Here is a 161,664-nt window from a genome sequence, read left to right as displayed (position 1 = left end):
GATGGCGATGGCGATGGCGATGGCGACGAAGTCCATGTGCTGACGCTCGGGGAATGGTTTGAAGCTGATCCTGAGGGTGCTGAACATGAGTGGTTTCAGTTTGTCGCTGAACCTGGAATCAGATACAGAATCTATACCCAGGATAGTGAATTTGATCATCCCGACAATCCTGGTCCCGCCAGCTATGATAACGAGCTTGGGGCATATCAAACTGATATGGAAACTTCCTACATCTATATATATCCATCCGGGGAAAGCGGTCAGGTCGATATTTATGATGATATTACACATATCGAGTTCGAAGCAGAGGAAGACCTTGTATATGTAAAAGCAACACAGTGGAATGGAGGTGCTGGTAGTGGTACTCACTGGATCAAGGTCGTGCCTGTAGCTGAGACTTTTGCCCTGAATATCAGCATAACGGGAAATGGATATGTCGAGCGCCGGGTTGGAGGCGTCTTTAACAATGGTCCGTATGTTGCCGGTACCGAGGTTGAACTGACGGCTGTTGCCAATGATCCAGACAGCTTTAACAGTTGGTCGGGAGATATTGTCAGTACGGATAATCCTGTTAGTGTTACCATAGCCTCATCCCTCGAAGTGACTGCTGATTTTACGGGAGAAACCATTCATCAGGCTGTGGTGCCAGTATATTTCGGATCGACAGATACTTCCCGGATAGTACATTTGAATCAGTTGGAAGGAAAATCGGTATTCCTGGTCAAGGCAAACTACTCGCAAGCATCAGCCAGTGAGTCAACAGGGGTGTTGAGTAATAAAGTTCGTTCCAGAACTGAACCGACAGATTCCCGGGTTTATAGCAGTGCAGGTCTGGATCCTGTGCTTTCCAGTTATGGCATAAGTTCGCGGGATATTGAGTCTGGTGAACTACGCCATATTTCGGATGATGGTTATTATATTCTCGACCGCCGTGACGTGCAGGATTTCAATGCACAGGCTACTCCTGCCGGACTGACGGCTTCCCGCAGTTCGACTATGCTACCTGGTCTTGAACGCAACCTGAGCTATTCTGCTGGTGATACACGGTATTTCTGGGTGGATGACGGTCCCAACGGTCAGAAGGAGGTGTTCGAGGAGATTCCGGCGACCCTGCGGGCTGTCGGGGATAACAGCTATATCTGGATTCACGATGCAAACTGGGATCCTGATTCTATCCAGGGTGATGATAACATGCTCAACCAGGCACAAGCCGATGAAATGCGCGATGCCTTCGAATTGCTGTACCCGAAGGTGACGAATCTTTTTGGCTATGAGGTCGGAGGCGGTCCGGATGGTGACGGAGGACTGGACGGTGACAAGCGAATCAGCATTCTTTTCTACGATATAAGTAATGATTACCAGTCTGGCCAGACAGGTGGGGTTTTAGGCTACTTCTGGGGTAAGGATGGCTATACCCAGGATCAGCTTGATTCATGGGGATGGAATCTGAAATCCAATGAAATGGAAATTTTCTATATAGACGCGCATTTCACCGGTACCTGGCCGGATGGCATAAAGAGTACCCTGGCCCATGAATATCAGCACATGATTCATTTTGCGCAGAAGTCAATGAATGGCATTGCCACTACGACCTGGTTCAATGAAATGCTGTCGATGCTGGCTGAGGATTATCTTTCGGAGACCCTTGAAACTACTCTGTATGACTCGCATCCCAGCGGGCGTATAAATGCTTTCAATAATGGGGGGTATATTCTATCGGGAGTAGTCGATTGGTTAGCCCCTGAATATGTACTCAACAGCTATGCTAGCGCATACATTTTCGGTGCTTTTCTTGCTCGGAACTACGGCGGCGCTGAATTGCTCTACGAACTCTCGACGAATAGTTATGCTGGGATAAACTCAATTAATGAGGCACTGCAGGAGCTGGGTTACAGTGTGGACTTCAATGGGGTGGTCGAGGAGTATGCAAAGACTCTTGTTTTCCCTACTGGTCATGAGGCAGTCGAGCATGACTTCAGCGGGCTGTCGGATTCCTGGAATGGTCTGAACTATACAATACCTACATTCGATCTGTTCGAGGTAGAAGATGGCCCTGATGTTCTGGATATTGTGAATCATAATTTTCCTGCAATTAGGCCCTACGGATTCCAGGTCTGGTCACAGGACAGCTGGCAGGATCTCGGGATGGATTCGATGGCAATCGAGCTTGCAAAGCCGGACAGCGACAGTGTGCAGCTCTACCTCATGATCAGATAGGACTGTGTCAATTGAAAGGATGTATACATGAAATTTGAACGAATAATTCCGGCTTTCTGCATCCTGTGTATAGCATTCGCAGCGTCCTGTGTAACAGCGGGACCTGCGGAATATACAGAGGAGAAGAAGATCACTGATAATTCCGGAGCACTGGAAGCAGGTGAAACCATGAAGAAAGACAAAGCTGGACAGGAGTCAATGACCATTACCGGTATTCCCACCATGTACGGCAATGAGCCCCGCAGCTATGTCGTTATTGTGGTCAGGAATGGGATGGATGAAACCCGGTATTTTGTTCATCCGGACTACCAGGAGAAACTCAGGGGAATGACCGGAACGCGCTATCACTTCTCCGGTCATATCTATGAAGGCGGGGAGCAGTTTTTTGAGGCTCGCCTGCACGACTATGTCTTTGTTCCGAAAAACTGGGAGTCTGCGGCAGGAAAATAGGCTGCCGCGACACTTTTCTGACAATGCCGTCCTGTAGTCTGTGCGGCATTGTCAGCTGTTTTATCCCATTTGAAAGCAAACGATCACAATAAATCATAGATATCTGTTCGATTAATTGTGGCAGACTACAGGATTGCCATGCTATACTTTCGTAAATGTTTGCGATTGAACGTATCCGGATAATCAAGGAATATATACTCGAGCATGAGAAGGTAGAGGTTCCGGCCTTGAGCTCGCTTTTATCTGTCTCGGAGGTTACCGTACGCAGGGATCTCATGAAGCTCGAGAATGACGGCTTTCTGACCCGAACCCATGGCGGGGCGGTCCTGAATCAAATCAGTAAGGCACCTCTTGTTAACACTCCTTCACAGGGATCTGATGCCGATGAAATATCTGAACTGGCCTTGATTGGCTGCAGAATGATTAGCGACCGAAGCATAGTCATGCTGCTTGACGGAGAGGTTAATAAAAGGATTGCTGAAAAGCTGTCTGCACGCCAGTCAGTTACAGTTCTGACGAATGACCTTCGGATTGCAGGTATTGTGGGTCAGCAGATCCAGAACAAGGCAGTACTGCTTGGAGGTGATGTTGAAGGTAGTTCTGTATATGGCAGCATTACACTCGAGCATCTGCAGCGTTATTACGTCCAGCAGTTGTTTTATCAGGTCGATGGAATAAATACAGCCCTGCAGTTTTCGGTCGATTCCCAGCAGAAAGCCGATCTGATCAGAGCGGCTTCTGAGCATGCCGATTCCTCTACGGTGGTCTGCACGCGTGCAGCGTTTGGCAGCAATGCTTTTTACCGTTTCGGAGATATCAACTCAGCAACATCCCTCATTGCCCACCCGGGTATAGATGATGATTTTAAATCCAGAATCTTTAATTCCAGTGCTGCACTGTACACTGCTATAGATGTCTTTGAGGGGCGTGAAACTGTGTCCCATCGGGGGGAAGAATCGACATGAATCCTTGTCTGGAGCTGGAAAACATTTCGTGGAGGGGGCCTTCAGGATTTTCACTTCATGATATCAATATGAATCTGTTTCCAGGCGAGGTTCACATTCTGGTTGGCGAAAATGGATCGGGTAAATCATCTCTGATGAAGTTGATTGCCGGATATCATCGACCTGATTCCGGCAGCATCAAGGTGAATGGATCACCAGTGGATTTTTCCGGTTTTCATCAGGCGACACAAAGCGGTATTGTGTACCAGCATCAGGATATTCAGCTGTTTGATAATCTGACAGTTGCTGAGAATGTATGTCTGCCAATCCAGCATCGATGGTATTCTGTGTCACGTACCTATTTGTATTGTATAGAATTATTTCAACGGATCGGAGTCGATCTTGATCCCGATTCTCTGGTTGGTGATCTGGGTTATGCCGAGCGGCAGTTGACAGCTATGGCCAGAACCATCGCCGCCGATCCGCAGATAGTGATTTTCGATGAGCCTTCTTCTGCTATGTCAGACACTGAACGGGAGGTGCTTTTCGATGCGGTCAAAACCCTTCGATCACAGGAAATCGGGATTATGTATATTTCACATCGTCTGGATGAGGTACAGACAATCGGTGATCGCGTATCTGTAATGCATCAGGGGCGCCTGGTTACAACGTGCAGTGCACACAAGGTAGCCCGAGAGGAATTCATCGGATTGATGACCGGTGGACAGGTAAAGCATATGTATCCACGGACCTGTCCTGAACCAGGTGGAGAGGTGCTGCGGGTACAGGATTTGTGTAGTAAACCGGCTCTCGAGAATATTTCCTTTTCATTACGGCGTGGGGAGATTCTGGGAATTACCGGTCTAATGGGCTCTGGCAGAACGCGTCTTGCTCACTGTCTGGTTGGCGCACAGCCGGTGGATACCGGGACTGTAACGGTTAACTCAAAGCTGCTCCGTCTTACAGATCCCGGTGAAGCGCTTGCACATGGACTGGTGCTTGTACCGGAGGACAGAATTACGGAAGCTATTTTTCCGCATGCTGATCTTTCATTGAATATGACCATCGCAAGCCTCAAACGCTTTGTTGACCGTTGGGGAATTGATACCAACAGCCTTCGGGAAATGACCTCTGAATATTCCCGCCGAATGGCTATCCGGCCCGGCATGCCGGATGATCTTGTGGGATCCTATTCCGGCGGGAATCAGCAGAAATCCGTATTGGCAAGGGCTTTTATGAGACGTGGGTTGATCTATCTGCTCGATGAACCCACCCGCGGAGTGGATGCTGCTGCCAAAATAGATATATACAATGCAATGAATGATCTGGTCGCCAAAGGCGCTTCCATTATTCTGTTCAGTTCCGAGATTGATGAGATAATCGGCATGGCTGACAGAATACTGGTGCTTTCCGGTGGACAGATTGCTGGAGAGTTTTCAAAAGCTGAGGCCAGCAAAGAAGCCATTCTGAGTCTTGCTACCAACGAATAAGCTATATCTCTATAAAAAAAAGTTGACGGCTGAAAGAAGTAGTGCTACGGTATAATCACAAACGAAAGCAAATGATCATGAATGCGCGCAAAAATGCTTTCGTTTTAATCTTTATCGAAGGGGAGTGGTATGAAAAGAATTATTTCTATTCTTTGCGTTCTGGTTCTGTCTGTCGCCTTAACAGGTGGGGTATTTGCAGCTGGTCAAAGAGATGATGGAACTCCATTAGTTGGCATAGCTATGCCTACACAGTCTTCACAGCGCTGGATTGGTGATGGAAATTACATGAAGGAAGTGCTCGAAGAGCGAGGCTACCGAGTAGATTTACAGTATGCAGAGGACAGCATTGATGCCCAGGTGGCGCAGCTCGAGAATATGATTACCAGAGGTGCATCCGTATTGGTAATTGCCAGTATTGATGGTGAAGCTCTGAGCAACGTGCTTGATCTTGCTGCAGAGAATAATATTCCTGTAATTGCATATGACCGACTGATCCGGAACAGTCCGCATGTCAGTTATTATGCAACATTTGACAATTACCTCGTTGGTGTTCAACAGGGACGTTACATCGTCGAAGCTCTGGAACTTGAATCAGGAGCTGGACCTTTTAACATCGAGATTTTTGCCGGTAGTCCGGATGACAACAATGCGTATTTTTTCTTTGACGGCGCAATGGATCAGCTGAATCCCTTTATTGAAAGCGGGCAACTCGTGGTTCGAAGCGGCCAGACCAATTTCGAACGTGTTGCCACCCTTCGTTGGGATGGCGCAACTGCTCAGCAGCGGATGGATAATATTATTACTGCCCATTATACAGATAATCTGGTGCATGCAGTGCTTTCACCTTATGACGGAATTTCGATTGGAATTCTTTCAGCTCTAAAAGGTGTTGGATATGGTGATAGAGCATCCAGACCGATGCCGGTTGTAACCGGCCAGGATGCAGAACTTCCTTCCGTAAAGTCTATACTAGCCGGAGAGCAGGCTCAGACCGTTTTCAAGGATACCAGGGTTCTGGCACTGCGGGCATCTGATATGGTTGATGCAGTACTTCAGGGGACGGATGCTGAAGTCAATGATACAAGTACCTATGATAATGGTATTAAAGTGGTTCCGTCATTCCTGGAAATTCCTGTTTCGGTGGACATCAATAACTGGGAAGAGGTTCTGGTTGGCTCCGGGTATTATACTCGTGCAGAGATTGTCGGTAACTGATCACATTAAAAATGAGCAGCCTGATGGGCTGCTCATTTATTTTGCGGCATGCATTGGGATGCAAAAGGAATTGAGGCATGGAACACGCACTTCTTGAAATGAGAAAAATCAGCAAAAGCTTTTCCGGTGTTCTCGCAGTATCAAATGTAGACTTATCCGTACAGCAAGGGGAAATACGAGCGTTGGTTGGTGAGAACGGAGCCGGAAAATCTACACTCATGAATGTCCTCAGTGGAGTGTACCCTCATGGCTCGTATGAAGGAGATATATTATTTGACAACGCTTCTTGTGAATTCAAGGATCTGAAAGATAGTGAGCGTCTTGGTATTGTAATCATCCATCAGGAGCTGGCACTGATCCCCTCGCTTTCGATAGCCGAAAACATTTTCATCGGCAATGAACAGAACGCCTGTGGCGTTATAGACTGGCATAAAACCAGTGAAAAGGCTCGAGTTCTTCTGGAAAAGGTAGGCTTGCATGATAACCCGGAGACACTGGTCGGTGACATTGGCGTAGGTAAGCAGCAGCTGGTTGAGATTGCCAAGGCCTTGTCCAAGGATGTAAAACTTCTGATTCTTGATGAACCTACTGCAGCCTTGAATGATGATGATAGTGCCAAGCTGCTGAAACTTCTTGAGGGACTCAGGGCTCATGGAATTACGTGTATCCTGATTTCACATAAGTTAAATGAGGTCTCGGAAATTGCAGATGCAATTACCATTATCCGTGACGGGAAGGTGATTGAGACAATAGACCGACATCATGAGGATTTTCATGAGGATCGGGTCATCAAAAGTATGGTTGGCCGGGAAATGACTGATCGATATCCCGGGCGTGATGTTCGTACAGGCGAAGAACTGCTGAGAGTTGAGGACTGGTCGGTATATCATCCCTTGCATCAGGATCGACACAGTCTGCGTTCAATCAATCTTAATATCCATGAAGGTGAGGTTGTTGGACTCGCTGGTCTCATGGGAGCTGGACGGACAGAGTTCGCCATGAGCCTGTTCGGCAGATCATGGGGACAGAAACACAGTGGTAAGGTATTTCTTCGGGATCGGGAAATCTGGCCCTATACCGTCAGTGAAGCAATAGATAATGGGCTGGCATATGTAACCGAGGACAGAAAATCACTAGGTCTTGTTCTGATTGATTCCATCTGCAGGAATATAACGCTGCCAAATCTACCAAAAGTCAGTAGAAATTCCGTAATCAACGGCAGCGAGGAAATACTTCAAGCTGAGAATTACCGCAGAACACTGGCAATCCGCAGTACAGGTGTGGCGCAGGTAGTTGAGAATCTATCCGGAGGAAATCAGCAGAAGGTTGTGTTGGCAAAATGGCTTATGTCTGAACCGGATGTGCTGATCCTCGATGAGCCGACACGGGGTATAGATGTTGGAGCCAAGTATGAGGTGTATACTATGATCAACGATCTGGCAGCACAGGGAAAAGGTCTGTTGATGATCTCATCTGAAATGCCGGAACTTCTGGGCATGTGTGACAGAATATATGTCATGAATGAAGGAGAGATTGTTGGCGTGCTCACCCGCTCCGAAGCTAGTCAGGAGAACATAATGAAATGTATAATGAGTCATCAAAAGAACAGAAGGAAGGTACAAAGCGCATGAATTCTATAAAATCCTATTTCAAGGGAAATGTCCGTCAGAACGGTATGTTGGTGGCCTTGATTTCCATTATGCTCCTGTTCCAGGTGCTTACAGGCGGAATACTTTTTCGTCCGATGAATATTACCAACCTGATTCTGCAGAACAGCTATGTATTGATTCTGGCTATTGGTATGCTTCTGTGTATACTGACGGGGAATATTGATTTATCCGTCGGATCTGTAGTGGCCTTTATTGGGGCGATTGCTGCCGTCATGATGGTTGATTTCGGTTTGCCGGTCTGGCTGGTCATTGTTCTGTCTCTGGCTGCGGGTCTGGCAGTAGGCGCTTTTCATGGTCTGTTTATTGCTTATTTCAGAATACCGGCATTTATTGTTACTCTTGGTGGAATGCTCATTTTCCGTGGACTTACTATGGTCATTCTGCGAGGACAGACCAAGGGGCCTTTCGGACGTTCATTTCAATCGCTTGCAGCAGGATACCTTCCGGGAAGGGATCTGGAAGTTGCTGGCTTGAATATTGTGGCCCTGGTAGTAGGAGTGCTGGTCTCCATAGTGCTGGTGTATCTGCTGCTTCGTTCCAGAAAAATAAAGAAAAATTACGGATTTGCAGTAATGCCCTTCGGTGCAGAGATCGCAAGGGCTGCCTTTCTGGTTGCTGGTGTGAATCTTTTTACGTATACCCTTGCTCAACATAACGGAATTCCGATGGTTCTGGTGCTCCTGACAGCGTTGATGGTTATTTATACTTTTATTACCAACAAGACAGTATTCGGTCGCCATATCTATGCCCTTGGCGGAAACGAAAAGGCCGCCCGTTTGAGCGGAGTTAAAACCAAACGGATTATGTTTCTGGTATATGCCAATATGGGTATGCTGGCAGCATTAGCTGGTCTGGTAGTTGCAGGGAGGCTGAATGCAGCCACACCGAAAGCCGGAACCATGTTTGAGCTTGATGCAATTGCTGCTGTTTTTATCGGGGGAGCTTCCGCGTCCGGTGGAATCGGTACGGTAGTAGGAGCTGTTATAGGCGGCCTGGTAATGGGTGTATTGAATAATGGAATGTCCATCATGGGAGTCAGCGTGGATTGGCAGCAGGCGATCAAGGGTTTTGTTCTGCTTGCCGCAGTTTGTTTTGATGTATATACCAAGAAGAAATCCCGCCCGGCTTGATTTCCGGTGCCGGATTCTCACAAAAGGTGAGGGAATTGCAGAGCTTACTGCAATTCCCTTGTTTGCCTGTTTAATGGATGTCTTTACTGATTCTTTTCGAATATCCGGACATAATCAATATAGAATTTCTGTGGGAAGGTCGTGGTTTCGTCTGGTGGTTTTGGCCATTCTCCACCGACTGCAAGGTTGATCCGCAGGTAGAAGGGTTGGTCGAAGGGAGCCGGGAAGGGATATTCCTCACCCCGTAGCACGTTCGTGCTGAACCATCTGTTCTGGGTCTGAATCAGTTTATCATCAATGTACCAGCGGAATTCCTCGGGCTCCCATTCAATGGCAAACACGTGATAATTGTCACTGAAATCACCTTCCGGCAATGTATATGATGTGCCGGTGTGCCGCCATGGCTCTCCATAATGCAGATATCCATGCGCAACATTCGGTTCGTGCCCGACCAGTTCAAGAATGTCTATTTCTCCGCTCACCGGCCAGGTGCCGTACTTGTCTGGATCTTCGGGAAGCATCCATATTGCTGGCCAGATACCCTGACCATAGGGAAGTTTCGCGCGAAACTCGAAGCGGCCGTACTGCCATGCGGCTTTGTTCTGGGTGGTGACCATGCCGGATGTATAGGCGTGACCTCGGTAGAATCCGCGTTCCGCAGTAATGACAAGATTTCCGTTACGTACTTCAAGGTTATCCGGGCTGTAGAACTGCAGTTCTCTGTTGCCGAAACCGCCTCCGCCCAGGAATGCGTTCCATTTACTTTCATCCAGCCTGCGTCCAGTGAACTCATCGTTCCAGACCAGGGTATATCCTTCAGGAGTCTCGATATTCCGGGTAGCGCAACCAGCGAGAAAAAGGGTAACTAAACAGCCTGCTATCAGCAGTTTTATTGTTGATACTTTCATATTGCGTATTCTTGCATAGTTGGTTTTAGATTGCAACTATCCCGCGAGCTGCTCATATTATGGGAAGGTGAGCAAGCAGACTGAACAATGTGGGAATCCTGGTATATGAATAAAAACCTCGGTAGCCGGTAGATAGAATTGGAGGGCAAGTATGTTTGGAATAGTAATAGCATTGAAGATTGGTTTTATTCCGATTCTAATAATATCAATTATTATGATATATCTGACTGCCCGCCGGACATACCGTCCTGGAAAACTGGAATCAAGAGTTTATCGGCTGGCAGCCGAGCATAATGGACGTCTCACTGTCTCTCTGGCGGTAATCGGTCTTGATATCAGCGCTGCCGAGGCAGAGTATCTGCTTCAGTCTCTGGTGGATAACCAGCGAGTCCGCATGGAGGTCGAGAACAGCGGTCAGGTGGTCTATGAGTTCCTTGAGCTTTCCAGGTAAGCTTCCAGGTGATATCAGCGACCGTCAAACATAACCTGTAATCCACCGCCGGCACTCATATACCAGCCATCGTCAGGATGTTGCCGCAACAAGCCTGCCGCACTCAGAACCAGGCTTGTTTCCGGGATCTGCCAGTGAATCTCTGCAGCAGATGACAGCGGCCAGCTAATAATATCGCCTTCTGCCCAACCGGCTCCAAATGGAGTGGTTCTGACTGCAGTAGAAATCGCTGCAGTTATGCTGCCGGCATCCGCAAGTAGGGCCGCTCTGCCGTAGGCCCAGAAAGAATTTGCATTAAACCCATTCATTGCAATTTCCGGAGTCAATCCAAGAGTGAAAGCACCGAAGCTGAATGAGACAGGAAGTGCCAGTCCTGCCCCGCTGTCGGCGACGAAGAAGTCTGCTCCATGCTCGTGACGATAACTGGCCCTGAGCTGCAGCGCAGTGGAGAGGGGCTGATTGGCAGCTCCTGTGAGTAGCTGAGACAGCACAATGGAGGCCGATGGCTGAAACTGTGCGTCTTCACCAGTCGGTCTGAAGGAAACCCCACTGAGGGCAGCACTTATCTCCTGACCACTTGATGGCGAGAAGCGGAATGAACCTGAACTCGGAGTAATACTGCCTGCTGATTCACGGTGGCTGAGTACAAGAAATCCAGCCTGTACCGAGAATGCTGGAAGATGGCCTGGCAGCGGTGAGAGAAGGGTTCCTGCTGCAGTGCTGAACATACTTCGGTAGCGCATGCTTACTGAGCTGTCAATGTGGATCGGCTGCTCGAAACGACTGCCGTCCTCCGCTTCGAAGCTCATAAAATAACTGCCGTCCGGAAGCCGTCTCCCGGACCTGTCCAGACCTGTCCATGAAAAACTGCTTTGCCGCTGGTTGAAATTTATGCTTTGAGGCCCATGGACTCGCCGGCCGGAGCTGTCGAGTATTTCATAAACAGCCGATCCAGGAGCACTGACTTCGACTCTGGCGGTCATCCGGCTGTAGATCCCGGAATCCATCGGAGAGAAGGATCTTCTCGGAACCTCAATAGAAATAACGCGAAAGGGGACCGGCGTCATTTCCAGTTCCAGCCTGGTTGTCTGTTTTTCCAGAATTTCCACCGCGAAGGACTCGGTTTCATATCCGAAGGCCCGTGCCTCAATCGTGTATCTTCCAATGGGCAGCTCCACTTCCTGGTTCAGCGAAAAAACATGACCGGTGGTTCTCAGTCTGGCGTTGTGAACATTGCCGGTAACTATAAGGGTTCCGGTGATCTGTTCCAGGTGCAGCTTGATTTCATGTACATCACCTGGTGAATAGCGTAGTGATATAGTGCTTGAGTAATACCCTGATTTCTCTGCCCGGATCTGGTAGGTTCCCCTTCGCGGCTCTATGTGCAGCGGGGATAGTCCAAGTGGAAAACCATTCAGAAAAATCTGCGATCCGCTGGGACTGGTGTGAATATGTATGCCGGGAGAAAGGGTTTCGGCTTCTCCGTTTTCCTTATCTTCATTCTCATTATCTGTACTCGAGGCCTGGTTCTGATCATCTGAAGATTCAGCTGATGCGCTGCTCCTGGATGCGGATCTGCTGCTGGAGTTCAATTCTGCCTCGAACAGACTTCCGGAGCCAGTAGCGCATGATCCGAAGAGGATTAGAATTAAGACTCCCAGAATTGTTCCTGATTTCAAATCAGCCTCCAATACACAGGTATTCACTATCATTATAAAGGTGCCACAGATATTGCGCAAATACTTGTTTGTTTCTGCAGAAATCAACCCGTATTGTCGATAAAATAGCAGGTTGTGTTTATGAATAGAACAAGTATGCAGTCAGGAAGGTACAGTGCTCACCGGAATTACCGCGAACAGCACCATGTGAATCTGGCTTTTATATATATCGGGGTCTCCATGTTGATCCCGATTTCTTTTGCTGTAGCAGACCGGGTCAAGGGTCGGTCGGATCTGTATTGGTCCTATATCTTCTCATTTGTTCTTATGGTTGCCCTCGCTGTATTTGTGTACAGGACACGGGAGGAAGGCAAGTGGAAAAAAGTGATCCTTCTGGGTTTCCTTTTCGGCTACCCCTTTGCACTGGTTCTTGATTATACAAGAAATATAGAAGTACTTACAGCTGTGGTTTATATAATTACTGCCTTTCAGCTCATGGGACCTCGCAGAGGACTGTTCTGGGCTGGAGCGTTGATAGTGGAATCGCTCATCCTGTGGATCCTTGCGCTTTCTGCCCTGCTGCCCTACTGGCCTGAAAAATACAGCACCTCCATGCTTGCTGTTCTGGCTGCCAGCCTGGCGGTAGTATATGTAGTTTCCTGGAGCGGGAGCATGGTTTACAGCAGGGCATACAGAGCCCTGCTTGTCCAGACACTTCATGATCCTGAGACCGGTCATCCGATAAGTGAGCATCTCTGCAAGGAACTGGATGAATCGGGGAGAGATATAATTCTATTTGTGCTTGCCAGGATTACGAACTACCATACCATGAATCAGATATATGGCAGTGACTGGATGCAGGATCTGCAGCGGCTGAGCAGGGTGACGCTTACCGGTTTGGGGGCTTTCGGCTTGTTCCGAATCCATGCCGATACCTTTGCTATACCATTCTCTGATACACAACCGTCCCAGAGCCAGATTCTGGATGCACTTGAGCAGCATGAATTCTCGCTGGAAAACGGTCAGTATTTTCGGCCGGTTGTGAGACTTGGGGCAGCAATACACAGGAGCTCAACGTGCAGCAGGACATCAATTGCTGCCGCGATGGAAGCACTGCAACGTGCAGAGACCATGTACTCCACATGGGAGTTCAATTCTGACTCGGTTCCTGTAAATCGGCATGCACTCATTAACCGGGATATTCATGGGCTTATCTGCAGAAATCTCGATGAAATGAGGATCATACTCAGGTATCAGCCAGTGTATTATGCCGAACATATTGATGCAGCTCCTGCATGGTATGAGGGACTTGCCCGGATATTTGATGAAAATGGGGCGAGTGGATCGATATATCCATTCCTGCCGCTGATAGAATCAGCGGGATTGCTGGGAGATTTTACTTCACGGGTAATCATGCTTGCAGGTGAATTTGTTCTGGATACAGGGAATACAGTATCAGTAAATGTTCAACTACGTGATCTGCAGGACCCCAGGATTCTTGATCAGCTATTCGATTTATCAGCAAGGATTCCGAATGGATCTATGATAATCGAGCTGCTGGAGAGGGATCCCTTCTGGAAATCTCCACAGATCATACATACCTTGAGAAAGCTTCGTGCAAGAGGCTACAGAATTGCACTGGATGATTTTGGGGCAGGCTACTCCAATCTTGGTGCTCTCTGGCAGCTTGAACTGGACATTGTCAAAATTGACGGAGAGCTGGCCAAGCGGGCTCTGACCAATTCAGCTGCCAAAAAGCTGGTTGAATCACTGCTGGTATTCTGCAGTTCAATCCAGGCTGAGACAGTAATTGAGCATATCGAAACAGAAGAAGCCGTACAACATTATGCAGGTTCAGGGGCACAGTACCTCCAGGGCTTTCATCTCGGGAAGCCCATAGAGTTCCCTGTTCAGCTGAATATAAACTGATACCCGGTTTTCTTCTTTACCATTCCGCTGTCCCGGGCATACAATAACAGAGTACTGTTAATGGAGAGTCCCGGAATGAAAGAAATATTAATTACAGATGTTGAAGTCTTTGTTGTCGACGCAGATCAGAATTATGTGATTGTTCGCATCTGCACCAATATAGATGGTCTGTTCGGGCTTGGCGATGCTACCCTGAACGGACGCGAGCCGGCAGTTGCTGAATATATCCGGCAGTCATTTCTCCCGCTGCTCATTGGCAAGGAAGTAAGAAACCACAATGCGATCTGGGAGCTTCTGTACAAGTCGGCATACTGGATACCCGGGAGTGTCGCCATGACTGCCCTGTCAGGTATAGATATGGCTCTCTGGGATCTCCGGGGAAAAATTGCCGGTCAGCCGGTCTGGCAGCTTATCGGAGGTAAGTTCAGGGACCGGGCAGAGGTGTATGTCCATGTTTCGGGGTCAACCGAGGAAGAGCTTGTTGCGGGAGCACAGGCCAGGGTTGAGGAAGGATATACTGCCATCCGGGTGCAGGCATCTCTGAGCGATGACAACAGCAATGTGACCTATGGCACGACCGAAATCCTGCCGGTGGGCCATCCTTTGGTGGAAGTCTGGGACGCGGAGATGTATATAGACCGGGTGCCGGCCATGCTGTCGAGTGTACGTTCGGCTGTTGGACCTCGAATAAAGCTGTTGCATGACAGTCATGAGCGCCTGACTGTGTCAGAAGCAATACGTTTTTCCAGGAAGATTGAGGATGCCGATCTCTATTTCTGGGAGGACCCCTTCAGGCCTGAGTCCGCAGTGGCGAATCTTACCAGAATCCGCTCCGGCTACTGTGTTCAGCCGATCGCCTTTGGTGAGCTGCTGAACCGTTATGATGAGGTTATGCCTTATTTAAGCGGGAAATTGATTGATTTTATACGAGTCGATCTGTCACACGTTGGCGGAATAACGGCTGCACTCAAAATTGCCCACCTCGCCCAGATGTTTGATGTAATGACAGCCTGGCATGGTCCCCCGGATCTGTCCCCGATCGGACACCTGGCAAATATTCATGTTGATCTTGCGGTTCAGAATTTTGGTATTCAGGAATGGTGTCCGAAGGAGAACGGAAAGAGCGAAGCGCTGTTCGGCAGGCTTCCGGTGCCAGAGCATGGGGCCGTTGCACTGCCTGATCCTGAGCAGCCCGGCCTTGGCTGTAGTTTCAGCACCGAGGCTGCTGGGGATTACCCCTATCAGCAACGTTTTCTGCCGATTGCGGTTCGAACGGATGGGACAATAATCGACTGGTAATAATCAGCTGGTAAAATTCAACAAGTGATTATCTGGGACTGATTCCCTGCTCAGCCAGGAATGTGAGCACCAGATCGCTCGTAATTTCCTGCTGTTCTTCGCGGCTGATCAGAGCCTGACCGTCGTTTCTCTGGACTCCGTAGTTCCCGTATTGGGCATGATTGGCTCCGGGAATAATCTCGAAGATTGTCTCGGGTGGAAGGTTGCCACGGACCGCATCAGCCTTTTCCTGGCTGTCCGGCAGACCGAGCTCTTCCCGGATGGAAAGGACCGGAATCGCCATCTCCGACAGATCCGTGGATGAACCTGGATAGCTTCCAATCAGCACAAGAGCATCGAAATTCTGCCAGTTCTTTTTAAGATGTTCAGCAGCCATCGCCCCGCCAAGACTGTGACCGGAAATAATCCAGTTACGGATATCCGGGTATTGCTGCTGAATATCTGCAGCTGCATTGATGCGGAGAAAAGCGAAATCCAGGGGCATGTCGGCAATGAACACTGTGTAGCCTTCCCGGCTGAATCTTTCCCACAACGGTAGGTAGGCGAGGGGGGCTACCTTTGCTCCGGGGTAAAAGATAATGCCGTATGAGTGACTGGTTCCGGATCCTTGCGCAGTTGCTGGAGCAGGATCCAGACGGAGATATTTCTTCTCGATTGTAAGCTGATCCTGCTGTTCCAGTTCTTCAGCCATCGACAGCGCATAGCTATCCGGCTGGTAGGATTGCGAAAAGATCGCGCAGGAGTTGAGTGAAACGAATACAAGGAGCATAAGACCGGGTAAAACCGTGAACCGTGTTGCTTTCATTCAGTAAAGATACCTAAATGATCCGGAAGAGGCTAATGCAGGTGCTCGCTCGGCTGGAGCACCTGCGAAGCTAGATCAGTAGTTGTAGTCTATCGAAACAGTAATGTCTTCTTCAAGAAAACTGATTGCTGCTTCACTGGACATTCGTACGGTATCGCCTTCGTCATACTCTCCGTTTTCATTCAGGTCATGAAAAACGAAAGCTGTATAATTCGATTGTGATGGTACCTCAAATGCGACGCTCTGTTCGGTTTCGCTGGGAGTAATCTGTGTAACTTCCAGTACTTCGAGATCATCCAGTGTGGTTTTTGATAGAGCATAGCCTTTGGCTATACCGACATACACATCGGCACCTCCTCCATAATCAGTACCGGTCACATTCACGGTTACCACAACGGTGGAACCAAACAGCCCGCATGAACCCAGGGCCAGGACAAGCAGTAATGCTGCAGATACTGCTAAAATTGTTCTTACATTTTTTTTCATATCCTTCTCCTCTTGCCGAGCAAGTTATTTGAGATAAATTATAATACAAAATAAAAAATATTCAATTATTCACCCGAGCTTTGTGCAAAATTGCATTTTGCATTAGCATTCGCAAGATTATAAATACTCAAGTTGTTTACATAAAACAACTTGAGTATTCGCTACTTATGCGAGGAGGAAATTGCACTTAATTTTGTAATTTCCTCACCCTTAAATATCTCCTCTTACCATCCCGGACGATTATTCCTTGCTCGGGAATGAGGTCTGCAGTTATTTCAAAAAAGGGATCTGCTATGCGATCTCCATTAATGCTGACGCCTGGAAAGAGGTCAAGATCGCGGTACATGGTGTATACTTTCAGCTATGAGCACAACAAGCAAAACAATAAACCGTGGCTGGCTGTATACTGCTGATTTTCGGGATGAGTATATTCATGTTGATTTTCGCCCTGCGGACTGGACTCCGGTCTGCTTGCCCCATACAAATCTTGAACTTCCCGCGAATGGTTTTGATGAGAACTGCTATCAGTTTGTGAGTTCGTACTGGTATGAACTTGATCTCCCTGATGGAAGTCCCCGGCAGTTTATTGATTTTGAAGCTGTTATGTGCGCCGCCGATGTCTGGGTGAACGGCATTCTTGCTGGTAGTCATCGTGGAGGGTACACTCCATTCAGCATAGAAATCAGCAGGTATTCTGAACCGGGAAGCACAGCGCGGATTCTGGTCCGGGTCGATTCGACCGAGCGGCCCGATATTCCTCCATTCGGACATGTAGTTGATTATCTGACCTATGGCGGCATGTATCGCGAAGTTCAGCACCGCTGCTGTCCTCATATATTTATAGATGATGCTTTTGTGCGTACAGAGAATGTACTCAGTGAATCCAGGAGCCTGAATGTAGAAGTGAAACTGGATCCGGTGCCCTCCTTCGATCTGATGCTACAATGCAGACTGACAGATTCAGCTGGTCGTCTATGTGCACAAGAGAGCTATACTGTTAAGTCCGGGGAGGAGGTGAGCCGGATCAGAATTGAGGGCCTTCATGATATCGATCTCTGGAGTAATGAGAACCCGAACTTGTACTTTGTATCCCTGGAACTCATGCAGGGGAATGACATGCTTGACAGCGCTACACGCAGGATCGGATTCAGGCATGTCGAGTTCCGGGCGGATGGCTTCTACCTGAACGGCAGCCGACTCCCGCTGATCGGTTTGAATCGACATCAATCATTTCCGTATACCGGATATGCCATGCCCTGGCGTGCCCAGCAGCGTGATGCCTGGATTCTGAAAAACGAGCTGCATCTGAATCTGGTGCGCTGCAGTCATTACCCCCAGTCCCGGCATTTTCTGGATGCCTGTGACGAGCTTGGTCTTCTGGTTTTCGAGGAACTCCCCGGCTGGCAGCACATCGGTGACGCCAGCTGGCAGGATGTGGCCTGTCAGGAACTTGAGGAAATGATTATGCGCGACCGGAATCGCCCATCAATAATTATCTGGGGGGTGAGGATCAATGAATCCGCAGATAATCATGATTTTTACGAGCGCACGAACAGAATTGCACGTGAACTGGATCCGGATCGGCAGACGGGGGGCGTCAGGGTAATCGAGAGAAGTGAGTTTCTTGAAGATGTCTATACATTCAACGATTTCACGCATGATGGTGGTACGCGGATTCTCAAGAAACCACGGGCCGTGACTGCCGCAGGGAAGTCTGTTCCTTATATGGTTACCGAGCATAACGGCCACATGTTTCCTTCTAAATCCTTTGATAACGAAGAGCGGCTGCGTGAACATGCCTTACGGCATGCCAGGGTGCTGGACAAGGCGCTTGGAATGAAGGACTGTAGCGGAGTGATTGGCTGGTGTGCCTTTGATTACAATACGCACAAGGATTTTGGATCCGGTGACCGGATCTGTTATCATGGTGTCAGTGACATGTTTCGTCAGCCCAAGTATGCCGCCGCTGTATATGCAAGCCAGGTTTCTCCAGAGAAGAAGATTGTGCTGGAGGCGGCCAGTCTGTTCACCAAGGGTGAGCGCAGTGCTGCCCGACCCTTGCCCATAGAAATATATACCAATTGCGATTCAATAGTTCTCTACCGAGGAGATTCAAGGATAGGTGAATTCTTCCCGGACAGAAAAACCTTCGCTTCACTTCCCCATCCTCCGGTAGTAATTCGTGATCTGATCGGGGATCAGCTGCAGGAATCCGGATTCACAGCCCGTGATCAAGGCTGCTTGAGACGGATTGTCGGCAAGGCACTCAGCAGCGGCCCTGATAGCCTTGGAATTCCCGATCTCCTGCAGATTGCCTGGATAATGCTGCGTTACCGAAAAAGCAGAGCCGAAATATATGAGCTTGTTACCCGTTTTGCCCTGGGCTGGGGCAGTCGTGACGAGCGTTTCGAGATTGCCGGGATCCTGAACGGTACTGAGGTTTTTCGCAGAAGTTACGGGGGAGATGCCCGCGCAGATCAATTGCAGATTCACGCAGACGACCTGCAGCTGGAAAGTGGTGACTGGGACTGCACACGAATCAGCATACAGGCCCTGGATCAGTACGGAAACCTTCATCCATATACCATGGATGCAATAGAGCTGACAGTCAGCGGACCCGGTAGTGTAATGGGGCCATCTTTGTTGCCGCTGACCGCCGGTTGGGCGGTATTCTGGCTTCGCAGTCATGGAGAAGCTGGTAAAATCAATCTGAGCATAAGAAGCGGGCGCTTCGGAAATCAGGAATTGCTGATTACTGTTTGTGCTGCTGCTGATTGATTGATAGGCATTGATAGCCCCGGAAGGAAAAAATCCGTATTTTATAGCGATGGATTTTCTTCAGGAAGAATTGTCTCAGTCAAGTATCGCTGCACTGGTATTTGAAGTTGCAGAAGGCCGTGCAGACTTGAATGATCTTATACAGATTCTCCTCCCGATGATTCGAGGTGAAGAAAAACTGCCGGAGGATGTTGCACTGCTGCTCAGCACTGCACTTATCGAGATTGAGCAGAATTCTGTCAGGGATGATCAGCTGTTCGCGCTGGTAAATGAACAAGGTGCTGCTTCATTGGCCCTGAGTGAATCCGGGCAGATAATTTCGTTGAACCCGGCTGCAGAAGCACTCCTGCAGGTTGTTAATGGTGACGGGATTTCTGCCCTCGGCATCACCCGAAGTGAGTTCGAGGAATTTGAGAAGCGATTGAATGAGGAATCCGGACCGAGTCTGATCAGGCTGCGTCAACGTAATCGGGGATCACAGACTCAGTCACTGCTTTTTTCCGGCAGCTATTATCCCTGGTACCGGGCCTTTATTCTGACAGGTCTGCAGCAGCATTGGCCGCCGTCGATTAACCGGGCTCTGCGAGATATATATAATCTTTCCAGGAGTGAACTCGATATTCTGGGGCTCTTGTCCAGGGGGCTCGGCAGTGATGCAATTGCAGGATTGCGGAGCCGTGCACCAGGAACTGTCCGTCAGCAAATCAAGAGTATCCTCCAAAAACTTGGAACTGCAAGCCAGTTGTCAGCGGCCAGCCTGGCAGCTGCAGCCGCAGCTACCGCTGCTTCATCTACGATTTCGGTTTCCTTTTCATCTGCAGTAAACCTGACTCAACCCTCACAAACAGTCAGTGGATATTTTCCTTTGCAGGATAAAGAAACAACCCTGAAATCATCGCTTTTTGTCCGGGAGCACCGTCGGGTTGGCTGGCGTCACTTCGGAGATATTTCCGGCGCTCCAGTGCTGTATCTCCACGGTCCATCCTTCGGAGCAGGAGAGTATATTCATGATCGACGACTTGCACACAGGCATGGTCTGAGTATCTATGCAATCGAACGTCCCGGATATGGCCGGACGGATGCGCCTTCCAGAAAGGAAACGATTCTTGACTGCTGCTGTCGTGATATGTTGTCACTGCTGGATCAGGAGGGCTTAAGCCAGGTCACACTGTATGCTCACGAGGTTGCTCTAATACCTGCGCTTGCATTTGCGCGCTGCTGCCCGGACAGGGTAAAAGGGATACTTTCTGTTTCTGCTGCACCTCCTTTCCGCGAACTCGAGCAGATTCAGAGCATACCTGAGCATCAGGGTGTATTCATTCAGGCTGCAAGGCATGCTCCCTGGCTTGCACATCTACTCATCCGCTTATTGGTTGTCCAGATGCGAAAACTCGGCCCGCAGCAATGGACAGATGTCATTTTCAGAAATCTTGAACCTGATACCTCGGTTATGCAGCGACCGGAGCTGCTCAGCGGTATCATTGGAAGTTACAGTTTTTATCTGAATCAGTCCGGAGCGGGCTTTGAGCAGGATCTCCAGTTGATGCTGAATGACTGGGCTCCGCTTCTTGAGGTTTACAATGTGCCCCTTTTGCTGCTACATGGCACTGAGAATTCCACTACCCTGCCTGAACATCTCGGTGTGTTTCGGGAGATCCGCCCTGATATCCAGATAGAGCTGGTGCAGGAAGCCGGGTTGTCACTTGCTGTAGCCCAACCACGACTTGTATATGAGCATCTTGCCCGTATGTGCAGGTAGCTGATCACAGTTTTCTGTGGCAGGTTTTCACCCTGTTCACGAGCCGGCTTCCGTTGACGGGAGATCAATAATCAGAATAGAATATAGCTATGTATATAATGATATGAAATCCACAGGTTTTTCTGTAAGTTCTCTCCTCACTTCATGAATTTATAAATCAAACAAAAATTACTGGAAAAATGGCCAGAAAAATTGAGGAGAAATCAATGAATTTTATAGGAAAACAATATGAGTCAAGCTCAAATCTTGTCCTGCTGATCCATGGACAGGAAGCTTCCAGCGCTGACTGGATTGAAAAAGATGGATTTACCAAAGGCGGTAATCTGACAGAAGGTCTCGATTCCCGTTCTATTTCCTGGCTTGCGCCCGATCTATATGGTCATGGGAGCTTCACAGCGCTGGAGGCAGGTTTTGATTCTGCGGATATATCGGATGATCTCTGGCCGCTCTTTCTGTCACGTTCGGCAGATGCTGCTGCTACCCTGATCGAAGGACTGGTGAAGAAACATCGATACAGGGAATTGACTGTTATCAGCTATTCGGCTGGATGTCATGTTGCGGTAAAATTGCTTCAGCGGAATCTTCCTTTGCCTGTTAATAAGGTGTTCATGGCAGCTCCCTGTCCGGAGCGTGAATATAATGATGAGTATTCACTGCATAACAATCTGGATTGTTTTTTCGGACGCGCAAGCTGTTTTTTTACTGGGTCTACAGATGAGACAAGCCCAATAGATGATGTCCGCTGGCTGTATTCACAGATTATCGGAACACAGAAGGAACTGCTGGTCTATGAGTCAGGGCATTCCCTGCCTGTGGACTGGACCGGGGATGCGTTAGCACGGCTGGATTCTTCCGGAAGCTAAGCCGTGCTCGAGAGCGAAGTTAAAAATCAGGGCCTGCCATTCGGCAGGCCCTTTCATTTAACTCCAAACGTGTGTTTGTCTCAGAGATATTCAAACTTCTTTACTGGTTTCGAGCACGATTTGCAGCAGCAAAAGTTCTGTCCATTTCCTTAACAAAATCCTTCGGGTCGAATCTGTTGACATAGTACAGCTGCAGCAATTTTCCCTGTTCATCGGTTACGGCCTGCGGCAGGACCAGGTCACGGTACGATCGGCCTGCAGCTACATAAGCAGATGCATCTTCACTCCATGAAAACTGTTCAAAGTCATGTACGTTGGCTACGGGGTTGAACCTGAGAGATTCATACAGTGCTGAACTGTCCTCGGCATCCAGGATGTAGTTGATCAGGGCCATGGCCATTTCCTGGTTCTTTGTACCGGAATGAACAGCCAGTGTTGTTGTGGTTGCAAGGTTGACCATGGTTGTTGCTGGATCATTGGTAATAGGGAGTGCACCTACTCCGATTCTTATGTCCGGATTAACTGACAGAATTGATTCTGCGCTCCATGTGCCCTGGACAAACATTGCTGCCTGACCATTTGCGAAATTGGCGGCTCCCTGTTCAGAACCCGTTTCCATTGCACGGGCAGTTCCGTTTTCCATTATCAGATCAATAATATTGAATATGTCGATAACTTCTTCGTAGGAACCTGCATCATTGTACATTCTATCTACCCAGTCAGGAACATGTCCGCTGACTTTTCCGCCCAGTGACAATGCAGTCATTAGTTGAGGAACCCATTGCTCCTGAAATGCGAGCAGAAATGGTGTGTAGCCATTAGACTTCAGGACTTCAATGACATGCTTCATTTCATCAATGGTATCCGGGACACTGAGGCCACATTTTTCGAAGATGTCTTTGTTATAGAGGTAGCCCCATGCCATGCTTTCGAGCGGGACTCCGTAGACCTTACCGTCAATCGATACTGCTTCCCGGACTCCAGGATACAGTTTGTCAACCAAGGGCTGATCCGAGAGATCTGCGAGGTAACCAGAGCGCTGATATGTAGGCAGGTTGGCTGATGCATGGAGGGTAAAAAGATCAGGGGCATCATTGGCAGCCAGACGTGTCTGCAGAATATTCTCATACTGGCCCGAGCTTGGCATCTCGAGGATAACTTCGACTTCAATACCTCTTTCCAGAAGCATCTTTTTCTCGAACTGATCAAAATAGGTCTCCATCTGCTCGGTAAAGCGGGGGAAGCTCATCATGACATTGAGCGTCACCTTTTCAGTATCCGTTTTTGACTCCTGCGTGCCGCCGGCAGACAGGGAATAGCAGAGTGTGAAAATGATGGTTAAACCAATCAAAAATCGTTTCATTTTTCTCTCCTTGTTGAAATGATTGTTTAATGGTAGAACACATCCTGAATAATGCATTTGTCTGGATTAATCAGCTGGATTGTCCATTATTAAGTTCTGCATCAACAGTATCTGCGTGCTGATTGTTCCGGAATTGCCCCGGGGTCACCCCGAAGTAGCGCTTGAACGTCTTGTAGAAATGCGAAACATCAATATAGCCTACCATTTCCGGTATTTTTTTGAGCGGCAGCTGGTAGTGGGTAATCAGATCCCTGGCTTTGTTCATTCTGATGCGTGTGAGATACTCCGTTATTGTACATCCCGTTTCTTTTTTAAAAAGCGAGCAAAGATATTCCTTGCTGACAGCGAACTCTTCTGACAATTCGACCAGGGAGATTGAATCCTGGAAATTATTCTCAAGATAGTGCAATATCGGGCGAAGATCGATGCGGTGGGTCTGCTGACTCTGGGCTACTCTGCCTGCGATAAGTTTCTTTACTATGGCTGAGTAGTGATCCATGAGCTCTTCAATGGTAATGTTCTCTCCTATTGCGATGGATATATTAATGTCATCTGCCGGCCAGCTGATTAGCTGCTCTTCAAGAAAGGAGTGCAGATCATAGCTGATTTTAATAAGAACACCGGGACGGCTTGCAATATCTGATTCATAATAAAGATCCTTCAGACGTGTGCATGCTTCCTTGAATCCTGAGGATGATAAAGCAGAGATGCTCCTACAGCTACTGTCTCGGATAGACTGATATTTCCTGAGCCAGTCGCTATCGACGTTGTGGAGACCTTCAAAAATTGTGTGTGAAGATGATCTGTCACTCTGGGCATGCAGGTCAATCGCACATTGCTGGAGTAGTGAATTGAGCTCATTGCTGTCAATTGGTTTAAGCAGGTAATCAACTGCATGCACTGCCAGAGCCTGCCTGGTATAGCTGTAGTCTGAGTAGCCGCTGATAATGATCACCTTTGGCTTGTGTTCCTGTTTCTGGAGTTCCTTCAGCATCTGTGCTCCATCGAGACCGGGCATTTTCATGTCGGTAATAACCAGATCAGGTTTCAGCTGGCGAATACATTCCAGTCCGAAAATTCCATCATTCGCCTCTCCCGCAATTCGAAAACCGAATTCTCTCCACCTTCCGATTCTTTTAATGGTATCCCGGGTCCACGCTTCATCGTCAATTATTACCACCTTCAGATCAGCCATATACCCTCCTGGCGTCGAAAATCATTTCGACTTCGGTAAATTCACCCTCTACACTTCTGATTTGCAGGCCATCATCGTCAGAGAAAAGCAGACGTATCCGGTCGTTTGTGTTCAGTATTCCTATATGCTCTTTTAATCTCAGCGGTTGAATATGGTTTTTGTGTTGATTTCGCTGTCTGATTTTTTCCTGCAATATCGATAGTTTTTTGGCCGGTATTCCGACTCCATTATCCAGAACGCTTATGTGAACCTTGTTGTTTTCATCGATGTTGGCATGTATGTTCAGGCTCCACTCACCGGTTTTTTTGGAAAATCCATGTTGAAACGCATTTTCCACTATGGGCTGAATCAGCAGTTTGGGAATAAGACAGTCTCCGACGTCCGGGTCTATGGATGTCTGTATTGTTATTCGGTCCTTGAATCGTTCTGTCTGAATCAGAAAGAAATTATCCATATGTGAAAGTTCTTCGCTGACCGTAACCAGACTGCCTCCCTGATCATCAAAGGCCATGGAATATCTCATTAACTTGCTCAGTGCTCCGGATATCTTGTATACCTCATGGGCATCTTCGTAGAGAGCTATGCTGCCTATGAGCTGAAGGGTGTTATGAAGAAAGTGCGGGTTTAACTGCGCCTGCAGGGCTTGAATCTGAGCCATTTTCGCCTGCAGACTGATTTCATATTCGTTTCTGATAAGGTCCCGAATTCGTTCGATGAAAAGGGTGATATGATGTTCAATTATACTCACTTCATCATCGAGGTCGCTGTCACTCTCCAGAATAAGGGTATGAAGCTGTATTGCCTGAACCCGCTTGGCCAGACTGATTAGTGGCTTACTCATAACACTGGACAGGAACAGGGAAGCAAGCAAGGCTCCAATTATACTTAGTGCGCTGACTGCAATACCGGTGTAAATAGTAGGCATTGTCGCGCGCACAAGCTCCTTCTGATTCATTACTTTTCCGATGCTCAGTTTGTTATTACTGCTGTGTGTGCTGAAAACAATCCATTGTCCGATATGGGCCGTCCGTACGAGTTCGGAGCGGCTCCCGACGTGCTCGTTTTCTGAGTGGATAAAATCATAGAGGGCCTGAAGCCCATGCTGTTCGGTGCCCGATAAGACGCATTCCATGTCGTCATTAAATAAAAACAGATTCTCCTCATTGAACAGCTTTGTCTTACTGACAAAATTCTGCAGTTCCTGCTGCCGCAGCTCGATTCTGATTTGTGCAATCAATTTACGATCTTCAAAACGCCGCATGTCATGTACAGCCTCCATGCTGCTTGAGTTGTTCTTATAGAAAAGATTAGTCTGCATGTCAGGGTCACGTACATAAATGGCGGATTCTGCGCTGTCGGAGTTTCTGGAGTCTGCAATACGGACACCAGTCCGGTTGGCATGGATAACCGAAAGCGAATCCGGAAATACTATTTCAAATGACGATATAACCCGATGGCGATTTAGGTGTGAAACAAGTTTTCTCCTGATAATTCCTAATTCAGAGAATGTATGAGCACCCCGTTGCCATTTTTCTATGGATCTTCTGAAATCATCATCCATTTCAAGGGCATAAAATATGTTCAGAATTTCATTATTGAAATTGTCGAGTTGTTCCTGAGACCAGGATAAGCTTTCAATATTATGCGCGATATTTGCTTGGTATATGTACCGGTAATTCACACAGGAACTCACGCTGGTAATGATAATTATCGGCAGCAAAGAAATCAGCAGAAATGTAGTGATCAGCTTTTTTCGAATAGATACTGACTTCCAGTTGCCTCCGGTAAATCTCACTATATTCTCCTGTTTTCAGCAGTAGCCTGAATTCGAGTATAAAAGCAGATACTTGTATAATCCATTTAAATCGGCCGCTAACAGGTGGAAATCTGCAATCGGCTAATATTTGACAATGAACACGATTAAATCCTGCAAATGAAATCCCGAGCAATGGTTTTAGTATGCTTGTGATGCACCGAGCTGCTTTGAGCGCAGGAGTATTATTGGAGGATAATTATTTGAAGAAAAATGCGTGTACATTGGGAAACTCCGGTGAATTCATAATCGAGAACTATAATGCAATGAATCCTTTTTCGAGCTTCCTTCCGGGTATTTCTGGTATCCATGGTATGCCAATGTGGGCATTCTATGTGAATAGAGGGCAGTGCCTGTGTAGTATGGGTGTGCAGGATAAGGATCACGCAATCATGGAGTTTCTGCCTGCAAATCGAGCGTATCAGTTGAGTTCATCGCAGGGCTTCAGAACATTCCTGAAGCTTGAGACTGACAGAGGTTTACAGTTTTATGAGCCCTTCCAGAACACCAGTGTACTGCCGGAAATAGATTGTTCACAGCGCATGATTATCCGTCCGGAATCTCTGAGTATTGAAGAGGTAAATCACACGTATGGTCTGCTTTTTCGGGTGGATTATTTTACAGTACCCGATGAAAACTTTGCAGGAATTATGCGCAGGCTGACCCTCAGGAACCTAAGTAGCAGCACAAAATCAATGGAGGTCCTGGATGGCTTGCCTTTGATTATTCCTTTCGGGGTAGATAATCTGAATCTGAAGTATATGCGTCGACTGGTTGAAGCCTTTGTTGAGGTTGTTGATTCCCAGTCCGGTGCTGCATTTTTCCGTTCTAAGGTCAAGCAGGAAGATAGTCCGGAGGTTGTCAAAGTAGAGGAAGGTAATTTTTACCTTGCGTACACTGAATCCGGTGAACACCTTGAACAGGTTATTCCAATTGTTGATCCACAAAAAATTTTCGGATCCTTCAGTGACTTCCGCTATCCAGTGGAATTCATGGAAGCCTCACCTTTCAGTGTAAAAGGAGCACAGATGAAGGAGAATGTTCTCCCCTGTGCTATGGGACATGTGGTGAAGTCACTGGATCCTGGTGAAGTGCTGGTATATTTCTCGGCTCTTGGAAGTGTGGGTTCTCTGGCGGAACTGGATTCAATAAGCAAACGAGTATGCTCAGCGCAGTATTTCCGGAACAAGGAAGAGAGAAATGAAGCATTGATTCATGAAATAAGTCAGCACAACTTTGTCTGCAGCAGTGAACCAGGATTCGATTATTACTGTCGCATGAATTTTCTGGATAATGTGTTGCGCGGCGGCCTGCCGGTAAGTCTGGAAGGTCTGTCATCCCGGGTTTCCTTGTATGTCTATGCCAGAAAGCATGGTGATCTCGAGCGTGATTACAATGAGTTTTGTCTCTCTCCATCTTTTTTTTCGCAAGGGAACAGTAATTATCGGGATGTAAATCAGAACAGGAGAAATGATCTGTTCGTTAATCCTGATCTGAAAGATCATAATGTAAGGCATTTCTATAATATGATACAGCTCGATGGTTTTAATCCGCTGCTTATCAAGCCAGTGAAATATAAACTACAGAATACGGAAGCAGTAGAAAATCTGCTTCAGGCTTCACTATCGGTAGAAGGAATAGAATCAGCTCTGGAGTTAATGAAAGAACCATTTCTGGCAGGATCATTGCTGCAAACCTGCAGAGAGGTACATGACTGGAAGCCTGACGCTATAGAACAATGGCTGGCTGATATTCTTGATATATGTGAAACCGTTCCGGAAACCGAACACCTTCATGGGTACTGGACGGATCATTGGGTATACAACCTGGACCTGCTAATTAACTATATTTCTGTGTACCCGGAAAAGGTTCGGGAGCTTGTCTTTGATGATTGCAGCTATGTGTTTCATGACAGTGCTTACCGGGTTGCTTCACGGAAAGAAAAATACGTCCTCTGGGAAAACAGAGCAATGCAGCTGGATGCCGTTGTATATGACCATGAAAAAGACCAATGTATTAAAAAACGATCCTCTGATCCTGAGTGCATGCGTGATAAACATGGACATGGAAAAATCTACCGCACCACATTACTGGTGAAAATGCTGTCGCTTATAGTAAACAAGCTGTCTTCACTTGACCCCTGCGGCGTGGGTGTTGAAATGGAAGCAGGTAAGCCGAACTGGTATGATGCACTGAACGGCTTACCCGGTATTCATGGATCAAGTCTGCATGAGACCATTGAAATCAAGAGAAACATTCTGTTTCTTGTTGATCTGTTCGATACATATCTGAGTGATGGCGAGGAAGTACGCCTGCCCGGAGAGCTGCAGGTCTTTTTAACCAGGCTTCATCATGTTCTGCACTGCAAATATCAGGAGGCAGCGGATTTTACAGATTACGATATCTGGGATGCCGCCTCCACCGCACGCGAGCAATTTCGGGAAAGTGTGTTTTGGGGCATAGAGGGTACAGAATCAATAGTCACGATCGGACAGCTGAAGGATTTTTTCTATGTAGCTCTCAAGCGGCTGGATGATGCCGTTCACAAAGCATGGGATAGCACTCAAGACTTGCCTCATTCATATTTCATTAATCGTGTAGTTGAATATGAGCTCATAGATGGTGTACAGAGTGCCCGCGGCTTACCGGTATATCGAGCCAGGAAATTTACGCAGGAAGCACTTCCCGTATTTCTGGAAGCTGTAGTGCATGTAATGAAAGTGGAATCTCAGACCAAACGTAAACGGGAGCTCTATCAAAGCGTACGAGCCAGCGGTCTCTATGATGCGCAATTAGGAATGTATAAAGTCAATGAATCATTACAGAAAGAAAGCCTGGATATTGGAAGAACCAGAATTTTTACTCCCGGCTGGTTTGAAAACGAGTCGATCTGGCTGCACATGGAATATAAGTACATGCTTGAGCTCCTGCGCGGTGGTCTATATACAGAATTTTTTGCTGATTTCAGGCAGGTGTTCGTACCATTTTTCGATCCGGCAGTATACGGACGCAGTATTCTCGAAAACTCATCTTTTATAGTGAGCAGTGCGAACCGGAATGCATCCCTGCACGGAGCAGGATTTGCAGCGCGCTTGAGTGGTGCAACAGCTGAGTTCATTCACATTCTACGGATAATGACTGCCGGGGAAACCCCGTTTTCCCTTGATGAATCAGGAAAGCTGCAGCTGGAGTTCCGCCCGGTGATTCCAGCCTGGATGTTTATACATCAAGCGGAGACCAGGCAGATTCTTCGAAACGGCTGTTATGAGGATGTTTTGTTTCCGGCCAACTCATTCAGTTTCATGTTCATGCAGCGCACCCTTGTTACTCTCATAAATGAAAAGCGTCGCAATACTTTCGGGTTTGATAATGTCAGACCGGTTCATTTGCGTGCTTATTCACTTGCTGACGAATACAAAAGTGTGAATGGCTCAATTCTGCGGGGAGGCTTAGCTGAGGAAGTCCGTGGTGGAAGGATTTCCCGCATCGATATCCTGCTGGCCTGATACTGCTACTTCTGGTGGACATCTTAATCCGGGCGAATAATCTGTGTTAACTGCGGCAAATGACTATTTTCGATCTGGCTGTAGTATTGAATTGTTATGAAGAAATAGCGGGAATCCGCTGTAAAGGAAGATGAAATTATGAGAACGCTACAGAAAAGCCGTAATATGCAGCTGCTCCTATTCGTGGCTCCAGCCTTGATAGTTTTTGCTGCTGTCAAACTTATTCCTGTTCTGTATGGAATGATGTACAGCCTTACATCCTGGAATGGCATCGATCCGACCTTCCGGTGGGTGGGGCTGGATAATTTTGTTGAGATATTCACCCTGGATCAAGCCTTCTGGCGCTCCCTGCTGTTTACCCTGCAATATACAGTCGCAATCGTTATCTGTATAAATCTACTTGCGGTATTTCTTGCATCCTCCATTGAAAGCCTGAAACGCAGTAAGGGTTTTTTCAGGACGGTTTTCTTTCTACCGAATATGATCAGCCTGATTATCGGCGGCTATATGTGGAATTTTATTTTTACCCAGGTTGTCTTTCATTTCTCCGATAACTGGGGACTTGTATGGTTGGATCAGTCCTGGATTGGAGATCCGTCGTATTCGTTTTATGCAATTCTGCTTGTCGCCTTGTGGGGTGGAACAGGCTACATAATGGTCATCTATATAGCTGCATTGCAATCAATTCCTGAATCTCTTCATGAAGCCGCGATAATCGATGGAGCAAGCAGTTGGCAGCGGTACACAGCTATTACACTTCCAATGATCCGTCAGGCTTTCACCATCTGTATTTTTATTACGCTCAATAATGCGTTTCAGGTATTCGATGTTGTGTACTCTTTGACCGGCGGTGGACCGGGAAGAAGCACTCAGGTCGTTGCAATGAACATTTATGAAGAAGCCTTCCACAGAAGCAACCGTTTTGGCTATGCCTCGGCTAAATCAACTATATTATTTGCTATTCTGCTCGCAGTAACGGCCACCCAGCTTATCCTGATGAAACGAAAGGAAGAAGAACTATGAAAAACTCAACTCAAACCAGCAGATGGCAGGTGTTAGATCATATGCCCATCGTGATTCTTATGTCATCATTGATTCTGCTGGCGTGTATCTGGCTGTTTCCTGTAGCAATGGCAATACTGAATTCATTCAAGACACGCGCTGAGTTATTTACCAATGTGTTGTCTCTTCCGGCGCAGCCAAGTTTCGCGAATTATGTACGCAGCTTCCAGCGAATGAATTATGTAAGAAGCTTGTTTAATACGTCTTATATGGCTCTTGGTGGTGCATTCGGAATAATCTTCTGTTCATCTCTGGCCGGGTGGGCTCTGGCACGAATCAAGACAAAGCTCAGTATTGTCCTCTTCTCATTTTTTGTTTTTTCCATGTTGATACCATTTCATGGAATCATGATACCTCTGTACCAGGTAGCCAGAATGCTTCGGATCAGTAATTCCCTGTGGGGAATGATGTTCATTTACTCAGGGCTTGGGGTTGGCATGGCAATATTTATGTACCATGGTTTCGTTAAAAGTATACCGCGGGATCTGGAAGATGCGGCTATGATAGATGGATGCAGTCAGTTTGGTATCTTTATCCGTGTTGTGTTTCCTCTGTTAAAACCGATTACTGCTACAGTATTTATTATGAATGTGTTGTGGATGTGGAATGATTTCCTGCTGCCGCTTATTATGCTCAGAGACTCCCGTAATTACACGCTGTTATTGTCGACTAATATGCTGTTTGGTCAATATGCGAGTGAGTGGCCTGCTATATTGAGCGCACTTATACTGGCGGTTATCCCGGTTCTGATCCTGTATGCCTTACTGCAGAAACAAATCGTCAAAGGAATAATAAACGGAGCACTTAAAGGTTGAAAAAATGAATAGAAATGAACTGCCGTGGCTGCACACCCGGAAAACGAAAATCGTCAACGACAGAGGAGATGAGATTCTTCTGCGTGGCTTTGGACTCGGGGGCTGGCTGCTGCCCGAAGGATATATGTGGAAAATGGGAGGCAACTATGACCGACCTCGGCGGATGGAAAGCTTGATAGCAAGTTCCTGCGGTCAGGACTTTGCCGATGAATTCTGGCAGCAGTATTACAGTAGCTTCATTACTGAACATGATATTCAGTGGATACACAGTCGGGGTTTTAACTCGATCCGTCTGCCGTTCAACAGCAGAAATCTGTTCAATGTGTCACATGAAGCAGTGACGTTTAACAGTGAAATTCTCGGATACATAGATGATTGTATTGAATGGTGTACGAATGTGGGTGTGTATGTGATCCTGGATATGCATGGTGCTCCCGGTGGACAGACTGGAACCAATATAGATGATTGTGAAAATGATGAGCCGGAGCTCTTTCTGAATCCCTTGTATCAGACTCAGTGTGTCCATATGTGGGAGCTCATTGCAGAGCGTTATGCTGATAACAGTACTATAGCCGGTTACGATCTTCTGAATGAACCCTTGGCCCCGCACTTTGCTGATCTATCAGAGCATGTTCTTCCTCTCTATCGGCGACTGACTGAAGCGATCCGGAGAATAGATAAAAAACACATGCTTATTCTTGAGGGAACCTGCTGGGCAACAGAAGTTGATATCTTCAGTCCGATAAAGGATGCACCCCTGGATGCCAACTGGGTGCTTCAGTTTCATAAATACTGGAACAGTCCGGATACCCTCAGTATGAAGAAATTTCTTGATGCGGGAAAAGATCTTGATGTACCGCTGTTCATGGGAGAGGGAGGAGAAAATAATCTCGAATGGTATACAGGAGTATTTCCGCTGCTGGAGGCCCTGGATATCTCGTGGAATTTCTGGACCTATAAAAAAATAGCCTGCACGAATTCGCCGGTTTCGTTCCCGGTGCCCGATTGCTGGCCGCCTGATTCATCTTCCGGACCGCAGCCATGGAGAGATTTTCTGACAAATCTGAGTACGAGAACCTATAAAAATGAAGCAGTCATTCGGGCGATTACTCGGGAGATACCAGTTCGTATTCCAGCAGTGTATTTTGATCATGCAAACATACGGAGACCCCGGATGCCAGGTGCTGATTTCCGTCAGGACTCCCAGGCACGGATTATGTTCCTGGATGGGCATGAAGGCAGTCCGGATTTTAATTGCAATGCAGGACAGGAAACAGACCCAGCCCAGAGAATGATGGTTCACTTGAGCACTTCTGAAGAATTAGGCTATTGCATTACCTGCAATCAAGCCGGTATTTACAAGCTGAAGATTGAGTTGCTCGTTATCGAACCGGGTGTGCTTTCGATCAGCCTGGATGCTCAGGCCCTGATCAGTCCAGCGATTGAGGACACGAACAGAATGCTGCTGGAAGAGCATTATGTCAGAATACCGGAAGGCAAGCATCGGATTGCTCTGAAAACGATCAGCGGGGAAATCGGAATAATAGGGCTTGAGATCGGTAGTGCTTAAACTAAGCAGTCGTCTTCAATTTGCGGTAAAACTCCTCGATTTCCCGGGCAAGTACCTGCGGTTTTTCGATGACCACGGCATGGCCGGCTCCTTGAATTACTGCCAGTTGCGAGTCAGGAATATTCTGATGCAGGAGCTGACTGTAGCGCGGCGTTTTCAAAACATCCAGCTCGCCGACAACCACGAAGGTTGGGCATGCAATGTCTGAAAGCTTCCCGGTTATATCCAGCTGCAGGAATGCATCGCACAGTCTGGCAAATCCTTCAAAAAAATCCCTGGGTAACTGTATAAGGCCTTCTTCCCTGGCCATGAGTTCATCCCTGTGTTTTTCAATGTATTCCGAGGAATAATTCCAGGGAATGAGACTTCGGTAAAAAACCCGGGGATCGGACAGGGCAGCGGCTTTCCAGCTTTCAACAGCAGCCTTCAATTGGGCGTCGCTTTCGCTTACCCCATCTATGAGAATCAGGCTTGCACAGGACTCAGGATAGGACAGAGCAAAGAGCATGGCTACTTCTGCACCGTATGACGTTCCAATGATGTGAACTTTTGGGACCTTGAGCTTATCGAGAAGGTCCTTAACCTCGTGCGCGTGGGATTCCATGGAGTATCCTTGAGATACTTTAGGACTACGTAATTGATCCTTAAAATCGTGAAATATATCTATTCCCGGGGGGAGGAGGGACTGCAGGGGTTTCCAGTGCGATGATGTCATTCCAATCCCATTCAGATATAAACGAGGTGTCTGAGTCTTACGGGATTCGGGATGAGTTACCATATCATAATACAAATCGTACTTATTGGTAGCCATGCTACTTTAGATGATATGAGAAGTTATTCGAGGCGTCAAGGCGCACCCTGAATCTTAGACAGCCTGCTCAGCGATTATCAATCTTCTCCGGATACAGATCATGCATCAGCAGCCGTTGGGCGGCAAAATCCTCCCAGCGGCTGTCCGGTTTTCCGTAATTGGCATAGGGATCAATACTGATCCCCCCGCGTGGAGTGAACTTGCCCCAGACCTCAAGATAGCGCGGCTGCATCAGTTCTACCAGATCTTCGAGTATCCGATTCACACAATCCTCGTGAAATTCACCGCTGTTGCGGAAACTGAACAGGTATAGTTTGAGCGACTTGCTCTCTACCATTTTTAGATCCGGAATATATTGCAGGTAGATCCTTGCAAAATCCGGCTGATTGGTTATGGGACAGAGACTGGTAAATTCCGGGCAGTTGAATTTCACGAAATAATCACGGTTCTGGTGCCGGTTGTCGAAGGTCTCAAGTACCCCGGGATCATACTGGGTCGGGTATTCGGTTTTCCCGCCAAGGCTCAGTTTCTGAAGATCCTCACGCATCTGCAGGCTCCCTGGTATAGAATGCCTTCATTATATAGAGGAAGGGGGTGTCGATGAGCGCAATAATCAGTTTGACAATGAGTTGGCCGAGAATGATCCCCCAGACTGCTGGCCAGGGCATGGTTCCGGCAAAGGCGATGAGGCAGAACAGCAGGGTGTCGATGGTCTGGCTGCTGGTGGTGGAGCCGATATTTCGCAGCCAGAGGGCCCGGCTGCTGGTGCGTGTTTTCAGCCACTGGAAAACATAGATGTCCCAGTTCTGACTCACCAGGAAGGCCAGCAGCGAGGCTGCTGCAATCCGCCAGGTGGAGCCCAGTATTGTTTCCAGGGCCTGCTGATGGCCCCAGAAGACTGCCGGCTCCCAGGCAATGACGATCTGCACACCGACGACCAGCAGCAGTGAAGCACTGAAGCCACCCAGAATTGCTTCTTTGGCTGCGCGGAAACCGAAGAACTCGTTCAGGGCATCGGTCAGGAGGAAAGAAACCCCATACACGATTACCCCGGCCGGTACCGTCCAGGGCCCGAACATAACAATTTTGCCGGCAAAGATATTTGCCATTACGATGAGTGCGGCATATACCGCGACCAGAAAGGATGCGCCGTATCTGCGCCCCGCAGCCAGCGCCAGGGTGGTCACCGCCAGGCTGGCGACAATCCACAAGAGAATCAGAATCATGAAGAACTCCTTAGTTTTGTTTTGTAGCGCGAAGGATGTTGCGAACTCCGCGGACGAGTCGGACTATAGATTGATTATGGTCTGAGGTCAATAGATGAATTAATCCAGAAAATAATGGGGGAGTAAATTATTGATCTCACTCCCCCGGAATCAGCTCAGACCAGAACCTGCGGTAGAAAGAGGCTGACCATTGAAAAGTAGATCAGCAGTCCGCTTATGTCCTTGATGGTGGTAATAATCGGATCGGCACCAGCCGCCTGATCGAATCCAAACTTGACCAGTACCCAGGGAACGATAAATCCAAGGGCGACTGCAATCGAGATGGTCAGGGAAAGGGAAATACCGACTGCCAGACCGAGGGCGGGCATACCCATCCAGAGACCTGCTATGGCTCCTCCAATAATCCCGAGAATTATTCCCATGCCCACTCCGTTCAGGACTTCGGTCATCCACTGGCGGAAGAATCTGGTCATGCTGATCTGACCGAGCACCAGACCGCGGGTGAATATTGTCGAGCTCTGGGTACCTACGTTTCCACCCATGTCCATAATCACCGGAATGAAGATAGCGGTGGCAACTACTGCCTCCAGCAGCTCTTCAAAAACACCGATTACTGCACCGGCGGCCATACCCCCGGCGAGGGTAATCAGCAGGAATGGCAGGCGTACAGCGAGCACATGCAGGAGGCCTCCATGAAGCATGCGATGGCTCCGGTCTGATTCCCGTTTGGTCAGGTCGAGAAGCCCAACCTTGTCATACATATCGTCCGTGGTTTCTTCGCGGATAACGTCCATTGCATCATCTGCTGTCAGTACCCCGACCAGACGGTTTTCAGCATCCAGCACTGGCAACTCAACGAGGTCCAGTCTTTGCAGCAGGCGTGCTGAGCTTTCCTGATCGTCTCCGGTGTGCACCGCATCGTAGGTACCCTGTGGAAGTATATCGGCGATTTTCAGCTGTTCATCTGCAAATACCAGCGCACTCAGGGGAAGGACTCCTTCCAGATGGCGGGTTTCATCGATAACGTAGACAGTATGCACGGGTACATCGAGACTGGCATTACGCTTGCGGAAGGACTGCAGCGCTTCCGATACTTTCTGTTGTTTTTTTGCCTGCAGATATACCGGGGACATAATGCGGCCAACGGTGTCATCGGCATAACCCATCAGTTTGGCAGCGGCACTCCGCTGTTCTTTGGGTAGGCCTTCGAGAAAACGCTTGGCAACCTTGGCAGGTAGCTCATCCAGCAGGCGGACCTGATCGTCAGGATCCAGCTCGGAAATCAGCTTGAGTGCCTCTTCACGGGTGAATGATTCAATAAGCTCACCTTGAAATGAGGCGTCCATAAGGTCGAATACCTCAACAGCTGTGTTCTTGTCCAGTAATCGGAATAGTACTGCGCTGTCGTGTTCGCTGGAGATCAGAAGCGAGTCGATAATTTCGGCTGCACTCATGTGTCGCAGGCTGTCTTTTACCGGTGCGAGATTCTGTTCCCGTATGTGGGTGTGTGCGAATTTCTGGAACTCGGCTGTGGTCATATCGGTGTATTGTGTTGTGTTCATTTGGGAACTCCTTGTCTTTGTATCCGACAGGAAGCACACCATGTAGATAGGTATTGATCAGCCTTTTGAACAATACCTGGCAGGGGGCAAACTGTCGGAGGTGGTGGTGAAACATATGTTGAAATATAAACTACTCGATCCAGGGTCACTGTCCATGTGTTCCTCCTTGTTACAGTTCACCGGTGGGTTTCGGTCGGCAACGCCGGACCGCGGCGAAAAAAAAACGGCCCTTTTCGGCTGAACCGAAAAAGGCCGTTTCACGAACAGATCTCACGCTTACTGGCGCAGGTGTTCGTTCCCCGTCACATGTTCTGGCGGGGATCAGGGCCTTCCTCGATTCGGTTTCGGCACTGTACAACGTAGCATGGGTTCAGCATGCGAGCCGCGTTATGCACATCCTTAATCCGAATGTGCCTGTTCTACCCCTTGGCGTCTTTCGACATTTCGGGGCAGCGGCCTGGGTTTGTACAGGAGCCTCACCTTACAAAGGCAATTTACAATTATCATAAAGTACGATTGGGGGTCAAGTAGTATTGAAAAGAAGTCCCATTTCATTCAATGATACCCCTGTTGTACGAAACTCAATGGAGAAAAAAATGAAATCTGATCTCGATGTCAGTCCGGCTCCTGGTCTGGTCTGCATTCTGGCTTTTTGCCTGGCTGCTTTCAGTGTAATGTCCTGCTCAAGTTTTCCGATTGCCAGCGCAGAGAGCATATATGCTTCTGCTCCGTATTGGCCCGCGGCATCCACTTTGGCGGATCCCGCCGCTCCAGGACCTTATACGCCAGGCAACTATCTGTATGCTGGAGAGTATAACCCTCGAAGGCCGGAATACCGGGGAGAAGCTGTGGCGGTGCGCACCGACACGGTTGACCTGAGTCCTTTTTTTACGGATCAGCCGGCTCGGCTGCGAGACAATATTATCCGGCCGGCTCATTATCATGACCGTATTTCTGAACGCTACTGGGGCTTTGATGCATCTGCAGTTCCGGTCAATGGTACGGTCTGGTATCCTCAGGGGCAGGGACCGTTTCCCTTGATTGTTGCGGTACATGGGAACCACAATCCCTATAACAATTCCGAGTTCGGCTACGATTATCTGGGCAGCTTGCTTGCCTCGCAGGGGATCATTTTTGCCAGCATTGACCAGAATTTTCTGAATGGCATTACTGATGGCCGCGAAAATGATGCGCGTGCTGCGCTTCTATTGCATCATGCGCATGAACTGATTCGTCAGGGAAATGATGAGCAGTCGCCGCTGTATCAGCTGGTTGATGAGCAGCGGCTGGCCTTGATGGGGCATTCACGCGGTGGAGAAGCAGCGGTGAATGCTGCCATTTTTAACGAGTTGGGAATCTGGCCGGATAATGCAGCTGTCCGCTTCGATCAGCGCCTTGCAATCAGATCGGTAATCGCCCTGGCACCGGTTGAGGGGCAGTATCGTCCGGGCCAGAGAGAAATAATGGCCGATGGGGTTGATTTTCTTTATCTGCACGGTTCAGCAGATGGTGATGTTGACGTTGACTTTGCCTCACGCTTCCTGAATCGTCCGGGACTGTCGGAAGATAATTTCCGCCTGGGGTACTGGATTTACGGAGCTAACCATGCCTATTTTAACCGTGACTGGGCCGAAGGCACCAACGAATTTCCTGTGCCGGCAGCATTCCGCTTGAACCCAGATCAGCAGCAGCTTCTCTGCAAGGTTCTGGTCAGTGCTTTTCTGCATGTCAGTCTGGATCTTGAACCTGCATACCGTGATTTTCTACAGGACTGGCGTACCGGCTATGACTGGTTGCCGAATACGGTATATATAAGCCGCTGGCGTTCAGGCAGGGATTTAGTTCTGGCCGACTTTTCCGAGGATGGCGATCCGCGGACAGCCGGGGCACCGGGTTGGGTGATCGATGCTGAGGGCTTTTCCTTGTGGCGCGAAGGCAAATTGCCGGGGATCGCAACGGGGTATTTTTTTGCACCGGAAATATCTGACCGGAATCTACAAACGCTTCACCAGAACAGTTTCGCTGTTTTTCTTCAGGGAAAGAATGATCGGGTCGGTGAGTACCGCTTGAGTGGTCCGGCGGTTTCTGCAACGGGATTACGCTTCGACATAGGTGCGCACCCAGTGAATGGCATTGACAGCGATATAGCTGAACAACTGCTTGATGCTGAAGTTCTGGTAGAGCTGGCGGATGGTCGTGTTTTCGATTATCGCATGGTTGAACTCGGCAGTATTACTGTTACGCCTGCGACCTTTCATCTTTTGCGCTGGTCCAGCCGCTATTATAAACCACAAACCATGCAGATAGTTTTCCCCGAAATAATGGATATTACCGGCATCAGATTTGTCCTGCCCTCGGGTACTGACCTTGAATGGCATATTGACCGGATCGTGGCTGTCCGTGAAGGGAGTTTTGAATGATGCTGAACAATACATTATATCGCCGATTTATGTTGATGTTATTATCTGTATTTTTCTTTCTGTCTGCACATGGAATCTACGCCCAGCAATGGCAGCTGGAGCCGGAGATGTCGTTCGCCGTATTTTCTACCGGACTGCCTCTGGCTGACAGCGCAATCAGAGGGTATCAGCTTTTGCAGGCCCGGAATGGTGCCTACTTTCAGCTTGGCTATGGGCTGAGACTACAGCGTGATTATTACCTGTTGATTCCCGAACGGGAAAGTGCGCTTCAGCTGTTTGGAGGTTTTGAGCAATTCAGCCTGACCGGGAGTGATGATCTCAGTCGTGAAATCAATAGAGGCTATATACGGCTCGGTATTGATCAGGTTCTGGCAGGAGACAGAGTACGGGAAAATCGGTATCTCATGGTTTCTCTGTATAACACCTCGCGCTGGGTAGTCCCCCGTCCAATACCAGGGGGAGACAATACCATGGATACCTTTTTTACACATACTCCGAATCTGAAACTGAGTTTTGCCCTGGCCGAAAGGCCGGATTTCTGGCAGATTCTCGGAATATCCGGAAGTGTTGGCAGCAGTCTTGAGAGCGGCCACAGTTTGGCGGGTGATTCCTGGGCATACCTGACGGGGCAGGCCGACCTGGACTTTTTTATTCCGCTTATCGGTCGCTGGCTCTATCTGGCAGCCGGCAGTCGAGCTGGAGCTGATCTGTATGACTTTACTCCTGGGGCTGAATATCCTCAATGGTATTATTCCGGCGACCGCAGCCCGGCCTGGATCTACGGACAGCTTGATGTGAAAAGCCGTGTTCTGCGAACCAACCCTATAATACCGATCGGTCTAGAGATAGGGGCTGGAGTCAGCAGCCGTATTCAGGCCGACAGTATACCTGCCCTGGACATTTCTGGAGCAGAGCCTGTTGTCAGTTTTTTCGCTGATCTGGCCGTCGACTCGAACCCCATATTTGCCTTTCGTATTCGTAGCGGTTTTAACTGGAATCCGCAGAGCGGAGATCTTGGATTTTTTATTGCTGGTATGTAGAGGAGATTGTTGTGTTTCCCCAGGCCGTGCACGCAAGGCGTGGCCCGGGGATTGTTCAGTATATTATCTTGCCATCAGTGCATAGCCAGCAATATCGTGCCCGGGTCTATGCTCGATAATGAAGTAGATATCTCCTCCAGCCTGTGCTGTGCCTAAACCGTTACTTACAGAATCAGTATCTTCCATTCTTGCTTTTTCGGACAAGAGGGTAGTGAAATCATCGTCCATAACCGTAACAGATATTCTTCCCCACTCAAGGGTTTTATCTTCTTCTTCGGCAATGTTGTTATGGTGAGTTCTCAGAAATGCCGCTCCATTGGTGCTATCCGCAAATGAAAACTGTCGGGTTTGAATTCCTGTGGCCTCATGATACGAAGCCTTCCGCACCATCACTCTGTTGTCAATTCTGGCTTCAAAAAACCGGCCGTTCCTGTTCGCCGTTCCAGTTGGTACTTCTGCAGTCTCTCCATGCAGGAGGAAACCTTCGGTGCGTCTTGGAGAAATGTAGAAGTGTTCCCCGCTGCCTGCTTCCCGTTCTGCTTTGAGGAAAACATGTCCCCGTTCATCTCCCAGTTCCAGGGGAACTGTGGATGTTTGATCTGCTCCTTCGAGAATGTTGCCTTCTATGTCGTAGGCGGTAATCGTCACCTTGGCCAATTCTCCGCCGGCATCATGGAACCAGAAAATTCTGGAATTACCTTGATCAGCGGTCCGATGTATCCACACAACATCTTCCCCCGCAGGGAAGCTTATAGGATACCAGGTACCCTGCATTATTCTTTCTTCAAAAGAATCAGAATTGTATGCCTCCCATGCAGGATGGTCTTCAGCAATGAGAGGCGGATCCTCTGATTGGGTCGAATCGCAGGAAGTAAAGAACAGGGCTGCGGAGCATACCCAAAACAGGAATACCAGACTCAAAGAAATTCTGGAAACATTAGCTTTCGTTGTTATCATATTATCCTCCATATAAGTTTGTCACAGTATACGTGAATAATCTTAAAATCAGCTTAAATCATATTTATTATTAAATTACTTTGTATTTGTGTTGCTGATATGAGGACTTCTGTTTCGATTCTGCTTATTTTAACAGTAAGGAGACACAGAATGTATATGAAGCGATTAGCAGGCATGGTTGTTACTCTTGTTGTACTGTCGGCAGGCGCTGCTGTGGCTCAGACCGAGCTTGCAGTCTTTGCAGGCGGCTGTTTCTGGTGTGTCGAAGAAGCCTTTGATAAACATGAAGGAGTAATCTCAACGATCTCCGGATTTTCTGGTGGGCATGTCGAAAACCCCAGTTATCAGCAGGTAACCTCCGGCGGAACCGGTCATCTTGAGGTGGTACAGGTAGAATACGATCCGGCCATTATCAGTTATGACGAACTGCTTTACGTCTATTGGCGGAATGTCGATCCCTTTGATGCAGGCGGGCAATTCTGTGACAGGGGAGATATTTATACCACGGCAATTTTTTACGTCACAGATGCACAGCGGCAGGCTGCAGCATCCTCAAGGCAGGAATTAGAGCAGCGCTTCGGCCGATCAATTGCAACTACCATTCGAGCCTTCACAGAGTTTTTCCCGGCAGAGGAGTATCATCAGAATTATCACAACAAGAATCCAATCAGATACCGATTTTACCGCACAGTCTGTGGAAGATATGCGCGACTGGATGAAATCTGGGGCAGTGAAGCGCGGGGAGAGGTTATAAGATGATTTATAAAAGTTCAGGACGAGGCAGTAGAGGACGAGTTGTTCTATTTATGGCACTTGCGGCAATAGTGTTGACTGCGGCATGGGGATTGACCAGCCTTCTGGCTCAAGGATCGGCTTCCAGAGAGCAGGATTCCCAGGCTGTCATTGAGCCGATTGTGACCGAACCTGTGAATGTTGAACGCGTTGAGGTGTCTACCTGGCAGCAGTCAGCTGATCTGGTGCGGTCGCATGTGAATGGTGTTCTGGTGAATGGCCGCCCCTTAGCCAGAGTTGCAGATACCTACAGTGTTGATCTCCGCGTTATACACAATGAAGAATTCCGCAATACCTCGTTTCCCGTTCAGCTACCGGAAGAGGAGTGGCGCCGACGTCTGAGCCCGGAGCAATTCCGCATAATCCGTGAGTCGGGAACCGAGCGTGCCTTTACCAGTCCGCTGGACAAAATTTATGAGCCGGGAATCTACTACTCCCGGGCTACTGGTCAGCCGCTGTTCAGTTCGGAGGACAAGTATGACTCGAGAACCGGCTGGCCCAGTTTTACCAAACCTATTAGCCCGGATGCGCTGGCCTATTTCTACGAGCAATCATTCTTCTCACGCAATATTGAGGTAGTTGATTCATTGTCAGGCGCACATCTGGGACATGTATTCAGGGATGGTCCAGCGCCGACCAATCAACGCTACTGCATAAATGGTGAAGCTCTCATATTTGTTCCCGAAGGCGGTGATCCGCCGGAACTGCTGATTCCCGGCTTATAATGCATTATGGGTCTGGCTGGAACGGGAATATTCCTGCTGGAGGCGGCATAAATGACAGGTATCCCATGTCGTAACCAATAGGGACCTCCTCAAGAACCACATCCGCAGTCAGCTCTGATTCTCCCGGTGGTATGCCGCTTACATTAAATCGGGATATAAATCCTTCCTGCTCATAGCCGTCTTCAACCCAGAGCATGCCGTCGTATCCAAAAGCCAGGCTGCTCGGGTATAGAATTGAGTCCTCGTCATCTGCGAAGAGATACATATCTACTCTGCTGGTAACTGCCTCCAGTACATTTGAATAATTTACAAACGCCTCGAAGGTGTTTGGGTCTTCAATGTAATATACGTAGTTATACCAGGTGCCAATCCATAATCCGCCTTGTGCATCGAAAGTCAAACCTATGGCGTAATTTTGATCAATATAGGCGGCTACGTCATTCGGTTCTATGATGGAGGCGCCGGAGGCAGATATAACATCCTGGTCATTGATCCTGATAACACCATTACTGCTGTCAGCTATCCATGCGTCACCGTTCAGTGAGAAAGCAACTGAGTAGACTCGGTTGAAATAATCCGACGAATATACGGCATCTGCCTCTACTTCCTCATGTACCAGGGGTTCGCTTGCGGTACCGGGAATGATATCTGCGTTGTCAATCCGCAGCAGGGTCCCGCTGAACTGGGCTACCCAGAGGTTACCATGAGCATCAAAGGCAATGCCCATAGGTCTGTTGATGTCGCCTCCTGATAGAACCAATGCTGGCTGCTCTATTTCAGCTCCAGGCTGCAGCTGCTCATTACTCAATCTGATGATTGTGTTGTCTCCATAACTGGCAAGCCACAATGAGCCATCATGACCTACAGCAATTCCTTCAGGACTTGATGCAATTTCCGCCATGTCTATCTCTACATAGGGCTCTGGTTCGCTGCTGGTCTGGATGTCTTCAGTGCGATATCCGACTAGTTTGTCGCTGTAGTAGGCAGAAAACCAGAGAATTCCATCTTCCGGTCCATGCGGATCATCTGTAATGGTAGGTGTGTATAATTCGAGCTGGCCAGTGTCTATTGTAACCGTTTCAGTGCGGCCAGGGCGTATCCTGAATGGTTCAGAAATTCCGCCAAACAAGATATCATCACCCTGAGACACCTCGAGCATTACCTTGAAATCTGTATATACCGGAATGGAAGCCAACTTCACCCGTTTCTCTTCATCGGGCTGCAGGGTAAACTGCTGATTTTCTCTGTCATTAATCCGGATGGGGGTTCCTGGCCGGCGGTGCTCGATCAGATTTTCCTGCCGACTCACAACATCGAGCTGATCTTCCGGAAACAGGCGTATATTAACTGTATAGGGCTGATCGCTAAGCAGGTTTCTGCTGTACATTGGCGCATCCTGAGACAGACTGAATGAGAATTGCATCTGCCCGGTCTGATCAACCTGAAGCGCACTACACGCAGTCAGAATAATGACTAACACTAATACATTACATTTAATTAGTAATTTACTCATATTTTTAATATAACACTGCTAATTTCGAAAATCCATTATATAGCTTGAAGAGCTGAACGGTTCATGAGCAGGTGCAAAGAGATCAGATGATTTTTCCGTTCTACAGCAAGTCCGTCAGGAAGAGCATTTCTGCTTCTGACAGTTGATCGCCTGGCACCGATGGAAAAATCTCCGGCTTCTATATTCAGGAAGCCGGATGAATTAATTAGAGAGAGGGAATATGTACCACGCCGTCGAAGACACGGGTTGCCGGTCCGGTCATAAATACCGTTTCCTCAGTAACCTCGATGTGCAGGGTGCCGCCAAGTAAATGCAGCTGAACGCTGCGGTCAGTCAGGCCGTTCAGGTGAGCTGCCACCGCAGTAGCGCAGGCCCCGGTTCCGCAGGCCAGAGTCTCGCCTGAGCCGCGTTCCCAGACCCGCATCTCTATTTCACCGCGGTTCAGCACCCGGGCAAATTCTACATTGATTCGATTCGGGAAGAGCTTGTGCAGCTCTAATCGGGGACCGAGTGTATGGATCTGGTAGTCAGTTACCTGCTCGGTGAAGAAGACAGCATGAGGATTTCCCATGGATACTGCGGTAAACTGCAAACCTTCGGCTCGTGGATCATCAATGTCAGTCAGGGATATCGGTTCAGATATTACCGGATTCTTCTGGATTGCTACCGGAATATCGGGGCCATTCAGGCGGGGCCTGCCCATATTTACCCGTGCTCCGACCGCAGAGCCGTTTTCAATAATAATATCGATCGGCAGATCTCCGGCCAGTGTTTCAATGACAACCCGGGATTCTGCTGTAATGCCCTCATCATGCAGAAATTTCGCCACACAGCGGATTGCGTTACCGCACATTTCGGCCTCACTGCCGTCGGCATTGAACATCTGCATGCGAGCGGTTCCGCGTGATGATGGTTTTATCAGGACCAGACCGTCGGCGCCGATGCCGAAATGGCGGTCGGAGACAAAACGTGCAACCTCAGGGGCATTGTCTATGTCCTTCTCCAGGCAGTTCATGTACACATAATCGTTGCCCAGTCCATGCATTTTGGTAAAAGCCAGGTTTTTCATCGGTATTCTCCCAGGATCTGCTGCGCCTGTTCAGCGTTGCTCAGGGCTGGCTTGGCCAGGCGGAATCCTTCTGTGTCCAGCACGACCTCGTGAGGCAGGGGCCGCAGGTTGTAGGGTGCGGCCATAGATGCGCAGTATGCACCAGCATTGAGAATCGCAATGTAGTCGCCTTCTCGCAGCTCGGGCAGTTCGCGGTCGACCGCAAAGCAGTCGCCGGTCTCGCAGATGTTGCCGCAGATGTCGTATTTTTTCTGTTCGCCGCCGGGATTGCTCAGGTTCACGATGTGGTGGTAAGCCTGATACAAAATAGGTCGAATCAGGTGCGAGAACCCGGAGTTCGTACCGGCAATCAGACGCCCGTTATTGTCTTTTATGGTGTTGACCTGCAGTACCAGATAGCCCGATTCAGCCACAATGAACTTGCCCGGCTCGAAGTACATTTTCAGGTGACGGCCTGTTTTTTCGCAGTGTTCTGCAAAAATGCGTGAGATTTCAGCTCCGAATACCTGATAGTCGATAGCCTTCTCATCGGGTGAGTAGGGAACCTTGAAGCCTCCGCCGAAATCCACGAACTCCAGGTCAGGAAAATGGTCCGGAGTGGCAATGCTCAGGAGATTCTTCATGCTCTGGTATACCTTGTCGGTTTCTGCAATACCGCTGCCGGTATGTTCATGAAGCCCGACAACGCTCAGATTATACTGCTGAATGATTTTCTTGACCCGCTCGACATCCTTCAGCAGGATCCCGAACTTGGTCAGATCACCGCCGGTGCGGACAATGCTATGCTCACCAGCTACAACATCCGGGTTGAAACGCAGACAGATCTTACTGCCGGGGAAGGCTTTCGCAAATTTTTCCAGCCGTGACAGACTGCCGATGTTGAACATGACTCCAAGATCGTGGACTTCCTGCATCTCCTCTTCGGTGAGATTATTGGCAGTGTAGAGGATCCGGTCATTGGGGAATCCGATTGATTGAACCAGATGCACTTCGGCCGGGCTGACGGTGTCCACTGAAGCTCCCTCGAAAAGCAGTCGCTTGAGAATCGGCACAGAGAAGTTAGCCTTCAGGGCATAATAAATAGTGAGATCGTCCCAGGTAATGTGCGTTTTGAGCGCCTGGTACTGCTCGACAACACGCTCTATGTCGTAGAGATAAAAAGGTGTGGGGTATTCCCGGGCGGCCTGCTCCAGGGAATTGCCGCGAATGGAGTAGCCTGTGTCTGTCAGCTCAATAGCTCCGCCTACGTGTGTCATTGGTGTATCCTTTATATGCTATGAGAATCTTTTATGTTTGATCATTTCAAGGTAAAGATTTCCGGGTAAATGAGCAAGTAGTTTAATGCTATCCTGGAATACCTACGAACTCGGTGATCAATTATCAGTAGCTACCTGAGCGCAGATGCTGTATACAGCACGGTAAGCAGGGCAAAGCCAAATCCAGGAATCAGCCAGCCACTGGTTTTCGAAGTGTCAGGCCTTGCCTTTTCAGCAGACCACGATGAAAAGCAGAATACGGCCATAGATCCCGAGAACAGGATATTGTAGATGCCTTTTTCCGGTGAGGCGATAATACCTATCGCTGCAATAAAGAAGGCCAGTATAGATATAAGCACATTAAGATTCTGTCTTTCACGCAGGTTCATACATTTTTCCTTGTAAGGTGTTCTTCTGGAATCATTATTGTCCAAAGCAGTACATACTTCCAGCGATCGCATGAAAAATTCTCTTGACAGATAACAGAACCCGATCAATACTATATTTGTTCGACGAACAAATTAAGTTTTTAAAGCTGATTGAGGAATATTATATGAAGCGGACCGGGGATAATGACTTTATAAAAGAGCTGAATTATAAGCTGATTCTGGATGCTATCCGAATACATGAGCCAATATCACGAGTTGAATTATCCAGGCTTACCGGGCTGACCCGGTCTACCTGCACCTTGATCTGTGAGCGTATGATCCGTCAGGGAATCATTATGGAAACGGGGAAAGGGGATTCTACTGGTGGACGACCTAGAATCCTGCTTCAGCTAAATCCTGAGGTCGGAGTCGTGCTTGGCTTTAAATTGATGGATGATGGTTTCTCATGTGCTTCGGTAGATTTACGAGGTGGCATTTTCAGTAAACAATCACAGACAATCAATAAACATTCCGAACCGGAATATTACCTGAATATGTTTGACAATTTTGTTGAAAAATGCATTTGCGATCATAAGAACGCGTATGCTCAAATCCCTGTACTTGGTCTTGGGCTAGGGCTTGGAGGAAGAATCTCCTCAGCCGACGGGATTGTTCTGGATAGTTCTATTCTTGGGTGGAAAAATGTGTCTATCGGTCCACGGCTGGAAGAAAAATTCGGGCTGCCGGTATTCGTTGAGAATGATGTAAATACCTTTGCTATTGGAGAGAAATATTTCGGTGCCGGAAAGGCCTTCGACAACTTTCTCTGTGTATCTGTTGGAGAAGGAATAGGCCTTGGAATAATTCTGGATGGAAATCTTCTTTGCGGTGCGCATCATGGTGCTGGTGAAATTGGTCACATAAAGGTAACCACTGAGGATTCTGCCCCGATATGTGCCTGTAGTCGTAGAGGCTGTCTGGAGGCCTTTACTGCAGATCGTGCATTAATTGAAGCTTACCATTCAAGAACAGGGAAGCATATTCTCCCGGAAGCACTTACTGATTTAGCGCAGGACGGGGATTCCAATGCCCTTGAAGTATTTGCTCAGGCTGGAACGTATCTCGGAATCGCTATATCAACCCTCATCAATTTATTCGACCCCCAGGCACTCATTATTGGGGGAGAACGGGCCAATGCCGCGCCTTATTTTCTACCGAATCTGAAAGAAGCAGTGAGAAAGAATGCGGTATATGGTCTGGCAGATGAAGTGGAGATTATTGCTTTACAGCCAGGAAATGATGACTGGATTCGCGGGGTTGCAGCACTCGCAATTCGAGAAATATTCGCTGCAGGCAAATTACTGGAGGTATAATCCGTGCGATTACAAGGTTCACTGGGGCAAAAAGCGGCAGTTTTCATTTTTTTAGCCCCCGCAACAATCAGTTTGATTGTCTTTTTCCTCTATCCGATTGGGTATTCCATGGTGCTTAGTCTAACCAACTATGATCCATTGAGGTCCAGGGATGCTATTGATTTCATTGGACTATCCAACTTTGTATCATACTTTCGTGGAAATGAGTTTACTTCTCAGTACACGAATGTGATGTACTATTTGGTACTGTACATTCCACTTGTGCTCACTACAGCTATGATACAGGCACTCTTATTAAACAGGGATTTTGCAGGGAAGACCTTGTACAAACTCCTGTTCTATTTACCGGTAATATCTTCCTGGGTTGCTGTAGCACTGATCTGGCGCTGGCTGCTCCATGGGCAGTATGGACTCATAAACAATATGCTGTCTGTTATTGGCATAGATGGTCCGAGCTGGTTGAACAACGCCCGCTGGGCGATGCCCGGGGTAGTGTTGGCAGCCGTCTGGAAGGATACTGGTTATTATGCACTTATTCTTCTGGCCGCGTTGAAAGGAATTGACAAGGTGTATTACGAGGCCGCTGTTATAGATGGGGCTGGTTACTTGCAGCAATTCTGGCATATTACTCGACCGCTGGTGACACCAACCCTTTTCTTGCTGGTAGTTATCAACGTGATAGCCGGCTTTCAGGTTTTTGAATCAATCTACATTATGACGGAGGGCGGTCCTGCGGGTGCCACTCGTGTCCCTGTGGAGCAGGTATACCGAAATGCATTTACGTATTATCGAATGGGCTATGCATCTGCTGTAGCGTGGATTCTAGGCTTCGTCATTATGATTGCAACCGCGATTCAGTTCCGGGTTGAAAAGAAGTGGGTCAGTTATGAATCTTAAAATCAATCATTTGTTTGGTAAGAAGTTTTTTATATATCTGTTTATGACAATTTTCGGGATTATGGCGCTCGTACCATTCGTATGGATGCTCAGTACCAGTTTGAAGTCCCGCGAAGCAATCTATACAATCCCGATTCGCTGGATACCTCAAGAGCCCAGCCTGGACGCCTATCGTGCCTTGTTCACCCTGGCCAACCTTAACTTCTTCCGCGGCCTGTACAATAGTTTCTATGTATCTGCTTTGCTGACGTTTATCCCGCTATTTACGTCTGCTATGGCAGCCTTCGTCTTTGCAAAAATCGAGTTCAAGGGACGAGAGCTCCTTTTTCAGCTTTTCATCGCAACAATGATGATTCCCGGGGTAATAACCATGATTCCTAACTTTATAACCCTGCGGTCAATGGGTTTGTTGAACACATATTCAGCTTTGGTGTTTCCCGCAATGTGTAATGCCTTTGCCATTTTCTTTATGCGGCAAACAATGATAGCAATTCATGATTCCTACATAGAGGCAGCTATTATGGACGGGGCCTCGCTATTCAGGATATTTATGCATGTGATAATACCATTGTCCACACCAGTGCTATTTACAATGGGTCTATTCAACTTCATGGGCGCGTGGAATAGCTTTCTCTGGCCTTTGATTGTGCTCTCTGACCGGAGTAAGTGGACACTGCAGTTAGGTCTGGCCAATCTAGGTTCGCAATTCTACAACTATCAACATTATCTTATGGCGGGAGCACTCGTTTCCATTATTCCAATAATAATTGTGTATTTAATAAGCCAGAGTTATGTCGAGAGAGGTTTAGCCTCTGGTGGTGTAAAAGGTTAGCAACGTTTCCGTAGGAAACGAAAAAATATAGGAGGGCGTATGAATACGACATTTCGTACCATTGGGATTGTATTTCTGATGTTCTTGATTGTTTTTCCGGTTTTTGCCGGTGGTGGTCAGGAAAGGGATAGCGGAGTAACAAGAATCCGCTATGCGAACTTTTCGGCTGGAGAGGAAAACGCAAGTACACTTCGTGCTATGGTTGATCTCTTTGAGGCTGAGAATCCGGATATAAAAATCGAGCTGGAATCCATGGGGTATGGTGATAACTATTTTACTGCATTGGTTACCCGAATAGCTGGTGGTGATGCCCCGGATGTCTTTGAGCTGAATATGGAGAATTTTTTAGCCTTTGCAATTCGTGGTGCTGTACGGCCGCTGGACGAATTGTTTGTCTCCACTGAAAGCAATACGGACATCTATGGTGAAGGATTGCTGGATGCAGTGCGTTTTAATAACCAGATCATGGCAGTTCCTCAATCCTTTTCGACCGTTGTTTTAATCTATAACAAGGATCTGTTCGATCAGGCTGGAGTTGATTACCCTACTGCCGACTGGACCTGGGAAGAATCCCTTGAAGCAGCCCAGAGGATTTCCTCGCTCGGAGATGATGTGTGGGGAGCCTTTAATCCCATTCAATTCTGGGAATTCTATAAGGTTGTACAGCAGAATGGTGGTAGCCTAATGGCCGAGGACGGAAGCCGATTTACGATCAATTCTCCGCAGAACATTGCAACCTTGCAGTATATGATAGATAGAGTCTGGAAGCATAAGGTAATGCCTGATAGAGAGCAATTAGCGAACAGACCTGAAGGTGATTTGTTCGTAGAGGGAAAGCTGGGCATGTGGCTGAACGGTGTTTGGGCCTTTACCGACTTGCGGAATCGGGTAAGTTTTCCATGGGGGATTGAAGTCGAACCCGGGAACACCTCGAAGGCTACTCACTTCTTTGGCAATGTCGCTGCCTTGAGTAATTCCAGCAAGAATCCAGAAGCAGCTTTTCGCTTTGCCAACTTTATTGCATCAGATCCCAGGGCTGTACAGTTGCGGCTTGATGCTCAGTGGGAACTTCCTACCGTAGCTGATCCCGCTATTATGGATCAATACATTTCGGACACGCCGCCGGAGAATAAGATCGCCGTAGTCGAGTCACTCCAATATGCGGTCAAGCCACCTGCGCTGGAACAGTTCAGCGAGTTAACAAACATAGTAAATACATTGATCGAGCAGGCTAGAGATGGTCTGATTTCACCCAAGGATGCCCTGGATCGTGCACAGGAAGAAGCAACAGCCAGAATCAGGCTGTAAGCAGGATAGCTATTCGGAACAGGCATCTTCCAGGAGATACCTGGTTCCGGATAACTGCGGGATCCCCGAAAACGGTTAACAGCAGTAATCGGGGATCTTTTTTATTATAAGGATATAGCGAATGGAATACAAGCAATTGGAAATTATCCACATCCCTCATGGGAATGGGCAACCCTATTATCAACAGCATTTCGAGCGGATTCCGCGAATGCCGAAGCTGGGGCAGGCAGTCATCTGCTGTGCTGAGGTAAATCCCATTGATGGTGCTGAGACCATGGATCTTGAATGGCACTATAATGAGCAAACTGAAGTGAACAAGGCAGCTTGTGTCTGTATCGGAGACAGTGACAGCGTGGGAAACAGTGGCACGCACAGATCCTGGCAGGGCTGTATACCGCCGGCATCCCGATCCGGTACGGTTCATTATCGTTTTGTAGCAAGAACCGGCTATGAAACAGTAACATCTTCCTGGTACTCGTATAAGACTGAACCGGCGATTATGGTGGATGAATTACAAAGCTGGCGATTGCTGCCCGACGGCAGTCTGGAAGCTTTACTACAAAATTCTGACGGTAGCAGCAGTATGTCTGTTTTTGCCCTTAATGAGTGGGGCTTGCATGCAAGCTTCAATGTAGTTTTATCGGATAATGCCTCGCCTGCCGGAGGGACTGCTGGCACCCTACCCTGGGCAACATTACGGGAGGAGCGCATTGATGGTGTTCATGCAGTTATTGCAGAGTACCAGGACTCAAAACTAGTTCTTTCTAAAAAGCCTTTCAGCTTCACCTTTATGGATGAAAAAACCGGTGCACGTATTGAACAGCAGGGATCAATAGAGGCGAACAGCTACTATACCCCGGATGACAGGCGACTTTTTACATTTTCACTGGATATCACCAGCTTGGATCATGAGAGTTTTTATGGATTTGGAGAGCGTTATAATCGTCTCAATCAGCGCGGTCAGATTCTATCGAACCGTGTATTTGAACAATATAAAAATCAGAAACTTAAAACCTATATGCCGGTACCGTTTTTCTTCACGAATACGGGCTGGGGACTATTGATTGACACTGACAGAACTATCGATTTTGATCTGGCAGCACAACAAAAAGATAGACTGCGAATCGAGGCAGAGACTGATAAACAGATATCGATGATGTTCCTGACCGGAAATCCAGAACGTATTTTGAAGGCTTATTTTCATTTCGAAGGAAAGCCCGAATTACCCCCTGATTGGGTATTCGGACCATGGATGAGTGGGAATGAATGGAATAGTCAGGCAAGGGTCATGGAGGTTGTGCAAAAAACCCGTGAATTGGATATTCCGGCTGAGGTGCTGGTAATTGAGGCCTGGAGTGATGAGACCAGCTTTTATCAGTGGAACGATTCCCGAGCCTCGCAACGATCACCCGAAAAGGCTCCGAAACTTGCGGACTATCAATTTTCCCGCGAAGGATTGTGGCCGGATCCCAAGGCAATGATAGATGAACTCCATAGTCATGATATAAAGCTCGTGCTCTGGCAAATACCGGTGGTGAAATTTCACGAGGATTCCGCACAGCATCCCCAGCATGATTGCGACCGGGAATACGTCGTCGAGAATGATCTGGTGTTCAAGGAAGCGGATGGTTCTGCGTATACAGTGCGGCCCGGATGGTTTCGCTCAAGCTTTCTACCGGATTTCTCTCGACAGGAAACAAGAGCCTGGTGGTTCAGAAATCGCCGATATCTGCTGGAAGAGATGGGGGTTGATGGATTTAAAACTGACGGAGGAGAGCATCTTTGGGGATACGAAGTATCTGCACCCTCAGGCGGATTTGGAGATACCAAAATAAACACCTTCCCGAAGGAGTATCTTGACAGCTATACCGAATTTATAAGGAATACGCCTCCAGATGATACCCAGAGGATTATTTTCAGTCGGGCAGGGTATCGGGGTGCGCATAAAACTCCAATGCATTGGTCAGGAGACCAGGATTCAACCTGGGATGCCTATAGGGGAACAATACGGGCAATGCTGAATGCCAATCTGTCCGGAATTTCCTTTATTGGATGGGATATCGGCGGATTTACGGGCCCTCTACCGAGCCCTGAGCTCTATTTACGCAGTGCGGCGGCAGCGGTTTTCTCACCACTCATGCAGTACCACTCGGAATATAATGATCACCGCAGTCCTTTGGTCGATCGGACACCCTGGAACATTGGAGAGTACTGGAAAGACTCGAATGTCGTACCGGAATACCGATTCCTTGCACATCTGAGGATGGCACTGAAACCCTATCTTATCCAGGAAGCAAAATGGGCAGTTCAAGAACAGACGGTCCTTATGCAGCCGCTGTTTTTCCGATGGCATACGGATAAAACCGCCTGGCAGAATGAAGATAGTTATATGTTGGGCCGTTATTTACTTGTGGCGCCAATTCTGGAAGAAGGGCAGACCCTGCGCAAGGTTTATCTACCGGAGGGAGAGTGGAGTGATTTCTGGACTGGAGAAAAGATTCTGGGTCCTTGCACTATTCAGGCCAGTGCTGAGCGCTCAAGAGTACCGGTATATGTGTATGAGACTGGAAGAAATCAACATTCCAACGGCGCTGATGCACTGGTGATTCCAGATTTCCGGCTCGCAGCAGAAGTTACTTTAAAATAAGGAAGGTAAAACGTGTATTTTCATAAGATAGACCATCCTTTTAATTTTGTGTCTACGGATCGGGCAGGGGTAAACCCTCTGCCTGAATTCGGGCCGGATGTTTTCCTGATTTCTTATCCTACATGCGATAATGAACCTCCGATTTTAGATTCCATATTGGGTTCTTTGCCTCGGCCTAATGTGCATAGCGATTATCAGATACAAAATAAGGAATCCCTATACACAGCTGAAATCTCTGACAGAGGATTTTCGCTTCACCATTCTTCAGGAACTCAGGTGCTGGTTTCTCATCCCGCTATGCCTTTTGGCGTATCAGGTGAAAAATGGCTGTTGAGTTTTTCACTACAGGGTGTAGGCGGATTTTATGGGATGGGAGAGAAAAATATCGGGTTTGAGAAAAGTCAGGTCAGAACGAGGTTCTGGAACACCGATGTCTGGGCTGATTTTGCCGCTCAGGATGTTGAGTTTGGGACTACAGATCCAATGTATGCAAGCTTTCCTGTGCTGATTCTGAATGCGAATGGGCATTGGCTGGCAATAATTCTGCCGGGTTCCTACCCTGCATTTATGGATACCGGAGCAAAGCAGGTTATAGAAGGTGTGCAGGATTCTGGAGCAGATCTTGATTTCTTTTATCTCGGATCGAAAGGATCAACGGCGGTAAAACGAGCTGATGGATCCTGTGTGGGAATGGCTCAATGTATTATTGCTGCTGCAGAAGATATGGCAAGCCTCATTCCTAAAGTCAATCGGATAGCAGGCCTTCCTCAGCGCTTTCCATTGTGGGCATTGGGGTATCATCAGTCAAGATGGGGGTACTCATCATTGGCTGAGTTGGAAGATTTATCCGAGGAGTTCAGTAATCTGCATATACCTTGTGATGGCCTCTGGCTGGATATCGACTATATGCATGAGTACCGGGTTTTCACGCTTAATCATTTTGGCTTTGATAATATTGAGAGCAGGCTGGCAGAGTTATATCGGAATGGCCGTCGGGTAGTTCCGATTCTCGATCCTGGAATGAAGCGTGAAGATGGCAATTCACTCGTGAATGAGGCAATGGAGAATGAGCTGTTCTGTCAGAATTCTGCAGGTACGGAATACACAGGATTTGTATGGCCTGGGGCAAGTTATTTTCCTGATTTCAGTCTGGACAAAACCAGAACGTGGTGGGCAAGAGAATCGGCTGCACTGGCTTTACAGGGGTTTTCCGGATTCTGGGTCGACATGAACGATCCCAGCACTGGAGCCTCGTGCGTAGATGATATGCGGTTCAATCATGGTCAGTATCCTCATGAGGCTTATCGTAACGATTACGCCAGGGATATGACGCGGGCAACATCGGAGGGTTTGCGGAAAGCTGATCCCGGGAAGCGGCCTTTTGTTCTCTCAAGAAGCGGGTCTCTGGGATCTTCCCGATGGGGTGCGCTCTGGACCGGAGACAGCATGTCAAATTACCACCACCTGAATAAAGGGATCGAAATGATATTAAGTCTTTCTCTTTCCGGAATGCCGATGGTTGGTATGGATGTTGGGGGGTTCGGGGGAGATTGTACCGATGAACTAGCGGTAGATTGGCACCGTGCAAGCTTTTTATTGCCCATTTTCCGCAATCATAGTGCTGCCGATACAAAACCTCAGGAACCATGGCGTTTTAATGAGGCATCCCTCGGACGAATTACACAGGCTATACGCGCTCGATATTCCTTGCTGCCGTACCTGTATCAGCAGATGATAAAGTATTCAAGCAAGGGTGAATCTATTGTTCGTCCGATGCTGTATCATGAGTGGAGTGAGGCAACGCGTACCTGCAGTGATCAATATTATATCGGGCCGCAGATCTTTCAGGCTCCAAAGCTTGAAGAGGGTCAGAAATCCAGAAATGTGGTATTTCCCTCCGGGGAATGGGCTGGACTGTTTACCCACCAGCAAATACGCAGCGGCCAGATCAGTGCAATCAATCTTTTGGAACACCCATTTCCGGTATTTATAAAAGCTGGAGCAGTAATCCCGATCCAGGGCTGGGATGAGACAATCAATTCCAGTGATCAGGTGGATCTCAGGAGTCCGTCATTTCTAATATATCCAGGCAAGCAGGAAACTGACTGGCAGCAATCTGAAATCAGTGAGTATGTATTTGATGATTCAGATGGCTGGGGGTATATGCTTAATGATGAATCGCTTCGTTGGACAGTCTGTTCAAGATCCGGGCAGTTGGAGATACAGACGGAGTGCCAGAAACCACAGACGGGGGAGTATGATTTGTATGTATTTGGAGAAAGGTCAGCCATTCGATTGAATGGTGAAACGTACACTCCGACTGCAGCGGAAAACCCTCTTCCAGGTTCAACGGTACCTGTGTGGAAGGTCAGGATCCCGGTATGAAATTACCCCTCGAAACCAGCGTACTCGAGGAACGAGTTGAGGCCATTTCCCGGGAGGCAGCGAAGCAGGCAGGCATTATGCAGGTAATTGCAACTGGTTCATTCGGCCTGTCACCCGAGCGGGTCGATGGATATTCTGATCTTGATTTGATTGTGCTCGTAGATCCGGCCGCAGCGGATAAATTCTACCACTCTATCGAGTGGCTTGACAGCGTGTTTCCAATCTCATGGAAATTTAAATACTATCCTGATTGCTGGCGGTTAATGTTTGATGACGGACTGTTTTGTGAACTGGCAATTCAGACCCCTCAAGCGCTTGCGAGTCTTGATTATGCTGGAGGGCGGGCAATCTGGACTGCTCCGGATTGCTCGCCGGTAGTAATTCCTGGAAAATCTTTCGATGAGACCATGTTCCGGAATCCCGAATGGTTAATCCAGGAGATATTGTGTAATTTATTTATCGCAGCTACTAAATATCACCGGGGAGAGCATCTTTCAGCAATGACATATATTCATCAGGAGTGTCGGAAATTGCTTCTTGAACTGATTACCATTACCAAAGGCAATAGGTCTGCTCCAAGCACTGATCCCTATGGTCTTGAGCGGCGTTTTGAAGAGCGTTATCCAGATTGGCGTGCAGAGTTTTCTGCATGCTTTCAGGGTTATGATGGAATTAGCGCCTCAATTTCAGGAATGCTGGAACTTATGAACACGCACTTTCAAGCATTATTTCAAAATGATTCGACTTTTTTAATCGAGGTAATTCGTGACCTTGCCACTGCGTAGAAAGATTATTTCCCCCGTTCCTGCTGATTCAGCCAGGAAAGGAAGTTGTTCTCGAGTAAGGAGTGCATTTTGATTGAGTCATCGATCAGGTTGGCGCCGAGTTTCTGCTCCAGTTTGTACAGATAGATATCATGATGAATGTGCTCTGCTATAATCGCAACAAGCAGGTTGTTGTGGCTGTATGTGCCCAGAAAACCCGAGTTCTCCCGGCCTCCGGCCAGCAGCACCCGATCTAGGTCGACAGCGAGCATGAGTCGCTTGTCCGCTGAGGGTGCGATTCCGAATTTGTCATCGTAATATAATTCAATGCCTTCAATGCCCTCTAAGTCTACCGGAATAAAACTGAAGGCTATTATTCTTACGCCTCTGTCGAGGGCCTGCTTGATTTCCTGCTTGAAAACCGTGAATGGCAGATTTGTATGAAGAAATATTTCTGTTTCTGCTGACGAGATAAGGCTGCACGCCTTCTGTATACAGTTACTGTGGCCTTCAATATTCCAGTACTGGTCAGCAACATCATGATTCTGCTTTTTTGCCAGTTCTTCCTTGACGTTGTGAATAGTATGGGTATAGTCCTGCTGCAGCTGGTCAAATAAATGTTCATAGTTTTCTGCTTTATATTCCGTTGGATCTCCCGGAAGCATAAAGACTGCTCCACGTTCATGCAGGTTTCCAAGGGCCGCGTACACGGAGGATCGCGATGCATTCAGTTCCTTGGCTATCTGCGATCCGTTTTGCTGTCCGTACTGTGTGAGGCAGATATATACCCGCGCTTCCATGTGAGAGAACTGCAGGCGCATCATTGATTCAATCAGTTCCATATATCCCCCTGAACAATTTGTAAAGTATTTACTTGACAAACTCAAGCTACCATTATTTAATGGTGTTGTACAGTCTGTACAACACATAACCGAGGAGGTTCATATGAAAAAATCAATACTTGTATTATTGATGGGTTTGATTGGTACCGCGTTTCTTTTTCCAGGGGGGCAGCAGGACAGGGGCGCCAGGTCGGAAAGTATGCCAACGCTTACCGTGTGGGCAGATGAGGCAAGAACGGAGTCTATCCGTCCACTTGCTGCAGAGTTTGAAGCGGAATACCGCGTTCGGGTACAAATTCAGACCATGGGATTTGGAGATATCCGGGATCAGCTGAAAATCGCAGGACCAGCTGGAGAGGGACCAGATGTTCTGATCGGAGCTCATGACTGGCTGGGAGAGCTTGTAGAAAACGGGCTGCTTGAGCCGGTAGCCCTGGGTGACAAGCAGTCATTGTTTCTGGATGCGGCTGTGACTGGTTTTACATATGACGGCGTTTTATACGGAATGCCCTATGCGACAGATAATGTGGCGCTCGTTCGGAATACCGAGTTGGTACCAGAGGCCCCTGCTACATTCACGGAATTGACTGAAATAGCGAGACGGCTGCGTCAGGAAGGGGCTGTGCGTTCAGGTTTTGTCCGTCAGACAGGCGATCCTTATCATTTTCACCCAATCCTTACAGCTTTCGGCGGGTATATTTTCGGACTTGATGAGAGTGGTTTTAATGCTGATGATGTTGGTATTGATTCTTCAGGCGGTCTTGCTGCTGCAGAATGGCTCATGCAGATGCAGAAAAGCGGAGATCTGCTTTCAGATATCGATTATGACGCCATGCATGGAATGTTCGAGCGTGCTGAAGCTGCCCTTATTATTACAGGTCCATGGGCAATCGAGCGTCTGGTTGCATCTGGTGTTCCTTTCGAGGTGTCTGCGATTCCGGATGAGCATGCTGCAGGCAGGCCATTTCTGGGAGTTCAGGGATTTATGGTGAGTGCTTTCAGTGAAAACAAGCTGTTGGCTCAGACTTTTCTGAGTGAATATATTGCGACTGAACAGGCGATGCAGGCAATATTCAGCAATGATCCCAGACCATCAGCTTTTATACCGGTACGCAGTGCAATCCAGGATGAGTATGTGAGTGCTTTTGCTGCAGCAGGAGAGCAGGGAATTCCAATGCCTGCTATACCGGCTATGTCAGCTGTCTGGAGTGCATTCGATGATGCTATTGTCCTGATTACTCAGGGTAGGCTGGACGGCGACAAGGCATTCAGTAATGCAGCTGCCCAGATCAGAAATGCAATAGAACAGTAAAAAGAAATTACCCATGTATATTTCCAAACGTACATCATGGGGTAAATCCGGGATTCTTCTTCGAATCCCGGTACTCATTATAATAATCCTTCTCGCGGCTGGATTTTCCTGGCAAATGATTCGGGATGGCTACTGGATCCTGGCAGGGGTCTTTTTTACCCTGTTTTCAGGCACCGGTTTGATTCTGATACGCCGTGATCTAATGCCGTTCAGATGGCTGGGGCCTGGATTTTTTCTCTTGATACTCATGGCTGTGTATCCAATGTTTTTTACGGTATACAGTTCGCTGACCAACTATCGTGACGGTCATCTACTCACACTTCGCCAGGTAGTTCAATTATTTGAATCCCGCTTGTATGCTCCGGATGACAGTCCTGAGTACAGCTGGACAGCGTACCTGAAGGAGCCGCAGTGGGCTCTGATTCTTGAATATGATGGACAGCAGTTCTTTGCTGATACGTCGGGAACAATGGAGCCGCTGGAATATCAGGTGGAATTACCGGACTCAATCCGTGGGTATGAAAAGGTTGCGTTTCAGCAGGTGGTCGGGCGGCTTCCGGAGCTGCAATCACTGTTCTTCGGTGATTCCGATGCTCCTGTGCGGCTGCAGACATCCCGGGTTGCTACCCAGCTGGAGCAGCGTTATCGCTATGACCGGAATGTTCCTGCGATGATCGATCAGCAGACTGGAATCGTCTACTATCAAAACGACCGGACAGGTCTGTTTTCCAGTGCAGAGAATCAGCATCTGCGACCTGGGTTCCAGACTTTTACTGGATTCAGCAACTACCGCCGTCTCTTCACCAATCGGGCGATCCGGGGTCCATTCCTGGAAATATTTACCTGGACCTTTGTTTTCTCCCTCTTTTCCACCGGGCTTACATTCCTGCTTGGTTTCTCTCTCGCCCTGAATCTGGAATCCATGAATTTTCCCGGGAAGAAACTTGTGAGATCAGCGCTGATTCTGCCACAGGCTATTCCAGGCGTAATCGGGATTCTTATATGGAGAGGTCTGCTGAATCCGCATTTCGGTGTCATCAATGAGATTATTCGATTGTTTTCAACAGATGTCCCTGCCTGGTTTGCCGATCCAATGGCTGCGCGTATTGCTGTCATAGTGATCAACCTCTGGCTGGGCTATCCCTATATGCTGTTGATATGCAGTGGTGCCCTGCAGGCAATTCCCCGGGAACTGTATGAGGCGGCTCAGGTGGATGGAGCCTCAGGTTTTACCAGGCTGCAGAATATCACCATGCCGCTCTTGTTGCGCGCGGTCGGACCGGTTCTGGTGGCTACATTCACCATGAATCTGAATAATTTCAATGTGATCTATCTTTTTAATGGTGGGGGACCGCCGATCGCTGGTGCAACGACACCTGCTGGACACACAGATATCCTTATTAGCTATACATATCGCCTGGCCTTCGAAGGTCTCCGCGGCAGCGACTACGGATTTGCTGCAGCCATTACGGTCGTTATCTTTTTCATGCTGACTGTAGTAACAATGTTCAACCTGAGTAAAACCAGGGTATGGGAGGGTGAACATGACAATTAAAGCCTTTCGTTTTCCAAAACCGTTCAGAACGGCTCAATATGCCTTTCTGTCAGTTGCGCTGGTCTTTGCTGTTTTTCCCGTAATATGGATTGTCTCTGCTGCTTTCAATCCAAGCGGAAGCCTGTACAGCGGCAGTCTTATTCCCCCCAACGCAGACTTGAGTAATTTCAGGAATCTTTCTCAGGCTGGGGGAGGCTTGTTTTACCGCTGGATTCTGAATTCACTGCTGGTGTCATCAGTTACCGCTGTGCTTGCAGTATTCCTTACGGGGATTAGTGCGTATGCATTCAGCCGGTTCAGGTTCAAATTCCGCCGTCAACTGCTAATGACAATACTGTTGGTCCAGGTATTTCCTCCCATGTTGACCATGGTTGCACTTTTTCTTCTGCTGCAGATTCTCGGTGCATATATCCCGATGTTGGGACTCAATACATTCGGAGGTTTGATTCTGGTGTATCTGGGTGGGCAGATGGGAATCAATATCTGGTTCATGAAGGGATTCTTTGACTCGATTCCGATTGAGATCGATGAATCAGCCCATGTGGAAGGGGCTAGTTATCTTCAGACATTTGTTTATCTCACGCTTCCCCTGGCCCGTCCAATTATGGCAGTCATTGGCCTGCTGGTCTTTATCGGTACCTTCGGAGAATTTGTCATGGCAAGTATTTTTATGAGGAGCAATGAGAACTACACCCTTATGGTGGGGCTGTACTTATATATCTCGGATCCGCTGGTACAGCGATGGGGTGTTTTTGCAGCCGGCAGTCTGATTGCAAGTGTCCCGGTGGTGATTCTCTATCTTGCACTGCAGGACAGTATTGTCAGCGGCTTAACCAGGGGTGCAGTCAAAGGCTGACACAAAAAAAGGATATATACATGAGCTTTTTACACACAATCTGGGCGCAGAGTATTCGCTCGGAGGTCAATTCCGAATTCGTCGTTCCCGAGCTTCCTCGCATCGGTGAGAACGTTCAGATTAAAGTCCGCTGTTTGCCTGGCGCAGAGATCAGCGGCGTAGGCTGCCGTTTGCACATTGACGGACATGAGAAATTCCTTCCAATGAGGTTTCTGGAATCACGATTCGGTTTTGATTATTACGCCCTGGAGCTGCAGCTTCAGCAGAAGCAGCTCTCCTATTCATTTGTATTCCAGATAGGTGATCAGTGTGTGTTTCACACTCGCCGCGGTAATACGCTGTATCATCAGAATGATGATTATAATTTTGTCCTGCTCACCGATACCTGCCTGCCGGCATGGGTCCGGTCATCAGTGTTCTATCAGATTCTTCCTGATCGATTCAGCCAGGGAGAACCGGGGTGGGCAGTCAGGACCGGTGAATTTGATTTTCATGGTTTTACCAGCCTGAAGGCAGAATGGCATGAAGCTCCTCGTGAGTACGAGGATGCAGGCTGTCTCGATTTTTACGGCGGTGATCTGAAAGGCATTGAGCAGAAACTGGATTACCTGCAGGAATTAGGTGTGAACGCACTCTACCTTAATCCTGTATTTACTGCCAAAACCAATCATCGTTATGACTGCACGGATTATTTTAATGTTGATCCTCACCTCGGCGGAAATCAGGCTTTGGCCAATTTGATACGCACTGCACATACCCGGGGATTCAGGATCATAATTGATGTAAGCATTAATCATACCGGCAGTGATCATGTATGGATGATCAAGGGAGATGAGAACCCTGATTCACAGGAATATTCCTACTACTATCGAAACGAACAGGGAAACACCATCGGCTGGGAAGGGGTTAGTGACCTTCCTCAGCTGAATCACTCCAACCCGGATGTCCAGCAGGTTTTTTATGGAGCTGAAAACTCCCTGGTACGTCACTATCTCAAAGAACCATTCGGTATAGATGGCTGGCGTTTCGATGTCGCTGGACATACCGGAAACTATGCAAAGGATTATCGGTGTCATGAGGTCTGGCAGCAGGTAAGAAAACAGGTCAAGGATGTGAATCCGGACGCCTATATTCTCGGTGAGCACTGGGAAGATTCGCTTGATTTTCTGCGTGGTGATGAATGGGATGGAGTAATGAATTATCTGGGATCCGGGAGGCCTTTACGGAGATTTCTCGGCTTTGCTGATCGCTTTATGATGGTGGACTCAGCCCCGGATCACATGCTGAAGCCTCTGGATGCAGGTGATGTTTGGGAACAGATGAAGCAGGTTTTTTTCCGCATCCCTAACCAGATGATGTGGCAGCAGTATAATCTTCTGGATTCACATGATATCTGGAGGGTGCATAATCATCCTCATGCACCATCTCTCTCATTATATGCAGGTATTATTGCTGCTATGTATATGCTTCCCGGTACGTTTTCCATTTATTATGGTGATGAACAGGAGATCCCCGGTTGGCTTAGCACAACCGAGGGCTGTCGGTATCCGATGCAATGGGATGCGGCCAGGACCGATAATGCACGATATCAGGTTTTTCAGAGACTCAACAAGCTGAAGCGGGAAGAACCTCTTTTGCATGAGGGGGCATTGACCTGTCTTTATGCCGATGGGGGCTTGCTGGTCCTGTGCCGATTTTTCGAAAACCGCGCACTGGTGCATGTCCTCAACCGCTGTACAAGCCGGCAGAATCTGAGAATCCCGGTGCAGCATCTTGGATTTAATGATACCTCGAAAATCAGTCCTGTTGTGCTGGCAGATGAATTCAATCAGCAGCCGGAATGCTCAATTGTTTCTGGTCATATCGATCTGGAGCTTGCAGCAGAGCAGCAGTTTCTGGCATATGTTATTGCGGACTCTGTATGTAGCCGTGGATAAGCACATCCAGAGCAATTTCTTTGGCTCTTTCTTCTGGTATTCGGATATCTGCTTCCTGGTAGGGCAATAACATTGCCCACCAGGTAATGTTTTCAAGAATATTGTGGATATGCAGCCGTGGATGCTCCACGGGGCGAATATGTCCGCTGTTGATAAAGTCCTTCAGTCTGCTTTCCAGTAGGCTGTATAGTCTCGCTATAGCTTCATTGTATGCAGCTGCAAGTTCAGGAAATTCTACACCGTTCCAGTTTACAATGTTGAAGGCAACCTGATACCGGGATGCATAGTCGAATATATTCGACAAGAGCGATGGAAATGTTGCTGATGCCTGGCAGTCATTGAACAAAGACTCGATAATTCTCTTCAGGTAACCCTCAAGTTCCTGTGAGGAAACCTCCCTGAAGGGATCCTGTCCTATTTCACTGAATCTATGGGGATCGAAGGTCCTCAGCAGTACAAAGTGCAGCAGAGCCTTTTTTCCGGAAAAAAGCTTGTACATGGAACCGGTAGCGATTCCTGCTTTATTCGCAATCTGTGATACCTGGGTAGGTCCATAGCCCTGGTTTATAAAGAGGGTGCTGGCTGCTGTGTATACCTGTTCGAGCTGGTTGTTTGTCATGTGTGCCTTCCACTTCCTATTATATACCAATCAGCCTGCAGACTGAATTACTTCGCCGGGAAAATCAGCCTGCGATTCAGAAAATATGGCATGCAATGCTTTTGAGCGATTGATTCCAATTGCAATAGCTGCGGCTGCCAGTCCGCATAGAAAGAAAAAGAAATGAATCGGGATGAAGTCCAGCATGACTCCGAATATACCCATTGCGAGTGGGGCGATCATGTTCATGCTGCTTCCGAACAGGGAAAAAACCCTGCCGCGGTATTCATCTGGTACCAGTTCCTGCATCATCACATTGATCGGGACACCTACCAGCACATTGAAGAATCCCAGGAAGAGAAGAGGAGATGCAAAGCCCAGCAAGCGGCCGTAGCCAGGCAGCTGGGTATATACTATCGGCAGCGCTGCAATACCAAGACTGGCAATCAATAATCCCTGGATAATGACGCTGGCAACAACCAGTCGTACTCTGGAAACTTTTACTGCAATAGCACTCACACAAACTGCACCCAGTACTGCACCAATGGGCAGTACGGATTGGCTGAAGCCATAGGCCTGGGCGCTCAATCCCAGTACTTCCTTGCCGAAAAAAGGAAAAAGCACTGCAAAGACGGGGTTCAGCAGGGCATTGAGCATGATTCCGCCAATCACAATAATTCTCAGTCCAGGATTATTCCAGAGGAATGAAACGCCTTCTTTCAAGCTTTGGAGGAATTGTGTTACCGGCCTTTGCTGTTGATCAGACTGTGTCAGTGCAGCGGCATTGTATGTCTTTTTCTGTTCGGGAAATCGAATAAACAGTTCTGAAAGTGCAGATGCCAGGAAACTAATTCCATTAATAAGGAACACTATGCCGTAACCGAAGGCCCCAAGCAGAAATGCGCCGGCTAAGGGACCGACAATGCCAGTTGCACTGAAGGAAAATGAATCCCTGGCATTGGCTCGCACCAGATCCTCTTTTTTTACCAGCGAAGGCACGGTGGCGCTGATTGCCGGGTTGAACAGAGCCCCGGAAATACTGAGGATTACGGTAGCGCTATACAGCAGCGGCAGGCTCAACATGTTGTGCATATATGCAATTGCAAGGCTGAGCTGAATAAGTCCTCTGAGTATATCCATGGAGAGAACGATTTTTTTCCGATCGAGAATGTCAGAGAGAACCCCGGTGAAGGGACTTAAAAGCAGACCGGGCAATGAGGCTAGTATCAGCAGGGTTCCCAAAGCAGCACCGGATCCTGTTAGATCCAGAATCAGCCAGGACATTGCAAAATAATGAATACCATCGCCCACCTGGGAAATCAGGCGGCCGGCAAATAACAAGCCGAAATCTCTGTTGATAAAAAATTGTTTCGCATAATTCATGACAGCACCTCCGTGAATGAATGAATCATTCATTCACTATGCAGTAAATATATGCCATGGCGCTGCTGATGTCAACAAATATTATTCGATTCATGTGAACCTGTTTGCATGTTTATGGCAGCTGGAAACATTCCCTTAAGTCTGATATTTTATGAGGTATATAGAGAAAATTGCATGGGGTATCGGCTGCCGTGCAGCAAGGAGAAATTGTGACTGTAAGCGACAGAATTGAACAAATAACCGGAACCCGTGTGCTGGATGCAATCTGCTATTCAGGCTACCGCAAGGGTCAGAGCCCTGTGCACGGGATATACCCTGATTATCAGCAGATAAAAGAGGACCTTGGGATAATCAAGGAATACTGGAATTGTATCCGGATTTATGACTGCAGCCGCCATGCTGAACTGACCCTGGAAGTGATCAAAAATGAATATCCGGATATGAGGGTCATGCTTGGTGTTGATCTTCACGCTGAGGTTAATAACCCTGATTGTCCCTGGGGCCACCCGGTAAGCACCGAACAGCTGGAAGAGAACCGCCGATACAATGAAGCGCAGGTACAGCGGGCAATTCAGTTGTCAAATGAGTACGGAGAGTACATTTTTGCTGTATCCGGTGGCAATGAAGCAACGGTAGACTGGACCGACGGTCTGGTTCCGGTCCCTCGGGTAGCAATGTATCTGCAGGAATTACGTGAAAAACAGTCCCGGCCGGTTACTTTATGCGAGAATAATATACCCTGGCACGACAAGATCAGCTCTCTCGTGCCGCTGCTGGATTTTATCAGCATTCATACCTACCCAGCCTGGCTCAACGAACCCCTGGATACAGCCATGGAAATGACAAAGCAGGATTATGAAACGGTAGCGGAGCTGTATCCGGACAAGCCGGTCATTATTACCGAAGCCGGCTGGACAACCAGATCTGATGGACGGGGAATCAAGCCCGAAGGTGCAAGTGCCAGGCATCAGTCCAGGTATTGCAGCGAACTCGCAGCCTGGAGCAGGGCATCTGCTGTGCCGGTCTTCATGTTCGAAGCCTTTGACGAACCCTGGAAGGGCTCGGAGAATCCGGATGAACCGGAAAAACACTGGGGTTTCTTTTACGAAGACCGGAGCCCGAAGCCCGTAATGGCAGCCTTTGTGAACAGCAAGAAAACGTCAACATCATAATCTTGCGATAAGATATGCGGCGGCAGCGCGGCCGGAGAGGAATGCGCCCTCTACCCGTGATCTGCCAAAGGCGTCACCGGCGAAAACCAGCGGCGGTAATGACCCTCCGTCGCTGCCCGGCTGGGGGCCGATGCCGAGACATTGCTGTGTGCGTACTCCCACCGGTTTGCTGTAGCGCCAGCCGTGTACCTGGAAATCACGTACCCCGCAGCCGAGCCACTGCCGGGCTGCCGAGAGAAGATATTCACCGGTCTTCTGTCGGTCATCTTCCCAGTGTGTTTCACTGAATCCTGCTTTCGCATGAATTGTAACAGCCGGTACCGGGGAAATTCCCTTGGACTGATTATCTGCTATCCAGGCAATGGGGCCTTCAGTCGGTACCAGCCAGCCCTGCTCCGGCAGCCTGCTTTTTTCTTCGAGTACTGCCATGACCGCAATGCAGGACTCGTAGAAGATGTCTTCCAGCTCCTGTCGGATGTTCCGAGGCAGGGCCGTGAGTCCGGCGTCCAGCAAGGCAAGCGATTGCGGGACCGGGGATGTAAGAATAACTGCATCGGCGACTATGGTCTCACCGGATTCCTTTACCGCACGCCATCCGGCTTTATTATGAGGAGATAGATGGGGAGAAGGATCGGGAGACAGGCTGACCACGCGTGTTGACAGCTGTACGTCCATTGATTGTGATAATGTACGTGCGATAGCGGTCATTGATGGGTTTCCACGGTACCGGGTGTGCGTTCCCCCTGTGCCTGTGGAGCTGAACCATTCCTTGACAGATCCTGCCTGACTCCAGCCTGCAATCGCCTGGGCAAAGGCATTATCACGAACTGTCATAAACTGGGCGCCGTGATCAAATATGGCATCGCCGATTCTTCTTGTTGCCATCCTGCCGCCGACACCGCGGCTTTTTTCAAGCACACAAACTTTGATGCCCTCCTGTGTGAGGATATCTGCAGCGCTCAGGCCGGAGAGACCGGCGCCGACAATCAGTACGCTTGCAGGTCGATTCATGCGCCTGTCCGCAGTGTTGAGCGGCCTCCGTCTACACCGATTATCTGACCGGTGATCCAGCTGGCCTTTTCGGAAAGAAGAAATACGCTTGCGGCAGCTATATCGCCTGTCTCACCTAAACGTCTGAGAGGGTGTGCTGAGGCGATAGACTCCGCGAGCTTTTCATTGGACAGCATGCCGCTGGCCAGTGGTGTTCGTGTAAGTGAAGGAGCAATCGCATTGACGCGGATACCGGGAGCCAGCTCGGCTGCAAGTGATACGGTAAGACCGCTCACAGCTCCTTTGGCCATACCGATGGAACTGTGCATCGCAAAACCCTGTTGAGCTGCGACACTCGAGTAGAAAACGATGGAGGGATCCGCTTTGCTTTTTTTCAGTGTCGGCAGTACAGCCTGTACAGCGAGCGCTGCGGCTGCTGCATTAATAGTGAAGTCCTCGATAAAATCCTCAGCTGTGAAACGGCTGAGCGAACGGAGCCTGATTGTACCGATAGCGTACACGAGTCCGTCAACTGCGCCGGCCTCCTCCGCAACACGGGAAAAAAGCTCGCTGTCCCTGACGTCGCCAAGGGTGTAGCCTGCATCCAGTTCATGTGCCAGCTCGCTGAGCTGATCTTCATTCCGGGCTACCAGATGAAGCCTGTGTCCTTCGGCATGAAGTCTTCGAGCGGTTTCAGCTCCGGTTCCTCCAGTTGCACCATATACAATAATTTTCTTGTTCATCACTTTTTAATCTATGGCAATGCTTATTCGAAGGCAAGGATAATTTTACGCCTGGGATTGGAGGGGCGGCGGCCGTACATTCCACAGATGTGCGGGAAGAGACTCAAACGACTCGGTTACGGCCCGCTCGTTTGGCAGAATAAAGTGCTGCATCGGCACGCTTGAGTAATAATTCTGCTCCGGTTTTCTGTTCCGCGGCTGATTCCACAGAGGCAATGCCGAGACTGAGGGTGACTACCGGGCTTGCAGTGGAGTACTCATGTGGAATGGATAAATCCTCTACAGATTTCCGCAGGCGGTCGGCCACTACCCGGGCATTATTTGCGTCACTGTCGGGAAGCAGGGCCACGAATTCCTCACCGCCATAGCGGCATAATGTGTCGCTGGGGCGGGGAAGACTATCGGACAATGTGCGCGCAACCCTTTGCAGACATTTGTCGCCGGCACCGTGACCGTAGTTGTCATTGAAATCCTTGAAGTGGTCAATATCCATCATGATCACCGAGAGGTGATGATCTCCCCGTAGGCTTCGCGCGATCTCTTTCTCTAACTGCTCATCAAAGTAGCGACGATTGTGAATCCCGGTCAGACCGTCAAGCAGTGCAAACCGCTCAAGCATATTTGTCTTGCGTTTGAGGTTCATGTGGGTATCTACGCGGGCCCGCACAATGGCTGGACTGATTGGCTTTGTGATGTAATCCACCGCTCCAAGTTTCAAGCCGAATTCTTCATCACTCGCAGCGTCGCGGGCGGTAACGAAAATAATGACAACTCCATCCGTTCTCGAGCTTTCCTTCAACTGCCGACACACTTCGTAGCCATCTATATCCGACATTTGAATGTCGAGCAGAATCATATCCGGAAGCGGTTGAGATTCATCCTGCACGATGGATAATGCCTTTTCTCCGCTGGTGGCTACCTGAATGCGGTATTCGTCCTTGAGCAGATTGCCCAGCGCTTGTATGTTACTGGTCTCGTCATCGACTATGAGAATAGTCTGTTGTTGCTTTTCAATTGTCATAACTCTTCACCGCCATCGGTATATACCATAGTATCGAGGATGTGAAGCGCTCCGTCAAATTCCATTTGTGTAATTTGATTTTCGAGCTCATCACAGTTAATACCTTGATTGCGAAGATAGGCAAGGGCCTCCTGTAGAATTGATTCATCAACCAGCTCGCTTTTGCTCAGTTTGCTTCGCAGCGACTCCACGGCATCTGCTGTGCCGGAAACATGCAACTCACTGGAGTTCTTAAGCGAGGTCAGCACATGTTCTGCAGCGAACAAGGCCTGCTCCATATCGTCAATAAGATTGCTGTCAACGTGGTTGCCCTGTGTCAGATTATGATCAATCTGCCCGGCTAGGTGTTGCAGATCCACCGCAGCCAGGGTTCCTGCAGCACCCTTCAGGCTGTGTGCAAGGGGCTGGGCTGCTTCGGTGTTCCCGGATCGCAAATTTTCGAGAAGCGGCTCAAAATCTCTGCGTAGTTTTTTGCCGAAAGACTTGAGTTCTCGGGCATAAACGGCTTCATTGCCGCCAAGCTGCCGCCGACCCCGTGCAAGATCAAAGCCGGGTAACCTTTCCGGTAGCACTTGCGTGTCTTCTGGTTCCGCTTGTGCTGCCGCCTTGACCGAGCCAAGATGCTCAGACAGTGTGGCATAGAGCTGATCGCTTTCTATTGGTTTGCCGATATGGGTGTTCATACCTGCTTCATCAGCCTTCCGTCGATCGTTTTCCATTACTGCCGCCGAGAGAGCGATGATCGGGCCAGTGTAGCCTTGACTCCGTAATGTTCGGCTTGCCTCGAAACCGTCCATGATCGGCATTTGCAGATCCATGAGGATCAGGTCAGGACTTTCCTCGCGTACGGCCTCTATAGCCTCAGCTCCATTCTCTGCAGTTCGAATACGGGCTCCAGTCCTGTTCAGGAGGAACCAGGCAAGTTCCCGGTTGGTTTCATTATCCTCCACCAGCAGGATGCTGCGATCGTTCAGCGCCGGGACAGGCTTGTGTACCGAAGAAGATCGCTCTCGAGCAACCGGATTGCCGGATTCAGCGCGCATGAGCGCGTTGTAAAGCGATGAGGTGGTGACTGGCTTGGGGAGAAAGTCTGTGATCAGTCCTTGTTCAGGCAGGGAAATATCGTCCTTTCGATATGCGCTTACCATGAGAATCGGTGGCCGAGTATGCTTAAGCGTACCAATTCGCCGCAATCGCTCGAGTTCCTCACATGTCTCGGAGCCGTTCATACCGTTTGGCATCATCCAGTCCATCAGAATGAAATCATAGGGCTTGCCACTCTGCTCAGCAACGACTACCGCATCTATAGCCTTCTGGCCACTGTCTGCTGTCTCGGTGACAAATCCGCAGTGGTGGAGCAGATCGCATATTACATGCCGTGCGGCTTCCTGATCATCGACAACCAGTACGCGTTCGCCATGCATTATCGGACACCCGACTTCACCTGAGTCCTCTGTATTGACCGGAAGGGTCAAGGTAAAGCTGAAAGTACTGCCCTTTCCGGGCTCTGATTTTACTGTCAGTTCACCACCCATCTTCTCCACAAGCCGTCGGCTGATTACCAGACCAAGTCCGGTGCCGCCATGGCGTCGTGTAGTAGAGCTGTCGACCTGGGTGAATGGCTGGAACAGTCGATCGGCTTCTGCTGTGCTCATGCCTATGCCAGTGTCGTGCACACTGAAGTTCAGGCTGATGTGTTCATTACTCGCTGGTGCAACGGCACGTATGCTGAGTTCGACCACACCGCCTGGGTCGGTGAACTTGGCGGCATTGCTGAGCAGGTTGGTCAGCACCTGGGAAAGCCGCAGAGAGTCTCCTACTAATGACAAGGGGATATCCGGCTGAATGTCGAACAGCAGTTCCAGTTGCCGGGCATAGGTGGTTTCGCCGAAGAGGGTAGCCATTTGATCCACAATTTCGTTCAGGGAGAAGTTCCTTTCCTCCAGCTCAAGTTTACCGGATTCAATCTTGGAAAAATCGAGGATGTCATTAATTATACCCAATAGCATTTGCGACGACCGGTAAACCTTGTTGGCGTGGTCCTTTTGGCGGTCGTTCAGCTGGGTCTGCAATAGCAACTGGCTGAGACCGATAACAGCGTTCATCGGAGTGCGGATTTCGTGGCTCATGTTGGCCAGAAATTCACTTTTAGCCTGACTGGCATGTTCGGCATCCCGGCGTGCCCGCTCGGACTCCTGCTGGGCTTTTTTAATGCCGGTAAGATCATCGTACACCGCAACAACTTCGCCGGAGGAAAGCCGAAACACGCGGTTTTCACGCCAGCCCGTTATCTTTTCATCTTCATACTCAGACAGCGGCAGTTGCTCCGGTTGCCCGCTGCGTGCTACACGTTGGAGTACCTCAATCAGGCCCATGTTACGTATGCCAGGGAAACACTCAGTCAAGCGTTGACCGATTACCGAGTCCTGATCCTTCTGATCCATGCGCGCCGCCGCCGGGTTGTAATCGACAAATATGAAGTCGGTACCATCATCAAGGGGACGATAGACGGCAACGCCGCTGCTTGTTTGCTGGAAGATACCCTCGAAACGCTCTTTTGCCGTACGAAGGGCGAGGTCCGCGGCTTGCTGCTCGGAAATGTCCTGGATTATCGACCAGATAACCTCCCTGCCTTCGGGTGTTGAAAACTTGAAACCATGGAGCAGAACAGGGTAGCGGGTTCCGTCTTTGCGAATATATTCTTTCTGGAAGGGGCCGTAGCGCCCGGTTCGCTGCATGGATTCCAACTGTGCCTGCTCCTCTTCCATGTACTCTGCCGGGGTCACGTCCCAATAGCTGAGTGCTGCAAATTCCTCACGGGTATAGCCTGCTGGTTCAGCAACCGCGTTGTTTAAGCGGAGAAATTCACCGGTTTCAAAGTCGTTCATTGCGATACCTACCGGAGCGAGTTCGAATAGTGTGCGGAACTTTTCCTCTTCAGCGGCTAAACGACGCCTGTTCTCTTCCTGCTCGGTGATATCGCGGTTTACCCCTACCACACGCACTGCCTCTCCGGCAGCATTCCGAATAATCTGCGCCTGGCCCTGGAGGATCCGAACCTGACCGTCATTAGCTCGCCGGATGGAAATTTCAATTTCGAATGTAGTACCTGATGCAACAGCGGTCTGGAATTGGCTGACAGCATGTTCCTGCGATTCCGGCAACAAGGTACGGGTCCAGTCCGTGAAGCTATGGCCGAAGTCAGCGGGGGCAACACCGTAGAGGCAGAACATCCCTTCATCCCATTCCAGGCGATCAGTAATGAGATCGTAATCCCAGATTCCGAGCCCAGCTGATTCAGTGGCCAGGGCCAGGCGATCCGAAAGCACTTTCTGTGCGGTAGCGGCATCTTTTTCTGCCGTTATATCCCGGCCGGTTCCGCGAAAACCAAGCAGCTCGCCGGTATCGCTGATAATCGGAAGCCCACTAACCCGCTGATAGACCAGGGTGCCGTCGGAACGCAAAGAGGTATGTTCCATTCCCTGCCAGGGGCTCTTGTCTGCTGCGTAGCCACGCAGCAATTCCTGGATACGCTTCGCTTCTTCGTCAGGCATGAACTCAAATGGTGATCGGCCAATAATATGCTCTACTGAATACCCGAGAAGGGGTTCCACTGGTGGGGTTACACTAATGTAGGTCCCTTCGGTGTTGATCTCCCAGATATATTCTCCTGCTGCCAGCGCTACATCCGCAAAGCGCTTTTCGCTCGCTTCAAGCTCACGCATGGCTGTCTTATAGCTGCTTATATCACGAAAAACAGCCAGGAGTTGTGCAGTTCCTTTAATATACAGCGGGATTACTGAGACCTGGACGTCGGTTATCGTTCCATCCTTAGAACGGTGACGGGTTTCAAAATCGTCCCGTCCATGTTCAAGGGCGTGTCGGATGTGTTGCTCAATCTCCTCTGGAGTCATTTGAGCTTCAAAGTCTTCGATACGCAGTCTGGTGAACTCCTCAGCTGTATATCCCAGCTGCTGAAACGCGCTCGGGTTGAATTGAACAGGTCGTGCAGTCTCTGGATCAATAAGCAAAGTAGGATCTGGATACAATTCGAAAAGATGTTGAAGTTCAGCTGCACTGCGATTCAAGAGACTCTCTCCAAGGATTAGCTGGTCGCGGGTTTGCGACACATCCCGTATCCAGAGCGTGACTGCGCTGAAAACGGCTGCTGTCCCCAGAAGTTTTGCTGCTTCTTCCAACACCTGCAGTGCGCTATCCGGATTTATCAGCACAAAGGCTTCCGCTACGTCGATCACCGCATAAATCAACAGAAGACCGACTCCAGAAACAAAAATGATCAGGGTCCTGCCAGGCAGATTACGCAGGATTTGCAGTTTTTTTTGCGGCCATAGTGCAACGAATACCAGGGTCATGCCGGTAAGCGCTGCAAACATACCTTCCAGGATAACAGCAATGTTGATGAGTTCACTCAGGCCCCCCGCCCTGCGGGGGAAAACAGAAAGTACAGCCGCAGACATTATGCCCCCGGCCACCAGAACTACGACTGCGGTAATTCTCGAGAATACGAAAACCCTGTCTGTATCGGTATTTTTCACTTGATTATTCCTTATCTCTCGGGCCACACACTTAAAGTGTATGTGGGGCACGTGAGGGGTCAAGTAATACCGATATTTTAGCGCCAGGGATTGGAGGGGCGGCGGCCGCTGAGCGGCCGAACGGTCCGGCTGCCGAAGGCTGACGGACGGGACCCCCGCAAAGCCCGGTGCTCCGGACTGCTGCAGGCAGGACGGGGCAGGTGCCAGGTATTATTATTAATGGTATGGATTTTACAAATCAGTAGTCCAGCCCATAGTCCTGCAGAATTGCGCTATGAACTGAAGATTCTCTGATTGCCTGCATGGCCCTGGTCACTTCGCTGACGACCCACGGCAAGGTATCAGGTTGCATGACGATATAGTGATTGTAGGTATCGACATGGCCGGGGGCAATATCCAGATATTCCGAAAGCCCCAGAGCCGAGATTTCATGATCCATACCCAGGGTATGAAAAAATACCAGATCCACTCTACCTGCTGCCAGCATCTGCAGGGCCTGTGAAAGCTGGTCTACAAGGTATATGCTGTCCGGATTTTCAACCATGTCCAGCAATGTGGCGGCTGAGGCTGAGCTGCGGGTAGTCGCGATACGTTGGCCATGTAGGCTATACTTCCCGCTATATATGAAACCGCTATTGCGCTGCCGGGCGAAAACTCTTCGCACTGTATAGACTGGCACGTCGATCCAGATATAGTCTTTCAGGCGGTCATCGGTTTTTGCCATTCCGAGAAATACATCTATGGTTCCCTGTTGCAGATTATTCTGGATTCGTGTCCATGGTGTAAAAACATCGCCCTCTGCCAGTACAATCTGAATTCCCCGGAACTCCTCGTTGAGAGCTGTGATCAGCTCCACACATACACCAGCTATCTCACCGTCCTGCATGAAATACTTAGGTGGAAGATCCTGATACTGTGTTCGCAATAGCTCTTGCCCGGACGCTCCAGCGGCTGAGAATATGAAAATCAATACGCACACGGCCTGTGTTATTTTGATGTTGTTTTCCTTGTCGAATAAGCAGAACGAGACCATATATTACAGCTTAAGTTATGTGATGAATTTTTACAAATATATAGCGTAATACAGAATCAATAGCAACAGTGAGATATATTATATTGTGGAGATTGATATACCAAGGAGGTGCGGTATGAAAAGGCAAAGAGTATGTACTGCGGCAGTACTGTGTGCGTTGTTGATGGCGGTAGCTTTGGTTGGTATGGGCTGTGACACAGGGATTTTTGAAGGAGATCCGACAACAGGGGGTGGTGACGGGCAAGTTGGGGATACTGAAACCGGAAGCGTTGAAAATGGAGATTCTCAGGGCGACCAGCCTGGTGATGGACTGGATGATCTTGATGATGAAGAGGACCCCGCGTTTCTGGTGCAGCCGGCGGTGCCATCGCGTCCGGCTTTTGCTGTTGATCCGATTGTGCCGTCTGATCTTTCGGATTACAGCAGTGTAGCATTTGTCAGTGGAGATGATGATCTAGAAAGGATATTGCAGGCATTTATGCTTTCGATCTTTGCAATGACCGAGACAGATATCGCGATGGATCAGGAACTGGATCGGGTTGGAGATGAACTGCTCATAGCCTATGCATCAGAGCTTGAAGCGCTAATGGATTTCATAGGGCTTATGGAATCAGAGGAATCCGAGCGGCCCTGGTACCTCGGAGAACAGTTTCTTCTGGACCTCCCTGACATCTATTTTTTTCTCACTGATAAAACCGGGGATAGAAATATAATTGTAAATGCAGCACTTACAGCGGCTGCTAATCTTCAGTTGTTGAAGATGGACGAAGATAATGGCACGACCACGGATCAGCTGGCTATTGCGATGAATGGTATTTTATATGCTCAGGTACACAACGATTGGAATGCCGATCTGGATTTGCTCGGTCAAACACTCATAGTTAAGGACCTTATACTGCGCATTCAGGCTGGAGTGGCAGGCAGTGCATTGGTTGCAGTCGATCAACTTGGTGATGACGATTCCGAAATGGAGCTGTCGCTTGGTTTTGACGGCGGATTTCTGGTGACACTTGGAGTCACCCTGGACGGCATCGATAATATGGCTGGTAAATATATTCTGACAATTGCCTATGACAATGATTTCACATCTACACTGGAGGATTTTGAGGTAATTTTTGAAGCAGATGATGCTGAAATCCCGGACCTTGAAGGGATTCTGGATGCGCTCGACCATATCTTGAGCGGTTTTACTCTCTCGGCCGCTGTATATGACAATAGTGGAGCTGCGATCGTGAATATCCAGGACATATCCCTTGAAGAACTTATTGCTGCCATTATGGAACTCATGCCTGAGCCCTCTGTGGAAATCACTGTACAAGTGAGTGTAGCGGAGGGTTTTGTCGATGACAAATTGCTTGGGGATGGTGATTTTCACGACCTGTTTTTTTACAACAGTAATCAGCTGCAGAACTTCAACCATTTAGGATATGCCTGGCGGAATTACAATGACGGATATCACAGTGGATGGGAAGGTGATGTACGTTCAGGTATGCATAGTGAATTCTATGTTGTCGCCATGTACAAGGAAGAGATAGACAACGGTGATCCCTATGACTACCAGTACAATGAGATCTTCTTTCTAAGTCCTGATATTGGTCAGACTCTGATCGAAGAGAATGCTGAGCTGCAGATAGACATCACTACTGACTGGACAAAGATCGACTACGACTGGTAAAGCACAAAACCACGATAGAGGCAGCGATCGGGTTAGTCCTCCTCGCTGTCCTCTGTCGCATCGATCTGGATGTAGGTCATGTAATAACCGTAGGAATAACCACCGTTTTCCAGTTCTCGAGCACCGTATGCCTTGGCTGCTGCGTGATGAGTTGCATCCGGGCGCAAATAGTCATTGCTCATATAATCGACCGTAATATCAAAGAACGGGAAATTATCATTAAACCCGTGACCGGTTTCCCCCACCGCATAGCTGTATGAAATTCCATATTCCGTCCCTAAATCCTGGAGAAACAGACCATCGCTGTATTGGCTGTCGTAGGTAATCGCCTGAATTTCTACCATATAATCGGTGTGGTTCTGCGCAGCGTCCTCCAGGCTCTCATGGAATTCCAGGGGAGGCAGCGAGTTCTCCTCACGGTAGTTGTTCACAGCATAAAGAAGCTCCTCAACCATGCCCTGCGGTTCATCCTCAGTTTCGTCCTCGGTCGTTTCCTCGGTCACGTCCTCAGTAGTACCCTCGGTCGTTTCATCAGTAGTATCCTCAGTCACATCCTCAATCACATCCTCAGTAGTTACTTCAGAACGTGTTTCATCATTCATCAAGTCACCGAGTAAAGCCTCGCACCCTGTAAAAAAGCCAAGCAGGATCAACACAAATGCTCCTGCCAGCACTCGAGATATAATATTGTTATTCATAAGCCTCTCCTCCACCCATGTAATTATTACTAATTCTATCATGTTTTAGAGAATAATTCCTGTTGCTTCAGAAGCTTGACACCGTCCGTTGTTTCAGGGAAACCTTGATCATGGAGGTAACTTATGTTCAATGCAGCGGAACTGATCACCTTTGCGGTGTATTTTGTATTTCTTATGGTTGTCGGCATCTATTTCTACCGGAAGACCGATAACATCGAGGACTATCTTCTTGGTGGTCGCAAAATGGGGAAGTGGGTTACCGCCCTGTCTGCCCAGGCCAGCGACATGAGCGGATGGCTACTCATGGGACTTCCGGGCGCCGTTCTGGTAGCCGGCATCAGTCAGAGCTGGATCGCAATCGGTCTGTTTATCGGAACCATGTTGAACTGGATGCTCGTGGCCAAGCGGCTTCGGGTTTATACAGAGCAAACCGATGCGCTCACACTGCCGACTTTCTTCGAAGCCCGCTTTCGTGATCCCAGTGGACTGCTGCGAATTTTGGGCGCTATTATCACCCTGTTTTTCTTCACCATCTATGCCTCGTCTGGCCTGGTCGGAGCCGGCCTGCTGTTCGAATCAATGTTCGGTATCCATTATCAGACCGCGGTTCTCATTGGCGGATTTGTGATTGTTCTCTACACCTTCCTGGGCGGGTTTCTGGCGGTCTGCTATTCCGACCTTTTCCAGGGAACCCTGATGCTGATCGCAGTCACTGTGGTACCGATACTGGCTTTTTTCAGCCTTGAAAGCGGCAGTATCAGCGCTGCCATGGCCGCCAACGAAATATCCGGCTCGATTATTCCTACTGGCAACCTGCCGCTGATCGCAATAATCTCTACTATGGCCTGGGGGCTGGGCTACTTCGGTCAGCCTCATATACTGGCACGTTTTATGAGTATCGGCTCTCTGAAAGAGGTCAAGCAGTCAACCGCCATTGCCGGCGTGTGGGTCGTAATCTCACTGGCATTTGCAGTGGTGATTGGTATTGTCGGTATTGGCATGTTCCCCGATCTGGCGGCAGCAGACAGCGAGCGGGTGTTTATTCTCATGATCCGGAACCTGTTCAATCCCTGGGTTGGCGGAATACTCCTGGCCGCCATTCTCTCGGCCATTATGTCCACCATTGACAGTCAGCTGCTGGTATCCTCATCCAGTCTGACAGAGGATTTCTATCTCAAAATCCTGAACAAAAACGCCACCAAGAAAGAACTGTTTTTTGTCGGCCGCATCAGCGTAATCGTAATCTCACTCATAGCGATGATACTCGCCATGAATCCACGCAGTAATATCCTCGGACTGGTCTCTTATGCCTGGGGAGGATTTGGAGCTGCATTTGGCCCGCTGATTCTCATGTCGCTGTTCTCGCGGAAAACCACCTGGCAGGCTGCTCTGGCCGGTATGATTACTGGTACCATCGTGCTGGTGCTGTGGGACTATCTGGGGCTGGGAGCGCACATGTATGAAATCGTCCCGGGATTCCTCACCAACCTGGCGGTTATTCTGGCCGTTAACTATTTTCTTCCCCAGAAGGACGAAGTCGTACTGGCCGAATTCGATGCCCATGTAAGTGCATCACGGCAGTCATAGCATATTGCCAGGCCGTTGGTTTCTGGAAACATTGCTTGGGCTGACCCCCACCAGCACACTGGCGGCGGGTCGTGCTATACGGGGCTGCGCGCCGAAACGCCGGGCTACTGCGTGCGCCCGGCCGGCACTCCGGCCTGGCTTCGGGCAACTCGGGTTGGCCTGAACACACATCCGCAACTACCCGAAACCAGGCAGCCTGCGGCTCCCCTACTATCACTCAGCCGGAATCTTGCCGGCGAAATAAAAAGCCGGCTGCAGAACAGCCGGCTCATGTAATTTAGAGGCCGAAACCTCTGTTCAATTCAATCATAAAAACCTCCTTTTTCCGGATAACCACAGGGTCATTCGGATGTTTAGATTCACAATCGGCTAGCCAGGGACTGTGTAGAAGTAGTATGCTTCGCTTTCGGGGGTTTTGAAAGGGAAAAAACAATTTTAAAAGAACTTACCCCGGGAATCTGCTTTACAAGTCCCGGCTTTCTATTATAATTAAGCTCATCACATTATCAGGGAGGTACGATATGAAAAACATTTTTTCAATGAACCACACAACAGCCATTATGGATCCGTCCTTCCTGAGCACCCTCTAACAGCCTCAGAAATATAGTAATTGCATCAGGGAATCCCTGAACAACTGCCAGGTACAGACCGGATCCTCGAACAAAGAACGCGCAAGGAGAATCTGTGTCCTACAAAAATGCTTCAAGCATTCTGCCTGAGCAGCTGGTTGAGGAAATACAGCAATATATTCAGGGAGAGCAACTCTATATTCCACGCAAATCCGGGGAAAAACTCGGTTGGGGATCGAAAAACGGTACGCGGGACAGCATCGCCAGACGGAACCGGGAAATCCGCAAGAAACGACGCCAGGGTACAGCTGTGTCGGACCTGGCGGATATGTACAATCTTTCCGATGACAGTATCCGGAAAATAATCTATTGCCGGAAAGAACATGAGTAATAGATTATAAAAATGCCGTGGCGATTGCGGTGGCCCCAACCATTATTACATTGCTTATGCTGTGCATGGCCATGGGGTAGATGACGCTGCCGGACTTTTCGTAGCAATCGCCATAAAAAAGACCCAGTACAAAAGACATTAGGAGCTGATACGGATGGTACCGCAGGGTAAAAGGATTAAAGCTGAAGCCGACGTGGGCAAGTGCAAAAATAACAGCAGCAATCAGATTTGCATAACTGACTCTTCCCCGGAGCAATCGGCCGGATACCAGCATTCCGGCAATAGTCATTGCAAAGGCCCGGAAAATCAATTCCTCTGAAGGACCAGACAGCAGGAGCTGGAAGCCCAGGTACCCGATTATATTGCGGCTTTCCATGGGATACGGGAAGGGCTGGAATGAACCGAGGGCCAATGCAATACCATGACTGACCAAAGATCCCACCCCAAAAATAATGGTGAACTTCACGAGGTAATTGATTCCCTGTTTCGAATCACCGCGCCCCAACTGGAAGTCATACTTCCTGAATCTGATTAAAGGCAGCATCAGTGCCAGAAAAATCAGGGCCTGCACAATGTGATGGACAGATATCCACATGAAAGCCCCATCGGGATCCACAGCGGAGTAAGAGAATTGATCAGCAATGAGTCCCGAGATTTTTGGTACTGCGAGCAGGAGGATTGTTAATCCTGCCAATGAAATAATGGTTGGTATTACTTTTTTCATATGTTGACATTATAATAAATAAATAAGTTAAAATAATCCAGGAGTATTCATGAAGTTACGCAGAATGATTGTTGTCGCTGTTATTGGTTCCTTGTTGTCAGCCTGTGCATTTACCGATCAGTTCTATTCACCGTCCGATGTGTTTGAACCGATTGAAGGTGTAGATCATCGGAGTATATGGTTCGAATACCAGGGTTCCAGAATACATACCCTGCTGCTGGAACCTGACCAGAAAATTGCCAATCAGCGTGTCCTCATTCTTATCCAGGGTAAAGGCGGGAACGCCTCGGACTGGTATAAATTTGCCGTTCCGATTGTAGAGGCAGGTTATCATGTGTGGATACCCGAATATCCCGGGCATGGGAAATCTGAAGGACAGCCTGATCATAAATCTGTGTATAATGCCATGAATGCAGTTGTAGAGGAAATGCTCGAGCATAATGCTATTGAAGATTATAAGAAAGCATTCTGGGGATTTTCCCTGGGGGCAAACCTGGCTACCAGACTGGCGGTCAACTATCAGGACAGTGTTGAAGGTGTAATAATAGACGGCGGCGGCTCAGCATTCGAAGATGTTGCCGTTGGAGCGGTCGAAGGCGGCAGTTTCTGGGTCCGGCTGTTCGTTGCATCTCCGTATCCGGCACGTGATAATGTCAAGGAACTGAACAAAGGTAAGACCCTCATAATCCACAGCGTAGATGACCAGGTCATGCCGATTGAAATGGGCCGATTGATCCATGAAAATGCCGCAAATGAGACAAAGATATGGGAGGTTCCAGGAGAGCACTGCATGACCGTATTCAATGAGCCTGAAGAATATACGGAACAGCTTGATTGGATTTTCCAGTAAACCCGAATCAAACGGAAATACAGAGGATTTCGTGTACTTCCGTTTGACAGCAGAATGATCTGGAGCGAAGTCGCTCGTTATACCAGACAGCATGGATACGATCTTCTGATTTCAAGATATTCGAACCAGTCAAAATCGGCGATCGAGCTGCTTTGTTCACCGTTACTGCTGGCGTATAAGCCCAGGTACGCGCCCACAAAACCACCGGCAACTGTTGTGCTGAGAATGCTGCCGTTAACGTTTTCGGCGATTGGGACCCATGCTTCCGGTGTGTCTGCCATGTAGAATCCGTACACCTGTCCATATGCTTCGACTTTGAGGTAGAGGCGATTGTCGGCTATTGGCTGCTCGCACAGAATCGTTTCTACTCCTTCTTCGCGCTTGATCAGGCGAATGTATCTTTGAACTTGATCCTGCTCTTGTCCGTGCTCCTTCCCGGCAGACCGTGCAGATGCACCTGTCACCACAAAACGGAAGTTGAAATCACTGTTTTGCAGCAGTACGATGCCTGCTTCTTCGTTCGCTGAGTCAGGTGTAAAGTCCATTACCGTCCGCGCGCTGAAGCTGGCATGTTGTTGCCGTCGTCCCACAAAACTTGGCTGTGCCCACTCGGAGAGTCTCTGCGGTCTCAGCTTGAGGCGCAGGAAACCTGGTCGCTCACTAAGGCTGTAGAAGTCTTCACGCGGGGTACGCAGGAAGTTCCAGGTATAATCCAGATGTTCGCTTTCGAAATTATCACAGACCGGGCGGGTAGCCGGTACATGCTCCGGCAGGTCCGGAACCGGATACTCAAACTCGAGTTTGCCTGTGCCGGGGCTTACAATGGGCCAGCCGTGCTCCCATATTACCGGCGCCAAAAAGGTTTCACGCCCCAGGTTGAAGTAGTGATCTTCATTGGGATCGCCATCGGGCAGGAACACACGCTCCAGCCGGCGTCCGCCATAGGGTCGCATTGCCAGACAAACCATCCACCATTCACCATTCTGTGTCTCAACGAAATCGGCATGACCCGTGCCGGTAATCGGATGATCCTGCCCAAGGTGACGATGGGTGAGTATTGGATTCCGCGGGTTGTTCTGATAAGGGCCCGTAATATTCCGGCTGCGAGCAATCGTGACGGAGTGATTATGACTGGTGCCACCTTCTGCAATAACCAGGAAATACCAGCCCTCGATTTTGTAGAGATGCGGTGCTTCAGCATGGATACTGTCCTGCATCATACCATCATACAGTGTGTACTTCTCTCCGATGAGCTGCATTGTCTGCAGATTCAGCTCCTGAAGCCAGATTTCACGATGTCCGTGGTACTTCTCACCTTCCGGTGAAATTCTGTTGCCGGTGTACCAGACACGCCCGTCATCGTCGAAAAGCAGTGAGGGGTCGATACCCGGAGCATCCTTCAGCCAGTAAGGCTTTGACCATGGTCCTGCCGGATCGCTGGCGGTGACGATAAAGTTGCCGGATTCCTTCGTACCGGCTACCATGGTGTTTATGACGTAAAACATGCCGTCATGGTAACGGATCGTCGGAGCAAAGAGTCCCCCGGAGGGCCGTACGCCATCGAGTGGCAGCTGTGAAGGTCGGTCGAGTACGTGCCCGATCTGCTGCCAGTGCACCAGGTCGCGGCTGTGAAAAATCGGCAGGCCGGGGTAGTACTCAAAGCTTGAGGTCACCATGTAATAATCTTCCCCGACGCGACAGATAGTAGGATCGGGATAAAACCCCGACAATATTGGATTGCTGAATGTTTTAGTTGCCACTTCTCGTGTCTCCTTTGTAGAAATTCCTGTTTCCGATTTCCCATTTATACTCTTCACTGAAGCATTTTTTCATGAGCTGTCTCCAAATCTGTGTATAAAAGTAGTATGTGAACATGCATTTGCGGATTATCATATCGGTCATATTGCCGATGAAGGCTATGAAACACTAGTGTCCATGTAGTTTTCTATTATGACAGTTTCCTTGCTGATAGAACCCCTTGAGACAAAGATTGCATCAATACAGAAAGAGGCAGTAGAATAGAACAGCAGTGTGCCGGGATCTTCAGGAAATTTCCGGAAAGGAGAATGAGTGTCGTTAAAGACAAGGTGTCTCAACAATGTAATTCGTTTACTGTTCACCCTCGTGTGTAAGATCGATGTGCATGAGTTTGACAAGATTCCGCAAGAGGGGCCTGGTATCCTTCTATCCAATCATACAACCAACCTTGAAGGTCCCCTCTACTATGTGTTTCTGAGTTCCCGCAAAGCTACGGCATTGGGCAAGCAGGAACTCTGGGAAAATGCAATTACACGGATATTTATGAAGGCCTGGAACATCATTCCTATCCATCGGGGCAGGGTGGATTCCACTGCAATGAATCAGGCGCTGCAGCGTCTGGATGAGGGCTGGTTTCTCGGTGTTGCGGCAGAGGGAACCCGGAGCAAGACCGGTGCTCTGAAGTCGGGCCGGCCGGGTGCTGCCATGTTTGCTGCTCGCAAGCATGTGCCGGTGTATCCCCTTGTCCACTGGGGCCTTATGGATATCGGTAGTAATCTGCGGCGGTTCAGGCGCACCCATGTGGGAGTAAGGGTGGGAAAGCCGTTCTATGTGGAGGTTCCGGATGGTGAGCCAAGTCGTAGGCAGCTTAAAGAAATCACCGACGAAATGATGTATCAACTATCCGCAGTGTTGCCTGAGCGCTATCGTGGACCGTTTTCCGATCTCTCACAGGCAACTACCACCTACCTTCGTTTTGTGAAGGAATGAAACAGCCATAAGCTATCGCCGACGGGTGCACTCCAAAAATACGAGGAAAGGCAGTGGTGAATTTATTTGACATTGAGCAAAACATGGAATAATTATTAATTATGGAAAATACAGAAATTCATGATCCCGCTCACGAAGAGCGGCAGGAATTGGCTCGCGAAGCTGAGCAGAAGTTATTTGATCGCAATTTCACTCGCTGGGGACTGGATATGAACCCGGTAGTCAGTCTTGCTGCTGCAGGTTTTATATTGCTGTTTGCAGGATTAAGTATTCTGGATCTGGACAGGGCAAATGCGGTTTTCCAATCTGTTCAGTTATTTATTATTACACGATTTGACTGGGTGTTTATTCTGTCCAGTAATTTTTTCATACTGGTTAGTCTTGTATTTGCATTTTCACGACTTGGAACCGTTAAGATAGGTGGTGTTGATGCAAAGCCGGAGTTCTCCAATTTTGCCTGGTATTCCATGTTGATTTCTGCAGGAATGGGAATAGGTCTCATGTTCTGGGCAGTTGGAGAACCTTTATATCACTCTACAATTACACCGCCAATTTTTACCAGCCCGGATGCTGCCAGTGCTGCAATGGCAACGACGTTTTTTCATTGGGGTCTGCATCCATGGGGAGTATATACCATAATTGCTCTGGCACTTGCTTTTTTTGCCTACAACAAGGGCTTGCCACTTTCCCTGCGATCGGTGTTTTTCCCTCTATTAGGCAAGCGGGTATTCGGGCTGTGGGGTGATCTGATTGATGTTCTTGCAATTCTGGCAACTCTGTTTGGCTTGGCGACATCACTTGGACTTGGTGTCCAGCAGATTAACAGCGGTCTTAATTTTCTGACTGGACTGCCCTACAGCACTTTAATACAGATCGCGCTTATAGCTGGGGTAACTGCAGTGGCAACTATTTCCGTAGTGAGTGGAATTGATAAAGGTGTTCGTATACTGTCTGAACTTAATATGAAATTAGCGGCGGCTTTTCTTGTTTTTATGTTGCTGGTCGGCCCTACCGCATACATAATCAGGTTATTTACCAATTCATTAGGGCTCTATTTTGGAGATTTAATCAAATCCTCTTTTTTTATAGGCTCACATGAAAGTAGTGTATGGCAGGGTGGCTGGTCTGTTTTTTATCTTGCCTGGTGGATATCCTGGTCACCATTTGTCGGAATGTTCATTGCGCGTATATCAAAGGGACGAAGTATTCGAGAGTTTGTTACAGCTGTAATGGTGATTCCGCCCATGCTTTCTTTTCTGTGGATGTCAGTATTCGGTGGCAACGCAATATATATTAACGAGCTTTCTGGAGGAGCCCTGTTTGAGATCGTGCAGGGAAATCTGCCTGTAGCGCTGTTTGAAATGCTTTCTAGAGTCAATCTGCCTGTATTACAGGGAGCTATTACAATTATTCTCAGTACACTCGCTACAATTATGGTGATTTTTTTCTTTGTAACGTCCAGCGATTCAGGTTCGCTGGTTATTAATAATATTACCTCTGGAGGACGAATTAAAACCCCCGTTGGACAGCGGATATTCTGGGCAGTCCTGGAAGGAGTCGTCGCCGCAGTTCTCCTGCTGATTGGTGGTGAGCAGGCGCTCGCAGCACTGCAGACAGCTGTAATCAGTACAGGTCTGCCTTTTGCGTTGCTTCTGGTCCTCATGAGCATAATGTTGATTAACAGCGTCCGAGTTTCGCAGGAACGTCAGAAAAGAATGCGTGATCTGAAGTTATTCCAGCAGCTCTGGAAGTTGACACATCGGCGTGCTCCCAAATAGCCGGAAACAGGTCAAGAAGATTTGTTTTTAACCCGGTATAGGGTTTGGCCTTCCTTTAGCTGTCGATGTTGAGAATAGACCGAATAATCAACTATCTATTGTGCGCCTGGATCTTCGGTGAGCCTTTGCTCCCTCCAGGCGATCACTTCCAGCGCACAATGAAGTTCTGGCAGGAGGTTCTCTCACGTTTACACTAGAGGGATCAACGAATCCGGATCTAACAGTGAATGCTTTTACTGTCAATCTGGGCGCCAGCAATCTGAATATCTTGCCGACGCTGTACAGCGACAACTCATATGAATTCAGTTCGGTGGTGTACTATCCATCTGGATTATATCCAATGGAAGGTGGTCTATGGCATGTAAGATCAACTCTGACATCCGGGACCTACTATCTCGAATTACAGAACACCGGTGATCACGACCGTACTTTCAATTTACGCGTATATTGATGATCAATGCAGGCGAATATCCTGTCCGCCTGCCGCAGCTTTCTGGTGAAAGCTTATGAAAATATACGGCTGCAAAAAACTCAATCAAGATCGGTTCTCTACTCAGATCCTTCTCCGGTATTCTTTCGTGCAGGAAAAAGGGAATAGGAGAACTTATGTAATCGAGCTCCGGGGGAATTTTCAATTTTACTATACCGTTCAAAGAGAGCGCGAAAGTCCTGTATAAATTCAGTGAGATCTTCATCTTTCAGGTGCATGATCCACGTCCGGAATCCAAATCTTTCAGGTTCCATGGTGCTCCCTTCTGGACCGAGGTATTCCATGCAATCCGTCAGCTGGGAGATCATGAAGCTGAAAAAAAGATTGATCAACTGAGCATTTGGTAAGGATTCTCCTTTTTCATCCACCTCCCGGAGAGGATTCCTTTTAATGTTGAAACTCCGTTCGAGTGTTCCCCGTACCTGTGTTTCCGAGAAGATCTCCAGAATTTGATCTTTATGCATGCCTCTCAGATGCCTATAGAGACTCGCTTGAGCAATATCCGGCAGATGTTGAGAAAGCTGCCGGGCTGAGCACGGCCCATTTGCCGTTATGACCTGCATTATATTCATCCGAACAGGATGTAATAAGTTAGCAATGATTTTTTGATCCATACTGCCATCCTTTTTAATTGACACAACATAATGTTATCAATTATGATAACATTATCATAATTGATAACGCAAGGGCCGATTGTGGCAAAATTCACAATTGATTAAGTATAGGTGTGAAGGAGTTAGTATGCCAGGGAAAAAAAGATGGGGGAAAATAATGGTAGTAGTTATTGGTATTATTGTGGCTTTTAACGTAGTTCTGATATCAGCCGGTGTCATTCTCAGAGAAACACATTTTAAGGGAAACTTCAGTAAGATTCAGCCCTACGGTCAGATCGTGGAAGTATTTGACGGTACAATGAATGTTTTCAGTCAGGGCAACGGTGATGAAACCATTGTATTGTTACCCGGCTTGGGGGTTGGACTTCCTTCAGCTGACTTCGGTCCACTTATGAGAAAGCTATCGGAAAACTACAGAGTTGTGGTACTGGAATATTTCGGAGTCGGATTTAGCAGCGTCACCAGCAGACCCCGATCAAATGCCAACTATGTAGAAGAAATCAGGGAGGCTCTTCTTAAAGCAGGCTTTCCTGGACCTTATGTACTTATGCCTCATTCCATTTCTGGTATTTATGCTGAATACTATGCCAGTCGTTATCCCGATGAGGTTCGCGCAATAATAAACCTGGATGGCACATCAACAGCGTATTGGCAGAAAACACCAGCTATACTCAATGCTGTTATTCCCCTGGCAAAGGTACAGCAGGCAAGTGGATTAACGGCATTGTTAGGTACTGTTATCACAAATCGTTCCAAGCTTAAAGGATACGGATACACGGAACGGGAAATATCAGACATGATTACCTTTGCAGCCTTTTCTGTGAACGACACCTTATTGGATCAAATTATAGCTTCAATGGATTTTGTAAAGGAAATCAAGGATGTACCATTTCCCGAGACAGTACCATACCTGAAAATAATCTCTCGGGATACTTTTGAAAAGCCAAATCGACAATTGAAAATAAGTCCTCAGGAGTATCAGTTTGAACACCTGGCAAAAATCGGAGCTCATGGCCAGTATGAAATACTTGAAGGTAACCATTTTATTTACTGGAATAATGTTGAGAGGATTGCTGAACTAACTTCACGCTTTCTGACAGATACAGAGATCAAGTAGCAGTTGCTGTCGGTCTACAAGGATCAGATATGATTGACTTAGTCCATATGATGGACTATTTTAGAATGATGATAGTAGTTAATATCCATGAGGCTAAAACTCATTTTTCTAAATTAGTCGATCGTGCACATGGCGGCGAAGAGGTTGTGGTCGCAAAAGCGGGAAGGCCGTGGGCTCGTCTGGTACCCCTGGAAACGAAAAAAGAGCGGGTTCCCGGTCGCTATAACGATAGCCCTGAAACCAGCTTTTTCGACCCTCTTTCCCCCCATGAATTACAAGCATGGGAACAATGACAGGCTTACTCGATACCTGTGCATTGCTGTGGTGGTGGAGCGATCCGGATCGTCTTTCAAACCGCATGCTAAGCTTGTTAAAGGATCCCGAAAATCAATTCTTTATAAGTCCCGCATCGGCATGGGAAGTTGCCACCAAATATCGAATTGGTAAGTATCCCAATGGAAGTGCAGTAATAAGTGATTGGGAAAAGCGACTGCTGGAAGATGGTTTTAGGGAACTTCCTATTGGCTCAAATCATGCATTGAAAGCAGGGACTTTGCCCGGTGATCATCGTGACCCCTTCGACCGTATGATTGCTGCCCAGGCAATAATAACAGGCTTACCTGTTGTCACAAGCGATCCGGAAATCGCGGGGTTGGGAGCAGAAATTTTATGGTAAGAAGATTCATCCTGATTCCAGAGGCTACGGTCGGTTTTGGGTCCTTCCCATGAGCTTCTCCAGTGCTTGAATATTAAAGCCTGCAATTATCAGCCAGCCGCCCATCACCATCTCCTGTACAGCGAGTGGTATAAACAGAATAAAGGTTGATTGTACTTCAAAGAAGAGAAGAAGAGTATGGATGAGGTAGGGTATCACACTGATTAGTCCCCAGATTGAAAGCCATCGGGGAATCAGTTTGGTGCGGTAGAATGAGATGTATAGACAAACCGCGCCTATCAGGAAAATTATGGATCCTAAATTACCCAGTTTGTCCTGTGCCTCGATTACAACCGTGCCCAATGCCTCTAATGCTTCTCTTCCGGATTCCACCACAGCTATCTGTGAACTTATTATGCCCATGGTTACCCAGAATAGTGCTGTTAACAGATACCAGGCTCCCTCCAGTGTACCCCGGAATACAAGCATCCCCAGCGCGAGCGGTTCACTATCCCTGCGGAAGAGTGGATAGAGGAACAAAGTCATAGAAGCCAGGGATATTCCCATGATGAGGATCAGGAGAGCCCCAACCATTACGGTTGAAGGATTTCCTGCAATACGGGAAATGAAGTTCTGGTCGGGAAATCCTCCCACGACAATAACGGAGAGCACCCCAGCCACAGTCCCCAGGATGTAAAGTGCTCCGGCCATAATAGAATTGATTCGGTAGTTTTTCATGATTCCTCCCTCTTTTGGATCGTTCCTTCATAGTTCATTGTGGTATGAATCTAATCCTTCCAGGCTGTAACCGTTAGACACGAAAGTGGGGTTTTGATTTTTTTCCAGGAAGGGACTCAATTCGAGATAAGACCGAACTTTCTTGCTGCTGATACCGCCTGGGTACGGCGTCGTACATTCAGTTTTTCAAAGATTCTACGGTTGTGACCCTTCACCGTATCCAAAGCAAGGAACAGGCGCTCGCAAATCTCGGCATTAGAGAGTCCCGCGGCGATACATTCAAGTACTTCCCGCTCCCGTTTTGTCAGGGGTTCAGGTATTGATTCCTGTGCATCTTTACTCATTCGCTGTAAATGAGAGCGTTTTCTGTTGAGCGTTGCCAGATAGTCGCTTGGGGGCATAGAGTCCATGGTACGCTGTAATAGATCTCCTGTTCCCGGCAGTTCATTCAGGAAAACCTGGATCTGACCGTCCTGGGAGGCTGCAGTCAGCCCGCTCTCAAGTAAGTGTTTTGCTTCTTTTTTTTCGCCATTGAGATCAGCATAGATTGCTCGTAACAGGTTTATCTCGATGATTGTCCTTTTATGACCCCTCTCCATAGCTGTTTTATATAATGTTTCAAGTAAGGTTAAAGCCTTTTCTGATTCCCCATTCTCCTGTTTTGCCAGGAGAATCCGGACCCTTGTCAGTGTTTGGTATTCCTTCTCCGTTGATGATCCTGAATTATGGATGGCTAAACCAGCTTCCTGTATCCTCTTTTCCATAAGTAGCACTCGTGCTCTGAGGGCTGATAAGGGACGAAGGTCCGGGAGGGGGCTTCTCGCAGGGGCTCGTTCAGCTTCATCCAACAGCCGATGCGCATCCTCGTGGTTCCCCTTGCAAGCCTGAAGCCAGGCCGCGGTTGACAGATATCTGTAATTCCAGGCTACAGCGAAGGAGCTTTTACCGGCGATTGATGCTTTCTGCAGCATAGATTCACCGTGGTCAAGATCACCTTTCTCGATGGCAATTTCTGCTAACACCCTGTAGATATCTTCTGATCCGGAAATTTCGGATGATCCTTGTTCTTTCATCAGACGAAGGGCTCGCTCGCAGTTTCTTTCCGCTTCCATCAGTTGTCCCAATCCAATCAGAATCTCTCCAAGTACAAAGGCGTTACTCAAGATGGCGTTGAGATTTCCTGTAGCTTCAAACTGAATCAATGTTTTTGAATAGATATTGCGAGCGGCTACTAATTCTCCCTGGTTCCAGTAGCTCAGACCGAGGAGTGCTCTTGCTTGCCCGTCAAGGAAGTCATTGCTGGGTGTCTCATTCCTTAATACATTTTTTGCCCACATAATAGTTGTTGAATCATCGCCATAAGCCTGGGAAATGTAGGCTCGCCCGATGCTGATATAAGCAGATAGTATTTGAAAAAGCCCTTGATTGGGCATCTGTTCATGGCTACACTCTTTCCTGATCTCATCAGCTTCATTAAAAAGTGTTTCAGCCTTTTCAAGTCGCCCTGTGGATATTTCAGCGTATCCCTCCTGGGCCTTCAGTACTGGATATCTATCACGGATTTCCTTCGGCAGTTTGTTTCTCCAGGTGTTCCAGAGTTCACTTTCGTTCATGTTACTCATTTCAGACCAGGCTTGTTCCAGCACTTCCACAGCTATGACAGGATCCTCTCCTGCAACCGCCAGCCGTGCCGCGATTACCCATTGCTTTTGATCCCGAAACCACCGACTTGCCCGGGTGTGAATTCCCGGAAGTTCAGCGGGGTATTCCTTTTCTACCATCATGCGTAACATCTGGCGAAAGAGATGGTGGTAGCGATACCACTGTCCACTATTCTCTATAGGTGTCAGGAATAAACGAGCCTTACACAGAAACTGCAGCATCTCTGCTCCTGAGCCGGTATTCTTTTCAAGAACAGCTTCACATAGAGACGGGCAGATCTCATCGGGAATTGAGGTGAAAAGAAGGAACCGTCTAACCCGTTCCTCCTGCTTGTGCAGTACCTCATCTGCAAGAAAACTTATAGTATTGTGATCCTCATCTATCGACGTGTTGGAAAATAAGGGGATTGTCTCGCCTGGGCGAAAAGCCAGGGCAGCACCCTGGAGTCCTGCAACCCAGCCTTCGGTTCCTCTGGCGATCTCTTCAATTTCATTCTCACTAATTGAAAGTCCCATCACTTCTTTCAGGAAGATTTCTGCTTCCCGGTTGGAAAATCGAAGCGTTGATGATCCAATCTCGGTTACCTGATCCCGCATCCGATAGGTCGATAAGGGTAGATCTGGTTCCTTTCGGGTAAGTAATACAAGATGGCATTGTTGCGGGAGATGATCGATAAAGAATTGAAGCAGATGAGATATCTCTGGTGATTCAATCAGGTAGAGATCGTCCAGAACAAGAATGAAATTATCAGGGAGGCTGGCGATGGAGTTCACCAGACCGCTTACCAATGTTTCACCCCCTTTCCTGTCCAAAGCCGTGGTCTGCCCCGATCCTTCCGTTTCTAAATCCGGAAAAATCCTCTGGATTACAGTGGTGAGATACCCAAAAAACCGGAGAACCGACTTGTCTCCCTCCTCCAGAGAAATCCAGCCGGCCTTGAGTGAGGAATCAGCAATCCATTCACGGACGATGCTGCTCTTTCCATATCCTGCAGGGGCGGAGACGAGGGTGAATTTTCGATACAGTCCGGAATTGAGAATCTCCATTATGCCTGGCCGGAGAACCATTCGGGGGCGTCGGGAAGGTGGCTGGAATTTAGTATCAATCTTTATCAAAGACATGGTGTAAGTATCGACCTTACGAGGGCTTAAGATTACTGTCTCAGCTTGACTTCCACATGCCGCGTACAGCTCCCTGTCTGAAAAAAAGAGATTGCATTATTGCAGAGAGTACCTGTACAGTGGAGTAATAACATGCTGGGGTTTTCCGGTTTCACTGAAAAGGGGAATGTAGTGTCGCTAAAGGCAAGTTTTCTCAACAGCGTGGTTCGCATGCTGTTCACTCTGACGTGTAGAATTGATACACATGAGTTTGAAAAGATTCCGGCTGAGGGGCCCGGCATTCTTCTGAGCAATCACACAACCATCCTGGAGGGCCCGCTCTACTACGTATACCTGAGTTCCCGGAAGCTGCCATGTTTGCTGCGCGCAAACACGTGCCGGTGTATCCCATTGTCCACTGGGGCCTCATGGACATTGGCAGGAATCTCCGCAGGTTCAAGCGAACCCATGTCGGAGTGAAGGTGGGGAAACCGTTCTACGTGGAAGTGCCGGACGGCGAACCAAACCGTACGCAGCTCAAGGAAATCACCCACGAAATGATGTACCAACTGGCTGCCGCACTGCCTGAACGCTACCGGGGACCATATTCGGATCTCTCGCAGGCGCCTACCAGCTATCTTCGGTTTGTGGGGGAATAAGGTCATATTACAGTGGAGAACTGAGCGCTATCAGAACATCTGCTGCATTAAGCCCCATAACATGCATGAGAAGAACATTCTGGTGGTTCTCTTCCTGTCCCGCTTCAGCTCCGCTTCCTGAAACCACCCGGCCCGCGTTTTCCCCGACTATCTCCGGAGTTCTGCCGGCGACCGCCGTGTTGCCCACGGCTTTGGCCACGGCCGAAAAGTTTGGGGGCGGGCTTGCTGGAATTCCGTGCCTCTTCGCAGTGGTACTGGTGGTCGATGTCTGCAGGTATCTTCTGTCCAAGCAGTCTCTCGATTGAATTAAGATAGGCCTTCTCTTCTGCGCTGCAGAATGAGATTGCGCACCCTTCAGAACCGGCCCGTGCTGTACGGCCGATGCGGTGAACATAGGTTTCCGCTTCTAAGGGTAGATCGTAGTTTATAACATGGGTAATATCATCGACATCCAGCCCTCTGGCGGCGACATCTGTTGCAACCAGTACTTTCAGGCGGTGGTCTTTGAAACCGGACAGGGCCTTGGTCCGTGCTGCCTGGCTTTTGTTTCCGTGAATAGCGGCGCTGTGAATACCAGCCATTTCCAGCTTGGTTACAACCCGGTTGGCTATGTGTTTCATCTGGGTGAAAATGATAGCTTTGTTTACCCCGGTCTCACCGAGCAGAGAGATAAGAAGATCGTCCTTATCCTGATTGCTCACATAAAGCAAACGCTGGTCTATCTTTTCTACCGCCGGGGTTTCGGGTGAAATGGTTATTTCCACCGGATTAGTGACGATATTCTGCGCAAGACGCTTCATATCATCTGCAAGGGTTGCGGAGAAGAACATTGTCTGTCGTTTTTTCGGCACCTGGGCAAGAACCCGTTTAATGTCCGGTAGAAAGCCCATGTCCAACATCCTGTCTACTTCATCGAGGATAAAGGTTTCTACCTCGTTCAGGTGTATATGTCCTTGTTCCATGAGATCTAGTAGACGCCCCGGGGTAGCGACGAGAATGTCCACCCCACGGTTCAAAAGCTTCACCTGGTGAAACTGGTTCACCCCGCCGAAAATGACAGCGTGGCTTACCTGTAAGAATACTCCGTAGGTTTTTATACTGTCTCCGATCTGGGCGGCAAGCTCCCGGGTGGGGGCAAGGATAAGTGCCCTGGGAGTCCCCCGCTTCGGTCTGCCTGATCCGCTTTTCGCAAGCTTCTGTAACAAGGGGAGGGAGAAAGCCGCGGTTTTTCCGGTTCCTGTCTGGGCACAGCCGATTATATCCCGGCCTTCCAACAGGGGAGGAATACATTGTTCCTGGATCGGAGTAGGGGATAGATATTCCTGGGCGACTGTTGCTTTTTGCAGTTCCGGGATGAGGCTGGTAAAAACCCCTTGGAGGCTGCTTGTGTCTACATTTGTAGCGGTTCTCAAGTCGTGGTTACGCGATGCGTGTGTATGTCTGTTCATTATGTTCCTGGTCCGGGGTGTACAACTCTCTACCCGCCGGACACGTGGAAAAGAAAGGGCCGCATTGGCTGCGGCAATCCGTCACACCGGTACCATCGATGGATTTCTAATATAGAAACAATGTTATATAATATTGTTGATAATTGCAAGTCACGGGTGTTCGAGTTCATGAGGATTAGTATTGCAGGAGCTGATCCTGAGACACACCCATGAGGGAATACCAAGCCATGGTGACTGCTTCATAAGCAGCTAAAAATACCTGGACAGATTATTTTGAGAGTTTCAATATGATATTATTGGAGTAATGCAAAATTGATTATGTTAAAAAAGTGCGTGCCTGTGCAGGGTGATGCCTTTTTTGGAGGAAGCATGAGATTTATGATGATGGTGGCAGCGTCTGGCTGAGGGCTGGTTTCTTGGTGTTGCAGCCGAGGGAACCCGTAGCAAGACCGGCGCACTGAAGTCGGGCTTGCCGGGAGCTGCCATGTTTGCTGCGCGCAAACACGTGCCGGTGTATCCCCTTGTTCACTGGGGCCTCATGGACATCGGCAGGAATCTCCGCAGGTTCAAGCGAACCCATGTCGGGGTGAAGGTGGGGAAACCGTTCTATGTGGAGGTGCCGGATGGTGAACCAAATCGCACGCAGCTCAAGGAAATCACCCACGAAATGATGTACCAACTGGCTGCCGCACTGCCTGAACGCTACCGGGGACCATATTCGGATCTCTCGCAGGCGCCTGTTACATACCTTCGTTTTTTAGGGGAATGAGCACCTCGTTAAACGGTCTGTGCTCTTCCCGCATTTCCGGGGATTTCGCTTGAAACTGTGTGAGGTATTTGAGTTGTGATGTCATGGAAGGTCAGTGCTGAGACAATGCAGGTAACGGCGTGGGGAAACCGGCAGCCCACAATCACCAGATCAGGGTTGCCGATGGGAGGTAGATCAGCCAGTCTGTACAGTCCGCAGCTGATTCTTTCGATCACCCCTGAATCCCGTAGTTGGTAGAGGCAGTGTCTGCTGATTCCCTGTGAAAGTGCCTCGCTCATGCTCATGCTCATGACACCACCATTCGAGTGGAAAATTTCTTTTGCTGTTTGCGACATCACGACTCCATACAAACCGTTGCCATATATTTATAAGTGGTAACAAATTGTAACGAAGCAGATACGAATAGAATCTGGTTATAATCTCCGGCAAAGCCGGGGCGTTCTGTTGAATTGTCCTATTGAATAGGGTGTGATTGTAGTGTGACTCGAGAATTTGTCTACACACAAAATTTTGAGAGGCTTTGAAAACACACCGGCTTAACCGACGATGATTTGAAGGATTTAGAAGTCTTTCTGTGTGAACATCCAGAGGCTGGTGCATTAATGCGTGGTACGGGTGGATTAAGGGAGGTGCAGTATGAGTGAACATACATCATATTTCGATTCTATTATGACTGGACTGAATGAATCGCTTGAATACTCTCGTGGGAATTCACCTGCTCTGCGCACCAGAAAGGTGACGATCACTCCCGTGCCTGAGTACGATGCTGAAAAGATAAAAGCAATAAGGAACGAACAAAATTAACTCAGATGATATTTGCCGAGGCTTTGGGCGTATCAAAGAAAACGGTTGAAGCCTGGGAATCCGGCCGGAACAAGCCGCAAGGCCCAGTATCACGCGTTTTACAACTTCTCAAGCTGAACTCCCTCTCTGTTCGAGCAATACCATCTTCTCAGCGTGTAGGGTAGCTGTCAGCTGCTAAAACTCATCGGTTTGTACTCAAACCGCGAGAGATCCGCCAGGCTAATGCAGAGCATAGCCGCCTGGGGTGCACGAACAATCAAGGCTGAGCTCAGCAGATACTGCACCACCCCGAACCCCGGCAGCTCCCCTCCAATCACTCAGCTGGGATGTCGCATACCAATGTTTAATGTGATTAAGGAACTCGTCAATCAATTCAGGGACTCTATAAAGAACTTTCTCTATGGTCTATTAGTTTATTTCGAAGCTGTACGCAGGGCGGATAAAATGTCGGAAACTGAGATATTGCAATAGATCATCTTTTATTCCGCTGTTGATAATATTGTTCTCTTCTGCTTTTCGGATTAAAGTGGTATGCCAATCATGGCTTGCCTCCAAGTCGACATTCTTTTTATTGAGTAAATGCAGAAAGAGTTTTTCGATTCCGTTGTAAATAGCGGTCAGGGTAAAGGCCGCGCCACGAAGTTCCAGCTCGTCGATACCGAAGGTTTCATTTTTCTTGATAATTAATTCAATGAATCGCTTTTCATCCTGTATGCTTTGTATCTCGTTTTTGATCCTATCATCAATGGTCATTAAGCAACCCGCTTTAGCTCACCGGAATTGATCAAGAGATTGCCGAATTTCTCCTGCAAATCGAGGTCTACCAAATCTACTCTATGCTGTAATCGATACATGAGCTGGCCATAAATATAGAAAAAGTCGTCCGGGTTTATGCCACGGACGGCGATATCGATATCTGATGAGTCACTGGCATTTCCGTTCACGAGCGAGCCAAACAGGTAGATTTCGGAACAACCAACAGACTTCAGATAATCGATTGCAGAGAGAACATCCTCATTAAATCTCTCATTAGATACAATAACATCCATATGGATATTGTAGCCGATTAAATGTGGTCTCGCAATGCAATGTGCAGCTACATCATGCTGTCGGAAGTCTTAATGGTCTACGTAGAGCTGGGGCCCAGCGCCTGTGATTGAAGGACGCCGGTCGCTTACCGGACGGAAATCCCGGTGGCCCGGCTGCTGTGAGCAGGATGTGGCAGGCGCTCGTATGAATTAGCAATAAAAAAGCCGCCCCAAAATAGGGACGGCTTTTTTTGTATGGGCCCACCAGGACTTGAACCTGGGACCCACGGATTATGAGTCCGTTGCTCTAACCAACTGAGCTATAGGCCCGAAAAGCAGGCTCATATTGCCATAAAGCGGGGGACTGTGTCAATTCAGGGCTGTGAGCTTTTTGTTCTTCTGGGTGCGTTCGTGATCTGGACATCTGGACATCTGGCAGAGTAAGCAACAAAGTTATAACGCTATTTACTCTAAATTCTCTACTTGGCTTGGAGGAAGACTTGGTAACATGGCAGATCTGCCACTTTACTGAATGTACTTCCACGAGACATGGAGATTATGGATTTTTTTCATGGCTGTTGTGAGGAAGCTCTGTTGGCGGTATATAACAAGTTCGGTGCCTGAAGGAAACTGGCAACGTGACAGCCGGGCTGAATCTACAGGGTTTTACTTTGCTCCAGCAATATATCGGCGCCTGATGCAAAGGCGTCGCTTGCTGCGCGATAGGAGAATCCGACTACTATGCCCATGCCGCTGTAGAGTATATCGTGAATCAGCTGTGAAAGCAGGGTGACATAGGCTTTCTTGTAGATCTGTTCGTGCTCATCCCGGAAGAGCAGGGGATTCAGTTCGAAGGTTTTTACGACGGCGTCAATCTGCCGGGTGAACAGGGGGTAGCTGGTCTTGAGCAGTTTCATGTACTGCTTGCGGTACGGTTCATCCTGCTCCACGATCCGTTTGATCTGAACCCTGCGGTCCCTCACTGATTTTCCCTGTGGATTCTGCCTGTGTGGCACGAGGCTCAGAATCAGATTTCGTACCTTGTCTATATTAAAGAGTTTGGCAGCCGAGAACTGGAACAGGAGCATGCCTGCTGAGTTACGGCAGAGGCGGGGCAGATCGGGTTGCAGGGCAATGGCATACATAAGTTTGACCAGGGTGTTGTCCAGGAGTTTCCGGATATTGCTGTCACGGCTTCCAAAAAGCCGGTCGCTGCTGTCGCTGATTTCCTGCAGGAGACTCAAGGCGCGTACACCGTTTCTCCATACAGGGTCAGCCTTTAGTTTTACAAGCAGTTCTTCTATCGGCTCGCGGATACCGGGTTCATCACCTATACTTGTACCGGCTTCGATCACCCCATCAATATAATCGATTATATACTGGCAGCCGTCGCTGTCTTCTACGCAGCCGGGGCGACGGCTGAGACAACCGCGTACCAGGCGGACTACGGCTTGCGGCATGCGGCCCTTCAGCTCCTGCAAAGGACAGCTGTCCGCATCAAGCCAGCCTTCAAGAATATGTAGAACGCTCTGCCGGGCCGAGTGGAATACTATGCTCAGGGGATTCGGGTTTTCGGCGTGAAGGAGATTCAGCGATGGGTCCGCCGGGACAAAGGCAATATCATGCAGCTGTGTTATAAATCTGTCGGTCAGCCAGGTATCTTCATTCACATTCCGGTGATAGTTTCCGACGACATCTCTTGGATTGAACTCTCCAGCCCGTTCAAGCGAGAATTTATTGTGCCAGATATATACCTGCCGCTCGAGTTCGCGCTCCATGACCATATGAAGATATCCGCCGGCAGATACATGCGCGGTTGGCTCAGGGTTTGTTACCAGGACCAGCTGGCCAATGTAGGGCAGTAAACTGAGGTTTTCCTCGTCACCACCTCCGGCAGGTAAATCGATTATGAGGATCCGGTAGCGGTTCAATAGTTCGGCTTCGTGGGTTTCCAGGAATCTGCGGACGATTCTGCTTTTTTCATGGACGTTGTAGACGGCTTTGGGGAACAATAGGTCCAGCCGTGGTGCCAGTTGGGTCCGGATAGGACCAAGCTTGTTTCCTGCATCCTCGGGGTTTTCCATGTCAAACAGGGTTGCAAGATCCGACAGGGGGTCGAGATCAAGGATTGCAGTCGGGATTCCGCGGCGTGCAAAATAGACACCCATGTTGGCAGCTGTAGTAGTTTTCCCTACCCCACCTTTTCCTGATGAAATACCGATTGTCTGCGTGCGCAAGGATTTATGTACCACAATCAGGAGTATGATACAAAATCTGTTTCAATGGAAGTGGGAACAGCAGGGAAAATGAAGCAGGGTTCGATTAAGCTGACGGCGTGCCAGCTGGCATGGCAGCTGGTACTGTATCTTGTTTAGCATGCACACACGCGCTATGATTAGAGCATGATTGAATCCTGGGGACTGCGTCCACTGAAGAAAAATGAATCAATATACTGGCAGAATTCCTATGTGAGGGTCTGGGTTCGACGTACCGAACATGCCTGGCGGATTGCCCACTCGAAACAGACTGAAGAAACCGAGCCCGAACAGAACATAAGCGCTTTGCGGATGCTGCTCGGGAAGGCTATTGGCTTTGTCCACCCTCAAGGTGCAAAGGTTGAGCATTCGAGTAATACTGTGCCTTCCAGCAAAGACTTCGAGAACGTTGAGTCCGGTAAGCCCTCGGGTATCCAGACTGATCAAAGAGCTGGTGAGGAGCCCCTCTGGCAGGATTTTATTCCTGATCACCCGGGTGACTCGATCGGAATACTTCCGATTCTTCCCGAGACCTCGGTGGTGGTTCGGACTGAAGTCCCGATCAGCCTGGGAGCTGGCCGGTCAATCACCATGTATGGGGCTATTCCGCTCTGGCTCTCGATCCGTGTAGTCGATTCTGAAGACAAACATAATAAAAAGCGCGAATCGTCGCCTGGCAGGGACGGCTATTCCAATGTTGGAACTCCGCTCTTGACTATTCCTGAGCTTACCCTCAGCAAAACCTGGTTCGGGGGGCCGATGACCGGTCGTTTGTGTTACCGAAGCGACAAGACTATGTCCTACACTCCGGAGCTGGAAATCGATCCTCTGGCCTACGCAGTATGTCCGATTCACATCCGCAATTCCATGCGCACCTCTATGGTAATCGGCTCAATCGCCGTGCCGACTGAACAGCTGCGGATGTACCGCACCCGCGGGGCGGATCATGAACTCAACTTCTGGACGAATACCGTCATAGCAACCTATTCAGGTTCTGAGGAACTGAATCTGACTGTTATGGACAGGAAGCCGAAGGTCGAACATGAGCTGGATGAATGGATGCCGGCACGGGTAACTGCTACCGATCATCTGCTGCAGCGCGGCATGATTCTGCTCAGGCAGATTTCCAACAGCTAGGCAGCGGTTTTTTAATGAAACGAGGTGGGACATGAATTTACATGATTTTTTGCCGGAAGAAATCCTTGGCTGGTTTGCTCCGGGGCAGCTGACACGGGTGAGCATCGTCTTTCTTATAGTTATTGGCGGGCTGCTGTTCCTGCGAATACTGGTATTCTTCGTCACCAGGGCACTCAGAAAAAACTTTACCGAGCAATCGGTCATGCTCATACGAAAAATCATTTTTTATATAGGTACCCTGATTCTGCTCATGATTGTGCTGGGTCAGCTCGGCCTGCAGCTGGGGGCATTGCTCGGGGCTGCAGGTATAGCCGGTATCGCGCTTGGTTTTGCCGCCCAGACCTCTGTTTCGAATATCATCAGCGGAATGTTCCTCATTTCGGAACGCTCCTTTGAGCTTGGTAACGTCATCAAGATCGGTGAAACCATCGGTATGGTGCTCTCAATCGATTTGCTTTCGGTCAAGATCCGCACCTTCGATAATCGTTACGTCCGAATTCCCAATGAAAACTTTATAAAGACCGAGTTCACCAATGTGACCAAATTCCCCATCCGGCGGATGGATTTTATGATTACGGTGGCCCGGGACACTGATCTTGTGGCACTCGAGAATCTCCTGAAGGGTATAGCCAGAGATCAACCGCTTTGTCTCGACGAACCTGAACCCCTGTTCCTGCTGCAGGATTTTACTACCCGCGGGATTAGTCTGCAGTTCGGTATCTGGTTTACCCGGACTGCTCTCATCGATACAAAAAATGCCATGATGCGTGCATTACAGAAAGGCTTTGCTGAAGCCGGAATCTCTCCAGTGGTGGACTGGACAGTGGATACCCATCCCTTCCAGCTCCAGCAGATACCTGATACTCTGGATTAATCGCGCTCAAAGCGGTAAAGCTGTTCGGCAACTAGAACGTACAGCGTATCAGTAGCATGATCATAGGCAGTAGACATTGGTGTCTGCTGTCCTGCTGTAATACCGGAGCTGCTGGTCCCGCCAAAATAGTTCCATGCTCCGTTGCTGTACTCGGCTGCATAAATGACCCCGCTGTTCCATACCACTACTGGATTGCCCTGTGAGGTTACATAAATATCCAGTAGATCACCTACGGCAGGATTGCTCATATAGCCTGAGGGTCCAAAGAAACGGGTTCCAAGGGGTTCAATATCGTTGACAGTGCTGCCGGTAATCTCGAATACCATTCCTGATTTGTGCCGCATCTGACTATTATAGGTGTCATAGTATATTACCGCAGCATACACTCCGGTATTGCCGCTGTTTGGTACTGCGCGTACATTGTATGGGCGGGGGGCAAGCCCAAAACCTTCTGTATCATAGTTAAACGAAATGCTTCTCAGACTCCAGGAATCTGATGTCACTCCTTGTCTCCATACCCGCAGGTTGTTTTCGCCTTCACGACCGCCGATCAGAATATAGTTTGATCCTCCGGGAGCAAGGTCCCATCCGCGACGCATGCCGAATGAATGTCGTCCGACTCCAGTGACGCTGTTTATGAAGTCAGTTGGGCCAGCAATATCTGCTTCTGTAAATGTACCACCGCCTCCATTCATTGTTCTGAGCAGGGATACATCATCACCACCTGATACTGCCAGGAAGCGGTAGTTTGAATCAGTCCAGGAATCGAAATAGTCTACGCGTTCAAGACCTAAATCCTGAATGGTCTGCTCGCTGGCAGGACTGCCATCTGCAAAGACTGATTTTATTTCGTTGATTGAATTATCCGAGAACTGCGAAAACGATATTGTCAGGCTTTCACTGAAGCTGGGGATTCGCTCCAGTTTTACATTTCCAAAACCCTCGCCATCGCTTATGTCCAGGGTCAGAATCGGAGTTTCCTCCCCGTCCCATTCACTGCCATCCGTGGGCATGCTGAACAGAAACAATGCTGGATCGACATCCGATAAAAGACTCATTGCATCTTCATCATAGCGCCATACACTGCTCGGGCCAGCAATATGGATAGTACCATCATGTATCAGCAGACTGCTGGAGCTGAGCCGTGGAGTATCTGGATTCGCAGCTGCTGTTGAAACTGCTGGACCAACTGTAACCCATTCACCTGCTATAGTACCGTAGCTGATTCCTTCTTCTGTATCAGTGCTCTCTGTACCTGCAGCATCAATATCTGTTTCCAGAATATCAAAAAACCCTTCACATGCAGAGAGCGTCAATACTATGGCTGTAATCAGCACTGCCCAGACGGCAAACCATCGACCAGAATTGATTAATTTCATACTTTCCTCCTGTCGATAATGATACCGCAACCGGAAAAGGTTATCAATTTGCTAATGTATTAAAATTATAATATCCACAGAAAGTAAGTGTGCGTATCAATCTGGCCAATAATTATTTTTTGACTATGGAATGTTCAGAAAGCCAGGAAGCCCCGGATATCAGCGGCTTCGCACCAGCACGTCCGGGTAGCCGACTCCGGCGAGTGTCGTCCTGACCTGTGCAAGTTCGTTCAGGTGTATGCCTGGAATTATGACCCGGAGAATACCGTTGGATGCAGCTTCGATCTCAGGTGCAAGACCTGCCCGTTTGAGTTCGATTACAAGCTGTTCGGCGTTGTCAGGATCACCGAAGGCTGCGATCTGAAGTACGCGGTAGGGGGAAGGTTCACGGTAGTCCAGTACCTCGACTATAACCGGAGCGATTCCGGTACCGGACATGCCGATTGCTTCAGCTCCGGCGCGGCTGAGATCAATTATCCGTCCTTCGACGAAGGGGCCGCGGTCGTTGATTCGAAGATCAACGCTGTCCCCGTTCTGGATATTGTGGACTCTGACAATGGTGTCGAAGGGAAGGGTTTTGTGAGCAGCTGTCAGTTCATTGGTGTCAAAGGTTTCTCCATTGGCTGTCAGGCGACCCTGAAACTTGCCCCCGTACCAGGAAGCAATTCCCTCGAGTTCGTGCTCGGCCAGGCGTGGATCCTTGTTGATCTGCTGTGCTGCAGACGGCGGCCCAGCGCTTGCAAGATTACCGCTTCCGGCATCACCTGACGCGCCTTTGTCGGCGCTATCAGATTCATCAGCGGCTTCGATAGCGCCGGGGGCATTACCGTTTGAATGCACAGCCGGTTCAATCGGTGCAATTACGGGCACTTCCGGTACTTCGGCGTCGCTGTCAGCAGCTGAGGTGTCAAAGCTTATGGTTCGAGGCGAAATTCTCATACTGATTTCCGGCTTTTCCTCAGCAGCGGCAGAAGAAGGAATCAGGGAAACGGTCATTATAGCAGCGATCAGGCTGATCATTGTATTTCGGCTAAGGTTCATACAGGCAATGTCGGCATAAGTCGCCGGGTAATTTACGATTACCGACAAATTCTGTATACTTGCGCCCATGTCGACAAATCAACAATATCCAGCCCCCAATCACTGGGCTGATGTAAATGCCCAGAAAGTCATCCGCAGCCGCGGCAGCAAAGAGCGCTATACCTGTGCCTCGGGAATCACTCCTTCGGGCACGGTGCATATAGGAAATTTTCGCGAGATTATTTCCGTAGACCTGGTTGCCAGGGCGATTCAGGATCATGGTCAGCCGGTACGATTCCTGTACTCCTGGGATGACTACGATGTGTTCCGCAAGGTTCCCAAAAACATGCCTCAGCCGGAAATGCTGGAAAAATATCTGCGGTATCCGATTACCCAGGTGCCGGATCCATTCGGTGAGCACGAAAGTTATGCCCGTCATAACGAGGCGGTACTCGAGCAGCAGCTTGAGCGTGTTGGCATCTTCCCTGAGTATATTTATCAGGCCGAGAAGTACCAGGCATCTGTATATGCTAAAGATATCCGTCGGGCTCTCGAGCAGCGGGAAACCATTCGCGCGATTCTGAATGAGCACCGAAGCAGTCCGCTGGCAGATAACTGGTGGCCGGTCTCGGTTTTCAGCGAAGAGGATCAGACCGATGAGGTCGACATTCTTTCCTGGGACGGCGAGTGGTCTATCACCTACCGTACCCGTTCAAGCGGTAATGAGCGTACTGTTGATCTGCGTGAAACCAGTGTAGTCAAGCTTCCCTGGCGTATCGATTGGCCAATGCGCTGGGCCTATGAAGGTGTCGATTTCGAACCTGCGGGCAAGGAACACCATTCCGCCGGCGGTAGTTTTGATACTGCCAAAGAGGTTGCGCGCCAGGTCTACGACTACGAAGCACCTGTCACTTTTAAATATGATTTTATCTCGATCAAGGGAAAGGGTGGCAAGATCTCAAGCAGTCTTGGAAATGTAGTTGACCTCGAAGATGCCCTGGAGGTATACCAGCCGGAGATTGTCCGCTATCTCTTTGCCTCGACACGGCCGAATGCCGAGTTTGCAATTTCCTTCGATCTGGATGTCATAAAAATCTATGAGGATTATGATCGCAGTGAACGTATTTACTATGGGGTCGATTCTGTCAAAGAAAACCGTGCCGTCAAGGAACGCCGGATCTATGAATTGTCACAGGTCGACCGACTTTCAGCTACGGTTGACGGCTCGGCACTGCCGAAGCCTGAGGACATGCCCTTCCAGGTTCCTTTTCGACACCTCTGTAATATGCTGCTGATCAGCGCCGGGGACATCGAGCAGGCTCTGGCCTCCTTCACCGAAATCAAACCTGAACACCGTGACAAAGCCAGGGTTCGGGCTGCCTGCGCCTGGAACTGGATCCAGAAATACGCTCCGGAAGATTTTCGATTTACCCTGAAAAGCGGAGATGAGGCTCGAATCGATCTGAACGTGGCTGAGCTTGCGGCCGTCCAGGCCGTAGCCGATGAGGTGGACACCCGTCTGCATGAGCATGATGAAAAGAGCCTGCAGGATTTCATGTACACAGCAGCTCGTTCAAATGGTATCGAGCCGGCTGAGCTTTTTACCTGCATGTACCGTATTTTGATCGACAAGGATGCCGGTCCCCGTCTGGCAGGGTTCATTTTTACTATCGGCCGTGATCGTATTCTTCATATATTGAGGGCATACCGATGAGTGGGTCTATATCGAATGACGAACTGAAGCGTCTTGTCGGAGCCTATGCAGTGGATCACTACGTGCAGACCGGCATGAAGGTCGGGCTCGGCACCGGCAGCACGGCGGTGCATGCCGTCCGTCGGCTGGCAGAAAGAATCGCCGCAGGCGAGCTGAGCAATATGCTGGTAGTTCCGACCAGCCTGCAGACCCTGCAGCTGAGTCAGGAGCTGGGGCTTGCCGTTCGCAGCATGAATGATCCCGATATAGCCGGAAGCCTGGACGTCGCAATAGACGGCGCAGATGAGGTGGATCCTGACAGATGTCTGATCAAGGGTGGCGGGGCAGCGCATCTGCTCGAGAAGATCGTGGAATACACGGCCCGCGATTTTATTGTCATTGTAGATGAGTCCAAGCTGGTTGATCGTCTTGCTGCTGCAATGCCGATTCCCCTGGAGGTAATTCCTGAAGCCAGGGTACCGGTCATGAATGCTGTAAAAGCGCTCGGAGGTCAGCCCACACTGCGCATGGCCTTGAGAAAAGCCGGCCCGGTGGTGACTGACAGCGGCAACCTTATAATCGATGTTCTGTATCCGGAGAGCCTGCCGAATACCCCGGCTGAGCTTGAGCGCTTGTTCAATCTGATTCCCGGGGTTGTCGAAAACGGGCTGTTCACCAGGGCAGTGAAGGCAGTTGTGGTCGGCCGCAGTGACGGCCGGGTGGATGTGCTGTAGGCTCAGCTTACGTGGCTCAGCCCCCGTAGCCTGAACGGGTGATCTTGCGGATAGTTCCCTCCCGCTGTCGCCATTTCGGCTGTACCTTGACCCGAAGATCGAGCTTTATGCGGTAGCTGAAGAGATCCTTCAGCTGCCTGAGGGCCGACATGCGTATGGCCTTGATTTTCTCTCCGCCCTTTCCGACTACAATGCCTTTCTGACTGTCGCGTTCAACAATCAGAAAAGCCCGCACTGACAGGACCTGCTTTTCCGCATTGTATTCTGCATCAGCAATTTCAACATAGATCGCATGCGGCACTTCCTGTTCGGTCCGTTTGATTGCCTGTTCACGGATAATTTCGGCGATCCTGAACTGCGGATCCTGATCAGTATAATATTCCTCGGGGTACATCAGCGGACCCTCAGGGGCCAGTTCAAACAGAATTTTCAGCAGATCGTTCATGCCGGCTCCGGTCTCGGCAGATATAGCCACAGCAGCCAGGGGGGGATGATCCTCCGGCAAGCCCCATTTGCCCCAGTCTCCGGCTTCAATTGGGCCAGGATCCAGCGATCCTACTGCCTGTGCACCGGCTTCCAGCCTTCCCCCGGAGCTTGTTCCCAGGGCATCGATCTTGTTACAGACGGCGACCCATGGAAGATTCGATCTGCCGATCAGATCAAGAATGGCCTGCTCCTCGCTGCCGGCTATTCTGGTGCTGTCCCGAACGTACATGATGGCATCACACTCAGGCAGCGCCTCGGTAACCACATTCTGATAGCCTATGTTCAGTTTTTTCTCGGAATTATGATAACCGGGGGTATCGAGAAACATGAGCTGTCCGCGGTCTTCGGTAAAGATTCCGCGGATCCGTGTGCGGGTGGTTTGTGGATACGGGCTGGTTATGCTGACTTTTGCTCCGCAGATGTGGTTTATGAGTGTTGATTTTCCGGCTGAAGGCCGGCCGATTACGCCAATTACGCCGGATTTGCCGGCGGGGGTTTGCTGTTCTGATGCCATGCGTAGTATATTACCAGAAATTGATTGTACAAAGATAGGGAGCTTATGCGTTTAGAAGAAAAACAGGAAAACCCGAAAGAACAGGGTAACGATATTTTAATGACCAAAATGATGGAGACCCGCTCGATCCTGCTTTCCGGCGAGGTGAACAAGGAACTCGCAGAGCGTGTTGTCAGGCAACTGCTTCTCATGGAAAGCGCTTCGGACGATCCAATCAAGGTATTTATTGATTCTCCCGGTGGGGATGTCGATGCCGGGTATGCTATTTTCGACATGCTGCGTTTTGTCAAACCTGACATCTATACAATCGGTATGGGACTTGTTGCCAGTGCCGGAGCTCTTATACTGCTGGCTGCACCTGCAGAGCGCCGTATTGGTTTGCCGAATTCCCATTACCTGATTCATCAGCCGCTGAGCGGAATCCGGGGAAATGCCACCGAGATCGAGATCCACGCCCGAGAAATCGAACGAACCAAGGTGAAACTGAACGAACTCATTGCCGAGGAAACCGGACAGAAGCTGGAGAAGGTTCAGAAAGATACCGACCGTGACTACTGGATGAGTGCGACTGAAGCCAAGGAATATGGACTGATCGACCGCATTATTCACACCCGCCTTGATCTGAATCTATAGGACCAGACTGATATGAACAGCACGGACGTCTTTTCCGGAATTGATATCCCTGCCGGCTGGCAGCGCTATAGCGGCAAGGTCCGCGAAGCGCTGTGGTCGGACCGCATCGGGGTGCTGCTGACCACCGACAGAATATCCGCCTACGATGTTATACTCGGTGATATTCCCGGTAAGGGCGCCGTGCTGAATCAATTGTCTCTATTCTGGCTTGAACATATTTCAGACATACTTCCCAATCACCTGATTGAAAAGCTGGGTCCCCGTTCGGTGGCGGTGAAGCGCTGCGAGGTTCTGCCGGTGGAGGTTATCGTCCGGGCGTATCTGACAGGTTCATCCTGGAGATCCTACTCGCAGGGACAGAGTATTTCTGGTATACAGCTGCCTCCAGGTCTCACCGAGCATCATAAATTCGAAACACCGATTATAACGCCCTCCACCAAGGCCGAAATCGGGGATCATGATGAACCGGTTAGCCGGGAGGAGATTATCTCCCGCGGGCTTGTTCCGGAAAAACTCTGGAATGAGGTTGAAGAGGCTGCGCTGGCTCTATTCGCCAGAGGCTCGGACATAGCCGCCAGAAACGGGCTTGCTCTGGTCGATACCAAGTATGAGTTTGGTCTGTATAACGGACAGCTGCACATTGTAGATGAAGTGCACACGCCGGACAGCTCGCGTTACTGGTATGCCGATCATCTGGGGCGCGACGGAACTGTGCCGCAGGGAAAGACTCCGCGTCAGCTGGACAAGGAGTTCCTCAGGGATCATCTGCGTTCCCGGGGTTTCACCGGTGATGGTACGCCGCCGGATATCGACAGCGGCACAGCTGAAGAGCTCTTTACGCGATATTGCGAGTTGTACAACAGAATCACTGGTCAGTCCTTTGCGGCTTCTGTAGCTCCAATAGATATGGAAATCCCCTTGGTCGCAGAATTTCTGGAAAAACAGCGATAATCTCAAGGAAATAAAGCTGATCCTGCTGTATTGAAGGGCAGGAGGCTACATGTCCTGCATTCTTCGCAAATTCCTCGTTATTCTCAGTATACCTGTATTTTCAGGCTGTGCAGCTGGCTGTACTCCTTTTTTTCAGCGCCCGGAAAGTCTCGTGATCATGACATATAATCTTCATAATCTCTTTGATGCGGTCTGTGATGGCAGTGAGTATCCCGAGTTCTGTCCTGAGTCTGGAAACTGGGACGAGACCGCCTATCATGCGCGTCTGGATGACTTCGGAAGGGTTATCCGGGGAATCAAAGGTACTGCCGGACAGGGGCCGGATATTCTGGTGCTCACAGAAATAGAAAATCAGCGGGTTGTCGAAGACCTGCGTCGCCGGGCTCTTGGTGAACGGCGCTACCCCTATTATGCGGTTACCGACGTTGCAGAGAATGCAATCGAAATCGCCGTGCTCAGTCGAATTCCCTTTGACAGTCCAAGGATTCATGCTGTTTCTCCTCTTGATGGTCGTCGGATCCGGCCAATTCTGGAGCTGCGCATGCTTCCAGGGAACCGGTCAAATCCTGATCACCTGTATCTATTTGCATGTCACTGGCCGAGTAAGATCGGAGGTGAGCTGGAGACCTCTGTTCACAGGCGTCAGGCCGCTGCTGTTGTGGCCAGGCGCATCCATGAGATCAGTCAGACAGAGCCACATGCTCTGGTCATGGTTGCGGGAGATCTGAATCAGACCCTGCCGGATGACAGCGATGAGTTCCGGATGCGCTCTCTTATGAGCGCCGTTTATCTGGAAAGCGGGGTTTATGATGCAGAATCAGAATTAGCGCCGCTCTTTGTGAGCGGAGAAATAGCAGATGCCAGGACATCAGATATGATTCTCTACAGCCCCTGGTTCATGACAGATTTTCCGGGCAGTTTTGTGTTTCGTGAGGAATGGGAGGCGATCGATCATTTTCTGCTTGGACAGGGTCTGACTGGCGAAGTCTGGCGGCCGGTGGATTTCCTGGTGGAAGCCCGGGAGTGGATGCTGACTCCACGTGGCTATCCCAGGGGATACAGGTCTTCCCAGAGAACCGGTTTGTCCGATCACCTGCCTATTGTTCTGTTTCTGGAGAGGTTATAGCCTCCCAGATTCCCTGTGCTTCAAGTTGGCCGCGGACCTTATCTTCCCAGCCCCGATTTGCTTGCGGATTGGCCGGGCTGGGGTGCATAATACCTTGCACTTGTTCGCGTGACAGACAGCCCGGGTGTTTCCGGACACAGCGCAGAGCCTGCTCTTCGGCAAATTTCCCGACTCCGATCAGCCATTCCGGCTGAAGAATCCGGATAAGTGAATGAAGATGTTCACCGCAGATATCCAGCAGGATTTTACGCTCTTCTTTTTTAAGCTGATTGGGTGTAATGTTTCTGCCGCCTGCATCCATAAACACCAGTGGACAGAAATTGGCTACAAAATGCGACCGGAAAAACGATTCAGGACTGCCCCAGCGCTTCTTCATCAAGCCCCAGAGTCTCCGCCCGCTGACTTCGCTTCTGCTGCAGTCGAAGCCCTCAATCGGGCGTTTGGGGTGTTCCTTTTCCGGCTTGCCGATTTTTCCTTTCAGCTGCATCCAGTCGCGCACTGCTGGAATCTCACCGAAGGGTATTCCATTCTGGGCCATGCCGAAGGGGCCGGGATTCATACCGAGAAACAGTATTTTTTTGTGGCTGCTTCCATAGCGTTCCAGATACTCTGCATGAATATCCCAGGCATAGACGAGGGGATTGTAGATATATTCGACCGGTGCGGAAAAGTGGAGCCTGTCAGTCTCTTCTGCCAGCTGTTTGGCGGCCTGCAGTAATTCATTCTGCATTCAGTACCTCCTTGCTGTCCCTGGCAATTTTTCCGGCCTCATCCAGAGCAGTATCAAAATTGCGACTGAAGTTCCTGAGTTGCGTGTGGGCGGTATCAAGGTTTTGCTTGAGCAGCTCCGTGCTCCGTTGAAGGGCAGCGAATTTCCCTGCATACTTCGCGAAATTCCGGTTGAATTCCATGCCTCGTAGACCGTATGCGGCCGTTTGCAGGTACAGGAACAGGGATGCCGGCCCGGCAGGAATAATACCCAGCTGCAGACAGCCCTGAAGAATTCCGTTTTCTGTATCGGTACAGAGCTGCTGGAATAATGATTCTGAGGGTATGTACATAATCGCAAAGTTGAGACTGCCTTCTTCCGGAACTATGTACTTTTCGGCAATCGATGCGCTGTGCTGCAGGACAGCCTTGCGGGTTTTTGCCGCGCTGCCGGAAATACTTTCCAGGGGGAATTTTGCATCTACGGCTACACAGAGATTACCTAGTAAAATGAGCGCATCTGCCCGGCCCCCGCGGCGGAATTCGTGCTGCAGTTTGTAGCTTCCCGGCGGCATGCAGTCTGCAAGCAGGCGTTCCAGGAGCCATTCGCCGGTCTGCCCACGGCTGCGGGGCATTTCAAATACCCTGGCCAGGCTGTCGACACGCTGCTGAAGCTGGGAAAGCAGCTGCAGTTCCGGGCTGCCACCACGTCCTTGTGAACCTCGCCTGAATACCGATCGCTGACTGAGAGAATGCAGCAGCCAGCCACAGAGCAGGCCGAAGGAGAAGATCAGCAGTGATTGCAGGAGGATTTGAACTTCATCTGTCATAGGCAAATGCTACTGTACAAAGTCGGTGCAGACAAGATCGATTTTGCTGTTTATACTGGTCATTGTCATGGAAATTAGAAAAGAACGATTCGGAACCGCATTTGACGGCACACCGGTAGATATTGTGACAGTCAACAACAGCAGTGGCCTGGAAATGCGCTGCATGGCCTTCGGTGCCAGTCTTGTTTCATTGAAAATGCCCGGTAAGGATGGTAAAGCCCGTGACATTGTGCTCGGCTTTGATTCCTTCGATGATTATCTCAAACCTCACCCTTATATGGGAGCAACAGTTGGCCGGGTTGCCGGTCGAATCAGCAATGCCAGTTTTTCGATCGGAAGTAAAACGTATGAGCTTGAAAAGAACGATGGCTTCCATCATCTGCATGGAGGGCGGGTTGCTTTTGACAAGCAGGTCTGGAAAGCCGGCATTTTCGGAGATGGTGAGGAAGCTGGTGTCACCTTTTCCCTGGAAAGTCCCGATGGTGAGGAAGGCTACCCCGGCAAGCTGCAGGTGAATACCACTTATGTCCTGAACGAGAGGAATGAACTTTCGATCCGCTATTATGCCCAGACAAGCAAGACATGTCCGGTAAACCTTACTAATCACAGTTACTGGAATCTTTCCGGAGCAAGTACAATACTCGAGCACAAGCTGCGCATTAATTCAAAACACTTCCTGCCGATCGGGGATGACAATATACCTTTGGGTGAGATCCTGGATACAGAGAATACCGCTATGGATTTTTCTCATGCCCAATTGATTGGAAAGGAAATCCGGGGTGTGGCCCCGGGTTATAACCATTGTTACTTGCTGCCCGAGACTGAGACCCGTCTCAGGCCGGCTGCTATTCTTCATGATCCATCATCCGGCCGTACAATGGAGGTTTATACCACCAAACCAGGGCTGCAGATTTATACTGCCAACGAACTCAGGGATATACGCGGCAAGGAAGGTGTAAAATATGGCAAGCATGCCGGAATTTGTCTGGAAACCATGTACTATCCTGATTCTGTAAATCAACCTGAATTCCCTTCTATCCTGCTGCGTCCGAAGGAAGAATACAGCCATGAGACTGTGCATAGATTCTCCCTTCGCTGAGCAGAGGGTCGTAACACTTCCTGTGTGAAAAAAAGCCGCCCGGAATATCCGGACGGCTTTTCTGTATGCAGATCAGCTTGTCAGTTGCTGATAACCGGAATTTTCCGGGGTTTTGCCTGTTCCCGGATCGGCAGATTCAACTGCAGAATTCCGTCTGCAAGCTTGGCTTCAATTCGTTCTGAATCAATCTGCTGGCCAAGGTTATAGGTCCTGCAGAAGCTGCCGTAATAGCGCTCCCTGACCAGATATTCTGCGTCATCTGCAAGAGCTTTTCGTTCGCCGTTGACAGTCAGGGTGCTGCCGTCTACTTCGATGCCTATTTCTTCCCGGGTGAATCCGGGCATTTCCAGTGTAATGCTGACGCTTCCGTCGTCTTCTCGGCGGGATTCCGCCCGCGGTCGTAACCAGTTTCTCATAACTATGCCTCCTTACTATCAGTCTTCAGATCTTTTCTTTGATTGCATGCCTATTCGCTTTCACTTGCGAGAATAGGTATCTTCCGGGCAACGGCTGCTGCCGATTTTGGAATATGTAGTTCGAGCACGCCGTTTTCCATTTTAGCTTCTACCTTCTCTGCATCGATTCCTTCGGGCAATGTCAGCGAGCGTTCAAATGAAGCTGCAGTTTCCTTGCTTACTCCATCCTCTTTGCTCTTTGTTTCACTGTGCCGCTTGCCGCTGATTGTCAGTACATTGCTTGTCAGTGAGACATCGACATCCTTCTGTTTTACTCCGGGCAGATCGATGTAGACCGTATAGGCATTATCCTTCTCGATCACATCGAGTCGGGGATGTATGCCCCGTTCCTGCTCTGCACGATCAAGCATCAGGGTATCGAACAGCTGATCAAGATCGCGTTCCCAGTCCTGCAATGCCCTTAAGGGCGAATTCCATGTTACAAGATTCATAATGCACCTCCTTATTTTTGTGCTTTATCTGTTCCGGTGTATCCGGCTTATGCTTTATACAAATAGTTATGCAAATCATGTGCCAACCTGGTTTGGAATTCATGTGATTTTATATTTTATTTACTTATAACAAGTTAGGACTATTACTGTGGTATGCTATTCAAGCTGATTCATAAAATAAGAGAGGTGTGCCCATAGCCAATGTTTCTTCCTGAAACTATGGGTACAAATTACACAGTCGATATGTGTCAAAATAACACAATAATTCCTGGTTTTGATTTTTCTCTGGGCCAATGAGTCTCCTGAAAATAGTGACTGGCTCAAACGCCTATCTGGCTGTATACTGGAGCCTATGACTATTGCGAAGAAGATTGCTTTTGTGCTAGCCGTAATTCTGGCTGGCTTTATTATATCCGTTGTACTACTGGTTGTTGCCAACCAGCGTGCACGGGAGCTCGATGATCTGCATCTAAGCGCCAGACAGGTTGTGTCCTCAATGTATAGACTGAACGATGCAACCAAGGATCTGCTTGTATCCCGTTACTCATATCCAGACGTTGTATCTAATTATGAGCAAACGTATGCTATGTTTCTCGAAGATATTGATGCTCTTCAGGAACATCCCTCCCTGGGTTTGATGCCGGATGAAACCCGTGATTTTATAGGTAACTCCATGCGGGTGTGGGTCTTGCTGCAAAGGGAATTCGAACAGGTCAGTGAGTTAGCCCGAAGTATTCTCTCCGAAAGCCGCGAACACAATCTCTCTGCTGCGGGTGCGTTACGGATGCGTTCAAATCTGGAAAGCTCAATGAGGGGTGCTGATATTGAAGCCGGCAGTGTACAGGCCCGACTGTTATTCGATCTGGTTTCCATAGATAACCGTGTACAAATTGCGACTACCTCAGGGTCGGATCTGATAGCAAATAATCTGCTTGAAGTAGCCCGACAGATAGAACGAAGATCTGCTGAACTGGTGAACAGAAATTTAATGATATCGATTGCTATTGCAATTCTTGTTATACTCATAAGCCTGATGTTCATGGTGCTTCTGGCACGGAACCTGACAAGGAAAGTTCATTCAATTGAGTCTGTTATGAAGCAGGTTGCGGATAGGGATATGCGCAACCGTGCAGATATCAAGTCGAAAGACGAGTTCGGACAGCTTGGCCAGCATGTGAACGATATTGTCGGTTCCCTGTCCGACTTTCTCAAAGCAGTGCGGACTGCGACCCGGAATGTTGATCAGCTCAAGGACATAATTTCCGCTGGATCCGAGGAATCAGCCTCGGCTCTCAATGAGATAAGTGAGAATATCAGCTCGATCCGCAGCCAATTCGAAATTCTGAATGCTCATGTTTCAAATTCCTCCGCTGCGGTGCAGGAAATTGTCGGGAGCATAGACGGACTGAATGAAAACATCCGGGAACAGTCGAGTGCGGTTGCTCAGTCATCGGCCTCTATAGAGCAGATGACTGCTTCCATACGCAGTGTGAATGAACTTTCGAATGAGCGGCGTAAAGGAGCTGAATCCCTGGCGATGGTTGTTCGCGATGGGGGGGAGAAGATCGCATCCACCAATGAGGCAATAAAATTGATCAGCAAGGAAATTGTCGATGTCCAGGAGGTAATTACAATAATCAACGAGATCTCCTCCCAGACGAATCTGCTATCCATGAATGCTGCAATTGAGAGTGCTCATGCCGGTGAAGCCGGTAAGGGCTTCGCGGTTGTCGCCGAAGAGATCCGGAAACTTGCAGAATCAACTTCGGAGAATTCGACCCAGATCAGTGCTTCGCTGCAGTCTATTACCGCAAAGATCGAAGCTGCTCTTGGGTACAGTAACGAGGGCTCTGCGGCAATAGAAAGCATTATCGGGGAGGTAACCCATTTTGCTGCAGCTATGCTTGAAATTTCACATAGTATGGATGAATTGGCCAGTGGCAGTGGTGAAATTCTGTCTGCAACCGGCTCGGTAACCAACATTACCGAGAGCATCCGGGATTCTGCCGGAAAGATGCGCGACCGGAGTCAGGCTGTACTGGAGTCAATGCATAGCACTACAGACATAGCTGCAGAGGTCGTCAACGGCATAGTCGAGATCGATGCCGGGGCGAGGGAAATTCTGCAGTCGGTACTGGATATAAGCAGTCAGGCAAACCGGAGCCGCGAGGGTATGGTAGTTCTGAATGAACTGCTGGATACCTTTCACGTAGAGGATGAAAGCCTGGATCAGCTCATTGAGACTGCCGAGGAGCTTGAGATAACTAAGTGATTTTCCCGATGCCTTATGGCGGTAATTATCTGTAGTCTATTTTCTCGCATCCATGTATAATTCAGAGTATGACAATTACCAGAAAAATGACAATTGTACTGATTGCAATCCTATCCGTGTTTGTTGGTTCAATTGGACTCATGCTGGCTGCCAATAATCGCGGTCGACAGCTAATGGATCTACAGACTGCAGCAAATCAGATTGCACCGTCCATGAACGGACTGAGGGCGGCTACTCTTCAGCTGCTGGTAAGTTCCAATGACTTTGCCCTTGCCGTTTCTGAATATGAGACTGCGCTGCAGATGGTTAATGAGCATTTTACCCAGCTGAATCAACATCCTGCCTTATCCCTTATGCCTGAGGACACGATGCAGCTGGTAGATCGCTCGACCCGGGTCTGGGCTGTACTTGTGGAGGATTATGAACGCCTCTCCCGGCTTTCGGATTCTATTCTTGAACAAGCCGGGGAGCTGAACCTTTCCATGCCGGGAGTGCTCCGCATGCGGGAGTATCTCACAAATATGGCCAGAAACAATCCCAGGATAGAAGAAGCCAGAAGTTTCCTGCTGCTGGATGCTGCCTTTCTTGATACCAGAATTACTTCTGCAAGTGATGCAGGAAGCAATCTAATAAATACCAATCTCTCCGAACTGGGGCAGCAGATTGAGCGGCGTTCGGAAGAACAGATGGCCAGAAACATGAATATTGCTCTGGTTATCAGTGTTCTTGCAGTAATTCTGAGTTTGCTGTTCATGTCTCTCCTTGCCAGAAATCTTACCAGGAATGTCCTGACAATAGAGTCGATTATGAAAAAGGTCGCCGCCAGGGATATGAGTGCTCGCGCTGAGATCAACTCCAAAGATGAATTCGGACAACTCGGCCGCCATGTCAACAATATTGTCGAATCTCTGTCGGAGTTTCTCAGGGCTGTCCGCGGGGCAACCAGAAATGTTGATCAACTCAAGGATATTATTTCTGCCGGGTCCGAAGAATCAGCCTCGGCATTGAACGAGATTACCGAGAATATCAGTTCTATTCGCAGCCAGTTCGAGATCCTGAATGCGCATGTGTATAATTCGACCGCTGCAATACAGGAAATCGTAAGCAATGTAGATGGTCTGAATGATAACATCCGGGAGCAATCCAGCGCCGTTGCTCAGTCTTCAGCATCTATCGAGCAGATGACGGCCTCTATACGGAGTGTGAATGATCTCTCCAACGAAAGAAGGAAAGGCGCAGAATCTCTTGCAACGGTCGTCCGTGACGGAGGCGAGAAGATAGCCTCAACCAATGAAGCCATCAAGCTGATCAGTAAGGAGATTGTCGATGTTCAGGAGGTTATTACCATAATCAATGAGATATCCTCCCAGACCAATCTCCTGTCAATGAATGCTGCAATCGAAAGTGCTCATGCAGGAGATGCCGGAAAGGGTTTTGCAGTTGTCGCTGAGGAAATTCGTAAACTCGCTGAATCAACTACAGAAAATTCTACTCAGATCAGTGCTTCCCTGCAGTCGATTACGGGGAAAATAGAGGGGGCGCTGCAGTTCAGCAATGAGGGCTATACCGCGATCGAGACCATAATCGAAGAGGTGACTCATTTTGCAGCAGCAATGCTCGAAATATCCCATAGCATGGATGAGCTTGCCAGCGGGAGTGGTGAAATTCTGTCAGCTACCAGTTCCGTGACGAATATTACCGAGAACATCCGGCAGTCGGCAGAGCAGATGCGTGACAGAAGTCAGGCTGTGCTGGAATCAATGAACAGCACCTCGGATATAACCACAGAAGTGGTGAACGGAATTGTGGAAATCGATACCGGGGCCCGGGAGATCCTTCAATCAGTCATGGATATCAGTAATCAGGCAAACAAGAGCCGTGAGGGAATGGTAACCCTGAATGAACTGCTCGAGAGCTTCAAGACCGATTGATAACGCCTTTACTGCGGGTGCGAATCTTCAACAAAATGTGCCCGCATAGCGGCATTCCCGTTAAACAACAGCCTCAGTGTCGGCTTTTCTGATTCAAGACCGCCCTCCCAGTGACTGAAGCGGTAGCCTTCCGCAGGCACGGCTTCAATCTCGACCGGAACACCTCTGAAATAGATTCCCTTCCAGTTCTCTTCAGGTGAGGATACTACAGAATCCAGGCTATTGATTCGCAGACTTCCATTGCCGGTTTCTATCGAGAGCTCTATTTCTGCGCTGCCTTCCAGATCAAAGAAGTTGGTAACATGGCGTCTTATATGAGCCGGTCGTGCATCGGTGAAGCGCTGCATCATTCTGATCTCGTTCTCCCAGCGATTCCTGGATGCTACCGTTCCCCAACGGGCTATGTGGTCATCTATGATTGGATCATAGACTGATTTCATTTCTTCGATATGCTTTCGAATGTTGGCTGGATCAAATACATTGTTGGCGAGATCTGCGAAAAGGTTAATAAACACTACCTGGAAGCGTTCACTTTCCAGCAACTCTCTGAATAGACGAGTGGACCAGGGCGGATTAGGCCAGTCCGGGCCGTGCGCTGCTGCTGCGAAGCTCATTGAATCAGTGGATGCTTCGGTTCCCCAAATTCCGAAGCCGAAGTCCATATCGTAGAGCATCCAGCGCCAGCGTCCGTCATGACCGTATTCGGCATCAGGAATGTAGCCGTCAGTACGGAGTCTCCAGTAATCAATGTTGTTGCCCGGCCAGTCGTAGTTGTTGACGTATATATTAATTGCAAAATATTCGGCGAAGTTCTCTATGTCCATCATTCTGCTTATCTGATTGTAATGGTACCTGTCATTCAGATTGTAGCGTTCTGCATAGTCAATCATTCTGTTGTAATGCTCGGCATCACCTTCCTTGACCACTGCATTATGGGTGAGTATGTCCAGACGATCAGGATCGACTCCATGCTGACTGGCAAGATGGTGTTTGTCCAGTCTGTCGCGTATGTTCAGTACTCCCCAGTACTCACCGTTAATAAAATGTACTACTGGCTGCCAGCGCTGCCGTTCAAGAGATCGATCCTTCAGTAGTTCATGGATAAGGGCATCCCTGAAAATGGTGGCATTGAAATCATTCCCTGAATTCCTGAGTATAAACCGTCTGAAGCTGTCCTGGCTGCTTTCCGGGAATAGCTGGACAGCAAACTCATTGTCTCCGTAGCTGTTCCGTGCGTAGAGGCGGAGATTTTTTTGTGGAAATGATCTGCTCCAGCCCCCATGAATTCTGAGCCCGGCTGACTGGTTCAGAAGCATCTCGCCATCACTGCTGTAGATTTCAAGATTGGATGGGCGTTCCCAGTCTCTGCCCCGCATATTGAAATTCGCCGGGGCATCGCCGGGAATGTCATCGATATGCATATTCTCACTGCGCCACTCATCATAGATCCTGCCAGGAACATAGATTCCGGATTCATAGTCGAAGAGCCCGTATTCCGGAGTGTTGATGAAAATACTCGGGACGGAGGGGGGATCTCCGATTATAAAGCTGTGAGTTAGTACTTCGCCTGGAAGATATCCCGGCTCTACCAGAACTGCGCGGACCACTGTTCCCTGTAGTGGGGGAGTGCGTGGTCTAACGGCTTCCTGTTCCCAGACCGTGGTGACAACAGTCTGGCTGGACAGCTGCTGGTTTGCTACCTGTATTCCATCGTGGTAAACCTGACTGCCATATTCCCTGGGAATCAGTTCACCTTCAGCCTCATTCCTTTTCTGTCGGTAGCGGTCTTTGTAGAGGTAGCTATCGCCCTCGGTGAGATAAGGAGAAGGTTCGGAACCGTCCAGACTGTAGTAGATCTTCGCGTCTGGCTTACTGCTGCTGAGTTCAAGCAGGAAATCGTCGGGATAGAATCCACCGATGTGAGAGAAATCCACAGTTCCGGAGATGCCGGTATACGATCTACCGCTGTTCTGACTTCCTGGACTCGGTGATGAGAAGTACCGCCACTCACCTCGGCCTGCGGACAATCTCCCCATTGATATATCGGCTGGAATTTCTCGTGGAGACAGTTCGTCTATCATGCTGCCGTCAGGACTGCTCAGCAATACTTCTTCACCACTGCTTGATATAGCAAAGTTGGTATGGAGCTCCTGGGCACGGCGATCCTTTCCTGAAGCCCAGACCAGGAGATATGCCTGAGGCTCTATGGTGACATCGGGAAAAACCCAGCGCATCGGGTTACTGTAATCATCTGAAAGTCCGAAGCCTTCAAGCTGTATCGGTTGGTCACCGTAGTTATATAATTCTATCCAGTCCGGAAAATCACCGTCCTCATCACTTATTGTCTGAAGATTCGATGCCATAATCTCGTTCAGCTGAATATCGATTGCCTGAAGGTTTCCTGTACAGAACAGGAGACCCAGGAGAACTGGAATCCATTTTTTTGAATACATACTCATTGCAGCCATTTTTACACGGATTGTTATCTGATGCAATCTTTACCCGTATGAGAAAAAACTCGGCAGTTGTATAAGGTCGTGCTATACTTGGTTTGAGGTAAAGCATGAACACCGTAATTGATACAGCACGGGTCCGTGAGGCAATCGACCAGGAAAAGGTACTGACTCTGCTGACTTACCGCTATCTTGGTCATGAGCGTAATTATATAGACCAGGTTCTGGAGTTATACCTTCGAGAGGTCGGCAGACCTGAACTGCAGAACAAGCTTAGCTATTGCCTTCATGAACTCGCCGGGAACGCCAAAAAAGCCAATACAAAACGGGCTTATTTTGCAGAAAAGGGATTGGACATAAACAAACCTGTTGAGTATCACCTGGGGATGCAGAGTTTCAAGCTGGAGACGCTGCCTAATATACACCACTATGTGGAACTTCAGGAAGAAATGGATCTGTATATCAAGTTCCAGTTCAAGCGTGAAGGTAATACTGTCAAGCTGGCTGTCCGCAATAACGCGGCAATGACGGTTGAAGAGTACCAGCGGGTACAGCACAAGCTTGAACTCGCTCGGAAAGCCCAGAGTCTTCCCGAAATAATGTCTCTCAGCGAGGACTATAGTGAAGGGGCTGGACTGGGTATTGTTATGAGCATAATGATGCTGAGGAATCTTGGAATTTCCGAGGATAATTTTCAGATCTTCTGCAGGAACGGGCAGACCTATGCTGTTCTTTATCTGGATATTCCTGAACAGAAAATAAGGAAAACCGGGCCTTAAAGGCCCTGCATTCTTCGCTGGAAGGTTCTCCTTGCTTGCCGGTTTTCCTAAAATTGCGTACAATTCCGCTATGAATGACTTTACAATTTCCTGTTTGGGTGAGGCTAAAATTACATCACCTATTTCCTATGACAAAGTGCCTGGTCATAGTGTTGCTAATTTTGTTTCGGACGAGGATATGATTCTCTATGATGTCGAGGTTGATCCGAATAACGAGGACTGGTGTCCCGAGCATTCTGAAATGCTTCAAAAAGCGGGACCCCGTTCAAAGATCTACTTCAGTCCCCAACATGTTCATGCCGGCATTGTCAGTTGCGGAGGCTTGTGCCCCGGTATTAACGATGTGATCCGCGCGGTTGTACGGACGCTCTGGTACCGCTATGGGGTTCGCAGAATCACCGGAATCCACAACGGCTACAAGGGACTGATTCCCGAATATGGAATTTCACCTCTTGATCTTACGCCGGATGCAGTGGACGACATTCATAAAATCGGTGGCTCTATCCTTGGTACTTCCAGGGGCGGCGGTGAGCGCACTGAAGAGATTGTCGATACAATCGAAAGAATGAATCTGAATATTCTGTTCACCATCGGCGGTGACGGAACCCAGAAGGGTTCGCTGGCAATCGCCCGTGAAATAGAGAAACGCGGCCTCAAGATTTCCATAATAGGTATACCGAAGACCATAGATAATGATTTCAGATACATTCAGCGCTCATTCGGCTTCGAGACGGCGGTTGCCCGGGCAACGGAAGCAGTAACTGCTGCCCATGTGGAGGCTCGCTCGGTAATCAACGGTATCGGCCTGGTGAAGGTTATGGGCCGTGAATCAGGTTATATTGCAGCCTATACTGCCCTGGCCAGTCATGAGGCAAACTTTGTGCTTATTCCCGAGGTTCCATTTGAGCTTGAAGGGCCGAACGGGCTTATAGAGCATCTTGTAGCCCGGCTTGAGAGGCGGAGGCATGCGGTGATTATTGTCGCTGAGGGAGCTGGACAGGAACTTGCGAAGCAGGATCCTTCACTGAAGGATGATTCCGGCAACACCAAGCTGGCCGACATAGGTCTATACCTGAAGGATAAAATCGACCAGATTTTCGAGAAACGCAAGATACATAACAACCTCAAATATATTGATCCATCCTACATGATCCGCAGCTCGGTGGCAGTGCCGACAGACTCGGTCTACTGCAGTCAGCTTGGCAATAATGCCGTGCATGCAGCAATGGCAGGCAAGACCAAGACCCTGATTGGACTTGTCAACAACCATTATGTGCATCTGCCAATCGAACAGGTTGTTGCAGCCAGGAATCATGTCGATCCGCAGAGCAGTCTGTGGCGCAGTGTCATTGAGGCTACCCATCAGCCGGTCATGATGACCAACACCAAGGAAGCAATGACCCTGACCAAAGAGCAGAAAAAGAAACAGGAAGAGAACGCCTGATATTCAGATGATCAGATGTTCAGTTATTGGAGATGGTCAAGGCTTATACAGCCTTGACTGTTCTTGCTGGCAGGACGCGTATTGAAATAAAAAACCCCAGAATTCCAGTGAAAAGAATGCTGACGAACAGCATCTGGTAGCCCCCGAAAAAATCATATAGGAGTCCTGAGCTCAGGGTTCCTATTACAGCACCAGCGCCATATGCTGTGTACACAAAACCGTAGTTGCGGGTGTAGAAACGGCTGCCGAAGAGTTGATTGGTCGCCGCCGGTGCAATAGACAACCAGCCTCCGAGAACCAGCCAGAACATTGTAAAACTGACAGCAAAGATCGTTCGTCTGAGAATGAGTGCATCCAGGGGAATGACCCATTGGAGTAGCATACCGGATGCTGCAACAATGATAACTGTAAATGCAATCTGAGCGGCTTTGCGGATGCCGAGATGATCGGTAAGCATGCCGAAAATCGGTCTTCCGATGCCATTGGCGATTGCCATCATGGAAACTGCAGCAGCTGCTGCAGCGGCGGGCAGACCGACGAGCGTCTGTGCGACGGGGCTGGTGATGCCGATCATGGTAAGGCCGACCAGTGTTCCCAGGGTAAAACAGACCCATAATCCCCAGAACCGGGGGCTGGCCAGCATCTGTTTGGTGCCTATACCGTCGGCACGGTGAATGGCATGGGGATTCTTTGATGGAAGATGAAGCGGGAGTGCGCAGACAGCAATGACTATGCCGAAGCCGATTCCCATGATTCTGAAGCTTTGCATTACACCCTGACTGCTGATCAGCCAGCTTGCGATGGGGGCAGTGACAAAGGGGGACATGCCGAAGCCCAGCAGGGTTATGCCGGCAAAGAGCCCCGGGTGGCGCGGGAACCAGCGTGCGGCGACCGCCAGGGGAACCCCGTAGCTAAGTCCTACTCCCATTCCTCCAAGCAGCCCGTAGCTGAGACTGACTGCCAGAATATCTGTGGCTGTACCAGCCAGAATCCAACCGGAACCCAGCAATGTCGCACCGATTATACAGGTAAGGCGGGGACCGATACGCTCCAGCACAAAGCCTGCAAAGGGCATGGTGAGTGCAAACACGCAGAGGAATACCATGTATGGATAACCCGTCGTGGCTGGATCGGCTCTCAATGCCTGTTCCAGGGGAATCCGGAATACGCTGTAAGAATATACTGACCCGAGACAAAGATTAATCAGGGTGGCAAATCCGACCATCAGATATTTAGTTGCTCTGTTTCTCATTAAAACAGAACTTTAAACGGAGTAGTGTTATTGATCAATAGCAGAAAGCTGATTTTATCGGTTGCTGACCGATTTTTTTCGATTCCGGTGGGTTTTGCAGAGCCGTCTGGCTGTTTCAGCGATCTCATCAGTTTTTTTGTTCAGCTCTTTCAACACCTCGTCTTCCCGCTGACGGAAGTCGTCCGGAATTTCAAAGGGCTCGCCAAATACTATATGTGCTCGGCTGAAGGGAAGGGGAATCTGGAAATTGTCCCATCGCCCGCGGACCGCAATTGAGTGGCTGAAGCATGCTCCGCATGGGAGAACGAGATTTCCGGTCTTGGCTCCTACATGCAGGATTCCTGGTTTGGCTTTTCGTGCCGGGCCATCGGGGCCATCCATGGCAATGGTTCCGTCATGGCCCTCCTTCAGATAGCGTATGAACCCCAGTACCCCCCGTCCATTGGCTCGGGTGTTGTGGCTGGTTACCCTGAAGTCCTGGAACCCGAAATGTCTCATTATTCCGCTGAGTATTTCTCCGTTTCTGGCACTCGATACCAGTGCAGAGCCGCGTTTATGGCGATACCAGTAAATGCCGACAACCGAGTATTCATGCCAGATCCCGAAAATAACTTTCCTGCCACTCTTGTGATAAGCTCTGATTGTGTCCATCGGGGATTCTTTGACCCGAACGGTCAGCCCGATCAATCTATAAAAAGCTATCATGACCGCGGTCATAAAGCGGGTATACACATAAGACATGACTAAAGATTATATTAGATTTTCGTTAAAAGGGCCAATAAACAGGTGGTTTTTTCGGTATTTTTTACTCAGTCAGCCCCCGGTCAGCCTTATTCAGCTTTTGGCAGGCTTCGCGCTGCTAATTGGCCACAGGCGGCATCGATATCCTTGCCGCCGCTATGACGGACGGTCACCAGAAGACCGGCATCAGCCAGCCGGGCGGCGAAATTGTCAAGTTCATTCCTTTTGCCGGCACTGAAGGGAATTCCGACTATCGGGTTGTATTCAATGACATTGATTTTGCAGGGTAAGGCGGAGGCATAACGAATGAGTGCCCGCAGATGATCTGCGCTGTCGTTTGTGCCTGCCAGTATGAGGTATTCCAGGGTCACTTTGTTCCCGGTACGGGCATGCCAGTAGCGGATCGCTTCACCCAGCTCCTCAAGGCTGTGATCCCTCCCTGCACTCATGAGAGAGCGACGGCTTTCATCAATCGCTGAATGCAGTGAGACGGCAAACTGTATGCCCAGGTTTTCATCTGCAAGTTTGCGTATTTCCGGAACCATGCCGGCTGTCGAAAGGGTAATGCGCCGGGGCGCCAGTCCCATCTCCCCTGTGATTATTCTGATTGATTCACATACCGCGTCTAAATTCGCAAGGGGCTCTCCCATACCCATATATACGAGGTTGTTTAATCCTTTTCCGTACAGAGCCTTGGCTTCGTTCTGCAGGAAGCTGAACTGATCGCAGATTTCACCAATGCTTAGATTTCGGCGGTAGGGGATTCGTGCTGTTGCACAGAATGCACAGCGGAGAGTACAGCCAACCTGGCTTGAAATACAGGCAGTAAGCCTGCCGTCCGAGGCCGGAATCAGTACACCTTCTATAACATGATCATCATGCAGTTTGAATATCATTTTTCGCGTTCCGTCACTGCTTATGGCCGTTGATTCACAGCTGAGTCCGTTAAAACAGAAGCGTTCTGCCAGTTCTGTTCGCAGCTGCAATGGGACGTTTTTCATATCTGCGAAATTCCGGACTCCGTGCTTCCATATCCATTGCAGTACCTGACGACTGCGATAGGCAGGATAAGCCAGTTCTGACTCGATAAGCTCTGAAAGTTCGGTCCGTGAAATATTCAGGATATCGGTCATTCATTCTCTCCTGTAGTTGCTGGTACTTCTAAAGGTGCTGACTCAGTGGCTTTTTTCCATCCGAAGAAAACTGCGAGCGCTGTACCGGCGATCAGGCAGACAAAGGCGATGGCTGTATTCAGATCCATTTGAATCTCACTCGATGGCCAGAGACTGACTGCTGAGCCGAGGACGAGACCAAGTATGCCGTAATAGGAGGTTTTATGATGTTTTCGAAGTAGAGCGCGTATAGCCTTGCTTACAGCTAGTATTCCGACAAGTCCGCCTGCAAAAAAAATACCGAGAAAAATCAAATCGAGGGTGTTAACCGCCCTCAGGAGGCTGGGGTACACTCCCATGACAAGCAGGACGAAGGAGGCAGAGACTCCGGGGATTATCATTGTTGCCAGACTCAATGCTCCTGCTGCGAAGAGCAGGAACGCATCGGAGGCACTCAGTTCAATTATCAGCCGTGAACCACCCTCTGGCTGCAGATTTCCCAGGATAATTATACCGGCAGCAGTCAGGAGGCAGGCCAGAATACCGGACAACCCGGGTTTGCCTTTTCCGGAGAGTGCGAGCAGTAGCGGAACAGATCCCAGGACCAGACCTATGAAAAACAGAGTGGTGGGAACCGGGACGCTGGTAAAGAGATAATCGATAAGTCGGGAGAATAACAGTACTCCCATTACTGCGCCCATACCGATCCGGAGCAGAAACACAAAACTGAATAACCAGCGTCCAGAGCGGGAGAAAAAATCAGCCAGAGATTCAATGAGTCTGTCATAGATTCCGAGTATCACGGCAACGGTACCTCCGCTGACGCCGGGTATTACGTTGGCAATACCTATAGCCATGCCCTGAAATACCTGAAATACGGCTTGTTTCTGGTTCATTATGCCTCCCATGCTTCCCGGACAGCATGCTGATTATGAGCGGCATATGTCAAGCTTGTTCCGTGCTTGTCAATGGGCCGGCTTTGGCGTATTCTTGGCCTATGTCACACACTTCTTCAGTTAATTCTGCACTGCAGGCTTATTCCGGCAGAAAAATCCATTGCGTTGGTATCAAGGGCTCAGGAATGGCTGCTCTTTGTGAGCTGCTGGCGGCTGCAGGTGCTGTAATCAGCGGTTCCGATGTCACCGAGCCGTTCTTTACCGATGCTCTGCTTGCACGGATCGGAATTACACCCTGTCCCGGATTCAGTGCGGAGCATGTGCCTCAGGACTGTGATCTGGTGGTGTATTCTGCCGCCTACAGCCCGGAGAGCAATCCTGAACTGGTAGAGGCAGTACGGCGTGGAATCAAATGTCTTGAATACCCGGAAGCCCTTGGCGAGCTTTCCAGGTCGTGGCCGGGGCTGGCTGTTGCCGGTACTCATGGGAAAACGACAACTACCGGAATGCTTGCCCTTGCCATCCGTGAGCTGGGACTTCCTGGCGGAGCAATACTAGGCAGTCTCGTTCCTGCGCTGGATAATCATGCTTCCTTCGCAGCCGGAGACCGTTTTCTGGCTGCCGAAACCTGCGAATACCGCCGGCACTTTCTTCATTTTCATCCACGCTGGGCGATCGTAACAAATGTTGAAGCGGATCATCTGGATTACTTCCGGGATGAACAAGATGTCAGGGAGGCATTTGTCAGTTTCTGCAACCGGATTTATATCGGAGGAACGCTGGTATACTGTGCTGATGACCCCGGTGCTACGGCTGTTGCCCGGCAGGTTGCCGCCGGACGGCCGGATATTCAACTTATTCCCTATGGATTCAACTGTGCCGGACCTTATCAGATTACGTTGCATTCTCCGGGATTCTTCAGCATGGCCGGCGTCAATGCTGAGATCAGGCTGCAGGTTCCCGGCAGACATTCTGTTCTGAACGCTGTGGCGGTATATGCAGTGCTGCAGGCTGTGGTAGAGGATCTGGATCTCCCTGCAATTGAGGATTCCCGCCTTGCTGAAGCCTTGGCCTCATTTACAGGAACCAGGCGGCGCAGTGAGATTATTGCAGAGAAGAACGGGATTCTTGTAATGGATGACTACGGGCATCACCCGACAGAAATCCGGCTGACCATTGAGGGCATCCGGGAACATTATCCGGATAAACGAATCGTCGTTGACTTCATGCATCATACATTCAGCCGGACAGAGCGTTTATGGAATGATTTCCTGCACTGTTTTGAGTCTGCCGATGAGCTCTGGATGCATCCTGTGTTTTCCAGTGCGAGGGAAGGTGCGGGACGTGATCCTCTGGAGACCGGAAAGCAGTTTGCAGATGAACTTTCCGGAAAAACGCGGATACCGGTCCGTTTTTTCGAAAGCTTTCATGAAACGGTGAGCCATGCTGCTGCCAACTTACGCAGCGGGGATCTGCTTCTGACCATGGGAGCAGGAAACAATTACGAAATCGGAACAGCATTGGTGGAGGCTTTATGACAAGTATGACAGGCTATGGCTGGCATGAGTATCAGGACAGCAACATGGTTATTTCTGTGGAAGTTAAATCCTGGAACAACCGTTACCTTGAAATCAATCTTAATATGCCTGCCAGCCTGAATCCTCTGGAAGAGAAACTGCGGGCCAGGGTTAAGTCTTCCGCCCAGCGGGGCAAGGTTGATGTGCATATCCGTTACCGCCGACTGACCAATGATGCGGCAGTACGGCTGGATCCTGCATTGCTTCAAGGCTACCTCAAAGCCTTTCGCGAGGCAGCCGCAGAGGATGGAATCAGCAATGCTGATCTGACCGTTGATTCCTTACTGAAAATTGATGGTTTGTTCAGTGTCGAGCAGCCTCGTCAGGTGGACGATCTTGAGGGACCCCTGTTTGCGGCACTCAACACAGCTCTTGACCAGTGGCTTGCTTCCAGAAAACGTGAGGGTGATACTACCCGGACAGACATCAGCAGCCAGCTTTCCAGAATACAGGAAGCCTATGCACTGGTAGCCGCACGGGCTCCTGAGCTTGAGGAGCGGATTAAAACGCTGCTCGAGGAACGTTTTACCGAGATGCTCGGCGATCAGATCGATCTGCAGAGGGTTTACGCTGAAACGGCGGTCATGCTGGTCAAGTATTCAATCAGCGAGGAGCTTGCGCGTCTGGGTGGGCACCTGGAGGAGTGTGGCAGGCTGATACAGTCAGACAGTGCAGTCGGTAAACGTCTGGATTTTCTCTGTCAGGAGATGAACCGCGAAATGAATACGATTGGATCAAAATCTGCGATGCTGGAAATCAGTCGCTCGGTAATCGATATGAAGGATGCCCTGGAGAATATTCGGGAACAGGTCCGGAATATTGAGTAATCTGAACAAGAGGGGTATATGAGAATTGCAATTTCCGGAAAAAGCGGCTGCGGCAATACAACGGTAACGCGCATGCTGAGCGAGCGTCTTGGTGTGCGCATGGTGAACTACACTTTCCGAAATCTGGCTGAAGAGAGGGGTATTCCATTTTCAGATCTCTGCAGAATGGCTGAGGACGACCCATCCTATGATAAATATCTGGACGCACGGCAGGTTGAGCTTGCAATGGAAGGCGATTCCATACTTGGTTCAAGGCTTGCAATCTGGATGCTGAAGGAGGCAGATCTGAAGGTGTATCTGACCGCATCATCTGAGGAACGGGCGCGTAGAATTCATGTGCGTGAAGGTGGTGATTTTCAGGATGTTCTGCAGGCTACGCTTGATCGGGATCAGCGAGACCGGCAGCGGTATCTCAAGCTATACAATATTGATAATGATAATCCCGAGGTCGCGGATCTTGTAATTGATACCGAGCATCACGATCCGGGTGAAATCTGCGATCTGATTATATCGGAGCTTGAAGCAAAGACTTGAATTCGTGCATCAGTCATATCATACTGGTATGAAAGGGAGTTACTAATGTCGAAAAAAATTCTCGTAGTGGATGATTCCGCAGCAATCCGGCAAAGTGTTAGTTTCATTCTGAAAGAAGCTGGCTACGAGGTTGTGGAATGTGAAGATGGTCTGGACGCACTCTCCAAAATAGATACTGACAGTTTTTCGCTGGTGATAACCGACGTGAATATGCCGAATATGGACGGCATTGCTCTTACGGCCAGGATCCGGGAGCATGTAGAACACAAGTTCACTCCGATTCTGGTACTTACCACCGAGGCGCAGTCAGCCAAGATGCAGGAAGGGAAAGCAGCCGGTGCAACCGGATGGATAGTGAAGCCTTTTGATTCTGACAAGCTGATGAGCGTTGTCAAAAAACTGATCGGCTGAGTCTATGACACAACTCCTGGTGATACTTCTGCTTCCATTTGAGCTTCTGCAGCCACTCGCAGGTCCGCAGGAGATGATGCTATATGTTGATCAGAACCCGGTCGCGCATATACAACTTCTACCCGAAAATGATGATGCTGCGGTAGCTGATGCCGGAGTGTTCCGGCTCAGACTGGAATGGATTTCCGAGCCCGTTGCTGATCTGGCATCCTGGTTTGGTGAGGGTGGTGAGTTGATGGTCGAGCGATCCCGAAGACGGGGTGCGGTGTACACTCTGCATCCGTCTGGTTCGGCTCCTGAGTTGCTCGATCTTACCTCATTCTCGAGGCAGATTCCCGCTGATTTCAATACACGTGTCGGGACAAGGGGCGAGAGCCTCGTCATTTCAGCCGCGGCATCTGCGGAGGGGCATGAAGATATCGAGATGCATGCCGACTTCCTTCCGGGCTCCGTTTTACTACGCTTTCCCGGAACAGGATTTATGCTGGTACTGCTTTAAGATTGGTAGGTAATAAATATGAAGAAAATAATGTTTGTATGTATGGGAAACATCTGCCGGAGTCCTCTTGCTCATGCCGTTTTCGAGCACCAGATAAAACTGCGCGGACTTGAGGAATACTATTTCGCGGAATCTTCAGGTACCAACGGGTATCATGTCGGAGAGGATGCTGATGCACGAATGAGGAAGACAGCTGCAGCGCATGGAATTCCTTTTCACCATCCGGCCCAGAAATTTCAGCCCTGGTTTCTGGATGAGTATGACCTTATTCTGGCAATGGATCAGGGAAATTACAATGATATTCTGTACCTGGCATCAGGGCATCCGAATGCAGATAGACTGGACAAGCTCCGCTCATACGACCCGGAGGGTTCATTTAAAGACGATGTTCCGGATCCCTATTATGGCGGTGATCATGGCTTTGAGCATGTCTTTACGATTGTTGAAAGAAGCTGCAGGCAGTTGCTGGATGAACTGGAGAAGCAGAGGCTCGGGAGTTAATCGGGTCGGCAGATAAAGGGAGCGAGGAATCTATATGCAGTCCGGAGCTATTCTGCAGGCTGAATCACTTCAGGAAGGATTACACCAGCTTTTCGGGAATACTGTATCTATTGCTGCCAGCAGTCCGGTTTCCGGGGGCTGTATTCATGACGGGAAACGCCTGGAACTGAGCAATGGGCATATACTATTCTGCAAGAGAAATGCATCGTCCGACCATAAGGTCTTTCATGCAGAACATGCTGGATTGCTGTGTTTACGGAGTCTTTCGCTGCGTAGCCATGGACCGCATGTACCGCAGGTGTATGCGCTGCTTACTGTTCCCGGGGAGCAATTTCTGCTGATGGAATGGATCGAGACCGGTTCCCGAAATTCTGCAAGTGAAGCGGATTTTGGAAGGGCATTGGCGGCTTTGCACAGGGAGCCGCCGCTGTTCCGTGACATTAACCCCGAAATTGATGGAATCAAGCCTGAAACAGGAAAATCCGCTGCCGCTGTTGGCAGCGGAGCTGTACGTCAATTCGGGTTCAGCATGGATAACTATATAGGCACCACTCCGCAACCGAATCAGTGGAATGATTCATGGTCAGACTTCTTCGGGCAGAGGCGATTGCTGTACCTCTATGAAATCGTGCGCCGTAAAGGATTGCTGGATTCAGGTGAAGACCGAAAATTCGAGCGTATTATGAAACGCTTGCCCGGACTGCTACCCGAACCTGAGCACCCTTCGGTAGTGCATGGCGATCTCTGGAGCGGGAACGTCATGTACGACAGAAACGCGAAGGCTGTGCTGATCGATCCGGCTGTGTACCTTGGACACCATGAGGCTGATCTGGCTTTGCTGGAACTCTTTGGTAAACCGGGCCAGGCTTTTTTCAGGGCCTACAGGGATGAATTCATGCTGGATTCCGGGTATTCACAAAGGCGTGAGCTCTATAACCTTTACCATTTGCTGAATCATCTGTATATTTTTGGAACGGGGTACCGTTTTTCTGTGATGCAGGCCATTGCATCTTATTCCTAAATACGATAAAAAAATAACGATTATTTGTCGGAAGCTCTTTACACATCGAACTTCACAGGTGTAGTATGGGGTTATTATTACCAAGTTGCTAATGAAAGGCAGAAATTTATGAAACAGTTCGAAACCGGCCGTTGGGTCAAACATATCGATTTACGTGATTTTATACAGCGTAATTACACACCGTACGAAGGTGATGCATCCTTCCTGACAGGACCGACAGAGGCAACCCTGAATTTATGGAGCCAGGTAAGCGCCCTCATGGATCAGGAAGTGAAAGCCGGCGGCACTCTGAGTGTGGATACAAGCAGAATTGGTACCATTACCAGCCATGGTCCTGGTTACATAGATCGCGACAAGGAACGCATAGTAGGTCTTCAGGCAGATGCACCACTCAAGCGTACAGTCATGCCTTTCGGGGGTATCCGGATGGCGGAGGCCGCCTGTAAAGCCTATGGCTATGATCTTGATCCGGCTATCTCCGAAATTTTCAACCGCTACCGAAAAACCCATAACGATGGTGTATTTGCTGCATATACACCTGAAATCAGGGCTGCGAGAAAGGCTGGTATTATTACCGGTCTTCCAGACGCCTATGGGCGGGGACGGATTATCGGTGATTACCGACGGGTAGCTCTCTACGGGGTAAATCGGCTGATTGAAGACAAACAGGAGCAGTTCCGGACCTATGATGTCGGCACCGTTAGCGAGGATGTAATCCGATCCCGAGAAGAGATCATGGCACAGATTTCCGCCCTTCAGGAACTGGTGAAAATGGGAGAAGGCTATGGTTTCGACATAAGCCGGCCGGCAGAAACTGCCCAGGAAGCCGTCCAGTGGACTTATCTGGCATATCTCGCAGCGATCAAGGAGCAGAATGGTGCTGCCATGAGTCTGGGCCGTGTTGCAAGCTTTCTCGATATCTATTTTGAGCGGGATCTGGCTGCCGGTGTAATTACTGAAACCGATGCCCAGGAGATAATCGATCACTTTGTCATGAAACTGCGTATGGTTCGCTTTCTCAGGACCCCTGATTACAACGAGCTCTTCTCCGGTGATCCCACCTGGGTGACAGAAGCGCTGGGGGGAATGGGACTCGACGGCCGCACTCTGGTCAGCAAGACAACTTTTAGAATACTGCAGACCCTGTATAACCTTGGACCGGCCCCGGAGCCGAACCTGACCGTCCTCTGGTCCGAAAATCTTCCAGTTGGATTCAAGGATTTCTGTGCCAGGGTTTCCATAGATACTAGTGCAATCCAGTACGAGAATGATGACCTTATGCGCGCTTACTGGGGGGATGACTATGGAATTGCCTGTTGCGTCAGTGCAATGCGCATCGGAAAGCAGATGCAGTTCTTCGGCGCCCGCTGTAATCTAGCAAAGGCCCTGCTGTATGCCATAAATGGGGGTGTTGATGAGGTAATCGGACTGCAGGTCGGACCTCGCTTCGAGCCAATTCTCGGAGAATATCTGGAATATGATGAAGTAATAGCAAAGTTCGATTATTTCCTGGACTGGCTGGCCAGTCTGTATGTGAATGCTCTCAACATCATTCACTATATGCATGATAAATACTGCTACGAGAGCCTTCAGATGGGTCTGCATGATCGGGATGTCTTCCGGACCATGGCCTGTGGTATCGCTGGTCTCTCGGTTTGTGCTGACTCGCTGTCTGCGATAAAGTACGCAAAAGTACGAGTAATCCGTGATGAAAGCGGCAAGGCTGTTGATTTTGACATCCAGGGAGAATACCCGGCATTCGGAAACGATGATGACCGTGTGGACAGCATTGCAGTCGAACTGGTAGAGCGTTTTATGGGTAAGATTGCCAAGAATCCCACCTATCGGGGTTCTACACCAACCATGTCGATTCTGACAATTACTTCAAATGTGGTATACGGTAAGAAAACCGGAAATACCCCTGATGGTCGCCGTAAGGGGGAACCGGTAGCGCCAGGTGCGAATCCGATGCATGGCAGGGATACCAATGGTGCAATTGCTTCCCTCGCTTCGGTCGCCAAGCTGCCCTACGAGTCCTCACAGGATGGAATAAGTTATACCTTCAGCATTACACCGGGCTCGCTCGGTAAGGATGAAGAGCAGCGAATCACCAATCTGCGTTCTATGCTGGACGGCTATGCTGCAAGCGGAGGCCATCACGTCAATGTAAACGTGCTGCAGCGAGAGGTTCTCGAAGACGCAATGGAGCATCCTGAAAAGTATCCTCAGCTGACCATCAGGGTTTCAGGTTATGCAGTGAATTTTATCAAGCTCACACGGGAGCAGCAGCTCGACGTAATTAACCGAACCCTGCATAGCCGGATATAAACAGGTCAAAAATACATGGAGTAAATATGAGCGCAGCAGGAATACACAGTTTTGAAAGCTTCGGCACCGTCGATGGTCCGGGCATTCGCTATGTCCTGTTTTTTCAGGGCTGTCCGCTGCGCTGCAAATTCTGTCACAACCGGGATACCTGGTCCCGGGATGGCGGCACACAGTATGATCTGCCTGAGATTATGCAGCGGATCCGCCGGGCACGTCCTTATTTCCGGAATTCCGGTGGAGGAATTACTGCAACCGGGGGAGAACCGCTGCTTCAGGCTGAGTTCGTAGCCGAACTCTTTACTGCATGTCGTGAGGAAGGCATTCATACAGCTCTGGATACCTCAGGCTATACAGTTATAAATGAAACAGTATCACAGGTTCTGGACAGTACAGATCTGGTTCTTCTGGATATTAAACACATGGATGATGAGATCCATAGAGAGTACATCGGGGTTCCGAATGCCAGAGTATTCGATTTCCTGCGGGAACTGCAGAGACGAAATCTCCCGACCTGGATCCGTCATGTGATTGTGCCTGGATATACAGATGATGATGAACATGCCCTTCGGCTTGCTCATTTCATCTCCCAGTTTTCTGTGGTGAAACAGGTAGAGCTGCTGGCATATCATCAGATGGGTATTCACAAGTGGGAAGCTCTCGGTGAGCGCTATCCCCTGCAAGGGATTCAGCCACCTTCTCCCGCGATAATGAGCAGAATCAGGGAAATTTTCACAGCCCGTGGCTTACCGGTTCAGTAGCCCGAATTATTTTTCTGAAGATGAGATAACTATCGGATATTTCTCTTGACTGCGCGCAGCTTTGGCATAAGACTGTGTGCATGAGCCTGCACCCAGATATGAAAGAAACCGGATATATGAAGGTCCTGTCTGATTTTTCCTTTCCGGAAAACAGACTTGTAGTGAATCCAAACGATGGACTGGATCTTGGTCTCCTTATGACCGAAACGATTCTCGAATTTGTATATGGAGAAAGCCCCGCTACATACACCGAGGACGGTGGTTACAGGGTACATGGAACCTTGATCCAGAAGAATGCCTGCCAGTTGGGCCTGGTTGAACTCAGCCAGAAAGCCCTGAAGAGAATGGGAAGCCCCAGGCAGATCCGCCTGCATCTGATTCCTGCTGAGCCCTATCCTGTGTTGCTGATTTCTGCAGACTGATTCCATTCTGACATGTAGATTCCCTTGCAGAATTGTTGATTTTTCCTGACAGGAATCTGGAAATTTCATCGGAGAATCCTTGATCACCCCTTTTTATTGTGTTATGTTCCAGCTATACACACTATATATGGGGGGTGTTTCTATGTCTGTAAAGAACGGAAGTTCACAGCAAATCGCTGTGAAGAAGCTCGAGCTGGGGAAGGGCGAGCAGGTTTCCGACACAAATAAATCCGGATCAAACGGAATCGAAGCTGTAATACCGGCCGAGGTTCTCAAGCGTGATGGCAGGAAGGTTTCATTTGACTCTCAGCGTATTGCGAATGCAATCGAGCGTTGTTTTCAGAGTGCCAAGCCAGCCGATCATATTTCTATTGAGGAACTGACAAACCAGGTCGTCAATGTGGTCGCTGTAAAATATGATCTGCCGACCGTTGAACAGATCCAGGATATTGTTGAAATGGTACTTCAGGCTGCCGGTGAATATGATGCAGCCAAGGCTTATATTCTCTACCGTGCTGCACACGAGAAAATCCGCAAGGAGCGCCCGGTTCCTGAAGAAGTGCAGAATGCATTTGCCGAATCAGATCAGTATTTCCCTACCCAGATCCAGAAATTCCAGTTCTACGATAAATATTCCCGTTTCAACTATGATTTGGGCCGCCGTGAGACATGGCTGGAGACGGTCAACCGGGCCATGGATTACCTGAAGAAGATTTCCAAAAACAAGCTGGATGATGCAGTATACGAGCGCCTTCGCCAGGGTATTCTGGAAATGAAGGTTATGCCTTCAATGCGTCTGCTGGCAATGGCTGGGTCGCCGGCTGAGCGAAGTAATATCGCAATCTATAATTGCTCATACCTGCCTGTTGATAGTGTGGATTCATTCGTCGAGGCTCTCATAATCAGCATGAACGGATGCGGTGTCGGTTACAGTGTCGAGCGTAAATATATAGAGAATATGCCTCGGGTCCTGCGTCAGACCGGTGTACATAGAGGAACTTATGTTGTGCAGGATACCTCCGAGGGCTGGGCAGAAGCGCTTCGCACTGCATTGACTACCTGGTTCGCTGGTGAAGATATTACCATGGATTATTCTGAAATCCGACCTGCTGGAGCTCCGCTTAAGATCAAGGGCGGCAGGGCTTCGGGGCCTGAACCTCTTCGTCAGATGATCAACTTCGCCAGGCAGCGGGTTCTTGCCCGTCAGGGAGGTTTTATTACATCCCTTGATGCACATGATATAATGTGCGCCGTTGGCGGAGCAGCAGTATCCGGTGGAGTCCGGAGAACCGCAATGATCAGTCTGTTTGATTATGATGATCAGGACATGAAGCATTGTAAGGATGGGGACTTCTGGCACACAAATGCCCAGCGCTGGAACGCCAACAATTCAGCTGTATGGCCGAGCCGCGAGCTCAGTCAGCAGGAAATAGCCACCTTCGTTCTGGACATGGTTCGATCTGAACGCGGTGAACCCGGTATATTCAATCGGCGTGCTGCGATCGATAACCGTCCTGAAAGAAGAAAGGAAGCGGAGTTCGGTACCAATCCCTGCGGAGAAATCATACTGCGTCCATTTCAGTTCTGTAATCTGACCAGTGCGATAGCCCGTACTGATGACAGTTTTGAGAGTCTGAAAGACAAGGTGGAAATGGCTGCTATACTGGGCACAATTCAGTCTATGGCCACTAATTTTCCCGGCCTCCGACCACAATGGAGCCAGAATTGCGAAGAGGAACGCCTGCTTGGTGTAGACCTGAACGGTCAGATGGACAGCCCGGTTTGTCAGGACTCTGATGTTCAGAGCAGACTCCGCTACGTGGCCGTAGAAACCAACAGAATCTATGCCGAAAAACTTGGTATTAATCAATCTGCAGCGGTAACGGCCGTCAAGCCATCGGGCAACTCCAGCCAGCTTATGAACAGCTCTTCAGGACTGCATGCACGCTGGGCTGAATATTATATCCGGAATGTCCGTGTAGGGGCTCATACCCCCATTTTCAAGGTTCTGCAGGATGAAGGCGTCCCGATGGATCCCGAGAACGGGCAGACAGTTGAGAACGCCAGTACCTGGGTTGCACACTTTCCGGTTAAAAGTCCGGACAACGCCCACACACGCCATAGTCTCAGCGCACTGCAGCAGTGTGAGTACTGGCTGCAGAACAAGATACATTACACCGAGCATAATCCTTCGGTGACAATAACCTACAAGTCGGATGAGGTTATCGATATTATTAAATGGATATGGGAGCACCAGGACAAGATTGGAGGCATGGCATTCCTTCCTGCCATAGATGCCCAGTACGATCAGATGCCTTATGTCGAGATAAGCAAACAGGAATTTGAAAAACTGGCGCCTCATTTTCCCGATATCGATTTTTCCAAGATATATCGGTATGAGGAGCGGGATCTGACGACAGCTGCGCAGGAGCTTGCCTGTATGGCCGGGCACTGCGATATCTGATAATTTGCGGACTGAATAACTGAATGACTGAATATATGCAGAAACCGTACAAGCACATAATATGGGACTGGAATGGAACCTTGCTGGATGATGCGGAAATATCAGTCAGCATCATGAACAGTCTTCTGCGACAGCGTGATCTCTCCTTGATCACGCTGGACAGTTACCGTAACAGTTTCGGGTTTCCGGTAGAGGACTATTACCGGAGTCTGGGCTTCGACTTCAGCAGGGAATCGTTCGCAGATCTTGCCGCTTGTTTTGTTTCGGACTATGCGGCAAGACGCAGAGAGTGCCGGCTCCACACAGGCGCTGAAAATCTGCTCATGGCTATTCCGGAAAAGGGTAGGACCCAGTATCTACTCTCGGCATCACATGAAAATGATCTTGTTGCAGCGGTTCATGAGTATGGAATCGCTGCTTTTTTTGAAGAACTTGCAGGCATCGGCAATCGCCATGCTGCCGGCAAGGTAGCCCGGGGAATCGAGATGCTGACGGCTGCCGGTCTTGCTCCGGAAGACTGTCTGCTGGTCGGCGACAGTCTGCATGATGCAGAGGTTGCCGAAGCGCTGGCTTGTGACTGTGTGCTCATGTCCTGTGGACACCAGAGCCGAAAGCGTCTGGAATCCAGTGGCCTGCCTGTCTTTGATTCCTTTACCGAACTTGCGCAGTTGTTCACAGGCACTTGAAAAATGATCTCTGACAGGTCATGCTTTGGTCATGGAAAATCTGTTTTTTGACAATCCGTTGACCCCTGCAGAACTACGCTCCCGTAAGGAGCCCCGCCCGGATGAATCGAGAGATCTGCGGGGTCCGTATTTCCGTGATACTACCGCAATTATTCATTGTTCGGCTTTTCGCAGAATGAAACACAAAACACAGGTCTTCTTTGCCCCGAAAAACGATCATATCTGCACCAGAATCGAACATGTAATGCATGTATCCACCATTGCTTCCACCATTTGTCGGGCCTTGAATCTTGATTCCGATCTGGCCTGGGGAATCGGCATGGGACATGATCTCGGACATACACCGTTCGGACACCTCGGAGAAACCATCCTTGCAAAATTGAAAGGGAGTTCAGGATTCAGGCATGAAATGTATTCTCTGCATGTAGTGGATCATCTTTCAAATCATGGCAAGGGCTTGAATCTGACCTATGCCGTTCGCGATGGAATCATTAATCATTGTGGTGAGAAATTTGAGCAGTACATAGAACCTGACTTCACCCTGAAGGATCTGAACAGTATTCATGACCGTAGCGAATATCCCTGCACCTGGGAGGGTACGGTAGTTCGGATGAGTGACAAGATAGCATATCTCGGACGCGATCTTGAAGATGCCATGCGCCTTGGTGTCATAAGTGAGGATGATGTGCCTACCGAAGCCTCAGCGGTGTTGGGTAGCAATAACAGTGAGATAATCAACACTCTGGTAAGTGACGTAATCAGAACCGGGAATGCCAGTGGGAAAATCGGTCTGTCAGATGAAGTGTATCAGGCTTTTCTTGAGATGAAGGATTTCAACTACCGTTATATCTATCGCAGCGAGGTCATGGAAGCCCTGCATCCGGGTTTTGAGCGAGTCCTTACGGTTTTGTATGAGTATCTCGGGGAGCTTTTTCAACGTTTTGGTTTTGAATCCGTGAAATATGCAGCCGAGGTCAATTCGCTTGCCGCCGGATTTGCCAGGTATGTGAACACCATGTCGGATTACTATCATACGGAGCCCGATCCTGCTGCCAATGTCGTATTTGATTTTATTGCAGGAATGTCAGATGATTTTGCATTGGATGCCTTGAGTGAGATAATGGTGCCTCAATCATATACTGTCGGTTTTTCAAAGCGTTGAGTAGTTATGCCTCATAAATACTGTAAAAACTATAAAAATAAAGATGAAATACACATCTGAATTGGAAAAATCCATTTCTGTTCGTTATACTTCCTTCTATGGTTGCGTCTCACATTCGAGGCAGCATGATGATTACCTGCTGCTTGGTGTTAATTTTTACTGTCGCTCTTCCAGGGCCTGCCACTGCTGATTCAATCCCGGAATCAGAAATTGATCAACGCTTTTCCAGACATTATTATGGTATGCATGTTGACTGGGATCTCAGTATGGATTTTGATGAGCCAGTCCGCAGCTTTATCTCAAGTCATTATCTTTCCGCAGGTTTCAGTTACGGTTATGGAAGGACTTTTTTCAGACCGAGGGCCCGGTTGTCCGCTGGATGGCTTCGGGAGAAAGGCTTCGCTTTGAGTGCTGGAGCCGAGCTTCCCATTGTTGAGATCCTTAGTCCGGCGCAGACCAAATTGTTTGGTTTGTATGTAACGGCTGATTATGGATTCGCGTTCGGGCAGGATGGCGGTGGGTTTTACCGGTTCAGTCCGTATTTTCGTTTTCCTGTTACCCCCGTAGTCGGTGTGATGATCGGTGCAACATATTCATCCGAATCAGCATGGACACTTTTTATGGGGAGATCCATAGGGGCTTATCCAATGAAACAAAGAAATAAAACACCATAGTCAGAGTATGGTCTTTAAGCAATGGAGGATTTTTATGAAAAAGGTATTACTGATTTTAATTGTGCTGGCTGCAGCTTTGGCTCTGTCCGGCTGTATGACAACATACACAACAACAGACGGGAACCTTTCCTATGCTGAGCTCGGTGGCACAGCGCAGGGATCGTTTTCTGTTGACGAAGGTTACATGTTTATTATTCACCCATCATTGTTTGTTCTCGGAGATAATCCTGCAGAACAGCTTGATGTTGTAATTGGACCAAGCCTGAATTCCGCTGGAGCAAATGCTGCTACCAACCTGGTAATTCGGGACGGTTTTACTTTTATAGATCTGCTGCTTACCAGTGTTGTTCCTGTAATTTCCTGGGGAACACTGGAAGTTGAAGGTACTGCAGTACAGCAGTAGGTTTTCTGGTTAATTCAAGATAACAAGTGCCGGATGCTCTGACCTTCCGGCACTTTTTTTATATACCCAGAATTTCTACAGCAAGATCCGGACGGTCGGTAATCAATGCACGGATACCTTTACCGATCAGCAGTTCCATATCTTCTCTTCGGTTAATGGTCCATGCTGCAGTAAATATCCCGCGATTGTGAGATGCCTGTAGAAAGCGCGGAGTAGTGACCTTCAACCGCCCGCTCCGCATAGGTACCATTATGGCTTCATACTCCGGTGACAGCAGGCCTTCGAGCCGCAGATGGGCCAGCCCCAGCAGAATCAATACTTCCTGTTCATAGGCATGGGTAGGGATCTCCGGAGCATGCTGGCGGAAATACTGAAGCATATCCGGATAGAAGCTGCCGAACAGGGTTATGTCTTCCCTGTCATAGGTTCTGACCAGTTCAATCATTTTGTCGGCCAGCCGTGTATCCTGCTCTTTGATTTCTACAACCATTGGAATGCCCGGAAATGCTGAAAAAACCTCCTCCAGGCCAGGAATGCCGATTCCCTGTCCACGGTAGGGGTAGGTAGGATCACTGTCTGTCGATGTAATTCTGGCATCCTGAAACCAGTATGCTGCATCAAGCTGCTTCAGTTCCTCGAAACTGAAGCTACTTACATGGCCCGATGCATTTGTCGTACGATCTACGGTAGAATCATGAATGACAACCGGTATGCCATCTGCACTGGCATAGATATCCATTTCAAGTGCATCCGCTCCTAGTTCTACAGCTCCCTTGAACGACACAAGTGTATTCTCGGGATATATATCTGCACCACCTCGATGTGCTATCACAACGGTGCGATGCTGGGGTAATGCCTGGAAAAACCTGGACTCGGCCACTGGAGAGCTGAGAATATGGCCGGCTATGAGCATAACAACGATTACGCCGCTTGCTATAAGCATATACAAGGGAAAACGTTTTTTCATCTGCGGGGACTCCTATTGCATACCATAATAGTATGCCCGGATCGGTGATTTGTCAGCCGAACAGCCGTTTTTTCATGATATATTATGCTGATGGGAAAAATCTATATAGGAACCAGTGGTTATTCATACAGGGATTGGGTCGGCCCACTATATTCTGCCGGCAGCAGGGCTAAAGATTATCTATCTCAGTATGCCCGCAGATTTGAGTTTACCGAACTTAATTTTCCCTACTATAAAATGCCTGAAAAGAAACAGATAGAACGAATACTCGACACAGCACGCTCTGAGAACACTTCATTCAGTTTTTCTATAAAAGCCCATAAAAGTATGACCCACGAGCGTCCAGTTGACCGGAAGATTCTGTTGCGGGATTGCGATCTATTCAGGAATGCCCTTGAGCCTCTTGTTTCAAATTCTGCCTTGCTGGCTGTCCTGCTTCAGTTTCCCTTCAGCTTTCATTATTCCGATGATAACCGGCGTTACTTATCGGAGCTTATAACGCAGCTGCAGGGACTTCCGATTGCTGTTGAGTTCCGTTGCCGTGACTGGCTGATACCCTCTGTGTTTAGAGGGCTCGAAGAACGCGGTACGGCTTTTGTTAATGTGGACGTCCCGGAACTGCCCGGTCTGCCGACTGCAACTGCTCAGGTAACGTCGGATATTGCATATCTCCGCTTCCATGGGCGTAATAATACTGACTGGTGGCAGGGAGACAATACCAGCCGCTATGATTACCGCTACTCAATAGAGGAATTATCGCAATGGCGCCCCGCATTGAAGGAAATGCAGGCACGCAGTCGGATTCTTGTCGTTGCATTCAACAATCATGCTGCGGGAAAAGCAGTCAGAAATGCAGAAGAACTCCATAAAATCCTAATAGACTAGTAAATCACTTGGAAACACGAGTTTTTTGCGGTATGTTTGGAAATGGTGAGTGGAGGTTTGTATGATTAAAACAAGCAATCGCATAGGTATTTTACTGGCCACATTATTGATGTCGGCTGCATGTACCTCCGGCTATCTATCGGATACCCCGAATATGCGTATTGATTTGGAAGGTTCAAGACGTATCGCTGAACTGGCCGAGGATGATTACCTGGAACTGCGAATATTTAATGTCAGGGATATTCAAGTCGAGCGGGATGATTTGAAGGGAACCTCGTATCGTATTCTTGGTAATCCGAAGGATTTGAGAGGGCAGTCAGTATTCCGGATTCCATTAAGCAGCAGGGATGAACAGACCGGCGTAAGCATCCCTCATGTACCTATTGGCCCGCAATACAGAATTATTGTTCTGAACAGCAATGCCAGGTTCGGAGCAGTGTCTTCTGCCTTCCGTATGAGTTCCAGGGGTGTTACAACCGTTCAATTGAGTATCGATAGAATTACTGATCTGGACAATCCCGAGGGTCCGGGTGCAGATCTTGTACTTGAAGCTGATTCACCCGAGGATATAGCCTCGGTCTTCGGTTCCGGCGACATAACGGTATATGAGCTGCTCGGTCTGACGATTGATGCTTCAGGTCTTGATGGGGACCAATATGAATGGCTTATTGACGGCAACACTGTCGGTACATCTGATGTTTTCGATTACCACGATGCAATGATGAACTACTTCGGACCTCCCGGAACACAACGTATCCTGACTCTGAGAGTTTCGATCGACGGGAACTGGTATAGCGATTCAGTTACTCTGATTATAAATTCCAGTTTTAATATTGTGAGCCCTGCATTTGGTTCAGTGCTGGAGTTTTCTTCTGAAGAAGAGGATGTCAGGCTGAGCTGGGAAGAGGTGCCCGGTGCCTTGTTCTATAATGTGTACATCAATATTTATTACAATGATGACCAATCCTGGTACGACATAATGGAAATTGAAGATACCTCGGTTGTCCTGGAGAGCCTCCCGGCAGATGCAGAGATCCTTGTATTTCTCGAGGCGGAATCCGATGAGGGACGACAGATATATTCTCCGGAGCTCTGGTTCTATACAGAACTGCTTGGAGGTGGAAGGTAATGAGAATGAAACTGAAACTGATTATAACCATGCTTTTATTTGGTCTGGCCACAGCCTGCGGAGTTAACAGCCCATTCCTTGATCAGGCAGCAGATGGATATTCCAGCGGCGAGAGAACTGGAATGCGGCTGAACCTTGACCGCGGACGTACAATACTGCCGGACTATCTGGATTCAGTATCTACGCTTCATATTGAGCTGGAAAATCTTGACACCGGCGAAATTGAGCCTCATACACTCACTGACAGCGATGATTATATAATTGATCTTGATCCTGGAATGTACAGCCTGACTGCTGAAGCAGAAAATTCACTTGGCCAGCTGGTGCTCACTGGAAGTACCGAGCCATTTGAAATCGAAATTGTCGGCCTTGTGGATGTGCATCTTCCCCTTGTCTACAGTAGCCCCGAAAGCGGTCAGGGCGCTATTGATATCAGCTGGACATTCAGGCCTCCCGCTGATTCCTTCGAGCCTGTTGAGCTCATTGTGATGCTGGTAGACGCGCAGGCGGATGAGTGGGATGAAACAAGCGGTGATCCTGAACCCTATGAATTCTATATTAATGTTCCCTTTGATAATCTGGATAATGAGTGGCAGGAAGGTCATTTTTCATGGACCCCTGCTGCAAGTCGGACCGGAAATACACTTGACCGATCCAGTCTGCATATGATTACCGATGAAATACCTGCCGGGCATTATCACATTGCCTTCATGTTCGCAACTGAACTGGAAGGCGGAATGGGCGGGGCTCACAGCATTCAGTCTCCAGAAATAGGCGAACCCCAGGCGATGGTTTCAAACGGATATTACTATGGAGTTACCGGGCCACTAGTCATGTGGCTGGAAACCATTCGAGTAGATGACGGGCTTGTCAGCAAGGCGGATTTTACTGTTGGATCCAGACATTTCGGGCCGATGCCGACAGATGTGGATTCCCTACGAACTAGTCTTGACTGGATAGGTACAAGTGGAATCGTTGAATATAGTCTGCAATTTCACCATCATGAGAATAATGTAGCGTACCGGGTTGAGATACAGGAGGGTGATGAGTGGGTCGTGCATACATCTTTTTCCAGTCCTTCAAATTCCTGGATCATGGCTGATCTATGGACGGAAACAAGATTCAGAATGCGGCCGGAAAACTTTGTGGGTCCGGGTTCATGGATTGAGTTCACAGTGGATGGAGATCCCCAGAGCCCGCGGATGCAAATACTACGTGCTAACTCGCCCCCACCGGAAAGCTGGATGATTGGTTTTGATTTAGCTCCCTTCAGCAGCACCTGGTTCGGCATCACTGACGGATCGGGTGAATTGGATGGGCAGCCGGCAGATCTCCATGCGTATGACATGGCTCTCTCCGGACAGATTCTGATTGATGCTGCTGTGGACTCGTATGCCCGCTTGTGGGCGGTCAGCGGTGACTCAGGTTCCTATCTGATTGAGATGGTGAGAGATCTCAAGGATGGTGATCCACTGGGTTATTTCACTGCTTCCGATTTCCTTGAGTATCCAGATATCATGATCGATTCCATTTCCAGCCTTGCGGTGGACCCCGAAGGAGAATGGCTGCTTGCTTTCGGGCATAGCAATGAAGGCCTTTTTGCTCTTGGTGCATCAAGCTATGTCAATTCACCCGGGGCATGGAACTGGGTGCTGCACTATATTGACCTCGAATCAGAAATCAATACTGCTGTTGCTGCAAACACAGCAATTTCTGACCCGACAGGGTTCGAGGTTCTGGCTGTCGAGATGCTCCGTAATGAACTGCATCTCATAATTTCAGTCGAGAATGAACTCGCGTATCTGCGTTTTGATCTTGAAGGAATGCCGGAAGAGATCAGTTTGTCTTCCTATATAAATCTAAATGAGCAGCTGCCGTATGGCTTTTATCTTGAAACCTTCGGGATTGCAAACAATGAACCCGTACTGCTGTACAGCAGTGGTGAGTATCCGACCGGTGAATTGGTATTGATGCGCCTGGATGTTGATGCTGAAATCCTTATTCAGGAATCAAGCTTCAGTGCTCCTTCATCAGAATTGACAGCTGCATTTGCCCGTGGAACCGCTGCCGAAGGTAATCGACTGATCATGCTGGAAGATGGGACAGATTACTTCTTCTATAGGATTAACGAGGATTTTTCAATTGATTTTTACTGGGATGAAATTTCAATTGAACTGGATTATCCTGAAGTATGAGTGTTGCTGATTATTCCTGACTGAACTGAAGATTAAAAAAGCCTGCCCCTTGGGACAGGCTTTTTCATTATAAGCAGAGAGACAGCTTCTACTTGGTGTAGAGCGGTCGACTGGTGTAATGAGTGTGCAGCAGGTCGTGCGACTTTTTGCCGCAGGGCTCACCGAGGAAGGTTTTATACAGTTCCTGAATATATGGATTCTGATGCGAGCAGCGAATATCCTGCTTGCTGTCATCCTGGTATATTCCGGCAATACGTGCCTGACGAACTTCATCAGTGGTATTATATGGCTGACCGCCTCCGGCTATACAGCCCCCGCGGCATGCCATGACCTCAATAAAGTGGTAAGGTGGTTCCTTGCCTTCTGCTTTGGCTGTTCTGACCTCTTCCATAATCTGTTTCACATTGGCTATGCCATGAGCAACAGCTACGCGAACCTCGGTTCCATCAACGTCTATGACTGCCGATTTCACTCCGTCCATACCCCGGACAGCTTCAAAATTGATTGCAGCATATTCTTTTCCGGTTACAAGGTTATAGGCAGTTCTGAGTGCGGCTTCCATTACCCCACCGGTAGCTCCGAAGATGGTTCCCGCTCCGGTATATGCACCGATTGGAGAATCAGCCTTTTCTTCCGGCAGATGTGCGAAATCTATCCCAGCCTGTTTCAGAAGACGAGCCAGTTCACGGGTAGTTAAAACAACATCAACATCCTGTGATCCGGAGGCGTACATGTTTACGTCCCTGGTAATCTCGAACTTCTTGCTGGTACAGGGCATAATAGCTGCGGAATAGATCTTCTCACGTGATAGTTTCTGCTGATCTGCATAATAGGTTTTGGTCAGCACACCCTGCATCATCATGGGCGATTTGGCCGTGGAAAAATTCGGAATCATATCTTCGTAGTATTTTTCCATGTAATCGACCCAGCTCGGGCAGCAGGATGTAATCAGGGGCAGTTCGCCGTTCTGGGTGAAGCGGTGAACAAATTCAGTGCCCTCCTCCATAATGGTGAGGTCAGCAGCGAAGTTGGTATCAAAGACAGCATCAACACCGAGGCGTCTCAGCGCAGCATAGATCTTTCCTGTAGTGATCTCTCCGGCAGCCATACCGAATGCCTCGCCGATTGCTACGCGAACTGCAGGTGCAATCTGCACAGCTACGTGTAGTTCCGGGTCGCGGATCGCGTTGAGCAGCTTTTTGGTGTCGTCGCGCTCGTAAATAGCACCGACCGGGCAATGAGCCGAGCACTGTCCGCATTTAATACAGGGACTCTCGCTCAGCAGTACCCCGGCAGCCGGCATCATCTGAGTCTGATCTCCCCGGTCGAGGAATTCAAGGGCCCATACATCCTGCAGCTGCTGACAGACCAGTACACAGCGTCCGCACTTGATACACTTCCGGGGATCAAGAACGATTGACGGCGTACTTTCATCCTTGGGAAGATCCGGAACAACATGCTCGAAGGGAACCTCGCGGATACCAAAGTTGGCAGCAATATCCTGAAGCTCACAGGTGCCGTTACGCCCGCAGGTCAGACACTCATTCGGGTGAACAGACATGATCATTTCCACGGTTGTACGTCGGACCTGGTTCAGCTCGGGGTCATGGGTAATGTAATGCTGTCCTTCAACGACCTGGGTCGTACAGGCACGGGGTAATTTCGGTGACCCTTCGACTTTTACCACACACAAACCACAAGCTCCCCAGGCTTCCAGGTCGGGGTGGGCACACAGGGCCGGGATTTTTATACCTGCTTCTTTGGCAGCAGCCAGAATGGTGCTTCCTGCTGGAACTTCCATCTCGGTGCCGTTCATTTTTATTTTTACTGTACTCACAGTTTTACTCCTTCTCTCTGCTCGAACTAGGCGATGATCACAGCATCGAATTTACATACGTCGTAGCATGCACCGCACTTGATACAGCGTTCCTGATCGATTACATGAGGCTGTTTCCGCTCACCGGCTATGCAGTTAACGGGACATTTCCGTGCACAAACGGTACAACCAATACATTTTTCTGCATCGATATCGTAGGTTACGAGATCCTTACATACTCCAGATGGACAGCGCTTGTTCTGGATGTGCTCGAGATACTCTTCCCTGAAATAATTCAGGGTAGACATTACCGGGTTGGCAGCTGTCTGCCCAAGTCCGCACAAGGAAGCCTTGCGCATTGATTCGGCAATAGCTCCAAGTTGATCAATGTGGTCCATGGTGCCGGCGCCTTTGCTGATTTTATCCAGGATGTCATAGAGTTTTCGTCCCCCGATACGGCAGGGGGCGCATTTACCGCATGATTCCTCAACAGAGAAGTCCAGGTAAAACTTGGTGACATCGACAATACAGTCATCTTCATCCATGACAATCATACCGCCCGAACCCATCATGGAACCCAGGGCTGTAAGGGTGTCGAAGTCAATTGGTGTATCCAGATGATCTGCCGTAATAACACCGCCTGAAGGGCCACCAGTCTGAACAGCCTTGAATTTCTTGCCGTTCGGAATTCCGCCGCCTACATCATAGATGATTTCCCTCAGGGTTGTTCCCATTGGTACTTCGACAAGACCGGAGTTGTTTATTTTTCCAGTCAGGGCAAATACTTTGGTTCCCTTGGATTTTTCGGTTCCAATCTTGGCAAACCAGTCACCGCCCTTGAAGATAATGGCGGGTATATTGGCAAGTGTTTCTACGTTGTTTATAACGCTTGGTTTTCCCCATAATCCTTTGACTGCAGGAAAAGGCGGTCTTGGACGAGGCATACCGCGCTCACCCTCAATGGATGCAAGCAACGCTGTTTCCTCACCACATACGAATGCACCAGCGCCAAGTCTGATTTCTATGTCAAAATCAAATCCGCTGCCGAGAATGTTTTTACCGAGAAGGCCATATTCATGTGCCTCACCGATGGCGTGCTTCAGGCGGTTGATAGCCAGCGGATACTCAGCACGGATATAGATGTAACCAACTTTCGCGCCGCAAGTGTATCCGGCAATAGCCATGGCTTCCATGACAGAATGCGGATCGCCTTCCAGGGTCGATCTGTCCATATATGCACCGGGGTCGCCTTCGTCGGCATTACATACGACGAATACCTCATCGGCCTTGTCCTTGACCTGTTTGGTGAAGTTCCACTTCATCCAGGTCGGGAAACCAGCGCCACCGCGGCCGCGAAGTCCGGATTTTTTCAATTCGTTGATTACATCATCGTCGGACATTTCGAACAGAACTTTTTCCAGGGCAGCATAACCATCCCGGGCAATGTACTCGGTAATATCCTCGGGATTTATGACACCACAGTTTCTCAGAACAATACGGACCTGCTTCTGGTAGAAACCAATGTCACTCTCGGTTTCAAGGTGAACCTTGCGTTCCTTGTCCTTGATCATGAGGCTCTTGATCTGACGGCCCTTGATTATGTGCTCGTCAATGATCTTTTCAGCATCCTTCGGCTTTACTTCAACATAGAAGGACTCATCGGGGAGAATCTTGACGATCGGACCTTTTTCACAGAAGCCGAAGCATCCTGTCTTTACGATCTGAACATCGTTATGTACTCCGCGTTCTTCTGCGAAATATTTAAGCTGCTTGTAAATGTCATCGGCTTTGCTGGACTCACAGCCGGTACCGCCGCAAACCAGACAGTAATTCTTGAATGCCATTGATTACTCCTTTGTCTCCATCATGTCGGGTGCTGGCCGGTCATACACATGTTTGTCAACCAGTTCTTTGTTCATAATGTGTTTCTCGATTATCTGGGTCACAACCTTGGGGGTAACCCGACCATAAATGGTATCCGGCATACTCGCCATCTTGATTTCGACTGTCGGCTCGGCATAATCCAGTCCGAGTGATCCTGTCTGGCGGATAACCACATTCTCCATGGAATGTTCATTCAGCTGGTCGATAAAAGCCTGCAGGGTATCCTTCGCACCGGCGGCTATTCCGCTGGTACCCATTCCTACTATAACTTCTACGCTTTTCTCATCCACCTTGCGGCGGTTCAGTTCAAGTCGTTTCTTGTCGCGTAATGCACGCAGTTCTTCAAGGCTCATTGCTGCCATGATTGTTTACTCCTTTCACCCGGTCTTCATGTGACCGGACGTATGTCTGCACCATTCCTATATTCACAATATCGTTCATGTCTCCGACCGTTTCGATCAGCTCATTACGGCTAAGCTGATATTCAAGGCTTACTCCTTTATGTAGTACAGACCTATAGAAAATTAATTCCGGTCCGCTGCCATACATAAGAAGACTGCAGACTGTGCTGCAGATATCCCCGATTGGAGGGGTATCGATATTGTTTCTGGAAAACTCCGCATATACGGAGGTTCCCTGGCCCTGCTTTGATTCCAGTTTGAATGATCCGCCAGTCGATTCTATCGTCTGCACCAGCATCGGCAGTCCAAGCCCGACCTTTCGATCAGGGTGATGCTTTCGATCCGAATAAAATGGATCGAGAGCCCGCTTTTGCTGTTCCGGCGTCATTCCATATCCGTCGTCGCATACTGTAAAACAGAATTGCTCCGGATTTTCTATAATTCGGATTTCCACAGTGTCGGGTTCTGCGTGCAGGGCATTATGAGCTATGTCGGCAATAAAATCGCAGATGCTCCAGTGCATAAACCCTCCTGAGGGAATCCCCTGTTCCAGCTATTTACCGCGGAACCTTGCGATAACTTCAGGGAGCTGATCGTTCTTGATTTTTCCGAACACTTCATCTCCGACCATGAGTACCGGTGCCAGACCGCAACAACCCACACAGCGAACAGCCTCAATAGAGAACTCTCCGTCGTCAGATGTTTGATTCACACCGATGCCGAGCAGGTTTTCCAGCTCATCAATAAGATCCTGTCCGCCCTTCAGATAGCATGCGGTTCCCATGCATACAGCGAGACGGTTCCGACCTGGTTTCTCCAGTTTGAAATAGTGATAGAAAGTGAGTACTCCGTAGATTTTAGCTAAAGGTACATCCATATAGCGGCTTAGCTCGACTGCGATTTTCCTGGGAACAAATCCATGTTCCTGCTGAACACGATGAAGAATCATGATCAGGTTCCCGCGTTTGTTTTTCCAGGTATCGATGAAGGAGATAAGCTCATCGGACAGCTTCAAGTCTTCCTGTGTTTCTGTAGTTTCCGTGGCCACGTACTACCCCCAAAATATATTTTCGGATACTGCTCGTATCCGGCAACAGTCTATCATGCGGGGTAATGTTAATCAATAAATATTTATCGAATTAGGAGAGCCTAACAATTCGATATTAAAAGCGCGAATTTCTGTCTTTCTGGATCTTCAGGACCAGTGAAATGGTAGTCAGCTTCGATTCGACTGCCGAGTGAATCAGGTTTTCCGAAAATCAGAATCCGATCAGCAACTGAAACTGCTTCCTGGGGATCGTGAGTGACCCAAAGCATTGTTGACCCATGGAATTGCTGCAGTTCCAGACTGAGTTTCAACAGTTCGTCTCTGGTGGCTCGATCCTGATTGGCAAATGGCTCATCCAGGCATAGTAAGCCTGCTGGATGCAGAAAGCCTCTGGCAAGATTCAGTCTCTGCTGCATGCCACCGCTCAGCTGATCAGGGTAGGCAAGGGGAAGGGGTAATTTGATCTGTTCAAGAATTTCTCTGCAGACGTACTTCCGTTTGTTGCCGGGGTGGATAGTACATACAAGTTCAAGATTCTGTTCCAGGTTAGCCCATGGCAGGAGTCTTGGGTCCTGGAAAATAAAACTTGTCTGGTATCTGGGGGGAACAGTTCTGTCATTCGGTGTACGGAATATTCTGCCGCTTTCAGCGTGCAGGGAGCCGGCAAACAAGCGGAGTAGTGTAGTCTTGCCGCAGCCGGATGGCCCGAATAGAACCGTGATTTTTCCTGCTTCTATTTCAAGATCAAGCTCATGGAATACCTTCAGCGAGCCGTAAGAAAAACAGAGTTTCTCCGCATGCAGGGCCGGCAGCTCCTGGGTTTTCCATGAAGGGAAAATTTCGGAACTGTTCGGTACAAAATGTGGAATATTCTTTTTCCCGACAGGTATCTTCCTGCTGCTGTGATGATACAGTCTGCGATCGGCTACAAGCAACAAGCCGTCCACAAGTGCTGCCAGCAATACTGCAATAATGGTCCAGGCGAATACCGCTGGAGTATCAATATAGAGTTTTGCGGTCTGTAGCGCTGTGCCGATACCATGCCGGGGTTGGCTGAGGACCTCAGCAGCAATAACTGCCTTCCAGCTCATTCCTACAGCGCTGATCATGGTCGAGAGAACTACTGGCAGGCTGCCCGGGAAATAGATCCTTTTGACAGCTCTGAGAAATGAAACGTGAAATATATCCGACATTTCGATCAGGCGGACATCAACGCTGCGTAATCCATCCAGCACTCCCTGATGAATCAGGGGATAGGCAACCAGCAGCCCTACCAGCACACCGACATGATTCAAAGGCAGCCAGACGAGCGCAATCAAAATAATCGCGATAACCGGAATAGAGCGGATACTGATTACAAGAGGGCGGATGCCGTCAGAAAAATCCGGGTATCGGTAGGCAAGTGACCCGGAAATAATGCCTGCTGACAGCGCCAGCATGAAACTGATCAGCCATCGCAGAATACTTCCATATATAATGAGGTATGTTGAGCTCCTGGAAGCAATAGAAAGAAGTTCAGCAACAACCCGCAGTGGACCGGGGACAAGTATTTCCCTGTTCACTGCGGCCGCAGCGAGGGCCCAGAAAAGCAGCAGTATGGTAATACCGATTGCTGCACTTACATGTTTCCGGGAAACTCGCTGCATCATGGATTATTCCTGGAAATAAAAATCAGCAGCCGGAATTGAACCGCCTACAGAGGCAGGGTTGAAGTCGTAGAATATACCCAGATAGGTATCAATCTCTTGCCGTGCATCAGCGGCAGGAATCCAGGTAAGATTTAACCTCGGATAAGAGGCTTTCAGAATAGCTGCCGGCATTCCGATCTGTGCGCCGGCAGCAGCAGCTGCTTCCTCGATATTGGCATCGAGCCATGTTCTGGCAGATGACATATCGTCTGTAAAAGCCCTGACCGCCCTGGGGTGTTTTTCAGCAAATGACTTGCTGACAACAATAGCTGTCATGGGATAATAGTCCAGACCTGTTTGGGCCCTGAACACATCCTGTAGATCAACTGCAATCTGTAGATCGGGATTGCCCTGAATTACCCGGCTGACAAAGGGTTCGGGGAGAACTGCCAGATTGACGCGGCCGGCTATGAGATTCTGGGCAAGTTCGGTCTGATCTGCAGCATATCTGATCTCATAATCCTCACCAGCCAGGAGCCCGTATCGGGCAGCCATAGCCTGCAGCATGACATCCGGGGTCGCTCCGCGGCTGATGGTGTGGACCGTTTTGCCTGCAATTTCTTCGAAGCTCATTGCTTTGTCGGAAACCAGGTAGAGCACGCCTTCTCCGCTTATGCCGAGCAGCTGTATACCGGCTCCCCGGTTATAGAGTACAGAAGCCAGATTGCTGGGAATAGCGGCAATATCAACTTCACCGGCCAATAACTGACTGATTATAAGATCCGGGCTGGCATATGTCTCGATGCTGGTCGGGTGTGCTTCACCCAGCCGGGCAGGGTCAACAATATAGGGTGCGAGGCTTACTGAAGTGGGCCCGTTTAGTCCTCCGAGTCGAATCTGTACCGGAACAAGGGATTCTTCTGCAGCCATGCTCCCGGCAGACTCGCGCTGACCGCTTGCAGTAACAAGAACCGATGAACAGGCGAACAGAATGATACTGAAAAGCAGTATGGATGATTTAATTATTAATGTTCTCATGAAATCATTGTAGCGGTATTATGTTTCCATGTGAACCACAAGAGATATTAACACCTGTGTTTACACAGGTGTTAACTATTTTAATTCCCGGCATCCTGCTGTATACTAGCACAATGAAATTACAGAAATCATCCCTCCGGGGAATGCAGGAAGCACTGGAAATGAGGATTTATTCCGGAGCAGATCTGCTGGATAGCGATTTTACACAGGTGCTGGTATGCGATTTGATGAGTGATGTTCTGACGGTAGACCATGAGGATTTTCTGTTGATTACTTCGCTCACTTCCGATCAGGTTGCCAGAACTGCAGATATTGTCGGTGCGCTAGGAATTGTGCTTGTGAATGGAAAAAAACCTCAGCCGGGACTGCTTTCACTGGCTACGGAACTTGGTATCCCGATAATCGGGACTGAACTCCCCTGTTTTGAATTCTCGGTTCTGCTGGGGGGATATCTCAAGCTGGATGTAAATCCGGATTCTCATGCATAAGCAGATTCCGATCAACACCCTTACGGCACCTTCGGTGGTGCTAGAACTGATCTATCGCCTGAAGATCCGTGATGCCATGACACGGCAGCTGCTTACCGCAAAGCCGGATACCAGTCTTCGGGAGATACAGGCTATAATGAAGGAGAGTTCGATAACTGGTGTTCCTGTGGTAGACGGTCGTCGTCTGGCAGGAATAATCAGTATGGATGATATTATTACGGCTCTCGAGAACGGTACTATTGATGACAGGGCGGATGGTCACATGACCCGGCGTCTGATAGTTCTTGAGGACGATATGCCCTTGTCTTTCGGGATATCATACTTTGACAAATACTCTTTCGGGCGGTTTCCGGTAGTGAATCCTCAAAAAGAGTTGGTGGGAATCATTACAAACCGTGACATAACCAATTCGCTCATCGTCGAAATGAACAAGGAGCTGGAGGATCTTGAGCGGCAGGTACTGTCCCAGAATCCGATTCTACCGCCTGATACCATTCACCGTGAATATATTGTCCGCAAGTTCGATTACCAGAATGCAGGCAGGGTATCAACTGAAATCAAGAAGCTGCTGAAATCCAAAAACATAGACCGCAAAACGGTGCGGAGGATTTCCGTTGCTGCTTATGAACTTGAGATGAATCAGGTGAACCACAGTGACGGCGGACGAATGCTCTTCAGTTTTCATGATGACAGGGTAAATATTCAGGCTATTGACCGCGGGCCGGGGATTGAGGATGTGGAAGCAGCCTTAGAGGAAGGGTTTTCCACAGCCAATGACTGGATACGCAGCCTTGGCTTTGGTGCAGGCATGGGTTTGCCGAATTCGAGAAGAGTCTCCGATGATTTTTCGATTTCATCCGAGATCGGCAGCGGAACTAATGTTTCAATCACGATATTTATTCCGCACTTTGATGCGGAAAGTGGGGGATCGGATGCTGACAGCGACACAAATGGCGGATAAGCTCAAGCTTGAGTCTATGTATGAACCTTATGAGGACACTGAAATAGCTGCAGGTTTCACCTCGGACCTTTTGAGTGATATTATGGGTAACTGTCCCGATGATGCTGCCCTGATCAGTATTCAGGCTCACACCAATACTGTTGCAGTAGCGACGCTGGTGGGAGCGGCTGCGATTCTGATCGCCAGCGGCAGACCTATTCCGGAAGAAATGATTGCTGCTGCCAGGGCAGAGGAAATTCCTCTGTTCCGCACAGAACTGAATCAATTTCAGATTAGTTGTGCTCTGGGGGCATTATTGTGATATTACGGGCAGATCTGCATAACCACAGCTGCCTGAGTCCCTGCGGTGATCTCGAGATGTCCCCCCGCGCTATGGCTGAGCGTGCTGTCGAGCTGGGAATCGGGATTCTGGGTCTGACCGATCATAATACGAGCGCAAACTGTCCTGCCTTTGAGCACTGGTGCCGTAAACTGGGGATCCTACCGGTATTCGGTATGGAGATCACCACTGTCGAGGAGCTTCATGTCCTGGCTTTGTTTGGTGAATTAGCCGGAATCACAGCCCTGGACATCGATCTCTTTCCCCTGTACAGGTCTGTAAAAAACCGGCCGGAGAAATGGGGTGATCAGGTTATTGTAGACGAGAATGAAATGATAATCGGAGAGATTGATCTGCATCTGACCAGTGGCTCCATGAATATCGGGCTGACAGAGCTGGCTGATGAAGTCAGCAGGCGAGGAGGTATGTGCATTCCCGCCCACATTGACCGCAGCAGCACCAGTGTCAGCAGTCAGCTTGGCGCATTGCCATCCGGGGAATTCAGCGCTGTTGAGTTGATCCGGCTTCCTCCTCCTATCGGCATCCGTGATCTTCCGATTATCTGTGATTCTGATGCCCACTACCTGAATGATATGGGACGTCGGTTTTTTACAGTAGATCTCCCGCTTAACGAATTTGCCTGCCTTAAATCCGCAATAGAAGCCAACAGCCTGCAACTGTCAATAGTTTAGTAATTTACCATGAAATAACGCTTCGATTGCTTGACTCCGCAATCTGATTTCTCTACTGTATTAGTGATGGGGTTATATATGAATAAGAAAATATATTATTTACCGCTGATATTGTTCCTGGTGGCTCCCTTCCTTATGTGGGCCGGAGGAAATCGGGAATCATCAGATCCCGAGACTAATCCTGTGACTGAGGCGATTTCTGTGTCTGAGGCAACTTCGAATGCTGAGACACAATCCGGTGAAGAGGTCAAACCCGACAGAGAGGCTGCCAGAACCACTCTCCGGTCAATCGGAATGACAGTATTTGAGGATAAAATCCCGGCCCCTGATTTTAATCTCAAACTGCTTGGGAGCGATGAGCTCGTCTCTCTTTCGGATTACCGAGGTAAGGTGGTATTTCTGAATTTCTGGGCCACCTGGTGCGGTCCCTGCAGAATCGAAATGCCATCCATGGAAGCCTTGTTCCAGGATCTGCAGGATGAGGATTTTGTAATTCTGGCGATTAATCAGCAGGAGCGGGATGATGTGGTTTCCTCGTATATCACTGAAGAGAATTACAGCTTTCCAGTGCTCATGGATTATGAGGCACGCGCAGGTATGTTGTATGGTCTGAGGGTTATACCGACTACATATATTATTGATACCGAGGGGAATGTAGTTGCAGGTAAAATTGGTACCCACATTTACGATGGTGAGCGTTACCGGACCTTGTTTCGTCAGCTGATGTAGCTTGTGGAAAAATATTTTTTGGAGAATTATTATGCAGCCTGAATCTATAAATATATTTCTGGCAGTCGCCGCCGGACTGGTGAGTTTTGCCAGTCCCTGTGTGCTTCCTCTGGTTCCCAGTTATATATCATTTATCGGTGGACAGACCGTAATTCAGGGACAGGAAAATTATGCTGTTGTCCGCAGACAGCTTATAGTCAGAACCCTTGGTTTTATCCTCGGTTTTACCCTGGTGTTTGTACTCCTTGGAATTGCATTCACTACAACCGCCATCGCCTTCAGCGGAATAAACCGCTGGATCAATCTTACTGCAGGCGCGGTTGTGGTCTTTTTCGGTTTGAACATGATTTTTCATTTCATGAACTTCCTGAATTACGAGAAGCGGTATCATTTTCAAAGCTCTCCTGGCGGTGCTGCCGGCTCTGTGATGATTGGTATGGCCTTCGCTGCCGGCTGGTCACCGTGTATCGGACCGATTCTGGCGAGTATTCTTGCAATAGCAGCCAGTACCGGAGATATTGCGGGAGGCTCATTTCTGCTTGCTGCCTACTCACTCGGTCTGGCAGTACCATTCCTCTTGACCAGTGCATTTCTGGGTCGCGCGGAGTCGGTACTGAAAAAGATGAAGCGTCATATGTTGAGTATTCAGCGGATCAGCGGTCTTGTACTGGTAGTTGTTGGTCTGCTCATTATGACCGGCCGATTTCAGAGGATGACAGCATGGTTCTATCAGGCAGGATTCAGACTGAATAACTGGCACCAGATAAATCCGCTGACAAGCAGACTGCTCTTTTCACTGCTGCTCCTGCTGCCTGCTGTGCTGCTTGGGCTGCCGCTGCTGCGTCGTCGTTCAGTCGTGCAATCACTGGATCAGGAAGTACAGGGCCAGGCGCCGGATCAGATGTCACAGGATCAGCCGGCAGATGCGAATACCGGTCAGTCCGCCAAAAGACCTGCTGCGATCGGAATTCTTCGCCTTGCTGCGGCCTTGTTGTTTTTATGTGCTGCACTGCTGCAGATGTTTGGACTGATAGAGATTCCGCTTCTTTTTTCACGCTGGCTCAGCTTTCAGGGAATCTGATTACGGTTTATACTTGATACATGAATACAGATATTACCAGGCTGCTGCGGAAGCTGCTTGTCGGGCTCCATGTCTTTGTGGGTATCGGTGCAGTAGGAGGCGGAATTGCAGCTTTGCTTGATCCGACTGGAACTGCAATCGGTATTGATCCATCATTGCTTCGTAATAGCCCGTTTACCTCGTTTTTTATTCCCGGACTATTTCTTCTTCTTGTTCTTGGATTTGGCAGTATTGCTTCGGGGTTAATTCTGAGGTGCTGTCCTGACAGACGCGGAGGGCTCGTAAGTCTGGCAGCTTCAATCGTGCTGCTTGCCTGGATTCTGATTCAGGCAGCCATACTTGGGGCAGATAATGTAATCTGGCTTCATTTTGTTTATTTCTTTTTCGGGTTTTTCGGGTCTATTGCTGCCTTGTACTGGCTCTGGCAGCTGCCGGAGCCGGAGGACTGTATTGTGCTGCAGCATGCTCCGACAGGCTATTTCGTCAGCGGGCAACCAAGACACCTGCTAATGGCATTTTTGATGAGTTCAGGCGCAATATACCTTGCCGGTCCTGCCCTGAATACCGGATCCTTCATGGGTCTGACGGATCAGTCATGGATGTATCTTATGATTGCTGTTGTACTTACTCACCAGCTGATTGTTGCCCTGGTATTCCGGGCGCAGCTGATGTACCAGGTTCTTTCCAGGATTTTCGGTAGTCTGGATCTGCTGGTATGGGGATTTGTTTTTCTGCCGCTGCTCGCATTGCGGCCGTTGACACTAGTCGGCCTTTCGCGGGCTTCAGATACAGGAATAGGAATTCCTCGCTGGATAAGCCTGCCGCTTGGACTTCTTCTGCTAATTCCTGGCTTATATGCACTCTGGTCGGTTTTCAGGCATTTCGGGCTGCAGCGTGCCCTCGGCGGAGACCATTTCCGCAGGCGTTTTCTGGATATGCCGATGGTGCGTGCTGGAATTTTCCGTTTTTCATCCAATGCGATGTACACCTTCGCGTTCCTGCTGCTCTGGGCAATCGCTTTGCTGCTGGATTCCCGTGCCGCACTTGCGGGAGCAGCCTTTCAGCATGCATATATCTGGGTACACTGGTACTGCACAGAGGAGCCGGATATGCGGCTCCTCTATGGTTGATTCTATAATACCTGCCGGGATTTTATAATTCCGGCGTAATAATCATAACTCAGCTTGGGACTGCGTTTCTGTGTCTCATAATCAACATGAACCAGTCCGAAGCGTTCGCTGTAGCCATGATTCCATTCGAAGTTATCCAGCAGGCTCCAGAGAAAATATCCCTTCAGTGGCAGTCCTTCGTTGACTGCCTTGCTTGCCCACGACAGATAATGGCGCAAATAGAATATTCTGTCAGCATCCTTGATTTGACCGTCAATGACTACTTCATCACCTCCGGAACAACCATTCTCGGAAACGTAAATTTCCTGTACATCCCAGATTTCCTTGAGGAATCTACTCGCCCAGTAGGATATTTCTGGGCCGACTTTGAGCCAGCTTACATGCATTCCGGGGTGTGATCGGCTGAAAGGGATTCTGCGAAATCCGTGTCTGGATTCAGGGTCTGCCTCTACTATGCAGGGGGTGTACATATTGATGCCGATAAAATCCAGCGGAGCGGAGATATAATCAAAGTCACTGGTTTCGAATTCAGGCGTATCATCCTGGAACTGCTCGAGGTAATCGCTGGAGTAACCTTTGTCCAGAATAGGTGAGAGAAATCTTTCGTTGATCTTCCTGAAGGCTGTTTTCGCAGCCGCTATATTGTCTTCACTTGGAATTACAGGAACTGTCAGGCTTGGGTTCTCGGCCAGTCCGACCTTTATCTCCTGAACTGCATGTTCTCTGAGTGCTTTCACCGCCATTCCGTGACCTAACAGGGCATGGTGTCGCACCATAAAAGCAGCTTTTGCAGAAAGGTTGTGAACCGGGGCAAAGTCACCTCTGTAATAGCATTTATCAGTAAAGCAGTCGAACTCATTCATGGTAAAGAAATGATTTACCTTGGCTGAATATTCCTTCGCGACAATACCGGCGTATCTGCCGAATGCTTCTGCCGTTTTTCTTGACTGCCATCCGCCGTAGCGGTCTTCCAGCGATTGCGGAAGATCCCAGTGGAACAGGGTTATCCAGGGTTGTATCCCCTTTTCAAGCAGGCCGTCAATCAGATTGTGGTAGAATGCAATCCCTTCCGGGTTTACATCTCCATCACCGTCCGGGATCAGTCGAGACCAGGAAATAGAGAAGCGGTAAGCCTGGCAACCAAGCCCTGCAATCAGTTCTATGTCTTCCTTGTAGCGGTGATAATGATCGCAGGCTATGTCGCCTGTATCTCCATTCAGTACTTTTTGAGTTTTATGACAGTGAGTGTCCCAGACCGAAGGTCCTCGTCCGCCCTCATTCACCGCGCCTTCTATCTGATAGGAAGCTGTTGCAGTGCCAAAAAGAAAATCTTCCGGGAATGTGTTGTTCATATTCATTAATAACTCCTGTATGACATATATACCCTGGTTGTAGAAACATTTCCTTGACATTAACACGTAAAAATAGCACGTTTAGTTCATAATGGTGATGGAAGCATATCACGTCAGCCTTCGCGAGGTTTTCAGCGAGAATGATGCTGCAGTCAGAGTAAATACCAACTTTGATCATGGTCCCTTTGATCCGGTTCATCGCGGGGTTGATCTGACCTACCGTCATCATGAACACCCCTTCGGAGAGATAGTTGTTGTGCTTGACGGGGAAGGTGATCATATCATCGGGGAGGAGCGGCTTCCTTTTCATCGCTACGACGTGTTCCATATTCCTCCAGGGGTGCCTCATCACTTTGAGGATGTTAAGCATGTAGCCCTGGTAAACCTGATTTATCTTCCGGAAGCACTTGATCCAGGTCTGTCCGAACTCAAATCGCTTCCTGGATTCCGTGCCTTTTTTACTCTCGAACCGGAATTACGAAGCAAGCATCAGTTCCGTAGCCGTCTCACTTTGCCTCCCGGCTCCTGGGCTGAGTTGAGAAGTCGAGTTGACGGTCTGCTCCGCGAGGAGCGTGAACGCAGGGACGGATACAGGTTTTCCCTGCAGATGCAGTTCAACGATATTCTCATTTTCTTTTCCAGGAATTATGCTTCGCTCACTGCACCCGAGGCAATTGGTCTTTACAGAATCGCTGCACTTATGGGTAAAATGGAGCGTGAACTGGAGCGACGATGGACGGTAGATGAACTCTGTGAAATCCTGCATGTATCCAGATCGACACTGCGCCGTCTATTTATTGATACGGTAGGATGCTCTGCCATGGAGTATCTGAACCGGATGCGGCTGGAACGTTCAATCAGTCTGCTTCAGTCCAGTGACGCCAGTATTACTGAAATAGGTCTCTCCTGCGGATTCAGTGACAGTAACTATTTTATCCGGCGTTTCAGCTCTTCCTTCGGCTGTTCTCCACTGCAATGGCGGAGGAAGCATTTTTTTAGTGATCG

The 161,664-nt window shown here is 49.0% G+C and carries 140 protein-coding genes, 1 tRNA gene, 1 pseudogene and 1 riboswitch; of the genes and pseudogenes, 84 read left to right on the top strand and 58 right to left on the bottom strand.

Going from position 1 to position 161,664, the window contains the following annotated elements; translation table 11 throughout:
* The 7 genes from ACYQ2L_RS12180 to mmsB form a co-directional block, all read left to right on the top strand.
* Nucleotides 1-2,217: M30 family zinc metallopeptidase (locus ACYQ2L_RS12180; RefSeq protein WP_460056027.1), on the top strand; the 2,217-nt coding region annotated here is incomplete at its 5' end.
* A 27-nt stretch (nt 2,218-2,244) separates the two neighbouring features.
* Nucleotides 2,245-2,667 carry a hypothetical protein gene (locus ACYQ2L_RS12175; RefSeq protein ID WP_460056024.1) on the top strand — a complete coding sequence of 141 codons (423 nt, stop codon included), beginning with the start codon at nt 2,245-2,247 and terminating at the stop codon, nt 2,665-2,667.
* Between the two features lie 155 nt (nt 2,668-2,822).
* Nucleotides 2,823-3,632, top strand: a complete 810-nt coding sequence (locus ACYQ2L_RS12170) for a DeoR/GlpR family DNA-binding transcription regulator (protein WP_460056022.1) — start codon at nt 2,823-2,825, stop codon at nt 3,630-3,632.
* On the top strand, nt 3,629-5,101 hold the full coding sequence (locus tag ACYQ2L_RS12165) for a sugar ABC transporter ATP-binding protein (RefSeq protein ID WP_460056020.1): 1,473 nt from the start codon (nt 3,629-3,631) through the stop codon (nt 5,099-5,101). Before ACYQ2L_RS12170 ends, ACYQ2L_RS12165 begins: the two co-directional genes overlap by 4 nt.
* A gap of 129 nt (nt 5,102-5,230) precedes the next feature.
* The gene (chvE, locus tag ACYQ2L_RS12160; RefSeq protein WP_460056017.1) at nt 5,231-6,316 is read left to right on the top strand and encodes a multiple monosaccharide ABC transporter substrate-binding protein; all 1,086 of its coding nucleotides are present in this window, start codon (nt 5,231-5,233) and stop codon (nt 6,314-6,316) included.
* A gap of 77 nt (nt 6,317-6,393) precedes the next feature.
* On the top strand, nt 6,394-7,947 hold the full coding sequence (gene mmsA / locus ACYQ2L_RS12155) for a multiple monosaccharide ABC transporter ATP-binding protein (protein WP_460056012.1): 1,554 nt from the start codon (nt 6,394-6,396) through the stop codon (nt 7,945-7,947).
* Nucleotides 7,944-9,116 (top strand): multiple monosaccharide ABC transporter permease, encoded by a 1,173-nt coding sequence (gene mmsB, locus ACYQ2L_RS12150; RefSeq protein ID WP_460056008.1) that lies wholly within the window; start codon nt 7,944-7,946, stop codon nt 9,114-9,116. Before mmsA ends, mmsB begins: the two co-directional genes overlap by 4 nt.
* A gap of 83 nt (nt 9,117-9,199) precedes the next feature.
* On the opposite strand, the gene ACYQ2L_RS12145 is transcribed toward mmsB, so the two are convergent.
* Nucleotides 9,200-10,024 (bottom strand): glycoside hydrolase family 16 protein, encoded by an 825-nt coding sequence (locus tag ACYQ2L_RS12145; RefSeq protein ID WP_460056004.1) that lies wholly within the window; start codon nt 10,022-10,024, stop codon nt 9,200-9,202.
* A gap of 151 nt (nt 10,025-10,175) precedes the next feature.
* Between ACYQ2L_RS12145 and ACYQ2L_RS12140 the strand changes: the two genes are divergently transcribed.
* Nucleotides 10,176-10,475, top strand: a complete 300-nt coding sequence (locus tag ACYQ2L_RS12140) for a hypothetical protein (RefSeq protein WP_460056001.1) — start codon at nt 10,176-10,178, stop codon at nt 10,473-10,475.
* A gap of 14 nt (nt 10,476-10,489) precedes the next feature.
* On the opposite strand, the gene ACYQ2L_RS12135 is transcribed toward ACYQ2L_RS12140, so the two are convergent.
* Nucleotides 10,490-12,154, bottom strand: a complete 1,665-nt coding sequence (locus ACYQ2L_RS12135; RefSeq protein WP_460055997.1) for a PEGA domain-containing protein — start codon at nt 12,152-12,154, stop codon at nt 10,490-10,492.
* 120 nt (nt 12,155-12,274) lie between these two features.
* On the opposite strand from ACYQ2L_RS12135, the gene ACYQ2L_RS12130 reads away from it, so the two are divergent.
* Nucleotides 12,275-14,062: an EAL domain-containing protein gene (locus ACYQ2L_RS12130; RefSeq protein ID WP_460055994.1), complete on the top strand. Its 1,788-nt coding sequence runs from the start codon at nt 12,275-12,277 to the stop codon at nt 14,060-14,062.
* 75 nt (nt 14,063-14,137) lie between these two features.
* Complete coding sequence (locus tag ACYQ2L_RS12125; protein ID WP_460055991.1) at nt 14,138-15,361, top strand: enolase C-terminal domain-like protein; 1,224 nt, start codon at nt 14,138-14,140, stop codon at nt 15,359-15,361.
* A gap of 28 nt (nt 15,362-15,389) precedes the next feature.
* Here ACYQ2L_RS12125 and ACYQ2L_RS12120 read toward each other — a convergent pair whose 3' ends face one another.
* Both ACYQ2L_RS12120 and ACYQ2L_RS12115 read right to left on the bottom strand, forming a co-directional pair.
* Nucleotides 15,390-16,166, bottom strand: a complete 777-nt coding sequence (locus ACYQ2L_RS12120; RefSeq protein ID WP_460055988.1) for an alpha/beta hydrolase — start codon at nt 16,164-16,166, stop codon at nt 15,390-15,392.
* A 75-nt stretch (nt 16,167-16,241) separates the two neighbouring features.
* Nucleotides 16,242-16,652 (bottom strand): hypothetical protein, encoded by a 411-nt coding sequence (locus ACYQ2L_RS12115; protein WP_460055986.1) that lies wholly within the window; start codon nt 16,650-16,652, stop codon nt 16,242-16,244.
* Between the two features lie 363 nt (nt 16,653-17,015).
* On the opposite strand from ACYQ2L_RS12115, the gene ACYQ2L_RS12110 reads away from it, so the two are divergent.
* The 3 genes from ACYQ2L_RS12110 to ACYQ2L_RS12100 all read left to right on the top strand — a co-directional run bounded on the left by ACYQ2L_RS12110 (nt 17,016) and on the right by ACYQ2L_RS12100 (nt 22,052).
* A complete protein-coding gene (locus ACYQ2L_RS12110; RefSeq protein WP_460055984.1) occupies nt 17,016-19,430 on the top strand; it encodes a glycoside hydrolase family 2 protein in 2,415 nt (804 codons plus the stop codon).
* A 49-nt stretch (nt 19,431-19,479) separates the two neighbouring features.
* Nucleotides 19,480-21,189, top strand: coding sequence for a bifunctional helix-turn-helix transcriptional regulator/alpha/beta hydrolase (locus ACYQ2L_RS12105; protein ID WP_460055981.1), 1,710 nt, complete (start codon nt 19,480-19,482; stop codon nt 21,187-21,189).
* A 206-nt stretch (nt 21,190-21,395) separates the two neighbouring features.
* On the top strand, nt 21,396-22,052 hold the full coding sequence (locus ACYQ2L_RS12100; protein ID WP_460055978.1) for an alpha/beta fold hydrolase: 657 nt from the start codon (nt 21,396-21,398) through the stop codon (nt 22,050-22,052).
* 100 nt (nt 22,053-22,152) lie between these two features.
* Here ACYQ2L_RS12100 and ACYQ2L_RS12095 read toward each other — a convergent pair whose 3' ends face one another.
* The 3 genes from ACYQ2L_RS12095 to ACYQ2L_RS12085 form a co-directional block, all read right to left on the bottom strand.
* On the bottom strand, nt 22,153-23,415 hold the full coding sequence (locus ACYQ2L_RS12095) for an ABC transporter substrate-binding protein (protein ID WP_460055976.1): 1,263 nt from the start codon (nt 23,413-23,415) through the stop codon (nt 22,153-22,155).
* Nucleotides 23,416-23,485: 70 nt separating this feature from the next.
* The gene (locus ACYQ2L_RS12090) at nt 23,486-24,610 is read right to left on the bottom strand and encodes a response regulator (protein WP_460055973.1); all 1,125 of its coding nucleotides are present in this window, start codon (nt 24,608-24,610) and stop codon (nt 23,486-23,488) included.
* The gene (locus ACYQ2L_RS12085; RefSeq protein ID WP_460055970.1) at nt 24,603-26,405 is read right to left on the bottom strand and encodes a sensor histidine kinase; all 1,803 of its coding nucleotides are present in this window, start codon (nt 26,403-26,405) and stop codon (nt 24,603-24,605) included. Before ACYQ2L_RS12085 ends, ACYQ2L_RS12090 begins: the two co-directional genes overlap by 8 nt.
* A gap of 221 nt (nt 26,406-26,626) precedes the next feature.
* Between ACYQ2L_RS12085 and ACYQ2L_RS12080 the strand changes: the two genes are divergently transcribed.
* The 4 genes from ACYQ2L_RS12080 (at nt 26,627) to ACYQ2L_RS12065 (ending at nt 33,376) form a co-directional block, all read left to right on the top strand.
* On the top strand, nt 26,627-29,929 hold the full coding sequence (locus ACYQ2L_RS12080; RefSeq protein ID WP_460055967.1) for a hypothetical protein: 3,303 nt from the start codon (nt 26,627-26,629) through the stop codon (nt 29,927-29,929).
* Nucleotides 29,930-30,067: 138 nt separating this feature from the next.
* Entirely contained in the window at nt 30,068-30,952 is an 885-nt protein-coding gene (locus ACYQ2L_RS12075) for a carbohydrate ABC transporter permease (RefSeq protein WP_460055965.1), read from the top strand.
* Nucleotides 30,949-31,806, top strand: coding sequence for a carbohydrate ABC transporter permease (locus tag ACYQ2L_RS12070; protein ID WP_460055963.1), 858 nt, complete (start codon nt 30,949-30,951; stop codon nt 31,804-31,806). Before ACYQ2L_RS12075 ends, ACYQ2L_RS12070 begins: the two co-directional genes overlap by 4 nt.
* 4 nt (nt 31,807-31,810) lie before the next feature.
* On the top strand, nt 31,811-33,376 hold the full coding sequence (locus tag ACYQ2L_RS12065) for a glycoside hydrolase family 5 protein (protein WP_460055961.1): 1,566 nt from the start codon (nt 31,811-31,813) through the stop codon (nt 33,374-33,376).
* A 1-nt stretch (nt 33,377) separates the two neighbouring features.
* Here the strand turns inward: ACYQ2L_RS12065 and ACYQ2L_RS12060 are convergent, their stop codons facing one another.
* From ACYQ2L_RS12060 to mgtE, 4 genes are all read right to left on the bottom strand, one after another.
* Entirely contained in the window at nt 33,378-34,154 is a 777-nt protein-coding gene (locus ACYQ2L_RS12060; RefSeq protein ID WP_460056030.1) for an alpha/beta fold hydrolase, read from the bottom strand.
* Between the two features lie 100 nt (nt 34,155-34,254).
* A complete protein-coding gene (queF, locus tag ACYQ2L_RS12055; RefSeq protein WP_460055958.1) occupies nt 34,255-34,734 on the bottom strand; it encodes a preQ(1) synthase in 480 nt (159 codons plus the stop codon).
* Nucleotides 34,727-35,413: a queuosine precursor transporter gene (locus ACYQ2L_RS12050; protein WP_460055956.1), complete on the bottom strand. Its 687-nt coding sequence runs from the start codon at nt 35,411-35,413 to the stop codon at nt 34,727-34,729. The genes queF and ACYQ2L_RS12050 overlap by 8 nt, the downstream gene beginning before the upstream one ends.
* Nucleotides 35,414-35,568: 155 nt before the next feature.
* Nucleotides 35,569-36,975: a magnesium transporter gene (mgtE, locus tag ACYQ2L_RS12045; protein WP_460055954.1), complete on the bottom strand. Its 1,407-nt coding sequence runs from the start codon at nt 36,973-36,975 to the stop codon at nt 35,569-35,571.
* A 322-nt stretch (nt 36,976-37,297) separates the two neighbouring features.
* A riboswitch (M-box (ykoK) riboswitch) is annotated at nt 37,298-37,470 on the bottom strand.
* A 101-nt stretch (nt 37,471-37,571) separates the two neighbouring features.
* On the opposite strand from mgtE, the gene ACYQ2L_RS12040 reads away from it, so the two are divergent.
* Both ACYQ2L_RS12040 and ACYQ2L_RS12035 read left to right on the top strand, forming a co-directional pair.
* Complete coding sequence (locus ACYQ2L_RS12040; RefSeq protein ID WP_460055951.1) at nt 37,572-39,395, top strand: poly(ethylene terephthalate) hydrolase family protein; 1,824 nt, start codon at nt 37,572-37,574, stop codon at nt 39,393-39,395.
* A complete protein-coding gene (locus tag ACYQ2L_RS12035; RefSeq protein WP_460055949.1) occupies nt 39,392-40,435 on the top strand; it encodes a hypothetical protein in 1,044 nt (347 codons plus the stop codon). Before ACYQ2L_RS12040 ends, ACYQ2L_RS12035 begins: the two co-directional genes overlap by 4 nt.
* A 63-nt stretch (nt 40,436-40,498) precedes the next feature.
* Here the strand turns inward: ACYQ2L_RS12035 and ACYQ2L_RS12030 are convergent, their stop codons facing one another.
* Nucleotides 40,499-41,392, bottom strand: a complete 894-nt coding sequence (locus ACYQ2L_RS12030) for a hypothetical protein (protein ID WP_460055946.1) — start codon at nt 41,390-41,392, stop codon at nt 40,499-40,501.
* Between the two features lie 156 nt (nt 41,393-41,548).
* Between ACYQ2L_RS12030 and msrA the strand changes: the two genes are divergently transcribed.
* Nucleotides 41,549-42,151, top strand: a complete 603-nt coding sequence (msrA, locus tag ACYQ2L_RS12025) for a peptide-methionine (S)-S-oxide reductase MsrA (protein WP_460055944.1) — start codon at nt 41,549-41,551, stop codon at nt 42,149-42,151.
* Nucleotides 42,148-42,909 (top strand): peptide-methionine (R)-S-oxide reductase MsrB, encoded by a 762-nt coding sequence (gene msrB, locus ACYQ2L_RS12020; RefSeq protein ID WP_460055942.1) that lies wholly within the window; start codon nt 42,148-42,150, stop codon nt 42,907-42,909. Before msrA ends, msrB begins: the two co-directional genes overlap by 4 nt.
* A gap of 4 nt (nt 42,910-42,913) precedes the next feature.
* On the opposite strand, the gene ACYQ2L_RS12015 is transcribed toward msrB, so the two are convergent.
* The 4 genes from ACYQ2L_RS12015 to ACYQ2L_RS12000 form a co-directional block, all read right to left on the bottom strand.
* The gene (locus tag ACYQ2L_RS12015; RefSeq protein WP_460055939.1) at nt 42,914-44,422 is read right to left on the bottom strand and encodes a Vgb family protein; all 1,509 of its coding nucleotides are present in this window, start codon (nt 44,420-44,422) and stop codon (nt 42,914-42,916) included.
* A 205-nt stretch (nt 44,423-44,627) separates the two neighbouring features.
* Nucleotides 44,628-45,491 (bottom strand): diaminopimelate epimerase, encoded by an 864-nt coding sequence (gene dapF, locus ACYQ2L_RS12010; RefSeq protein WP_460055936.1) that lies wholly within the window; start codon nt 45,489-45,491, stop codon nt 44,628-44,630.
* Nucleotides 45,488-46,747: a diaminopimelate decarboxylase gene (lysA, locus tag ACYQ2L_RS12005; RefSeq protein ID WP_460055934.1), complete on the bottom strand. Its 1,260-nt coding sequence runs from the start codon at nt 46,745-46,747 to the stop codon at nt 45,488-45,490. Before lysA ends, dapF begins: the two co-directional genes overlap by 4 nt.
* 131 nt (nt 46,748-46,878) lie before the next feature.
* On the bottom strand, nt 46,879-47,136 hold the full coding sequence (locus ACYQ2L_RS12000; RefSeq protein ID WP_460055931.1) for a hypothetical protein: 258 nt from the start codon (nt 47,134-47,136) through the stop codon (nt 46,879-46,881).
* 164 nt (nt 47,137-47,300) lie between these two features.
* Between ACYQ2L_RS12000 and ACYQ2L_RS11995 the strand changes: the two genes are divergently transcribed.
* The 7 genes from ACYQ2L_RS11995 to ACYQ2L_RS11965 all read left to right on the top strand — a co-directional run bounded on the left by ACYQ2L_RS11995 (nt 47,301) and on the right by ACYQ2L_RS11965 (nt 57,342).
* Nucleotides 47,301-48,488, top strand: coding sequence for an ROK family transcriptional regulator (locus ACYQ2L_RS11995; protein ID WP_460055928.1), 1,188 nt, complete (start codon nt 47,301-47,303; stop codon nt 48,486-48,488).
* 3 nt (nt 48,489-48,491) lie between these two features.
* Nucleotides 48,492-49,385, top strand: a complete 894-nt coding sequence (locus ACYQ2L_RS11990; RefSeq protein WP_460055925.1) for a carbohydrate ABC transporter permease — start codon at nt 48,492-48,494, stop codon at nt 49,383-49,385.
* A complete protein-coding gene (locus tag ACYQ2L_RS11985) occupies nt 49,375-50,217 on the top strand; it encodes a carbohydrate ABC transporter permease (protein WP_460055922.1) in 843 nt (280 codons plus the stop codon). Before ACYQ2L_RS11990 ends, ACYQ2L_RS11985 begins: the two co-directional genes overlap by 11 nt.
* Before the next feature lie 39 nt (nt 50,218-50,256).
* Nucleotides 50,257-51,525, top strand: a complete 1,269-nt coding sequence (locus tag ACYQ2L_RS11980) for an ABC transporter substrate-binding protein (protein WP_460055919.1) — start codon at nt 50,257-50,259, stop codon at nt 51,523-51,525.
* Nucleotides 51,526-51,646: 121 nt separating this feature from the next.
* Nucleotides 51,647-54,172, top strand: a complete 2,526-nt coding sequence (locus tag ACYQ2L_RS11975) for a glycoside hydrolase family 31 protein (protein WP_460055917.1) — start codon at nt 51,647-51,649, stop codon at nt 54,170-54,172.
* A 276-nt stretch (nt 54,173-54,448) separates the two neighbouring features.
* Nucleotides 54,449-56,557 carry a TIM-barrel domain-containing protein gene (locus ACYQ2L_RS11970; protein ID WP_460055914.1) on the top strand — a complete coding sequence of 703 codons (2,109 nt, stop codon included), beginning with the start codon at nt 54,449-54,451 and terminating at the stop codon, nt 56,555-56,557.
* A complete protein-coding gene (locus tag ACYQ2L_RS11965; RefSeq protein ID WP_460055912.1) occupies nt 56,554-57,342 on the top strand; it encodes a hypothetical protein in 789 nt (262 codons plus the stop codon). The genes ACYQ2L_RS11970 and ACYQ2L_RS11965 overlap by 4 nt, the downstream gene beginning before the upstream one ends.
* A 5-nt stretch (nt 57,343-57,347) precedes the next feature.
* On the opposite strand, the gene ACYQ2L_RS11960 is transcribed toward ACYQ2L_RS11965, so the two are convergent.
* Nucleotides 57,348-58,163, bottom strand: coding sequence for a TrmB family transcriptional regulator (locus ACYQ2L_RS11960; RefSeq protein ID WP_460055910.1), 816 nt, complete (start codon nt 58,161-58,163; stop codon nt 57,348-57,350).
* A 103-nt stretch (nt 58,164-58,266) separates the two neighbouring features.
* Here ACYQ2L_RS11960 and ACYQ2L_RS11955 point away from each other — a divergent pair, with 103 nt between their 5' ends.
* Genes ACYQ2L_RS11955 through ACYQ2L_RS11940 form a run of 4 tightly spaced genes read left to right on the top strand, consistent with a single transcriptional unit; the run spans nt 58,267 to nt 63,823 of the window.
* A complete protein-coding gene (locus ACYQ2L_RS11955) occupies nt 58,267-59,475 on the top strand; it encodes a sugar ABC transporter substrate-binding protein (RefSeq protein ID WP_460055908.1) in 1,209 nt (402 codons plus the stop codon).
* A gap of 13 nt (nt 59,476-59,488) precedes the next feature.
* Complete coding sequence (locus ACYQ2L_RS11950) at nt 59,489-61,030, top strand: ABC transporter permease subunit (protein ID WP_460055905.1); 1,542 nt, start codon at nt 59,489-59,491, stop codon at nt 61,028-61,030.
* Nucleotides 61,020-61,886, top strand: a complete 867-nt coding sequence (locus tag ACYQ2L_RS11945; RefSeq protein WP_460055901.1) for a sugar ABC transporter permease — start codon at nt 61,020-61,022, stop codon at nt 61,884-61,886. Before ACYQ2L_RS11950 ends, ACYQ2L_RS11945 begins: the two co-directional genes overlap by 11 nt.
* Nucleotides 61,887-61,906: 20 nt before the next feature.
* Nucleotides 61,907-63,823, top strand: a complete 1,917-nt coding sequence (locus ACYQ2L_RS11940) for a glycoside hydrolase family 13 protein (protein ID WP_460055899.1) — start codon at nt 61,907-61,909, stop codon at nt 63,821-63,823.
* Here the strand turns inward: ACYQ2L_RS11940 and ACYQ2L_RS11935 are convergent.
* Together ACYQ2L_RS11935 and ACYQ2L_RS11930 are read right to left on the bottom strand one after the other, a co-directional pair.
* Nucleotides 63,792-64,442 carry a TetR/AcrR family transcriptional regulator gene (locus ACYQ2L_RS11935; protein ID WP_460055897.1) on the bottom strand — a complete coding sequence of 217 codons (651 nt, stop codon included), beginning with the start codon at nt 64,440-64,442 and terminating at the stop codon, nt 63,792-63,794. The genes ACYQ2L_RS11940 and ACYQ2L_RS11935 overlap by 32 nt on opposite strands.
* A 30-nt stretch (nt 64,443-64,472) precedes the next feature.
* Nucleotides 64,473-65,837, bottom strand: a complete 1,365-nt coding sequence (locus ACYQ2L_RS11930; protein WP_460055895.1) for an MFS transporter — start codon at nt 65,835-65,837, stop codon at nt 64,473-64,475.
* Nucleotides 65,838-66,013: 176 nt separating this feature from the next.
* On the opposite strand from ACYQ2L_RS11930, the gene ACYQ2L_RS11925 reads away from it, so the two are divergent.
* A complete protein-coding gene (locus tag ACYQ2L_RS11925) occupies nt 66,014-66,976 on the top strand; it encodes a glycosyl hydrolase family 17 protein (protein WP_460055892.1) in 963 nt (320 codons plus the stop codon).
* Here the strand turns inward: ACYQ2L_RS11925 and ACYQ2L_RS11920 are convergent.
* The 5 genes from ACYQ2L_RS11920 to ACYQ2L_RS11900 all read right to left on the bottom strand — a co-directional run bounded on the left by ACYQ2L_RS11920 (nt 66,971) and on the right by ACYQ2L_RS11900 (nt 75,211).
* Complete coding sequence (locus tag ACYQ2L_RS11920) at nt 66,971-67,987, bottom strand: NAD(P)/FAD-dependent oxidoreductase (protein WP_460055890.1); 1,017 nt, start codon at nt 67,985-67,987, stop codon at nt 66,971-66,973. The two genes, ACYQ2L_RS11925 and ACYQ2L_RS11920, sit on opposite strands and share 6 nt — an antisense overlap.
* Nucleotides 67,984-68,709: an SDR family NAD(P)-dependent oxidoreductase gene (locus ACYQ2L_RS11915; protein ID WP_460055888.1), complete on the bottom strand. Its 726-nt coding sequence runs from the start codon at nt 68,707-68,709 to the stop codon at nt 67,984-67,986. The genes ACYQ2L_RS11920 and ACYQ2L_RS11915 overlap by 4 nt, the downstream gene beginning before the upstream one ends.
* Before the next feature lie 103 nt (nt 68,710-68,812).
* The gene (locus ACYQ2L_RS11910) at nt 68,813-69,730 is read right to left on the bottom strand and encodes a diguanylate cyclase domain-containing protein (RefSeq protein WP_460055886.1); all 918 of its coding nucleotides are present in this window, start codon (nt 69,728-69,730) and stop codon (nt 68,813-68,815) included.
* Complete coding sequence (locus ACYQ2L_RS11905) at nt 69,727-74,286, bottom strand: PAS domain-containing hybrid sensor histidine kinase/response regulator (RefSeq protein ID WP_460055884.1); 4,560 nt, start codon at nt 74,284-74,286, stop codon at nt 69,727-69,729. The genes ACYQ2L_RS11910 and ACYQ2L_RS11905 overlap by 4 nt, the downstream gene beginning before the upstream one ends.
* Before the next feature lie 238 nt (nt 74,287-74,524).
* Nucleotides 74,525-75,211, bottom strand: coding sequence for a substrate-binding periplasmic protein (locus ACYQ2L_RS11900; RefSeq protein WP_460055882.1), 687 nt, complete (start codon nt 75,209-75,211; stop codon nt 74,525-74,527).
* A 223-nt stretch (nt 75,212-75,434) separates the two neighbouring features.
* Between ACYQ2L_RS11900 and ACYQ2L_RS11895 the strand changes: the two genes are divergently transcribed.
* Nucleotides 75,435-76,994 carry a hypothetical protein gene (locus ACYQ2L_RS11895; protein ID WP_460055880.1) on the top strand — a complete coding sequence of 520 codons (1,560 nt, stop codon included), beginning with the start codon at nt 75,435-75,437 and terminating at the stop codon, nt 76,992-76,994.
* A 32-nt stretch (nt 76,995-77,026) separates the two neighbouring features.
* Here the strand turns inward: ACYQ2L_RS11895 and ACYQ2L_RS11890 are convergent, their stop codons facing one another.
* On the bottom strand, nt 77,027-77,692 hold the full coding sequence (locus ACYQ2L_RS11890; RefSeq protein ID WP_460055878.1) for a CAP domain-containing protein: 666 nt from the start codon (nt 77,690-77,692) through the stop codon (nt 77,027-77,029).
* 123 nt (nt 77,693-77,815) lie between these two features.
* Between ACYQ2L_RS11890 and putP the strand changes: the two genes are divergently transcribed.
* Both putP and ACYQ2L_RS11880 read left to right on the top strand, forming a co-directional pair.
* On the top strand, nt 77,816-79,279 hold the full coding sequence (gene putP, locus ACYQ2L_RS11885; RefSeq protein WP_460055876.1) for a sodium/proline symporter PutP: 1,464 nt from the start codon (nt 77,816-77,818) through the stop codon (nt 79,277-79,279).
* 684 nt (nt 79,280-79,963) lie between these two features.
* On the top strand, nt 79,964-80,239 hold the full coding sequence (locus ACYQ2L_RS11880) for a CD3324 family protein (protein ID WP_460055874.1): 276 nt from the start codon (nt 79,964-79,966) through the stop codon (nt 80,237-80,239).
* Nucleotides 80,240-80,243: 4 nt separating this feature from the next.
* On the opposite strand, the gene ACYQ2L_RS11875 is transcribed toward ACYQ2L_RS11880, so the two are convergent.
* Nucleotides 80,244-80,963, bottom strand: a complete 720-nt coding sequence (locus ACYQ2L_RS11875) for a CPBP family intramembrane glutamic endopeptidase (RefSeq protein ID WP_460055872.1) — start codon at nt 80,961-80,963, stop codon at nt 80,244-80,246.
* 49 nt (nt 80,964-81,012) lie between these two features.
* Between ACYQ2L_RS11875 and ACYQ2L_RS11870 the strand changes: the two genes are divergently transcribed.
* A complete protein-coding gene (locus ACYQ2L_RS11870) occupies nt 81,013-81,813 on the top strand; it encodes an alpha/beta hydrolase (RefSeq protein ID WP_460055870.1) in 801 nt (266 codons plus the stop codon).
* A gap of 77 nt (nt 81,814-81,890) precedes the next feature.
* Here the strand turns inward: ACYQ2L_RS11870 and ACYQ2L_RS11865 are convergent, their stop codons facing one another.
* Nucleotides 81,891-83,573, bottom strand: coding sequence for a glycoside hydrolase family 43 protein (locus ACYQ2L_RS11865; RefSeq protein WP_460055868.1), 1,683 nt, complete (start codon nt 83,571-83,573; stop codon nt 81,891-81,893).
* Between the two features lie 310 nt (nt 83,574-83,883).
* On the opposite strand from ACYQ2L_RS11865, the gene ACYQ2L_RS11860 reads away from it, so the two are divergent.
* The 3 genes from ACYQ2L_RS11860 to ACYQ2L_RS11850 all read left to right on the top strand — a co-directional run bounded on the left by ACYQ2L_RS11860 (nt 83,884) and on the right by ACYQ2L_RS11850 (nt 86,790).
* Nucleotides 83,884-84,561 (top strand): lysophospholipid acyltransferase family protein, encoded by a 678-nt coding sequence (locus tag ACYQ2L_RS11860; protein WP_460055866.1) that lies wholly within the window; start codon nt 83,884-83,886, stop codon nt 84,559-84,561.
* A gap of 101 nt (nt 84,562-84,662) precedes the next feature.
* The gene (locus tag ACYQ2L_RS11855; protein ID WP_460055863.1) at nt 84,663-86,339 is read left to right on the top strand and encodes a BCCT family transporter; all 1,677 of its coding nucleotides are present in this window, start codon (nt 84,663-84,665) and stop codon (nt 86,337-86,339) included.
* Nucleotides 86,340-86,562: 223 nt separating this feature from the next.
* A complete protein-coding gene (locus tag ACYQ2L_RS11850; RefSeq protein WP_460055860.1) occupies nt 86,563-86,790 on the top strand; it encodes a hypothetical protein in 228 nt (75 codons plus the stop codon).
* A 98-nt stretch (nt 86,791-86,888) separates the two neighbouring features.
* Here ACYQ2L_RS11850 and ACYQ2L_RS11845 read toward each other — a convergent pair whose 3' ends face one another.
* Nucleotides 86,889-87,293, bottom strand: coding sequence for a hypothetical protein (locus ACYQ2L_RS11845; protein ID WP_460056032.1), 405 nt, complete (start codon nt 87,291-87,293; stop codon nt 86,889-86,891).
* Nucleotides 87,294-87,302: 9 nt separating this feature from the next.
* Nucleotides 87,303-87,443: pseudogene (locus ACYQ2L_RS11840) on the bottom strand (helix-turn-helix domain-containing protein); the annotation flags it as partial.
* A 127-nt stretch (nt 87,444-87,570) separates the two neighbouring features.
* On the opposite strand from ACYQ2L_RS11840, the gene ACYQ2L_RS11835 reads away from it, so the two are divergent.
* From ACYQ2L_RS11835 to ACYQ2L_RS11825, 3 genes are read left to right on the top strand one after another with little or no spacing between them, the layout of a single operon-like run.
* Nucleotides 87,571-88,560 (top strand): alpha/beta fold hydrolase, encoded by a 990-nt coding sequence (locus ACYQ2L_RS11835; protein ID WP_460055858.1) that lies wholly within the window; start codon nt 87,571-87,573, stop codon nt 88,558-88,560.
* A gap of 29 nt (nt 88,561-88,589) precedes the next feature.
* Nucleotides 88,590-88,853: a type II toxin-antitoxin system Phd/YefM family antitoxin gene (locus tag ACYQ2L_RS11830; RefSeq protein WP_460055855.1), complete on the top strand. Its 264-nt coding sequence runs from the start codon at nt 88,590-88,592 to the stop codon at nt 88,851-88,853.
* Entirely contained in the window at nt 88,841-89,236 is a 396-nt protein-coding gene (locus ACYQ2L_RS11825) for a type II toxin-antitoxin system VapC family toxin (RefSeq protein ID WP_460055852.1), read from the top strand. Before ACYQ2L_RS11830 ends, ACYQ2L_RS11825 begins: the two co-directional genes overlap by 13 nt.
* 24 nt (nt 89,237-89,260) lie before the next feature.
* On the opposite strand, the gene ACYQ2L_RS11820 is transcribed toward ACYQ2L_RS11825, so the two are convergent.
* Complete coding sequence (locus ACYQ2L_RS11820) at nt 89,261-89,953, bottom strand: DUF4386 domain-containing protein (RefSeq protein ID WP_460055850.1); 693 nt, start codon at nt 89,951-89,953, stop codon at nt 89,261-89,263.
* 116 nt (nt 89,954-90,069) lie between these two features.
* Nucleotides 90,070-92,736, bottom strand: coding sequence for a winged helix-turn-helix domain-containing protein (locus ACYQ2L_RS11815; protein ID WP_460055845.1), 2,667 nt, complete (start codon nt 92,734-92,736; stop codon nt 90,070-90,072).
* Between the two features lie 380 nt (nt 92,737-93,116).
* Here ACYQ2L_RS11815 and ACYQ2L_RS11810 point away from each other — a divergent pair, with 380 nt between their 5' ends.
* Nucleotides 93,117-93,374, top strand: coding sequence for a hypothetical protein (locus ACYQ2L_RS11810; RefSeq protein ID WP_460055842.1), 258 nt, complete (start codon nt 93,117-93,119; stop codon nt 93,372-93,374).
* A gap of 104 nt (nt 93,375-93,478) precedes the next feature.
* Here the strand turns inward: ACYQ2L_RS11810 and ACYQ2L_RS11805 are convergent, their stop codons facing one another.
* A complete protein-coding gene (locus ACYQ2L_RS11805; protein ID WP_460055839.1) occupies nt 93,479-94,822 on the bottom strand; it encodes a DEAD/DEAH box helicase in 1,344 nt (447 codons plus the stop codon).
* A gap of 484 nt (nt 94,823-95,306) precedes the next feature.
* Here ACYQ2L_RS11805 and ACYQ2L_RS11800 point away from each other — a divergent pair, with 484 nt between their 5' ends.
* Nucleotides 95,307-95,591 (top strand): hypothetical protein, encoded by a 285-nt coding sequence (locus ACYQ2L_RS11800; RefSeq protein WP_460055836.1) that lies wholly within the window; start codon nt 95,307-95,309, stop codon nt 95,589-95,591.
* Nucleotides 95,592-95,599: 8 nt separating this feature from the next.
* Here ACYQ2L_RS11800 and ACYQ2L_RS11795 read toward each other — a convergent pair whose 3' ends face one another.
* The gene (locus tag ACYQ2L_RS11795) at nt 95,600-95,926 is read right to left on the bottom strand and encodes a type IV toxin-antitoxin system AbiEi family antitoxin domain-containing protein (RefSeq protein ID WP_460055834.1); all 327 of its coding nucleotides are present in this window, start codon (nt 95,924-95,926) and stop codon (nt 95,600-95,602) included.
* Between the two features lie 301 nt (nt 95,927-96,227).
* On the opposite strand from ACYQ2L_RS11795, the gene ACYQ2L_RS11790 reads away from it, so the two are divergent.
* On the top strand, nt 96,228-96,395 hold the full coding sequence (locus ACYQ2L_RS11790) for a hypothetical protein (protein ID WP_460055831.1): 168 nt from the start codon (nt 96,228-96,230) through the stop codon (nt 96,393-96,395).
* Between the two features lie 408 nt (nt 96,396-96,803).
* Here ACYQ2L_RS11790 and ACYQ2L_RS11785 read toward each other — a convergent pair whose 3' ends face one another.
* From ACYQ2L_RS11785 to ACYQ2L_RS11770, 4 genes are all read right to left on the bottom strand, one after another.
* Nucleotides 96,804-97,148, bottom strand: a complete 345-nt coding sequence (locus tag ACYQ2L_RS11785; protein ID WP_460055829.1) for a ribonuclease toxin HepT-like protein — start codon at nt 97,146-97,148, stop codon at nt 96,804-96,806.
* On the bottom strand, nt 97,148-97,444 hold the full coding sequence (locus tag ACYQ2L_RS11780; RefSeq protein ID WP_460055827.1) for a nucleotidyltransferase family protein: 297 nt from the start codon (nt 97,442-97,444) through the stop codon (nt 97,148-97,150). The genes ACYQ2L_RS11785 and ACYQ2L_RS11780 overlap by 1 nt, the downstream gene beginning before the upstream one ends.
* Before the next feature lie 235 nt (nt 97,445-97,679).
* Nucleotides 97,680-97,753, bottom strand: a tRNA-Ile gene (locus ACYQ2L_RS11775).
* 326 nt (nt 97,754-98,079) lie between these two features.
* The gene (locus tag ACYQ2L_RS11770; RefSeq protein WP_460055825.1) at nt 98,080-99,675 is read right to left on the bottom strand and encodes a tyrosine-protein kinase family protein; all 1,596 of its coding nucleotides are present in this window, start codon (nt 99,673-99,675) and stop codon (nt 98,080-98,082) included.
* 150 nt (nt 99,676-99,825) lie between these two features.
* On the opposite strand from ACYQ2L_RS11770, the gene ACYQ2L_RS11765 reads away from it, so the two are divergent.
* Together ACYQ2L_RS11765 and ACYQ2L_RS11760 are read left to right on the top strand one after the other, a co-directional pair.
* The gene (locus tag ACYQ2L_RS11765) at nt 99,826-100,815 is read left to right on the top strand and encodes a DUF432 domain-containing protein (RefSeq protein WP_460055823.1); all 990 of its coding nucleotides are present in this window, start codon (nt 99,826-99,828) and stop codon (nt 100,813-100,815) included.
* A gap of 31 nt (nt 100,816-100,846) precedes the next feature.
* Nucleotides 100,847-101,689 (top strand): mechanosensitive ion channel family protein, encoded by an 843-nt coding sequence (locus tag ACYQ2L_RS11760; protein ID WP_460055821.1) that lies wholly within the window; start codon nt 100,847-100,849, stop codon nt 101,687-101,689.
* On the opposite strand, the gene ACYQ2L_RS11755 is transcribed toward ACYQ2L_RS11760, so the two are convergent.
* Both ACYQ2L_RS11755 and ACYQ2L_RS11750 read right to left on the bottom strand, forming a co-directional pair.
* Complete coding sequence (locus ACYQ2L_RS11755; protein ID WP_460055818.1) at nt 101,686-103,068, bottom strand: hypothetical protein; 1,383 nt, start codon at nt 103,066-103,068, stop codon at nt 101,686-101,688. The genes ACYQ2L_RS11760 and ACYQ2L_RS11755 overlap by 4 nt on opposite strands.
* A gap of 159 nt (nt 103,069-103,227) precedes the next feature.
* A complete protein-coding gene (locus ACYQ2L_RS11750) occupies nt 103,228-104,109 on the bottom strand; it encodes a septal ring lytic transglycosylase RlpA family protein (RefSeq protein WP_460055815.1) in 882 nt (293 codons plus the stop codon).
* Between the two features lie 67 nt (nt 104,110-104,176).
* Between ACYQ2L_RS11750 and lysS the strand changes: the two genes are divergently transcribed.
* Both lysS and rpiA read left to right on the top strand, forming a co-directional pair.
* On the top strand, nt 104,177-105,802 hold the full coding sequence (lysS, locus tag ACYQ2L_RS11745; protein ID WP_460055813.1) for a lysine--tRNA ligase: 1,626 nt from the start codon (nt 104,177-104,179) through the stop codon (nt 105,800-105,802).
* Entirely contained in the window at nt 105,799-106,515 is a 717-nt protein-coding gene (gene rpiA, locus ACYQ2L_RS11740; RefSeq protein WP_460055810.1) for a ribose-5-phosphate isomerase RpiA, read from the top strand. Before lysS ends, rpiA begins: the two co-directional genes overlap by 4 nt.
* 16 nt (nt 106,516-106,531) lie before the next feature.
* Here the strand turns inward: rpiA and era are convergent, their stop codons facing one another.
* Nucleotides 106,532-107,515: a GTPase Era gene (era, locus tag ACYQ2L_RS11735; protein ID WP_460055807.1), complete on the bottom strand. Its 984-nt coding sequence runs from the start codon at nt 107,513-107,515 to the stop codon at nt 106,532-106,534.
* 45 nt (nt 107,516-107,560) lie between these two features.
* Here era and ACYQ2L_RS11730 point away from each other — a divergent pair, with 45 nt between their 5' ends.
* Genes ACYQ2L_RS11730 through ACYQ2L_RS11720 form a run of 3 tightly spaced genes read left to right on the top strand, consistent with a single transcriptional unit; the run spans nt 107,561 to nt 110,225 of the window.
* Nucleotides 107,561-108,148 (top strand): ATP-dependent Clp protease proteolytic subunit, encoded by a 588-nt coding sequence (locus tag ACYQ2L_RS11730; protein WP_460055805.1) that lies wholly within the window; start codon nt 107,561-107,563, stop codon nt 108,146-108,148.
* Between the two features lie 12 nt (nt 108,149-108,160).
* Nucleotides 108,161-109,099, top strand: a complete 939-nt coding sequence (locus tag ACYQ2L_RS11725; protein ID WP_460055801.1) for a phosphoribosylaminoimidazolesuccinocarboxamide synthase — start codon at nt 108,161-108,163, stop codon at nt 109,097-109,099.
* A gap of 49 nt (nt 109,100-109,148) precedes the next feature.
* The gene (locus ACYQ2L_RS11720) at nt 109,149-110,225 is read left to right on the top strand and encodes an endonuclease/exonuclease/phosphatase family protein (protein WP_460055798.1); all 1,077 of its coding nucleotides are present in this window, start codon (nt 109,149-109,151) and stop codon (nt 110,223-110,225) included.
* Here the strand turns inward: ACYQ2L_RS11720 and ACYQ2L_RS11715 are convergent.
* Both ACYQ2L_RS11715 and rmuC read right to left on the bottom strand, forming a co-directional pair.
* On the bottom strand, nt 110,197-110,955 hold the full coding sequence (locus ACYQ2L_RS11715) for a uracil-DNA glycosylase family protein (protein ID WP_460055796.1): 759 nt from the start codon (nt 110,953-110,955) through the stop codon (nt 110,197-110,199). The genes ACYQ2L_RS11720 and ACYQ2L_RS11715 overlap by 29 nt on opposite strands.
* Entirely contained in the window at nt 110,945-111,763 is an 819-nt protein-coding gene (gene rmuC, locus ACYQ2L_RS11710) for a DNA recombination protein RmuC (RefSeq protein WP_460055794.1), read from the bottom strand. The genes ACYQ2L_RS11715 and rmuC overlap by 11 nt, the downstream gene beginning before the upstream one ends.
* 67 nt (nt 111,764-111,830) lie before the next feature.
* Here rmuC and ACYQ2L_RS11705 point away from each other — a divergent pair, with 67 nt between their 5' ends.
* Nucleotides 111,831-112,862, top strand: a complete 1,032-nt coding sequence (locus tag ACYQ2L_RS11705) for an aldose epimerase family protein (RefSeq protein ID WP_460055791.1) — start codon at nt 111,831-111,833, stop codon at nt 112,860-112,862.
* 80 nt (nt 112,863-112,942) lie between these two features.
* On the opposite strand, the gene ACYQ2L_RS11700 is transcribed toward ACYQ2L_RS11705, so the two are convergent.
* Nucleotides 112,943-113,278, bottom strand: coding sequence for an Hsp20/alpha crystallin family protein (locus ACYQ2L_RS11700; protein WP_460055787.1), 336 nt, complete (start codon nt 113,276-113,278; stop codon nt 112,943-112,945).
* A 50-nt stretch (nt 113,279-113,328) separates the two neighbouring features.
* Entirely contained in the window at nt 113,329-113,769 is a 441-nt protein-coding gene (locus ACYQ2L_RS11695; protein WP_460055785.1) for an Hsp20/alpha crystallin family protein, read from the bottom strand.
* A 352-nt stretch (nt 113,770-114,121) separates the two neighbouring features.
* On the opposite strand from ACYQ2L_RS11695, the gene ACYQ2L_RS11690 reads away from it, so the two are divergent.
* Together ACYQ2L_RS11690 and ACYQ2L_RS11685 are read left to right on the top strand one after the other, a co-directional pair.
* Complete coding sequence (locus ACYQ2L_RS11690) at nt 114,122-116,041, top strand: methyl-accepting chemotaxis protein (protein ID WP_460055783.1); 1,920 nt, start codon at nt 114,122-114,124, stop codon at nt 116,039-116,041.
* Between the two features lie 68 nt (nt 116,042-116,109).
* Entirely contained in the window at nt 116,110-117,972 is a 1,863-nt protein-coding gene (locus tag ACYQ2L_RS11685; RefSeq protein WP_460055780.1) for a methyl-accepting chemotaxis protein, read from the top strand.
* An 8-nt stretch (nt 117,973-117,980) separates the two neighbouring features.
* Here ACYQ2L_RS11685 and ACYQ2L_RS11680 read toward each other — a convergent pair whose 3' ends face one another.
* The gene (locus ACYQ2L_RS11680) at nt 117,981-120,431 is read right to left on the bottom strand and encodes a CotH kinase family protein (RefSeq protein ID WP_460055777.1); all 2,451 of its coding nucleotides are present in this window, start codon (nt 120,429-120,431) and stop codon (nt 117,981-117,983) included.
* Nucleotides 120,432-120,535: 104 nt separating this feature from the next.
* Here ACYQ2L_RS11680 and ACYQ2L_RS11675 point away from each other — a divergent pair, with 104 nt between their 5' ends.
* Nucleotides 120,536-121,204: a hypothetical protein gene (locus ACYQ2L_RS11675; RefSeq protein WP_460055775.1), complete on the top strand. Its 669-nt coding sequence runs from the start codon at nt 120,536-120,538 to the stop codon at nt 121,202-121,204.
* 70 nt (nt 121,205-121,274) lie between these two features.
* Nucleotides 121,275-122,648, top strand: a complete 1,374-nt coding sequence (locus tag ACYQ2L_RS11670) for an ATP-dependent 6-phosphofructokinase (RefSeq protein WP_460055771.1) — start codon at nt 121,275-121,277, stop codon at nt 122,646-122,648.
* A 43-nt stretch (nt 122,649-122,691) separates the two neighbouring features.
* Here ACYQ2L_RS11670 and ACYQ2L_RS11665 read toward each other — a convergent pair whose 3' ends face one another.
* The 4 genes from ACYQ2L_RS11665 to ACYQ2L_RS11650 form a co-directional block, all read right to left on the bottom strand.
* Nucleotides 122,692-123,900, bottom strand: a complete 1,209-nt coding sequence (locus ACYQ2L_RS11665) for an OFA family MFS transporter (protein WP_460055769.1) — start codon at nt 123,898-123,900, stop codon at nt 122,692-122,694.
* Between the two features lie 54 nt (nt 123,901-123,954).
* Nucleotides 123,955-124,641 (bottom strand): lysophospholipid acyltransferase family protein, encoded by a 687-nt coding sequence (locus ACYQ2L_RS11660; RefSeq protein WP_460055767.1) that lies wholly within the window; start codon nt 124,639-124,641, stop codon nt 123,955-123,957.
* An 89-nt stretch (nt 124,642-124,730) separates the two neighbouring features.
* Nucleotides 124,731-125,774 carry a dual-specificity RNA methyltransferase RlmN gene (gene rlmN, locus ACYQ2L_RS11655; RefSeq protein ID WP_460055764.1) on the bottom strand — a complete coding sequence of 348 codons (1,044 nt, stop codon included), beginning with the start codon at nt 125,772-125,774 and terminating at the stop codon, nt 124,731-124,733.
* Nucleotides 125,771-126,649: a DUF368 domain-containing protein gene (locus tag ACYQ2L_RS11650; protein ID WP_460055762.1), complete on the bottom strand. Its 879-nt coding sequence runs from the start codon at nt 126,647-126,649 to the stop codon at nt 125,771-125,773. The genes rlmN and ACYQ2L_RS11650 overlap by 4 nt, the downstream gene beginning before the upstream one ends.
* A 101-nt stretch (nt 126,650-126,750) precedes the next feature.
* On the opposite strand from ACYQ2L_RS11650, the gene murC reads away from it, so the two are divergent.
* The 15 genes from murC to ACYQ2L_RS11575 all read left to right on the top strand — a co-directional run bounded on the left by murC (nt 126,751) and on the right by ACYQ2L_RS11575 (nt 140,916).
* Nucleotides 126,751-128,187 (top strand): UDP-N-acetylmuramate--L-alanine ligase, encoded by a 1,437-nt coding sequence (murC, locus tag ACYQ2L_RS11645; protein ID WP_460055760.1) that lies wholly within the window; start codon nt 126,751-126,753, stop codon nt 128,185-128,187.
* Nucleotides 128,184-129,053 carry a YicC/YloC family endoribonuclease gene (locus ACYQ2L_RS11640; protein WP_460055757.1) on the top strand — a complete coding sequence of 290 codons (870 nt, stop codon included), beginning with the start codon at nt 128,184-128,186 and terminating at the stop codon, nt 129,051-129,053. The genes murC and ACYQ2L_RS11640 overlap by 4 nt, the downstream gene beginning before the upstream one ends.
* A gap of 18 nt (nt 129,054-129,071) precedes the next feature.
* Nucleotides 129,072-129,587, top strand: a complete 516-nt coding sequence (gene cmk, locus ACYQ2L_RS11635) for a (d)CMP kinase (protein ID WP_460055754.1) — start codon at nt 129,072-129,074, stop codon at nt 129,585-129,587.
* Between the two features lie 45 nt (nt 129,588-129,632).
* A complete protein-coding gene (locus ACYQ2L_RS11630) occupies nt 129,633-129,998 on the top strand; it encodes a response regulator (RefSeq protein WP_460055752.1) in 366 nt (121 codons plus the stop codon).
* Nucleotides 129,999-130,002: 4 nt separating this feature from the next.
* Complete coding sequence (locus ACYQ2L_RS11625) at nt 130,003-130,497, top strand: hypothetical protein (protein ID WP_460055750.1); 495 nt, start codon at nt 130,003-130,005, stop codon at nt 130,495-130,497.
* An 18-nt stretch (nt 130,498-130,515) separates the two neighbouring features.
* Entirely contained in the window at nt 130,516-130,998 is a 483-nt protein-coding gene (locus ACYQ2L_RS11620; RefSeq protein ID WP_460055748.1) for a low molecular weight protein-tyrosine-phosphatase, read from the top strand.
* A gap of 34 nt (nt 130,999-131,032) precedes the next feature.
* Nucleotides 131,033-132,019 (top strand): fructosamine kinase family protein, encoded by a 987-nt coding sequence (locus ACYQ2L_RS11615; protein ID WP_460055745.1) that lies wholly within the window; start codon nt 131,033-131,035, stop codon nt 132,017-132,019.
* Nucleotides 132,020-132,127: 108 nt separating this feature from the next.
* Entirely contained in the window at nt 132,128-134,347 is a 2,220-nt protein-coding gene (pflB, locus tag ACYQ2L_RS11610; RefSeq protein ID WP_460055742.1) for a formate C-acetyltransferase, read from the top strand.
* A 26-nt stretch (nt 134,348-134,373) separates the two neighbouring features.
* A complete protein-coding gene (gene pflA, locus ACYQ2L_RS11605) occupies nt 134,374-135,105 on the top strand; it encodes a pyruvate formate-lyase-activating protein (protein WP_460055740.1) in 732 nt (243 codons plus the stop codon).
* 80 nt (nt 135,106-135,185) lie between these two features.
* Nucleotides 135,186-135,527, top strand: coding sequence for a hypothetical protein (locus ACYQ2L_RS11600; RefSeq protein WP_460055738.1), 342 nt, complete (start codon nt 135,186-135,188; stop codon nt 135,525-135,527).
* A 142-nt stretch (nt 135,528-135,669) separates the two neighbouring features.
* Complete coding sequence (locus ACYQ2L_RS11595) at nt 135,670-137,991, top strand: ATP cone domain-containing protein (protein ID WP_460055735.1); 2,322 nt, start codon at nt 135,670-135,672, stop codon at nt 137,989-137,991.
* A gap of 35 nt (nt 137,992-138,026) precedes the next feature.
* The gene (locus ACYQ2L_RS11590) at nt 138,027-138,677 is read left to right on the top strand and encodes an HAD family hydrolase (RefSeq protein WP_460055733.1); all 651 of its coding nucleotides are present in this window, start codon (nt 138,027-138,029) and stop codon (nt 138,675-138,677) included.
* Nucleotides 138,678-138,708: 31 nt separating this feature from the next.
* Nucleotides 138,709-139,839 carry an HD domain-containing protein gene (locus tag ACYQ2L_RS11585; protein WP_460055731.1) on the top strand — a complete coding sequence of 377 codons (1,131 nt, stop codon included), beginning with the start codon at nt 138,709-138,711 and terminating at the stop codon, nt 139,837-139,839.
* Between the two features lie 98 nt (nt 139,840-139,937).
* Nucleotides 139,938-140,513, top strand: coding sequence for a hypothetical protein (locus ACYQ2L_RS11580; protein WP_460055729.1), 576 nt, complete (start codon nt 139,938-139,940; stop codon nt 140,511-140,513).
* A gap of 34 nt (nt 140,514-140,547) precedes the next feature.
* A complete protein-coding gene (locus ACYQ2L_RS11575) occupies nt 140,548-140,916 on the top strand; it encodes a hypothetical protein (protein WP_460055726.1) in 369 nt (122 codons plus the stop codon).
* 58 nt (nt 140,917-140,974) lie between these two features.
* On the opposite strand, the gene ACYQ2L_RS11570 is transcribed toward ACYQ2L_RS11575, so the two are convergent.
* Nucleotides 140,975-141,883, bottom strand: a complete 909-nt coding sequence (locus ACYQ2L_RS11570) for a glycerophosphodiester phosphodiesterase family protein (protein ID WP_460055724.1) — start codon at nt 141,881-141,883, stop codon at nt 140,975-140,977.
* 90 nt (nt 141,884-141,973) lie between these two features.
* Between ACYQ2L_RS11570 and ACYQ2L_RS11565 the strand changes: the two genes are divergently transcribed.
* The 3 genes from ACYQ2L_RS11565 to ACYQ2L_RS11555 all read left to right on the top strand — a co-directional run bounded on the left by ACYQ2L_RS11565 (nt 141,974) and on the right by ACYQ2L_RS11555 (nt 146,092).
* Nucleotides 141,974-142,768 (top strand): DUF72 domain-containing protein, encoded by a 795-nt coding sequence (locus ACYQ2L_RS11565; RefSeq protein ID WP_460055722.1) that lies wholly within the window; start codon nt 141,974-141,976, stop codon nt 142,766-142,768.
* A 61-nt stretch (nt 142,769-142,829) separates the two neighbouring features.
* Nucleotides 142,830-143,897 carry a hypothetical protein gene (locus ACYQ2L_RS11560; RefSeq protein WP_460055720.1) on the top strand — a complete coding sequence of 356 codons (1,068 nt, stop codon included), beginning with the start codon at nt 142,830-142,832 and terminating at the stop codon, nt 143,895-143,897.
* Nucleotides 143,897-146,092, top strand: coding sequence for a hypothetical protein (locus ACYQ2L_RS11555; protein ID WP_460055717.1), 2,196 nt, complete (start codon nt 143,897-143,899; stop codon nt 146,090-146,092). The genes ACYQ2L_RS11560 and ACYQ2L_RS11555 overlap by 1 nt, the downstream gene beginning before the upstream one ends.
* Before the next feature lie 88 nt (nt 146,093-146,180).
* Here ACYQ2L_RS11555 and ACYQ2L_RS11550 read toward each other — a convergent pair whose 3' ends face one another.
* From ACYQ2L_RS11550 to ACYQ2L_RS11520, 7 genes are all read right to left on the bottom strand, one after another.
* Nucleotides 146,181-147,929 carry an NADH-dependent [FeFe] hydrogenase, group A6 gene (locus tag ACYQ2L_RS11550; RefSeq protein WP_460055714.1) on the bottom strand — a complete coding sequence of 583 codons (1,749 nt, stop codon included), beginning with the start codon at nt 147,927-147,929 and terminating at the stop codon, nt 146,181-146,183.
* Between the two features lie 26 nt (nt 147,930-147,955).
* Nucleotides 147,956-149,752, bottom strand: a complete 1,797-nt coding sequence (gene nuoF, locus ACYQ2L_RS11545) for an NADH-quinone oxidoreductase subunit NuoF (protein ID WP_460055711.1) — start codon at nt 149,750-149,752, stop codon at nt 147,956-147,958.
* 3 nt (nt 149,753-149,755) lie between these two features.
* Nucleotides 149,756-150,154, bottom strand: coding sequence for a (2Fe-2S) ferredoxin domain-containing protein (locus ACYQ2L_RS11540; protein ID WP_460055708.1), 399 nt, complete (start codon nt 150,152-150,154; stop codon nt 149,756-149,758).
* On the bottom strand, nt 150,135-150,716 hold the full coding sequence (locus ACYQ2L_RS11535; protein WP_460055705.1) for an ATP-binding protein: 582 nt from the start codon (nt 150,714-150,716) through the stop codon (nt 150,135-150,137). Before ACYQ2L_RS11535 ends, ACYQ2L_RS11540 begins: the two co-directional genes overlap by 20 nt.
* A 30-nt stretch (nt 150,717-150,746) precedes the next feature.
* Complete coding sequence (locus ACYQ2L_RS11530; protein ID WP_460055701.1) at nt 150,747-151,241, bottom strand: NADH-quinone oxidoreductase subunit NuoE family protein; 495 nt, start codon at nt 151,239-151,241, stop codon at nt 150,747-150,749.
* A gap of 101 nt (nt 151,242-151,342) precedes the next feature.
* Nucleotides 151,343-152,890, bottom strand: a complete 1,548-nt coding sequence (locus ACYQ2L_RS11525; protein ID WP_460055699.1) for an ATP-binding cassette domain-containing protein — start codon at nt 152,888-152,890, stop codon at nt 151,343-151,345.
* Between the two features lie 3 nt (nt 152,891-152,893).
* Nucleotides 152,894-153,907, bottom strand: coding sequence for an ABC transporter substrate-binding protein (locus ACYQ2L_RS11520; protein WP_460055696.1), 1,014 nt, complete (start codon nt 153,905-153,907; stop codon nt 152,894-152,896).
* 113 nt (nt 153,908-154,020) lie between these two features.
* On the opposite strand from ACYQ2L_RS11520, the gene ACYQ2L_RS11515 reads away from it, so the two are divergent.
* The 7 genes from ACYQ2L_RS11515 (at nt 154,021) to ACYQ2L_RS11485 (ending at nt 159,307) form a co-directional block, all read left to right on the top strand.
* Nucleotides 154,021-154,395, top strand: coding sequence for a hypothetical protein (locus ACYQ2L_RS11515; protein ID WP_460055693.1), 375 nt, complete (start codon nt 154,021-154,023; stop codon nt 154,393-154,395).
* Entirely contained in the window at nt 154,388-155,356 is a 969-nt protein-coding gene (locus ACYQ2L_RS11510) for a CBS domain-containing protein (RefSeq protein ID WP_460055690.1), read from the top strand. Before ACYQ2L_RS11515 ends, ACYQ2L_RS11510 begins: the two co-directional genes overlap by 8 nt.
* Nucleotides 155,328-155,657 (top strand): hypothetical protein, encoded by a 330-nt coding sequence (locus tag ACYQ2L_RS11505; RefSeq protein WP_460055688.1) that lies wholly within the window; start codon nt 155,328-155,330, stop codon nt 155,655-155,657. Before ACYQ2L_RS11510 ends, ACYQ2L_RS11505 begins: the two co-directional genes overlap by 29 nt.
* On the top strand, nt 155,654-156,367 hold the full coding sequence (locus ACYQ2L_RS11500) for a PHP domain-containing protein (protein WP_460055686.1): 714 nt from the start codon (nt 155,654-155,656) through the stop codon (nt 156,365-156,367). Before ACYQ2L_RS11505 ends, ACYQ2L_RS11500 begins: the two co-directional genes overlap by 4 nt.
* A 78-nt stretch (nt 156,368-156,445) precedes the next feature.
* The gene (locus ACYQ2L_RS11495) at nt 156,446-157,096 is read left to right on the top strand and encodes a TlpA disulfide reductase family protein (protein ID WP_460055683.1); all 651 of its coding nucleotides are present in this window, start codon (nt 156,446-156,448) and stop codon (nt 157,094-157,096) included.
* Between the two features lie 31 nt (nt 157,097-157,127).
* Nucleotides 157,128-158,177 carry a cytochrome c biogenesis CcdA family protein gene (locus tag ACYQ2L_RS11490; protein ID WP_460055680.1) on the top strand — a complete coding sequence of 350 codons (1,050 nt, stop codon included), beginning with the start codon at nt 157,128-157,130 and terminating at the stop codon, nt 158,175-158,177.
* A gap of 20 nt (nt 158,178-158,197) precedes the next feature.
* Nucleotides 158,198-159,307, top strand: a complete 1,110-nt coding sequence (locus ACYQ2L_RS11485) for a methyltransferase (protein ID WP_460055678.1) — start codon at nt 158,198-158,200, stop codon at nt 159,305-159,307.
* Nucleotides 159,308-159,309: 2 nt separating this feature from the next.
* Here ACYQ2L_RS11485 and ACYQ2L_RS11480 read toward each other — a convergent pair whose 3' ends face one another.
* The gene (locus ACYQ2L_RS11480) at nt 159,310-160,665 is read right to left on the bottom strand and encodes a GH1 family beta-glucosidase (protein WP_460055675.1); all 1,356 of its coding nucleotides are present in this window, start codon (nt 160,663-160,665) and stop codon (nt 159,310-159,312) included.
* Between the two features lie 91 nt (nt 160,666-160,756).
* On the opposite strand from ACYQ2L_RS11480, the gene ACYQ2L_RS11475 reads away from it, so the two are divergent.
* Nucleotides 160,757-161,664: helix-turn-helix domain-containing protein (locus tag ACYQ2L_RS11475; protein WP_460055672.1), on the top strand; the 908-nt coding region annotated here is incomplete at its 3' end.

Source organism: Spirochaeta dissipatitropha (assembly GCF_054657935.1).
Note: the sequence above shows the minus strand (reverse complement) of the source record. Positions and strands in the feature narration are given on the sequence as shown.

Bases quoted from the DNA above. Each gene is read 5' to 3' on its own strand.
- ACYQ2L_RS12075 (WP_460055965.1), top strand. From the start codon at position 30,068: ATGAGAACGCTACAGAAAAGCCGTAATATGCAGCTGCTCCTATTCGTG.
- ACYQ2L_RS11690 (WP_460055783.1), top strand. From the start codon at position 114,122: ATGACTATTGCGAAGAAGATTGCTTTTGTGCTAGCCGTAATTCTGGCT.
- ACYQ2L_RS11520 (WP_460055696.1), bottom strand. From the start codon at position 153,907: ATGAGAACATTAATAATTAAATCATCCATACTGCTTTTCAGTATCATT.
- ACYQ2L_RS12120 (WP_460055988.1), bottom strand. From the start codon at position 16,166: ATGAAAGCAACACGGTTCACGGTTTTACCCGGTCTTATGCTCCTTGTA.
- ACYQ2L_RS11760 (WP_460055821.1), top strand. From the start codon at position 100,847: ATGAATTTACATGATTTTTTGCCGGAAGAAATCCTTGGCTGGTTTGCT.
- ACYQ2L_RS11590 (WP_460055733.1), top strand. From the start codon at position 138,027: ATGCAGAAACCGTACAAGCACATAATATGGGACTGGAATGGAACCTTG.
- ACYQ2L_RS11960 (WP_460055910.1), bottom strand. From the start codon at position 58,163: ATGGAACTGATTGAATCAATGATGCGCCTGCAGTTCTCTCACATGGAA.
- ACYQ2L_RS11995 (WP_460055928.1), top strand. From the start codon at position 47,301: ATGAAGCGGACCGGGGATAATGACTTTATAAAAGAGCTGAATTATAAG.
- putP (WP_460055876.1), top strand. From the start codon at position 77,816: ATGTTCAATGCAGCGGAACTGATCACCTTTGCGGTGTATTTTGTATTT.
- ACYQ2L_RS11525 (WP_460055699.1), bottom strand. From the start codon at position 152,890: ATGATGCAGCGAGTTTCCCGGAAACATGTAAGTGCAGCAATCGGTATT.
- ACYQ2L_RS11950 (WP_460055905.1), top strand. From the start codon at position 59,489: ATGTATATTTCCAAACGTACATCATGGGGTAAATCCGGGATTCTTCTT.
- ACYQ2L_RS11650 (WP_460055762.1), bottom strand. From the start codon at position 126,649: ATGAACCAGAAACAAGCCGTATTTCAGGTATTTCAGGGCATGGCTATA.
- ACYQ2L_RS11820 (WP_460055850.1), bottom strand. From the start codon at position 89,953: ATGAAAAACTACCGAATCAATTCTATTATGGCCGGAGCACTTTACATC.
- ACYQ2L_RS11940 (WP_460055899.1), top strand. From the start codon at position 61,907: ATGAGCTTTTTACACACAATCTGGGCGCAGAGTATTCGCTCGGAGGTC.
- ACYQ2L_RS11495 (WP_460055683.1), top strand. From the start codon at position 156,446: ATGAATAAGAAAATATATTATTTACCGCTGATATTGTTCCTGGTGGCT.
- ACYQ2L_RS11815 (WP_460055845.1), bottom strand. From the start codon at position 92,736: ATGTCTTTGATAAAGATTGATACTAAATTCCAGCCACCTTCCCGACGC.
- ACYQ2L_RS11540 (WP_460055708.1), bottom strand. From the start codon at position 150,154: ATGGCAGCAATGAGCCTTGAAGAACTGCGTGCATTACGCGACAAGAAA.
- ACYQ2L_RS11695 (WP_460055785.1), bottom strand. From the start codon at position 113,769: ATGAATCTTGTAACATGGAATTCGCCCTTAAGGGCATTGCAGGACTGG.
- ACYQ2L_RS11715 (WP_460055796.1), bottom strand. From the start codon at position 110,955: ATGCAGAATGAATTACTGCAGGCCGCCAAACAGCTGGCAGAAGAGACT.
- ACYQ2L_RS12065 (WP_460055961.1), top strand. From the start codon at position 31,811: ATGAATAGAAATGAACTGCCGTGGCTGCACACCCGGAAAACGAAAATC.
- ACYQ2L_RS11670 (WP_460055771.1), top strand. From the start codon at position 121,275: ATGAATGACTTTACAATTTCCTGTTTGGGTGAGGCTAAAATTACATCA.
- ACYQ2L_RS11505 (WP_460055688.1), top strand. From the start codon at position 155,328: ATGCTGACAGCGACACAAATGGCGGATAAGCTCAAGCTTGAGTCTATG.
- ACYQ2L_RS11915 (WP_460055888.1), bottom strand. From the start codon at position 68,709: ATGAACAAGAAAATTATTGTATATGGTGCAACTGGAGGAACCGGAGCT.
- ACYQ2L_RS11675 (WP_460055775.1), top strand. From the start codon at position 120,536: ATGAACACCGTAATTGATACAGCACGGGTCCGTGAGGCAATCGACCAG.
- ACYQ2L_RS11945 (WP_460055901.1), top strand. From the start codon at position 61,020: ATGACAATTAAAGCCTTTCGTTTTCCAAAACCGTTCAGAACGGCTCAA.
- ACYQ2L_RS11510 (WP_460055690.1), top strand. From the start codon at position 154,388: ATGCATAAGCAGATTCCGATCAACACCCTTACGGCACCTTCGGTGGTG.
- rmuC (WP_460055794.1), bottom strand. From the start codon at position 111,763: ATGACAGATGAAGTTCAAATCCTCCTGCAATCACTGCTGATCTTCTCC.
- ACYQ2L_RS11830 (WP_460055855.1), top strand. From the start codon at position 88,590: ATGATTGACTTAGTCCATATGATGGACTATTTTAGAATGATGATAGTA.
- ACYQ2L_RS11685 (WP_460055780.1), top strand. From the start codon at position 116,110: ATGACAATTACCAGAAAAATGACAATTGTACTGATTGCAATCCTATCC.
- ACYQ2L_RS11855 (WP_460055863.1), top strand. From the start codon at position 84,663: ATGGAAAATACAGAAATTCATGATCCCGCTCACGAAGAGCGGCAGGAA.
- ACYQ2L_RS11870 (WP_460055870.1), top strand. From the start codon at position 81,013: ATGAAGTTACGCAGAATGATTGTTGTCGCTGTTATTGGTTCCTTGTTG.
- cmk (WP_460055754.1), top strand. From the start codon at position 129,072: ATGAGAATTGCAATTTCCGGAAAAAGCGGCTGCGGCAATACAACGGTA.
- ACYQ2L_RS11895 (WP_460055880.1), top strand. From the start codon at position 75,435: ATGAAAAGGCAAAGAGTATGTACTGCGGCAGTACTGTGTGCGTTGTTG.
- ACYQ2L_RS11965 (WP_460055912.1), top strand. From the start codon at position 56,554: ATGAAATTACCCCTCGAAACCAGCGTACTCGAGGAACGAGTTGAGGCC.
- ACYQ2L_RS12095 (WP_460055976.1), bottom strand. From the start codon at position 23,415: ATGAAACGATTTTTGATTGGTTTAACCATCATTTTCACACTCTGCTAT.
- mgtE (WP_460055954.1), bottom strand. From the start codon at position 36,975: ATGAACACAACACAATACACCGATATGACCACAGCCGAGTTCCAGAAA.
- ACYQ2L_RS11805 (WP_460055839.1), bottom strand. From the start codon at position 94,822: ATGAACAGACATACACACGCATCGCGTAACCACGACTTGAGAACCGCT.
- ACYQ2L_RS11480 (WP_460055675.1), bottom strand. From the start codon at position 160,665: ATGAATATGAACAACACATTCCCGGAAGATTTTCTTTTTGGCACTGCA.
- pflB (WP_460055742.1), top strand. From the start codon at position 132,128: ATGAAACAGTTCGAAACCGGCCGTTGGGTCAAACATATCGATTTACGT.
- ACYQ2L_RS11875 (WP_460055872.1), bottom strand. From the start codon at position 80,963: ATGAAAAAAGTAATACCAACCATTATTTCATTGGCAGGATTAACAATC.
- ACYQ2L_RS12070 (WP_460055963.1), top strand. From the start codon at position 30,949: ATGAAAAACTCAACTCAAACCAGCAGATGGCAGGTGTTAGATCATATG.
- ACYQ2L_RS12130 (WP_460055994.1), top strand. From the start codon at position 12,275: ATGAATAGAACAAGTATGCAGTCAGGAAGGTACAGTGCTCACCGGAAT.
- ACYQ2L_RS11730 (WP_460055805.1), top strand. From the start codon at position 107,561: ATGCGTTTAGAAGAAAAACAGGAAAACCCGAAAGAACAGGGTAACGAT.
- ACYQ2L_RS11600 (WP_460055738.1), top strand. From the start codon at position 135,186: ATGAGCCTGCACCCAGATATGAAAGAAACCGGATATATGAAGGTCCTG.
- ACYQ2L_RS11790 (WP_460055831.1), top strand. From the start codon at position 96,228: ATGAGTGAACATACATCATATTTCGATTCTATTATGACTGGACTGAAT.
- ACYQ2L_RS12030 (WP_460055946.1), bottom strand. From the start codon at position 41,392: ATGATAACAACGAAAGCTAATGTTTCCAGAATTTCTTTGAGTCTGGTA.
- dapF (WP_460055936.1), bottom strand. From the start codon at position 45,491: ATGAAAAACCTGGCTTTTACCAAAATGCATGGACTGGGCAACGATTAT.
- ACYQ2L_RS11575 (WP_460055726.1), top strand. From the start codon at position 140,548: ATGAAAAAGGTATTACTGATTTTAATTGTGCTGGCTGCAGCTTTGGCT.
- ACYQ2L_RS11620 (WP_460055748.1), top strand. From the start codon at position 130,516: ATGAAGAAAATAATGTTTGTATGTATGGGAAACATCTGCCGGAGTCCT.
- ACYQ2L_RS11665 (WP_460055769.1), bottom strand. From the start codon at position 123,900: ATGAGAAACAGAGCAACTAAATATCTGATGGTCGGATTTGCCACCCTG.
- ACYQ2L_RS11930 (WP_460055895.1), bottom strand. From the start codon at position 65,837: ATGAATGATTCATTCATTCACGGAGGTGCTGTCATGAATTATGCGAAA.
- ACYQ2L_RS12165 (WP_460056020.1), top strand. From the start codon at position 3,629: ATGAATCCTTGTCTGGAGCTGGAAAACATTTCGTGGAGGGGGCCTTCA.
- ACYQ2L_RS12175 (WP_460056024.1), top strand. From the start codon at position 2,245: ATGAAATTTGAACGAATAATTCCGGCTTTCTGCATCCTGTGTATAGCA.
- ACYQ2L_RS12105 (WP_460055981.1), top strand. From the start codon at position 19,480: ATGGATTTTCTTCAGGAAGAATTGTCTCAGTCAAGTATCGCTGCACTG.
- ACYQ2L_RS11580 (WP_460055729.1), top strand. From the start codon at position 139,938: ATGGTTGCGTCTCACATTCGAGGCAGCATGATGATTACCTGCTGCTTG.
- ACYQ2L_RS11835 (WP_460055858.1), top strand. From the start codon at position 87,571: ATGCCAGGGAAAAAAAGATGGGGGAAAATAATGGTAGTAGTTATTGGT.
- murC (WP_460055760.1), top strand. From the start codon at position 126,751: ATGTCACACACTTCTTCAGTTAATTCTGCACTGCAGGCTTATTCCGGC.
- msrB (WP_460055942.1), top strand. From the start codon at position 42,148: ATGATTTATAAAAGTTCAGGACGAGGCAGTAGAGGACGAGTTGTTCTA.
- era (WP_460055807.1), bottom strand. From the start codon at position 107,515: ATGGCATCAGAACAGCAAACCCCCGCCGGCAAATCCGGCGTAATTGGC.
- ACYQ2L_RS12115 (WP_460055986.1), bottom strand. From the start codon at position 16,652: ATGAAAAAAAATGTAAGAACAATTTTAGCAGTATCTGCAGCATTACTG.
- ACYQ2L_RS11825 (WP_460055852.1), top strand. From the start codon at position 88,841: ATGGGAACAATGACAGGCTTACTCGATACCTGTGCATTGCTGTGGTGG.
- rpiA (WP_460055810.1), top strand. From the start codon at position 105,799: ATGAGTGGGTCTATATCGAATGACGAACTGAAGCGTCTTGTCGGAGCC.
- ACYQ2L_RS11720 (WP_460055798.1), top strand. From the start codon at position 109,149: ATGTCCTGCATTCTTCGCAAATTCCTCGTTATTCTCAGTATACCTGTA.
- ACYQ2L_RS11680 (WP_460055777.1), bottom strand. From the start codon at position 120,431: ATGAGTATGTATTCAAAAAAATGGATTCCAGTTCTCCTGGGTCTCCTG.
- ACYQ2L_RS11910 (WP_460055886.1), bottom strand. From the start codon at position 69,730: ATGACAATTGAAAAGCAACAACAGACTATTCTCATAGTCGATGACGAG.
- ACYQ2L_RS11585 (WP_460055731.1), top strand. From the start codon at position 138,709: ATGGAAAATCTGTTTTTTGACAATCCGTTGACCCCTGCAGAACTACGC.
- ACYQ2L_RS11700 (WP_460055787.1), bottom strand. From the start codon at position 113,278: ATGAGAAACTGGTTACGACCGCGGGCGGAATCCCGCCGAGAAGACGAC.
- ACYQ2L_RS12140 (WP_460056001.1), top strand. From the start codon at position 10,176: ATGTTTGGAATAGTAATAGCATTGAAGATTGGTTTTATTCCGATTCTA.
- lysA (WP_460055934.1), bottom strand. From the start codon at position 46,747: ATGACACACGTAGGCGGAGCTATTGAGCTGACAGACACAGGCTACTCC.
- nuoF (WP_460055711.1), bottom strand. From the start codon at position 149,752: ATGGCATTCAAGAATTACTGTCTGGTTTGCGGCGGTACCGGCTGTGAG.
- ACYQ2L_RS11935 (WP_460055897.1), bottom strand. From the start codon at position 64,442: ATGACAAACAACCAGCTCGAACAGGTATACACAGCAGCCAGCACCCTC.
- ACYQ2L_RS11485 (WP_460055678.1), top strand. From the start codon at position 158,198: ATGAATACAGATATTACCAGGCTGCTGCGGAAGCTGCTTGTCGGGCTC.
- ACYQ2L_RS11560 (WP_460055720.1), top strand. From the start codon at position 142,830: ATGATTAAAACAAGCAATCGCATAGGTATTTTACTGGCCACATTATTG.
- ACYQ2L_RS11515 (WP_460055693.1), top strand. From the start codon at position 154,021: ATGAAATTACAGAAATCATCCCTCCGGGGAATGCAGGAAGCACTGGAA.
- ACYQ2L_RS12060 (WP_460056030.1), bottom strand. From the start codon at position 34,154: ATGGTAACTCATCCCGAATCCCGTAAGACTCAGACACCTCGTTTATAT.
- ACYQ2L_RS12090 (WP_460055973.1), bottom strand. From the start codon at position 24,610: ATGGCTGATCTGAAGGTGGTAATAATTGACGATGAAGCGTGGACCCGG.
- ACYQ2L_RS11980 (WP_460055919.1), top strand. From the start codon at position 50,257: ATGAATACGACATTTCGTACCATTGGGATTGTATTTCTGATGTTCTTG.
- ACYQ2L_RS11795 (WP_460055834.1), bottom strand. From the start codon at position 95,926: ATGTCGCAAACAGCAAAAGAAATTTTCCACTCGAATGGTGGTGTCATG.
- ACYQ2L_RS11640 (WP_460055757.1), top strand. From the start codon at position 128,184: ATGACAAGTATGACAGGCTATGGCTGGCATGAGTATCAGGACAGCAAC.
- ACYQ2L_RS12125 (WP_460055991.1), top strand. From the start codon at position 14,138: ATGAAAGAAATATTAATTACAGATGTTGAAGTCTTTGTTGTCGACGCA.
- ACYQ2L_RS12170 (WP_460056022.1), top strand. From the start codon at position 2,823: ATGTTTGCGATTGAACGTATCCGGATAATCAAGGAATATATACTCGAG.
- pflA (WP_460055740.1), top strand. From the start codon at position 134,374: ATGAGCGCAGCAGGAATACACAGTTTTGAAAGCTTCGGCACCGTCGAT.
- msrA (WP_460055944.1), top strand. From the start codon at position 41,549: ATGAAGCGATTAGCAGGCATGGTTGTTACTCTTGTTGTACTGTCGGCA.
- queF (WP_460055958.1), bottom strand. From the start codon at position 34,734: ATGCGTGAGGATCTTCAGAAACTGAGCCTTGGCGGGAAAACCGAATAC.
- chvE (WP_460056017.1), top strand. From the start codon at position 5,231: ATGAAAAGAATTATTTCTATTCTTTGCGTTCTGGTTCTGTCTGTCGCC.
- ACYQ2L_RS11555 (WP_460055717.1), top strand. From the start codon at position 143,897: ATGAGAATGAAACTGAAACTGATTATAACCATGCTTTTATTTGGTCTG.
- ACYQ2L_RS12040 (WP_460055951.1), top strand. From the start codon at position 37,572: ATGAAATCTGATCTCGATGTCAGTCCGGCTCCTGGTCTGGTCTGCATT.
- mmsA (WP_460056012.1), top strand. From the start codon at position 6,394: ATGGAACACGCACTTCTTGAAATGAGAAAAATCAGCAAAAGCTTTTCC.
- mmsB (WP_460056008.1), top strand. From the start codon at position 7,944: ATGAATTCTATAAAATCCTATTTCAAGGGAAATGTCCGTCAGAACGGT.
- ACYQ2L_RS11725 (WP_460055801.1), top strand. From the start codon at position 108,161: ATGAACAGCACGGACGTCTTTTCCGGAATTGATATCCCTGCCGGCTGG.
- ACYQ2L_RS11780 (WP_460055827.1), bottom strand. From the start codon at position 97,444: ATGGATGTTATTGTATCTAATGAGAGATTTAATGAGGATGTTCTCTCT.
- ACYQ2L_RS12015 (WP_460055939.1), bottom strand. From the start codon at position 44,422: ATGAGTAAATTACTAATTAAATGTAATGTATTAGTGTTAGTCATTATT.
- ACYQ2L_RS11750 (WP_460055815.1), bottom strand. From the start codon at position 104,109: ATGAACCTTAGCCGAAATACAATGATCAGCCTGATCGCTGCTATAATG.
- ACYQ2L_RS11845 (WP_460056032.1), bottom strand. From the start codon at position 87,293: ATGCATAAAGATCAAATTCTGGAGATCTTCTCGGAAACACAGGTACGG.
- ACYQ2L_RS11660 (WP_460055767.1), bottom strand. From the start codon at position 124,641: ATGTCTTATGTGTATACCCGCTTTATGACCGCGGTCATGATAGCTTTT.
- ACYQ2L_RS11975 (WP_460055917.1), top strand. From the start codon at position 51,647: ATGGAATACAAGCAATTGGAAATTATCCACATCCCTCATGGGAATGGG.
- ACYQ2L_RS11785 (WP_460055829.1), bottom strand. From the start codon at position 97,148: ATGACCATTGATGATAGGATCAAAAACGAGATACAAAGCATACAGGAT.
- ACYQ2L_RS11490 (WP_460055680.1), top strand. From the start codon at position 157,128: ATGCAGCCTGAATCTATAAATATATTTCTGGCAGTCGCCGCCGGACTG.
- lysS (WP_460055813.1), top strand. From the start codon at position 104,177: ATGTCGACAAATCAACAATATCCAGCCCCCAATCACTGGGCTGATGTA.
- ACYQ2L_RS11920 (WP_460055890.1), bottom strand. From the start codon at position 67,987: ATGAATCGACCTGCAAGCGTACTGATTGTCGGCGCCGGTCTCTCCGGC.
- ACYQ2L_RS12100 (WP_460055978.1), top strand. From the start codon at position 21,396: ATGAATTTTATAGGAAAACAATATGAGTCAAGCTCAAATCTTGTCCTG.
- ACYQ2L_RS11535 (WP_460055705.1), bottom strand. From the start codon at position 150,716: ATGCACTGGAGCATCTGCGATTTTATTGCCGACATAGCTCATAATGCC.
- ACYQ2L_RS11765 (WP_460055823.1), top strand. From the start codon at position 99,826: ATGATTGAATCCTGGGGACTGCGTCCACTGAAGAAAAATGAATCAATA.
- ACYQ2L_RS11800 (WP_460055836.1), top strand. From the start codon at position 95,307: ATGTTTGCTGCGCGCAAACACGTGCCGGTGTATCCCCTTGTTCACTGG.
- ACYQ2L_RS11570 (WP_460055724.1), bottom strand. From the start codon at position 141,883: ATGAAAAAACGTTTTCCCTTGTATATGCTTATAGCAAGCGGCGTAATC.
- ACYQ2L_RS12035 (WP_460055949.1), top strand. From the start codon at position 39,392: ATGATGCTGAACAATACATTATATCGCCGATTTATGTTGATGTTATTA.
- ACYQ2L_RS11955 (WP_460055908.1), top strand. From the start codon at position 58,267: ATGAAAAAATCAATACTTGTATTATTGATGGGTTTGATTGGTACCGCG.
- ACYQ2L_RS11615 (WP_460055745.1), top strand. From the start codon at position 131,033: ATGCAGTCCGGAGCTATTCTGCAGGCTGAATCACTTCAGGAAGGATTA.
- ACYQ2L_RS11630 (WP_460055752.1), top strand. From the start codon at position 129,633: ATGTCGAAAAAAATTCTCGTAGTGGATGATTCCGCAGCAATCCGGCAA.
- ACYQ2L_RS11890 (WP_460055878.1), bottom strand. From the start codon at position 77,692: ATGAATAACAATATTATATCTCGAGTGCTGGCAGGAGCATTTGTGTTG.
- ACYQ2L_RS11985 (WP_460055922.1), top strand. From the start codon at position 49,375: ATGAATCTTAAAATCAATCATTTGTTTGGTAAGAAGTTTTTTATATAT.
- ACYQ2L_RS12050 (WP_460055956.1), bottom strand. From the start codon at position 35,413: ATGATTCTGATTCTCTTGTGGATTGTCGCCAGCCTGGCGGTGACCACC.
- ACYQ2L_RS11595 (WP_460055735.1), top strand. From the start codon at position 135,670: ATGTCTGTAAAGAACGGAAGTTCACAGCAAATCGCTGTGAAGAAGCTC.
- rlmN (WP_460055764.1), bottom strand. From the start codon at position 125,774: ATGACCGATATCCTGAATATTTCACGGACCGAACTTTCAGAGCTTATC.
- ACYQ2L_RS12145 (WP_460056004.1), bottom strand. From the start codon at position 10,024: ATGAAAGTATCAACAATAAAACTGCTGATAGCAGGCTGTTTAGTTACC.
- ACYQ2L_RS11625 (WP_460055750.1), top strand. From the start codon at position 130,003: ATGACACAACTCCTGGTGATACTTCTGCTTCCATTTGAGCTTCTGCAG.
- ACYQ2L_RS12110 (WP_460055984.1), top strand. From the start codon at position 17,016: ATGAGCACAACAAGCAAAACAATAAACCGTGGCTGGCTGTATACTGCT.
- ACYQ2L_RS11705 (WP_460055791.1), top strand. From the start codon at position 111,831: ATGGAAATTAGAAAAGAACGATTCGGAACCGCATTTGACGGCACACCG.
- ACYQ2L_RS12000 (WP_460055931.1), bottom strand. From the start codon at position 47,136: ATGAACCTGCGTGAAAGACAGAATCTTAATGTGCTTATATCTATACTG.
- ACYQ2L_RS11755 (WP_460055818.1), bottom strand. From the start codon at position 103,068: ATGAAATTAATCAATTCTGGTCGATGGTTTGCCGTCTGGGCAGTGCTG.
- ACYQ2L_RS11565 (WP_460055722.1), top strand. From the start codon at position 141,974: ATGGGAAAAATCTATATAGGAACCAGTGGTTATTCATACAGGGATTGG.